At 41.2% G+C, this 230,686-nt stretch carries 189 protein-coding genes, 3 tRNA genes, 1 other RNA gene and 4 pseudogenes (1 of these 197 cut by a window edge); 74 read left to right on the top strand and 123 right to left on the bottom strand.

Features of this window, described 5'->3' with window-relative positions:
- The 16 genes and pseudogenes from BARBAKC583_RS01115 to infA all read right to left on the bottom strand — a co-directional run.
- A protein-coding gene (locus BARBAKC583_RS01115) for a N4-gp56 family major capsid protein (RefSeq protein WP_005766084.1) crosses the window boundary here: on the bottom strand, positions 1-37 show its 5' end (the start). It extends 1,139 nt beyond the left edge of the window; only the first 37 of its 1,176 coding nucleotides appear in the window; the start codon lies at positions 35-37; the stop codon falls past the left edge of the window.
- A gap of 281 nt (positions 38-318) precedes the next feature.
- A complete protein-coding gene (locus tag BARBAKC583_RS01110; RefSeq protein ID WP_005766082.1) occupies positions 319-1,263 on the bottom strand; it encodes a hypothetical protein in 945 nt (314 codons plus the stop codon).
- A 585-nt stretch (positions 1,264-1,848) separates the two neighbouring features.
- Positions 1,849-3,735, bottom strand: a complete 1,887-nt coding sequence (locus BARBAKC583_RS01105; protein WP_011807293.1) for a portal protein — start codon at positions 3,733-3,735, stop codon at positions 1,849-1,851.
- Positions 3,736-4,470: 735 nt separating this feature from the next.
- Positions 4,471-5,796 (bottom strand): PBSX family phage terminase large subunit, encoded by a 1,326-nt coding sequence (locus tag BARBAKC583_RS01095; RefSeq protein ID WP_035453325.1) that lies wholly within the window; start codon positions 5,794-5,796, stop codon positions 4,471-4,473.
- Positions 5,797-6,842: 1,046 nt separating this feature from the next.
- Entirely contained in the window at positions 6,843-7,199 is a 357-nt protein-coding gene (locus BARBAKC583_RS01090; RefSeq protein WP_011807291.1) for a hypothetical protein, read from the bottom strand.
- Between the two features lie 2,398 nt (positions 7,200-9,597).
- A complete protein-coding gene (locus tag BARBAKC583_RS06940) occupies positions 9,598-9,744 on the bottom strand; it encodes a hypothetical protein (RefSeq protein WP_172952858.1) in 147 nt (48 codons plus the stop codon).
- Between the two features lie 427 nt (positions 9,745-10,171).
- Positions 10,172-10,273: pseudogene (locus BARBAKC583_RS07210) on the bottom strand (hypothetical protein); the annotation flags it as partial.
- A 370-nt stretch (positions 10,274-10,643) separates the two neighbouring features.
- The gene (locus tag BARBAKC583_RS01085) at positions 10,644-10,844 is read right to left on the bottom strand and encodes a hypothetical protein (protein WP_011807288.1); all 201 of its coding nucleotides are present in this window, start codon (positions 10,842-10,844) and stop codon (positions 10,644-10,646) included.
- A 310-nt stretch (positions 10,845-11,154) separates the two neighbouring features.
- A pseudogene (locus tag BARBAKC583_RS06765) lies at positions 11,155-11,489 on the bottom strand (AAA family ATPase); the annotation flags it as partial.
- A gap of 248 nt (positions 11,490-11,737) precedes the next feature.
- Complete coding sequence (locus BARBAKC583_RS01070) at positions 11,738-11,953, bottom strand: hypothetical protein (RefSeq protein WP_005766064.1); 216 nt, start codon at positions 11,951-11,953, stop codon at positions 11,738-11,740.
- Between the two features lie 246 nt (positions 11,954-12,199).
- A pseudogene (locus tag BARBAKC583_RS07205) lies at positions 12,200-12,403 on the bottom strand (hypothetical protein); the annotation flags it as partial.
- 381 nt (positions 12,404-12,784) lie between these two features.
- Positions 12,785-12,982 (bottom strand): hypothetical protein, encoded by a 198-nt coding sequence (locus BARBAKC583_RS01065; protein WP_005766062.1) that lies wholly within the window; start codon positions 12,980-12,982, stop codon positions 12,785-12,787.
- Positions 12,983-13,228: 246 nt separating this feature from the next.
- Positions 13,229-15,829 carry an ATP-dependent chaperone ClpB gene (gene clpB / locus BARBAKC583_RS01060; RefSeq protein WP_005766061.1) on the bottom strand — a complete coding sequence of 867 codons (2,601 nt, stop codon included), beginning with the start codon at positions 15,827-15,829 and terminating at the stop codon, positions 13,229-13,231.
- Positions 15,830-16,806: 977 nt separating this feature from the next.
- Positions 16,807-16,989 (bottom strand): DNA gyrase inhibitor YacG, encoded by a 183-nt coding sequence (gene yacG / locus BARBAKC583_RS01055; protein WP_005766055.1) that lies wholly within the window; start codon positions 16,987-16,989, stop codon positions 16,807-16,809.
- Between the two features lie 158 nt (positions 16,990-17,147).
- Complete coding sequence (locus BARBAKC583_RS01050; protein ID WP_005766053.1) at positions 17,148-17,810, bottom strand: Maf family protein; 663 nt, start codon at positions 17,808-17,810, stop codon at positions 17,148-17,150.
- A gap of 476 nt (positions 17,811-18,286) precedes the next feature.
- Complete coding sequence (gene infA / locus BARBAKC583_RS01045) at positions 18,287-18,505, bottom strand: translation initiation factor IF-1 (protein WP_005766051.1); 219 nt, start codon at positions 18,503-18,505, stop codon at positions 18,287-18,289.
- A gap of 1,008 nt (positions 18,506-19,513) precedes the next feature.
- Between infA and purE the strand changes: the two genes are divergently transcribed.
- The 7 genes from purE to BARBAKC583_RS00980 all read left to right on the top strand — a co-directional run bounded on the left by purE (position 19,514) and on the right by BARBAKC583_RS00980 (position 26,088).
- A complete protein-coding gene (gene purE, locus BARBAKC583_RS01020) occupies positions 19,514-20,011 on the top strand; it encodes a 5-(carboxyamino)imidazole ribonucleotide mutase (protein ID WP_005766045.1) in 498 nt (165 codons plus the stop codon).
- Between the two features lie 8 nt (positions 20,012-20,019).
- Positions 20,020-21,171: a 5-(carboxyamino)imidazole ribonucleotide synthase gene (locus BARBAKC583_RS01015; protein ID WP_005766040.1), complete on the top strand. Its 1,152-nt coding sequence runs from the start codon at positions 20,020-20,022 to the stop codon at positions 21,169-21,171.
- Positions 21,172-22,534: 1,363 nt separating this feature from the next.
- Complete coding sequence (ykgO, locus tag BARBAKC583_RS06745; protein WP_005766039.1) at positions 22,535-22,660, top strand: type B 50S ribosomal protein L36; 126 nt, start codon at positions 22,535-22,537, stop codon at positions 22,658-22,660.
- Between the two features lie 173 nt (positions 22,661-22,833).
- Entirely contained in the window at positions 22,834-23,685 is an 852-nt protein-coding gene (locus tag BARBAKC583_RS00990) for a tetratricopeptide repeat protein (RefSeq protein ID WP_005766038.1), read from the top strand.
- A gap of 130 nt (positions 23,686-23,815) precedes the next feature.
- Positions 23,816-23,977, top strand: a non-coding RNA gene (gene ssrS / locus BARBAKC583_RS06740) — 6S RNA.
- A gap of 621 nt (positions 23,978-24,598) precedes the next feature.
- The gene (locus tag BARBAKC583_RS00985) at positions 24,599-25,237 is read left to right on the top strand and encodes a 5-formyltetrahydrofolate cyclo-ligase (protein ID WP_005766037.1); all 639 of its coding nucleotides are present in this window, start codon (positions 24,599-24,601) and stop codon (positions 25,235-25,237) included.
- Between the two features lie 2 nt (positions 25,238-25,239).
- Positions 25,240-26,088, top strand: coding sequence for a TIGR00282 family metallophosphoesterase (locus tag BARBAKC583_RS00980; protein ID WP_005766036.1), 849 nt, complete (start codon positions 25,240-25,242; stop codon positions 26,086-26,088).
- A gap of 577 nt (positions 26,089-26,665) precedes the next feature.
- Here BARBAKC583_RS00980 and murA read toward each other — a convergent pair.
- Complete coding sequence (gene murA / locus BARBAKC583_RS00975) at positions 26,666-27,961, bottom strand: UDP-N-acetylglucosamine 1-carboxyvinyltransferase (protein WP_005766034.1); 1,296 nt, start codon at positions 27,959-27,961, stop codon at positions 26,666-26,668.
- A 150-nt stretch (positions 27,962-28,111) separates the two neighbouring features.
- Complete coding sequence (locus tag BARBAKC583_RS06935; protein ID WP_005766033.1) at positions 28,112-28,282, bottom strand: hypothetical protein; 171 nt, start codon at positions 28,280-28,282, stop codon at positions 28,112-28,114.
- 507 nt (positions 28,283-28,789) lie between these two features.
- Between BARBAKC583_RS06935 and BARBAKC583_RS00970 the strand changes: the two genes are divergently transcribed.
- Positions 28,790-28,864: transfer RNA gene (locus tag BARBAKC583_RS00970), tRNA-Thr, on the top strand.
- Positions 28,865-29,460: 596 nt separating this feature from the next.
- On the opposite strand, the gene BARBAKC583_RS00965 is transcribed toward BARBAKC583_RS00970, so the two are convergent.
- From BARBAKC583_RS00965 to BARBAKC583_RS00925, 6 genes are all read right to left on the bottom strand, one after another.
- Positions 29,461-30,120: a lambda exonuclease family protein gene (locus tag BARBAKC583_RS00965; protein WP_005766031.1), complete on the bottom strand. Its 660-nt coding sequence runs from the start codon at positions 30,118-30,120 to the stop codon at positions 29,461-29,463.
- Positions 30,121-30,528: 408 nt separating this feature from the next.
- Positions 30,529-30,729, bottom strand: a complete 201-nt coding sequence (locus BARBAKC583_RS00950) for a hypothetical protein (protein WP_005766030.1) — start codon at positions 30,727-30,729, stop codon at positions 30,529-30,531.
- Positions 30,730-30,734: 5 nt separating this feature from the next.
- Positions 30,735-30,923 (bottom strand): hypothetical protein, encoded by a 189-nt coding sequence (locus tag BARBAKC583_RS00945; RefSeq protein WP_005766029.1) that lies wholly within the window; start codon positions 30,921-30,923, stop codon positions 30,735-30,737.
- 5 nt (positions 30,924-30,928) lie between these two features.
- Positions 30,929-31,342: a hypothetical protein gene (locus tag BARBAKC583_RS00935; protein WP_005766027.1), complete on the bottom strand. Its 414-nt coding sequence runs from the start codon at positions 31,340-31,342 to the stop codon at positions 30,929-30,931.
- Between the two features lie 310 nt (positions 31,343-31,652).
- Positions 31,653-31,967, bottom strand: a complete 315-nt coding sequence (locus BARBAKC583_RS00930) for a hypothetical protein (RefSeq protein WP_005766025.1) — start codon at positions 31,965-31,967, stop codon at positions 31,653-31,655.
- A 494-nt stretch (positions 31,968-32,461) separates the two neighbouring features.
- Positions 32,462-32,791: a hypothetical protein gene (locus tag BARBAKC583_RS00925; RefSeq protein WP_005766023.1), complete on the bottom strand. Its 330-nt coding sequence runs from the start codon at positions 32,789-32,791 to the stop codon at positions 32,462-32,464.
- A gap of 82 nt (positions 32,792-32,873) precedes the next feature.
- Here BARBAKC583_RS00925 and BARBAKC583_RS00920 point away from each other — a divergent pair, with 82 nt between their 5' ends.
- From BARBAKC583_RS00920 to BARBAKC583_RS06735, 4 genes and pseudogenes are all read left to right on the top strand, one after another.
- Positions 32,874-33,890, top strand: coding sequence for a YdaU family protein (locus BARBAKC583_RS00920; RefSeq protein WP_005766021.1), 1,017 nt, complete (start codon positions 32,874-32,876; stop codon positions 33,888-33,890).
- 775 nt (positions 33,891-34,665) lie between these two features.
- The gene (locus BARBAKC583_RS00915; RefSeq protein WP_005766010.1) at positions 34,666-37,032 is read left to right on the top strand and encodes a toprim domain-containing protein; all 2,367 of its coding nucleotides are present in this window, start codon (positions 34,666-34,668) and stop codon (positions 37,030-37,032) included.
- Positions 37,033-37,096: 64 nt separating this feature from the next.
- A complete protein-coding gene (locus tag BARBAKC583_RS00910; RefSeq protein WP_005766008.1) occupies positions 37,097-37,729 on the top strand; it encodes a hypothetical protein in 633 nt (210 codons plus the stop codon).
- A 30-nt stretch (positions 37,730-37,759) separates the two neighbouring features.
- Positions 37,760-37,978: pseudogene (locus BARBAKC583_RS06735) on the top strand (hypothetical protein); the annotation flags it as partial.
- A gap of 1,147 nt (positions 37,979-39,125) precedes the next feature.
- On the opposite strand, the gene BARBAKC583_RS00900 reads toward BARBAKC583_RS06735, so the two are convergent.
- Positions 39,126-39,210 (bottom strand) — tRNA-Leu (locus BARBAKC583_RS00900).
- Between the two features lie 236 nt (positions 39,211-39,446).
- Between BARBAKC583_RS00900 and BARBAKC583_RS00895 the strand changes: the two genes are divergently transcribed.
- From BARBAKC583_RS00895 to dut, 4 genes are all read left to right on the top strand, one after another.
- Positions 39,447-40,067 carry a YqaA family protein gene (locus BARBAKC583_RS00895; RefSeq protein WP_005766004.1) on the top strand — a complete coding sequence of 207 codons (621 nt, stop codon included), beginning with the start codon at positions 39,447-39,449 and terminating at the stop codon, positions 40,065-40,067.
- 12 nt (positions 40,068-40,079) lie between these two features.
- A complete protein-coding gene (locus BARBAKC583_RS00890) occupies positions 40,080-40,652 on the top strand; it encodes a disulfide bond formation protein B (RefSeq protein WP_005766002.1) in 573 nt (190 codons plus the stop codon).
- Positions 40,653-41,108: 456 nt separating this feature from the next.
- Positions 41,109-41,912, top strand: a complete 804-nt coding sequence (locus BARBAKC583_RS00885; protein WP_005766000.1) for a VIT1/CCC1 transporter family protein — start codon at positions 41,109-41,111, stop codon at positions 41,910-41,912.
- A gap of 1,080 nt (positions 41,913-42,992) precedes the next feature.
- Positions 42,993-43,547: a dUTP diphosphatase gene (gene dut / locus BARBAKC583_RS00875; RefSeq protein ID WP_005765991.1), complete on the top strand. Its 555-nt coding sequence runs from the start codon at positions 42,993-42,995 to the stop codon at positions 43,545-43,547.
- Between the two features lie 1,212 nt (positions 43,548-44,759).
- On the opposite strand, the gene BARBAKC583_RS00860 is transcribed toward dut, so the two are convergent.
- The 7 genes from BARBAKC583_RS00860 to BARBAKC583_RS00810 form a co-directional block, all read right to left on the bottom strand.
- Complete coding sequence (locus BARBAKC583_RS00860) at positions 44,760-45,218, bottom strand: biopolymer transporter ExbD (protein WP_005765984.1); 459 nt, start codon at positions 45,216-45,218, stop codon at positions 44,760-44,762.
- On the bottom strand, positions 45,218-46,189 hold the full coding sequence (locus BARBAKC583_RS00855) for a MotA/TolQ/ExbB proton channel family protein (protein ID WP_005765983.1): 972 nt from the start codon (positions 46,187-46,189) through the stop codon (positions 45,218-45,220). Before BARBAKC583_RS00855 ends, BARBAKC583_RS00860 begins: the two co-directional genes overlap by 1 nt.
- A gap of 836 nt (positions 46,190-47,025) precedes the next feature.
- Positions 47,026-48,378: a phosphoglucosamine mutase gene (gene glmM, locus BARBAKC583_RS00845; protein WP_005765980.1), complete on the bottom strand. Its 1,353-nt coding sequence runs from the start codon at positions 48,376-48,378 to the stop codon at positions 47,026-47,028.
- 747 nt (positions 48,379-49,125) lie between these two features.
- Positions 49,126-51,420 (bottom strand): ATP-dependent zinc metalloprotease FtsH, encoded by a 2,295-nt coding sequence (gene ftsH, locus BARBAKC583_RS00835; RefSeq protein ID WP_005765977.1) that lies wholly within the window; start codon positions 51,418-51,420, stop codon positions 49,126-49,128.
- A 123-nt stretch (positions 51,421-51,543) separates the two neighbouring features.
- Positions 51,544-53,247, bottom strand: coding sequence for a tRNA lysidine(34) synthetase (locus BARBAKC583_RS07200; protein WP_080512684.1), 1,704 nt, complete (start codon positions 53,245-53,247; stop codon positions 51,544-51,546).
- Positions 53,248-54,581: 1,334 nt separating this feature from the next.
- Positions 54,582-55,106 carry a peptidoglycan-associated lipoprotein Pal gene (gene pal / locus BARBAKC583_RS00815; protein ID WP_005765972.1) on the bottom strand — a complete coding sequence of 175 codons (525 nt, stop codon included), beginning with the start codon at positions 55,104-55,106 and terminating at the stop codon, positions 54,582-54,584.
- Between the two features lie 317 nt (positions 55,107-55,423).
- Positions 55,424-56,125 carry a DUF1013 domain-containing protein gene (locus tag BARBAKC583_RS00810; RefSeq protein WP_005765971.1) on the bottom strand — a complete coding sequence of 234 codons (702 nt, stop codon included), beginning with the start codon at positions 56,123-56,125 and terminating at the stop codon, positions 55,424-55,426.
- 542 nt (positions 56,126-56,667) lie between these two features.
- On the opposite strand from BARBAKC583_RS00810, the gene BARBAKC583_RS00805 reads away from it, so the two are divergent.
- A complete protein-coding gene (locus BARBAKC583_RS00805; RefSeq protein ID WP_005765964.1) occupies positions 56,668-57,414 on the top strand; it encodes a YebC/PmpR family DNA-binding transcriptional regulator in 747 nt (248 codons plus the stop codon).
- Between the two features lie 557 nt (positions 57,415-57,971).
- Here BARBAKC583_RS00805 and rpmE read toward each other — a convergent pair.
- Positions 57,972-58,193, bottom strand: a complete 222-nt coding sequence (gene rpmE / locus BARBAKC583_RS00800) for a 50S ribosomal protein L31 (RefSeq protein ID WP_005765962.1) — start codon at positions 58,191-58,193, stop codon at positions 57,972-57,974.
- Between the two features lie 173 nt (positions 58,194-58,366).
- Between rpmE and BARBAKC583_RS00785 the strand changes: the two genes are divergently transcribed.
- Positions 58,367-60,187, top strand: coding sequence for an ABC transporter transmembrane domain-containing protein (locus BARBAKC583_RS00785; protein ID WP_005765960.1), 1,821 nt, complete (start codon positions 58,367-58,369; stop codon positions 60,185-60,187).
- 261 nt (positions 60,188-60,448) lie between these two features.
- Here BARBAKC583_RS00785 and BARBAKC583_RS00780 read toward each other — a convergent pair whose 3' ends face one another.
- The 4 genes from BARBAKC583_RS00780 to BARBAKC583_RS00765 form a co-directional block, all read right to left on the bottom strand.
- On the bottom strand, positions 60,449-61,240 hold the full coding sequence (locus BARBAKC583_RS00780) for an inositol monophosphatase family protein (RefSeq protein ID WP_005765958.1): 792 nt from the start codon (positions 61,238-61,240) through the stop codon (positions 60,449-60,451).
- A 3-nt stretch (positions 61,241-61,243) separates the two neighbouring features.
- Positions 61,244-61,816: an elongation factor P gene (gene efp, locus BARBAKC583_RS00775; RefSeq protein ID WP_005765956.1), complete on the bottom strand. Its 573-nt coding sequence runs from the start codon at positions 61,814-61,816 to the stop codon at positions 61,244-61,246.
- Positions 61,817-62,487: 671 nt separating this feature from the next.
- Positions 62,488-63,591 (bottom strand): tetratricopeptide repeat protein, encoded by a 1,104-nt coding sequence (locus BARBAKC583_RS00770; RefSeq protein WP_005765954.1) that lies wholly within the window; start codon positions 63,589-63,591, stop codon positions 62,488-62,490.
- Positions 63,588-64,265 carry a thiamine phosphate synthase gene (locus BARBAKC583_RS00765; RefSeq protein ID WP_005765953.1) on the bottom strand — a complete coding sequence of 226 codons (678 nt, stop codon included), beginning with the start codon at positions 64,263-64,265 and terminating at the stop codon, positions 63,588-63,590. The genes BARBAKC583_RS00770 and BARBAKC583_RS00765 overlap by 4 nt, the downstream gene beginning before the upstream one ends.
- Before the next feature lie 103 nt (positions 64,266-64,368).
- On the opposite strand from BARBAKC583_RS00765, the gene BARBAKC583_RS00760 reads away from it, so the two are divergent.
- From BARBAKC583_RS00760 to tolB, 10 genes are all read left to right on the top strand, one after another.
- Entirely contained in the window at positions 64,369-65,475 is a 1,107-nt protein-coding gene (locus BARBAKC583_RS00760) for an OpgC family protein (protein WP_005765945.1), read from the top strand.
- A 377-nt stretch (positions 65,476-65,852) separates the two neighbouring features.
- Positions 65,853-66,371, top strand: a complete 519-nt coding sequence (locus BARBAKC583_RS00755; protein WP_005765942.1) for a DUF1465 family protein — start codon at positions 65,853-65,855, stop codon at positions 66,369-66,371.
- A gap of 661 nt (positions 66,372-67,032) precedes the next feature.
- Positions 67,033-67,536: a crossover junction endodeoxyribonuclease RuvC gene (gene ruvC / locus BARBAKC583_RS00750; protein ID WP_005765938.1), complete on the top strand. Its 504-nt coding sequence runs from the start codon at positions 67,033-67,035 to the stop codon at positions 67,534-67,536.
- Positions 67,537-67,540: 4 nt separating this feature from the next.
- Entirely contained in the window at positions 67,541-68,194 is a 654-nt protein-coding gene (gene ruvA, locus BARBAKC583_RS00745) for a Holliday junction branch migration protein RuvA (protein WP_005765936.1), read from the top strand.
- A 7-nt stretch (positions 68,195-68,201) separates the two neighbouring features.
- Positions 68,202-69,311 (top strand): Holliday junction branch migration DNA helicase RuvB, encoded by a 1,110-nt coding sequence (gene ruvB / locus BARBAKC583_RS00740; RefSeq protein WP_005765934.1) that lies wholly within the window; start codon positions 68,202-68,204, stop codon positions 69,309-69,311.
- A complete protein-coding gene (gene ybgC / locus BARBAKC583_RS00735) occupies positions 69,304-69,744 on the top strand; it encodes a tol-pal system-associated acyl-CoA thioesterase (protein ID WP_005765932.1) in 441 nt (146 codons plus the stop codon). The genes ruvB and ybgC overlap by 8 nt, the downstream gene beginning before the upstream one ends.
- Before the next feature lie 489 nt (positions 69,745-70,233).
- The gene (tolQ, locus tag BARBAKC583_RS00725) at positions 70,234-70,941 is read left to right on the top strand and encodes a protein TolQ (protein ID WP_005765929.1); all 708 of its coding nucleotides are present in this window, start codon (positions 70,234-70,236) and stop codon (positions 70,939-70,941) included.
- Positions 70,942-70,953: 12 nt separating this feature from the next.
- Positions 70,954-71,406 carry an ExbD/TolR family protein gene (locus BARBAKC583_RS00720; RefSeq protein WP_005765927.1) on the top strand — a complete coding sequence of 151 codons (453 nt, stop codon included), beginning with the start codon at positions 70,954-70,956 and terminating at the stop codon, positions 71,404-71,406.
- A gap of 125 nt (positions 71,407-71,531) precedes the next feature.
- Positions 71,532-73,049: a hypothetical protein gene (locus BARBAKC583_RS00715; protein WP_005765925.1), complete on the top strand. Its 1,518-nt coding sequence runs from the start codon at positions 71,532-71,534 to the stop codon at positions 73,047-73,049.
- Between the two features lie 50 nt (positions 73,050-73,099).
- Positions 73,100-74,419 carry a Tol-Pal system beta propeller repeat protein TolB gene (gene tolB, locus BARBAKC583_RS00705; RefSeq protein ID WP_005765923.1) on the top strand — a complete coding sequence of 440 codons (1,320 nt, stop codon included), beginning with the start codon at positions 73,100-73,102 and terminating at the stop codon, positions 74,417-74,419.
- 987 nt (positions 74,420-75,406) lie between these two features.
- Here the strand turns inward: tolB and BARBAKC583_RS00695 are convergent.
- The 4 genes from BARBAKC583_RS00695 to tkt form a co-directional block, all read right to left on the bottom strand.
- A complete protein-coding gene (locus BARBAKC583_RS00695) occupies positions 75,407-76,435 on the bottom strand; it encodes a class I fructose-bisphosphate aldolase (RefSeq protein WP_005765918.1) in 1,029 nt (342 codons plus the stop codon).
- A 138-nt stretch (positions 76,436-76,573) separates the two neighbouring features.
- Positions 76,574-77,776: a phosphoglycerate kinase gene (locus BARBAKC583_RS00690; RefSeq protein ID WP_005765917.1), complete on the bottom strand. Its 1,203-nt coding sequence runs from the start codon at positions 77,774-77,776 to the stop codon at positions 76,574-76,576.
- Positions 77,777-78,074: 298 nt separating this feature from the next.
- Positions 78,075-79,082, bottom strand: a complete 1,008-nt coding sequence (gene gap / locus BARBAKC583_RS00680; protein WP_005765915.1) for a type I glyceraldehyde-3-phosphate dehydrogenase — start codon at positions 79,080-79,082, stop codon at positions 78,075-78,077.
- 1 nt (position 79,083) lies between these two features.
- The gene (gene tkt, locus BARBAKC583_RS00675; RefSeq protein ID WP_011807262.1) at positions 79,084-81,084 is read right to left on the bottom strand and encodes a transketolase; all 2,001 of its coding nucleotides are present in this window, start codon (positions 81,082-81,084) and stop codon (positions 79,084-79,086) included.
- A 297-nt stretch (positions 81,085-81,381) separates the two neighbouring features.
- Between tkt and BARBAKC583_RS00670 the strand changes: the two genes are divergently transcribed.
- Together BARBAKC583_RS00670 and zapA are read left to right on the top strand one after the other, a co-directional pair.
- The gene (locus tag BARBAKC583_RS00670) at positions 81,382-81,657 is read left to right on the top strand and encodes a DUF4164 domain-containing protein (RefSeq protein ID WP_005765911.1); all 276 of its coding nucleotides are present in this window, start codon (positions 81,382-81,384) and stop codon (positions 81,655-81,657) included.
- 13 nt (positions 81,658-81,670) lie between these two features.
- Positions 81,671-82,054, top strand: a complete 384-nt coding sequence (gene zapA, locus BARBAKC583_RS00665) for a cell division protein ZapA (protein WP_005765909.1) — start codon at positions 81,671-81,673, stop codon at positions 82,052-82,054.
- Positions 82,055-82,428: 374 nt separating this feature from the next.
- Here zapA and BARBAKC583_RS00660 read toward each other — a convergent pair whose 3' ends face one another.
- Positions 82,429-82,977 carry a DUF1036 domain-containing protein gene (locus BARBAKC583_RS00660; RefSeq protein ID WP_005765907.1) on the bottom strand — a complete coding sequence of 183 codons (549 nt, stop codon included), beginning with the start codon at positions 82,975-82,977 and terminating at the stop codon, positions 82,429-82,431.
- A gap of 321 nt (positions 82,978-83,298) precedes the next feature.
- Here BARBAKC583_RS00660 and BARBAKC583_RS00655 point away from each other — a divergent pair, with 321 nt between their 5' ends.
- Complete coding sequence (locus BARBAKC583_RS00655; RefSeq protein WP_005765903.1) at positions 83,299-83,556, top strand: DUF2312 domain-containing protein; 258 nt, start codon at positions 83,299-83,301, stop codon at positions 83,554-83,556.
- Here BARBAKC583_RS00655 and BARBAKC583_RS00645 read toward each other — a convergent pair.
- From BARBAKC583_RS00645 to BARBAKC583_RS00635, 3 genes are all read right to left on the bottom strand, one after another.
- Positions 83,553-85,385, bottom strand: a complete 1,833-nt coding sequence (locus BARBAKC583_RS00645; RefSeq protein ID WP_035453254.1) for an ABC-F family ATP-binding cassette domain-containing protein — start codon at positions 85,383-85,385, stop codon at positions 83,553-83,555. The two genes, BARBAKC583_RS00655 and BARBAKC583_RS00645, sit on opposite strands and share 4 nt — an antisense overlap.
- Positions 85,386-85,451: 66 nt before the next feature.
- The gene (locus BARBAKC583_RS00640; RefSeq protein WP_005765899.1) at positions 85,452-85,832 is read right to left on the bottom strand and encodes a glycine zipper domain-containing protein; all 381 of its coding nucleotides are present in this window, start codon (positions 85,830-85,832) and stop codon (positions 85,452-85,454) included.
- A gap of 451 nt (positions 85,833-86,283) precedes the next feature.
- Positions 86,284-86,919, bottom strand: coding sequence for a thiamine diphosphokinase (locus BARBAKC583_RS00635; RefSeq protein ID WP_005765897.1), 636 nt, complete (start codon positions 86,917-86,919; stop codon positions 86,284-86,286).
- 252 nt (positions 86,920-87,171) lie between these two features.
- Here BARBAKC583_RS00635 and BARBAKC583_RS00630 point away from each other — a divergent pair, with 252 nt between their 5' ends.
- Positions 87,172-88,602 carry a M48 family metalloprotease gene (locus BARBAKC583_RS00630; RefSeq protein ID WP_462677150.1) on the top strand — a complete coding sequence of 477 codons (1,431 nt, stop codon included), beginning with the start codon at positions 87,172-87,174 and terminating at the stop codon, positions 88,600-88,602.
- Positions 88,603-88,702: 100 nt separating this feature from the next.
- On the opposite strand, the gene BARBAKC583_RS00625 is transcribed toward BARBAKC583_RS00630, so the two are convergent.
- Positions 88,703-89,614, bottom strand: coding sequence for an RNA polymerase factor sigma-32 (locus tag BARBAKC583_RS00625; protein ID WP_011807258.1), 912 nt, complete (start codon positions 89,612-89,614; stop codon positions 88,703-88,705).
- 488 nt (positions 89,615-90,102) lie between these two features.
- On the opposite strand from BARBAKC583_RS00625, the gene BARBAKC583_RS00620 reads away from it, so the two are divergent.
- The 3 genes from BARBAKC583_RS00620 (at position 90,103) to BARBAKC583_RS00610 (ending at position 92,917) form a co-directional block, all read left to right on the top strand.
- Positions 90,103-91,683 (top strand): hypothetical protein, encoded by a 1,581-nt coding sequence (locus tag BARBAKC583_RS00620; protein WP_005765893.1) that lies wholly within the window; start codon positions 90,103-90,105, stop codon positions 91,681-91,683.
- A 21-nt stretch (positions 91,684-91,704) separates the two neighbouring features.
- Entirely contained in the window at positions 91,705-92,043 is a 339-nt protein-coding gene (gene fdxA, locus BARBAKC583_RS00615) for a ferredoxin FdxA (protein WP_005765891.1), read from the top strand.
- A gap of 295 nt (positions 92,044-92,338) precedes the next feature.
- On the top strand, positions 92,339-92,917 hold the full coding sequence (locus tag BARBAKC583_RS00610; protein ID WP_005765889.1) for a CarD family transcriptional regulator: 579 nt from the start codon (positions 92,339-92,341) through the stop codon (positions 92,915-92,917).
- Positions 92,918-93,426: 509 nt separating this feature from the next.
- Here the strand turns inward: BARBAKC583_RS00610 and rpmF are convergent.
- Positions 93,427-93,612 (bottom strand): 50S ribosomal protein L32, encoded by a 186-nt coding sequence (gene rpmF / locus BARBAKC583_RS00605; protein ID WP_005765887.1) that lies wholly within the window; start codon positions 93,610-93,612, stop codon positions 93,427-93,429.
- 225 nt (positions 93,613-93,837) lie between these two features.
- Positions 93,838-94,638, bottom strand: a complete 801-nt coding sequence (mtgA, locus tag BARBAKC583_RS00600; RefSeq protein ID WP_005765885.1) for a monofunctional biosynthetic peptidoglycan transglycosylase — start codon at positions 94,636-94,638, stop codon at positions 93,838-93,840.
- Between mtgA and BARBAKC583_RS00595 the strand changes: the two genes are divergently transcribed.
- The gene (locus BARBAKC583_RS00595) at positions 94,633-95,535 is read left to right on the top strand and encodes a polyprenyl synthetase family protein (protein ID WP_005765883.1); all 903 of its coding nucleotides are present in this window, start codon (positions 94,633-94,635) and stop codon (positions 95,533-95,535) included. The genes mtgA and BARBAKC583_RS00595 overlap by 6 nt on opposite strands.
- 397 nt (positions 95,536-95,932) lie before the next feature.
- Here BARBAKC583_RS00595 and ispG read toward each other — a convergent pair whose 3' ends face one another.
- The 10 genes from ispG to BARBAKC583_RS00540 form a co-directional block, all read right to left on the bottom strand.
- Complete coding sequence (ispG, locus tag BARBAKC583_RS00590; protein WP_005765881.1) at positions 95,933-97,189, bottom strand: flavodoxin-dependent (E)-4-hydroxy-3-methylbut-2-enyl-diphosphate synthase; 1,257 nt, start codon at positions 97,187-97,189, stop codon at positions 95,933-95,935.
- Positions 97,190-97,731: 542 nt separating this feature from the next.
- On the bottom strand, positions 97,732-98,733 hold the full coding sequence (locus BARBAKC583_RS00585; RefSeq protein WP_005765879.1) for an HlyD family secretion protein: 1,002 nt from the start codon (positions 98,731-98,733) through the stop codon (positions 97,732-97,734).
- 16 nt (positions 98,734-98,749) lie between these two features.
- On the bottom strand, positions 98,750-100,369 hold the full coding sequence (locus BARBAKC583_RS00580; RefSeq protein WP_011807254.1) for an MFS transporter: 1,620 nt from the start codon (positions 100,367-100,369) through the stop codon (positions 98,750-98,752).
- Between the two features lie 24 nt (positions 100,370-100,393).
- Entirely contained in the window at positions 100,394-100,810 is a 417-nt protein-coding gene (gene atpC, locus BARBAKC583_RS00575) for an ATP synthase F1 subunit epsilon (RefSeq protein ID WP_005765875.1), read from the bottom strand.
- A gap of 47 nt (positions 100,811-100,857) precedes the next feature.
- Positions 100,858-102,471, bottom strand: coding sequence for a F0F1 ATP synthase subunit beta (gene atpD / locus BARBAKC583_RS00570; protein ID WP_005765873.1), 1,614 nt, complete (start codon positions 102,469-102,471; stop codon positions 100,858-100,860).
- Positions 102,472-102,493: 22 nt separating this feature from the next.
- Positions 102,494-103,402 carry a F0F1 ATP synthase subunit gamma gene (locus tag BARBAKC583_RS00565; protein ID WP_005765871.1) on the bottom strand — a complete coding sequence of 303 codons (909 nt, stop codon included), beginning with the start codon at positions 103,400-103,402 and terminating at the stop codon, positions 102,494-102,496.
- 16 nt (positions 103,403-103,418) lie between these two features.
- Complete coding sequence (gene atpA, locus BARBAKC583_RS00560) at positions 103,419-104,954, bottom strand: F0F1 ATP synthase subunit alpha (RefSeq protein ID WP_005765870.1); 1,536 nt, start codon at positions 104,952-104,954, stop codon at positions 103,419-103,421.
- Positions 104,954-105,538: a F0F1 ATP synthase subunit delta gene (locus BARBAKC583_RS00555; RefSeq protein WP_005765868.1), complete on the bottom strand. Its 585-nt coding sequence runs from the start codon at positions 105,536-105,538 to the stop codon at positions 104,954-104,956. The genes atpA and BARBAKC583_RS00555 overlap by 1 nt, the downstream gene beginning before the upstream one ends.
- A 293-nt stretch (positions 105,539-105,831) precedes the next feature.
- Complete coding sequence (locus tag BARBAKC583_RS00545) at positions 105,832-106,464, bottom strand: hypothetical protein (RefSeq protein WP_005765864.1); 633 nt, start codon at positions 106,462-106,464, stop codon at positions 105,832-105,834.
- Positions 106,465-106,594: 130 nt separating this feature from the next.
- Complete coding sequence (locus tag BARBAKC583_RS00540) at positions 106,595-108,832, bottom strand: primosomal protein N' (RefSeq protein WP_011807252.1); 2,238 nt, start codon at positions 108,830-108,832, stop codon at positions 106,595-106,597.
- Between the two features lie 533 nt (positions 108,833-109,365).
- Here BARBAKC583_RS00540 and fsa point away from each other — a divergent pair.
- A complete protein-coding gene (fsa, locus tag BARBAKC583_RS00535) occupies positions 109,366-110,019 on the top strand; it encodes a fructose-6-phosphate aldolase (protein WP_005765858.1) in 654 nt (217 codons plus the stop codon).
- Positions 110,020-110,392: 373 nt separating this feature from the next.
- On the opposite strand, the gene lptE is transcribed toward fsa, so the two are convergent.
- Together lptE and leuS are read right to left on the bottom strand one after the other, a co-directional pair.
- Positions 110,393-110,971 carry an LPS assembly lipoprotein LptE gene (lptE, locus tag BARBAKC583_RS00530; RefSeq protein ID WP_005765857.1) on the bottom strand — a complete coding sequence of 193 codons (579 nt, stop codon included), beginning with the start codon at positions 110,969-110,971 and terminating at the stop codon, positions 110,393-110,395.
- The gene (gene leuS, locus BARBAKC583_RS00525; RefSeq protein ID WP_005765856.1) at positions 110,958-113,585 is read right to left on the bottom strand and encodes a leucine--tRNA ligase; all 2,628 of its coding nucleotides are present in this window, start codon (positions 113,583-113,585) and stop codon (positions 110,958-110,960) included. Before leuS ends, lptE begins: the two co-directional genes overlap by 14 nt.
- 351 nt (positions 113,586-113,936) lie before the next feature.
- Here leuS and BARBAKC583_RS00520 point away from each other — a divergent pair, with 351 nt between their 5' ends.
- The 5 genes from BARBAKC583_RS00520 to BARBAKC583_RS00500 all read left to right on the top strand — a co-directional run bounded on the left by BARBAKC583_RS00520 (position 113,937) and on the right by BARBAKC583_RS00500 (position 119,276).
- Entirely contained in the window at positions 113,937-114,617 is a 681-nt protein-coding gene (locus tag BARBAKC583_RS00520) for a YggS family pyridoxal phosphate-dependent enzyme (RefSeq protein ID WP_005765855.1), read from the top strand.
- A gap of 162 nt (positions 114,618-114,779) precedes the next feature.
- On the top strand, positions 114,780-116,738 hold the full coding sequence (acs, locus tag BARBAKC583_RS00515; protein ID WP_005765854.1) for an acetate--CoA ligase: 1,959 nt from the start codon (positions 114,780-114,782) through the stop codon (positions 116,736-116,738).
- A gap of 153 nt (positions 116,739-116,891) precedes the next feature.
- On the top strand, positions 116,892-117,551 hold the full coding sequence (ftsE, locus tag BARBAKC583_RS00510) for a cell division ATP-binding protein FtsE (RefSeq protein ID WP_005765853.1): 660 nt from the start codon (positions 116,892-116,894) through the stop codon (positions 117,549-117,551).
- Positions 117,544-118,518, top strand: coding sequence for a cell division protein FtsX (locus BARBAKC583_RS00505; RefSeq protein WP_005765852.1), 975 nt, complete (start codon positions 117,544-117,546; stop codon positions 118,516-118,518). Before ftsE ends, BARBAKC583_RS00505 begins: the two co-directional genes overlap by 8 nt.
- 149 nt (positions 118,519-118,667) lie before the next feature.
- Positions 118,668-119,276: a YdcF family protein gene (locus tag BARBAKC583_RS00500; RefSeq protein WP_005765851.1), complete on the top strand. Its 609-nt coding sequence runs from the start codon at positions 118,668-118,670 to the stop codon at positions 119,274-119,276.
- Between the two features lie 528 nt (positions 119,277-119,804).
- On the opposite strand, the gene BARBAKC583_RS00495 is transcribed toward BARBAKC583_RS00500, so the two are convergent.
- From BARBAKC583_RS00495 to BARBAKC583_RS00475, 5 genes are all read right to left on the bottom strand, one after another.
- Positions 119,805-121,811 (bottom strand): MacB family efflux pump subunit, encoded by a 2,007-nt coding sequence (locus BARBAKC583_RS00495; protein ID WP_005765850.1) that lies wholly within the window; start codon positions 121,809-121,811, stop codon positions 119,805-119,807.
- Positions 121,812-121,839: 28 nt separating this feature from the next.
- The gene (locus tag BARBAKC583_RS00490) at positions 121,840-123,039 is read right to left on the bottom strand and encodes an efflux RND transporter periplasmic adaptor subunit (RefSeq protein ID WP_005765849.1); all 1,200 of its coding nucleotides are present in this window, start codon (positions 123,037-123,039) and stop codon (positions 121,840-121,842) included.
- Positions 123,040-123,497: 458 nt separating this feature from the next.
- Positions 123,498-124,313 (bottom strand): exodeoxyribonuclease III, encoded by an 816-nt coding sequence (locus BARBAKC583_RS00485; protein ID WP_005765848.1) that lies wholly within the window; start codon positions 124,311-124,313, stop codon positions 123,498-123,500.
- Between the two features lie 5 nt (positions 124,314-124,318).
- Positions 124,319-124,951: a LolA family protein gene (locus tag BARBAKC583_RS00480; protein WP_005765847.1), complete on the bottom strand. Its 633-nt coding sequence runs from the start codon at positions 124,949-124,951 to the stop codon at positions 124,319-124,321.
- 296 nt (positions 124,952-125,247) lie between these two features.
- Positions 125,248-127,668 carry a DNA translocase FtsK gene (locus BARBAKC583_RS00475; RefSeq protein WP_005765846.1) on the bottom strand — a complete coding sequence of 807 codons (2,421 nt, stop codon included), beginning with the start codon at positions 127,666-127,668 and terminating at the stop codon, positions 125,248-125,250.
- Between the two features lie 173 nt (positions 127,669-127,841).
- On the opposite strand from BARBAKC583_RS00475, the gene BARBAKC583_RS00470 reads away from it, so the two are divergent.
- Positions 127,842-129,086 (top strand): ubiquinone biosynthesis hydroxylase, encoded by a 1,245-nt coding sequence (locus BARBAKC583_RS00470; RefSeq protein WP_044051782.1) that lies wholly within the window; start codon positions 127,842-127,844, stop codon positions 129,084-129,086.
- A 588-nt stretch (positions 129,087-129,674) separates the two neighbouring features.
- Here the strand turns inward: BARBAKC583_RS00470 and BARBAKC583_RS00465 are convergent.
- The 7 genes from BARBAKC583_RS00465 to rimM all read right to left on the bottom strand — a co-directional run bounded on the left by BARBAKC583_RS00465 (position 129,675) and on the right by rimM (position 135,693).
- On the bottom strand, positions 129,675-130,454 hold the full coding sequence (locus BARBAKC583_RS00465) for a succinate dehydrogenase iron-sulfur subunit (RefSeq protein ID WP_005765843.1): 780 nt from the start codon (positions 130,452-130,454) through the stop codon (positions 129,675-129,677).
- Between the two features lie 15 nt (positions 130,455-130,469).
- Positions 130,470-132,317 (bottom strand): succinate dehydrogenase flavoprotein subunit, encoded by a 1,848-nt coding sequence (gene sdhA / locus BARBAKC583_RS00460; RefSeq protein ID WP_005765841.1) that lies wholly within the window; start codon positions 132,315-132,317, stop codon positions 130,470-130,472.
- A gap of 4 nt (positions 132,318-132,321) precedes the next feature.
- The gene (gene sdhD / locus BARBAKC583_RS00455) at positions 132,322-132,708 is read right to left on the bottom strand and encodes a succinate dehydrogenase, hydrophobic membrane anchor protein (RefSeq protein ID WP_005765839.1); all 387 of its coding nucleotides are present in this window, start codon (positions 132,706-132,708) and stop codon (positions 132,322-132,324) included.
- 18 nt (positions 132,709-132,726) lie between these two features.
- Positions 132,727-133,128, bottom strand: a complete 402-nt coding sequence (gene sdhC / locus BARBAKC583_RS00450) for a succinate dehydrogenase, cytochrome b556 subunit (RefSeq protein ID WP_005765837.1) — start codon at positions 133,126-133,128, stop codon at positions 132,727-132,729.
- Positions 133,129-133,723: 595 nt separating this feature from the next.
- Positions 133,724-134,164, bottom strand: a complete 441-nt coding sequence (rplS, locus tag BARBAKC583_RS00435) for a 50S ribosomal protein L19 (RefSeq protein WP_011807248.1) — start codon at positions 134,162-134,164, stop codon at positions 133,724-133,726.
- 205 nt (positions 134,165-134,369) lie between these two features.
- Positions 134,370-135,068 (bottom strand): tRNA (guanosine(37)-N1)-methyltransferase TrmD, encoded by a 699-nt coding sequence (gene trmD / locus BARBAKC583_RS00430; RefSeq protein ID WP_005765833.1) that lies wholly within the window; start codon positions 135,066-135,068, stop codon positions 134,370-134,372.
- Between the two features lie 49 nt (positions 135,069-135,117).
- On the bottom strand, positions 135,118-135,693 hold the full coding sequence (rimM, locus tag BARBAKC583_RS00425) for a ribosome maturation factor RimM (RefSeq protein ID WP_011807247.1): 576 nt from the start codon (positions 135,691-135,693) through the stop codon (positions 135,118-135,120).
- A 129-nt stretch (positions 135,694-135,822) separates the two neighbouring features.
- On the opposite strand from rimM, the gene BARBAKC583_RS00420 reads away from it, so the two are divergent.
- Together BARBAKC583_RS00420 and BARBAKC583_RS00415 are read left to right on the top strand one after the other, a co-directional pair.
- A complete protein-coding gene (locus BARBAKC583_RS00420; protein WP_005765829.1) occupies positions 135,823-136,644 on the top strand; it encodes a SapC family protein in 822 nt (273 codons plus the stop codon).
- A gap of 2 nt (positions 136,645-136,646) precedes the next feature.
- On the top strand, positions 136,647-137,615 hold the full coding sequence (locus BARBAKC583_RS00415; RefSeq protein WP_005765827.1) for a tyrosine recombinase XerC: 969 nt from the start codon (positions 136,647-136,649) through the stop codon (positions 137,613-137,615).
- Between the two features lie 42 nt (positions 137,616-137,657).
- Here the strand turns inward: BARBAKC583_RS00415 and BARBAKC583_RS00410 are convergent, their stop codons facing one another.
- Entirely contained in the window at positions 137,658-137,936 is a 279-nt protein-coding gene (locus tag BARBAKC583_RS00410) for a BolA family protein (RefSeq protein ID WP_005765825.1), read from the bottom strand.
- Positions 137,937-138,051: 115 nt separating this feature from the next.
- On the opposite strand from BARBAKC583_RS00410, the gene BARBAKC583_RS00405 reads away from it, so the two are divergent.
- From BARBAKC583_RS00405 to cobT, 3 genes are all read left to right on the top strand, one after another.
- Complete coding sequence (locus BARBAKC583_RS00405) at positions 138,052-138,672, top strand: J domain-containing protein (protein ID WP_005765824.1); 621 nt, start codon at positions 138,052-138,054, stop codon at positions 138,670-138,672.
- 267 nt (positions 138,673-138,939) lie between these two features.
- Positions 138,940-139,926, top strand: a complete 987-nt coding sequence (cobS, locus tag BARBAKC583_RS00400; RefSeq protein ID WP_005765822.1) for a cobaltochelatase subunit CobS — start codon at positions 138,940-138,942, stop codon at positions 139,924-139,926.
- A 14-nt stretch (positions 139,927-139,940) separates the two neighbouring features.
- Entirely contained in the window at positions 139,941-141,836 is a 1,896-nt protein-coding gene (gene cobT, locus BARBAKC583_RS00395) for a cobaltochelatase subunit CobT (protein ID WP_005765820.1), read from the top strand.
- Between the two features lie 198 nt (positions 141,837-142,034).
- On the opposite strand, the gene BARBAKC583_RS00390 is transcribed toward cobT, so the two are convergent.
- Together BARBAKC583_RS00390 and rpmB are read right to left on the bottom strand one after the other, a co-directional pair.
- Entirely contained in the window at positions 142,035-142,697 is a 663-nt protein-coding gene (locus BARBAKC583_RS00390) for a VUT family protein (RefSeq protein WP_005765818.1), read from the bottom strand.
- Positions 142,698-142,821: 124 nt separating this feature from the next.
- Positions 142,822-143,118: a 50S ribosomal protein L28 gene (gene rpmB, locus BARBAKC583_RS00385; RefSeq protein WP_005765816.1), complete on the bottom strand. Its 297-nt coding sequence runs from the start codon at positions 143,116-143,118 to the stop codon at positions 142,822-142,824.
- Between the two features lie 274 nt (positions 143,119-143,392).
- Here rpmB and BARBAKC583_RS00380 point away from each other — a divergent pair, with 274 nt between their 5' ends.
- Positions 143,393-144,199, top strand: coding sequence for an SURF1 family protein (locus BARBAKC583_RS00380; protein WP_005765814.1), 807 nt, complete (start codon positions 143,393-143,395; stop codon positions 144,197-144,199).
- Positions 144,200-144,538: 339 nt separating this feature from the next.
- Here BARBAKC583_RS00380 and BARBAKC583_RS06725 read toward each other — a convergent pair whose 3' ends face one another.
- From BARBAKC583_RS06725 to htpX, 5 genes are all read right to left on the bottom strand, one after another.
- Entirely contained in the window at positions 144,539-144,691 is a 153-nt protein-coding gene (locus BARBAKC583_RS06725) for a DUF1127 domain-containing protein (protein WP_005765812.1), read from the bottom strand.
- A gap of 164 nt (positions 144,692-144,855) precedes the next feature.
- A complete protein-coding gene (gene purH / locus BARBAKC583_RS00375; protein ID WP_005765810.1) occupies positions 144,856-146,472 on the bottom strand; it encodes a bifunctional phosphoribosylaminoimidazolecarboxamide formyltransferase/IMP cyclohydrolase in 1,617 nt (538 codons plus the stop codon).
- A 170-nt stretch (positions 146,473-146,642) separates the two neighbouring features.
- The gene (locus tag BARBAKC583_RS00370; protein WP_005765808.1) at positions 146,643-148,352 is read right to left on the bottom strand and encodes a heparinase II/III family protein; all 1,710 of its coding nucleotides are present in this window, start codon (positions 148,350-148,352) and stop codon (positions 146,643-146,645) included.
- Between the two features lie 67 nt (positions 148,353-148,419).
- Positions 148,420-149,790 (bottom strand): RsmB/NOP family class I SAM-dependent RNA methyltransferase, encoded by a 1,371-nt coding sequence (locus BARBAKC583_RS00365; protein WP_005765806.1) that lies wholly within the window; start codon positions 149,788-149,790, stop codon positions 148,420-148,422.
- A gap of 110 nt (positions 149,791-149,900) precedes the next feature.
- Positions 149,901-150,932 carry a zinc metalloprotease HtpX gene (gene htpX / locus BARBAKC583_RS00360; protein ID WP_011807246.1) on the bottom strand — a complete coding sequence of 344 codons (1,032 nt, stop codon included), beginning with the start codon at positions 150,930-150,932 and terminating at the stop codon, positions 149,901-149,903.
- Positions 150,933-151,016: 84 nt separating this feature from the next.
- Between htpX and BARBAKC583_RS00355 the strand changes: the two genes are divergently transcribed.
- Positions 151,017-151,223: a DUF1674 domain-containing protein gene (locus BARBAKC583_RS00355; protein WP_005765802.1), complete on the top strand. Its 207-nt coding sequence runs from the start codon at positions 151,017-151,019 to the stop codon at positions 151,221-151,223.
- A gap of 148 nt (positions 151,224-151,371) precedes the next feature.
- On the opposite strand, the gene rpsP is transcribed toward BARBAKC583_RS00355, so the two are convergent.
- The 3 genes from rpsP to BARBAKC583_RS00340 form a co-directional block, all read right to left on the bottom strand.
- Positions 151,372-151,734 carry a 30S ribosomal protein S16 gene (gene rpsP / locus BARBAKC583_RS00350; RefSeq protein WP_005765801.1) on the bottom strand — a complete coding sequence of 121 codons (363 nt, stop codon included), beginning with the start codon at positions 151,732-151,734 and terminating at the stop codon, positions 151,372-151,374.
- Between the two features lie 429 nt (positions 151,735-152,163).
- Positions 152,164-153,711, bottom strand: coding sequence for a signal recognition particle protein (gene ffh / locus BARBAKC583_RS00345; protein ID WP_005765799.1), 1,548 nt, complete (start codon positions 153,709-153,711; stop codon positions 152,164-152,166).
- A 245-nt stretch (positions 153,712-153,956) separates the two neighbouring features.
- The gene (locus BARBAKC583_RS00340; RefSeq protein ID WP_005765797.1) at positions 153,957-154,613 is read right to left on the bottom strand and encodes a carbonic anhydrase; all 657 of its coding nucleotides are present in this window, start codon (positions 154,611-154,613) and stop codon (positions 153,957-153,959) included.
- A gap of 279 nt (positions 154,614-154,892) precedes the next feature.
- Here BARBAKC583_RS00340 and BARBAKC583_RS00335 point away from each other — a divergent pair, with 279 nt between their 5' ends.
- On the top strand, positions 154,893-159,602 hold the full coding sequence (locus BARBAKC583_RS00335) for an NAD-glutamate dehydrogenase (RefSeq protein ID WP_005765796.1): 4,710 nt from the start codon (positions 154,893-154,895) through the stop codon (positions 159,600-159,602).
- 275 nt (positions 159,603-159,877) lie between these two features.
- Here BARBAKC583_RS00335 and BARBAKC583_RS00330 read toward each other — a convergent pair whose 3' ends face one another.
- From BARBAKC583_RS00330 to BARBAKC583_RS00320, 3 genes are all read right to left on the bottom strand, one after another.
- Positions 159,878-160,645: a glutamine amidotransferase gene (locus BARBAKC583_RS00330; RefSeq protein WP_005765794.1), complete on the bottom strand. Its 768-nt coding sequence runs from the start codon at positions 160,643-160,645 to the stop codon at positions 159,878-159,880.
- A gap of 82 nt (positions 160,646-160,727) precedes the next feature.
- Positions 160,728-162,323 carry a heme biosynthesis protein HemY gene (locus BARBAKC583_RS00325; protein ID WP_005765792.1) on the bottom strand — a complete coding sequence of 532 codons (1,596 nt, stop codon included), beginning with the start codon at positions 162,321-162,323 and terminating at the stop codon, positions 160,728-160,730.
- 11 nt (positions 162,324-162,334) lie between these two features.
- Complete coding sequence (locus tag BARBAKC583_RS00320; protein ID WP_005765791.1) at positions 162,335-163,693, bottom strand: COG4223 family protein; 1,359 nt, start codon at positions 163,691-163,693, stop codon at positions 162,335-162,337.
- A 383-nt stretch (positions 163,694-164,076) separates the two neighbouring features.
- On the opposite strand from BARBAKC583_RS00320, the gene tsaD reads away from it, so the two are divergent.
- Both tsaD and BARBAKC583_RS00310 read left to right on the top strand, forming a co-directional pair.
- Complete coding sequence (tsaD, locus tag BARBAKC583_RS00315; protein WP_005765789.1) at positions 164,077-165,171, top strand: tRNA (adenosine(37)-N6)-threonylcarbamoyltransferase complex transferase subunit TsaD; 1,095 nt, start codon at positions 164,077-164,079, stop codon at positions 165,169-165,171.
- Positions 165,172-165,262: 91 nt separating this feature from the next.
- Positions 165,263-165,691: an EVE domain-containing protein gene (locus BARBAKC583_RS00310; RefSeq protein WP_005765787.1), complete on the top strand. Its 429-nt coding sequence runs from the start codon at positions 165,263-165,265 to the stop codon at positions 165,689-165,691.
- Here the strand turns inward: BARBAKC583_RS00310 and BARBAKC583_RS00305 are convergent.
- Positions 165,688-166,182, bottom strand: a complete 495-nt coding sequence (locus BARBAKC583_RS00305; protein ID WP_414945798.1) for a L,D-transpeptidase family protein — start codon at positions 166,180-166,182, stop codon at positions 165,688-165,690. The genes BARBAKC583_RS00310 and BARBAKC583_RS00305 overlap by 4 nt on opposite strands.
- 144 nt (positions 166,183-166,326) lie before the next feature.
- Here BARBAKC583_RS00305 and BARBAKC583_RS00300 point away from each other — a divergent pair, with 144 nt between their 5' ends.
- On the top strand, positions 166,327-167,013 hold the full coding sequence (locus BARBAKC583_RS00300; RefSeq protein WP_005765783.1) for a response regulator transcription factor: 687 nt from the start codon (positions 166,327-166,329) through the stop codon (positions 167,011-167,013).
- A 141-nt stretch (positions 167,014-167,154) separates the two neighbouring features.
- Here BARBAKC583_RS00300 and BARBAKC583_RS00295 read toward each other — a convergent pair whose 3' ends face one another.
- The 5 genes from BARBAKC583_RS00295 to argH form a co-directional block, all read right to left on the bottom strand.
- Positions 167,155-167,889, bottom strand: a complete 735-nt coding sequence (locus BARBAKC583_RS00295) for a class I SAM-dependent methyltransferase (protein ID WP_005765781.1) — start codon at positions 167,887-167,889, stop codon at positions 167,155-167,157.
- A gap of 281 nt (positions 167,890-168,170) precedes the next feature.
- Complete coding sequence (locus tag BARBAKC583_RS00290) at positions 168,171-170,588, bottom strand: TIGR02302 family protein (RefSeq protein ID WP_005765779.1); 2,418 nt, start codon at positions 170,586-170,588, stop codon at positions 168,171-168,173.
- 114 nt (positions 170,589-170,702) lie between these two features.
- A complete protein-coding gene (gene lysA, locus BARBAKC583_RS00285) occupies positions 170,703-171,977 on the bottom strand; it encodes a diaminopimelate decarboxylase (RefSeq protein ID WP_005765777.1) in 1,275 nt (424 codons plus the stop codon).
- An 8-nt stretch (positions 171,978-171,985) separates the two neighbouring features.
- Positions 171,986-172,165 carry a lipoprotein gene (locus BARBAKC583_RS00280; RefSeq protein WP_005765774.1) on the bottom strand — a complete coding sequence of 60 codons (180 nt, stop codon included), beginning with the start codon at positions 172,163-172,165 and terminating at the stop codon, positions 171,986-171,988.
- A gap of 58 nt (positions 172,166-172,223) precedes the next feature.
- Positions 172,224-173,624 (bottom strand): argininosuccinate lyase, encoded by a 1,401-nt coding sequence (argH, locus tag BARBAKC583_RS00275; RefSeq protein WP_005765773.1) that lies wholly within the window; start codon positions 173,622-173,624, stop codon positions 172,224-172,226.
- Positions 173,625-173,657: 33 nt separating this feature from the next.
- On the opposite strand from argH, the gene BARBAKC583_RS00270 reads away from it, so the two are divergent.
- Positions 173,658-174,356 (top strand): TlpA disulfide reductase family protein, encoded by a 699-nt coding sequence (locus BARBAKC583_RS00270; protein WP_005765771.1) that lies wholly within the window; start codon positions 173,658-173,660, stop codon positions 174,354-174,356.
- Position 174,357: 1 nt separating this feature from the next.
- On the opposite strand, the gene BARBAKC583_RS00265 is transcribed toward BARBAKC583_RS00270, so the two are convergent.
- From BARBAKC583_RS00265 to BARBAKC583_RS00240, 6 genes are all read right to left on the bottom strand, one after another.
- On the bottom strand, positions 174,358-174,855 hold the full coding sequence (locus tag BARBAKC583_RS00265; protein ID WP_005765769.1) for a YaiI/YqxD family protein: 498 nt from the start codon (positions 174,853-174,855) through the stop codon (positions 174,358-174,360).
- 18 nt (positions 174,856-174,873) lie between these two features.
- A complete protein-coding gene (locus tag BARBAKC583_RS00260) occupies positions 174,874-175,731 on the bottom strand; it encodes a YihY/virulence factor BrkB family protein (protein ID WP_005765768.1) in 858 nt (285 codons plus the stop codon).
- Between the two features lie 135 nt (positions 175,732-175,866).
- Positions 175,867-176,910, bottom strand: a complete 1,044-nt coding sequence (gene holA, locus BARBAKC583_RS00255) for a DNA polymerase III subunit delta (RefSeq protein WP_005765766.1) — start codon at positions 176,908-176,910, stop codon at positions 175,867-175,869.
- Positions 176,911-176,913: 3 nt separating this feature from the next.
- A complete protein-coding gene (locus BARBAKC583_RS00250) occupies positions 176,914-177,708 on the bottom strand; it encodes an ABC transporter ATP-binding protein (RefSeq protein WP_005765764.1) in 795 nt (264 codons plus the stop codon).
- Positions 177,705-178,598: an ABC transporter permease gene (locus tag BARBAKC583_RS00245; RefSeq protein ID WP_005765763.1), complete on the bottom strand. Its 894-nt coding sequence runs from the start codon at positions 178,596-178,598 to the stop codon at positions 177,705-177,707. The genes BARBAKC583_RS00250 and BARBAKC583_RS00245 overlap by 4 nt, the downstream gene beginning before the upstream one ends.
- 51 nt (positions 178,599-178,649) lie before the next feature.
- Positions 178,650-179,627, bottom strand: coding sequence for an ABC transporter substrate-binding protein (locus BARBAKC583_RS00240; protein ID WP_035453345.1), 978 nt, complete (start codon positions 179,625-179,627; stop codon positions 178,650-178,652).
- A gap of 187 nt (positions 179,628-179,814) precedes the next feature.
- On the opposite strand from BARBAKC583_RS00240, the gene BARBAKC583_RS00235 reads away from it, so the two are divergent.
- The 3 genes from BARBAKC583_RS00235 to BARBAKC583_RS00220 all read left to right on the top strand — a co-directional run bounded on the left by BARBAKC583_RS00235 (position 179,815) and on the right by BARBAKC583_RS00220 (position 182,545).
- Positions 179,815-179,889: transfer RNA gene (locus tag BARBAKC583_RS00235), tRNA-Gly, on the top strand.
- A gap of 670 nt (positions 179,890-180,559) precedes the next feature.
- Entirely contained in the window at positions 180,560-181,366 is an 807-nt protein-coding gene (locus BARBAKC583_RS00225) for a lysophospholipid acyltransferase family protein (protein ID WP_005765757.1), read from the top strand.
- 90 nt (positions 181,367-181,456) lie between these two features.
- Positions 181,457-182,545 carry a D-alanyl-D-alanine carboxypeptidase family protein gene (locus tag BARBAKC583_RS00220; RefSeq protein ID WP_005765755.1) on the top strand — a complete coding sequence of 363 codons (1,089 nt, stop codon included), beginning with the start codon at positions 181,457-181,459 and terminating at the stop codon, positions 182,543-182,545.
- 634 nt (positions 182,546-183,179) lie between these two features.
- Here the strand turns inward: BARBAKC583_RS00220 and BARBAKC583_RS00215 are convergent.
- The 3 genes from BARBAKC583_RS00215 to BARBAKC583_RS00205 all read right to left on the bottom strand — a co-directional run bounded on the left by BARBAKC583_RS00215 (position 183,180) and on the right by BARBAKC583_RS00205 (position 185,929).
- Complete coding sequence (locus BARBAKC583_RS00215; RefSeq protein WP_005765753.1) at positions 183,180-183,923, bottom strand: L,D-transpeptidase family protein; 744 nt, start codon at positions 183,921-183,923, stop codon at positions 183,180-183,182.
- Positions 183,924-183,958: 35 nt separating this feature from the next.
- Positions 183,959-184,915 carry an acetyl-CoA carboxylase carboxyltransferase subunit alpha gene (locus BARBAKC583_RS00210; protein WP_005765751.1) on the bottom strand — a complete coding sequence of 319 codons (957 nt, stop codon included), beginning with the start codon at positions 184,913-184,915 and terminating at the stop codon, positions 183,959-183,961.
- A 75-nt stretch (positions 184,916-184,990) separates the two neighbouring features.
- On the bottom strand, positions 184,991-185,929 hold the full coding sequence (locus BARBAKC583_RS00205; RefSeq protein ID WP_005765749.1) for a site-specific tyrosine recombinase XerD: 939 nt from the start codon (positions 185,927-185,929) through the stop codon (positions 184,991-184,993).
- Between the two features lie 258 nt (positions 185,930-186,187).
- On the opposite strand from BARBAKC583_RS00205, the gene BARBAKC583_RS00200 reads away from it, so the two are divergent.
- From BARBAKC583_RS00200 to BARBAKC583_RS00190, 3 genes are all read left to right on the top strand, one after another.
- Positions 186,188-186,814, top strand: coding sequence for a shikimate kinase (locus tag BARBAKC583_RS00200; protein WP_005765747.1), 627 nt, complete (start codon positions 186,188-186,190; stop codon positions 186,812-186,814).
- The gene (gene aroB / locus BARBAKC583_RS00195; RefSeq protein WP_005765745.1) at positions 186,783-187,916 is read left to right on the top strand and encodes a 3-dehydroquinate synthase; all 1,134 of its coding nucleotides are present in this window, start codon (positions 186,783-186,785) and stop codon (positions 187,914-187,916) included. The genes BARBAKC583_RS00200 and aroB overlap by 32 nt, the downstream gene beginning before the upstream one ends.
- Positions 187,917-188,332: 416 nt before the next feature.
- Complete coding sequence (locus BARBAKC583_RS00190) at positions 188,333-188,725, top strand: MliC family protein (RefSeq protein ID WP_005765743.1); 393 nt, start codon at positions 188,333-188,335, stop codon at positions 188,723-188,725.
- 31 nt (positions 188,726-188,756) lie between these two features.
- Here the strand turns inward: BARBAKC583_RS00190 and mnhG are convergent, their stop codons facing one another.
- From mnhG to BARBAKC583_RS00160, 6 genes are read right to left on the bottom strand one after another with little or no spacing between them, the layout of a single operon-like run.
- Positions 188,757-189,149: a monovalent cation/H(+) antiporter subunit G gene (gene mnhG / locus BARBAKC583_RS00185; RefSeq protein ID WP_005765741.1), complete on the bottom strand. Its 393-nt coding sequence runs from the start codon at positions 189,147-189,149 to the stop codon at positions 188,757-188,759.
- Positions 189,146-189,427: a K+/H+ antiporter subunit F gene (locus tag BARBAKC583_RS00180; protein WP_005765740.1), complete on the bottom strand. Its 282-nt coding sequence runs from the start codon at positions 189,425-189,427 to the stop codon at positions 189,146-189,148. Before BARBAKC583_RS00180 ends, mnhG begins: the two co-directional genes overlap by 4 nt.
- Positions 189,424-189,909, bottom strand: coding sequence for a Na+/H+ antiporter subunit E (locus BARBAKC583_RS00175; RefSeq protein ID WP_005765739.1), 486 nt, complete (start codon positions 189,907-189,909; stop codon positions 189,424-189,426). The genes BARBAKC583_RS00180 and BARBAKC583_RS00175 overlap by 4 nt, the downstream gene beginning before the upstream one ends.
- A complete protein-coding gene (locus BARBAKC583_RS00170; protein WP_011807240.1) occupies positions 189,906-191,528 on the bottom strand; it encodes a monovalent cation/H+ antiporter subunit D in 1,623 nt (540 codons plus the stop codon). The genes BARBAKC583_RS00175 and BARBAKC583_RS00170 overlap by 4 nt, the downstream gene beginning before the upstream one ends.
- Before the next feature lie 2 nt (positions 191,529-191,530).
- Positions 191,531-191,869: a Na+/H+ antiporter subunit C gene (locus BARBAKC583_RS00165; protein WP_005765735.1), complete on the bottom strand. Its 339-nt coding sequence runs from the start codon at positions 191,867-191,869 to the stop codon at positions 191,531-191,533.
- On the bottom strand, positions 191,869-194,790 hold the full coding sequence (locus tag BARBAKC583_RS00160) for a monovalent cation/H+ antiporter subunit A (protein WP_005765733.1): 2,922 nt from the start codon (positions 194,788-194,790) through the stop codon (positions 191,869-191,871). The genes BARBAKC583_RS00165 and BARBAKC583_RS00160 overlap by 1 nt, the downstream gene beginning before the upstream one ends.
- Positions 194,791-195,540: 750 nt before the next feature.
- On the opposite strand from BARBAKC583_RS00160, the gene BARBAKC583_RS00155 reads away from it, so the two are divergent.
- Together BARBAKC583_RS00155 and BARBAKC583_RS00150 are read left to right on the top strand one after the other, a co-directional pair.
- The gene (locus tag BARBAKC583_RS00155) at positions 195,541-196,638 is read left to right on the top strand and encodes a carboxynorspermidine decarboxylase (protein WP_005765731.1); all 1,098 of its coding nucleotides are present in this window, start codon (positions 195,541-195,543) and stop codon (positions 196,636-196,638) included.
- A 55-nt stretch (positions 196,639-196,693) separates the two neighbouring features.
- Positions 196,694-197,932, top strand: coding sequence for a saccharopine dehydrogenase family protein (locus BARBAKC583_RS00150; protein ID WP_005765729.1), 1,239 nt, complete (start codon positions 196,694-196,696; stop codon positions 197,930-197,932).
- Between the two features lie 138 nt (positions 197,933-198,070).
- On the opposite strand, the gene lpdA is transcribed toward BARBAKC583_RS00150, so the two are convergent.
- The 8 genes from lpdA to BARBAKC583_RS00110 all read right to left on the bottom strand — a co-directional run bounded on the left by lpdA (position 198,071) and on the right by BARBAKC583_RS00110 (position 209,154).
- The gene (gene lpdA / locus BARBAKC583_RS00145; RefSeq protein ID WP_005765717.1) at positions 198,071-199,477 is read right to left on the bottom strand and encodes a dihydrolipoyl dehydrogenase; all 1,407 of its coding nucleotides are present in this window, start codon (positions 199,475-199,477) and stop codon (positions 198,071-198,073) included.
- Between the two features lie 32 nt (positions 199,478-199,509).
- Positions 199,510-200,715: a 2-oxoglutarate dehydrogenase complex dihydrolipoyllysine-residue succinyltransferase gene (gene odhB, locus BARBAKC583_RS00140; RefSeq protein ID WP_005765716.1), complete on the bottom strand. Its 1,206-nt coding sequence runs from the start codon at positions 200,713-200,715 to the stop codon at positions 199,510-199,512.
- A gap of 33 nt (positions 200,716-200,748) precedes the next feature.
- The gene (locus BARBAKC583_RS00135; protein WP_005765715.1) at positions 200,749-203,748 is read right to left on the bottom strand and encodes a 2-oxoglutarate dehydrogenase E1 component; all 3,000 of its coding nucleotides are present in this window, start codon (positions 203,746-203,748) and stop codon (positions 200,749-200,751) included.
- A gap of 152 nt (positions 203,749-203,900) precedes the next feature.
- Complete coding sequence (gene sucD / locus BARBAKC583_RS00130; protein WP_005765714.1) at positions 203,901-204,803, bottom strand: succinate--CoA ligase subunit alpha; 903 nt, start codon at positions 204,801-204,803, stop codon at positions 203,901-203,903.
- 3 nt (positions 204,804-204,806) lie between these two features.
- Positions 204,807-206,003 carry an ADP-forming succinate--CoA ligase subunit beta gene (gene sucC, locus BARBAKC583_RS00125; protein WP_005765712.1) on the bottom strand — a complete coding sequence of 399 codons (1,197 nt, stop codon included), beginning with the start codon at positions 206,001-206,003 and terminating at the stop codon, positions 204,807-204,809.
- Positions 206,004-206,083: 80 nt separating this feature from the next.
- A complete protein-coding gene (mdh, locus tag BARBAKC583_RS00120; protein ID WP_005765710.1) occupies positions 206,084-207,049 on the bottom strand; it encodes a malate dehydrogenase in 966 nt (321 codons plus the stop codon).
- Between the two features lie 267 nt (positions 207,050-207,316).
- Positions 207,317-208,528 (bottom strand): cell division protein ZapE, encoded by a 1,212-nt coding sequence (gene zapE, locus BARBAKC583_RS00115; RefSeq protein WP_005765708.1) that lies wholly within the window; start codon positions 208,526-208,528, stop codon positions 207,317-207,319.
- A gap of 92 nt (positions 208,529-208,620) precedes the next feature.
- The gene (locus BARBAKC583_RS00110) at positions 208,621-209,154 is read right to left on the bottom strand and encodes an AprI/Inh family metalloprotease inhibitor (protein ID WP_005765706.1); all 534 of its coding nucleotides are present in this window, start codon (positions 209,152-209,154) and stop codon (positions 208,621-208,623) included.
- A gap of 258 nt (positions 209,155-209,412) precedes the next feature.
- Here BARBAKC583_RS00110 and dapF point away from each other — a divergent pair, with 258 nt between their 5' ends.
- The 5 genes from dapF (at position 209,413) to BARBAKC583_RS00085 (ending at position 214,289) form a co-directional block, all read left to right on the top strand.
- Positions 209,413-210,261: a diaminopimelate epimerase gene (gene dapF / locus BARBAKC583_RS00105; protein ID WP_005765704.1), complete on the top strand. Its 849-nt coding sequence runs from the start codon at positions 209,413-209,415 to the stop codon at positions 210,259-210,261.
- Positions 210,261-211,544: a tRNA (N(6)-L-threonylcarbamoyladenosine(37)-C(2))-methylthiotransferase MtaB gene (gene mtaB / locus BARBAKC583_RS00100; protein ID WP_005765702.1), complete on the top strand. Its 1,284-nt coding sequence runs from the start codon at positions 210,261-210,263 to the stop codon at positions 211,542-211,544. Before dapF ends, mtaB begins: the two co-directional genes overlap by 1 nt.
- A gap of 14 nt (positions 211,545-211,558) precedes the next feature.
- Positions 211,559-212,722, top strand: coding sequence for a signal recognition particle-docking protein FtsY (gene ftsY, locus BARBAKC583_RS00095; RefSeq protein ID WP_005765700.1), 1,164 nt, complete (start codon positions 211,559-211,561; stop codon positions 212,720-212,722).
- Positions 212,719-213,384: a septation protein A gene (locus tag BARBAKC583_RS00090; RefSeq protein ID WP_005765698.1), complete on the top strand. Its 666-nt coding sequence runs from the start codon at positions 212,719-212,721 to the stop codon at positions 213,382-213,384. Before ftsY ends, BARBAKC583_RS00090 begins: the two co-directional genes overlap by 4 nt.
- A 425-nt stretch (positions 213,385-213,809) precedes the next feature.
- Positions 213,810-214,289, top strand: a complete 480-nt coding sequence (locus BARBAKC583_RS00085) for a hypothetical protein (protein ID WP_005765696.1) — start codon at positions 213,810-213,812, stop codon at positions 214,287-214,289.
- Here the strand turns inward: BARBAKC583_RS00085 and BARBAKC583_RS00080 are convergent, their stop codons facing one another.
- The 6 genes from BARBAKC583_RS00080 to rho form a co-directional block, all read right to left on the bottom strand.
- Complete coding sequence (locus BARBAKC583_RS00080; protein ID WP_005765693.1) at positions 214,290-215,201, bottom strand: ParB/RepB/Spo0J family partition protein; 912 nt, start codon at positions 215,199-215,201, stop codon at positions 214,290-214,292.
- Positions 215,202-215,252: 51 nt separating this feature from the next.
- Positions 215,253-216,050 (bottom strand): ParA family protein, encoded by a 798-nt coding sequence (locus tag BARBAKC583_RS00075; protein ID WP_005765692.1) that lies wholly within the window; start codon positions 216,048-216,050, stop codon positions 215,253-215,255.
- 5 nt (positions 216,051-216,055) lie between these two features.
- Complete coding sequence (gene rsmG / locus BARBAKC583_RS00070) at positions 216,056-216,703, bottom strand: 16S rRNA (guanine(527)-N(7))-methyltransferase RsmG (RefSeq protein ID WP_005765690.1); 648 nt, start codon at positions 216,701-216,703, stop codon at positions 216,056-216,058.
- A complete protein-coding gene (gene mnmG, locus BARBAKC583_RS00065; RefSeq protein ID WP_005765688.1) occupies positions 216,703-218,571 on the bottom strand; it encodes a tRNA uridine-5-carboxymethylaminomethyl(34) synthesis enzyme MnmG in 1,869 nt (622 codons plus the stop codon). The genes rsmG and mnmG overlap by 1 nt, the downstream gene beginning before the upstream one ends.
- A 108-nt stretch (positions 218,572-218,679) precedes the next feature.
- A complete protein-coding gene (gene mnmE / locus BARBAKC583_RS00060; protein ID WP_005765686.1) occupies positions 218,680-219,987 on the bottom strand; it encodes a tRNA uridine-5-carboxymethylaminomethyl(34) synthesis GTPase MnmE in 1,308 nt (435 codons plus the stop codon).
- Between the two features lie 33 nt (positions 219,988-220,020).
- Positions 220,021-221,286 carry a transcription termination factor Rho gene (gene rho, locus BARBAKC583_RS00055; RefSeq protein WP_011807238.1) on the bottom strand — a complete coding sequence of 422 codons (1,266 nt, stop codon included), beginning with the start codon at positions 221,284-221,286 and terminating at the stop codon, positions 220,021-220,023.
- Positions 221,287-221,901: 615 nt separating this feature from the next.
- Between rho and BARBAKC583_RS00050 the strand changes: the two genes are divergently transcribed.
- The 6 genes from BARBAKC583_RS00050 to polA all read left to right on the top strand — a co-directional run bounded on the left by BARBAKC583_RS00050 (position 221,902) and on the right by polA (position 228,717).
- Positions 221,902-222,741, top strand: coding sequence for a pyruvate, water dikinase regulatory protein (locus tag BARBAKC583_RS00050; protein WP_011807237.1), 840 nt, complete (start codon positions 221,902-221,904; stop codon positions 222,739-222,741).
- Positions 222,738-223,334, top strand: a complete 597-nt coding sequence (locus tag BARBAKC583_RS00045) for a Maf family nucleotide pyrophosphatase (protein ID WP_005765673.1) — start codon at positions 222,738-222,740, stop codon at positions 223,332-223,334. Before BARBAKC583_RS00050 ends, BARBAKC583_RS00045 begins: the two co-directional genes overlap by 4 nt.
- Positions 223,327-224,202 carry a shikimate dehydrogenase gene (locus BARBAKC583_RS00040; RefSeq protein WP_005765671.1) on the top strand — a complete coding sequence of 292 codons (876 nt, stop codon included), beginning with the start codon at positions 223,327-223,329 and terminating at the stop codon, positions 224,200-224,202. The genes BARBAKC583_RS00045 and BARBAKC583_RS00040 overlap by 8 nt, the downstream gene beginning before the upstream one ends.
- Positions 224,199-224,801, top strand: a complete 603-nt coding sequence (gene coaE / locus BARBAKC583_RS00035; RefSeq protein ID WP_005765670.1) for a dephospho-CoA kinase — start codon at positions 224,199-224,201, stop codon at positions 224,799-224,801. The genes BARBAKC583_RS00040 and coaE overlap by 4 nt, the downstream gene beginning before the upstream one ends.
- Positions 224,802-224,805: 4 nt before the next feature.
- The gene (gene dnaQ, locus BARBAKC583_RS00030) at positions 224,806-225,510 is read left to right on the top strand and encodes a DNA polymerase III subunit epsilon (RefSeq protein ID WP_005765667.1); all 705 of its coding nucleotides are present in this window, start codon (positions 224,806-224,808) and stop codon (positions 225,508-225,510) included.
- Between the two features lie 300 nt (positions 225,511-225,810).
- A complete protein-coding gene (polA, locus tag BARBAKC583_RS00015; RefSeq protein ID WP_005765665.1) occupies positions 225,811-228,717 on the top strand; it encodes a DNA polymerase I in 2,907 nt (968 codons plus the stop codon).
- On the opposite strand, the gene BARBAKC583_RS00010 is transcribed toward polA, so the two are convergent.
- Entirely contained in the window at positions 228,683-229,582 is a 900-nt protein-coding gene (locus BARBAKC583_RS00010) for an endonuclease/exonuclease/phosphatase family protein (protein ID WP_005765663.1), read from the bottom strand. The two genes, polA and BARBAKC583_RS00010, sit on opposite strands and share 35 nt — an antisense overlap.
- A 118-nt stretch (positions 229,583-229,700) precedes the next feature.
- Positions 229,701-230,474, bottom strand: a complete 774-nt coding sequence (locus tag BARBAKC583_RS00005) for a Bax inhibitor-1/YccA family protein (RefSeq protein ID WP_005765660.1) — start codon at positions 230,472-230,474, stop codon at positions 229,701-229,703.
- Positions 230,475-230,686: the final 212 nt, after the last annotated feature.

The following is a 230,686-nucleotide window of genomic DNA, read 5'->3' as shown; positions in this document are numbered from 1 at the left end:
CCAATGGGTCATTTAATCCGATATGAGTTACGGTCATTTGGTCCTCTTTTCATGATGTCAATTGAAATAAAAAATCCGGCCATCATGCCGGTTGCTAAGTGTTCTTTGGCTTTCCTCGCGAAATAAGCCTATCTTGTCATCCTGTCATGCCTGATCAGCCATGTTCATGCGAGGGATAGAATGCGATTTGCGTCTTATGTTTAAGAGAGCAAGACAGTGGATCTTATGGTTGAAGAGTGTAGATCCTTGATTGAATATTTTTATAATTTACAGCTTGTTTCCTCCCCCCCTGATTAGATATCGGCGTTCATTAGATCATTAGATATCGACGCCTCCCATTAAGCGATTAAACGTGGTTTTATTTTTGGGATCATCGATCCAAACGCTAAATTCTGCTTCAGACATTTTGTCGAGCATTTCCAAAGAAATGGGCCCACTTGGGCTAAGCCCGTTATAAGCAGCGAGTGTGCGGGCAGAATTGTGTTTTGCTTGTAAAGTGTCGATCGTCTCAGTTTGTGGAGCAGTATAGCCAATTTTTTGTGCTATCGTGTAGATCACTTCAGCAGGGTTTTGATTTTTGTGGGCACAATCGCGGAGGATTGTTTTTAATTCATCACCGATAATAGCCTCGACAACTTTAGGGTCTGCCATTTCAGGATAGAGCGCAGCACAAGCCGCCAGCTGTGTTGCGCGCATATCGTAGACAAAATTAGCCGCTTGATCAAAATCATGATGCTTTTGTTTTATAGCCGCAGAAGATTGATGAAAAAATGAACGCAGCTGCTCTGCTTCTTGGAGGGAAGCATTGGCTCCAACGTCTTTCGCTCCAACCTCTTTACCGCCAACGATAATCTCCCTAATCTCTTTTTTGCTAACCTCTACTTCTTCAGCCGTGACTTCCCCAGCCTCTTTCCCGCCAGCTTCTAACTCCTTGACCTCTCTCTTACCAATCCCTTTCCCACCAACTTCTCCTCTCCCAACCTCGAATCCTCCGGCTTTTCTTTTCCCTTCACCATGGGTCTGGCTATCCCGCTTAGCTTGCAATTCCTTTCCCAACCACTGGATATAACCGATAAAGTCTTTTTGTGGATCTGGTGGCACTTCTCCTCCCTGCACTCCTTCATTGTCTTCGCGGTCTTCTGCCCAAAAGGTGCTTTCTTCTTCATCCTCTACACCTGCATGTAAGGAATCTTGCAAGAATTGGCTTTGTTCTTCCAATGTGAATGTTTCTTCATCCATCGCTGTTAACGCTTCTTCATCCATTGTTTTCACCTTCTCTTTCTTGGACAATAATCTCGTGGTTAAGAATTTTCTTTTCTTTATGGAGAGGATCCTTATCCCCTCATCCTCGCTGCCTAAAAGCTTAAGGAGCAGGCTTCTCCCTTGCCCCATAACCCCTCAGGGCATCATGGCTCTTGACCCATACCTCCTCCTACTCACCGCCCCACTCTTGGCTTGTACTCACTATGGCACTTGCATAGCACCCGGAATCATCTCCCCAGCATCACGGCCCCATTCACGGCTTCTACATGGCCCCCTACTTATGAACCCCACTCTTAGTCTCTGGCATCATGGCTCTTAACCCATACCTCTTACTCCTACCGCCTCTCTCTTGGCCCGTACTCATATGGCATTTGCATAGCACCCAGCACCATTTCCCCAGCATCACGGCCCCATTCAAAGCCTCTGCATGGGCCCCCTACTTATGACCCCCACTCTTAGTCTCTGGCGTCACGGCTCTTAACCCATACCTCCTACTGCCCCTCTCTTGGCCCGTACTTATATGGACTTGCATAGCACCCAGCACCATTTCCCCAGCATCACAGCCTTCTGCATCACGGCCACTATTCACAGCCTCCTGGTACCATTGCTCCCCGATGTCATCATCCCTTGCATCACAGCCTGCAAAATCTGCTCGGTTTCACTCCCTTGTTGAATATTATGCTGTTGAACATTATGATTATTGTGCGAGTCATCAGGGTGCCCATCACTGGCTTGTTGCTGCTTTTGCACTCTCAGCGCAATTTTTTGAATGAGCGATGCCGGCAAAGGCGAATAGCGCAAAAGATCAAGCATCATATCAGGGGTGGTGAAATTCTGCATCAGCGGCAAAATCTGCATAATCATAGCAAATGTGCGCTCTTTTTCATTCGGACTTGTAGGCGCATCATCAACAATAATATCATACTCCAAACTAGTGAACATTTCGCGGGTCAGCGGCACATATTGCGCATTGTCTTCACCTGCAATCCGCACCAACCGCCCATCAGAGAGGTAATTTTGAATCAGATAGAGAATGATTTTTCCCTGTCGTTGCCGGTAGCGTCGTAATGCATCAAAAAAGGAGGCCAATAAATTGAGCGATGATTGACGGCGTTGTTCTTCCAGCACCCCCGGTTGGTTAACAGAGCGTGTTCCAACAAATTCGGGGGACAATCCAGTTACTTGAGAAATAGCGCCCTTTGCCTCGTTAAATAGCTGGAAAAAGCCAGCCGGAAATTGTGCCACAGGTTTTGGTTGTATGCGCCCCGCAGCAAGCGAACCACTTTTGAGCCAAGTAATACTCTCTGCCCGTGCCCAACTTTCCATTGCCTGGCGGTCATCGTCGAAAGCGTCGCGTTCTGCCATCACTCCGCCTTTAGACTGGCTATTGAGCAAATGCATAACTTGGCTAAAATATTTATTGGCCCATCGTTGTGGATCTTTTGTCGGGCGCACAACGCCATAAAATTGCCGACTGAGTTTATCAAAATAACCAGTGATGCACTCCCACCCTAATTGGCTAGGAGGCACCAAAGGCTGATCCGGCTCCTCTAACAATTTTTTGCCTAAGAAAGCACGTTTGACAATTTTTCTGGTTAAGCGTGTTGCTTGGAGATGGGGGCTTTCTTGTTTAAGGCGTTGAAAATCCTGCTCACTATAATCAACAAATTGCCCTGTTTGCGGATGCAACACTTTATAGATAACTTCGCGTTCAAACCAGCGGCACTCCGCCAGTGTGACCATTTTAACATCCTCCTGGCATAGGTCATCTTCTGCATTGTCTTGAAGCTGCAGAGCATCATCTTCGTTATAAGCCTGTGTTGGATGTTTCACCCAATCCGCATCCAGATCGCGCCAATCGATATGGGGGAACATAGCTTGCGCAACACTAAGAGGTTTTTCATCAATATACCAAACACGCTGCGCATCGATGAGATTAGGCTTTACAGCACTCGTATCCCACACCATTTTCATAGGGTCCAGCCTAGCAATAATGGGTTTTCCTTGCGGGTCTTCATCATAATCTAAGCGGGTGTCTGTCCAGCCCATACCGCAAATAATGGCATCTTGAAACGCGTCGGAATCTTCATATTCGCCATCAGCTTCATCACGAAACCATTCTGCAGCACCCGTTAAGATCTGGTTGGCAAGGGCTGTTCCTTCTTGCCGTGGGATAAATTGAACATGACGTTTATTGTTGCGCTCTGCCCCAATTACAGCATTGACCAGAGGAGCAATACGATTAAAGGTCATAACGGGTCTATTTTGTTCGCGTAATACGGCTAGGTCTTGCTCATTCCATTGCCGCCCATTGTAAAAATTATAATCTTCTTGGGCATTTTTGCGCCATTGCTCAACATGGGCAATATCGTCCTGATACCAGCGAACAAGTTTTTTAAACAGAGCCTGATGTGCAATTGGTTCAATCAGCTCGAAAGAGGAGATTTGTTGGTTCATCAAAAAGCCATCCATGATGTTTGAGAAAAGAAAAATGGCCCCATACAAGGGCCATACCGTCCTGATATTCGTGGGCAAATTATTTAAAAAAGCGTATCCTGATACATAAAACTGCGTGTGCTCATCCCTAACCAGAGCCCTGCTCCACAAAAGCCCCTATTTTAATCGCTAAATCTTGCTACCCCTAAACAGCTCCCAACACGGAAACCTCTGCCCGAATAATCCAATACACTTTTTGTCTTATGCCCCACCATCCGAGAGTCTCAGATCCTTCTGTCTTGATATCCCATACACATAGCATCCTATACACCTAGGATCCCGTACAGGCCTCGCCATCCTAACAGCCTAATATTCTTTCGGTCTGATACGCCAAACATAGGCTCCTATCCTGATCACTGACTTGCCCAATCCTAAAGTTCCAATAGACCCCTACCTGGTAACCCAACAGGCCCCTACCTGATAAATCAACACAAGACCCTTATCTTGACCGCTCACTCGCCCAATTCTAACAATCTCAAATAAACCCAATAGAACCCCTACCCGGTAACTCAACACAAGACCCCTGTCCTGACTCCCATTCGCCCAATTCTAACAGTCTAGTACCTCTCTATCCGACAACCCACTCCCTAATCCGAAAACCCAATATACAAGCCGCACTATTCTGATAGCCCAAACAAGAGCATTCTATTCTGATACCAGTAACTAGTTTAACCATGCTACGATTGCCCCCCATTTAAGAGATTTTCTCTCTTAAAAAGCCATCCATGAAGTTTGTGAAGGAGGACGACGATGATAAACATTCTTTCGCGGCTGCAAGGTTGGTTGTTCATAAGCAACACATAAAAGCCCAAAACTATCTGCACCATGGCTAGCCCAATCATGTTCAGCACCCAAGCCAATATTGCGTTGTTCATCACGTTTTTCATGATACCATGCCAGCGCTTTTCGCCCAGCTTTTGTTGTCTCACGGTTAAACCACATAGCAGGAAATAAACGCCGAACAGCTTCAATACGCATTTTGACAGCACCCAGCCCCTGGTTGGGAATAATTTTGGTTTGAAACCCAGCCTGTTGCAAAGCACTTTCAAAACTCACATTATAAACACGATCTTTCGTCGCCCCATCATGCGGCAACACCATAAGCGCTTTGTCATAGCCGCGATGACATATCCAGCCAATATGCTCAGACAGGGGTTGTCCCTGTGCTTCATAATAATCAAGAATGCGGATTTCCCGGCCGATAAATTGCGCCACCCACAAAGCCGTTGCATCTGCTTTAGCACCTGTTCCCCCAATATCCCAAAAGATTTTGATCTGAATAAGCGGGTCACGGGATACATGGGCAATGCGTCCCTCTTGTTCAGCGTCCAGCAATAATTTTTGGTAATATGCTCCCTGGACAGCCTGCAGATAATCGCCCTCCCAAATATGGCCATATTGTTCCGGTCTTTGATGCAAATCTGCCAGCCGATCTCGGTTTAGTTTATCAGGAAATTGCGGATTATCCCGCCAATTAATTTCAACGCCTTTGATATTGGGATCTTTTGTCAAGCGAAAGCGTTTTTCAACGGGAGCATTTTCACGCAAAGGATTCCACGTCACCCATAATTCAGAATGCCAATCCTGCCCTTCTTCACGCAGTGTAGGGATCAAAGTTTGCCAAGCAGTTTCAGTCACAGGTTCGGCCTCATCAACCCAGCACAGGAGAATACGCCCCATTGATTTAATGCTAGAGATATTGCGATCAAGGCCGGCAAAAGTATAAAGAATGCGACCATCTTTTGACTTCACATATTTATCGCCAACATCATAATAGTCACGCAAGAATGGATAGGCTTCAATGGCGCGTTTAATTTCTTCTAGAGAGCTCTCATTGAGCGAATTTTGAAATTGTCGTGCACATAAGATCACCCCTCGCTCTCCTGCTTTGCCATAACGATAGCCAATCACAGCAGACATCAAAGCAAAGGAGCGTGTTTTTCCAGATCCCCGCCCTCCCCAAGCGGCGCGAATATCCGCCTCTCCAGCAAAAACAGGAATGAGTTTTGGAATAAGAGAAATTTGCATCGTGGTCATCCATGTGCGATCAGGCTTGAAAAGCATCAGAATTGAAAAACTGCAGGATTAAAAGCCGCAGGGTTTAAAAGTCTTCGTATGAGCACTCCAAAGGTGAAACAATGTTCAGAAATGACATCACCTCTACACATAAAGACCAAATGGTATGTGACATGATTCAGAGTAAAAAGTTGAAAGAAGCTTTGCTTCAGAAATGCACAAATCAAGAGAGTCTTCCTGAAAGATCACCTCTTCTTCTCCTATAAGAAAAACCCATGCAAAAACACATAGCCATAATGCAAGATATTGATATAATATAATATTTACAAACTGAGAGACATCTATTAAAAGGCATAATCATCTTTTGGAAATGATATAGAGAAATAGGAGATATTATATGGACCCATTTACTTTGGCTTTATTGATTGTAGGCGGATCTGCTTCGCTTTTTGGTCTTATAGAAATAATAACGGCTGCAGTAGTAGGGAAAAAATAAGAGATTTAACATGGATCCCATAACGATAACTTTACTTGCTATATTTGGATTTACTACACTTTCTAATTTCATAGGAATGGTGGCAGTTTTATTGCATAAATAATGAGGAGATTTAACGTAGATCCCATAACGATAGCCTTATTTGCTATATTTGGCAGCTACGTATTTTTCGATTTCATAACAACGATGACAGTAATACTAAAAAATAAATGATGATGGTTTTAATAACAAAAAAATAGGAGATTTGATATGGATCCTGTAACTATAGCTTTATTTGCTATATTTGGCGGTTACGTATTTTTCAATTTCATAGAAACGATGACGTTTTTACTAAAGCCTACTACTGCTGCTAATTGATTTTATTTTTTTCACAGGATTAAAAAATATAAGGGGGGGGGATTTATGGAAAAGTATGCAATTCAAATATGTCATAGAGCTTAAGTATTTTTGCCTTGCAATCAGTTGTTTTTTACTGATTAGGATTTTTCAAAAATTTTGGTATAGACAGGGCGGTTATTTTTACAATAGCCCGTGTTCATAATAGTGTACTTCGCCAACTGATATCTCATAATCATGATATTTCCGTGAAAGTTTTTGTATCCTGCGCACTCTTTTTTGAAACCACAGGCACAATCTCGATACGCGAAATCGTTTTGACATCGCTTTCCTCTTCTTCAGTTATTTGCAGAGGCAAAACCTTCGCTAAAAGTGAAAAGAACGGCACAGGGTTATTCAACGCATGATATTGCAGATAAGACACCAGCCCCTCTTGGCCATGATGGTATCCTGCTTGTTCAGCAGCAATAAGAATAGCATCTTTGAGCAATTTTGTTGTTTGATTGCATGCATCTTTTGGCTGCCCTCTTCCTGGTATCCGCAAAGAATTATCATCTTTGTTCCAAGGGGGAAAAAACTTTTCATGAGTCACAATAAGACCTCCTTCTTTCAAGAATAGAAAATCGCTAAAAGGACTAACCCACAAGAGCAATCTAAAAATCAAATCAAAGGTTCTGACAGCAAAGAATAGAGCTTTCTCCACTATAACCGCTCCAAAACACCCTCTTCTAACAACGAAGAAACGCCTAAAACAGAGCAGCCATGCCTCTGAAAATCTAATACCTAAATATAACGCTGAAATAACTCAGCTGCTCGCAACTCTATAAGTACAGTCAGAGTTCTAATTATGCGTTTATTATATGTGTCTGGATTAACCTTGTCAATGTTTTTTGCATAGGTAAAAAAATAAGACAAATATTCTTTGCTTGTTTTTTATAATAAAACTTACTGTGAGAATAAACAAATAATAAAAAATTCTTAAAATCTATAGTAATTCTTGTACAATGAAATCAGAAAAATGTTCTTTACAGTTCCTAAAAAAGGACAGCTTACTTCACACAAAATTGCTATACTTTATATACAAAAGTCTACGTGACGGTTTATGCAGCTTTAACAATTCCTCGTAGAAAAAACTGCTGGAAAACATAGCCCCAGAAGTAACTTTAGTAACAACAGCCTTTAGGCACCGAACCATTGCTGAAATAGAAATCCAAACCAATAAAATATAGATAACACGCCCATGAAACACCCCCTTTAAAAAATTAGACTCCCTCTATCAGAAGCCGTCTTTGTATCTCAGAAAATAGCTGAAACATCTTTATATACTGAGTCCTCTCATCTCTCGTTTTACATTTTCAACGAACAAGATAGAATGATGATGCCATTTTTTTTATATAAGTAGGATAGCCTGTCAACTTCCTTGTGTTTTCTTATAACCGTTCGTTATCTTCTGACAGCTTTTTATCGAACCTGTTTCTTTACATTCTTCATCAGAGCAGAAATCTGTTGTTTTTTTTCGTTATGACAGCACAAATTCTGCTTATGTTACAGCACGGTGCAATCTTTCAAAAATCACCTAAATAAAAGTTTTTTGCTGACCAATTTTCACTGTCTTTTTGCAACAATTCTATTTAAAATACGCTCAAATAAGGTGATCATTTTTTATTAACAGGGCAACGCCCCCCTGAGGTGATAAGTTACCACCGAAAGCTCTGAACTATACCGAACGCAATATTTGCATTGCTCAAAACCTAACATTGTCAACCCTCTTGTCAATCCTCTTATCATAGCGCTACACCGACCAATATTGAAATCACGACGTGGCAAGCACTAATGATGGGGTAACATTAAAGAAAAAATTTTATTATTAATTAGCTTGATGCTGGTGTGCCATTTACCCATTCAGCCATCTTGACGGCAAAAGCCATCCCACCAATAATCCACAATACTGTAAATGCTATTGTTTCAAATAACATGATAAATCTCCTCATTGATATTACGAATCTAACCTTTTTATTAAACCTAAGTTTTCTTAAACAAGAAAAAGCCCATCAGAATCTTCTTTTGTCATAGACAAGGTTCCAACTTTCTGAACGCAAATTCCTATTTCTTAACTGTCCCCTTTTTAAAAAAAATTTATTAAAAATGCACCAAAATAATGCATGCAAAAACACATAGCTATAATGCAATATATTGATATATATATACAAACTTAGTGACGTACATTAAGATTTGTAATTATTTTTTGGAAATGATATAGAGAAATAGGAAATTTAATATGGACCCGCTAACTTTATCTTTATTGGTTGTATTTGGAGGTTCCGTAGTTTTAGTTTCGTACAAACGATTACGGTTTATTAATAAATAAAAAATAAGAGGTTTAACATGGATCCCGTAACTATATCTTTGGCAGTTGTATTTGGCATTTCCTTAATTCTTAATTTCGCACAAACGATGACGTTTTTACTAAAGCATACTAATACTATTTGATTTTATTTTTTTCACAGGATTAAAAAATATAAGGGGAGGGGATTTATGGAAAAGTATGCAATTCAAATATGTCATAGAGCTTAAGTATTTTTGCCTTGCAATCAGTTGTTTTTTACTGATTAGGATTTTTCAAAAATTAAAGAATATAGCGGCCACCTTTCCAACCATTTCGGATAAAAATACTACTTTTACCACAACTGATTGTTTAACAATCTTCTTTTAAGAAAAGCTCCTATTAACCCATATTGTATTTTAGCATATTTTTCATAAATTTTGATAGGATAGATTATCTCTATACAATGCAACCATGATGGGCAACCATGATGGTGCAACAATAACCCTATGATCTTTTAAAAAAATGGGAAAATTGAAGAAACAAACTTTTCTCCAATCTTCCCAAACATAGGATCACTTAAGAAGTGTAAAGCTTTAAATCTTTCACATTTTTTTAAAAACATAAAAGACGAGAACCAGAATGCACCTAAAGGGAAGATGCATTTTTACAGAATGGTCAATACAGCGTCCATACCCCATGATAATAAATTAGGGAGATGTTCAATAACTGCAGAAGCAACCTGTTTTGGTCCAACCCCAACAAACTCTTGAACCAAAGGTTCCATAACATTCAGCACAGCCGACATATTCATATTTAAATCCATTACAAAATCCTCCTAAAGATAATAATTTCAGAATCCCCCCATAAATCATTATCTTTGATACGAAGACAGCCAAAACATATTTAGCTTTCCCCCTCCCTCGTATCTTCGATAAACCAATATCCGAGAATTCTAATAACGATACATGTTTGCACATTTTTGCCATAATTGTCAATCTCTAATATCTTTTTTTGTATTCATATTATGTATGTTATTTTTTCATAGCTTTTTTACTGAGCTTTTTTCTGTGTTTTTCTAAAAAGCAGAAAGCTGCAATTCATTACCCTCTTTTGTAATATGCACACTTGCGCCTTCTGGAATTTGTCCTAACAAAATCTTTGCAAAAGATGAGAAGAAAGTGAGGATGTTTAGGGAGTTTAGGTTATAAGCTCTCCCTCCCTTTAAAAGGGTCATTCATGTCGGCCAGTGGGTCTTGAATTTCCCTTTGCAAAATTCGTTTTAAAGGCCACGCCCCATAAAGCGGATTATAGCCTTTATGGGCAAGGAATCGCTTGGCTTCCTCACCCAGCACTTGCATGTTAAGAGATTAAAAATATCGAGATGGGCTTTTTCATTTTTGTCAAAAGGAATAACCTAGTAAAGCCGCCACCGCACAACTTAGGTCAGCACTCTTCCCTCTTCATAGCCCCACACAGACTGAGAGGAGTGCCAATTAAACATGCACAGAATGTTTTTCTATGTTCCGGACATGTCAATGTCGCAGCCATTGCCCTTATAAACCTAAATAAGGAAAACAAAATAAATTAAAGGGCTCTCACTCTCCTAAATTTGAACTGCCTAAGAGTAAGAGCCCTCTGTCATTTTCTGCATACTTCCCAGAGAATGCGGAAAAAATGCTTAGACTATTTATTATAATTTAAGGACTGTCTTTATACAAAAGCAGAGAAAACTTCAGCAGCAGTAGACAAAGCATCAGCAACAGACACAACCTCAGGAGTCGTCAAAGCATCAGCAATAGACGAAGTATCAGCAGCAGTCACAGTATCAGCAGTATGCGAAACCCCAGAAGGAACTCCTTCAGAACTATCTCCCGATGCCTGAACAGCTTCACTTTCCTTAGACAATTTCACTACGAATGCACCCACACTCGCAAGCAATAACACCGCGGACGCAAACAACTCACCTACCATAAGATAAACCTCTCTTTTAAAATAACTCTAAATCTATATACCTCGATGATCATTTATGATCATTTTCAAGGCGAGGGAGAGCTTATAACCTAAACTCCCCAAAAATCCTCACCTTCTTCTCATCCTTTGCAAGAAACACATAATGATGATTTTAGAGGCGACGCTTTAGTACAAATTTTTGTTAAATTCGTCAATATTTCGTATCTTTTTTCTGATGCTTGTTATGTCCCTTATCTTTTCAATTTTTTTATTAAGCTTTTTTCTGAGGTTTCTGAAAAGCAGAAAACTGCAATTCGTTACCCTCTTTTGTAATATGCACACTTGCGCCTTCTGGAATTTGTCCTAACAAAATCTTTTCAGCCAGTGGGTCTTGAATTTCCCTTTGCAAAATTCGTTTTAAAGGCCGCGCCCCATAAAGCGGATTATAGCCTTTATGGGCGAGGAATCGCTTAGCTTCTTCATCCAGCACTTGCACGTTAAGAGATTAAAAATATTGAGATGTACTTTTTCATTTTTGTCAAAAAGAATAACCTGGTAAGGTCGCCGCCGCACGACTTAGGTCAGCACGCTTCCCTCTTCATAGCCCCACACAGACTGAGAGGGGCGCCAATTAAACATGCTCAGAATGTTTGTTGTTTCTATGTTCTGGACATGTCAATGTCCGCAGCCATTGCCATTATAATTCTAAATAAGGAAAATAAAATAAATTAAAGAGCTCTCACTCTCCTAAATTTGAACTGCCTAAGAGTAAGAGCCCTTTGTTATTTTCTGCATACTTCCCAGAGAATGCGGGAAAAATGCTTAGACTATTTATTATAATTTAAGGACAGTCTTCATACAAAAGTGGAGAAAACTTCAACAGTAGTAGACACAGCATCAGCAGTAGACACAGCATCAGCAGTAGACACAGCCTCAACAGTAGACGAAGCCTGAAGAGAAGCTACTTGAGAACTACCTCCACTTGTACCAGCATTGTCACTTTTCTTAGACAACAATCCTGCTCCACCAAAAATCGACAACAAGAACATCAAAGTCCAAAAACCACCCATAAGATAAACCTTTCTTTTAAAAGAACTCTAAATCCATAGACCTCAATGATCATTCATGACCCTTTTCAAGGCGAGGGAGAGCTTATAAACTAAACTCCCCAAAAGTCCTCACTTTCTTCTCATCCTTTGCAAGAAACACATAATGATGATTTCAGAGGCGGTGCCTTATTACAAATTTTTGTTAAATTCGTCAATATTTCGTATCTTTTCTTGATGCTTGTTATGTCCCTTATCTTTTCAATTTTTTTATTGAGCTTTTTTCTGAGGTTTCTGAAAAGCAGAAAACTGCAATTCATTGCCCTCTTTTGTAATATGCACACTTGCGCCTTCTGGAATTTGTCCTAACAAAATCTTTTCGGCCAGTGGGTCTTGAATTTCCCTTTGCAAAATTCGTTTTAAAGGCCGCGCCCCACAAAGCGAATCATAGCCTTTATGGAAGAGAAATTTTCGGCTTCCTCATCCAGCACTTGCACGTTAAGAGATTAAAAATATCGAGATGGGCTTTTTCATTTTTGTCAAAAAGAATCACCCCGTAAAGCCGCCACCGTACCACTTATGTCAGCACGCTTCCCTCTTCATAGCCCCACACAGACTGAGAGGGGCGCCAATTAAACATGCTCAGAATGTTTGTTGTTTCTATGTTCTGGACATGTCAATGTCCGCAGCCATTGCCATTATAATTCTAAATAAGGAAAATAAAATAAATTAAAGAGCTCTCACTCTCCTAAATTTGAACTGCCTAAGAGTAAGAGCCCTTTGTTATTTTCTGCATACTTCCCAGAGAATGCGGGAAAAATGCTTAGACTATTTATTATAATTTAAGGACAGTCTTCATACAAAAGTGGAGAAAACTTCAACAGTAGTAGACACAGCATCAGCAGTAGACACAGCCTCAACAGTAGACGAAGCCTGAAGAGAAGCTACTTGAGAACTACCTCCACTTGTACCAGCATTGTCACTTTTCTTAGACAACAATCCTGCTCCACCAAAAATCGACAACAAGAACATCAAAGTCCAAAAACCACCCATAAGATAAACCTTTCTTTTAAAAGAACTCTAAATCCGTAGACCTCAATGATCATGAATGACCATTTTTACGGCGAGGGAGAGCTTATAAACTAAACTCCCTAAAAATCCTCACTTTCTTCTCATCCTTTGCAAGAAACACATAATGATGATTTCAGAGGCGACGCTTTACTACAAATTTTTGTTAAATTCGTCAATATTTCGTATCTTTTCTTGATGCTTGTTATGTCCCTTATCTTTTCAATTTTTTTATTGAGCTTTTTTCTGAGGTTTCTGAAAAGCAGAAAACTGCAATTCATTGCCCTCTTTTGTAATATGCACACTTGCGCCTTCTGGAATTTGTCCTAACAAAATCTTTTCAGCCAGTGGGTCTTGAATTTCCCTTTGCAAAATTCGTTTTAAAGGCCGCGCTCCATAAAGCGGATCATAGCCTTTATGGGCGAGGAATTGCTTGGCTTCGCCATCCATCTGCACGGTAATTTTGCGTTCATTAAGCAAATTTTGCAGCTGTTCTATTTGAATATCAACAATCGCTTCCATATCTTTGCGTTGTAAACGCTGAAACAGAATAATCTCATCAACACGGTTCAGAAATTCTGGTCTAAAGGCACTTTTCACAACCTTCATCACATCCTCTCTGGCCTGGTCAACACTTTCTCCCTCATCCAGATTGGTTAAAAACTCAGCTCCCAAATTAGAGGTCATAATTAGCAGCGTATTGCGAAAATCAACAGTATTGCCCTGACTATCAGTCAAGCGTCCTTCATCTAAAACTTGCAGTAAGAGATTAAAAATATCAGGATGGGCTTTTTCAATTTCATCAAAAAGAATAACCTGGTAAGGTCGCCGCCGCACGGCCTCAGTCAAAACACCGCCTTCTTCATAACCAACATAGCCAGGAGGGGCGCCAATTAAGCGTGCTCCAGCATGTTTTTCCATATATTCCGACATATCAATGCGTAACATCGCTTTATGATCTTGGAAAAGAAAAGTCGCAAGCGCTTTAGTTAATTCGGTTTTTCCCACACCCGTTGGCCCTAAGAACATGAAGGAACCAATGGGGCGGTTGGGGTCTTGCAAGCCAGCACGGGCACGGCGCACAGCCCGAGCGATAGCGCGCACAGCCTCGCTTTGTCCAATAACACGTTTGCCAATATCCTCTTCCATCTGCAACAGCCTATCACGCTCGGCAACAAGCATCCGATCAACAGGAATGCCTGTCCATCGCGAAACAATCTGAGCAATATGTTCAGCAGAAACCGTTTCTTCCACTAAAGTGTTGGCCTGATCATCATTTTCAGCAACACTCAGCTGCCTTTCCAATTCGGGGATCACACTATAGGCCAACTCTCCAGCGCGTTGAAATTGTCCATTGCGCTGCGCAATAGCAAGAGCATTGCGGGCTTCTTCGAGCCGTTTTTTCAAATCAGCAGCATGGCCAAGCTTTTGTTTTTCTCCCTGCCAAGCCATCGTCATCCTTGCAGACTGCATTTCCAAGATGTTGAGTTCAGTTTGCAAAATTTCCAACCGTTCTTTTGCAGTGGGGTCAATTTCTGTTTTTAAAGCTTCACGCTCGATTTTTAGTTGAACGATACGCCGATCAATCACATCCAGTTCTTCTGGTTTAGAATCAATCTGCATACGAACCCGTGCTGCCGCTTCATCGATAAGGTCAATCGCTTTATCAGGTAAGAAACGGTTAGAAATATAACGATCCGACAAACGCGCCGCCGCAATTAACGCATTATCCGCTAAGCGCACTTTGTGATGTTGTTCGTATTTTTCTTTGATCCCACGCAAAATAGAGATCGTATCTTCAAGCGTTGGCTCTGGCACAAAGACAGGTTGGAAACGGCGCGCAAGCGCTGGATCTTTTTCAACATATTTTCGATATTCTTCCAAGGTAGTGGCCCCAACACAATGCAATTCGCCACGGGCAAGAGCAGGCTTGAGAAGATTAGAAGCATCCATCGGTCCATCAGTTTTTCCTGCTCCGACCAAATTGTGCAATTCATCGATAAAGAGAATAATTTGCCCATTTTCATTTTGCACTTCTGCCAAAACAGCTTTTAAGCGTTCTTCAAATTCACCGCGATATTTAGCCCCTGCAATCAAAGCCCCCATATCAAGAGCATAAAGCTGTTTGTCACGCAAAGATTCTGGTACATCGCCATTAATAATGCGCAAAGCCAATCCTTCAACAATAGCGGTTTTTCCAACACCTGGTTCGCCAATGAGAACAGGATTATTTTTTGTCCGCCTTGATAAAACCTGGATAGCGCGCCGAATTTCCTCTTCACGGCCAATCACAGGGTCAAGTTTTCCTTCGCGAGCATCTTGTGTTAAATTGCGGGCATATTTTTGCAGAGCTTCATAGTGGCTTTCAGCATGCGGGCTGGATGTGGTTCTTCCCTTTCGCATTGTGTTAATCGCCTGATTAAGCGCCTGCGGTGTTACGCCTGCGCGTGTTAGGATGTCTGCTGTTTTGGCTGTTTTTTCTATGCTGAGCGCTTGTAATACGCGCTCTACTGTCACAAACTGGTCCCCTGCTTTTTGTGCGAGCTCTTCTGCCATTGTGAAGACTTTTGCTAACGGCTGAGACATATAGAGCTGAGCATTGCCCCCTTGGACCTTAGGCAAAGCATCGAGAGCCTCTTGCAGCATTTTACGTAAAGTCGGCATATCGCCACTTGCTTTTTGGATCAGCGAGACAGTCAATCCCTGGCGATCTTCTAAGAACACTTGCAAGAGATGCTCAGGCATTAATTGCTGGTTATCAGAAGAAAGAGCGTTGCTTTGCGCTGTTTGTAGAAAGATTTTTAGCTGTTCGCTATATTTTTCTAGATTCATTTTTCTATCCTTTGCCGCCATCAGACCCTTTTAAAGATCCTTTTATAAAACTCCTTTTCCCCTTTTTATCTCTTTTTGCCAAACTCTTTGCCAAGCCTCCTTTTAGCCATTTTCCCAAGGGCCTTTTTTGTTAATCCGCTTTTTTAGGAAGCCCCTTTTTGTGCTCCCCTTTTTACCTTTTTATTGAAATCTCTTGTCTAATCCTTGTCTCCAAACCACATATCCTGCAATCACATCCTGCAATCACATAAAGTGGACCTCTTTACACCCGCAAACGCTCTCCCAGTGTAGGAGAAGACGCTACACCTATAGTTATGAATGAAATATGGGAGCTAAAACAAATGAGTGCAAGAGGGTATGGAAAAACGCAATGCACCCACCGTAGACTTACCTCTCGTGCAAAACACAAGCATCTCTCAACCACTCCTTGGGGTAAATGTCACCGACCCAAAATGAGACACGTCTCTTCAACACCTCAAGCTCCAAGGGGCGGCACTTTCCCTCTTCCACACTTCTCGCCCAAAGCGCAGCGTCTCACCACCACTCCCTGGGCGCAAATGCCCCTGATCCAAAATGAGACACATCTCTTCAACACCTCAAGCTCCAAGGGGTGGCACTTTTCCTCTTCCACACCTCTCGCTCAAAGCACTGCATTTCACCACCACTCCTTGGCGCAAATGCCCCTGGTCCAAAATGAGACACGTCTCTTCAACACCTCAAACTCCAAGGGGCGGCACTTTTCCTCTTCCACACCTCTTGCTTAAAGCACTGCATCTCTCAACCACTCCTTGGGGTAAATGTCACCGACCCAAAATGCAACACATCTCTTCAACACCTCAGGCTCCAAGGGGCGGCATTTTTCTTCTTCCACACCTCTCGTGCAAAACGCTACATCTCACCACCACTCCCTGGGCGCAAATGCCCCCAGCGCAAACACTCATAACCCCCCCCTACAAACTCAAGGGCAGTGTTTTTCTTTATTCCTCTTCGTCACTTTCTTGAGAAGGTGGTGGCAAAATATAAGAGCCAGAAAGCCAACGATTCAGATCAATTGCACGACACCGTGATGAACAAAAAGGATAGGTATTATACTGTGATTTTTGACCACATTCTGGGCAAGGCCGTGGTGGACGGAGCGGATGTATCGGCTGATTTTGCATGAAAGTTTCGACTCCTTCTCCTCTTTTCATAGTGTTTAAGCTTTTGTCTCATCATGTTTGAGCTTTTATCATGCGCTTTTCTTATCCCCCATCGTCCCCATAGCCCTCATATTTCCTATAGCCCTCATCATATTTTCAAGAGAAGAGGTGAGCTATTCTTATCCTTCAAAAATTTTAGTCCATTGAGGAAAAACAGGATATCCATAAGCAATCAAAAGATCTGTTGTTTCCGCCAAAGGCAACCCAACAACATTGGTATAAGAACCTGCAACATCAATAACAAAAGCAGCGGCTTTTCCCTGAATAGCGTAGCCACCTGCTTTTCCTTGCCATTCTCCAGAAGCAATATAAGCCTCGATCATAGGGGGGGTCAAGTGTTTAAAACGCACACACGTTTCAACCAAAGTGACAGTTTTCTCCCTGTGTTCATTAAGAAAACAAACAGCACCATAAACCTTATGCGCTTGTCTAGAAAGAGCGCGTAAACAGGTGTAAGCGTCCTCTTCTCCGTTAGGTTTAGGCAAAATAGAACCACCCACAGCAACCACTGTATCCGCCGCTAAGATCAGACATTTTTTTGAATCCAGATCTTGTTCACGGGTCAGATCTTGTTCACAAATTTGCTCAGTGCTGAATAAAATGTCATAAGCTTTCAGCGCTTTTTCCTGTGCCAAGCGCTTAGCCAGATCTGCTGGATTTTCTCGTGCATGTGGTGTTTCATCAATATCAGTAGCACATACATGATCAGGCTTTAGACCAATTTGTGCCAAAAGCTCTAAACGCCGCGGTGAAGCAGAAGCAAGAACCAATTCGATTTCCATTATTTTACCCCTTATCCATTCTATTGAATGATTCCATTAATCTTTTTTTACAGGGGGTTTTTTGACCTATTGGCCTTAAGGATATCGGCATAGAAAGGGTCTGTCAATTTTTCTGCACCCCCCATGCACAAAGCTCTGCACCCTCATGCTAAGCCCCATGAAATTCTCATGAGAGCCCTAATCAGGCTGCATTTTATCATATCCCTGGCTATAATTTTATATATTTCTCTCTACAGCTTTTGAAACAGCTCGCCAATTGCGGAGATACCTTGCCCTTTGGCTCTTTGGCTCCCTGCCCCCCCGGCAATCGGCCTTATTCGGTCCGCCTTATTTTTTTGCTTTGCACTCCCCCATGCACACCCCCAATCTACGATTCTTACAGACACCACGAATGATGAAAAGAGAAATCAAACCACATTTAAGCTGAAAGTTTTAAGCTGTAAGCTAAAATTTTGCGCGCTAAAAACGCTAATTTTTTATTTATAACGGTACGTAATACGCCCTTTTGTAAGATCATACGGAGTCATTTCAACCATAATTTTATCGCCTGCCAACACACGAATACGGTTTTTGCGCATTCTTCCTGCCGTATGAGCAATAATTTCATGATCATTTTCCAGTTTCACGCGAAACATCGCATTTGGTAAGAGTTCGATAACGACACCGGAAAATTCCAAAACTTCTTCTTTGGACATAAATGAGAACTTCCTTTATGATTAACGTATTTTTTATTTAATGGTTAACGTTTTAGTTAATAATGAACGTGTTAGTTGCTGAGCCCTAAAGGATACAACTTAAGCCACCCATATCTTATTTTCATCCTTTTGTGAACATGCATTTTACGTAGAAACAGAGATTTTCCCTATAAATTTCCCATTAATCCCGAAATGACACAATCAAAATTTATACTCTATCTCTTAATCTCTTCCTCACTCTCTCTTAAATTCCCCTTTCGCTTACATCTCACTCAGCACATCCATCGCTGCATCGCTCATCTTTAAGCTTCCTTTTCCATTTCACCGTTTATCTCTCATATCCTCCCCATCAATGCGCTCTGCTCCCCTCTACACTCTGCTCCCTGGCCAATATTCCTCTAATCCTCCCTTGGCCCCGGCAACTCTCTGACACCTCACTCATGTTCCCCCATGAACATTTTCCCCTGACTCTTGCTCCCTTGACAAATATTCCCCCTTCGCTTGCATCCCACTCAGCCATCCATCGCTGCATCGCTCATCCCTTAAAGCCTCCTTCTCCATTTCACCGTTCACCTCTCATATCCCCACACCAATGGTCTTCTTACTTATGCCCCCTCTGGCCAATATTCCCCTGATACCCCTCGGCCCCGGCAACTCTCCGACACCTCACTCATGTTCCCCCATGAACATTTTCCCTTGGCTCTTGCTCCCTTGACAAATATTCCCCCTTCGCTTGCATCCCACTCAGCACATCTCTCCCCGCACTGCTCATCTTTAAGCTTCCTTCTCCATTTCACCGTTCTCTCTCATACACCCACACCAATACTCTCCTCACTCATGCTCCCCTGGCCCATATCTCCTGGCCCTTCTTGGTACTTTATGACCGCAAAAATTACTGTCTCTTCCTGATGACATGTCAAAAAATGGTGCATTGGTGACATAAAAAGGATATAAGGGGGATGGAATTTTTAAAACAATCAAAAATGCAGAATAGGAAAAGGATGTGAAATGGCTCAACAATCCTATGATGTAGCGCTTTTAATGGGCAGCCAATCAGATTGGCAAACCATGTGCCATAGCGCAGCTATGTTAACAGAACTTGGCATTTCCTATAGTGCGCATATTGTTTCCGCACATCGCACCCCAGATCGGCTCTACAGCTTTGCCAAAGGAGCAAAAGCCGCAGGGTTTAAAGTTTTGATTGCCGGCGCTGGTGGTGCTGCACATCTTCCAGGCATGGTGGCTGCTTTAACGCCTCTTCCTGTTTTTGGCGTTCCAATGGAATCACACACTTTATCAGGGCAAGATTCTCTGCTTTCCATTGTGCAAATGCCTGCCGGAATCCCGGTTGGAACCTTAGCCATAGGCAAAGCAGGCGCTGTCAATGCAGCTCTTTTATCGGCAGCAGTTTTGGCACTTTCTGATGATGCACTTGCCAAGCGTTTAGAAGCATGGCGCCATCAGCAAACCACTCATGTTGCTGAATACCCCAATGATGGACTTTGAGCGTGACCATGGTGATGAATATCTCTGATCCTTTAAAACCAGGAAGCACAATTGGTTTGATCGGAGGGGGGCAACTTGCACGCATGTTGGCCATAGCCGCCGCTGAACTTGGCTTTCAAACGATTATTTTATGCCCTGAAGTGCAATGTCCAGCAGCACAAACTGCAAATAACCATATTGTTGCAGACTATGATGATCAGGCCGCTTTGCAGCGCTTGATAGACCTATGCGATGTTGTGACGTATGAATTTGAAAATCTTCCTGTAACAACGATTCAATGGATAGAAAAGGCATGCCGTCTTTATCCATCATCAAAAGCGTTGGAAATTTCGCAAGATCGGGTTTTAGAGAAAAATTTTCTCAATGAGCATGGTATTGCGACAGCATCTTGGCATGCAGTGCAAGATCAAGCTTCTTTGCTGGCAGGTCTTTCTGCACTCAATAGCCATGAACTCAACAACAACGGACTCAATAACGATGGATTTAGAGGCCATGGCCTTTTGAAAGCACGCCGCTTTGGCTATGATGGCAAAATGCAGCAATCCCTTCACAATCCAAGTCCACAAGTGATTGCTGCACTCTCAACAGAACTTGAAAAGACGCCTTCTATTTTAGAAGAGATTGTGCCTTTTGTAGCAGAAATTTCTGTCATCGCCGCCCGTGATCCGCACGGGGCTCTTGTGTTTTATGATTGCTCAGAAAATCAACACAAGAATGGTATTTTGCATAAAGCGTGTGTTCCCTCAGCTGTTCCACAATCAGTGCAGAAAGCCGCGTATGAGGTCAGCACGCGTGTGTTGCAGGCGCTTGAGTATGTTGGTGTGCTGTGTATTGAATTTTTTGTTTTGTCTGACGGGCAATTATTGGTCAATGAATTGGCGCCTCGTGTTCACAATTCTGGTCATTGGACGCAAAAAGCCTGTGTGATCTCGCAGTTTGAGCAACATATCCGAGCCATTTGTGGCCTTCCTCTGGGCAATACAGAGCGCCATAGCAATTGCGAAATGATCAATCTTCTTGGCAATAATTTGGATGATTATGTCTCTGCTCTGATGCAAGAGAATACATCCGTGCATTTATATGGCAAAAAGTCAGTACAGCCAGAACGGAAAATGGGGCATATCATCCGCTTAACCGGGCCAGCGACACACTCTGTTTAGAGAAGAGATAAATTCTCATCCCTCACCCCTTTGAAGTCCAGACATTCTTCAACACTGTCTCCCCAATGACCCGACTCAAGACTTCCTTAATGCCTCTTCATTTTTGGCCCCTATCAACCCCTTCTTCTTGATTTCCCTTTCTTAAGCCCTCTCCATTTTTAGCCCCTGTCATTTTAGCTTACTCCCACTTTTTGCTCCTCCCTCCTTCTTTCCCCCTTGGCTCTCCCCTTGCTTCTTACTCCTTCCTTCCTGGCTCCTCATGTCATTCTTAGCTCTCCTCCCTTCCTTGTCAGCTCCCTCTTTCTCTCTCCCCTACTCGCCCCCTCTTTATCTCCTTTCTTCTTCTCACTCCTTCTTATTCCTTCTCACTTCTTCTCCCTTGGCTCCTCCCGTCATTCTTGGCTCACTTTTTGCTCATTCCTCCATTCTTAGCGTTCCTTTTTCTTCCTCTTTTTGACTCTCCTTCTGCTCTCCTTCTTAAGCCCCTTTCATTCCCGGCTCCTTGTCAGCTCCCTCTTTCTTTCTCTCCCACTCGCCCCCTCTTTATCTCCTTTCTTGCTTCTCACTCCTTCTCGGCCTCTTCTTCTCCCTTGGCTTCTCCGCCATCCTTAGCTTACTTTTTGCTTCTCCCTTGGCTTCTCCGCCATCCTTAGCTCACTTTTGCTCATTCCTCCATTTTTAGCCCTCCTCTTTCTTCCTCTTTTTGACTCTCCTTCTGCTCTCCTTCTTAAGCCCCTTTCATTCCCGGCTCCTTGTCAGCTCCCTCTTTCTCTCTCTTCCACTCGCCCCCTCTTTATCTCCATCTCCTTTCTTGCTCCTCTCTCTTGCTCTCCCCTCTATTTTTGTCTCCCTCTTCTTCTCCCTTTATTCTTGATTTTGTGAAAACTGTTGAGTTGACAAGGTAAAGACTTCTTGTTAGAAGAGCTGCAGATTTTTTGCGATTTTCGCTTACTCATTATCTTGTTCGATTTCATTGTTCTCTTGTTGGGTTTCATTGTCCTTAGGCAAGCTTTTGTTTTTTAAGAGAAGGCAGAGTTTTTCTTTGTATTGATTTTAAGGAAGAGGACTCAAGGGACAAAGGGGAATGATCGACAGAACGCAATGACTAAAGTACGCTGATGAACAGAGTACGATGACAAAATACCCTGATTGACAGGGTAAGATGGCAAAGTACACGAATCGACAGAGTAAAGTAACTGTGGTCTGACAGTAACTGTGATCTGACAATGTACAATGACAATAGTCTTAAGTCTTGAACAAGAATGCGTAAGAAAAAAGCAAGTACGATGAGGGTCAGGACTTTCTCTTCCTATCTTTCGTATTTTTTAAGAATTTAGGTCTTTCGTTATAAACGGTGGTGATCATGAAAATTAAAAATTCGCTCAAGGCACTTAAGGGACGTCACCGCGACAACCGGGTGGTTCGTCGAAAAGGTCGTATTTATATCTTGAATAAAACCAACCCGCGTTTTAGGGCGCGCCAAGGTTAAGGGTACAAATGCCTGCCGCTGCGGTTGATAAAGCCTGCGCCAAAATAGCAGGGTTATATTAGGTTTTATATGCTGTGCAGGCTTCATATTTTTTACACATTTCTCATATAAGGTTTTCACACATTTCTCATAGAGCATTTAATGTGCTGTCCTGTTTATTGTGGGGCCCCTATATGTGGGCCTCCTTTTTTTTAAGAGGATATTTTTCAAGACAGGTGTCTTTCGCAAAAGATCACGTGGTAAAATATTGTGTGGCAAAAAGTGTCAACAACCCATCCAAATATCGTGTGAACAAGAGCACCCCTTTTAAAAGATGGCGATATTTTTCCCTTTGTTTCAGCGGTCTGGTTTTGCTGTCTCCTTGCTATGGAAAAGAGCCGCCTTCTTTGCCATCTGAACTACCTCCTCCACAATCTTTTTTATCGTTGGATGACCTCATCCCCGATCCACGTCCTTCAACATCTTCTCCCCCTTCAGCGGCTACGCTTTTTGATGATCGAACCCCAGCAGACCTCTCTCAAACGCAAACGATGGAACAGCGTAAAGAAGCAGAGATTGCCCGTTTGTTGAGAGAATTAAAATATTGTGCCAATGCGAATGAGGCGCAGAAGCTTAGCAAACAAGTGCAACGTTTATGGTTGCAATCGGGCAGTGAAACGATTGATCTTTTGATGCAATGGGCTGAAAATGGCATTAGTAGTGATAATTATGGCCTTGCTCTTGATTATCTTGACACCATCATTGCACTCAACCCAACTTATGCGGAAGCTTGGGTCAGACGCGCTTGGGTTCACATTCAAATGAGTGATTTTAAACTTGCCATGTTTGACTTAAGCCACGCGCTTAAGCTTGAACCGCGCAATTATCTCGCCTATTTTGAACTTGGGCTAACGATGGAAGCAACAGACCGCATAGAGCTTGCCATTAAGGCCTATGAAATGGCATTGCATTATTATCCGCAAATGCGAAAACTCCAAAAGCGTATTGGCCTATTGCTTGATGAAAAATCCCCACAAGGTACTTAAGTGAAAAATTTAACATAGGGGGTATTTGAGTAAGGAATTTAGCATGGAGGAGATTTAAAAATCTTTATTGTTGCGTCCGTGTCATTATTTTCTCTAGTCAGAACGTATAAATTCTCCTATAATCATGAGCGGTGTTCTGCTCTTCTCGACAGGAAATACAGACATTCCCGGGGCCTTATTGATTCCTAAGGGAGCTGTCCCTGAGAAAGCCCGTGGGCTTTTTCATATGGCGCCCACCTACTTGTGTAGGTTCCCGGAATCAGACTTTTCCATCGGTCGCTGCGGTTCACCATTTTTATTGGAAGGAGGAGTTTATTGGGAAGAGAAGCTTTGGCTCCCTGCCTCATGACCTCTTGGCTTTCTGCCTCTTTTTTACCTTACAACTTCACTTCTCTACCTTCCCATTTCCTTACCCTCTTACCTCCCCGCCTCATGACCGCCTCTGGGCCTCTTACCACATTGCCTCGCTGCCTCACCTCCTTGCCAGCTTCACTATATTATCTCTCTCCCATAGCAAAAGGCCGTAAGCCCTTATAAAGGCCATAAGCTCTCATCAAGCAGCTCCAGCCCCTGCTTTGCTTGAAAAACTCCTCTTACCAGCCCGACAACGTCACAATCCTGCACTCTTATACGCCTTACATAACCCTACCTCTAATCTTCTGGCCTCCACTCTTATTTTCTGTACTCTTATTTTCCGTAGTTCGCTCCTGCTTTGCTCGGAAACTCCCTTTACCAGCCTGACAACGTCACAATCCTGCACTCTTATGCGCCTTACATAATTTTACCTCTGTTTATGGGCCCTATTCCCTTTTTCTGGGACCAACCCCTGCTTTCCTGAAGCTCGCTCTTGTTTTTTGGGGTGTTTTTTGGGGAACATGTTCTTCATGCCTTGGCGATGTGAAAACAGAATGGTATGAACATTTTTATGGATGATGGATTAGCAATACCGAGAATGTCTAAAGACTCGCTTTCTATTCAATCCGTTCGGTCACACTTACGGCATCTGGGCTTTTCAGAGCGTGAGAAGCTGTCTAAGGATACTCATCGTATTTTTTCATATCGTGCCTGTTGGCATATCGCCCATACGCTTGAACAAAAAATGGGAGATATTTCTCAAATGATTGTTGCGGGCTATTGGCCAATACGATCAGAGCTCGACCCTGGTCCCTTTTTAGAATATGTTGTGTCGCGTGGTGGTCGTCTAGCTTTGCCTGCTGTCATTGATGATGAGACAATGGTTTTCCGTGCTTATTCACCGCACACACCCTTAGAGCGCGCGCGGTTTCACACCATGAGCCCAGGGGCAAGCAGTGCGGTTGTCACCCCTACATTTATACTTGTGCCTCTTTTAGCGTTTGATCGTCAGTATAACCGCCTTGGCTATGGTAAAGGCTATTATGATCGTGCCATTGCAGCATTAAAGGCAGAAGGGCACTGCATAGATTTATTTGGTTTAGGATTTTCGTGTCAGGAAGTTGAGTCTATTCCTAGCACAGAGCATGATTTGGTTTTACAAGGCATTTTTACAGAAAAAGGTTTTTTAGAGCGGTAAATATGCGGTTTTTATTTTTGGGCGACATTGTAGGTGCAACAGGCTGTGCTGCTGTATTTTATGCACTTCCTCGCCTTATTCAGCAATGGCAGCTTGATTTTGTTGTGGTGAACGGTGAAAACGCATCGCATGGTTTTGGTCTTAGCCAAGAGACCTATCATTCTCTTTTAACAGCAGGCGCAAATGTCATCACCACAGGAAACCATGCCTTTCATTGCAAGGAAGCCCTAAAATACGCCAATTATAGTGACCGTTTTTTACGCCCTGCTAATTTTATCGCGGGGACACCGGGCAAGGGTTCTGGTATTTTTACGGCTAAAAATGGCGCGCGTATTTTGGTGACCAATATTTTGGGGTCTGTTTTTATGCCCTGCACTGTGGAGAATCCTTTTACAACAGCAGACAAAATTGTCTCTAAATTTCCTTTAAAAGAAGAGACAGACGCAATTATTGTTGATTTTCATGCGGAAGCAACAAGTGAAAAGCAATGTTTTGGTCATTTTCTTGATGGCCGTGTTAGCGTTATTGTGGGCACCCATACGCATATTCCAACAGCGGATGCGCAAATTTTAGCAGGGGGCAGTGCCTATTTATCGGATGCCGGCATGTGTGGTGATTATGACTCTTCTCTTGGGATGGATAAAAAAGAACCATTGCATCGGTTTGTCTATCAAGAATCCTGTGGCTCGTATCGCCCTGCTCAGGGCCCTGCAACGCTTTGTGGCTTAGCGGTTGAAGTGTCAGACCGCACAGGCCTGGCGGAGAAGATTTCTCCTCTTCGTCTTGGCCCAAGATTAAAGACTGAAGCTCCTGATTTTTGGGAACCTCTGCCTGAAAATTTTATGCTTTAACGCTGTAGCCCCCTAACGCTTTAGCTCAAAGCTCACCCCTTTAAGCCACCCCTGCATATCCTGACCTGACACCCCTCTTCCCTTCAAAACCACCCCTCTAACCTGTCCTTCATCTCACCACCAGGGCCCCCCCATTAGAGCCACTTCAGGCCACCCTTTACTGCCTCTACCTCTGCACCCTGCCACTCAAAATACCCCGGCATCCTGACCTGACAGCCCTCTTCCCTTCAAAACCACCTCTCTAACCTGTCCTTCATCTCACCACCAGGACCCACCCCATTAGAGCCACTTCAGGCCACCCTTCAAGCTGGTCTCTACCTCTGTACTCTGCCATTCAAGCCACCCCTGCATCCTGACCTGATACCTCATACTCTCTCCTTCAAAACCACCTCTCTAACCTGTCCTTCATCTCACCATCAGGACCCACCCTACCAGGACTACTTCAGACCACCCTTCATCATACCATTCAGGGCCCCTTTAAATTAGCCATTTTTCGAGATGCGAAGGGGCCCTTCAGCAAGCGGCACAAACCGCTGCAAAGACTAATTCTTTCTGATGTAAAGGCTATTTTTCTTATTTAAGAAGTCGTGACGCGTTGAATACACGCCCCACACTGAGCTAACTTTTCTTCCAACCGTTCAAAGCCGCGATCCAGATGATAAACGCGATTAACCGTGGTTTCCCCTTCAGCAGCGAGCGCTGCAATAACGAGCGAGACAGAAGCCCGCAAATCTGTTGCCATCACTTGCGCACCTTGCAATTTATCGGTTCCGTGCACTGTTGCGGTTTTGCCCTGCAACGTGATACGCGCACCCAAACGCACCAATTCCTGCACATGCATAAAGCGATTTTCAAAAATCGTTTCTGTGATATGCGTATTTCCTTCAGCAAGGGTCATCAAAGCCATAAATTGCGCTTGCAGATCAGTTGGGAAAGCTGGGAAAGGCGCTGTCGTGATATCAACAGACTTCATTTTTTTGTGTGGATCGCGGAAAACGCGAATGCCTTCCGCTTTGATTTCAATGGAGAGCCCTGCTTTTTCAAGCACGGTGAGAACTTCTGTCAGATGTTCCGGAACAGCGTCTTGCAATAAGACATCTCCTCCAGTCATAGCGACAGCCATTGCATAAGTTCCCGCTTCAATACGATCAGGGATAACACAAACCCGCGCACCATGAAGCTTTTTGACACCATGAATGGTTAAAACATCCGTGCCTTCGCCAGAGATATCAGCTCCCATAGCTTTCAGCGCTTGCACAAGGTTGGTCACTTCCGGTTCACACGCAGCATTGTGAAGAACAGTTTTTCCTTCTGCCAACACAGCAGCCATCAGCAAAACATGCGTTCCCCCAACGGTCACTTTGGGAAAATGGTAAGAAGCCCCTTTTAAACCTTTTAGCGCTTTTGCATGCACATAGCCATTTTCGATAGCAATATCGGCACCTAAAGCTTTTAGCCCTTCAAGGATGAAATCAACAGGGCGTGTTCCAATAGCACACCCCCCTGGTAGGGAAACACAAGCCTCCTGACAGCGGGCAAGAAGCGGCCCAATCACCCAGAAGCTGGCCCGCATTTTTCTGACAAGTTCATAAGGCGCGCGTATTGTGGTGATGTTTTTTGCGGTAAAATAGATGGTTCGTGCATCGCTACACACAGTGTGGCATTGCCGTCCTTCAACAGCATAACCGATGCCATGATTGTTTAAAATCCGGATAAGACATTCAACATCTGCAAGATGAGGGACATTGTCAACAATGAGTGTTTCATCGGTAAGCAACGCAGCAATCATAAGCGGCAACGCAGCATTTTTAGCTCCAGAAATTGGAATAACCCCATTAAGGATATTACCCCCTGTAATTTTAATTGAATCCATAGATTTAATTTTATCCCTCTATTTCCCTTTGGAATCTTTCTTTTACAGCTTCTCTTTAATTTTCTGAAAATTTGGATTCTTGAGAGTATTTTTTCATAAAAATTGAAAACGAATCACTAAAATATGTGGCGCAAGATGCCGTAAAATGTATCAAACAGAAAGAGTTTTTCTAAACCCTTCTGGAGAGCGCTGTCGACTTTGCTCTTTGCGCCGTTTTAAATTATCGCGCAATTGCTTAGCAAGTCTTTGTTCTCGCTGTTTTGCTTTTTCATTTTTTCTTTGATCATCTTTGTGTGTAACGGTATTTTTATTCTTATTCATGATATTTTATGGCATGATATTTTTATGGGTTCTTTTTGTCTTTCATGGCGCAAACTCCAGCAAACACTTTGGCAAACATTTCGACAAATTCTGGCAAACTTTGTTCGCTCAAATTTTTTCGCTTAAACCCCGCTTGCTTAAGCCTCTATTTGCTTAACCTTCCTGTTCGCTTACCCCCTTTTGCGCAAACTTTCTTTGTTCACTTCAACCCTCTGTTTGCTTAACTCTCCCCTATAGGCTTAAAATTTGTGAATTTCTTATCCTTCCACCTTCCCCATTTTCATCCCTTATTTTTACCCTATTTTTAAATGAGTCAATATTCAAGAAGTCACACATTTTAAAACCCCAATTTAAGAAAATAATGAGGGGGTATTATAACGACGAATATACAGAAATAACTGATATTTTTTAACCTTTATATCATGACATAAGGAAGATTTTCTTGCAAGAGCTCTCTTGCCTATTTGGCGCCAATGTGGCACAAGGCAGCGCAAAGATTGACAAAATGCTGCGGTAGCTCAGTGGCAGAGCACTCCCTTGGTAAGGGAGAGGTCGAGAGTTCAATCCTCTCTCGCAGCACCATGTCTATTTTCTTCCCCCTGCATGCAAGCCTCATCTCTGCTTTTTTCAAGCCTCAACCTTCTTCGCAAACTCCTCCCCTTCTCACAAACTTTCTGGTTTGCTGGCTTTTGTAAATATCAAACCTTAAGCTTTCGCCTCTGCCTGTATTTACACCCATATTCATCGCCTTAAGCTCCTGCGCCTGATATCATCTCCTTAAGGCCTTCTAGCGCATCTAACCTTCCTTTTGTTCTGCTGTTTTTTCCCATTTGTGCTGAGCTTAATCTTATATGTGAGCTGCCCTCAGCTGCATGCCCTGCTAGCTTAAGTTCCTTGCAGCTTTTCGGCTCTGCTCAACAACCAATTTCGTGCCCCGCGCTTCCCCCTAGCTCAGCACCCTGTTAAAGAGTAGACCTCATCCCCGCTTTTTCCCTACCTTGCTGTCACACCCCGTGCCAAACTTCATCCCCGCTTTCCTCACAAGCCTTCAACCTTCTTTGCAAGCTTGTCTGGCTTACTGGCTCTCGCAAACTCTCCCCATTCAACTCTCTTCCTGCACTTAAATCCGCACAGAGCTGCTCCTTCACAAACTCAGCACCCTGCTAAAATAGTAGACCTCATCCCCTGATTGTTTCATATTTTCTGAAAATATCCTGGCTCCTTTCGCCAACCTGCTTGATCGCCTGCACCATTCTTTCCAGAGCTTCATTAAAACGATTAATCTCATTGTCTAGCTTACGAATATAGACTTCATCACGATAAGCGCGTTTGATCAAAGGGGGCATCCCCGGCCAATAAAGCATCAAATCCACCCATTCGCGTTGCGCAATCCATAATCCTCCCTGACACTGGGCTTTATGCTCAACAGGAAATATATTTTGATAAAAATGCGGGATTAGAATTTCAGGCTTTTTTGTTTTAATTTCCAGCAGTCCATTTGCCCCGATAAGCGCATCGGGTGAAAATCCTTTTCTACGGTCATCCGCTAAGAGAAACCCAACACATTCAGGCTCTGTGTTGGTGAGCGTTGCATAAAGCTGGCGAGCTGTTGGTTCTAATTCTGTACCGCGGCGCATTGGCACAGTTGTTCCCTCGTCAACAATTTTGCCGGTAATTCTTTCCCCAGCAAGCTTCATCATCACAGAATGATATTTTTGGGATCGTTGCCCATCTTTTTTCCGTGCGATAACCATTTCAAACACAGAAGCAGTTATCACCCCCCTGCGGACTTGGCGCCATTCCTCTGTTCCTTGCTGACATTCGACGCGTATGGGCATTGTCTTACTCCCTGATAAAATTCCTCTCCAGTGGGCATACCATGCCCCACATTCTTGCAGGCCCATTACCTGCAACATTCTCAAGCCCCCCTTCTTGCAAGCCTAACTTTATCGCAAGGCCCATTTGCTCGCACACTTAATCTCCCTTTTCACAAAGCCCCTTCTTGCAAGCCAAACGCCCTCTTCTCACCAATCCTTCCCTTCTCACCAGCTCAGCCCCACCTTACCAGAAAGCTCAGCCCTCCCTTCTCACCAGCCTAGCCCCAACCTTACCAAAAAGCTCAGATTCCCTTATTACAAGCCACTTACCCGCGGCTCCTTATCTCAAACCTAGCTCTCTTTATTGGCAAAGCTTATGCTCCCTCCCTTCGCAAGCCTCCCTTCCTTTACCCAGAGCCCTCATGCTTTTTAAGAAACACTTTCTATCTCGAAGAGATCAAAAAAATCATAGAGATCATAAGCCAAGGCCTGCACAGTACCTTCTGCCTCTTTTTGTGAAGGGAAGAGAAAGGCCTGATGTTTTTGTGGATCAAGCTGGATAGTGCCGTGCTGTCTGCCTACGTAATAAAGGGGCACCCCATAAGCAAGGGTCATAAGATAACTTTGCATAGTCTTTATCCCTCCTGCTCATCAAAAAAATCATAGAGATCATAAGCCAAGGCCTGCACAGCACCTTCTGCCTCTTTTTGTGAAGGGAAGAGAAAGGCCTGATGTTTTTGTGGATCAAGCTGGATAGTGCCGCGCTGTCTGCCCACGTCATAAAGGGGCACCCCATAAGCAAGGGTCATAAGATAGCTTTGCATAGTCTTTATCCCTCCTGCTCATCAAAAAGATGATCATAGGCCGACAAAACATCACTAAAGCGGAGACGATGCTGTTGTTCATAAGAGCCATACAGCGTATCATGATAAGCTTGTTTATTTTGTTGCTCTAAATAATCGTGATAGGCTTCACTATTTACAATGAAGGGCTGCAGAGACTCTGTCTTTTCAGCCATGTCAGAAAGCGCAACATAGATATCGGCGACACTTTCACTGACATCATCGGCATGGAGCGTTGTTAAATCAAGCCGCAAAAGCCTTTGCACAGCCTCTCGATTATCGACCAAATCAAGCACCTCTTCGGAATTTTCAATGGGCCCAATATAGAGATCGCCCTCTTCATCATCACAGAGAATAATGAGAATTTCATCCTCTTTAACGAACGGTATATGTTTGATCATTTTTTCCCCCTTAGATGGTAATAAAACGCAGCTTTAGTCTTGACATGGTCAAATATAGCTTTAGTCTTATCTCCTCTATGGGAGAGATGTCAATCAATTTTATCCTTTTAAAAGGATATTTTTCAATTTATCAGACATCCAAATAGCTTTGTAAGAATGAAAATATCCTACACCTTATTCTCTACTGTGCTGTTATAATTCCTATTGTTTCTAATCACAGCAACCCAAACGGGGGGGAAAGCTAAAATGAATGATTCCGATTTACTTAACCATTGGAAAACTCTTGATGCCACAAAGAAAAGAGCACTTCTTATTTTACTTCGTCATTTGGTTTGCGCAAAAGCGTCAAAATCGCCTGTCGTTCCTCGGAAGAGATCTTTGAAATCAACTCGATAAATTCTTGATCTTCTGTGCTGGCAGCTTGCCCGTAAAGAATGTATCCCATACTAACATCAATTGTTTTACAGACATCAGAAAGGGATTCAATCGTTGGATCTTTTCCTTCAGATAAGATAGAGTGAAGGTAGCCTGCTCCCTTTCCAGCTGAGAGAGAAATGGACCGTTTTGACCGTCCACTTTTTTTGAGCACTTCACTCAATCTTTGACGCCAACCATCAATATTCATCATTTCATCCTATAGCCTGTCTAAAAAAATACATATTGTTTTATAAATTTATCTTGCAATATCCTCTAAAAAGGATATACATTTATAGGACACATTATTATTTTCGGGGGGGAACTGCACTTTATTTGATTAACCAACCATTTATCACCCTAAAGGATGCAGACAGGCGCTCCCAAAAACTCGCGTGTCCTCACTTTGTATTCTTTGTCCTTTGCTGTTTTGCAATTTAAAGTTGCACAACGATATACTCATAAGCGTATAGAATTGCACTCACAGGGTCTAATGAAAAATAAGATTATTTAACAGAACAAATTGCAACAAAAGCAAAGCAAACCAGAAACATCTTACGAAATGGTAAACTTTTCCTGCATCTCCCGCAGACATAAAAAGACATAAAAACATCATTTAAGGTTTTTTATCTGAATAGAAATGGATGAAACAATAAGAAAGTTGATTTGCACCATGGACAAAACCTCTTCGCGAGACACAGCCCATCAACAAGCCCTTTGCACTGCAACCTTATCCTCAACAACCGTTCCTTCTTCGGGGTTATTTTTTTCGGAAGCAGTTGCAGCGGTGTCTTTAGCACCTCTATCCGCTCCAGCAACAGCATCCCCAGTTGCCTCATCTGCTCCAGCATCCGCTCCTCTCCCAGCCGCTTCCCCTGTTGCCCCATCCGCTTTAGAAACAGCACCTTTATCTCCTGCTGTTACACCTCCAGTTGCTCCATCTTCATCCTCTGCGATCTCATCTCCGGCGTCCCCAGCACCTGCATCCGCTCCTCTCCTAGCCGCTTCCCCTGTTACCACAACCTCATCCTCCATAAAAGAAACACCGCATTATGAATCCTCCATTCTTCCCTATGTCTGTTGGTATCAAAATGATTTTCTAGGGGGTGTCCGTGGTATGCGTGCGCATGAAATTGGTATTTATACCATTTTACTCAATGAAATGTATGCCAGAGGCCACCCCCTAGACCTCTCAACACAAAGATTAGCACGGCTTTGTGGGTGTGACAAACGCACCTTTCTCAGCGCACTCAATATTCTGATCGCAGAAGGCAAGATCATCCCTCTCGCCAATGGCTTATGGAATAAGCGCTGTGACAGTATCTTTCGTGAGCGCGCAAAATTACTGGAGCAAAAATCATTGGCTGGCCGTTCTTCAGCGCAAAAACGTAAGAAAATCAATGCAACACCACAACAGCTGCTCAACACATGCAGAACAGATGAACCCTATAACTCAGAAGCTCAGAAGAAAGAAAAAGAAACACCTAACGGTGTTTCACAAAAGCAACAAGACAAGGCTTCCCTCTCGGCAGACAATTCCTCCTCCTATGCCCTCTACTGTGCTCCCTCATGCTCTTCTCCCTCTTTATCTTCTGCCCCTTCTCAAGAGCCCATACCAACAGCCTCAACACCTGTTATGGGTCCAACACTTGCTACAACTTCAAAAATTTTCACAAGCCAAACACTTATGACAACCCCAACACCTGTCACAAGCTCACCATCTGTTATAAGCCCAACATGTCTGGAAAGTCCGATAATTTCTGAAAATTCTGCTCTTCCTCCAAAGCGTTCTGCTCGTAAAGGATGCTTAAGAGGCCATCGTCTTCCCGCAGATTGGCAAGCTGATATCAGCATGGCCATGACTGAAGGGTTGAGCGAAGAGCAAGCCCGTTGGCAAGAGAAGAAATTTCGCGACTATTGGCAAGCCAAAAGCGGCAAAGAAGCGCTTAAAGTGGATTGGTCAGCCACATGGCGCAACTGGTGCCGTTATGAGATTGAGCGGTTAAGAGACACACAGGACACGCGTTATCCCACGCCCTCTCTTCCCCGTGTCCCTTCTCATCAAACAAATCGTCATACAGGGGAAGAAAGCTTTTACCAAAGCCTAATCAATTATCCAAACCAGAAACCATAACCCCATCATCACCAACAATGAAAACCCATTCACGCACTAACCACAAAAATTCACTACACTCATGGCCCAACGACACCACACCCATCTCACTCATCAGCAATTATAGCAACCCACTTACACCACACCCATTCACACTAACGATACAGATCTAATTACATTCTCATCAGAAACACACTCATCAGGGGGGAGACCATGAGCACACTAACCACAAAAATCCACTACACTCATGGCCCAACGACACCGCACCCATTCACTCATCAGAAACTATAGCAACCTACTTACACCATAACCCATTTACACTAACGATACAGATCTAATCACATTCTCATCAGGAACACACTCATCAGGGGGAGACCATGAGCACACTAACCACAAAAATCCACTACACGCATGGCCCAACGACACCACACCCATTTACTCACCAGAAACCACAGCCACCCACTTACACCACAACCTATTCACTCATCAGCAACCATAGCCACCTGCTTACACCGCACTCATTCACACTAACGATGCAGATCTAATCACATTCTCATCAGGAACACATTCTCATCAGGGGGAGACCATGAGAACACTAACCACAAAAATTCACTACACGCATGGCCCAACGACCCGCACCCATTCACTCACCAGCAACTATAGCCACCCACTTACACCACAACCCATCTCACTCATTAGGCAACCATAACCACCTACTTACACCGCACTCATTCACACTAACGATGCAGATCTAATCACATTCTCATCAGGAACACATTCTCGTCAGGGGGAGACCATGAGCACACTTATTGAGGTTAAACAAAAACTTTTGCTTTACGTGCAAGCTATTGCTGAAATGCTTCTTCCGCAAGGGCGAAAAAAGGGCAATGCTTGGATCATCGGCAATATCCACGGGGAAGCAGGGCAAAGTTTATCGCTCTGTTTAAGCGGTAGCAAAGCAGGCCTGTGGTATGATTTTGCTGAGGGAATTGGGGGAGATCTGTTAGATCTCTGGTGTGCAGTAAAAGGCATCCCCCTCTCGGCGGCATTAGAGGAAGCCCGCGCTTATCTTAATCTTTCCCGCCCAAAACCCTTTATGGCGCCACGCCGCACTTATTGTCTTCCGCCTCCACCAAAAGGTCACGACCCTAGCGGTGTGGTGAAGAGCTATTTGCACCATGAACGGCGTATACCCCTAGAGATCTTAGCGCGTTACCGCATTAAGGAAGAGGGCAATAGCATCCTTTTTCCTTTTTATAAGCCCGATGGCACACTGGCCATGGTGAAAGCCCGGCGCGCCGAAGCAGGAGCCAAAGCTAAACCTACCACCGCGCAGTGTGAGCCGATTTTATTTGGCTGGCAAGCCCTCTTCCCTGCTTCACAACCTGCTTCGCAGGATCCTTTGGGTGATCTCTCTTCCCGACCTGCACAGGCCCTATCATCCTCACCGGCTTCGCAGGTTTCGTTACAGGCCTCCTCGCAAGCCTTAACTTCCTCACCGGCCTCGCAAGCCCCCCTGGGTAACCTTTCTTCCCGACCTGCACAGGCCCCATCATCCTCACCGGCTTCGCAAGTTTCGTTACAGACCTCCTCGCAAGCCTTAACTTCCTCACCGGCCTCGCAAGCCCCCCTGGGTAACCTTTCTTCCCGATCTGCACAGGCCCCATCATCCTCACCGGCCTCGCAGACCTCTTCGCCGGCCTCGCAAGCCCCTTTGAGTGACCGTGTCTTTCCACTAACGCAGGCTCCTTTGAATGACCTTTCTTCCTTATCTGTGCAAACCTCCCCGCAGACCTCCATAAAAAAACCTGCAACGCAAACCTCCTCACCACTCCTACCAACGCAGGCCTCCTCACCAGCCTCGCAGGCCCTTTTGAGTGACCGTGCCTTTCCACCAACGCAGAATGCAAAGCAGGCGCGTGATCTTGTCATCACTGAAGGGGAAATTGATGCCCTCTCTTTGGCAGCTTATGGATATCCGGCTTTATCTCTTCCCTTTGGAGGAGGTAAAGGGGGCAAACATGCCTGGATTGAGCAAGAATTTGATCATTTAGAGATTTTTGAAAAAATTTATCTCGCAACCGATATGGACCCACCGGGAGAAGAAGCCGCTCTGGCCATTGCTAACCGGCTTGGACGCCACCGTTGTTACCGAGTGTGTCTGCCCTATAAGGATGCAAATGATTGTTTAACCGCAGGCCTAGATGCCGCCACCATAGCGCAAGCCTTTGCAAAAGCAAAAAGCTTCGCGCCGGAAGGGTTGCACCGTGCCTCTGATTATAAGGAAAAAGTGCTGGAACTCTTTTGGCCAAACCCAGAACAGCATGTGGGCTATAGCGTGCCTTACCCGAAGTTAGAGGGAAAATTATCATTTCGGCCAGCAGAATTAACCTTGTGGAGTGGCGCCAGTGGGGCCGGCAAAAGCCAGCTGTTGTCAGACTGTATCCCCCATTGGATCGCACAAGAAAGCCGCCTTTGCTTAGCCTCTTTAGAAATGAAAGGAGAGCAATCTTTGCGTCGTCTTATCAAACAAACAGGGGGAACCAGCCACCCGACAAAAGAAAAAATTGAACAGATTTTGCATTTTCTTGATCACGGTCTCATTTTGTACGAACATGTAGGCAAATCAAATGTTGAAACTCTTCTTGATGTGTTTGACTATTGCCGTGCCAAATATGGCTGCGACCAATTTATTATCGACAGTTTGATGCGACTTGGCATCGCCGCTGATGACTATACCGGGCAGGAACAAGCGGTCTATAAAATAGTAGACTGGGCTGTTTTAAACGCTGTGCACGTTCACCTTGTTGCCCATGCGCGCAAAAGCGGTGTCGACAAAGATATCCCCGGCACAGAAGATATCAAAGGCGCTTCAGAAATTGGCGCCAATGCGTTTAACATTATCACCATTTGGCGCAACCGCCCTTTAGAAGACAAAATTTTTGCCACACAACAGCTACATGAAAAAGCAGAATTAACCAAACGCCCCGGCGTGGTGATGAATATCGCCAAACAACGCTCCGGTGATTTTGAAGGCAAAGTCGGCCTGTGGTTTGATCCACAAAGCTACCGTTATCGCTGTTCACCAGAAGAAACGCCATGGTTGCGCCGCTATCTTGCAGATGCCTCTCCTCGCGGCCTCACCCCTAACCCTGTGCATTAGGTGCACAGGCCACACCCGCTTTCCAAACACACAAAAATTAATGATCTTTTTTCAGGAGAATCCCATGAAGAAACACGCTCATTCTGTAAAAACACCGCAACAAAAAAAGCAAGATGTCACGCATTCAAAGCAAAATGTCGCACAATCTTTGAAAAAAACAGGCAAATCCTCTCAAAATCCAGGCAAATCCTCTCAAAATCTCGGGTCTTTGAAAACACAGGCTATCGCCATTGAAACGAGCAACCCATATTTCCAACCAGCGTATAAAGAGAGTTCCAGAAACCCCCGCACCATCATAGCCATAGCCGATGCGTATAGCCGCCCCATTGCCCTGTTATATGCCAAAGGGCATATCAGCCGAGCGCAATATAAAGCAGCAGAACATTTCTATAAATATTGGTACCAAATACAAGGACAAGCGCATATGGGCTTTGATTTTACCCGGCAAAAGGTTGACGGCAATCCCCCTTATCAAGGTAAGATCGAGTCCCAGATAGAAGCAGCCAAACAGCTACGAGAGATCAAAATTCAACTTGGAATTCTCGGTTATGCCCTGGTTGAGCAAGTGGTCGGTTATGGCCTATCGATCAAAGAATTAAATCCTGTCAAACGCAAACAAAACTCCCTAGCGGATCATTTGCGCGACTGTTTGGACTTGATGGCACTTCATTGGGGCTATGTGAAAGCAAAGTCTTAAAAAAAACTGCACATAGGCTTTTCTTAAATGAACGTCCTGCAGAAAATCCACAAAAAATATGGAATTCTCGGCTATGCCCTGGTTGAGCAAGTGGTCGGTTATGGCCTATCGATCAAAGAATTAAACTCTGTCAAACGCAAGCAAAACTCCCTAGCGGATCATTCGCGCGACTGTTTGGACTTGATGGCACTTCATTGGGGCTATGTGAAAGCAAAGTCTTTAAAAAAACCGCACATAGGCTTTTCTTAAATGAACTTCCTGCAGAAAATCCACAAAAAATGTCGTCATGTTAAAATTGCAAAATCTCCAAGGACTCAAATCCCTCATACCAATCTTCAAGGATTCAAATCCCCACATTAATCCCCGGTAAAAATCCCTCATACTAAAATCATCAGGCATTAAATCCCCCATATCAATTTTCCAAGTATGAAATCCTCCCATAGATGATTTATGCGTTGCAAGTTAACGCATAAGCAGGAAGAGCCTGCGCAGCAAAGTTTCATCAGACTCGCATTAACAAAGAAAAACTAACTAGAAAGCTTAAACCGGGGAATGAGTTGAGAACAGGCATTAAATCCCCCATATCAATTTTCCAAGTATGAAATCCTCCTATAGATGATTTATGCGTTGCAAGTTAACGCATAAGCAGGAAGAGCCTGCGCAGCAAAGTTTCATCAGGCTCGCATTAACAAAGAAAAACTAACTAGAAAGCTTAAACCGGGGAATAAGTTGAGAACAGGCATTAAATCCCCCATACCAATTTTCCAAGTATGAAATCCTCCCATAGATGATTTATGCGTTGCAAGTTAACGCATAAGCAGGAAGAGCCTGCGCAGCAAAATTTCATCAGACTCGCATTAACAAAGAAAAACTAACTAGAAAGCTTAAACCGGGGAATGAGTTGAGAACAGGCATTAAATCCCCCATATCAATTTTCCAAGTATGAAATCCTCCTATAGATGATTTATGCGTTGCAAGTTAACGCATAAGCAGGAAGAGCCTGCGCAGCAAAGTTTCATCAGGCTCGCATTAACAAAGAAAAACTAACTAGAAAGCTTAAACCGGGGAATAAGTTGAGAACAGGCATTAAATCCCCCATACCAATTTTCCAAGTATGAAATCCTCCCATAGATGATTTATGCGTTGCAAGTTAACGCATAAGCAGGAAGAGCCTGCGCAGCAAAATTTCATCAGACTCGCATTAACAAAGAAAAACTAACTAGAAAGCTTAAACCGGGGAATAAGTTGAGAAAAAATAAGCTCACGTCAATTACGGTCTTGTTTGATATGCAGGGCCATTCAATGCATAAGCCCCTTTAATATACAGGAATACACGAGGCCCACTCAACAGACCACTCACTCCATATACCGCTTACAAGATAGCACTTACGGGCACTGGTGCGGGTGGTCGGACTCGAACCGACACTCCTCTCGGAACCAGATTTTGAGTCTGGCGCGTCTACCAGTTCCACCACACCCGCATGCAATGCTCAAGAGTATAGCACCGTTAGACTTGTACTCTTTGACCTTGCACTATATGAAGAATGGTAGATTCGTCAACAGGTGCATTCTATTTTTTACAAAATGGGCCACAGTTTTGATCTCTGTTGTTTTCTCCAGGGTTCAATTTTCACAAGTTTCTCTCTATAGAAACACTCTTTGGAGGGAACATCTGTTGGATCAAAATTTTTAACCTACAACAGAGAATTTGACTTTTATGAACATAAAACAAAACATAAAAAGATTAAAAAATTGGACAATTTCTTTAGGAACACGGCGGACAGCTTCCTATTGGCTTGGCTTCATTGTGTTTATTGAAAGTTCTTTTTTCCCTGTCCCGGGGGATGTATTATACATTCCGATGTCGCTTCTTCGCCCTAAAAAAGCCTATCATTACGCATTTATCGCGACAGTTTGTTCTATTTTGGGCGGCATTTTGGGCTGGTATATTGGCGCCTATGCCTATGATAGCATCGCCAGACCCGTCTTAGAATTTTATGACAAATATGACTATTTTCAAGCTCTACAAACCCATATCACACAGGAAATGCTTGTGGTTTGCATCTTTCTTTCAGGGTTGTTTCACATCCCCCCCATCAAGATGACCACACTTTTTGCAGGTGCAATGGACATTCCTCTTTGGCTCTTTGCCACCACATCTTTGATCGCCCGTGGTGCTCGTTTTTATTTTTTCGCGTGGCTTATTCAACGTTTTGGCTCGCAAGTGCTTTCCTTTATATCGAAACAGTGGAAATGGGTCTTATTCACTGGTTTAATTGCTTTTGGATTGATTTATGGGCTTTTTTCTACTGTTTTGAAATATTATCTCAATTTTTAAAGACAATAAGCCATGGTTCCTTTTTTATCCCTGCCCTCTTTTTTGCATAAACATCTTTACCAAACACAAAGCAATAAAGAACGATGTTTTTGGGCGTTATGCCTTACTCTCAGTCTCTTAGTCACTGTGGGTCTGGCTCTTGGTTTTGAATATATTGGGGGGTATCTCCCATGTTCTTTATGCCTTATTGAGCGCTTGCCTTATTACAGTGCTCTTGTTTTTTTGGGCACCGCCAGCCTATGGGCATGGTTTGTCAAAACATCTTGCTGGGTAAGGTTTTTGTTTTTATGTGTTGGGGGGATCATGGCCTGTAGCCTTGGCTTAGCGATCTATCATGTGGGGATTGAATATCAACTTTGGCCTGCGCCAACCAGTTGTGGCGTAGGGGCAACAAGGCTCACCACAAATGCCAACCACTTATTGCATCACTTAAACAATATCCAACCACCTTCTTGTTCGCAAGCTCCAGGGCATTTTCTCTTTTTATCCTTTGCAGGATGGAACGCCGTAGCAAGCCTGTTTTATATGCTGCTTAGCCTTTTTGTTGCCTCAAAGGGGATGTTATCAAAACGCAAAATAGCATAAAATCCTGCGCTTAAAGAGCAACATCCCACACATAAAAAGGTGCTGCAATCCACAGGATATACGCGCTACATCCACAAACTATGCCACATCGCATCCACAAGCCATGCACAACATACCCACAACCCTCCATGAGAACCTCCCATTACAGCCATCCATTATGGCCCTTATCATGGCCCCCTCCATGGCCCCTGTCACAGTTCTCCATCATATCTTCCATCACTTTACACCTTTCACTCATAATCCCTCTCCATGACAGCTCTATCTCCCTTATATTATAGCCCTCATTACGGCCATTTTCTCCCTTACACTCCCCCCATCACAACTCTTGTCCCCTCTCTTGCACAGCAACAAAACACAGAGTTTCTTACCTTATCACACAGAAAATTCTGATTTCGGATTGACTTTTATTTTTGATGCTTTATGTTTTAGAATAATTCTAAATTACAAAGGTCTGTTATGTTTGAAGCCCTTTTTTCACTGTTGAAACGCAAATTCTCTACCTCTTACACAGACTCTCATGCTTTAACAGTGACAGGACCTTGTGCAACCCTTTATTGCTACAGCAATAGCCAAGCACCACTGCAGCTGTCTTGCCCTTTAAAAGCAACCTTCCCTGCCAATACGAAGGATCATTCCTCGCAGCATCATCAACGCTGTCAGTGTTTTTCTTGTAAAAATTATGTAAAAATTTTAGAGTCATGGCTTCCTGAAGCCTCTCCTGCATCGGTACCAGCTATACAAGCAGCCTATGCAGAAGGAGCAAAGCCAACAGACCCTATCCATTCGTCACCCAAATATCGGCAACGATTGTTAACATGGATCCAACCTGGCCTTGCGGGTTTAATGGATGGATCTGTTTCTACTCTGGCGCCAATTTTTGCTGCAGCTTTTGCCACGGGTGACACTCATAAAACCTTTTTAATAGGCCTTTCTGCTTCCATTGGGGCGGGTCTTTCCATGGGGTTTACAGAAGCCGCCCACGATGATGGCAAATTATCCGGGCGCGGCTCACCACTGAAAAGAGGCATCGCCAACGGCATCATGACAACGCTGGGTGGGCTGGGCCATACATTGCCTTATTTGCTTTCCTCTTTTTACGCGGCAACAATTCTTGCGCTTATTATTGTGTTTTTTGAATTATGGGCCATTGTTTGGATTCAAAATAAATTTATGGCAACACCTTTTTGGCGTGCTTCCCTACAGGTGATTGTTGGTGGTATTTTGGTCTTTGCGACCGGTATTTTGATTGGCAGTGCATAAATCTGGAAGAGGAAGCAAGGTTCTCCGCTTAAGCCATGCCTTGCTCTTCTCCTCTTGAGGCCGTGCCTCACATGGTGTTACCTCTCACTCTTCTCCGCTCACCTCACCGCCACCATCTTTTTGTCCTTTAGGACATACCTTTCTCCTTCTGAAGTTATGCGTCATACCAGCCATGTTCCTGCCCTTTCAGGCTTCATGCCACCATTTTTTTCCCCTTAGGCATGCTCCCACCAACGTCTTCTCGCCCTCTTAAGATAGCCCACTTCATATTGCCTCTCACTCTTCTCTGTCCCCTCACACACAACATCTTTTTGCTCTTTAAGACGTGTCTTACATTTCCTCTTCTTCAGTCAAACTTCATACCAACATTTTTTACCTTCTGAAGCCACATCTTTCCTCCATCCTCTCAGGCCATGACTCATGCAAATAGGCCATGCCGTATGCAAAGGTCTTCTTCTTCTCTTAGGCTGAGCCCTGTTCTTCTTCCTCTCTCTTAATCCGTGCTCTGCACCAGCTGCCTTCTTAAACCGTTCCTTCTTCATCCTTTTAAGAAAGCTTCACTCTAATATCTTCTTGCCATTTAGGCATGCCCCTACCAACGTCTTCTCACTTTCTCAAGAAGTCTCACATAATGTTGCCTCTCACTCTTCCCTGCCCCCTCACTGCCACCATCTTTGCGCCCTTTAGGACATGCCTTTTCCCCTCGTAAGACGTGCCTCACATCAGCTGCGTCCCTACCCTTTCATGGCCTCACACCCAACATCTTCTCCTCCCTTTCTACGCCAACATCTTCTTGCCATTTAGGCTGCTCCTTGCCTTTCTCCCTCTTAAGCCATACTTGCTTGCTCTTCCCTCTTTTGGGCCAAGTGTTACACCACCATCTTCTTGGTGGAATTTTGGTTTTTATTACAGACATTTTTTTGGTAACGTATATACTGCGAAGTATAGCTCATCGCGTGGGGTGCACCTTTAGTGGAGCACAGCTCATCCCATAGAGTGCGCCCTTTATCGGCTTGTTTTTTAAAAACATGCTGGTGTTAACATTTCGTCTGTTTTTTACTGTTTTGGAAATCTTTTGCCATGTCTGATCATCATCCCCACATGTCTTTGCAAGACGCACACAATTCTTCCTCTCCATCGCAAAAATTACCTTTATGGGTTCAATGCCTTGAACATGGACAAGGTCTAGGACTTCCCCATTATGCCACAGAAGGCTCAGCAGGTCTTGATCTACGGGCCGCGCTTCCTGAAAATGAGAGCATCACACTCTCCCCTGGGCAGCGGGCTCTTATCCCCACAGGTCTTATTTTTCATCTCTCCCCTGGTTTTGAAGCACAAATACGCCCACGCTCTGGCTTAGCTTTAAAGAATGGCATCACCTGCCTCAACACCCCAGGCACGATTGATAGTGATTACCGTGGTGAGGTAAAAGTGTTGCTGATCAATTTAGGCCAAGAAGACTTTATCATTGAACGTGGAATGCGCATTGCCCAAACGGTCATCGCTCCTGTGACTCAGGTGGAAGTTCGCCTGCTGGACCCAAATTCAGATCTTACCTCTTCTCAAACAGATCTTAGCAATCAACCTAACACAGGGCGCGGCACTGGCGGCTTTGGTTCAACAGGGCAGAAATAATATAAATCTATAATAAAAATCACGATGATAGTGATGGTGCGCTTTGCACCATCCATCTCTGCTATCTATTCCTCTCCCCCATCGGATTCTCCATGCACAAACATCTATGTGCTCACCTTTATGCGTATTTATGCGTAAATGCCTTGTAACACACTCTTAAATACCTGCCAGCATAAGGCTGAAACACTTGCACCTATAGCCCCATCACTATGCAAGGCTTGATCATCCCCTTACAAAGCCCAACACTCTCCATGACCCAACACTCTCCATGAAAAGACAGAAGCTGAGCATCAAGCCTATACGTCCTCACCCTATGGCACCTATATTCACACAACTCTATACGCCGGCTTCTGCCCCCATCGCATGCACTTACATTTACGCACGCGCTCCATGCGCGCAACGACTAAGCACACCTCCCCCCATACAGCACGAACATGGATACCCTCACCTTCATGCATGTAACTCCAGAGACATGGCACCTCCATTCACGCCTGCTCCTGCCCCCACTATATCCTCATATATTATCTACTATGCACCTAATAATAACATGCACTCTCTATACCCTTCCGCCATAACTCACGAAATCACTTCTACTTCCTGTTCTAAAGGTGCAAAAAAGAAGGGCATCCAGCATACCGGCCAAAACAGTGAAGAAGAATGTGAAGAGCGTGAAAAAGGCCGATGATACTGAGAAAAAACGCCCAAAAACTGCTCCCTCAACATTTACGCGCTCCATGCGCGCAACGACTAGGCACACATACCCCCATACAGCACGAACATGGGTACCCCCTCACCTTCATGCATGTAATTCCAGACATGTAACTCCAGAGACATGGCACCTCCATTCACGCCTGCTCCTGCCCCCATATATCCTCATATATTATCTACTATGCACCTAATAATAACATGCACTCTCTATACCCTTCCGCCATAACTCGCGAAATCACTTCTACTTCCTGTTCTAAAGGTGCAAAAAAGAAGGGTATCCAGCACACCGGCCAAAACAGTGAAGAAGAATATGAAGAGAGCACAAAAAGCTGATGATGCTGAGAAAAAACGCCAGAAAACTTCTCCCTCAACATTTACGCGCCCCATGCACAACCACGACCCGCGAAAATGCTTTAAGAAAATATGTCCCTCACTTATTTAATTTAAGCATGAGGTTTTTTGTTTACGCGTAAAGTTTTTAAATCATTGAGAAAGTCGTAAAGATTATTCAGCAGGAATAGTCTCAACCGTTTTATTGGCCGTTTTTTGCAGCCCGACAAGGCCAATTTTGGTATAGCCAGCCATGCGGACCCGATCAATCACACCCACCACATAGCCATAATCAATTTCAGCATCAGCATTGATTAAAATCTTCGTTTCAAGATTCTGCTCAGTCTCTTGAGATAAGATCTCCATAAAATCAGCCTCACTCACAGGCTTATTGCCGACATACCAAGATTCATCCTTTTTTAAAGTAATGTAAAGTGGTTCATCAGGATGTGAAACAGGCTCTTGCGTAACAGATGGCAGTTGAACAGGAATGACCGATGTAGCCAAAGGCGCTGCCACCATAAAAACAATGAGCAACACCAAAATAACATCAATGAAAGGCGTCACATTGATTGTATTATTGAGCTCAAAATCTTCTGCATTATCCCAATCATCTCGAAAATTCATGGCCATTATTGGAGACTTTTTTGTTGTCTTTGTCGATCCATATCACGACTTAAGAGTCTTTCAATGGCCGCAGCGACATTGCCTAAATCACTGCGATAATGGCTCAAGGCACGTGACAAACCATTGTACATCACCACAGCGGGGATCGCAACAAAAAGCCCAAGAGCCGTTGCCAATAAGGCTTCCGCAATGCCTGGTGCCACCACATCTAACCGCGTTGTTTGTGTTTTTGCAATTCCAATAAAGGAATTCATAATCCCCCAAACGGTTGCAAAAAGCCCGACAAAGGGAGAAATGGCCCCAATCGTTGCCAAGATAGCATTGCCTGCTGCCATACGCTGTGTTGCCACCAATAAGGAGCGCGATAACAGCGAATGAACCCGTTCTTTCACACCTTCATGGAGCATGCCTGAAAGAATGTCTGGATTATTGTTGTTCTCTGCCTCTTCAGACCCAGCAGCGCTCTGTTGCGTTGTTGACAAAGGAACACCTTTTTGTACGGAAACACCCTGTTGCATTGTTGACAGAGGAACGCCCTTTTGTACGGAAAAACCCTGTTGCATTGTTGATAGAGCAACGCCTTTTTGTCCAGCAACACCTTGTTGCATGGATGAGATAAAGCCCTGTTGTGCGGATAGACTAACATCCTGTTGTGTTGACAAAGAAATTTCTCTCAATGTCTCTTGGAGAAATAAAACACTCGCCCCTGTTTGATTTTGCAACTGATCCACCAAACACGCCAAAGTCTGCGCCTGCTGAGCGGAGTGTAAAGCGCGCCGTGCTTTGCGTTTTGCCAAAGTGATTTCAACGATTTTGGCAAAAGCAATTGTCCACGATACAATAGATGCCAAAATAAGAAGAACCATCACGGCTTTTACAACAAAATCGGCTGCCATAAACATGCCAAGAGGGGAAAAATCATGCGCTGCAAATGAAGGGAAATTACCCTCTAGAAGTGGTGCTACGTCAGGTCCCATTTCTCCCTCGCAGACAGTGTTACTGTACCCTCATCATTTGCATTGTTTTTATTGTTTCTTTGACTATATCGCGATTATATTGCAACTGTATTTTTTGCCCCTTCACGATCAAAGGCCAACAACACAAAATAAATAAAGCTTCCCGACCATAAGAGAGAACCGAAAACAAATCAAGAGAGAACCGAAAACAAATCTTGTTTAAGTCAAGCCTTGCCCTTTTCCGCCTCCCCTTCACAGAGACTTTTCTTCCCCCTTGCAATGAAAATTTATAAAAAAACAACATGAAAATGATAAAGAGTGAGATCCGTTCCGCATTAACAAAGCCCTCTCTAGCCCCCTTGTAACCCTTTGACTGCATATTCTCCATACTTGATGCACACTCTGCATACTTGATGCACATTCTGCACGAAGAAGGTTGGTCTGTTTACACAAAGTGCAACAGCATGAAATTGCTCCTGTGAATAAGCATAAGCAACATGGCTATCATGGCTATCATTGTTGGACTAAATTTTTGATCTCAAAGTTTAACCTTATAAAACAAAGGTTATGAAATACCAGCAGAGCTGGGAAATGCTCTTTAAGCAAAAGCAAAATCTTCCAAAACAAAACCTTCTGATCGGGCTCTATGCCCCAAAATCTAAACCCTTAGGACTTTATCCCCAACCCCGATCCTTAAACACTTAAATCCCAAATCCTCCCTTTAAACCCTTAATTCCAGCCCCATCCCTATAGGGGATCTTGCCTTTTAGGGAAAAGCTTCACAACATTTTGCACAGAAAGAAATTGTACATGGGAGAAATCGTACACGGGAAAAATTTCCCCATGATGATTTTGTCTTAATCATGATCATGGCGCGCAATCAGCGTAATGAGATCATCAACTATAGCAGTCATAGCTTTGCGGTCATCCCCTTCTGCCATGACACGGATCACCGGTTCTGTCCCAGAAGCGCGCACCAACAGCCGCCCCTCTTTGCCTAAATGCTCAGAGGCTTTCGTAAGGGCTGCTTGCACTTCAGACTTTTGCAAGACATTTTTATTGTGCACGACCTTGTTTTTCAAAATTTGTGGCACAGGCTCAAAGCGCTTACACAACTGGCTCATCGGTTGTTGACTTTCCTTCATACAAGCCAAAACCTGCAAAGCGGCCACCAAGCCATCCCCCGTGGTGCAGAAATCACTCAAAATAATATGGCCAGAGGATTCACCACCAATATTATATTTCTTCTGGCGCATCATATCAACAACATAGCGATCCCCAACATCTGTGCGGATAAGCTTTAGCCCTTTTTCCGATAAAAAGCGCTCCAACCCTAAATTCGACATCACCGTTGTCACAATGCCTTTATGGTGCAACCGCCCAGTTTTGTGCCAATGTTCCGCAATGACCGCAATCAACTGATCACCATCAATCATTTGCCCTTTTTCATCAACCATCAAAACACGATCGCCATCACCATCAAGTGCAATACCAACATCAGCACGCACTTCATGAACTTTATTTCTTAAAGATGTCAGATCTGTTGAACCACATTCTTGATTAATATTAAAACCATTAGGTTCATCATTAATGGCAATAACCTCAGCCCCTAATTCCCATAAAGCACGCGGCGCCGCTTTATAGGTAGCACCATTGGCACAATCAACCACAATACGCAAAGCATCCAAACGCACATCACGCGGCAAAGTCCGCTTGGCATACTCAATATAACGATAAATATCGCCTTCAACCCGTTTTGCTCGCCCAATTTCTTCACAATTGGCCAGGGGCAGTTCTGAAATATCAGAATCAAGCAAAGCCTCTATTTTTGTTTCTTTTTCATCTGACAGCTTAAAACCATCAGGACCAAAAAGCTTGATGCCATTATCATAAAAAGCATTATGAGAGGCAGAAATCATCACCCCAATATCAGCGCGTAATGAACGACACAACATCGCCACAGCAGGTGTTGGGATAGGCCCCAGCAAAAAGGCATCCATCCCTGCTGCTGTGAACCCTGCAACCAAAGCATTTTCAAGCATATAACAAGATAATCGAGTATCTTTCCCGATGACAACACGACGGGATGTCGCTTTTGATCGAAACAAAACACCAACAGCTATCCCCACTTTCATGGCGAAATCTGGTGTCATGGGGAAAATATTAGCTTTTCCACGGATTCCATCTGTACCGAAATATTTACGCGCCATTTTGTTTCCTTTACCACGACTGTTTGAAGCCCGTTACAAACTTTCCCCCAGAGTGCTTATCTTTTTCAACAAAACAAGACGCAACCCTTTTCATGAGTTCCCGACTTACACTATTCTCTAAATCCTGAAAAACCACACACTGTTTTTATAAACTGATCTAAAATTCACAAAAAGAATAGCCTTTATTTCTCTACAATCTCATTTAAGAAAATGCTCACCTCATTTTAAAAAATTCTCGCAAAACCCTTTTACTCTATACTGAACAGCTGCAAAGAATAACTCATCTCCCTAGACGCGGTCCATTTATCAAAGCTGAAAATTTAGAGCAGAAAGCTCAACGTTGAAAGCGTTATCCCATTTCCAAATTTCAACAAAGGCCAAAATCTCCATAGGCCATTTTAACAAGAGCTTACTCTTAGAGCTCACTCATCATGTCCTTGTCGATAGAGCCTCAATCCTATACAAATTTTAAGTCCACATGCCTTTGCTGACAAAACTTCACCCTTACGAGACCTCAATCTTCACACATCATTTTTGACAAAAGTTCAATGCTCATATTTTTAACAAAAGTGCAATGCTCATGGGCTTCAATCTTCACGCATTCTTGTTGGCAATCTGTCTTGCAAGAATAAGAGCGTGGCTCTTATTTTCACAAATTTGGTTCTTATCATTGAAAAAGCATGATGCTGTGCAACAGGGGACCCCTATAAAAAAGAAGGCTCCCTTTCTCGTATCACGCAGATACCCTTACTTTTCATCTTCTGTGTTGCTTGCGGCTCCTGCCGTTAAATTGCCTTTTTTATTATGTGCTGATTTATTATGCTCTTCTAGACGTTTTTTTTCAGCATCATCAGCCTGCGCACTTTCCACGCTTTTCTTGGCCACATTGGCTGTTGCTGCTTTTACCATGGCTACATTCTCTGTTGCTGCCTGCGCCGATGCTACATTCTCTGTTTCCGCTTTCGCTGATGCTACCTTCGCTGATGTGGCTTTGATAGACGTTGCGGCCGGTGTTGCTGCTTTGACTTGTGTGCCGGATGCCTTCTTTTCCGCACTTTTAGCAGACGCATTTTTTACCACCTTTTTAGCAGAACTCGCTGCGGTAGCTTTTGTCCCAACGCTTGGTTCTGTTTCTTCAGCATCACCAGACTTTGAAGCCCCTTTGCTATTTTTAGCGCCAATCTTCGGCACAGAAGACGTGCGCAAAGGCGCAGTATCACTGCCCTGTGTGCGTGAAGGAGGTTTTCCTGCAATCACTTCATTAATTTCTGTCCCCGTTAATGTTTCATATTCCAATAATCCTTGCGCCAAGGCTAACCATTGTTTATTTTGTGTTTTGAGAATTTTTGTCGCTGTTTTATAGGCGTCATCAATCAGTCTGCGTACCTCAGCATCAATCATGCGGGCGGTTTCTTCAGAGATATTTTGTGTCCTTGCCACAGAATGGCCCAAAAAGATTTCATCTTGATTGTCACCATAAGCAACATGTCCAAGCATATCGGAAAACCCCCACCGGGTGATCATAGCACGGGCCAATTTTGTTGCCTGTTCAATGTCCGATGCAGCCCCAGAGGTGATATTTTCTTTGCCAAATTTCAACTCTTCTGCCACTCTTCCGCCCATCATAATGGCCAAACGTGAAACCATCCAGAGATAGCTCATGGAATAACGATCGCCTTCAGGCAATTGCATCACCATCCCCAAAGCCCGGCCCCGTGGCACGATTGTTGCTTTATGAACAGGGTCACTGACAGGCACATTTAAAGCCACAATTGCGTGCCCTGCTTCGTGATAAGCAGTGAGTTCTTTTTCTTCCTGTGTCATGGCGGTTGAACGGCGTTCAGCCCCCATCATCACTTTATCTTTGGCATCTTCAAACTCTTGCATTGTGACCACTTTTTTATTGCGGCTTGCCGCCATCAAAGCAGCTTCATTGACAAGATTCATCAAATCCGCCCCTGAAAATCCCGGGGTTCCCCGTGCTAAAACTCTCAAATTAACATTTGGCGCCAAAGGCACATTGCGCACATGAACTTCTAAAATCTTCTCACGCCCAGCAACATCAGGGTTGGGCACCACAACTTGTCGGTCAAACCGCCCTGGTCTTAACAAAGCAGGGTCCAACACATCTGGCCGGTTTGTTGCAGCAATAAGAATGATGCTTTCATTGGGTTCAAAGCCATCCATTTCAACCAGCAGCTGGTTTAATGTCTGTTCCCGTTCATCATTTCCACCGCCCAACCCGGCACCACGATGCCGGCCAACAGCGTCAATTTCATCGATAAAGATAATGCAAGGAGCATTTTTCTTCGCCTGTTCAAACATGTCGCGCACACGGCTTGCTCCAACACCAACAAACATTTCAACAAAATCTGACCCTGAAATGGTGAAAAACGGTACATTGGCTTCCCCAGCAATAGAGCGTGCTAGCAATGTTTTTCCGGTTCCTGGCGGTCCCACCAACAAAACGCCTCGTGGGATACGCCCCCCTAAACGCTGAAATTTTTGTGGTTCACGCAAAAAATCGACAATTTCTTGCAAATCTTGCTTAGCTTCTTCAACCCCAGCAACATCTTTAAAGGTGACACGCCCTTGCGCTTCTGTCAGCAATTTTGCTTTTGATTTTCCAAAGCCCAGGGCACCGCGTGATCCCCCTTGCATTTGCCGCATAAAGAAGATCCATGCCCCCACGATAATCAGAACAGGAAGCAGTGAGAATAATAAATTGAGGAAAATGCTATTGCCAGAGCTTTCGGGCACAGCTCTAATATTAACCTTGTTTGTATTTAATCTTTGTACCAAACCGGGATCTCTTGGCGCATAAGTTGAAATCATACGACGATCCGCCGTTTGCCCTGTTAATTTCTGACCTTGGATGGTCACCGTTTTCAATTCATTATTGTCGATCTTTTGTAAAAATTCGGAATAGGAAACCTCACCATTGCTGGCGCGTTGCCTGTTGCCATTAAAAAAAGAAAATAAAACGATTAAAAATAAGGCGATAAGGCCCCAAATCATCAAGGATCGAAAATTAGAATTCATATTTGGCCCATTTATCAGATACAGGTTCTCGAAGAAGTCTTTATAGCATATAATCTTGTCTCAGCCTTGCCAAGAGAAAGAAAGCGGTTTCTTAATCTTTTAGGATAATTTTTTTCAATTCTTTTACTCGATGTTTAATAAAGGCTCTACAACATTAACGATAGCAGCATCTTCGCGTGATAACAACCAATCAAAGGGTGCCATAATACGTTTGATGATGACTTTGCGCTTACTATAGAGATGGGGAGTCAAATCTGGAATATCAACGCCTTGACTCTTCGAAATCATCAAAAGAGACTGTAAAGAGGGAAAATGAGGCCGCTCAAAATTCAAGATACCCTCCATAGCTCCTTGTTTGAGAAAATATTTTAAATGGTCAATATCTGCTGGTCCAACGCGGATAGCCTCGTCATCATGATTGGTGATCTGATAGCGCCCATCCCACAGCAAGCTTTGTCCTGGGAAGAGAATTTCTTCCTTAATGTTGCGTGCTTCGCGCCAACACACAATGCCTTTGTGATTATATTCGATAACAGACCCAGCCAGCGTGAAACGTTGTTTTTCTGGATGCTGTAAAGATAATTTTCGCCCAAGCGCTGCCACTTTTCGAGAAGGCAGTAAATAAGGATTGCCCCCCATCAACACCACAAACAACCCAACAACAAAGGGAAAGCTGGCATGCTGTTGTAAGAAGGGTGCAGGCTTCCTGATAAAGCAACGCCCATATTCAACACAAATATCTAAAGCCAAAATCAAATCTGCAATATCTTGCGCTTGTTTGCGCCGTTGCACAGCCGCGTGATTAACCTTTTTGGCGATGTCAGCAAGCTTTTGTTGATGCAGAGAATGGCGCACACGCACGCGTTCAAATTTGCGATCTTCATTGGTCGGGTCATCGATCCATGATGTTCCTTGCAAAGATAAATAAGCACGCAATATTTTCCGCTTAACGCCAAGTAAAGGGCGGATCAAACGCACCTTGCCACGCAACAATGCCTCTCTCGGGATACAGGCTAAACCCCGTTCATAAAATAAATCGCTCTCTTCTCTCTGATTTGATAAATTTTGATCTGATAAACTTTCCCCATCGCAACCTGACACACTTTCCCCATCGCAACCTGATAGACTTTGCTTATCGTAACCTGACAAGCTTTCCCCATCGTAACCTGATAAACCTTGCTCCACATTTTCAGCAGCAAATTCTTGATATGCACCACGACCCGCCGCTTTCTCGGCCTTTTTGGGTGCCTTTGACTCTGCTTGTGGCACAACATTGAGTGCAAGCTCTGTCTCTGGTTGAGCTTCTGCCCCTCTTTCTAGGCAGACCTCTGGTTGGACTTCTATCTCTGGCTTGGCTTTTTTCTCTGCTCCAATTTTTTGTCTAGTATCGGCCTCTTGCTTTGTATCATCCTCTCCCTCTGGCTCAGCAACAACAGCACCCTTGTGAAGGCGTTGACGACGCATGTGATAAGTTTCCACCTGATCATTGAGCGTATGCCCTGTCATAATCAATGTTGCACCTTGTTTTTCAGCTTCTTTAAAAAGCAAATCATAGCGGGCAATACGGGCTTGTTGAGCAATATTTGTCTTTGGCTTTTCGCCTTCCCACCGCACAATGACATGTTTAATGTGATACGCGCGACAAAGAGCAGCAACATTTTCTGCTTCCAAAGCAGATTCTGCACGCAATTGATGATCAACCGTCACCACAATAATTTCAGGGGGGATTTTTTTAACAGGAATATTTTCAGCAGAGAGAAGCCCAGAAGAGAAAGATCCTGAGGAAAAGGGTTCAGAGGAAGTAATCTCAGAAATAGCTTCAGACATTTCTTCAGAAATAGTCCCAGGGATAGCCTCAGAGAAATCAGGCATCGTCTTAGGAGTGCTTTGAAAATTATTTTCAGGTATAATATCAGAAAAAAGTGGCCCAGAAGAAAGAGATCTTGAGGAAACAGTCTCATCAGCAGCAGACCATGTTTTGAAATAGTCTCTCAGCAAAAACAACAAAGCCAGCGAATCACTTCCTCCTGAAACCGCTAAGATCAGTTTCTGACACTGAGCAAAATCCGACTCTTTAAACACATTTTTTGCTAATTCAACAAACACTGAAAACGATTTTTCCTTCCTTAAGGCTTTGATAAAATATTGTTCACTATTTATCCCTGTTGAAACACCCTGACAAAAGCGTTTATAGCTTTTCAAGTGGCTCCAAGAGTAGCGAGACTCACAGTGAACTTCAACCTTATCTTGAATTTTTGGGAAAGAACACACGTAAAACCCGAAAAATATTTAGAAGATACCTCAAAAGCCCTTTCTCTTTTTGCCTTCTTATCTTTTTTGTCAGCTGGAAAAGACATGGATAACACGGTCTGCTGGGAAAAGAGCCAGATGGCCAGGCCTGCCGAAAAAACACGATCATATGAAAGCGCTCCCCCCCCGAATTCGTCCTCTTCTTAAAGCGAAAAATAAAAAATCTGCAAAAAAGAGTATCCTCAAGAAAGACAAACTCTCTTAAAAGGAAGCGAGCACAAAAACAAAACGGGCTCAATAGAAGCAAAAAGCTTTGCGCAAAAAGAGAGCATTCTCAAGAAAGCCAGACTCTCTTAAAAGGAAGCGAGCGCAAAAACAAAACGGGCTCAATAGAGGCAAAAAGCTTTGCGCAAAAAGAGAGCATTCTCAAGAAAGACAAACTCTCTTAAAAGGAAGTGAGCGAAAAAACAAAACGGGCTCAATAGAGGCAAAAAGCTTTGCGCAAAAAGAGAGCATCCTCAAGAAAGCCATACTCTCTTAAAAGGGAGTGAGCGCAAAAACAAAACGGGCTCAATAGAGGCAAAAAGCTTTGCGTAAAAAGAGAGCATTCTCAAGAAAGCCAAACTCTCTTAAAAGGAAGCGAGCGAAAAAACAAAACGGACTCAATAGAGGCAAAAAGCTTTGCGTAAAAAGAGAGCATCCTCAAGAAAGCCAGACTCTCTTAAAAGGGAGCGAGCACAAAAACAAAACGGGCTCAATGCAGGCAAAAAGCTTTGCGTAAAAAGCTTGCAGGGCTATTGCTCTTCTATAAAAACCACCCTTATGCCCTTAAGCAGTTAACACGCCCTGCTCTTTTTTCAGCAATAAAGCTCTCTTTCTCAATAGGAAAAATAGATTTTTGACAAAAACCCTTACGCACCGCGCCCTGACGTAATGCTAATAACCACCCGTCGATTTTGATTCCAACAAGAGATATCATCACACACAGCAACAGGCCTTTCTTTACCGTAAGACATGGTTTTCATCCGTTGTGGAGAAACACCAAGAGAAACCAAATAATCCCGTACCGCAATAGCACGGCGTTGCCCAAGAGCTAGATTATACTCGCGTGTTCCGCGGTCATCCGCATGGCCTTCAATCATGATGGTATGATGGGGATAAAGAAGCAACCATTCTGCTTGGCGCACTAAAATACGTTGAGCGTCCGCTTCAATAACAGAAGAATCAAGACTAAAGAAAACACGATCACCAACAGTTATCGCAAAATCTTGCTCTGAACCTGGCGTCGCATTCCCATAACTATACTCTGCATTGTTTGCAAAAAATCCCATACCATTGGTTGGATTGATATTTTTTTTCCCACATCCAGCCACACTTAGCAAACAAACAAAGACCATAGTCAATGGACAGCGGATAATTCTGTGAACAAAACCCATACGCTCATTCTCCTCCTTATAAAGGTCAAAGTTGGGGTAATTTAAAAGCACTAAAAGGGAAAATTTAATGCAGTATCATTAAAAAAATCCCAACAAGAATTAAGTAAGAAAAATCTTTGTCTTTTTTATACTCGTCTTCTTTTTTTATTTTTCATCTTTTAACAAAAATCTCTCACCTTACCCTATTGATAGGGCCATTTTATCAAAGCCCCTTTGTCAAAGCCGCCCGCTAGGAAACACAAACGCCTTAAGGCATAAGTATCACCTGTTTGACTTGCGTCTCTGCTGTGCCCTTTTTAAAACCTCTCTTAAAATATCTATTCAGCGTCTTGCGCGTCTCTTACCTGTGTATTTAATTTAGCAAAAACCTTATCTGCGTCAAATTCTTGATTCTTTATAGATTTATCTTCCCCCTTCTTTCTCATTAAATCGAAGAGAGCATTTTCTGTAACAGATGCAGGCAACAAAGTTTCATCCCGCTGTTCAGACTGAGGACGATTTTTTGCAGCACGCCGCAATTCAATCTCGAAATCAATTTGCGAACACAATCCCAACCCAACAGGGTCCATAGGAGTAAGATTAGAGCTATTCCAATGGGTTCTATTACGAATTTGCTCAATGGTTGACTTTGTTGTTCCAATTAATCGTGCAATTTGTGCATCTTTTAATTCAGGATGGTTGAGTACCAACCATAAAATTCCATTTGGGCGGTCTTGGCGCCGAGAAAGAGGAATGTAGCGTGCACCTTTACGCTTAGGAAGAGGAATGTTTACTTTAGATTCAGCAAGTTTAAGACGAGCTGTTGGATCTGCCTCAACGCGCGTAATCTCACTGCGTGTCAATTGCCCAGAGCTGATAGGGTTAAGCCCTTTAATACTGCAAGAACTGTCACCATCGGCAATCGCTTTTACCTCCAACACATGCAATTTACAAAAATCTGCAATTTGTTCAAAAGAAAGTGCTGTATTATCAACCAGCCAAACAGCTGTTGCTTTGGGCATCAAGAGTTGCGTTGCCATTTTTCTTATTCCTTATCTTTCCTTTTTTAAAGGTAGCTTGCTTTCCTTTTTAAAGGCAGGAAACTGCCCATTTTCAAACTGTAGATTTTTCAATCTGTAGATCATCAAATCACGAGTTTTTCAAGCCAAAGGTTTTTTAACCATAGATTTTTTCAAATCATAGGGACCAGCAGATCACAGTTTCGTCAAGCCACAGGGTTTGCGCTCTTTTTCTATATAAATTTTATATAAAAAAAGAGGCCCTCTTCATTCGCCCCAAATCAGTAGACACGAATATCTCCTTAAATTAAGACATTAACATCCCACTTTGGCTGCGAATACATTACTTCTATCACACAATGACCCCTTTTTATAGCGTGATCCTTTGTTTATAACGTGATTTTTATGCCACGACAAGATATCTCTCTTTATGAGGATCTTTACCTTTGATAGGATTTTTTTTATAAAGGCCTTCGTTCAATCGTCTATACCCTTTCATAAGTGCTTTTTAAGCACAAGCGAAATAGTATCGATCACTCACTCATTAAACAGAGAGGGAGCCAATGGCAGGCCATTCACAATTTAAAAATATTATGCACCGTAAAGGGCGCCAAGATGCAGTACGCTCAAAGGTATTTTCTAAACTTGCACGTGAAATTACGGTTGCTGCCAAACAAGGTTCTCCTGACCCGGCGATGAACCCGCGTTTAAGACTTGCTGTGCAAAATGCTAAATCACAATCGATGCCAAAAGATAATATTGAACGAGCGATTAAGAAAGCTTCAGGCGGGGATGTCGAAAATTATGATGAAGTCCGGTATGAGGGATACGGCCCTGGCGGCGTGGCTATCATTGTTGAAGCCCTCACCGATAACCGTAACCGCACCGCTTCCAATGTGCGTGCAGCCTTTACCAAAGCTGGCGGTGCTTTGGGGGAAACAGGGTCAGTAGGCTTTATGTTTAACCGGATTGGTGAAATTATCTACAAGCCTGAAGCCGGTACAGCAGAAAGCGTTATGGAAGCCGCCATTGAAGCAGGCGCGGAAGACGTGCAATCAGAAGAAACAGGTCATCATATTACGTGTGCGTTTGAAGATATTGGCGAAGTTTCAAAAATGCTTGAAGCAACCCTAGGCGAGGCAGAATCCATCAAAACCATTTGGAAGCCAACCACACTTGCCCCTGTCGATGAAGAAAAAGCCATGTCAATTTTACGCCTCATCTCTACATTGGAAGAAGATGACGACGTGCAAAATGTCTATGCTAATTTTGATGTGAGTGATGAAGTTTTAGCGGCATTATCAGCTTAAAATAGCGCCTGTTTATAATCATGTCCGCTTTTAATAGTGGCTGCTTAAAAGAGTGTTTGTTTAAAATAAAGAGTGTTTGTTTAAAATTTTGGCTCTCTGTTGAAAAACGATCCGTTTTTTTAATCAGGCGAATTAAGGATTCTTTCTCATGAGGTGGGTGCTTTCTGCCCCCCTTTCATGGGCCACTTTCCTGTAATTATTGCCCTTTCTTTGGCTATCCCTTTTATGGGGCCTGATCCCCCTGCAACGACCTGTAAGACACTATAAATAGGGATTTTGTAGCCTCCTGATAGGCGCTTCTTCAGGCTGAAAACAAGCGCCTTATTGATCAGTAAAAGCACGGAAAAACCAAACTATCGGTAAAATCTGCGAAAAAAGCAACCTTTGCGTCGCTTAATCTTTTTCAACCCTAAAAGGATTTTCCTTAAATTTCTTATTCTTAAATTTCTTAAGGTAAAGCCCTCTTTTAAATCTTTTCCTTTAAGGGCTTTGCTTTTTTAGGCCTGGTCTCGTTGGGACTTTATCAAATAAAGCCCCCACCAAGATTGAAGCAAAAATTATACGCCAAGATTTCCAAAGCGGTTTTTAAATTTGGAAACACGTCCGCCACGGTCAACAAGTGTTTGTGACCCACCAATCCACGCCGGATGGGTTGTGGGATCAATATCCAAATTCAATGTATCCCCTTCTTTTCCCCATGTTGAACGCGTCGTATATTTGGTTCCATCAGTCATAACAACATAAATCTGATGATAGTCAGGATGAATATTGGGTTTCATACGGCAAACTTTCTGTTTTCAGAGAACGAAGAAAAGCTCTTTAATATTTTTTAAGTGCACTCTCTTCGCCTTTTTGATACATTCATTGAGTTGGTTTCCCTATAGCTGAGCATGCATCAAAAAACAAGGGTTCAAACACAATCGATTACTCAAAGTCTTAATCAGTCGAATACATGAAAACCCCTTTGCACTCAACAGCTCCAAATCATTCTGCGCCTTCAACACAAGCTTTTAAGATAAAGAATGCTTTATCTTTATATACGCATCTTCTCCCCTATCTTATACGCCATCGCTGGCTGATTGTTGGGTCGCTCACCTCATTACTGGCAGCTGCCGCCATCACACTGGCTTTGCCCATTGCTATCCGGCAAATGCTTGATCATGGTTTTCACGCGTCTCGTCATGAGGGTATCAATAGTTATTTTGGCACTTTATTTGTGCTTACTTTGTTTTTGGCTGCAGCTTCAGCAAGCCGTTATTATTGTGTTATCATATTGGGGGAACGTGTTGTTGCTGATTTACAGCGCGATATTTTTACCCATATCTTACAACTCTCACCTGATTTTTTTGACCGCTCCCATTCTGGTGACATTGTTACACAACTCGCTACACACACAACCCAAGTGAAATTGGCCATTGGCTCCAAAATGTCTACAGCTTTGCGCCAGCTTATTATCGTGGTCGGGGCCATCATCATGATGGTCATCACAAATGCTAAATTATCCTTTCTTGTTTTGCTCGCTATCCCCTTTGTGGTTATCCCTCTTATACTTTTGGGGCGCCAAGTCCGCACACATGCACGCACCGCACACAATAAACTGTCTGAAACCAATAGTTTAGCCGTTGAACAAATGAGCGCTATTCGCACAGTGCAAGCCTATACGGCAGAACCCTTTATTGCTAACCGCTTTTCCAAATTGATAGAACATAGCTTTCAAACAGCGAAAATTTCGATCACCGTGCGTTCTCTGTTTACTGGCTTTGCGATTTTTCTTATTTTTAGTAGTATTGTTGCGGTTTTGTGGATCGGATCACATGATGTGCTCTATGGCACCATGTCTGGCGGAACTTTAAGCCAATTTATTATCTATGCCATTTTTGGTGCCGCAACTTTTGCGCAATTACCAGAAATGGGAACAGAATTGCGGCAAGCAGCAAATGCTGCAGAAGAATTGTTTAACTGGTTGCAAGAAAAACCAACCATTACGACGCCCGCTTCTCCTTTACCATTGAAGCAGCCTATTCAAGGGGCGATTCTTTTTGATCAGGTTGATTTTCATTATCCATCCAGACCACAGAAAAAAATCTTACAAAATCTTTCCTTTTCTATCAAAGCTGGTGAAACCGTTGCTTTTGTAGGGCCCTCAGGGGCAGGAAAGAGCACGATTTTTTCTCTCATTTTGCGCTTTTATGACCCAACAAGCGGCCATATCCAGTTTGATGGTGTAGATTTAAACCAGCTTTCCTTGCATGATTTACGCTCTTCCATGGCTTATGTTTCGCAAGATGTTGCTATTTTTGAGGGTACGATACGGGACAATATTGCCTTTGGCGCAGAAAATGCGAGCCAAGAGCAAATTATTGCGGCCTCTCAAGCAGCGAATGCGCTTGAATTTATCGAAACTCTCCCCGATGGCTTTGACAGCAAAGTGGGAGAACGGGGCGTCATGCTTTCTGGGGGGCAAAAACAACGGATTAGTATTGCCCGGGCTATTTTAAGAAATGCTCCCCTTTTGCTTTTGGATGAAGCAACATCAGCCTTAGATGCCAATAATGAACATCTGGTACAAAAAGCCTTAGAAAATCTTATGCACAACCGCACAACCTTGGTGATTGCTCACCATTTAGCAACAGTTTTGAAGGCAGATCGCATTCTTGTGATTGATCAAGGAACGCTTGTGGAAGAAGGAACGCATGCACAATTGGTCGCACAGAATGGTATTTATGCCCATTGGAGCAACTTGCAATTTTCATCAGGGATTTCATCTCCTTGAGCCTTAATTTTGCGGGGATTTCATCCCTTTCAACCTTAACTCTATAAAGCCTCCCGATCTCAGAACTGCTCCCATAAACCTTAATTCCCAGGGATAAAATCCCTCAACCCTAAATCTGTAGGGCTGCTCACTTTTTCGGGATTGCCCCCTGAGCTTCTAAATCTTTAAGGCTTCAAACGCATGAGGCTCAGATCGTAGAGCCTCAAAGCATCGGCTGGCATGGGCTGGCATGGGCTCTACAGCTCAAATTTCTTAATGCTTTCAAACAGGTTTTTTGAGCACTTTCTTTAATTCAGCGTGAATGATTTCATTACCAGCAACAATATTTTTCACACGGGAAGAATCACCTTCATCGACTTGGTCGCTAACAAACCCTCCTGCCTCACGCACCATCAAGATTCCAGCCGCTACATCCCAAATCCGCAAATGACTTTCCCAAAAGCCATCGGTTCTGCCAACCGCCACATAGGCCAAATCAAGAGCTGCTGCACCAAAACGGCGCACCCCTGCTACTTCAGCCATCACATTGCGCAATTCAACCAGATAATGCCCACGCTGCGGGCGACCCAAATGAGGCATGCCGGTTGCAATCACACATTCTGACAATTTTCTCCGCCCTGCCACACGGCAACGCCGATCATTAAAAAAAGCACCCTGGCCACGCTCTACCGTAAAAAGCTCATCCAAAATAGGATTATAAATCACACCCGCAACAATCTGTCCTTGCCGTTCCAAAGCAATGGAAACCGCAAAAAAAGGAATGCCGTGTAAAAAATTGGTTGTCCCGTCTAAAGGATCAACAATAAAACGATGCTGAGGATCTTCCCCAACAATGTTGCCTGTTTCTTCCATCAAAAAACCAAAACTCGGCCGTGCTTTGTTCAATTCAGCGAAAACGATTTGTTCCGCTTTACGATCCGCTTGGCTAACATAGTCAGCTGGCCCTTTTAAAGAGACTTGCAAATTTTGTATTTCACCATAATCACGAACTAAAGAGCGACCCGCTCTCAAAGCTGCTTGAACCATAACATTCATGATAGCAGAACGAGCCATATCTTACCCCTTTTCACTTACGCGGCGTATATAAGTTAATTCATTAGTATCAACAATGATCCGCTCACCTGCTTGAACAAAAGGGGGCACAAGAATACGAATGCCATTTTCAAGAATAGCAGGCTTATAAGAAGATGTTACCGTTTGCCCTTTAATGGCAGGATCGGCTTCAGCAATGGTAACAGTAACTTGATCCGGCAAGGATATACCAAGAGGTTTTTCCTCGTGAAGTTCAACAGTGACCGTCATCCCATCTTGTAAGAAAGCCGCGCGATCGCCGACAAAATCTCTTTGTAATTCAAGCTGTTCATAAGATTCCGTATCCATGAAAACCAACGCTTCACCCTGCTGGTAAAGAAAGGTAAAATCTTTTTGTTCTAACCGCACTTTTTCAACAGTTTCAGCAGCACGAAACCTTTCATTGAGCTTGGTTCCATCGATCACATTTTTTAGTTCAACCTGATTAAATGCACCCCCTTTGCCTGGTTTAACAGCATTGCATTTAACGGCCACCCACAAACTTCCTTGATGTTCAATCACATTTCCGGGGCGAATTTCATTACCATTAATCTTCATGACTCACATCCAATTTCCCAATTTCATACATTGACGTTCACTCTCTCAGGCACTTGCTATCCTAGGTATTTTCCCCAAGTATACCTCAGGAGACATTTTTCATTGTCATAAAGCAAAGAACAGGCATTTTCCCAAGAACTTTCAATATCTTAAATTTTTTCTCAATATTTCAGGCACTTTCCCAATATCTTAAACACTGTTCTAATATCTTAAATATTTTTCCAATATTTTAAATATTTTTAATGTCTCAGCTTGTGTTATTGAAAAGTCTTTGTGTACCTTAGCTTTTTAGTTTTTTGCAAGAGCATAAAATTCAAAACATCATTTTAATAAAATTTTCCCTCAATTTATCTTGGCTGAAGGGTAATTTTCTTAAGGCTCTATAGCTTTCCTCGGCGTCTTTTTCATTTTCCCCTCTGTCGCCCATTATAGGCCCCTTATGTTTAATTATCCCATATATTCAATTATATTGGGGGCCACTATAGTCTCTCATTATAATATTTGGCTCCCATTCTTTCATGGAGCGCTCCATACCCGCATCTGCCCCAACATCTCCTAATCATATTGAGCCCCTTTGTTTAAGGGAGTGCTATAATGTCCTATAAGGAGAAAAGTATGATAACAGTTGCTCCTTATAAAGATCGAGAAACTCTTTAAAAAAGCTGCATTAATTAAAAAAGCTGCATTAATTCATAGGCCTTTTGGTGTGCCTGTTCCAATTGGGCCTGGCTCATCCCCTCCAGCATCATCTCCAAATCAGCGGCTTGCCCTTTTCCACTTTTAACCACCAAATACCAAGCGGCCGCCGTTACAATATCCCCCTCAACCCCTAAGCCATCACGATAAACCCTAGCTAAATTAACCTGTGCGGGCATCACCCTTTTTAGGGCATTGTCATAAAGCAAAGAAAAAGCCTCTTTAAAATCAGCTTCGCCGCCACGGCCTTGTAGCAACCATTGCGCCAACATCATTTGCGCCATCACATGCTTCTTTTGTGCAGCAATGGTCATCAACCGTCGTGCATAATGATCATGTCTTGGATATTTCATAGTTCCAACAGCCAAAATTTGTGCTGCAGCGAAAGCCGCTTCAGCATCGCCCAAAGCAGCTCCCTTTAAAAAGAAGGCCAAAGCCTTGTCTGAATTTTCATCGTTATCATCAGCTGCTGCAACACCTTTGAGATTCTCTTTCTCACGCATCGTTTTGTAGAGAAGCAATTGTCCACAATAAAAATAGGCTTCTTTAAGGCCTGCTTGCATCGCTTCGTGAATGAGTTTTTCGCCTTCTTCTTCGTTTTTTTTGACAAAATTCCCATTAAACAACATCAGTCCATAGCGCAGTTGTGCATGTGGATCGCCTTGTTTGGCAGCACGTCCAAACCACAAAGCCGCGCGCGCACCATCTTGGGTAACGGCATAGCCTTCCATATACATTTTCCCCACCAAGGTTTGTGCCTTTGGATCATTATTTTCAGCCCGTCTGAGTGCTGCACGAAACGCTTTTAAATAAAAGCCTTGCACATAATAATCATAAGCCTCATCATATTTTCCTGCGCGCAAAATCTGCGGTATTTTTTGTGCCCTTTTGTTTTTTGAAAAATCCTGCACTGTATTTAAAGACTGTTCAAGATTTAAAATTTCCTCGTCTTTAGCAAAAGCCGCAGACACAGCCAGCCCAATAGCCGCCGATACAGCCAAAGCGCCAATAACCACCAACATCAACCGAAAAGCCCAAAAAACCCTATAGGCCCCATAAGCAATTTTCGTCATGATCATGCTTTCCCCATCAATAAAGGAAATTTTTTACATTTTTTCACCATCTCCTGCAGTAGGGGTAGAGGATCCTCATGAGACAAAAGCATGTCTTCAACCGCAATAAATTCGCAAGCAGTCTTAAAAGCTTCATCAACCGTTGCATAATCGTTCCCAGCTTGAATAATCGCAGGAATTTCCATAATTTCTGCCCACCATGTCGCTAGAGAAAGATTGCGCGGATGCGCCTGTGCTTTTTGGTCAGCCCCTAATTTTCCAAAAAACAAATAGTCAACACCTGCTTCGGCAACGGTCATTGCCGAATGGCGATCGCGTAAATTGCCAAACCCAACAATTTTATTTTCTTTTGTCTGGTCTTTGAAAATTTTAAGCGCCTCCCTATTTCCTTCAACATGCAAACCATCGGCCTTGATTCGACCAACAATCTGGCTATGATCAGCAATGATAAGAGCTGCACCACTATGTTGAACGTCATCAACATAGCTTTGCGCTTTATTTTGTAAAAAATTTTCATCGCCCTGATGAATGAGCGAATCGTAGATAATAACGCAAGTAAACGATTGTGTTTGCAAAAGTGTGCGGAGTAATGATGGATTAAGAGTACGTCGAACATCCACTGTCAAAACCAACTGCGGATAAAGACAAGACTCAATCGGCTTACTTTTCTGTTTTGTCATAGACTACTATCCTTGCATAGCTCATATGTTCAAAATAAGTTTTTTTTATGATCGTGCTTTGCTAAAAGTTAAGTGATGCTCGTAGATTGATAGAGGTTTCTTTATGGCACTACATAATGCTTTTCCTCATATTTCAACGCAGTCGCAACGTGATACACGTATTGATGTCGTGCGTTCCTTAGCGTTATTGACAATTTTCATCAACCATATTCCTGGCACGATCTATGAACATATCACACATAAACATTTTGGTTTTTCTGATTCGACAGAAATATTTGTTTTGCTGTCAGGGGTTTCTCTTGCCCTTAGTTTTAGCTCGCTGCCCGAGCGGATGAACTTTACGAAGAATCTGCGCAAAATTTGGCAGAGAATTGTTCAGCTTTATACAGCCTATCTTTTTGCTAGCCTTACAACCTTAGGCCTTTTTTTGGGGGCTTTTTTGATCTGGCAATGCGAAAAACTAACGTCTATGAATAATATCGGTCTGTTTATCACACAGCCTGTTGTTGCCTTTTTCAGCATGCTGAGTTTTGGCCATCAGCTGGGGTATAATAATATTCTCCCGCTTTATATTGTTTTCACGCTTTTTGCTCCCTTTATTCTTTATTTTAGTTACAAACAAAAGGGGCTGCTTCTCTTCAGCTCATTTATCCTTTACTTGGTGTGCGGCTTCTATAAGATTGGTTTTCCCTCTTATCCTTTACCAGGGAAATGGTTTTTAAATCCGCTCTCGTGGCAATTTCTCTTTGTCCTCGGGTTTACGGGGAGCTTATACTTCAGACAAGGGGGAAAAATTATGTTTAAACCTTTCCTCCTTATTATTTCGATCAGTTATCTTGTGATCGCCCTATTCTGGGTACGCTTAAACTGGTGGGGCAGTTTTTCATGGCTTAATTTGCCTTCACCCTTGGCGAGTTTTAATAAGAGTTTTTTAGGTCTTCCTCGTCTGTTTCATGTTCTGGCTTTATCGTCTGTCTTTCTTTGTCTTCCTTGGCTGAATGAGCGATTTCGCCTTTCGATTAAACACCCTTTGGTGATTTTGGGCAAACATGGCTTACCTGTTTTTATTACCGGGACTATTTTTGCAATGATTGGGCAAATTTATAAAATCGTAATGACGAGCACTTTCTTGTCTGATACCTTGTTAATCATAAGTGGCATTGCGGTACAATTTGCTGTTGCCTATTTTTGTGAAAAGAGAAAATCGTAGGCATCCTCTATCTTTCCTGCCGCAACAGGAAGAACTTTAAGCACTCTCCACACGTGTTTATTAAGCTTTTTTCATATGCACATTTAAAGCTTTTCTTTATACGTAAGCTTACTAACCTTTGCTCTATACATGCTTATTAAACTTTTCTTCACATGTGCTTAAAGCTTCTCTCCACACATGGCTTACGGCTTAAAGTTTCCTTGTGATACGTGCTCATTAACCTTAGCGAAAAAAGCATCTTGCGTAATCGTTGCAAACACGTCATTTTAAGAGCAGTTTAGACTATATGATTGAAAAAACATTTCAATTTTATGGTTTATTCAGTTTAATGATGTCTGTATTGTTAGCTATCCTCTCTTCGTATCGGAGTAGTAAACGTGAGCGCCCATGACCATCCGCACGATAAACCTATTATCATGATTGAGCATGACGCTTTTGAAAATGCCTTTAACCGCCTTTATGAAGAGGCCATGAATCTGATTGAAGAAACGGCAGCGTATATTGATCAAAATGGCAAATTTGCAACACGTGATCTTTCTGTTGAAACTTCTGCCCTTTACGTAAAGGAAGCGATGTATTTAAGTACAAGGCTGATGCAAATCGCCTCACGACTTTTGCTCTTTCGCGCGGGGCGCGAAGGGGAGATGTTACCTGAGCAAATAGAAAAAGAAATTGCCAAAATATCGCTTCATACACCATCGCTTGGGCCAGATATTGCGCACTGGCAAGAACTGCCAGAAATTTTCCGTTCTTTTGTGGTGCGTTCGCTAAGTTTAGAAAAACGCGTCTATCATATGCGCTATGATTCAAACTATGTCTCTTCTAAAAGCTTAGAAGACAAAAATCCGGTTAATAAACAACTTGAATTGCTAAAAAACGCCTTTCGGCACTTTTAGCACAGATTAAGATTGATGCTTTAAGAGCCTTTTCTTTTCCTCTATCCTAGTGGATATGCCAGGCTCCCTCTAATCTTGTCTGACCCTATCTGCATGTGCGCCATCAAGATCCCCTTACCCTTTTTCATGCCACACGCTCTTTTCTGATTTTCCCCTACACCCTGACACCCTGCTTCATGCTTTCTTCCGCATTTTTGTGCTTGAGTGCATTATGAGCTCCCCTTTCACATTTTTCCTCTCTTTTGCATTCCGCCCTTCCTCTTGCACTCTATCCCTTTTCACACTCTAGCTCCCTCCCCTCATTCTGCTCCTCTTTTTCATACTCTGCTCCCTCTCGCATCATTATGCCTTCTTTTTCGCACTCTGGCCCATCCCTCTCTCACTCTTCCCTCCTGTGTTCTGCTCTTCCTCCATCATTTTTCTTCTTCTCCACATCCATTATGCCCCCTTTCTTGCATTTTGCTCCCCTTTTCGCATTCTGCCTGCTTCTCTCACTCTTTCTTCCCTCTCATACTTCACTCCCTTTTTTGCACTCTAGCCCCTCCTTTTCTCTCATTCCGCCCTTCCTCCCTCATTCTCTCCGCACTCTGCTCCCTTTCTTGCATTCTGTAAGGCCGCGTTGCATCTATCCAAAAACAAAAAAATAACATAAACTCGCCCTATGGTAGAAAAGATTCGTATTATAGGCATCGATCCAGGATTACGGCGAACAGGGTGGGGCATTATTGATTTCTTGGGGAATCATATGCATTTTGTTGCTTCAGGAACGCTTCACTCTGACGCGCAATTAAACCTTGCCTCAAGGTTACATCAGCTGCATAAAGGGCTTTCAGAAGTTGTGCACCAATTTATGCCGCATGAAGCCGCTGTTGAGCATGTTTTTGTTAACAAAGATGCTACAGCCACCTTAAAATTGGGGCAAGCCCGTGCTATTGCGCTTCTTGTTCCGGCACAAGCAGGGTTGCCGGTCTTTGAATATGCACCAAACACGATCAAAAAATCTGTCATTGGTGTTGGCCATGGAGCAAAGGAACAAATTCATATGATGGTTAAGAGGCTTCTTCCCCGCGCTGAATTTGATGGCCATGATGCCGCTGATGCCCTTGCGCTTGTGATCTGTCACAGTGCCCACCGCACAAACTTTGCTCATCGCATAAAGGGGTGAGCCTATGATTGGAAAATTAACGGGTATTCTCGATAGCGTTTTTGAAGATCACATCATTCTGGATGTCCAGGGTGTGGGCTATGTCGTCTTTCTATCCAATCGGCTGCTTTCTTCTCTCCCTGAGCGGGGGCAAGCAGTGAGTTTATTTATTGAAACCCATGTGCGGGAAGATGCAATCCGCCTTTTTGGTTTTGAAACAAAAGTTGAACAAGACTGGTTTTGTCTGTTACAAAATGTCCGCGGTGTGGGCGCCAAGGTCGCTTTGGCGATCTTAAGCACTCTGCCTCCCCCACAGCTGGCACAAGCCATTACGCTTAGTGATATCGCCATGATTAGCCGCTCTCCCGGAGTGGGCAAAATGGTGAGCGAAAGAATTATCAATGAGCTCAAAAACAAAGCTTTGCCTTCCAACGCACCCCATCAAAGCATGCCGCATTTTGTCTCTTATTCGTCAGAGACCTCTTCTCAAGCAGGCACTCAACACACTGGCCATCAACACAGTATGGATGCCCTTGCTGCTTTGACAAAACTTGGTTTTGAGCGGGATCAAGCAACCCATGCTCTTCAAGAAGCGATAAAGGCTTTTGAAGGAGAAACCCCTTCTTCAGCGCTTCTTATTCGCCATAGTTTAAAATTGCTTTCCTCTCATTTAAAATAAGGTCAAGATGCATAAAAATGAGAATAACCGTCTTCTTGGTAGCGTGTCCCTTCCGGACGATCCAGATCGTTCTTTAAGACCACAAGTGTTGGATGACTTTATTGGTCAAGAAGCAGCCCGCGCCAATTTAAAAATATTCATCGAAGCCGCGAAAACACGTCATGAGGCCTTGGATCATGTTTTATTTGTCGGCCCCCCTGGTTTGGGAAAAACAACCTTATCGCAAATTATGGCGAAGGAATTAGGCGTTAATTTCCGCTCCACATCAGGGCCCGTGATTGCTAAAGCAGGCGATTTAGCAGCGCTTTTAACTAATTTAGAAGAGCGTGATGTCTTGTTTATTGATGAAATTCATCGTTTAAACCCAGCGATCGAAGAAATTCTTTATCCTGCGATGGAAGACTATCAGCTTGATCTAATCATTGGTGAAGGTCCGGCAGCGCGTTCGGTCAAAATTGACTTAGCAAAATTTACCTTAGTCGCCGCTACAACGCGTTTGGGGTTATTAACCACGCCCTTACGGGATCGTTTTGGCATTCCAATCCGGCTTAATTTTTACACGATCGAAGAATTAGAATATATTGTTAAACGCAATGCACGCCTTTTTTCTGTGCCCATCAGCGATGACGGAGCGCATGAAATTGCACGCCGTGCACGGGGAACACCGCGTATTGCCGGGCGACTGTTGCGCCGCGTGTGTGACTTTGCTCTGGTTAAACAAGCAAAAACCATTGACCGTGAAATTGCAGACACCGCACTTTCGCGTTTAGAGGTGGACCATCTTGGTCTTGACCCGCTAGACCGCAATTATTTAATGTTGATTGCTGATGTTTTTTTAGGCGGCCCTGTCGGCATTGAAACGATTGCAGCCGCGCTTTCAGAACCACGCGATGCGATTGAAGATATTATAGAACCCTATTTGCTCCAACAAGGCTTTATTCAACGAACACCGCGTGGGCGTATAATCACAGAGAAAGCTTGGGCGCATTTAGGGCTTCGTGCTCCGACACAGCCAGCGGCTTCAGCCACACTTTCAACACCAGATCTCAGCACATCATCGGATGTACCCGTTAGCTCTTTAATACAAAAACATTTATGGGAAAAAGATTATGACTGAAACAACCGATATTCAGGCTTCTCCCTTTTATTCTTTTCATGACCTGCAGGCGCGTGTTTACGTTGCGGATACTGACTTTTCTGGCATTGTTTATCACGCACGCTATTTGGAATTTTTTGAACGAGGACGTTCAGAATTTTTGCGCCATATAGGGTTAAAGAATATCGATTTGGCCTCAGGCCAACAGGGGGAAAAGCTATTTTTTGTTGTACGGCGCATAGAGATTAGTTATTCTCGACCCGCTCACATTGATGAGCTTTTAACCATCAAAACACGAATCAATCGTGCACAAGGGGCACGCCTTTTTATTGATCAAGTGATTATGCGCGACGATACATCGTTGGTCGAAGCTAAAGTTGAAATTGCCATCATCAACCAAGAAGGCAGACCAAGACGCTTGCCTAAGAATTTATTTTCTGGGACCTCTTATTAAATGCACGACCAGATTAAAATGCACGACCTAAAAATATTAAGATGAGATGCAAATCTCCTGAGCATAGATCACAAAAAGCTTAAAAAAATCTGCTTCTTAGAAGATCTCTTGAAAATTTATTTCAAAAAACCCTCTCAGATACGCAAGGTAGCTTTTTTGCTTAAATAATTCTTCATCTGCATGTTGAAATCGCTTAAACAAGTATTAAAATAAAAACTTAAGTGCGTGAGATAAGAATGAGCAAATCTTTTTTGCTCCAATCATTTACCCGCGCATGGGTTTTTCCGCATGGAGGGATTTATCTACGCCTATGAATACCCCTTTTAAAGACGTGTTCAAAAGAAATCGTAAAATGCCTGAGATAAAATGGGCAACTATTGTGTCCCAAAATTTTCTCCGCAAAGTGACGATTTCCTTTGTTAAATTTAGAAACTATACACAAATAAGGTATAAAAATTTTAAAGTTTTCATTCTAAAGGGACGAGAATTATGACGCACATAGACCTTGCTAGTCCAGAAACTATAGGAATGTGGGCTTTATTCATACAAGCTAATTGGGTTGTAAAAGCTGTTATGATTGGGCTTGTGCTTGCTTCTATATGGAGCTGGACTATTATTCTTCATAAAATATTCGCTTACCGAAAAATCCGCCGTGATATCAGACATTTTGAAAAGTTTTTTTGGTCAGGAAAATCGTTAGAAGAGCTTTACACAGCTTATCAAAATAAGCCCTTAAATAATATCTCTGCAGTTTTTATAGCGGCGATGACAGAATGGAAAAAGTCACTCACAAAAGGAATCCACACCTCACCGAGCTTACAAATTAGAATTGAAAAAGCGATGGATCTGGCTATCGGGCGTGAGAGTAAAAAAATAGAATCGAAATTAGGCTATTTGGCAACCCTTGGGTCCGCGGCTCCGTTTATTGGCTTATTTGGAACAGTTATAGGAATTATGAATTCGTTTCTTTCAATCTCCGCCTCGCAAAATACATCTCTTGCCATTGTGGCACCAGGTATTGCAGAAGCGCTTTTGGCCACGGCAATTGGTTTGATGGTGGCTATTCCCGCAGTTGTTTTTTATAACAAATTCATAGGTGAAAGCGCGCAAATTATTGCGCAAATAGAAGATTTCGCCGATGAATTTTCAACCATTATATCACGACGTATTGATGAAAAGGTAACTTCTAACTCATAAAGGGAAAGTTTTATGGCACTTTCTGTTTCTCCTCTTTCTCAAAAAGGCTCACGAAGAAAGCGTCGCTCGCGTAACCATTTGATAAGCGAAATTAATGTGACACCTTTTGTCGACGTTATCTTAGTTTTATTGATTATTTTTATGGTCTCTGCTCCCCTTGTGGTGAATGGTGTTCCCCTTGATTTACCGAAAAGTCAAGCAGGCCCTGTTCAGGTTGATCGTCCTCCGCTTACTGTTTCGCTTGATGAGAAAGGCCGCTTAGCCATCAATAATGATTATTATAACAGTGTGGAAGAATTGATTGCAAAATTGAAGTCTCTTCTTGAAACAGATCCGACACAAAATACGCAACGTATTTTTGTACGTGCGGCTCAAACTGTTGAATATCAGAAGATTTTAGCCCTTCTTGCTAGCATTCAAAAAGCAGGATTTTTACAAGTTGCCTTAGCCAGCTTAGCACAATAAAATGGTAATCCTGATAAAATGATACGCGTCGCATGACGCAAATATCAATTGTTTTACCGTGTCAAACTAAACTATAACATTATAAACTATAATAGGGCTGAACAATAAAAACCAAGGCAATGCTGATGGAAAAAAATTCTCATCATTCCATGAAATGGAGCTTAGCTTTTTCTTTTGCAGCTCATATACTCTTTCTCATTTTGGGAATGATGCATTTTATCCATTTGCCTTCTTTGCCTTCTCATCAAATGGAAGCTGTGTCCATCACGTTAGCGCCTCTTAGCCAGGAGCTTTCTCTCCAACAAGGTTCATTAAGCGCTCCTCCTGATGAAAGCCCTGCCCCAAAGCCAACAACCAAACCTCAGGAAAAAGAGCAAGCACGCCATGTAGGTGATGGAAAAATGGATCTTGCAGCCCCTTTAAAAAAACGAGAAAAACCACGCCAAATTGATGCAGCATCTCCGACCTTTGGTGAAAAGGACGCTGCAGAACTTCCTGTGCTTCCACAAAAAACACAAGAAGAGCGCGCTCAACCAGAGCTGACACAACCTGAATCAGTGCAGCCGAAACCGGCTAAGCCAGAGCCAGCGCAACCCGAACCAACACAGCCAGAGCCGACACAACCTGAATCAGCGCAGCCGAAACCGGCTAAGCCAGAGCCAGCGCAACCCGAACCAACACAGCCAGAGCCGACACAACCTGAATCAGCGCAGCCGAAACCGGCTAAGCCAGAGCCAGCGCAACCCGAACCAACACAGCCAGAGCCGACACAACCTGAATCAGCGCAGCCAAAACCGGCTAAGCCAAAGCCAGCGCAACCCGAACCAACACAGCCAGAGCCAACACAACCTGAATCAGCGCAGCCAAAACCGGCTAAGCCAAAGCCAGCGCAACCCGAACCAACACAGCCAGAGCCAACACAACCTGAATCAGCGCAGCCGAAACCGGCTAAGCCAAAGCCAGCGCAACCCGAACCAACACAGCCAGAACCGACACAACCTGAATCAGCGCAGCCGAAACCGGCTAAGCCAAAGCCAGCGCAACCCGAACCAATACAGCCAAAACCGGCTCCGGCAATAATCCCCCCACCACTAAAACCTTTACCAGAAACAGCTCCTCTGCCACGGGTTAAAGCTAAAGCCCCATCAAAACGCCCTCAACAAACGGCTCAAGCCTTGCCCCCAAAAGGCGAACAAACCATTGAAGATATTCTCGCACTCGAGAAAAATGATCTGATAAATCGTGCTCGCACACAAGGCGGGGGCGCAAAACGCTCACAAAAACCAGAAGCAACAGGTGCAAAAAAAGATGTTAACGCTTCAGAACGCATGGCCCAAACTCTGGTAAATCTTGCTGGCGCTTGTATTCAAAACAAGCTCAGACTTGTTGCTATTGGTGGCAATTTACAAAATCGTCCTATTGTGCGATTACAATTTCAATTAGATAATAACGGAATGGTTCGAGGCACGCCCATCATTGACCCACTTCAAGGTGATGAAAGTCAAAAAACTATCATGACACGACAAGTATATGCAGCCGTTTTTGCTTGCCAACCCTATGCAGATCTCCCACGTGATCAATATAATCTATGGGGGCAAGGCTTTGATTTTAATGTTGATCCCCTGCAAGGACAAGCACCATGAAACAACAATTGATCTTTTCAATGCATAAAAGGATAGTCTCCATGCTTGCTATGATAAAACAGTCTCTTTTCTCTTGGTTTATAATCAGCATGAGTGTGTGTCTTTTTTCTGGTTCTTTTGCTCATGCACAGTTAAAGGGAACCATCTCTAAGGCTGACTTTAACCCTATTCCCATTGCAATCACAGATTTTATTGCGCAAGATTCAATTGGCCAAAAGATTGCGGCTGTTATTGCCGCAGATCTTGAACGGTCAGGGCTTTTTAAAACACTAGACAAGGACTCTTTTCTTGAAAAAATCACCGACCCTAATGGCCAACCCAATTTTTCCAATTGGCAGCAACTTAACGCGCAAGGATTGGTCACCGGGTATATCCACAGCGACTCTAATGGACGGTTAAGAATTGATTTCCGTTTATGGGATGTCTTTACCCATAAGCAAATTAAAGGACGGCGCTTTTACACAACAACGGAACATTGGCGCCGTGTTGCCCATATGATCTCGGATGAAATTTACAGCAAAATGACAGGAGAAAGTGGTTATTTTGATACACGCGTTGTTTTTGTTGATGAAACAGGGCCGTTTAATGCCCGTATAAAGCGTTTAGCGATCATGGACCAAGATGGCGCAAATTTGACCTATCTTTCCAATGGTACGGAACTAGTGCTAACACCGCGCTTTTCTCCTAGTCGGCAAGAAATTACCTATATGGCGTATGATAAGCATAAAACGGCGCATGTTTATCTGCAACAAATTGAAACTGGACAAAGAGAGTTGATCGGGACTTTCGATAATATGACCATTGCCCCGCGCTTTTCACCAGATGGCCAAAAAGTGATTATGAGTTTGTTAAAAGATAATGGCAGTGCCAATCTTTATACCATGGATTTACGCACACGAACCATAACACGCTTAACAACAACACGTGCCATTGATACATCGGCCTCTTATTCGCCAGATGGCAAACAGATTGTTTTTTCGTCTGATCGTGATGGAAAACCACAAATTTACATTATGGACGCAGATGGAAGCAACCCTCATCGTATTTCTGCAAATGAGGGCAGTTATTCAACACCCACTTGGTCACCACGCGGTGATTATATTGCTTTCACCAAACAATCTCAGGGACAATTTTCTATTGGGGTGATGCATCCCAATGGGCAAGGCGAAAGATTATTAACAACAGGGTTTCATAATGAAGGACCAACCTGGGCACCGAATGGGCGTGTTCTCATGTTCTTTCGTCAAAATGCAAATCAAGGCGCACAAATTTATACGATTGACATCACCGGACGTAATGAGCGTCGATTGCCCACACCCAATAATGCCTCTGACCCAGCTTGGTCTCCTTTACTTGGCAAAACACCATAAATATTTATTGGGTCTCAATTGGGTCTTATACTGGAAGGCCTAATTAGGCCTAATATGGCACCTAATATATAGGAGATCTCACATTAGGTCTAATATGGGGAAACCTTCACATAGGGTCTCCTACTAAGCCTCCCATTGGGTTTCACATAAGCCTCAATTGAGACTCACATTGGACTTCATGGGGGAACCGCTGCAACTCTCATCCAGCATGGTTTCCCCTAATTCAAACAAGTTGATTTAAAAAAAGATTCAAGAAAGCTCGTTCAAGGCAGGCACTTAAAAGATGCAGAACCAACACTCTGCTCTTTCTCCTTCCTCAATGCTTTCCCCGACATGCTCCCTATCAGAGCCCCCCTCATACTCACGATCATCACTGGGTTCATAACGCACAAGATGTCCCACACATAATACACAAGAGGAATAGCAATAAACCCGTGAGAATAAGGCTTTTCCCCTATATGCCATCTACACGGCCCCATACCATGATCACTGGATCATAACCCACAGCTATCCCACACATAATACAAGAGAAAGAAGCAATTAAACCCGTGAGAATAAGGCTTTTCCCCTATATGCCATCTACACGGCTCCATACCATGGTCACTGGATTCATAACGCACAAGATGCCCCCACGCATAACCTACAAGGGGGAGGGTATAATAATCCGCCAGGTTTAAAGCACCAAGCAAGGACAATCTAGGCTTTATCTTAAATAAAATAGACTGTTAAGCAGACTGTTCCTGTGCTTTTGTCCATTGCCCCAACGCTGCAAGATGATTCATCCATGCACGGTGATAAAAGGCTTTTCCCTTATATGCCATCTACACGGCCCCATACCATGATCACTGGATCATAACCCACAGCTATCCCACAGATAATACACAAATACCCCACACATAACCCACAAAGGAGGAGGGTATAATAATCCGTCAGGTTTAAAGCACCAAGTAAAGACAATCCAGGCTTTATCTTAAATAAAATAGACTGTTAAGCAGACTGTTCCTGTGCTTTTGTCCATTGCCCTAACGCTGCAAGATGATTCATCCGTGCACGGTGATAAAAGGCTTTTTGAGCAGCAGGAACATTTTCCTGTTTACCGCCCCATACTTTTAACGCTGCAGCTTGCAACGCACGCCCATAAGAAAAAGTCAATTTCCAAGGCATGGTGCCCAAAGCATTCATCGCCGACAAATGAGCCGTGGCTTCTTCATCAGACTGACCACCTGAAAGGAAAGCAATCCCTGGAACAGCAGTCGGAACAATTTGTTTGAGAACACGAACCGTCTTTTCAGCTACTTCTTCAACAGAAGCACTGCGGGCATCCTTGCCATCAATCACCATATTGGGTTTTAAAATCATCCCTTCACACATCACACGGGCTTCAAACAATTCTTCAAAAACCGCTTGTAAAACAGCGTAAGTGACATCAAAACAGCGTGTAATTGAATGTTGGCGAAAAGGACCATCCATCAAAACTTCTGGCTCAACAATCGGCACAAGACCAACTTCCTGACACAAAGCAGCATAGCGCGCCAAAGCCTGTGCATTCTGGCGGATGGCCCCCCGTGTTGGTAAAGTTTGGTTATCAATCGCAATCACACCACGCCATTTGGCAAAACGAGCCCCGAGCACATAATATTCCTTTAAACGCTCACGCAATCCATCGAGCCCTTCTGTGATAGTTTCATGCGCAAAAGCTGCTAAAGGCTTCGCACCCGTATCCACCTTAATGCCGGACAAAGCGCCTGTCTCATGAATGAGATCTGTCAACATTCGCCCCGTTGATGCTTTTTGACGTATTGTCTCATCAAACAAAATTACACCAGAAATAGCTGATTTCATGGCATCTTTTGCTGTGAAAAACATTTCACGGTAAGCCCGGCGATTATCTTCGCTAGACTCGATCCCAATAGCTTCAAAACGCTTTCCAATCGTCGCTGTGCTTTCATCTGCTGCTAAAATCCCCTTACCTCCATCAACTAAGGCAAGTGCAATGTCTTCAAGACGTTCCTTCATAACAAGCTCCTCTTGTTTCTCAATTTTCAAACAAGGGTTATCACCCTTTTAAAACCAAAATTCTGGCCTTTAAAGCAAAGTCTAGTCTTTAAAACTAAAACATCTGTCAAATGCCAGAAGCCTTAATTCTGCAAATCTTTAATTCTTTAAATCTTGCATCAAAGCGAGCACACCAGGAAGGGTCTTCCCTTCCATCCATTCCAAAAAAGCTCCCCCTGCCGTTGAAAGATAGGTAAAATCATCAGCAACCCCAGCATGGTTAAGAGCAAAAACCGTGTCTCCGCCTCCCGCAATCGACACACAATGGCCTTTCTGGCTGCGCGCTGCCGCATAGCGTGCAACGGCAATCGTTCCATGATCAAAAGGAGACACTTCAAAAACACCAAGCGGCCCATTCCACACAAGGGTCGCAGAGGCATCAATCACCGTATTAATACGCGCAATAGAATGCTCTCCAATATCCAAAATCATCCCTTCATCAGGGATCGCTTCAATCATACAATGATGATGCGGTGTTCCTGTTTCACACTGTAATCCCACCACCGCATCAACAGGTAAAACAAGTGTACAGTGGCTTTCACGTGCTTTTTCAATAACATCTTTGACCATATCCATAAGCATAGGTTCACAAAGGGATTTGCCAACATTATGACCTTGCGCCATTAAAAAATTATTGGCCATCCCGCCGCCAATCACCAAATAATCAACCTTTGTCACCAAATGATTGAGCACAAAAAGCTTACTCGAAACCTTGGCTCCTCCCACGATAGCGGTCACTGGCTTCTTTGGATTGTCAAGCCCTTTTTCTAAAGCCTGCAATTCGCGCTGCAGCGCCATGCCCGCATAAGAAGGCAGGTAATGTGTGATCGCTTCAACAGAAGCATGCGCACGATGAGACACCGAAAAAGCATCATTCACATAAAGATCACCCTGTTGTGCTAAAGCTTCAGCAAAATCAGCATTATTATCTTCTTCTTCCTTGTAAAAACGGAGATTTTCTAAAAGAAGAATCTGCCCCTCTTGCAAAGCTTCAACCGCTGTCTGTACGGGAGCCCCAATACACTCCTCAACAAAGAAAATTTGCTGTCCCATAATAGTTTCTAGTGCCTTTGCAACAGGGCGCAAAGACAATTCCGGCACAATCTTGCCCCTGGGGCGGCTACAATGGGAAAGAAGAATGATCTTAGCACCGCGTTTTTGCAGCGCACAAATCGTTTCTTTGTGTCTCTCAAGACGCGTATTATCACAGACCTTACCTTGTGACATCGGTACATTAAAGTCTACGCGCACCAATACACGCTTTCCAGAAACATTCGCTTCATTAATTGTACGAAACTTCATCACTGCGCTTATCCTCCTTTTCTAACCCCTCACCACTGTCGCTTTTCTTTCAAATTTTCTCCTCCTAAAAAGAGATTTTCAAAAAAACTTATGGATATCTGTCTAAACAGTTTTTTCTTGTCCCATGGAAACAGCATTGTCTCTTGAATAATGGATTAGACACTTCATAATGAGTGAGACAATCGGCTCTTTCATTTTACTCAAACGCATAGACACGCGCTACTATCCCTATTGGCTTATGGGAAGACACCCGTATGATAAGCTTTTTCTCAAGTAGAAACTTAAAAACTTTTTTCTTTTACAAAGTTTTAGCCACAGCAACAGCTGTATCGATCATGCGGTTTGAAAAACCCCATTCATTATCATACCAAGCCAAAACACGACACAAACGATGATCGATCACTTTAGTTTGGTCACTTTGCACAATGGCTGAATGTGGATCATGATTAAAATCACAGCTCACAAGCTTTTCCTCTGTATAGCCCAAAATGCCTTTAAGCACTCCTTTTGAGGCCGCACATAAAGCCGCATTAATCTCTTCCACACTGGTGGAACGTTGAGAAGTAAATGTCAAATCAACTACAGAGACATTCGGAGTGGGAACACGCATAGATACGCCATCTAATAAACCTTTTAATTTTGGCAAAACCAAGCCCACGGCTTTCGCCGCTCCTGTTGATGTCGGGATCATGGAAAGAGCCGCAGCCCGTGCACGATAAAGATCACGGTGGGTTGCATCTAACAGATTTTGATCCCCTGTATAAGAATGGATCGTTGTCATAAAGCCTTTTTCAATACCCACCGTCTCGTGCAGCACTTGCGCCACAGGCGCCAAACAATTGGTTGTACAAGAAGCATTGGAAATAACCTGATGCTCCTTTTTCAAATCGCGATGATTAACCCCATAAACCACTGTTAAATCAGCACCTTCAGAAGGAGCAGAAACGAGAACACGCTTTGCCCCTGCTCCCAGATGAGCGCTTGCTTGGTCACGTGCTGTAAATTTACCCGTACATTCCAAAGCAATATCAATATCTAAATCTTTCCACGGTAACTGTACTGGATCGGACGATGCTGTTACTTGAACCAAACGCCCACCAACTTCCAAAGCATTCCCAACTACTTTCACCGTTGCAGGAAAACGCCCATGCACTGAATCATAGCGTAATAAATGTGCATTTAATTCTATAGGACTTAAACTATTAACCGCTACAACTTCAATATCTTGGCGCTCATTTTCAACCACAGCACGCAAAATACCGCGCCCAATACGACCAAACCCATTAATGGCAACACGAACACTCATTTCACGATTCCTCATTTATTTTTTGGAGTTTTTCTTTCACCACCGTGACAATATTTTCACATGTAATACCAAAATGCTTGTATAATTCATCCATCGGCGCACTGGCACCAAACCCTTCCATGCCAATAAAAATGCCATCCTGACCAATAAAGCGCTCCCACCCTTGCCGGATGGCAGCTTCAACAGCAATCTTCACAGGGGAATTCCCAATCAACGCATTCTGATAAGCAACAGATTGTTCAAAAAATAATTCAAAACAAGGCACAGAAACCACGCGGGATGCAATCCCCTCTGCTTCTAACAGAGCATGCGCCTGCACAATAATCTCAACTTCTGAACCTGAGGCAAACAAAGTTACCTGTGCATCATCACCATCTGTCAGCAACTCATACGCCCCCAATAAGCACAGATTGTTTCCTGTATGCTCACGGCGCACAAGCGGCAAATTTTGCCGACTTAACGCTAGGGTAGAGGGCGTCTTGAGAGATTTTAAAGCCAATTGCCAACATTCGACAGTTTCAATAGCGTCCGCAGGTCTAAAAACATAATGATTAGGCAAAGCGCGCAACGCGGCCAAATGTTCAACCGGTTGATGAGTTGGGCCATCTTCGCCAAGACCAATAGAATCATGCGTCATGACATAAACCACACGCAACCCCATTAAAGAGGACAAGCGCATAGCAGGGCGCATATAGTCAGCAAAGCATAGAAAAGTTCCGCCATAAGGGATAAAACCGCCATAAAGCGCTAAGCCATTCATGATGGCCCCCATCGCATGTTCACGAATCCCATAATGGAGATAGCGGCCTGAAAAATCATCTGCTGTAATTTTGCTCATTTGGCTGCTTTTTGTTAGATTAGAGCCCGTTAAATCAGCTGACCCACCAATGGTTCCCAGCACCACTTCATTAATGACATCCAAAACCATTTCTGAAGCTTTACGCGTTGCCACAGTAGGACACTCTGCTACAAGCTTTTCTTTATACGCCTCCAAAACTTCGTCAAAATTACTGACGAGATCACCACGCACAAAACATTCAAACCGAACCCGCTCTTCGATTGGTAACGCAGCTAATTTTTCTTCCCATTCCTGTCGTTTTTTTGCAGCATTCAAGCCTGCCAAGCGCCAACAATCAAGAATATCCGCTGGAACCATGAATGGCTCAAACTCCCACCCCAAAACTTCACGCGTTGCGGCGACTTCTTCTTCTCCCAAAGGTGCACCATGAACTTTATTGGTTCCTGCCTTTTTGGGAGCACCAAAACCAATGGTCGTTTTACAGGCGATTAAAGTTGGCCGATTAGACTTTTTTGCTGCTGTCAAAGCATGGGCTATAGCTGTTTGGTTGTGTCCATCAACCTTTATGACATTCCATCCACATGCTTTAAAGCGCATTTCTTGGTTTGTACTGTCGGTTAGTGAAATTTCTCCATCAATGGAGATATTATTATCATCCCATAAAACAATGAGCTTATGAAGTTTTAAATGGCCCGCAAGAGCAATCGTTTCTTGAGAAATCCCTTCCATCAAACAGCCATCGCCGACCAAGGCATAAGTATAATGGTTAATTAAATCGCCAAAGCGAGCATTGAGCAAACGCTCACCCAGTGCCATACCCACAGCATTAGCCAACCCTTGGCCTAATGGCCCGGTTGTTGTTTCAATACCTGCAGCGTGTCCATATTCTGGATGGCCAGCAACCTTAGACCCCATCTGGCGAAAATTGCGAATTTCTTCTAAAGAGATATCTTCATAGCCAGATAAATAGAGGACAGCATAAAGTAACATAGACCCATGCCCTGCCGACAGAACAAAACGGTCACGGTTGACCCAATGAGGATTTTTAGGATCATGGACTAAAAATTGTGTATAAAGAACTGTCGCAATATCGGCTGCCCCCATTGGCAAACCAGGATGACCAGACTTTGCTTTTTCAATTGCGTCAATGGCAAGAAACCGAACCGCATTGGCCATTTGTGTTTGTTGCTTAGTATTCATCATGAGTTATAACACTGCTTTTGTTTGATTTTTCTATCTCTGATAATTCGAGAAATACGGCTAATTTGAGAAATACTGCAACTTTTCATAGAACCCTTTTGTGATCACGTGTTTATATTTCTTTCCTCCATCTTACTAGTTTTTACCATTTATGCTAATAGTCTCAAAAAATCTAGTTTTTAATTTACATGTCTCTGATGCTTTTCTTGCCAAAAGATTTTACATATTTAAGGATAAATTCACTATAAAATAAGATGAATGATTTGTTTTTGTGAAAAAATGATAAAGGGTGAAATCGTTATGAATCAAGAGACTACTGCTTTGCCAGAAGTGCTCAAGAAATTAGATAATGCACTGAAGACTCTAGAAACCACAATTATTAATCACAATATTCTCATGGATAAACATAATGAGTGGGAAGAGGAAATTCAGTACATGAACGCAGATCGCAACCGTCTTGCTCAAGAACTTGATAACTCTGAAGCGCGTGCAGAACGGTTAAAAGAAGCCAACAAGGAAGTTTCCAGACGGCTTATCACAGCCATGGAAGCTATTCGCACTCTCCTCGATCGATAAAGGCTTAAAATATATGGAAACTATTTCAGTCACCATTGATGGTAAAGTGTATCGTATGGCTTGTGATAAAGGGCAAGAAGACTATCTTACAAAACTTGCTGCGCAATTAGATCAATATATCACACATTTAAAAAATAATTTTGGGGAAATTGGCGATCACCGTTTATCGGTTATGGCCGGTATTATGATTCTCGATGAAAGAGAAGAAATTAAGCAAGAGTACCAAAAATTACAGGAAAGCTACGCAACTCTTTTACAACAAAGTCAGGAACAAGACCATCACATTATCCAAATTATACAGGAAACAACCAAGCGCATTGAAAAACTAACTCAAGAATTACGCAAAGATGCACATCCTCTTAATTTACAGCAAGAGAGCGAGCCAACAGATCGTTAATGATCATCAGTGCAACTTTTGCAAGATACTTAATCAGTGAAATTTTTGCCAAGACATCTGATCCGCACCCAGCAAAATCCGCGCCCAATAATTAACGAAAAGTGATCCGCACAAAGACGGCATATTAAAATAAGCAGCCCTTTAAAACAGCATTTTCAAGACTCTAGTTCACCTTCATGGCAATGGGAACATCTTTCACAAATGTGCGTGCGCATAGTGCTCATCCTCATAGCGATGACCACAATCCTTTCTCACGAACGTATGCGCTTATAGTAAAGTGCACACTTAAATAGCAAACTAAAGTGCACGAGCTCACGAGTGTTCGTGGCAACAATCCTTTTACGAATGTGCACGCTCATACGAGCGTGCAATGCCTATGGCGAAGAAGGATCCTTTTTCACTTGAGGTCTATTCAAAGCAGGATTATCAAACAAAGATGATTCTGTTAACTGAACCGTCCAATTAATCTGATTGCCAGTATCAATTTCTTCAAAATACGCCTTTTGAAACCCTCTAGCAAAACAATCATGGACCCCTTCAATCAAAAAAGAACTATCTTTCACACACATTGTCACAGGGCCGTTCCATCCATTTTTTCTCTCAGCATCTTCAGCATGCATATAATAAAATCGCGATATCAACTGCCCATCAATTAAGGTTTTACATTCTGCTGTTGGCACAACCCACCACCCCTCGCTCACCCATCCTGAAGGAGCACGGTAACCAAGAGCAACCCCCACAGGCCCCTGTGTCTCATTACAAACCCGAAAATCAGCTTGTGCATAGTCCAAACATGAGAATAAAAGAAAAATATTCACCAATATTCCTCTTATTTTCTTTAGAAAAATATTTTGCAATGCCCCATGTTGCTCCTTTATATCCCTCCCTCCACTTTTGCGACAACAGCCTATACAATAAACCATAAATCCCTTCTCTTTCTTTCAGATTTTGTGAAGTCTTCTGCATCGAATAGCACGCCTTTTTTCAATTTTTATCCTTTTCCCAAAGGGGCAATTATGAAAAAGAAAAATTTTTTATTTTTAATCATAATTTTCTCTTATGATTTTCTTTGCAATCTTTGCATTACTCTTATTTACAGATATTTTTTTAATGTTAATGTGTAAAGAAAAGCGAAAAACTTGACTTTCGCCCTGTTCTTCATGCATCCCCAACATAAATTTCTTTTAAAAGTTCATCGATAAATGACTTAAAGTTAATAACATACTCATCTGGAGAAAATGAAAATGAACACCGCTAGCGATCAAACACACGCCATATCCGTCAATCAATTACGTTCTTTTATCGAACGTATTGAACGGCTAGAAGAAGAAAAAAAAGCGATTGCCGATGATATTAAAGATGTCTACACAGAACTTAAAGGTTCTGGTTTTGATAGTAAGGCCGTGCGCAAAATTGTTGGATTACGCAAACAAGAAGACCATAAGCGCATGGAAGAAGAAGCGGTTATTCAACTGTATAAAAATGCTCTCGGGATGACTTAATCCGAAGAGCAAAGCTCCTTTTCGATCTCTTCACGCAAGAGTTCCAAATTCAACCATTTCTCTTCTTGTTGTGCACAAAGATTTTTCTTCTCTTCCAGTGCAGCTGATAAATGCTCAAAACGCGCCTTATCGGAACAATAGAGTGTAGGATCAGACAATTCTTTTTCAAGTATTTGGATCTCATGAACTAAAATATCAATGCTTTTCGGCAGTGTTTCAAGCGCATAAACTTGCTTATAAGACAATTTGCGTAAAGATGTTCCCTCACGCGGCAAGGGTTGCTTTGTCCGCTCACGCGGGGCAGTAACGGGCTTTTGCTGATCTTGACGCCGCACAAACTCAGCCTGTTTTTTTTGCGCGATCATATCGCTATACCCACCCGCATACAAAATCCACTGCCCATCCCCTTGTGGAGCTATAGTATGTGTTACAGTCCGGTCTAAAAAATCGCGATCATGGCTGACAACCATAACTGTGCCTGGAAAATCAGCAATGAATTCTTGCAGCAAATCCAATGTTTCCATATCTAGATCATTGGTCGGCTCGTCGAGAATTAAAAAATTTGCTGGTTGCGATAAAAGCCGTGCCAACATTAAACGCGCACGCTCCCCACCAGATAATTCTTTCAATGGTGTGCGCATTTGCTCCGGCGCAAATAAAAAATCTTTCATATAGGATACAACATGGCGCTCTTGCCCATTGATCACCAAACTATCACCCCGCCCCCCGGTTAAATAATGTGCCACCGTTTCTTCTTCATTGACAATGCGCTGTTGGTCGAGCAGAGCCATTGCCAGATTATGCCCATGCTTAATCATTCCACTATCTGGCTTTTCATGACCTATAAGAAGAGAAAGCAAGGTCGTTTTTCCAACCCCATTTGGTCCCACAAAGCCGATCCTATTGCCACGCTGAATGCGCAAGGAAAAATCCTTCACAATCACGCGCTCACCATAGGATTTTGTAATTTTCTTAGCTTCAAGCACCAATTGGCCAGAATCATGACTGTCCGCAGCGGAAAAGAGTGCCTTTCCTGGCACCGCTTGATAATTTTTCTGCTGCTGTCGCAGTTCTTTTAACTCGGCCAAACGCCGCACATTGCGCTTTCGCCGTGCACTCACCCCATAGCGCACCCATTGTTCTTCTCGCGCAATTTGCCGGCTGAGTTTATGCTGATCAAGCGCTTCTTCTTCTAAAGCTTTATCGCGCCAAGTTTCAAATTCAGAAAAACGCTTTTCAAGCTTTTTGGTCCGGCCACGATCAAGCCAGACGACACATTGTGTCACCGTTTCTAAAAACCGCCGATCATGCGAGATGACCACAAGTGCTGAGTTTAGAGAACATAAAGTGCCTTCAAGCCATTCAATGGTTGCTAAATCGAGATGATTGGTTGGTTCATCCAATAATAGAACGTCTGGTTGTTCAGCAATCGCCCGTAATAATGATACGCGCCGCTTTTCTCCCCCAGAAAGGGTGGCAAGCTTTTCGCTACCAGAAAAACCAAGATCGCGCAGCAATGTCTGGACAAAAGACACATCATGAGCTTCATTTAACCCAGCGTGCACATAAGCATTTACATCGTCAAATCCTGAACAATCAGGATTTTGTGAGACATAATGGACCTTCGCCCGAGGATGGCGAAAAATCTCGCCTTCACTCGGCTCCAGCAATCCAGCAGCAATTTTTAAGAGTGTTGATTTTCCACATCCATTACGCCCAACAAGAGCAATACGCTCCCCCTTCCCGACTGATAAACAAGCTTGGTCGAGCAAGGGGGTTGTTCCAAAGGTCAAAACAATACGGTCAAGCCGCAGGAGTGGTACCATCAAGCAAACTCATCACTCTTTAAAGACTATTATTGCAAACAAAGTTATTGCAGATAGGGTCAGACAAGATTATTGCGGGCAGGGTGCCTGATAAAGACGACCTCGACCATCAGAATATTGACAAAGTTGGATAGATTGCGATTGCGGACAAGGAGCTTGATACTGCCTCCCTTGGCTGTTCTGATAGGTACACATAGGGGGTGCTTTTTGTGCATTTCTCTTCTTTTTTTGTTCGTTTCTAGCAACCCCAGCAGTTGTCCCTACAAGAGTACCAAGTGCTGCACCAACAACCGTTCCCTCTGCTGTGCCTGTTAACGCTGATCCTGCTATAGCTCCCAGTGCAGCACCCCCGGTACCATATTTCGCAGTTCTTCGTTCAGCAATTGTACAGGCAACAGAACTTAATCCAACAAGCGAGACGACTGTCATTGTCAAAATTGGTTTTAACATCTCAAAATTCTTTCCTTGTAAAAACTAAATAATCATATCTTTGACATCAGTGCTGTTTCTTCTAACTCCCCCTGTTTCAATTGATAGACAAGAACAGTTCTGTGGAGACAGCGATAGACAACAATATTATGCTTCACCCCTATATAAATAACAAGAAAAATTCCATGTCCATATATAAGGTCCACGCTTTGATATCAGCCTCGATATTAATGTGGAATTTCTCCCCTCTTCTCTGTTTTATAGGCATGCTTCCCTTATAAATTAAGAACAATATTACTTATAAATAGGAACAATATTACAAACTATAGTTTAAGAACCAATAGTGGTTCTATCAAATATCAATAACAGGAAAATTGCCGAAGCCTGCAATAAGTTCATCTTGTCACATGAATAGACTTTTTCTTCCTGTCACCATTTATAAACACACTTCCATTGCAGACAATGAATAACGCTACGAAACAGGAAGCGAGGCTAATAATATGGCTTTACCAGAGCGTAACTGACAAGAAAAAGTTCCACAAACACGATTGGACAAGGTTAAAGAAGACCCAAAAGAGACGGTATATTCAGAAAGTGGCCATTGCACACCAGACATGGTTAAACCCTGCAAATCAGAAAATCCAATCAGGCTAAACAAACACCCATCGGGCAAATCACACGAAGAAGGTTGCGGCACAATTGGCCACCCTTCCTCATCCCCACTGGTCAATAAGACAGAAAGGCCTTTTTCCGCCATCGCAATCGCTTGTGTCATATGAGAAAGGCTGTGGTCACTTCTTGCCCCACCAAAAGCGCCACATAAAATAATCCGTTGTGCTCCTTGGCTTAGAGCTTTCTTACATGCCAAATCCCCATCAGTTGCATCTTTTTCAACAGAAAAAACCTCCCGAGGGACATCACAATATTGCTGCAATAAAGCCTGATTTGTAGAATCAAAATCCCCCACCCAAAGCTCAGGTTGCACATTTAATGGAGCAGCGTGGCGCATTCCACCATCAGCAGCGATCACCCGACTGTCACGAATTTGCGTGCGTAACCTATCTGTGGGAGCAATATCTCCATCTAACAATATTGTAAATGTTTTCATGACATATTATGCCTTTCATTAAACCCCTTTGATTGATCTTTATAGACTATGATCTGAAGAAACCAAAAAGATCCTTGGTATCATTCTTGGGAGCATTTTGGGGCATTCTTTAAGATTGTGAGCAAGAACATAAAAACGCACAGAGATAAACAAAATTCTTTAGAGAAAGCCAATCAAATGAAGTGCATAATGACCATAAGCATGAAATTGTTTCAGCATAGACTCTCTTTTTGCAGAAAAATTTATACCGCCATGATCATGAGCTTCATGCTCTTTCTGCCCGCTTGTTATAGCAATTTTCATGTCAATAATCTTTTTGATTTTTCAGAATCTTCCTCACGCAAAACCACCAATGAGGAGGATACTTATGCCACATTAGCAGCTGCACATCATCCACGCATCTTACAAGCCCATGGTGGTGCCTATCGCAACCCAAAACTTGAGCGCATGTTAGCCAATATTATTAGCAAATTGGCCGCTGTTTCCCATGATCCTGACCAAACCTACCGTATAACGATTTTAGACTCAACGAATATTAACGCTTTTGCCTTACCAGGCGGTTATATTTACGTGACCCGTGGCATGCTAACGTTAGCCAATGACTCTTCAGAAGTTGCAGCGGTTTTGGCGCATGAAATTGCCCATATCACAGCTAATCACGGCATTTTGCGCTTCCAAAAAGAAGCAGAACTTAGACGAGCAGATCGCCTTCCCAGACATATTTTACCCTCTGCAAACACCAAACCTCATAACACACTGAATGATCAACAAAAACTCGCGCAATTTTCTCGTAATCAAGAGCTCCAAGCCGATTCTATCGGGATAGAAATGCTTGCGCAAGCCGGATATGATCCCTTTGCGTCACCGCGCTTTCTTAAATCCATGGAAGCTTATAACGCCTTTCGCAATCTGTTAGGCAATACACAATCTTCTTTAGATTTTTTAGCAACACACCCAACAACACCGAAGCGAATCAATCTTGCCATCGAGAAAGCTCGTACTTTTAAGACAGCAAAGATTGCAAGCACAGACCGCAGCGCCTTCCTAAAATCTATCGATGGTATAATTTTTGGTGGGAGTCTGCATGAGGGGTATGTCCGAGGGCAAAATTTCATCCATCCACAATTGCGCATTACTTTTTCTGTCCCCGACACTTTCACCATAGAAACCAACACCAACACTGTCGTAGCGAGTGGTCCAAACAAGATTGCCTTTCGTTTTGATGCCGTTTCTTTAACGGAAAATATATCAGCAAGCGACTATCTCAAAAGTGGGTGGATGACAGGCCTTGATGAATCTTCTGTTCACCCCATAACCATTCACGGCTTAAAGGCAGCCCATGCTTATGCATCGAATGAAAATTGGCAATTTGATGTCGTGGTTATCCCGATGAACAATCAAGTTTTCCGTTTAATCACAGCAGCTCCTCATCAATCATCAAATTTTCATTCTATTGCGCACAACATCACGCATAGTTTCCGTTCTCTTTCATGGGAAGATTTACAAAAGCTTAAACCTCTCAAAATCCGTGTGACTCGTGTTAAACAGGGAGACAGTATCGCAAGCCTTTCTTATCAGATGCAAGAAACACCTCATCAAGAAGAACTTTTCCGTATTATTAATGGGCTCTCTTCAGAGGAAATCTTACATGTGGGAAGCTTTGTAAAAATTATCGCTGAATGAAATCCTCTCTCCCTTTCCTCTGTTTTTTCTCTCTCCCTTCCTCTCTTTGTTTTCCAAAACCACCTCCTCTGTTTTGGCACACAAAGAGAGGAACCTATATTTAAAGATCATAAGCCTCTTCTGAATTGACTGTCAGCAAAGCACGGCGCAGCTTTTGCAAAGCACGCACTTCAATTTGGCGTACCCGCTCCTTCGAAATTCCAAGTCTCTCCCCTAAAGACTCCAAAGTCGCGCTTTCATCATTTAAGCGGCGAAAACGAATAATTTCCATTTCGCGTTCATTGAGAATTTGTAGGGCATCATAAAGCCACTGCGTCCGTCGCTGCCCATCAATAGCTTTTTCAATTAAAATATCAGGAAGGGGATGCTCATCAACTAAGTTATCAATTTTAGTAACGGGACTTTCCTCATTTTCTGAAATAGAAACACTCAAAGAATTGTCAGCCCCGGAAAAGCGGAAATCCATTCTCTCAACATCACTGACTGGTACACTTAACTTTTCAGCAATTGAACGAAAGATATCTTGTTTCGTCAAAGTGCTATCCTCTTGAACCAATTGAGCTCGCAAACGCCGAAGATTAAAAAACAGAGCTTTTTGTGAAGAGCTGGTTCCCCCACGAACAATTGACCAATTGCGTAAAATATAATCTTGAATAGAAGCCCGTATCCACCATGTCGCATAAGTTGAAAAACGAACTTCCCGATCTGGTTCGAAACGTGCAGCAGCCTCTAACAGCCCGACATAACCTTCTTGCACTAAATCCCCTAAAGGCATTTTAAACCGTTTAAAACGACTTGCGATTGAAATCACCAAACGCATATGCGCGGCGGCAATTTGGTGCATGGCCTCATCATCGCGTTTATCTTTCCAGCGCAGTGCTAAATCATACTCTTTTTTGCGCTCTAGATAAGGTGCCTGCATGGCAGAACGCACCATATCTCTTCCTAAACTTCCATCAGTATCATTATAATTTTTGTTATTTCTATAACCAGCATTCGAAAGATTATTCATGACAATCCTCAATATTGAAATTATCAAACATGATCCGACAACAATGCATCCCCTCTTTCCATAAAAGGACGCAAAGGTTGTTTAGATGATCATGTACTACTTTAAAGTGTTTTTTACAATCTTAAATTGTTTTTATTTTTACAATAGGTCACGATTTATAAAAATCCAAACCATAAACAAGCAGAAAAATGAGGAATAAAAACAGACTATTACTTGATAAAAAATATCTTTAATAGTGTATTTTAAGGTTCATTATTTATTTTATTCCTCAATTTTAAACAACCTATGAGTGTTTTATGAATAATCAAATGCCATAAAACACAAAGAGATAATTCCTAAAGTCAAAATACTTTAAAGAAACGTCAAAACACCGTAAGAGTGATTGAAGAAAATGTTATAAATATGCTAAAGGGGTAATAAGAAATTTAATAGGCTCTTCATTGTTGAAAGCAACATTTTGTCTAAAGGCTCTTAGAAAGAAAACACTCATGAATAACGAAATAACTCAAAAGAATAATGTTTTGACTGAAAAACATGAAAATGGCAGATTTGAAGGATTTCGTTTTTACACCCACCCAAGTGCGACACAACAATCTCAATCAGAACAAGAGCATAATCCTGTCAGTGATGAAGATTTAGTGCTTGCTTTTTCTCAACGTGCCACACGCTTTTGTGCTTCAGCGAATGGAGATTTTACTATCAGTTCTGATGGCATTGTGCGCTGGATTGGTCAAACCGTTGGAAAACTTGCTCCAACAGAAGATATTTTAAAGCCCAAAGTCATTCTTTTAGCTGACACGCAATTAAACGGAGAAAATCGTGATAAAGTCTTTGCACGATTAGAGCGTTTTGTGATCTTTCACTTTGAAAGCACCTTAAAACCTCTTTTTGATTTACGTAATGCTGAAACCTTAACGGATTCAACACGTGATATTGCCACACAACTTGCCAATTCTTTGGGCATTTTACCACGATGGAAAGTTGCTGAACGTGTTAAAAATCTTGATCAACAATCACGTGCTGTGCTGCGACAATTTGGTGTACGCTTTGGTGCTTTTCACATTTATGTTACAGCCATCCTCAAACCCGCTCCAGTTCAAGCCATGGCTTTACTCTGGACTCTCAAAAATGATATCCGTGACCCCATAGGTTTTAGTGAAATTCTTGCCGCCTTGGCTGCTGGGCGCACCTCATTAGTCGTTGATCCGACTTATAATCCAAGATTATACGCCCTGGCTGGATATAAAATTTTAAAACAGCGCGCTGTACGTATTGATATTTTAGAACGTCTTGCTAGCCTTATCCGCCTTGCGCTTAAGTGGAAACCTGGCACTGGTCCCAGACCTGAAGGGGCTTACGATGGCAAAAGTTTTTTTGTCACCCCAACAATGATGTCCATTCTTGGGGCTAATGGAACTGATATGGAAGAAATTCTCCAAGGTCTTAGCTATCAGTCATACCCTTGTAGTCCTGATATGCTTGAGAAAGTTCTCTCTTCTTCTGACAATGCTCCCCTGACCACACAGAGCTGTCCTGAAGCAGAATTTGTTGGTGATCAATGGCAGATAATAGAAATATCAGACACACCACAGAACAATGAAAAAAATGCTGACAAACCGTCTTGTGCTGTAGAAGCTTTGCCAGAAGCAGAGCCCGTTGGCAACTTCGCTCATTATAAACACACGGCAGAGAGTAATAAAGTCATTTTATTGTGGCGTTATAATCACCAACGTACACATCATGCACAAAATAACCATAATAAATTTGGACAAAAACGACAGGATCAATACAAAAAAGCGTTTAAAATAAAAAGCAATACCACAGATAAAATTTTTCATAAGGACGCATCGCATCCTCAAAAAGACGCGTTTTCTATCCATAAAGATGCATCGCATAAAAAACGCAGCTATGAGAATAACAATTTTCAAGGCGATTTCTCGAAGAAAAAACTCTCACATGGGCGCAATCACCCCGATCCTGATTCACCTTTTGCAAAATTAGCGGTGCTCCGTAACCAGCTCACAAGCAATAAGAAAGCAAACAACGCTCCCTTTTTTAAAGATGATTAAAATGGGAAATGGAGTTTAATCTTGACTTATGTTGTCACTGATAATTGTATTGCATGCAAATACACTGATTGTGTTGAAGTCTGCCCTGTTGATTGTTTCTATGAGGGAGAAAATATGCTGGTCATTCATCCAGATGAATGTATCGATTGTGGTGTATGCGAACCAGAATGCCCTGCTGAAGCGATTAAACCTGATACAGAACCAGGCCTAGAACAATGGCTAGAGCTCAATCTTAACTACGCAACCAAATGGCCTAACTTAAGCACCCAAAAACCTCCTCTGCCAGAAGCAAAAGAAATGGATGGTATTCCTAATAAATTAGAAAAGTATTTTTCAGAAAATCCAGGCGGTGATCAATAATATTGATGAAGTATTGGAAACATTTCTGAAAAATTCGAGAGCTTTTCTATAAAAAATGAAAAATATTAACCGAAATGATTGATTTTTTTCATTAAAGGTGTTAACAATACTTTAAATTTCCTAAATATTCATTCTTTACTTTTTATAAAATTGGGATTTTCTCTTGTTATTAAAAGCACTTAACTTTTATTCTCTATTAGATAAGTAACGAATACAAGTTCAGGACACTCAGCTTCTGAGCATTTTAACTTGTTTTTCAACGGTTCAGTTGGTAACAAAGGGAGTAAATGAAAATATGGCATCCCAGCAAAAAAAGACCTCTCATGGGTTCTCCACTTCTGAATATATCGTTTACCCTACCCATGGTGTAGGACAAATTATGGTGATTGAAGAACAAGAAGTTGCAGGGCATAAATTGGAGCTTTTTGTTATCCATTTTGCAAAAGATAAAATGGATGTAAAGGTTCCTATCGCAAAAGCTCTTTCAACTGGAATGCGTAAATTATCTGAGCCAGCTTCTGTTGAAAAAGCCCTTAAAATCCTACAAGGAAAAGCGCGGATAAAACGTATTATGTGGTCACGTCGCGCGCAAGAATATGACACAAAGATTAATTCAGGAAACTTCATGTTTATTGCTGAAGTGGTCCGTGATCTTTTTCGCTCAGACCTGCAACCTGAACAATCTTATTCTGAGCGTCAACTTTATGCTGCAGCTCTTGACCGGATGTCTCGCGAAATTTCTGTCATCAATAACCTCTCTGAAACAGAGGCCGTTAATTTGATAGAAAAACATCTGAATGAAGGACAAAAAAGCAGCTTTGAAGCTAAAATAGATGAAGCAGATGAAGACAGCAAAGCTGTCTGTGCAGCATAGCAAACTGTGAAATCAACAAAATCAAACAGATTAATAACTGATTTTTATGAGCGTTTGGTTTTTACATTCTTTATAAATATTTTAACTTTGAAGTCAGCAGCGAAAAAAAGATCTTTTGAGTCGTAAACTTGCACATCTCTCCCCTATAAGGCAGAAATACGCAAAAACTTCCCCTGTAAACAGCAAACTTTTTTATAGAAAGAACTTTACGGCAAGACAAAGGTCTGCGTTTTAACATACAATCTGATCGGTATCTCTAACCCCCCTTGAATGCTTTTCTTTATACGTGAATGCTTTTCTTTATATTAAAAGACACCGAAACGCATCCAAGGAAAGTTTACACTGAATTTTAGGGATTTAAAAAACCAAATTGTCTAAGAGATAATCCGTTTTCAAATCAATAAGGTGGAGAATGCCTTAATACCGGAATTCTCATTTTCCCTATCAATGAATATTTCTAAACAAAACTTTATGGATGCTGTCTTATCAAAGCACATCCCAAGGTAAGATTATCCTGAATTTTTAGGGGTTAAAACCGAACGTCCACGGTACATACCCGTTTTTAAATCAATATGATGAGGGCGCCGCAATTCACCAGAATCCTTATCCTCAACATAAGTCGGGGCTTTGAGGGCATCAGCCGAACGACGCATACCCCGTTTTGATGGAGAAGTTTTTCGCTTAGGTACAGCCATAAATGGACACTCCAAATAAAAAAAACAGACAGCGCCCAATGATAGCAGCTTCTGTACATCATATAATCAATTTCATTCTTCTATACACTGATTAAAGCCTTTTGACCAGACTTTCATTCAATTTTTTATTTGGCATCTCATTTTCGCCAGCGTTTAATTTTTTATCTGGCGGGCATAATTCATAAATCCCTAAAATCTTAAGTTCTTATTATTAAAGCCTTATTCTTAACGAAGACAATGTGTATAAGCCCCTGAAAAAATAATACGCTGCTCAATCATCCGAGATAAAGTCAAAAAATGATCTGTAGGTTGATGGGGGTTGCGTACATAAGGATTTGGCAAACTAGCCACCAAAGCTGCAGCCTGTTGAATAGTTAACGCACGTGCAGACTTTTTATAATAATAAAAAGCTGCAGCTTCTATCCCATAAATTCCAGGCCCCCATTCTGCAATATTGATGTAAATTTCCATAATGCGTTTTTTGGATAAAAGAAAATCAGCCATAAGAGAATAAAAAATCTCAAGCCCCTTGCGTACATAGGATCGATGAGACCAAAGAAAAAGATTTTTAACAACTTGCATGGTGATAGTTGACCCACCTCGCCAGGGCTTTGTTTCATCCCTTAAAATGGTTAGCAACGCATTCCAATCCACCCCATAGTGACGGCAAAAATTCCCATCCTCAGACACAATGATCCCCGCAGGCCCTGCAAAAGAGACATCAGAAAGGGCAACCCACTCACGCTGATAAGAATCCCGTGTTAAAACATCACGCATCATCAAAGTAGAAACAGGATGAACGAAAGTCAAACGATAGATTAATAATAAGATAATCGGTAAAAACAGCAAACACAAAAAAGAATAAACAACGAAAGTGCGAATTTTACAACACCACCGCTTTTGCGAATCATCCTGTCTTTTTTTCAAAAAGCTCAAGACCATAAAAATAACCGTTCCATTCTTTTTCTTCCTATCATAATAAAGAGTGATCTCACTTTGCAAAGAATAAAGGAAGCCATCATGCATGAATTCACGACCCTTCTTGCAAAACATGCTGACGCTGTTAAACAAAGGCTGAACATGCTTTTAAACAATCACGTGCAAGAGGGTGAAATTGCTCGCCCCGAGCTCTTACTGCAAGCCATGCGTTATGGTGTTTTGAATGGTGGCAAATGCTTGCGTCCTTTTTTTGTTATCCAAAGTGCTGCACTTTTTGATGTTCCCCCCGAACATGCGCTTGATGTCGGCGTAGCATTAGAGTGCATCCATTGTTATTCGCTCATTCATGATGACCTTCCTGCTATGGATAACGATATTTTACGACGTGGTAAACCTACTGTTCATAAAGCTTTTGACGAAGCCACAGCAATTCTTGCAGGCAATGCCCTGCTTACTTTTGCGTTCGAAATTATTGCACATAAAGCCTGTGCCCTGCTCCCTCAAACCAGACTGAACCTCATTACAGCTCTGGCACAAGCTGCAGGACTTGGCGGCATGATTGGCGGTCAGATCCTTGACCTTGAAGCAGAAAAAAAACCGCAAGACCGCACAAAAATCCTCACTTTGCAACGTATGAAAACAGCCGCGTTGATAAGTTTTTCTTGCCAAGCCGGTGCCATAATGGGCAATGCTTCCGCATCCATAACCCAGCAATTCGCCGATTTTGGTACACAAATTGGCCTCGCATTTCAATTAACGGATGATCTTCTCGATGTCACCAGCAGCACTGAAATTCTGGGCAAAACTGCTGGAAAAGATAAAGCTGCCAACAAAGCGACACTGGTTAATATTGATGGCATTGCAGAAACACAAAAAAAACGAGACACACTGATCCATGACGCTGTAAAGCTTCTCAACCCTTTTGGTGATAAAGCTCTTGCCCTGCAACAAGCCGCCCATTTTATTGCAATACGCAGACATTAAAGACTTTAGAAACCATAAGGCTTCTTAACCTTTTTGGTGACAAGGCTCTTGCCCTGCAACAAGCCGCCCATTTTATTGCAACACGCAAACATTGAAAGACTTTAGAAACCATAAAGCTTCTCAACCCTTTTGGTGACAAGGCTCTTGCCCTGCAACAAGCCGCCTATTTTATTGCAACACGCAAGACAGTTAAAGACTGTATCTGTCATATGCCATGCCATATAAATAGGTGGGGAATAGAATAATGGAGGGACAAGAACCAACACACCTAAATGGCTATCAAGCTTACCCCATCAAAGCAATCTCTCGCACACTAAGAGAATGTGCGACCAAAACTAACATACCAAAATGGTGACAAGAGCTAACACGCCAAAGCAATCTTCTGATTGAGCTCTTCTTAAGCCCTTTTTTGTTCATGCTGTCCAAAGCGAGTACGGATATAATCACTCAAAATCTCTTCAAATTCTTCTGCAATATGATGACCGCGCAACACCTTTACCTTTTTGCCTTCAATAAATACAGGGGCTGCTGGCAACTCTCCTGTTCCGGGTAAGGAAATACCAATATCAGCATGTTTTGATTCCCCAGGTCCATTGACGATGCAGCCCATAACAGCCACTTTTAAGCGTTCAATCCCAGGGTATTTTTCACGCCAAATTGGCATATTTTTACATAAATTAGCTTCGATTTTTTGCGCCAATGTTTGAAAAACCGTCGACGTCGTCCGCCCACATCCAGGACATGCCGCAACCACAGGAACAAATTGCCGAAACCCCATCACTTGCAACAGCTCTTGGCATACTTTGACTTCTCGGGTACGGTCTCCCCCTGGTTCAGGGGTTAATGAGATACGAATCGTATCTCCAATCCCCTGTTGTAATAGAATGCCCAAAGCCGCAGAAGAAGCAACCACTCCCTTGGTTCCCATACCCGCTTCCGTTAACCCAACATGAAGGGCATGGTCAGAACGCTTCGCTAAAAGAGTGTATACAGCAATAAGATCTTGCACATCACTTACTTTTGCTGACAGAATAATCTTATCTCGTCCCAAACCCATCTTTTCAGCAGCAAAGGCTGAATGAAGCGCAGACTGAATCACGGCTTCCCGCATAACTTCTGCCATTGATAAGGGCTTTTCTTGTTGTGCATTTTCATCCATAAGCTGCGTCAACAACGCTTCATCTAGGGATCCCCAATTCACCCCAATGCGTATGGGTTTATTATACTGGCAAGCGATCTCAATAATCTGACTAAATTGCAGATCCTTTTTGGCACCAAAACCGACATTGCCAGGATTAATCCGATATTTTGCCAGCGCTTGCGCACATGCAGGATGCTGAACCAAAAGCTTATGCCCAATATAATGAAAATCTCCCACCAAAGGAACAAAAATGCCCAATCGTTCCAACCTTTCCCGTATTTTAGGAACAGCGGCAGCTGCTTCATCACGGTCAACAGTTATCCGCACCAATTGTGACCCTGCACGCCAAAGTGCACTGACTTGCATCACTGTAGCATCAATATCAGCTGTGTCCGTATTGGTCATAGATTGAACAACGATCGGATGATCACCGCCAACCCCTACATCCCCAACCATCACCGCAACAGACCGGCGACGTTCTGAAAGCTTCGATAAATAATAGGCCGTGCTCATCAGCTCCTCATCGCTCCCAAACCCTAATCCTCATCACTCCTTTACTCCTTCACGTCATTTTTATAACCATTTTTATAACTATCTCTCACGGCAATAGCTATCATATCTATTTCAAAAATGAATTGGAGTGACCCACTCACTATTTATGACCTTCATGCAACAGCCTAAATTAGGAACACGTGAAGCTACACATCTATTTTATACCCTTGATGCAAGGAAACCAAAATTAAGAATGCATCGCACACTTAAACAATAAGCACACAGCAATCAACCATTGGTATTCTCACAACAACAACGATTTTTTATAACATATCTGACTGTTAAAACACAGAAATAAAGAACCCTCCTTCCCTTGGAATAGAAAGGAGGAGAGACTATAAGAAGAGCCATAAGGGGGATAAAGCTCAAGCATAGCTTCCATGATCGATCATCACATATCTTGGTGGTCTTGATAGATCAACTTTTGATATGGATAACAAAATAGGTTAACCCTTCATGGATCAACTCCTTAATCTTGATATGGAATCAACAGGGACAGAGGATCATTCTTCTAAAGACGTGGCTTGCGCGGCAGTATCAACATAAGTCACCACAGACATCCCAGGGATAAGCCGATCAATCCTCGATTGCTCCGGATCCAAAGCAATACGAACAGAAATACGCTGGGCAACTTTGATGAAATTGCCAATCGCCTTATCTGTCTTTAAGAATGAAAATTCAGAACCCGTCGCAGGAGCAAAACTTACTACATGACCCGTTAATTTTTGATCATTCAACGCATCAACAGAAAAAACAACAGGTTGCCCAACACGCATACGAGACAATTGTGTTTCCTTATAGTGAGCAAGAATCCAAATATCATCAGAAATGACAAAGACCAACTGCGTCCCCGGCATAACATATTGCCCCACCTTTACACCAACCAACCCAATATACCCTGTATCAGGAGAGATAATTTTCGCATGAGAAAGATTAAGCTCTGCCAATTCAACCCCAGCGCGCGCTCCCATAATATCAAATTGCAAACTTTGCTGTTCAAAATCGAGTTGTTTTTGCAATTGATATTTCATTTCAAGTGTCGCCAACGATTGTGAAAGAGAAGGAACTGCATGAAACGGTTTGTTAGTGCCTGGTATTTGAGACTTAGAAGCCGATATTTCCTGAAGATGAGCAAGTTCAGCTTCTGCTATCTTAATTTCCCCTTGTAGAGCTTCAACTTTTAATAGAATATATGCAAGTTTTGTATTTTTTGAATCAAGGTTTGCCTTTGCTCGAACTAACTGTTGCTGAAAAACAGCATCATCCAATTCAAATAAAACTTGTCCCCTTTCAACCCTTTGATAATCTTGCACATGAACACGTGCAATCACTCCAGAGATCTGCGAACTAATCGGCGTCACATTCCCTTTAATTGCAGCATTATTCGTGACCTGAATTGCACTTACAAATGGCGGAAGTTGCCAAGCCCATAAAATCAATAAAATCCCAACAATACCTGATATGAATGCGACAATTGTCGACTTTGACCGTAATGCCCGGATCATTTTTGTTCACTTTTCTTCACGGATATTGTCTTGCTTTTCGGATTTTCCCCCAAAGTGCAAAAAAGCGTGATCTATAAAATATTTTGACAATGAAAATAAACAATACAACAGTTGCAATATAAAAATAAAGCCGAAAAACATCATCATAAGCCAAAATATTGGCTGTCAATTTAAGATGCTCAATCAAACTAGATACACTTTGTATATCACCCATGCTGCGGATATTGTTATCGATCTCATTGGCAATAAGTGGATCCGTTATCATAATATTCTGCGTTAAGAATTCAAAATGCTTATGAGCAAAAAGAAATTGCAAACTACCGAAAAAAGCTGCACTCATCAGCCCACCCGTTACCTGTGTTAGCAAGAAAACAGCAATAAAACTCAGAACATAACGAGGACCTCGTGCATTTGCTGTCACAAACCCATTAAAAAGAGCAGGCGGCAAAAAGAGAGCATAGCCAAAACCTATCAGCCCTTGACTCACCATCATATCAACTGGACGGGTTAATTCATTCACAGAACTGTCTAAATAAGACCCAAGTGCCAAACAGCTTACAGATACAAGATAAAAATAATCTTCGCGCCCCGCACGTAAAAAAAAGACACAGACCGCTCCCCCTAAAAGGGTCCCTATCGTAATAGCAACATACATAGACGCCATGTCACGATTTAACAAACCAAACAAATTAAAAAAATCTGCGGCTAAAGTTGATTGCTCTAATAAAAAAATTCGAAAGACTAATAACACCAAAACAACCTGCAGCATCTCCTTACTGACAAGCCAGCGTAAATCGATCAATGGATTATTTCGATTAAGCTCAAGTATAGCTGCAATACTTAAAAACAAAACAGCAAGCGCCAACCCCCAACCGATCCAGGATGTTTCATACCACCAATAAAGTTTGCCAACCGACATAATAATCGCATTTAAACCAAGCCCAAGTGCAATAAAAATATAACTCACCCAATCGAGCTTTCTAATCTCTTTGCTGCACGCAACAGGCTTAAGCGGAAGAAAATAGATACACCCTAAGCTGATTAAAACAAGCCCCATTTCCATAGCAGAAAGGCCAGAAAATCCACCATTTTCTACCAAATGGGGTGAAATCAAACGTGACAAGGGAACGGCTAAAGCCGCATTCATATAATTTAAACTCAAACCAATCGTGAATTTTTTCTCTGGAACAAAGACCTCCATCATATAGATAAACGCCAATGAGGCCATAGGGGCAGCGGCAATCCCAGAAAAAAAGCGAATGATAAGCGCTGAACGCAAATCTGTGACCAATAATTGCAAAGCACAAACCAGAACAAATCCCAAGATCGATAATTCAGCAAAAGCCCGCAACCCAAACTGATAACGGATCTTCACTAACATAATCGTCACACTGACATTAGGTGCCATATAAACAGCGACCAACCATGTCATCTCAGGCAATGTTGCGTGAAAATCGCCAGCAAGCTGACCAATGTTGGACTGAATCATATTCGCCCCAAGGCCACAGGCCCATTGCAGAATAAAAGAGGCAAAAATATACACAAGGCCTTTAGGCAAAGGCTCAGCAAAAACAGCACCAGGACGCGAAGAAGACTTAGTCCCCTCAGACACAACCGCGCTCCCCTTGCCGTGCATATCCGTTTTTCCTATAAATATCTGTTATGCACTTGCTGATACACCACAAACTCTTGTTAATTGATGTAAAAAATCTTCCGCTGTGTGGCCAATTCTATCACCCAAAGTATTTTCTAATGTTGCCCGAACATTCATAATATGTTGCTCAAGCTCTTCAAAAGAAAGATGATCAACAGAAAGAACCGCTTCAGCCAAAAGAGAACAGCGTGAAGGCGTAATTTCAACCACCCCTCCGCCAACAGCAAATAACCATTCCCGAGAAGAAGATACAACACGAACACTTCCCGGGATAAGACTTACCACTAAAGGTGCGTGATTTGCCATAACTGTTAGATATCCCGAAGCCGAAGGCAGAACAACCGACACAATTTCTTCTGAAAAAACAATTTTTTCAGGCGAAACAAGTTCGAATAAAAAATGCTCTGCTCTTTTATCTTCCACAGGAACCTCTTGTTCTCTTTACACAAACATTTACTACAAAGCCCTTCTTACGAAGACGCTTCTGCCATTAAACGTTTTCCTTTTTCAATAGCTTCATCGATGGAGCCAACCATATAAAAGGCTGCTTCTGGTAAATCATCATAGTCACCTGCACACAAACCTTTAAAGCCTTTAATCGTGTCTTCTAAAGATACAAGCTTTCCAGGTGAACCTGTAAAGGCTTCAGCCACATGAAACGGCTGTGAAAGGAAACGTTCAATTCTACGCGCCCGTCCAACCAGCAACTTATCTTCTTCTGACAATTCATCCATACCAAGAATAGCAATAATATCCTGCAAAGCTTTATAACGCTGCAAAATCGTTTGAACCTGACATGCAACTGCATAATGTTCTTCACCAACCACTAATGGGTCCAACATGCGCGAAAAAGAATCAAGCGGGTCAACAGCAGGGTAAATCCCCTTTTCCGCAATGGAACGAGAAAGAACTGTTGTCGCATCTAAGTGTGCAAATGATGTTGCCGGTGCAGGATCGGTCAAGTCATCAGCGGGCACATAAATCGCTTGAACAGATGTAATAGACCCTGTTTTGGTACTGGTAATACGCTCTTGCAAAGCCCCCATATCTGTTGCCAAAGTTGGCTGATACCCCACAGCTGAAGGAATACGCCCTAAAAGAGCGGAAACTTCTGAACCTGCTTGTGTAAAGCGGAAGATATTATCCACAAAGAAAAGCACATCTTGGCCTTCATCACGGAAATTTTCTGCAATGGTCAAACCAGAAAGAGCAACACGCGCACGCGCCCCTGGTGGCTCGTTCATTTGTCCATAAACAAGTGCACATTTAGACCCCTTGGTTGAGCCATCATTTTCTTTCGGGTTTACATTCACACGGCTTTCGATCATTTCATAATAAAGATCATTGCCTTCTCGTGTTCTTTCTCCCACACCAGCAAAGACTGAATAGCCACCATGAGCTTTTGCAATATTGTTGATCAATTCCATAATCAAAACAGTCTTACCAACACCAGCCCCACCAAAGAGACCAACTTTCCCCCCTTTCGAGTAAGGCGCTAATAGATCAACAACTTTAATACCGGTAACAAGAATTTCTGATTCGGTTGATTGCTCGATATATTCAGGAGCTTTCTGGTGAATGGAGCGTGTTTTCGTCGTCACTATGGGGCCCACCTCATCAACAGGCTCACCAATCACATTCATAATACGGCCAAGCGTTGCTTCCCCAACTGGCACACAGATCTGCGTTCCTGTATCAAATACCTTTTGGCCACGCACAAGACCATCCGTTGTATCCATAGCAATCGTGCGCACTGTGTTTTCACCTAAATGCTGTGCAACTTCTAAAATCAACCGACTGCCCAAACGATCTGTTTCTAACGCGTTGAGAATATTAGGCAATGCTCCTTCAAATTGCACATCAACAATAGCACCAATTACCTGCTTAATTTCACCAACCGCTCCTTTTTTACCCCCTTTTTGAGGAGAAGAAGAACCTGTGCGGCTAGGAGAATTCTTCACGCTTTGAGAAGTCTTTACGCTTTCTTCAGACTTCGAGACCGTTTTCTTTGCGCCCAAACGAGCAGCTGGTTTCTTCGCTTCAACTTTCGATGCCTCTTTTTTTGACGTCGCTGCTTTTGCCATCAATCCTTACCTTCTTCAATATTTAAAGCGCTTCAGCACCTGCAATAATTTCAATCAATTCTGTGGTAATCTGCGCCTGACGCTGACGATTATAGGTCACTGTCAACTTGTTAATCATTTCACCCGCATTGCGCGATGCATTATCCATAGCACTCATTTTTGCCCCCATTTCACCAGCAACATTTTCAAGTAGTGCCTGAAAAATCTGTACAGAAATATGACGTGGAATAAGATCATTTAAAAGAGAGGCTACATCAGGCTCATATTCATAAACAGCCGATTGCGAAACCTCACGACTTTTTGCTTGATCAACAAAATCTTGACCTTCATCAACAGGGTTTTGCCCTGCTGGAATTAAACTTAAAGCCATTGGACGCTGAGTGATTACGGAAACAAATCGAGAATAAAAAAGCGTACAGACATCAAAAGCACCTTCATTAAATAAATCAATAAGCTGCTTGCTAATTTTTGCTGCCTCAGCAAAACCAATTTTCTTTACAGACCGCAAATCAACATGGTCAATCATCAAGGATTTAAAATCACGCAGTAAAATATCTGCTCCCTTTTTACCTACAGTTAAAATTTTAACCGTTTTACCTGCAGCATGAAGCTTTTGAATATGCTCACGCGCGAGACGTGCAATTTGCGTATTAAAAGCTCCACACAAACCACGTTCAGCCGTACAAACCACCAAAAGATGCACATGGTCATTCCCTGTACCACGCATTAATAGTGGGGCATCAACAAGGTCTACATCTTTAGAGATATTGGTGACAAGAGCATCCATACGCTGCGTATAAGAACGCCCTGCCTCAACCGCCTCTTGCGCACGGTGCAACTTTGCTGCCGCAACCATTTGCATGGCTTTGGTAATTTTTTGTGTTGCCTTAACCGAGGCGATACGGTCTCTTAGATCCTTCAGCGACGCCATTCAAGCATTCCACCAATTAAGAAAAATTCTTTGCATAACGATCAAGGATCGCCACCAACTTACCCTTAAGCTCATCTGTAATTTGCTTCTGACTAGCAATCGCATTCAACAGCTCTTGATGGTCACTGCGTAAAAGAGCCAAAAGGCCACGCTCAAATCGACCAACATCAGAAACTGCCAAGGCATCAAGATACCCATTCACGCCAGCAAAAATAGTAACAACCTGTTCTTCTGTTTTCAAAGGCGAAAATTGCGGTTGCTTTAACAATTCTGTCAAACGCGCACCACGATTTAAAAGACGCTGGGTTGAGGCATCCAAATCTGAACCAAATTGAGCAAAAGCAGCCATTTCTCGATATTGTGCTAACTCACCCTTAATCGACCCTGCAACTTGTTTCATCGCTTTAATCTGCGCAGCAGAACCAACACGTGATACAGATAAACCAACATTCACAGCAGGGCGAATCCCCTGATAAAATAAATTGGTTTCTAAGAAGATCTGACCATCCGTAATCGAAATCACATTCGTAGGAATATAAGCAGAAACGTCATTGGCTTGTGTTTCAATTACTGGTAGCGCAGTCAAAGACCCAGAGCCATTATCAGCATTTAACTTTGCAGCCCGCTCTAAAAGACGAGAATGCAGGTAGAACACATCCCCTGGATAAGCTTCACGACCAGGCGGACGACGCAGCAAAAGAGACATTTGACGATAAGCCACCGCCTGTTTTGAAAGGTCATCATAACCAATCAAAGCATGCTGACCATTATCACGGAAATATTCTCCCATAGCACACCCAGCAAGAGGAGCAATAAACTGCATCGGAGCAGGGTCAGAAGCTGTCGCCGCAACAATAATTGAATAATCTAAAGCGCCACGCTCTTCTAAAACTTTAACAAATTGTGCCACTGTTGAACGTTTTTGACCAATGGCAACATAAATACAATAGACTTTATCTTGATCGCTTCCAGCTTCATTTTCATGAAAAGGCTTTTGGTTCAAAAATGTATCAAGCAAAATGGCTGTTTTTCCCGTTTGACGGTCACCAATCACCAACTCACGCTGACCACGCCCAATAGGAATAAGAGCATCAATAGCTTTTAAACCTGTTGACATCGGCTCATGCACAGATTGACGTGGAATAATACCAGGCGCCTTCACATCAACACGGCGACGATTTTTTGCATTTAATGGCCCCTTGCCATCAATAGGATTTCCTAATGCGTCAACAACACGCCCAAGCAATTCAGGACCAACGGGAACATCAACAATGGATCCAAGCCGTTTAACGGTATCCCCTTCGCGGATATCACGGTCTGATCCAAAAATCACAACCCCGACATTATCCATTTCCAAATTCAGTGCCATACCCTGAACACCGTTAGAGAAAGAGACCATTTCACCCGCTTGAACATTATCCAAACCATAAACGCGGGCGATACCATCACCCACAGATAAAACCCAACCAATTTCTGAAAATTCAGCCTCTTGATCAAAGTTCTTGATTTGCTCTTTTAGGATTTTTGAAATTTCAGACGGTCTAATGTCCATCAGCTAACCTCTTTTTTCAATGCAAGCTTAAGGGAAGATAATTGTGTCGCAAGGGACGTATCAATTTGATACAATCCTAAACGAACGATAAGTCCACCGAGAATCGCTGGATCAACAGATAAGCGAAGCGTAACTTTTCCCCCAACAACACTTTCTAAAGCCACGCATAATTCCTTTTTTTGGTCAGCATCCAGTGGATGCGCAGAAATAACTTGCGCCGACACCTCTCCACGAGAAAGGGCAACACGGCGCTGAAAAGCTTGTAAAATACCAGATAAAGCGGAAAGCCGACGGTTAGCAGCAACAACGCATAAAAAATTACGAAGTATCTGCCCTGCTTTTTTATGAGCCAACCCAAGATTTTCACAAACAGCACAAACCGCTTTAACCTGCTCTTTTACTGATAAAAATGGGCTTTGCACCAAGTGTTTTAAAGCTTTATCTTGTTCTAAAATAACTTGAAAAGACGCTAATGCCTTTTCCACGTCCCCAACATAGCCTTCTTTCTGAACCAAATCAAACAATGCGTGTGCATAGCGTTGACTCACCAACGGAAGTGGTAAAAGAGAAAATGAATCAGACACGAAATCTCGCCTCTTTTCCTTAAGAAGTTCTCTGAGCTTGACCAGATGAAGTGGACTACAGACTCCAGATTTCAAGAAGTTCTTCTTAAAATTTAGAATGAAAAGACTTTTTCGTCTCTAGCATAGACATAACTGACTCGCAATAATGCTTTTGAAAATTTTAGACAAATAATCGTAAATTCTTTAAAATTCTTCTTCAGATCCCCCCTCACACCCTTTTTCAACATCATGATTTCTCTCACTTTTATGGCTTTTTCAACATCATAAATATTGGGAAATTTATACATTGACGATTATTGATCCCTAAAATCTTCAAATGATGAAACAGACACACAGCGTTTTTGCAGCCCTATTTTGATCTCATCAGGTAAATTATCCAATTTTCCTGTATCCCCTGTGTGAAACGTATCAAAGACTGCAGCAGTAATCTCTGCTCCCACCTTAGACAATAATAAATCCACCTTAAAAGTTTCATCCATTAAAAGAGCTTGTACAACATCTGCGGAAAGATCGAGCCTATGAACCCTTTCCATCAAGTCACGATGGGCACGTAAATGCTGTAAAATTTGTTTAGTCAACGGCCCAATTATCTGTGTGCCATGCAGACTTAATGCTCTGCTAAAAATCATCACATCTTGTGCAAGCTTATCATCATGAAAAACTGCATAATCATAAATGACTTGTCGCGCATACGGCACGGGAAAACCACACAGAGATTGCATCGTTTCTTGCGGAGCAGCAATCATAGGCTGAAAAATTTTCTCTGTTTTGCGCATTAATTGATAGGTAAAAGCAAAAACCGTCGCATCAATGCTGTGTATTTCCTTTCTTTCATCATGTTTAATGATATCTGTAACCGATGCGTATGCTCTTGCGCCTAAAAGCCAAGCACCCCCCAAAATAAAATAAATAATGATTTTCTTCACAAACCGCCCCCCTGCAAAACACCCTATCCGCAAATACGCTTCATCTAAGACAGTATCTTTTATTCACAGATCCTTTGATTTAAAAAACTTTTATTTTAACTCACAAAGAAAAGCGTATTTTATGTTTTTTTCATAAAAAACTTTGTGGATCAATGTCAATCTGCACCCGAACTGAACTCGGCATCTTGGCAGCTCGCGCTAGCATTGCCCGAATAAACCCTTGCACATCAAAAGAACGCTTCCCATGCAAAAGAAGCCGAAAACGATAGTGCCCGCGCACAAGGGCCAATGGGGCTTCTGCCGGCCCCATTAAAGATACCCCCAAGGAAGCATCGTGCACAGCAGGGGCCGCCTGGCGTAAGACACGGGCATAATTTTCTGCTGCTTGGCGATTTTTTGACGACACAATCAAAGAAGCAAATCGCCCATAAGGGGGCAAATGATGCTGCTCTCGCATGGCAAGCTCACGCGTGTAAAAATCCTCTCGCTGTTGTGAAAGCAAAGCTTTTATCACCGGATGGTCTGGTTGATAGGTTTGCAACAATCCCAAACTTTCTAACCCCATACGCCCTGCGCGCCCCGTTACCTGAGACAAAAGCTGAAATGTACGCTCCCCTGCCCGCAAATCACCATTGGCAAGCCCTAGATCAGCATCAACCACCCCAACCAGAGAGAGCCCTGGGAAATGATGCCCTTTAGACACTAATTGTGTCCCAATGATAATATCAACATCCCTGTTAGCAATAGCTTCCAACTCACTTCGTAACTGGCTAATCCCACCTTTTAAATCTGTCGACAAAATCATCAACCGCGCTTGTGGAAATAATCCTTGTGTCTCCTCAGCAATTCTCTCCACCCCAGGTCCACACGCCACCAAATGATCAAGAGTCCCACATTCATGACAGGCCTCAGGAATAGGTTGATGATAGCCACAGTGATGACATTTTAAGCGCCCTTGCAACCGGTGCTCAACGAGCCAGCTTGAACACTCGGTACAATGGAAACGATACCCACAAATTCGGCATAATGTTAAAGGGGCATAGCCACGCCGGTTGAGAAAAAGGAGAGCCTGTTCTCCTTTTTCAAGAGTTTGTTTAAGCGCATGCTCAAGAGCGGAAGAAATAAAACGTCCCTTTTCCACGCCCCCTTGACGCATATCAACCACCCGCAGTTGCGGCAATGCTGCCGCCCGAAAACGCGATGGCAAATGCACCCGTTGATAGCGCCCCCACAAAACATTGACCTGGCTTTCAATTGAAGGTGTTGCTGAAGACAAAATAACAGGACATTGCTCAAAAGAGCCACGTGCAACCGCCATATCACGGGCATGATAAAAAATCCGCTCTTCCTGTTTATAAGCGCCATCATGTTCTTCATCAACGACAATCAATCCCAGATCTGAGAAGGGTAAAAAAAGCGCCGAACGGGCCCCAGCAACAACACGGATTTGCCCTTCTGCAACCTGACGCCACACACGTTCACGACGACGCGGGGCTAAATCTGAATGCCACTCAGCTGCTGCTGCGCCAAAACGCGCATAAAACCGATCTAAAAATTGTTGTGTTAAAGCAATTTCTGGCAGCAAAATTAAAATCTGCTTGCCGCCCTTCAACGCTTGCGCCACCGCTTCAAAATAAACTTCTGTTTTTCCTGACCCCGTCACCCCATCCAGCAAAAACACTTGAAATTTTGCTAACAATACCCCCTGTTGCAAAAGATCCGCTGCTGATTTTTGCGCATCCTCCAAAACGGGTAAACAATAATTAGGGTTAGGCGTTGCCACAAGGGGAGAGACCGGTATCGGTGCCTCTTCAAAAACGCCAAGTTCCTTTAACCCCTCAACCACTGAAACAGAGGTCCCTGCTGCGTGCGCAAGACCAGAACGTGTCCACACCATTCCCTTGCGTGCCAATTCTAAAACACGCGACCGTGCTGGTGTTAAGCGATGCACCTCTCCACCACAATAACGCAACCCCATCATTGGCTCTTCGCGCTCTAACGCTGCCGGGACACGTAAAACCAACCGCGCGGCAAGGCCAAAAGGTGTCATGGTATAGGAGCTGACAAAACGCAGAAAAGCGATCATTTCAGCCTTTAAGGGTGGACAATCAAAAACACACTCAATAAAGCGCAATTTATCTGGTGAAACAGGACACCCCTCCTGTTCATTTTCACAAGTCTGCTCATCAAGCGAAACAACAAAACCACAAAGAGTCCGCCCCCCAACAGGAACCCGAACAAAAGAACCAACCTCTACCGTCATAGAAGACGGCACCCTATAATGATACGCGTGAGACACAGGAAGTGGTACCAAAACCGAAACACTCTTTATTTCTGGTCCGTTTGATTTCACCTTTTGTTCCTGCATTTTGTTATAGCTTATCTTTTCACTCAGTTTAGTCTTACATATGCACCTTATCTGATCTCAGGACTCTTTAGTTTTCAACATACTTGCTAACCCTGATCAGATCTTCAAAATGTGCCTCCAATAATGATAAGCGTGCAATATAAGAAGTGGAAGCAAAATACTCTTTAATCTCTGATCATCAGCTTTCACCCTCTATTATTTTCTTCCAATCTACAAAGAAAAAACAGCCTAAAATTATTCTTAATCCTGAACAATACTGCTTCGGGCTACTCTTGTGCGGCTTTTCACCCCTTAAACTACTCTTGGGGCAATTCCTTTAAGCGATCCTACATGATCCTTGAGCAATCTTTGAGCAATCCTGGATAACAGGCTTTTCCCCACACTTCCTTTTAAATCAATTTCATAGACTTTTCCGCCTATTATTATCGACTCATCCCTTGTTTTTGCGGGCAACAATAGCGCATAATGTAAATTAAGGTGAATCGCCAGAAGCTTTTAGTATAAAAAGCTTTTCATAACAGAGGAGATCGGAAATGAAATTTTTTGTGGATAGCGCTAATTGTGAAGATATCCAAGAATTACAAAATTTAGGTCTGGTCGATGGTGTCACCACCAATCCTTCTCTCATCCTGCAATCTGGGCGCAATATTCTTGACGTTATACAAGAAATTTGCTCCCTGGTCGAAGGGCCTGTTTCTGCTGAAGTTGCAGCAACTGACTTTGACACCATGATGAAAGAAGCTGCTGTTTTAGCAAAAATTGCTAATAATATTTGCATCAAACTGCCCATAACGCTCGATGGTTTAAAAGCGTGTAAAGCCCTTAGCGAACAAGAGTTAAAAACAAATCTCACCTTATGTTTTTCTGCTACTCAAGCTTTGCTTGCGGCTAAAGCAGGGGCAACATTTGTTTCCCCCTTTATTGGCAGAATTGATGATTGTGGCACAAATGGCATAGACCTGCTTCATGAAATTCGTACCATTTATGATAATTATGGATTTGCAACACAAATTTTAGCTGCTTCTATCCGCACAACAACCCATGTGAAAGAAGCCGCTTTAAGTGGTGCAGATGTTGCAACTGTTCCTCCCAAGGTTTTAAAAAGCCTGGCTGCACACCCTTTAACTGATAAAGGCTTGCAAACATTTTTAACGGATTGGGCAAAAACGGGCCAAAAGATCGCTTAAAACATACCCGTACGCTTGTTCCCACACCCTGCTCTCAAACTTACCCTTAAAGCCTTGAGAGCTCTAAATAACACACCACAGTCATTCTATGATACGGATTAATTGGAATTCCATAAAAGTTAGCACCCTTCTTTATCGAGGTAACAAACAGATCAAAAGATCTTTAAGACGACTTTTCAAGCTTAGTTACCACGCTTTGCGCTTTTAACTCTTTGCTGCCAAATTCTTAAAAGCTCTAGTCGCACTCTCTTGAAAAACCCGACAAAGGTAAACCAATTCACAAAGGCGAACCCTATTCTACACTGTTGCTAGAACACTAAGCTAAAAAGCCGCTTCACTCCCCTGTTAAAGATCTCATTAAAGTTTCGCTAGATCAAAGTTTCGCTAGATCTTTTGCAAGCCTCATAAAAATTTGTTCCGCTAATTCTGTAGCCACGCGTTTTTCAGCATCCTTTTCAGCCTGAAGTGTCGCATATTCCTGATGAGGTCGATCAAATGATGCCCGTAAAGTTCCTTTCCCTTGCGCAATCACATTATCCTTCATATCTTTTAACGAATAAGAGGCCCTGCCGACCACTGTCCCGACAGAAAAACGCCACGTTCTTCCTGTTCTAGGATCACTCTCTACTGGCAAAGATGTACGCGTCATCACAGATGTGTATAAAGATAATTGATACTTTGGCGTAGCAGGCTTCCCCCCACCCCCATGCATCAAAAAAAGCAGATGATTACGCACCATTTGGCTAAAACGATCAGAAGGCTCATCAACCACAATCATGGCCAGCTTTGCTGCAAGACCAGCAGGAACTTCCTCTGCACGCCCTGCAAAACCAGAACCCATCACTGTCGACGATTGCGGGGCTTGGCGATAAAGCGGTTCAATTGTACAGCCACAAAGCAGTGCCAACATAAAAGTACAAACAACGCATGATAACCGACTAAAGAACAACATTAACAATCCTTTTTGGAACAATAATCATTTTCTTCACTGATTTTCCTGCCAACTGTGCTTGTACGAAAGAAAGAGCCAAAACAGCTTGTTCAATCTCTGCTTGATCTGCTGTCACAGGAACTGTGACATCGCCACGTTTTTTGCCATTGATTTGCACCGGTAAAGTGACAGAATCCTCAACAATCAAAGCTTTATCATAAACAGGCCATGCACACTCAGACATGAGTGTTTTTCCTCCTAAAGCTGCGTGACATTCCTCAGCCAAATGCGGCATCATCGGTGCAATCATAGCACAGAAAAAATCCATCGCTTGACGCAAAGCAGACTTCATCTCATCATCAAGATCGGCCACCGTATTTAATAAAGGGGCCATGATATTCAAAAATTCATATAAACGTGCAACAGCCCGGTTAAAGGCAAGCTTTTCTAAATCATCTTCCACAGCACAGAGCGTGCGATGTGCTGCTTTTGAAAGCTCCAAAGCTTCTCCCTGGTGCCCAGCACAAGGCTCAATGGTGCTTAAAATTGGTGCACTTAATGCCACGCAACGCCACACACGTTGGACAAAGCGATGTGCTCCTTCAATCCCCGATTCCGACCAGATCACATCACGCTCAGGCGGAGAATCTGACAACATAAACCAACGCGCTGTATCAGCCCCGTAGGAAGAAATAATATCATCAGGATCAACTACATTTTTCTTTGATTTCGACATTTTTTCAATCGAACCAATTGTCACTTCGCTCTGATCTGTCAGTTTATAAGCACGGCGTTTGCCATCTTGTTCAACAATAGACACCTCATCTGGTGCAACCCACCCTTGGGCATCGCGATAGGTTTCATGCACAACCATGCCTTGGGTAAAGAGCCCTGTAAAAGGCTCATCCGCATTGACATGACCAGCCAATTTCATAGCCCGCATGAAAAAACGGGCATATAAAAGATGCAAAATCGCGTGCTCAATACCACCAATATATTGTTGCACAGGCAGCCATTGCGCCGCTATGTCTTGATCTGTTGGCTCTTGTGCCCAAGGGGCAGTAAAACGCGCATAATACCAGGAAGAGTCAACAAATGTATCCATTGTATCCGTTTCGCGTTTTGCCGGTTGACCACAAGAAGGGCAAGCTACGGTTTGCCACGTTTCATGGCGTGCAAGGGGGTTCCCAGGGCGATCAAAAGTCACATCTTCCGGCAAGACGACAGGTAAATCAGCACGCGGAACAGGCACCACCCCACAAGCCGCACAATGGATCATAGGAATAGGGCATCCCCAATAACGCTGCCGTGAAACACCCCAATCTCGTAATCGAAATTGTACTGTTTTTTGCCCTTGGGGCTGGCCATTTAAAACTTGTTTTTCAAGGTGTTGTGCGACCACTTCAAAAGCATCTTTCGGCGTTAAACCATTCAAAAAGTCTGAATTGATCATCACGCCATCACCGGTATAGGCTGTGTCGGAAAGTGTAAAATCTTGCTCTTCAGCCTCTTTTGGTGCAACCACGATTTGCACAGGCAGATCATATTTGCGGGCAAAATCCAAATCACGCTGATCATGCGCTGGGCAGCCAAAAATAGCCCCTGTGCCATAATCCATTAAAACAAAATTCGCGATGTAAACAGGAAGACGCACGGCTGGATTTAACGGATGAACAGCCAAAACTCCTGTCCGAAATCCTTGCTTTTCGGCTGTTTCTAATGCTTCCGTTGTAGTACTCCCGCACCGACACATTTCAATAAAAGCACGAAGCTCTTCATCATTTCTCGCTAAAGCCTGTGCCACTGGATGATCAACGGAAAGGGCTAAAAAAGATGCACCAAATAAAGTATCCGGACGAGTCGAATAGCAAGTAATTTCGTCAAAACCCTCACACCCATCATTATGGGGAAGTTGTGTTTTGTCTAAAGCCCAACGAATGTAGAGCCCTTGTGACTTGCCAATCCAATTTTTTTGCATAACGCGAACTTTGTCTGGCCATTCTGTCAGGTCGTCCAATCTTGCTAATAAACCTTCACCAAATTCTGTAATTTTGAAAAACCACTGGGTTAATTCTCGCTGTTCTACCAAAGCACCAGAGCGCCAACCCCGACCGTCGATAACCTGCTCATTAGCCAAAACGGTTTGATCTACAGGGTCCCAATTGACCTTAGCAACTTTGCGTACAACAAGCCCCTTTTGGTAAAGATCGAGAAAAATCATTTGCTGGCGGTGATAATAGTCCACATCACAAGTGGCAAATTCACGCGACCAATCTATAGAAAGCCCCAATTTCTGTAATTGCTTACGCATAGCGGCAATATTCTGATAGGTCCATGCTTTTGGATGCACTTTATTTTGCATCGCTGCATTTTCAGCCGGCATACCAAACGCATCCCACCCCATTGGATGGAGCACATTCATCCCCTTAGCACGCTTATAACGCGCCACGACATCTCCCATCGTGTAATTACGCACATGCCCCATATGAATGCGGCCTGAAGGATAGGGAAACATTTCTAAAACATAATATTTTTCGCCCTCATCCTCATGAGAGGTCTGAAAAATCTTCTTTTCATCCCAAATCGCTTGCCATTTTTGTTCCTGTGCACGTGGATTATAGCGTTCGATCGTCATTCTTATTATACTCTTTACAAAATTAAACCAAAAAGCATTTTAATGCTTTCCATGGATTAACGCTACCGTCAACCTTTTCAATGAATATTTTACAAGCTTTATAGAGAGAATTGCCCTTATAAAACAATTCCCCTTATGAAAGGACTTGCCTTCATAGAAACAATTCTCAGCCATTGAATAAAAAATGAAAGCACGAAACCATCATGAGAGAAATTCATGCGACATCCATTGAAGCGTGGAAAAATATAAACAAAAGATTGCTAAGAGCTGTAAAGATTAGCAAAATCCCTAGCTGTAAAGACAAGCTAAATTCTTTAGACCTTGAAAAAAATTAAAAAGCACGAGACCATCATGAGTGAAATGCATGCAACATCCATTGAGGCATGGAAAAATACTAAACAAGAGATCGCCAACAGCTGTAAAGAGTATCAGCGTTCTTTAGACAGTGTAGAGCTCATCGCTGTTTCAAAAACAGTGCCTGCAGACAAGATTATTCCCCTTTTGCAAGCAGGCCAGTCTTGCTTTGCGGAAAATCGCGTACAAGAAGCAGCAGAAAAATGGCCGTATCTGCGCCAACAATTTAGCCCCATTGAACTGCATCTTATCGGCCCTCTACAATCTAATAAAACAGCAGAGGCTGTCAAAATTTTCGATGTCATTCAAACAGTTGATCGCGAAAAAATAGCCAAAAGCTTAAGTGAAGAAATGCACAAACAAAAGAAACATTTCCCCTGCTATGTTCAAGTTAATATTGGATTAGAACCACAAAAAAGCGGCCTTGCCCCAGAAGATGTGGTTGATTTTGTTGCGCACTGCAAAAATCATTATGGGCTTGATATTGTTGGCCTGATGGCGATCCCCCCGATCGAAGATAACCCCGGACCTTATTTTGCCCTGCTAGCAAAATTAGCCAAAAAATCTGGTTTGACAAAACTCTCCATGGGCATGTCTAATGACTTTCAAACCGCTCTTCAATTTGGTTCAAATGTCTTGCGTATTGGATCAGCTTTGTTTGGGCAACGCCCTAGCTAAGGATTTTTCGTTTATCAAATCATCAAACATAGGTTCATGAGATCATCGATCATTTTTTTAACATATGGAGATATCACGAAAACACTCCCTTAACAGATTATAATAAAATTTACCTTTTAAACCTCCCTAGCGTAGTCTACAGTACCTCAGGGAGGAAAAACTATGTCTGAAAGAATTTATCCAATACCTGTTGATATTGAAAAAAATGCCTTAATTGACCAGGACACCTATCAAAAATGGTATCAAAAAAGTATCGAGGATCCGACAAGTTTCTGGGGAGAACATGGCCAACGCATTGAATGGTTTAAACCCTATACAAAAGTCAAAAACGCATCCTTTAATGACAATGTTTCGATCAAATGGTATGAAGATGGCATAACCAATGTTGCCTATAATTGTATTGACCGTCATTTAAAAGACCGTGGCAATGAGATCGCCCTGATTTGGGAAAGTGACAATCCTTATTCTGATAAAAAAATAACCTATAACGAACTTTATGAACATGTCTGCCGTTTTGCGAACATTTTAAAAAACCATGGAGTTAAAAAAGGCGATAGAGTGAGCATCTATCTTCCCATGATCCCTGAAGCGGCCTATGCCATGCTCGCTTGTGCTCGCATTGGTGCTATTCATTCGGTTATTTTTGCCGGCTTTTCTTCTGAAGCAATAGCAGGACGCCTTATTGATGGGCAATCCACCTTTATCATTACCGCTGATCATGCTCTGCGTGGTGATAAAACGATCCCCTTAAAAGATAATGTGGATCGTGCCATTCATATCGCAGCATGCCAAAATGTGAATGTGACTCAAGTCATGGTGATACGGCGCACAAGCAAAATCATTCACTGGGTTAATGGGCGTGATTTTTGGTATCATGAAGAAATGCCCCATGCTACACCCGATTGCCCACCAGAACACATGAATGCTGAAGATCCTCTCTTTATTCTTTATACCTCAGGATCAACAGGAAAACCAAAAGGTGTCTTGCATACGACAGGCGGCTATCTCGTCTATGCCTCGATGACCCATCAGTATGTTTTTGATTATCACCCTGGTGAAATTTACTGGTGCACTGCCGACATTGGGTGGATCACCGGTCATTCTTATCTAGTTTATGGGCCTTTATGTAACGGTGCGACCACATTAATGTTTGAAGGCTCCCCCACCTTTCCTGATGAAGGAAGATTTTGGGAGATTGTGGATAAGCATAAAGTCAATATATTCTACACGGCGCCAACAGCTATCCGCGCTTTAATGGGTGCAGGAGATTCTTTTGTCAAACGCTCTCAAAGAACATCGTTACGTCTTTTAGGGACAGTGGGTGAACCCATTAATCCGGAAGCCTGGAAATGGTTTTATCACACAGTTGGCGACAGCCGCTGCCCTATTCTTGACACATGGTGGCAAACAGAAACAGGGGGCCATATCATTACACCTTTGCCGGGTGCAACAAAACTCAAAGCAGGATCAGCCACACACCCCTTCTTTGGCATTCAAGTTCAACTCGTTGATCCACAGGGAAATATTCTAAAAGGAGAAGCAGAAGGCAATCTTTGTATCGTCGATTCATGGCCTGGCCAAATGCGCACCCTTTATAATAACCACCAACGCTTTGTTGAAACCTATTTCTCTACCTATAAAGGAAAATATTTTACAGGGGATGGGTGTAAACGTGATAAAGATAGTTACTATTGGATCACAGGACGTGTTGATGATATTCTCAATATCTCTGGACACAGATTAGGAACTGCTGAAATTGAATCAGCGCTTATTTCACACCCTGCTGTTTCAGAAGCAGCGGTTGTTGGATACCCTCACCCCATTAAAGGGCAAGGCATTTATAGCTTTGTAACCCTAATGGCTGGCACACAACCAAGTGCAACGTTACACCAAAATCTGATTCAGCATGTTAGGCAGGAAATTGGCTCCATTGCAACATTGGATAAAATTCAATTTGCGCCTCACTTGCCCAAAACACGATCAGGAAAAATCATGCGACGCATTTTACGCAAAATTGCTGCCAATAATTTTGATAATCTAGGCGATATTTCAACACTTGCCGAACCACAAATTGTTGATAACCTTATTGCTAACCGCCAAAATATAGAGGAAGCCGCTTAACATATCAGCACACTTAATTAAAATTAAGTATTGTCTCTCAACAATTTTAAACAAAGGAAAAAAACTTAAAGCCGTAGGATGGAAACAATAAAAATGGTAGAAAAATCAAAGAAACGCCAACAATGTTTCAAGATAAAAAAATGAGGCCTCAAAGTGATTCGTTTTGAAAATGTTGGCCTGCGCTATGGAATGGGACCTGAAATTTTGCGTGATATGAGCTTTCATATCCCTCGTGGATCCTTTCAGTTTCTGACGGGAGCCTCTGGAGCAGGGAAAACATCATTGATGCGCCTCATGTTTTTTGCCATCAAACCAACCCGCGGCCATATTGATTTATTTGGAAAAGACACAGCCCTCCTCAAAGAAAAAGAACTGCCTGCTTTGCGAAAACGCATTGGTGTTGTCTTTCAGGATTTTCATTTACTCAATCATCTGACCGCTTATGAAAATGTCTCTTTGCCTTTGCGCATTAAAGGCCAAGAAGAAGCAACCTATCGCAGTGAAGTGGAAGATCTTTTAAAATGGGTTGGGCTTAGCAATCAAATCCATGTGTTGCCTCCTGTTCTTTCAGGGGGTGAAAAACAAAGAGTCGCCATTGCGCGCGCGATCATTGATCAACCTGAAATCCTTTTAGCGGATGAACCAACAGGAAATGTTGATTTGCCCATAGCAAAACGCCTTTTGCGTTTGTTTATTGAATTAAACCGTTTCGGGACAGCTGTCATCATTGCGACACATGATGTTTCCTTGATGGAACAAGTTGAAGCACGACGTATGATTCTCCATGAGGGACGGATGACTATTCATGAATAAATCTCTTCGCACTTTTGGTTTGCAAAAAGCAATTTTTAAACATGATAAAGCAACCAGATCGCCAATCGTTCCTAACAGCGATATTTCTGGGCAGGCTTTGGTTGCTGTCATTGCGATCATGACATTTCTTTCAAGCCTCACCTTAAACTGTGTTGATTTGGTGCAGCGGACAGCTCACAATTGGAGCAATCAAATCAGCCATGAAGCAACGATCCAAATACATCCTGTTGATACTATCGATATAGAACAAAATCTACGTAATGCTGTTCAATTGGTCAAAACATTTCATGGTGTACAAAATGCCATCATTATGGGCCAAGCCGCTACTGAAAAATTGCTTGAACCTTGGTTTGGAACAGACTTAGCGCTTGACCAATTACCCTTGCCTCGGCTGATTATCGTCACACTGAAAAATAATGAAAATATTGATTTTCATGCCATTAGTGAAGCTATTAAAACAAAAATTCCAGGAGGTCGATTTAATGATCACCGTTCTTGGGTGCATCATTTTACAAAAATGGCACACACAACGGTCTTTATCGGTTTTGTACTTTTAACACTGGTCTTGGGTTCATTGATGCTCACGATTATCTTTGCAACACGCAATGCTCTTGCAGAAAATTCTCACATTATCCATGTCTTATATTTCATTGGCGCAGAACCCCACTTCATTGCGAAACAGTTTGACAGACATTTCTTTAAAACTGCGTTGCGTGGTGCCTTTCATGGTGGCGTAGCAAGCTTAGTGCTCTTTCATATTTTTTCTTTTTGGACACATCACAATTTGGGGACAGCCGAAAGTGAGCAGATCACCGCTTTATTTGGCTATGTTTCTATCACCTTCACTACTTATGGGAAAATTTTTAGCCTTATTCTTGTTGTGTCTCTTCTCACCATGCTAACCAGCCGCATTACCATTTTAACACAACTCAAAAAAATCAACCAATCCGAAAATAGTTTATTTTAATGCTGTGCTTCACAATATACGAAATCTCTCATCAATAACCGATACTCCTGCTGATACCAGCATTGTTCTGACAGTAAGAGTTTGTCATTCTAAAAAGATTCTCATCCTCAATATCCCCTAATATTCCCCCCTAATATTCCATGGAAATTATGAAATTTTTTAAGCACCTTTTTCGTTATTGCCCACCAGTAGCTTTTTGTCTTTTAAGTCTCTTTCTTATCATGGGCACACATTTCGTTATTTTTTCTGAAAAAGTCGAACAACTTTATCCCCCTGTCTCATTATCCAAAGCTGATGCCATCATTGTTCTGACAGGTGGAGAAAGACGTATAGAAACAGGATTGCGTCTGCTGAAACAAGGCCTTGGTTCGCGACTCTTAATCAGCGGGGTTAACGCAACATTTCATCCCAAAAGATTGCTCCGAAACATGCATATTGATCCGCAGCTTTTTGAGTGTTGTGTTGACCTCGGCTACCAAGCAACCAATACTAAAAGCAATGCCGAAGAAAGTGCTGTTTGGATTAAAAAACACCATTACAAAACGCTCTATATCGTCACCCATGATTATCATATAGCACGCTCTCTGCTTGAGCTGAGATATTTAATGCCTGATATAAATTTCATTGCTTACCCTATTAAGGAAAATGTTACCCAAAACAAGGTTAAACAACTCAATAAAATACGCATGTTGGCCTCTGAATATATAAAAAATATTGGCTTTCAAATCAGATCTGTCTTCCAATCTGCACAGAATTAATCTTGCCACAATTTTTCTTGCAAGACATTAAGAACTGACTCTTTTATATGCTCTTGAGACAACTAAAAGCCGAACTTTTGCTTCACCTCTATAAAGTCTGAACTTTTGCCTTCTGTTATAATTACTGATCCTTTCCTTATGCCCCATTTGAGACAATATTTGAAAAGCAAGAAAGCCCCCTGCTCTCCTTATTTGAGAAAGTAAGCAAATTTGGTCATCAAATTTGTGTCAGAAAGCTACCGCAACCTTCTTCCCTTAGACACTGGTTTTTTAAAGATTTTAGCCAAAATTTCTTATTGGAATGCTCATACTCAATTATTACAATATTGTCGGCATTGCATATGACAATATCAGTATTGCAATATGGGTCTTATTCTTATCATGTCACCACATTCTTATTCATGTCACCACAGGCAATCAAAAGTATGTGACCACAAAAAGACCCCTAATTGCTGTCCAATATGTCCTACCTTGCAACCCTATGATTTAAAAATCATCCGTGCTGTTATCTTGTTTTAAATTGGCCGATTAGTCACGGGCAAGAGCAACAATAGGATCAAGCTGAGAAGCCTTCCTCGCTGGGAAAAAGCCAAAACATATTCCGATAAATGCTGAAAAAACAAAAGCGATAATGATGGAACTGGGCGTGTACATAAAATGGATAGGTGAATTAAAAAAGGTAAATAACCCACCAAGGAAAAGTCCTAAAGAGATTCCTATTCCCCCTCCGACAGCACAAACCAAAATAGCTTCGATTAAAAATTGATGCAAAATATCACTCTGACGTGCACCAACAGCCATACGTACGCCAATCTCACTGATCCGCTCTGCGACAGTTACCAACATAATATTCATGACCCCAATCCCCCCAACGATCAAGGAAATGGTTGCTATAGAGGTGATTAAAGCCGTAACAATTCTTGTCCCTGTCATAATTTGCTCAATGAATGATGCTGAATTTCTAATGAAAAAATCCTTCTGACCATGCCGTCCCGTTAAGAAACGTTCAACCGCTTCCTCCGCTAATTTTGTATCAACATGATCAGCAATCTTAAGCATTATAGCACGCACCTCTGTCGTTCCCAAAAAACGAGTTTGCAGAGCTGTATAAGGCATATAAATCTGTATTGTATTGGAGACTGAATGAGACTCTTGAGCCGGTTTAACAACACCAATAATCCGGGCTGGTACTCGCCCCACAAGGACTATTTTTCCAATAGGGCTTTCATCACTATGAGGAAATAGAAGCGCAATAGCTTCCTTTTCAATAACCAAATCAACAGCCCGATCATGAACACTTTGCCGATCAAATATCTGCCCTTCAACAAGTTTGAATCCTTGTGTCAGAAAAAACTGTTCTCCTACACCCATCACCATAGAATTGACTTCTATAGAATCATAATTAACCGTTGAATTTGCTGCAATTTGGGGTGTTACACCTGCAACATAGGGTAATTGAGACAATGCTTCTGCATCGGCCTCAACCAAACTGGTGATCTTTCCTGACTGCTTATCGGATATGTCTTTCCCCGGCATAATTGTTAATGTATTTGTCCCCATCCCTTTAAAAGTTTCAAGCAGTTGCTGTTGTGTCCCCGTTCCTAATGCGACCATTGTAACAACAGAAAAAATACCGATAATGACCCCAAGCATTGTTAAAAAAGTCCGCATCCGGTGTGCATTCATGGCTAACAACGCCATCATAAAAGCTTCACGAAAAAGATCGACAAAAAAACGCACAAAACCAAGCTGTTTATTAGTGTGCACAGAGTCTACTGTATTAAAAAACTGAGCATCATCCGTTATTTTATCTTCTTCTTTTTGTATCTTTTGAACTGATGACACATTATCAGCAATAATTTCGCCATCCCTAATCTCAATAATACGCTCTGCTCTTTCAGCCACACGCATATCATGAGTTACAATAATAATGGTGTGCCCCTCTCGATGAAGCTCACCCAAAATACGCAAAACTTCTTCACCACTCTGACTGTCTAAGGCACCTGTTGGTTCATCAGCAAGAATAATATCCGCATTATTCATCAAGGCACGGGCAATAGACACACGTTGTTGCTGCCCCCCAGAAAGCTGATTTGGATAATGCTCCATCCGATCGCTCATGCCTAAACGAGTTAGCAAGCTTTGTGCACGTATTTTTCTCACCCCAGGGGCACATCGCGCATAAATCGCTGGCATTTCAACATTGCCAAGTGCTGTTAATGCACCTAATAAATGGTAACGTTGAAAAATAAATCCAAAATGATTACGCCGCAAAGCCGACAATTCATCAACTGAAAGTGAAGCTATTTCTTTTCCAGAAACCCAATAACGGCCTGAAGTCGGTCGATCAAGACACCCTAAAATATTCATGAGCGTTGATTTTCCTGAACCAGAAGCGCCAACAATCGCCACCATTTCACCACGACGAATGGTTAAATTGATGTTTTTCAATACCGGAACAGACGTTTCACCTGCCTGAAACTCACGCATTACATCCTCTAAAACAAGGACAGCATCCACACCTTCTGTTCTCATGCTTTACATTTCTCTTTCAATCTGTACGCTATGCTTGTAACCCATCACGTGAGCCGATAATCACAATATCCCCTTCATCAAGCCCTGAGACAATTTCAGCCATAACTCTATTGTTAATGCCGACAACAACCTGTTTTTTTACTACCTTGTTTGCACCAACCAGAACCTGAACCCATGCTTCGCGCTCCTGTGTTTCATCATGCAAAGCATCACTTGGAACTAACAAAACATCCTTAGCACTATCTAAGATAATATGCATTTGAGCTGTCATATAGGTGCGTAAAAAATTATCCTCATTATCGACATGCACAAGTGCATTATAATAAACCGCTGATGATGACAAAGCGCTAGAAGTTCCCATACCAGGATTAATACTCTCATCCATACGGATAGATTCCGGTGCAGGCTCTACTGTCTCTAACTTCCCTTCATAGCGACGCTGTGGATTGCCTAACACTTTGAAATACAAAGGTTGTCCAGCGCGAACTTTGAGAATATCCGCTTCTGAGATCTGCGCTTTAATTGTCATTTTGGACAAATCGCCTAAAATAACGATTGTCGGTGCTGACTGAGAGGCATTAATATTCTGCCCTTCTTCAACAACGGTTGCTAACACTGTTCCTTTTGCAGGTGCCGTCACCCGCGTATAACTTAAATTGACCTCTGCGCTATCCACATCTATGCGTGCTTGTGCAACCTGCTCTTGTAACTGAGCAACTTGAGCTTCACGTATTTTCACTTGCACAACAGCATCATCAAAATTGACACGCGAAATGGCGTGTTCCTTAATCATGCCTTCTTGACGCTTCAACGTCTCCTGTGCTTGTTGGAGGTAAGATTCTTGCTCGGCCAAACGAGCCTGAGAGTTAGACAAAACAGATTTTTTTCTTTTCAGATCATTTTCCTGATCTGTTGAATCAATTTCTGCTAACAAATCGCCTTCTTGTACAATGGCTCCAGGGGTAACATGCATCGCTACCACACGCCCTGTCACACGCGCACCAACAGCAACCAATCGATAAGGGCGAACAAGACCAGAGGCTAGAACAGTGTCTTCAATATCACCACGCTTCACCACCGCTGTCATATAAATAGGCGTATCTGTACTGAAAAAAGAATTAATCGTCGATATAAAGATGATAAAAAGAAAAACACCTCCAAAAAAAGAAAGTTTTTTGCGTTTTTTGATCAATTTTATGATTGATTGTATAATTGAACTGAATCTCATGCACTCACCCTTTGAACGGACCTGTCATTTTATGAATTCTTTAACGGAATGCAAGATCCTACTCTTCATCTTATATCAGCATGTATTTTACACAATTATTTTTGATTAAAGCAATAGCTTCATTTTTCAAAATATTATTTTCAAATACTGTATGACTGAATAAATTTTTAAAACAAAATTATTTAAATACTCCTATCTTCCCGCACCCAAGATAAATCAAAACTTAGATGTTTGTACATAATATTCTTGCAAAAGAGTGAATAGAAATCTTTAGTTTATAAGAGTGAAAATAAAAAACTACGCAAATAAAAGCTTTTTCTAATCATCACTTGAAAGACTCATCAGCAATCTATACTTGCTATTTTGTTTACACTTGCTTGTTTCACATCGTAACCTGTTCTCTTTTCTTCACAAAATTTTCAGGCCTTTTATTTATTTCTACGCCTTGCGGAATGATTTTAAACCTTGCGTGAAAAATTAAATACAGATTGCACAGGCACGTGATCTGAAGGTTTTGACCATCCTCGTGCCTCACGAAAAATCGAAAGATCCTCAACAAAAGGTGCTAAATCTGGAGAGGACCAAATATGATCAAGCCGCCGTCCACGATCAGCTAATGCCCAATCGCGTGCACGGTAACTCCACCATGTATAAAGTTTTATGGGAACTGGAAATTTCATGCGCATTAAATCAACCCATCCCCCCTCATGACAGAGAGCTTTTAAACGCTCAGTTTCAATGGGTGTATGGCTAACAACATTTAACAATTGTTTATGAGACCACACATCATCTTCCAAAGGTGCAATATTCAAATCGCCCATTAAAAGAGATGATAAACCGTCCCCCTGATCAGCTCGAATAGAAGACATTTCCTCTAAAAAATCGAGTTTATGACGAAATTTCTCATTCACCTGCACATCAGGCTCATCACCACCAGCAGGAACATAAAAATTATGAATCCGTATAGCCTGCTGATAGGGTTTAACAACCACCGAAAGGTAACGACATTCTTCCTTTTGACAAAAAAAACGCTTTTCAACGCTAACAAAAGGCAAACGCGAAAGTATCGCCACACCGTGGTAAGCTTTCTGACCATTTAGTGCAATATGCTTATACCCTGCGGATAAAAAAACCTCCCGCGGAAATAAATTATCAAGGCATTTGGTTTCTTGTAAACACAAAATATCCGGAGCACATAACTCCAAATAACGAAGAACTTGTTCAAAACGAAAACGAATAGAATTAATATTCCAAGTCGCAATACGAAAAAACATGTATCTCAATTCCGATGACGTGACATAGCAATATTTTGATAAGGAATCGTGAACATATCCTCAGCAAACCGAACCCCAGTGCGAACATTCATAACCTGAACAGTAGTTTCTAAATTTTGCTGATCAACAATTGTCCATTGTAGCAATGCGTAAGTGTTGGCATCAAAAATCATCTTGATCTGCCCCTTGCCGAGGCTTTTATCACGCAAGATAATTTCTATAGCCCTTGAATCTTGACGAAAAGCCAATAAATTCTCTGATGAAATATCAATCGTATCCCCGAGCAATAATTTCATTGGTGTTTGCGAAAGCTGATAAAGATCCCAAGTATTGAGAGCGCGATTTTGAATCCCTACAGATTGGCCATCTGCCATAATCTGTAAAGGCACGCCTTGGTAAGTGAAACGAACCTTTCCCGGACGCTCTAGATAAAATGTTCCTTTTGTCTTTTTGCCTTTTGGACTAAACTGAACAAAATCTCCTGTCATCGTTTTAATGGCAGCAAAATGATTCGCAATAACCTGAGCACGCGCTACTTGATGAGCAGATTGCGAAAAAGCAGGAAACAGCAACAAGACAAAATAAAGGATACCCGAAACAACTAAAATTCTGTTTAGGGATAAGCAAGGCACCTTCATAGATAGTTCTCCTAATCTACTCAATGATGCCATAATCTGCGAAACAATGACATCTTTTAAAGAATAACAAGGACCCACTTTCACTCTAAGCAGAATGGAATGAATACAGCATAAATCTTTTAAAAATTATGTTAAAAAAATGACACAAAAATTCTTATTGTACAAGAGCTATAACAATAGACCTTAGGAAGGCTCTTGGGAAAGATTATGCAGTTGTTATCGCAACTTTTGAAGGATTTACCATTATTTTTATAGAAAATTTTACAAGAATTTTCTTGAAAATATCTCCATGGCTTTTACAGAATCTCTTGTTCAGGAGGCACCAAAATCTCTCGTTTCCCTGCATGATTAGCTGGACTAATAATCCCTTCTTCTTCCATGCGTTCGATCAACGAAGCCGCGCGATTATAGCCAATCCCTAAACGGCGCTGAATATAAGAGGTTGAAGCTTTACGATCACGCAGAACAACCGCTACAGCTTGCGTATAGGGGTCATTTTCTGAAGAAGAATCAAGCGTAACATTCGTATTCTGATCTGTCGTTTCTTGTGTAATTGTTTCTAAATAATCTGGTTGTGCTTGCGTTTTGAGGTGCGCAACAACTTGTTCTACCTCATTATCAGCCACAAAAGGCCCATGAACACGCTGAATACGCCCTCCTCCCATCATGAAAAGCATATCCCCTTGCCCTAATAATTGCTCAGCCCCTTGTTCGCCAAGAATTGTCCGACTATCGATCTTTGAACTAACGAAAAAAGAAATACGTGTTGGGAAATTCGCCTTAATTGTCCCCGTAATCACATCAACCGAAGGCCGCTGCGTTGCCATAATCACATGGATCCCCGCCGCACGTGCCATTTGTGCTAAACGTTGTACCGCCCCTTCAATTTCCTTGCCGGCAACCAGCATGAGATCAGCCATTTCATCAATAATAATAACAATATAAGGCATAGGGCTTAAATGCAGTGTCTCTGTTTCATGGAGTGGCTGACCCGTATCATGATCAAACCCCACTTGAATGGTACGTGTTAACGTTTCACCTTGATTTTCTGCCTCTTTTAAACGAGCATTAAAGCTATCAATATTGCGCACACCCATTTTGGACATTTTGCTATAGCGTTCTTCCATTTCACGCACAGCCCATTTAAGAGCAATCACTGCTTTTTTAGGATCTGTTACCACAGGCGTTAACAAATGCGGAATGCCGTCATACACTGAAAGTTCAAGCATTTTAGGATCGACCATGATTAAACGGCATTGCTCAGGTGTCATGCGATAAAGCAGCGACAAAATCATCGTATTAATCGCAACAGATTTCCCTGCCCCTGTCGTACCAGCAACCAAAAGATGCGGCATTTTTGCTAAATCCGCAATCACTGTTTCCCCACCGATGGTCTTCCCTAAAGCAAGAACCAACTTCGCTTTGCTATGTAAAAATTCCTGAGATTGCAAAATATCACGCAAGTAAACCATTTCACGCGTTGCATTGGGCAATTCTATCCCAATCACATTGCGCCCTGGAACTACAGCAACACGCGCTGAAATTGCACGCATAGAACGGGCAATATCATCCGCCAAGCCAATAATACGAGAAGACTTAATACCCGCAGCCGGTTCAAATTCATATAAAGTGACAACCGGACCAGGACGCACATCAATAATTTTGCCTTTTACCCCAAAATCTAACAAAATCGCTTCAAGTTCACGAGAATTTTCTTTTAACGCTTTAGCGGAAGGTTTTGCACTTTTTTCAGCAGGTGGAGAAATGGCAAGATAGTCTAAAAGAGGAAGCGTAAAATTACCTTTTGAAGAAACCTTTATGGATTTAACAGAACTCTTGGAAGCAGAAACAGGCACCTTCTTGTGATCAGGCTCTTTATCTTCATCATAGAAAACAGGTTCAACGCGGTTCAATATTTTATTTTTCTTGTCAGACTTTCTGCTGAGCAAAAAAAGACGGCTGCAACAAGCTTGTAGATAATAAAATAAATGTAAAATGGCGCCAAAAATTGTAGCGAAAAAATTCAACCGTGTCTCATTAGCCGTATGCTCAACTTCTTCTGGCATATCAAAGATTGGCTCTACAGCTTTAACCCTTGGAGTTTTTTTTCTTTTATTGTTTTTGTTTCGCCATACCACATTGCCAGCAAGAACAGCTGTCAGAAAACCTGAAAATACAAAAAAACAGCCCCATAACACATACTGCAAAAAAGAAGGCAAGGCAGGAAATAATGAAAAGGTAATTTGTATAACTTTATCACCCACAACACCCCCAAGACCTATTGGCAATGGCCAATGCGTCCAAGATGCTAAAGGTGTCATGAGAGAAAAAAAAGCAGACAAACAAATTATTGAAACCACCCACCAACAAAGGCGAACCATAAAATTTTGAATATCTTTGTAGACCATCAACAAAAGTGACCAAAAAAAGGGCGGTAACAAAACGCAAAGACTGGCCAAACCAAAAAATTGCATAAAAAGATCTGAAAAAACAGCACCAGGCCGTCCCATCAAATTTGTAATCTTATGCATATTAGCACGCGTTAATGACGGGTCAGCAACATTCCATGTTGCTAAAGAGACAACACAAAAAATGATAAGACTAAAAAGCACAAGCCCAATGAAAGCACCAATTTGGTACAGTAATATTTTAACAAGGCGCGAACTTTGGCCATATTGGTTGGCCGATAAATCATGAGAAGAAGAATCTTGGTGCATAAACAATCCCAAACGCAAAACCCTTTACAAAGAATTTTAGCTCAAAATTTATAGCACAAAAATATAAACACAACCATCCTCATAACAATTTCTTTTTCAGACTGCAAAAAAATGATATGAATACCCACTTAATCTCAAAATTAACGAGCTGCACATAAGAGGAAAAGAGCGTGATCTCTTCTGATGTCAATGAAAATACACAATATTGCGATCTCCTAATTGCAGGCGGTGCAACCGTTGGCCTAACTCTTGCAGTCGCACTCAAGCAGACCGCACCTGAATTGCGCATTAACATTGTTGATGCACTCTCTCAAAAAAATACATCCTCTAAAAACATACAGGCACTAGCCATCACAGCCTCTTCTATTCGTATGTTTGAACAGTTAAGATGCTGGAAATCGATTAAACCCCATGCTCAGCCCATCCATTCAATGATAATCACTGATGCGCATCCAAATGATCCCATCAAACAAAGTTTTTTAACTTTCGAGGGCGATGTTGCTCCTAACGAGGCTTTTGCTGCTGTGATTGAACATGAAAAGCTCATCAATTCTTTGAGAAAACGCGCAAAAGACCTGCAGATCCCTTTCATTGAAAATGTTAGTGTTGTTGACTTTCACCTTAAAGATCAACACATGGCTGTGACCTTAAGCAATGGAGATATTTGGCAAACACAATTGCTCATTGCAGCGGATGGAGCACGCTCCAAACTGCGTGAAAAGGCAGGGCTTAAAAGCTTTTCTCACCTTTATCAACAAACAGCCATCCTCTGCACAGTTGACCATGAAAAACCCCATCATGGTCAAGCCATCCAACATTTTTTTCCAGCTGGCCCTTTTGCTCTTTTACCTCTTCAAGGCAATCGATCTGCTATTGTATGGACGGAAGATCATCAAACTGCTCAATATTATCTTAAAGCGGAGGCCCCTCTTTTTGTAGTAGAACTTGAAAAACGTATGGGTTCCTACTTTGGAAAAATCTCTTGGGACGGCGAACGCCAAGGATTTCCCTTAGCCCTTTCCTTAGCACGCGATTGCATCACTCCTCGCTTTGCTCTCATCGGTGATGCAGCCCACACGATCCACCCTCTTGCCGGACAAGGCCTAAATCTAGGGCTGCACGACAGCGCTGCTTTAGCGCAAATCATTATTGAAACAGCACGATTGGGTCTTGATATCGGATCCATTGTCGCTCTTGAGCGCTATCAAAGCTGGCGACGCCCTAAAATTGTGCGGATGGCCTTCAGTAATGATTGGCTCAACAAGCTCTTTTCTAATGATACTTTTGTCTTGCGCACGTTCCGTGATATCGGCCTTGGATTGGTTAATCAGATGCCAAAAATAAAACAGAAAATCATTCAGGAAGCCGCCGGTCTTACCCCCAATATGCCACGCCTTTTACAAGGACTGCCGCTCTAAATCAGCATAAATGGCACCTTCGTGCCTTTTGCTTATCCCATTAACTATATTTACTAGAATCAATCCAAGAGGAACCGCTGCTCTAAATGCTCTAAATCAGCATAAATGATCTCTTCATTTCATACCTCCTCCTCTTATTATTTCATTACACTGTCTGCTCCATCAGGATTAATCTAAGCCTGTCATCAGGGTTCAGGGTCAAAAGCTTGTGTATGTGTGATACGGCCTAAAAGCGTCACTCAAAACAAATCTGACGCCATAAATCTGGGTGTCATCTCTCAACATGAAACCTCAAAAGAAAAGAGAAAACGTATACACTATATTATACAAGCCCATGCATAAAAGACGATCGGCCTCTCTCTAGCTCTTCTATAACCAGAAAAGCTTTAAAGGCATATGCTTAAATAGAGGCTTCTTAATCTCAATAATGGCCTGAGAAAAATTTCAGCCCTCTGATTTTTAGCTCATCAGAAAAAAACCTAAAGAGAGCTGTTTAAGCAACAAACTTACCCATCGCAGCACTCTTCTTGAGCAAGATTTTAGCCTTTTGTTTTTTATTGTGACAAATTTATATTGTAACAAAAAATTTTACAAGCGGCGCTCAAGCATAAGCTTTTTAATCTCAGTAATTGCTTTCGCTGGATTTAAGCCCTTTGGACATGTTTGCATACAATTCATAATTGTATGACAGCGATAAAGCCGGAAAGGATCTTCTAAATTATCCAGGCGCTCACCACGCATTTCATCGCGTGAATCTGCAATCCAGCGATACGCCTGCAACAAAATAGCAGGCCCTAAATAACGATCCCCATTCCACCAATAACTCGGACATGAAGTTTGACAGCACGCACAAAGGATACATTCATAAAGACCATCAATTTTTTGACGATCAGCATGGCTTTGTAACCACTCCTTAGCAGGTTCAGGAGAAACCGTTTGTAACCAAGGCTCAATCACACGATGCTGTGCATAAAAATGCTTTAAATCAGGGACCAAATCCTTCACAACAGGCATAGAGGGAAGTGGATAAACTTTTATCGGATGCTTAACATCATCCATCCCCTTGGTACAAGCCAGCGTATTGGTTCCATCAATATTCATAGCACATGAACCACAAATGCCTTCACGGCATGACCGGCGCAGTGTTAACGTCGGGTCAATATGGTTTTTAATAAATAAAAGACCATCAAGAACCATCGGACCACAAGCAGAACGATCCACATAATAGGTATCAAGACGGGGATTTTCATCATCATCCGGTGACCACCGATAAATCTGAAATTCTGTTAGCTGTTTTGCCCCTTCAGGTCTTGGCCAAACCTTGCCAGCTTTTACTTGAGAATTTTTGGGAAGTTTAATTTGAACCATGACTCATTCTCCCCTTTAATAAACACGTTTTTTAGGCACAATGCGTTTCAAATCAATCCCACCATCCTCTTCAGCTGTTAATGGGTCAACATGAACAGGCCGGTAGGATAATGTTACCTTTCCATCTTTGGATAAGTGCGCTAATGTATGACGACGCCATTCTTTATCGTCACGCTCTGGATAATCTTCACGCGCATGCGCACCACGACTTTCTAAACGCGCTTCTGCGGAATAAACAGTTGTGACAGCATTAGCCATCAAATTTTCAAGCTCTAGTGTTTCAACCAAATCAGAATTCCATATCATCGAACGATCGGTGACTTTAAGATCAAAAAGCTGTTCCCAAACTTTACTGATTCGCTGACACCCTTGTTTTAAGGAATCAGACGTACGGAATACAGCAGCATCTTCCTGCATTGTGCGTTGCATTTTTTCACGCAACTCAGCCGTTGGGATATGCCCATTGGCAAAGCGCAATTTATCAAAACGCGCCATAATTTTGTCGACAGCCTCCTCATTAATAGGAGGAATCTTTGCATCACGATCAATCACTTCACCAGCACGAATTGCTGCTGCGCGCCCAAACACAACAAGATCAATTAATGAATTTGAACCCAAACGGTTAGCACCATGAACAGATGCACATCCTGCTTCACCAACTGCCATCAACCCTGGTTGAACATGATCAGGTGAATCAGGTGTCGGATTTAAAACTTCCCCATGATAATTGGTAGGAATACCACCCATATTATAATGAACCGTCGGTAGAATGGGGATTGGATCTTTTGTCACATCTACACCGGCAAAAATGCGCGCTGATTCAGAAATTCCTGGCAAACGTTCATGCAAGATAGCAGGATCAATATGGTGGAGCACCAAATGGATGTGATCTTTCTTAGCTCCAACACCGCGTCCTTCACGAATTTCAAGCGTTATGCAACGCGAAACCAAATCGCGTGAAGCAAGGTCTTTAAAGGAAGGTGCATAACGCTCCATAAAGCGCTCACCTTCAGAGTTGATCAAATACCCTCCTTCACCGCGTGCTCCTTCTGTAATTAAGCAGCCAGAACCATAAATCCCTGTTGGGTGAAATTGCACAAATTCCATGTCTTGCAGCGGCAACCCAGCACGCGCAACCATTCCACCACCATCGCCTGTACATGTATGAGCTGATGTTGCTGAAAAATAAGCACGCCCATACCCCCCCGTGGCAAGAACAACCATCTTGGCAGCAAAACGGTGGATTGTACCGTCATCCAAATTCCATGCAACAACACCTGTACACACACCATCGGTCATGATGAGATCAAGCGCAAAATATTCAATAAAAAACTGCGCATTATGTTTTAAGCTTTGCCCATAAAGCGTGTGCAAAATAGCATGTCCGGTACGATCAGCTGCAGCACATGTGCGCTGAACCGGTGGCCCTTCCCCAAATTCCGTCGTATGCCCCCCAAAAGGACGTTGATAAATTTTGCCTTCTTGCGTGCGTGAAAAAGGAACCCCATAATGTTCCAGCTCATAAACAGCAGCGGGTGCATTGCGCACCAAATATTCCATGGCATCCGTATCACCAAGCCAATCAGACCCTTTCACCGTATCATATAAATGCCACTGCCAATTGTCAGGCCCCATATTCCCAAGCGACGCTGCAATACCGCCTTGTGCTGCAACCGTATGTGACCGGGTGGGAAAAACTTTTGTAATACACGCCGTTTTTAAACCCTGCTCAGCCATACCCAGAGTTGCACGCAGACCAGCACCACCTGCGCCGACAACAACAACGTCAAATTCATGATCTACGTAGCGATAAGGGGCATTCTTCGCTTTGGTACCTCGAGATGATGCCTTCTTGCTTGCCATGCTCTTAAACCCCTAATGCAATTTTTAACAGTGCAAAAATAATTAAACTGCCTATAAGACAACAATATGAAATATTCAAAATCAGAAAGAACATCCGGATAATTTTATGCGGAATATAATCCTCAATGACAACCTGCATTTCAAGTTTCATGTGATAAAGATTTGAAAAAACTGTCAACACCATAAAAACCAAAATAACGGGATGTGAAAGCCGCGCATGAATCGTGCTATAATCTTCTCCAGCCAATGAAATCATCAAAATAATAAAAAATATCAAAAGAGGTATATTAATCCAACTTGTTAAATTCTGCACCCAGAAATGCTCTGTTCCCTTATGCGCACTGCCCAAACCACGCACTTTTCCAAGTTCTGTTCGAAGATTTTTTTTCATACTTCTCTTTAACCCCTGCTAAGCAACACTGTACCCAATAACCCAAATAACGACAGTGGCACTAAAGGAAATAAAAATATTTGCCCAAGCAATAAAGTTGGCCTGTTTTTTGTCGAGAAGACAAGGCTTCAACTCTCCAATAAGGTGACGAATATCGCCCACCATGTGATGAACCCCAGCAAATGTGCAAAGAAATAAGACACAAAGCCCAAAAAAAGACCCATAAATTTCATTAACTGTTTTAAATGCACTCTCCCCACAAGCAATGGCCATAAGCCAAATCGCAAGGAGAGAGATCCCAAAATAAATCGCTATGCCGGTTATACGATGTGCAATCGACATCGCCATTGTGATAGACCAACGATAAATAGTTACATGGGGAGAACGAGGACGATCCTTCATCGTGATTATCTCTGTCATACAATATATCCTGACCTGGCTTTCACTACATCTTCATCATAAGCGAAAAAACTCGTACAACACAACCAAGTGCATTACCGTTTCCACTTATTTGATACCTATAAAAGGCTCACATTACAGGTCGGCTACTTAAATGACGGGATTAAAGGTCGCGCACAAAAAACCGATTATCAGACAGCTATAAACTGCAAAATCTGTTTAGTACAATTTTATCTTCACGTCAAAGGATGAACATTATTTCTTGAACATAAATATGTATTTTTTTTGGAAATACTTCTTTTAACACAGTAAAGAACATTTTAAATATCAAAAAATACCTCACAATTACTACACTTGCAGCAGCTCCCGTTGTAACCATTCTCGCAACAAAAAATAGCATAACATTCTTGCTATCCTGAACCGCTTTCAAAAATGCCGATTCGATGAAACGATAGCCCCCGTGACCATGAGATCATTACCCTCCACAGAGTACAAAATAAGGATTTTCCTTATCTTTTAAAAGCTTTTTTGAGTATCCGTACCCCTCAAAGCAAAAAGGCAGTCACCACTGCCCTTTATGTCAATTTTTAGAAAAAACTAATTTAACTTCTATAAATTATTCGGCTGTTGTTGTTTCAACATTTGCTTCAACAGCTGGAGCAACCTCTTCCTCAACTATCTGCACATTTTTCTTACGATAGTCTCTCTTTTCGGCAATACGCGCAGCCTTCCCTCTTAAAGCACGAAGATAGTAAAGCTTTGCACGACGCACTTTCCCGCGGCGAACGAGTTCAACCCCCTCAATCAAAGGGGAATAAAATGGAAACACACGTTCTACACCTTCACCGTAAGAAATCTTACGGACGGTAAAATTTTCATTGAAGCCATATCCTGAACGTGCAATGCACACCCCTTCATAGGCCTGCACACGCGTACGCGTTCCTTCCGTCACACGCACCATAACACGAACTGTATCTCCGACTTGAAAAGCTGGCAGTTGGCGTTTTTCTGCAATTTTTGCACATTGTTCAGCTTCAAGCTGCGCGATAATATTCATTTCTTTCATCCTTCATGTTCTTCTCGAACAGTCAGAGCGCTCAACTCTCGCCGAAAAAATTCTTCTTACACAACAAAGATATTCCGTAGGCTATGCTTTCACAGGAGCGAATACACTATTTCTTGATTTTTGGATACACAGAAAGCCTTTTCTCAGAAAGCATTTCTTAAAATGCGTTGTGCAATACACTATCTTTTAAAATGAATCAAGTTTTCCGGCGATTTTTGTTATAAATAGCGTAAAGATCTGGCCGACGTTTCTGTGTTAACATTTCAGCCTGCTCTTGACGCCAGTCTGCAATCGCTTTGTGATGACCTGATGTTAGTACAAGCGGAATCTCAAGCCCTTCAAAAACAGGAGGACGCGTATAGTGAGGATGTTCGAGCAACCCATTCTCAAAACTTTCACACTCTCCAGAAGCTTGATTTCCCATCACACCGGGTAAAAGCCGCACAAGAGCATCTAAAAGAACCAAAGCCGCCGTTTCTCCACCTGAAAGAATATAATCACCGATGGAAATTTCCTCCAATTTCCGCGCTTGTAGTACCCGTTCATCCACGCCTTCAAAACGACCACACACCAAAACCACCCCCCTATCAGAAGCCAAAGAACGCGCATGAGCTTGGTTAAAAGGACGCCCGCGCGGGCTTAATAAAATTCTTGGCAAATCGGGGGGGCAATGATCAATCGCAGCGACTAAAACATCTGCCCGCATCACCATACCCGCTCCCCCACCAGCGGGCGTATCATCAACGCTATGGTGTTTATCCAAAGCAAAATCCCTAATCTGCACCGTATTCAGAGACCATATTCCCCGCTCTAAAGCGCGCCCCGCTAAAGAATGCCCGAGCACTCCTGGAAACATTTCAGGATAAAGTGTTACAACATGTGCTTGAAATGTCATTCCTAATACCTGCTCCTTCTTTGATAATCTGCTCAAAGCATGTCCTCTTTTATCCTTTTTCCAGATCATTTAACGCCAAATCATTGAATGAATGAGGATCACTGAACAAACCAGCTGCCACCGGATCTACCACAAGAAAACCAGAAGCAACGCAAATTTCCGGCACAGCCGCCTTACTAAACGGGATAAGCTCGGTCTTGTGAGAAATGAGACGCACTTCAAGCAGATCGCCTGCTCCAAAATTAAAAAAACCACTCACTTCTCCAAGAAGCTGATTAGTATTATCATACACACGAAGCCCGATTAAATCTATTTGGTAAAATTCATCCGTGTCCAAATCATCGGCGAACTGGTCTCGCTCAATATAAAGCTGAACTCCCTTTAAAGCCTCCGCAGTACTACGATCATCGACCCCTTTAAAACGCACAATCACGTTATTTTTGTGAACACGCATGGATACAATTTCATAAAGTCGTCCTTTATCATCATAAAGAACCCCATAAGTCTTTAAACGCTGCGGCTCAGCACCCAATAAGTTAACAACAACATCTCCCCTTATGCCATGTGCAGCTCTAATAACAGCAAGCAAAACTGCTTTATTAAGTTCTTTTTTGTTATGTTCCATGTGCAATATTATCTATTTTAAAAACGAAAAATTATTATATATTTATTATCTTTTATGAGATTTAGTCATTCAATAATCTTATGAAAAGTGCTCTTTCTATGGTAAAAAGTAATAAGAAGGAGAAGTCTTATGGCTAACGTTATGCTTTTTTACAAAAATATTATCCCTCTCAATAAGGTGACTCATAAAAACCTTAAGTTCAATAATTTGAACAATATGTCTTTCGCAAAGAATACTCATTGGCTTCCTTTAGCAAGCAGTGAATATTTTCAAGCAGCGTTAGACTATCCTATCCTGTTTATGAGTGCACAAGATGAACAACAAAAACGGCACTACACATCCATTGCTCTTGTAGGCCTTTCAAATGAAGAAAATGACTTCATCACAGCTGATAAAACTTGGCAACAAAACATGTATATCCCCGCTTTTGTTCGTCGCTATCCTTTTATTCTTGCACAAATCCACAATGAAAAAGAACTTTCTGTTTGCTTTGATCAGCAGCCGGGAACATTTAACGAAGTTGAAGGAACCAATCTCTTCAATTCAGATGGATCTCTTTCACCCTTCATGGAAGAACGTATTCATTTTCTTGAAAGTTTTAAAATAGCCATGGAAAAAACGGCTGAATTTACTGACGCTCTCGTTGAGATGAATCTTTTTAGTCAAAAAACAATCCACATTAAAAACGACAAAGGGGTATCTGCACAATTAGAAGATTTTTGGATTGTTGATGAAGAAAAACTTAATAAATTATCTGCTCATCAACTCGCTAAATTGCACAAAAATGGCTTTTTAGGACTAATTTTTGCTCACCTTATGTCAATGAATAATCTTGTTAAAATACTGTCGCGAAAGATTGAAAATCAAACCTCTCATCCCGTGCAACAGAATAAACAAGATGATCATGCTTATGACACAAAATCTGAACAAAACAGAAAAATTCTAAACTAAAAATGCCTCCTAAAAATGACAGCAGAAAAGGCCAAAATATTTCTCTCGTCCCAGCAGATGACGCTGTTTTAGCAGCAAGGCAAAGCTGGCTCGAGAGCCTTTTGCACATACACCGCATGGCAACACGAACAGTAGAAGCCTATGAGCGTGATACACGGCAATTTTTATTTTTTCTGTGTCAACATTTAGGACGAAAGCCAACATATCATGACCTTGCTGATTTGCAGGTAGCCGATTTACGTTCTTACATGGCCTATCGTCGCAAACAAATGGTAAGCACTCGCTCTTTGAGCCGAAATATGGCGAGTATGCGCTCTTTTTTCAATTATTTATCCCGAGAAAATCTTGTTGATGTCCCTGCTGCTAAACTTGTTCGAACACCCAAATATGCAAAATCATTGCCAAAAACTTTAACGATGAAAGCCGCACTCACTATCGTTAAACAAGGCAATCAACAAGAAGATGAACCATGGATCGCGGCGCGTAATGCTGCTGTTTTAACACTACTTTATGGCTGTGGCATGCGCATATCAGAAGCCTTAGCACTCACTCCAAAACAATTTTCTGATCCCAACGTAACAAGCCTTTCCATCGTTGGAAAAGGGGGGAAAACACGCCTTGTCCCTCTTATCAAAACTGTTTATGAAAGTGTCGAGACTTATCTCAAATGCTGCCCTTATCCTTTAGGAGACAATCAACCCATGTTTCGCGGCGCTAGAGGCGGCCCTTTGCAACCCGCCATCATTCAACGCGCCGTACAAAATTTACGTGCCAGCCTTGGCTTACCAAAAACTGCAACACCACACGCATTGCGCCATTCTTTTGCAACCCATCTTTTGTCGCGTGGGGGAAATTTGCGTATTATTCAAGAATTGCTCGGCCACGCTTCTTTATCGACAACGCAGGTCTATACAGAAATTGACTCAGACCGCTTATTAGACATTTATCAAAAAGCACATCCCCGTGCCTAACAGAAATTTTTAGCTTAACAAAAGCTTTGCACAAACAGAGGATTACATACCTTCAACCTCTAGCGCCAAAGCATGAATATTTTCTGTTAATTCTTTTTGCAGAACTTTATAAATCGCCCGATGTATTTCTACCCGAGTCATATTGGCAAAAGAAGAAGACAGAATTTTCACACGAAAATGTGTTTCACCTTGACCATCAAAAGCATGGTTTCCATGATGATGTCCAGCATGAAGGTGGCTCTCATTGATCACTTCAAGCTTTTGTGGGCAAAACGCCTCACATAATTTTGTTTCGATTCTTTTTTGAACTTCAGTGGACATCTTTTCCTACACAAAATGGAGATTATTGCTATTTTTTCAGATAAAATACATGTGAAAATAAATTTTTCAAAAGTCAATTCTTGTCAAACAAGTTGATTTTGCATAAACCAAAAACATGACAATCACATCTAAATTATTTGATTCAATTCGTATCAGTTCCAATAAAAAAAGACAGGCTGAATTAGAAACACAAAAGTGTCAATGGGAAAGTTGTGAAAAAACAGGCACACACAAAGCGCCGGCAGGTCGCAATCGCGAAGGGCAATATCTTTTCTTCTGCATTGATCATGTACGTGCTTACAACAAGAATTTTAATTATTTTTCAGGCCTTAGTGATAAAGATATCGCACAGTTTCAAAAAGATGCCCTTACAGGACATCGCCCAACATGGTCTAGCGGATTGAACAATAGCACATCAAAAAAAGCTGCTGCTCACTATGCAACGATTCGCTCCGGAACAGCCGCTTATCAAAATCGTATACGTGATCCCTTTAGTCTTTTTAATAAACGCCATGCAGCCAAAACAAATACACGAAAATTAAAACCCTTAGAAGCTAAAGCTTTTGAAACTTTAGGCTTACAAGCAGATGCTTCAGCTCAAGATATCAAAGTAAAATATAAAGAGCTGGTCAAAAAGCACCATCCTGATACTAATGGCGGCAACCGTTCTTCAGAAGAACGTTTTAGTGATGTTCTGAACGCCTATAATTTGCTGAAAAAATCTGGTTTATGTTAAAAAACAAGTTCATCAACAAATTAAAAAACAGTTTTTGTGCAAATAATCCTGCTTTCACGCCTGAATAATAATTAATTTCTACCAACACTATAAAATACAAAGTCCCTCACCCTTTTGTTCTTACCCATTCCTTATTATCCTTTGTCCTTATCCTTATGTATATTAAGGGCTCCTTGTGCATTAAAGCCTCATTTTATCGTGAGCATTGCATAAATACTTTATGTTTTGTATGCTTTTTAAAGCAAAATAATGAGCCTTTCAAAAACAATGACACAAACAAATCTTGCCAACAAAAACATGCCTGACATCACGCTCTGCGTTCGTGATATCTTTAAGATTGATACGGATATGCAAGTGCCCGCTTTTAGCCAAAAAAGCCCACATGTTCCCGATGTCGATCCTGATTATCTTTTTGATCCGCAAACAACTTTAGCGATTTTGGCGGGTTTTGCTTTTAACCGCCGCGTTATGGTTTCTGGCTATCACGGCACAGGCAAATCAACGCATATTGAACAAGTGGCCGCACGTCTTTGTTGGCCTTGTATTCGTGTTAATCTCGATAGCCATGTTAGCCGCATCGACTTAGTCGGAAAAGATGCTATCGTTATCAAGGATGGTCTACAAATTACCGAATTTCAAGAGGGCATTTTGCCCTGGGCTTATCAAAATAATGTCGCCCTTGTCTTTGATGAATATGATGCAGGAAGACCCGATGTTATGTTTGTGATCCAACGGGTGTTGGAAACCTCTGGGCGACTGAGCTTACTTGATCAAAGCCGTGTTATAACCCCGCATCCGGCATTTCGTCTTTTTGCTACAGCCAATACCATTGGTCTTGGAGACATGACAGGATTATATCATGGCACGCAGCAAATTAATCAAGCACAAATGGATCGCTGGTCTATTGTGACACTCTTAAATTATCTCTCCCATGATCATGAGGTAGACATTATTTCTGCAAAGGTTAAATCTTTTCAAACAGCTGAAGGAAAGAAAATAATTTCAAAAATGGTGCATGTGGCCCATATGGTGCGCCAAGCTTTCATGAATGGGGATCTTTCAACAGTGATGAGCCCGCGTACTGTCATCACTTGGGCAGAAAATACTGAAATTTTTCAAAATGTTGGTTTTGCTTTCCGCTTAACCTTTTTAAATAAATGCGATGAATTGGAACGGGCAACTGTCGCAGAATTTTATCAGCGTGCTTTTGGAGAAGAGCTTCCCGAATCACTGATTCACACTGTCTTGCCTTAAGGAAACCCTTCATCATGGCCTCAAAAGCCAGCGATAATAATAGCCAAAATCTGAAACATCACTTACCCAACAGCCCCCTTGATAGCGAAGCTTTTAAACTTGATGCTGAAGCTTTTAAAAGAGCTACGTCCGCTTGCATGCGCGCCATTGCTGGCACACCTACTCTTCAGACTATTTTTGGTCATTATAAGCCATCGATGAGTCATACACATGCGCGTTTACCAGAGATCCCACCCAAAGCAACCCACAAAGATGTTGCGGTAACCCGTGGGTTAAGTGATTCCATGGGCTTACGCAAAGCGTGGCATGACCCCCATATTCACATCCAGTTCACCCCGCAAGAACCCAAAGCACGCGCTGTTTTTGACGCTCTTGAGCAAACACGTATCGAAGCTATTGGCACTTTGACTATGGAAGGGATGGCACAAAATCTTGAAATCATGCTCGCTGATAAATATCAAAGAGCCCATTATCAAAGAATTAGTACACAAGACGAAGCGCCTATAGAAGAAGCTATTGCTCTTTTATTGCGCGAAAAAATAACAAAGCGTTCTCCCCCAAAAGAAGCTGGCCCGGTCTTGGACTTATGGCGCCACGCTATCGAACAACAGGCTGCAGCTGAACTCCAAGAACTCACGCATCATCTTCATAACCAAAAGGCTTTTGCACGTGTTGTCCGTCACATGCTGTTTGCTTTAAAAATATCCTCAGCACTAGATGATGTGTCTGATGATACTAATGTGAAAAAACAAATAAAGGAGGGAGATACACACGCACAAATAGACGAAGAATATAACGAGAAGGCAAAATACGCGCAAAGTGAGGAACAAAAAACAACTGAACAAACAAATGATGTACAAGATGAAGGAAAAGCCCACGCCACTCAATCAAGCACTGATGAAAGTATTGAACAAGAGCAGACCAGTATTTGGCAGAAAAAACCGAGTGAACTCAAACATACTCTCCACACATCTGAGTCTATGCAGAAACTTGCTGATTATAAAATTTTTACGCAGCAATTTGATGAAGTTTTGGAAGCAACAGATTTTTGTTCTGAGAGCGAATTAAACCATTTGCGTCATCTTCTTGATCAGCAACTTAATCATCTTCAAAATATTGTTGGACGTTTAGCAAACCGCCTTCAACGACGCCTCATGGCACAACAAAACCGTGCTTGGCATTTTGATCTTGAAGAAGGATATCTCGATACAGCAAGACTGCCACGCCTTATTATTGACCCGATGTATCCCCTTTCTTTTAAAAAGGAATATGAGACACAGTTTCGTGATACCGTTGTTTCCTTACTGATTGATAATTCTGGATCCATGAGAGGAAACCCCATCACGGTTGCAGCAAGTTGTACGGATATTTTGGCGCAAACTCTTGAACGTTGCGGTGTTAAAATCGAAATTTTGGGCTTTACCACCAAAGCCTGGAAAGGTGGACAATCGCGCGAAGAATGGGAAAAGCAAAATAAACCTCCTCATCCAGGACGTCTGAATGATTTGCGCCATATCATCTATAAAAGTGCTGATACACCCTGGCGCCGTGCACGACGCAATTTAGGTTTAATGATGCAGGAAGGTTTACTGAAAGAAAATATCGATGGTGAAGCTCTTATTTGGGCGCACCAACGCCTTCTCTCACGGCATGAACATCGCCGTATTCTGATGGTCATTTCTGATGGGGCTCCCGTTGATGATTCAACCTTGTCTGTTAATCCTGGCAATTACCTTGAAAAGCATTTATGTGCTGTTATTCAAGAAATTCAAACATATTCTCCTATAGAACTCACGGCTATTGGGATTGGTCATGATGTAACGCGTCATTATAAACGCGCAATCACCATTCCAAATGCCGAAGAACTCGCTAATGCCATCATTCAACAATTAGCAACACTTTTTGACTAGCAAAAGCCAAATTTCCGACAACCTCTATTAAAAAGATAAAGAAAAAAATGAATGATTCGGCATGTATCCTCTAAAATTATAGGAGAGCCTATAAAATATCTGCACCCATCCCACATGCTCTTACAGGCACGCTATGAGAATTGATGATTCTTCATGAAAATGAGAAACTAGAGGGATCTGTTAAAGACTGAAAAAGGCTTATCCTTCTTGTTCCTTCGATAAAGGAAGAGTCCTAAAATAGCTTATCACCGTTCCATAAGGAACAAGCATCAACAAACTCATCAGGATTTTGACTGAAAAATCACCAAAAGCAAGTGATAGCCAAACAGGAATATCAAACCCAAAAAACATTGTATGATCAATGATAGAACTATCAACATAGCCTGTCGTTTGATCAATAAAACTGAAGGAGCTTGCAAAAGCAATGGCAAAAAATAAAACCGTATCCAAAGCTGAGCCTGTTATAGCTGCTGCTAACGGTGCCTTCCACCATGTTTGACGCCGTAAAGGGGTAAACACGATAATATCAAGCAATTGCCCAAATAAAAACGCCGCACTCGAAGCAATGGCCAACCGCGGTGTTACCAAAACCCAAGAGACAAAAAAACCAACGATAAAACCAGCATAAACCACACGCCGCGCAGCAGTTGGACCATAAAAACGATTTGTCAAATCATTGATCAAAAAAGCAAGCGGATAGGTAAAAGCCCCGTAGGTCAAGAGCTCATCCAGATCAAACCAATAAACCGGGTATTGAACCAAAAAATTAGAAATCGTCACCGCGAAACACATAGCAAGACTAGCAAAAATAATATGCCTGCTCTTATGCTGTTTTGCTAAAAATCTTTTTGATGAAGACATTTTTTTAACCTGAAGTATCAACCACAATCGCCGTTGCTAACAACCAAGAAGAAAACGCACGTTCCTCAAGCGGATAAATCCCTTAAATGAGAAAATGTTTAGAGTTAGAATCTAACCGCAGGCTTTAAGCTGCTGCTTGCTCAGCCTTTTTCTTCACAATCTGACGCTTCAATAAACGTGCACGTTGTGACAATTCTTTATCATCAGCTTTTGTCAAAAAATTATCAAGACCACCGCGATGTTCAACAGAACGTACAGCATTTGCTGAAATACGCAAACGATAACTTTGCTGCATAACTTCTGAAATCAACGTTACATTGCAAAGATTTGGTAGAAAACGACGACGTGTTTTATTGTTTGCATGGCTTACATTATTACCATACTGAACCGTTTTTCCTGTCAATTCGCAGGCACGAGACATAGACTTCACCCTTAGCTTTAAGAAACCCTTAAATTCCCAACATAGCAAAATACAATGGACGCATCGCACACACACATTGCCCCGAATAACATCCTATTGCCTTGAATATCAGCGTTGGAAAGTTGCGTTTTTATAAGTTGTTAGGAACAGAAGGTCAAGCCTTTTATAAAATCAAGATTTCTTCACAGCTTGTTTAGCCCATTCGACTATCTTTTTTTAAAAAAATATACACAATGCTTCTTTAAGAATTCTTCATGTTAAAAGGATTTCGATCATGATCAATAGAGATCACTCCATACCGAAAATCCCGCATAAAAAAGTAAGTCTGTCCTCTATATTTGGGGGAATTTTTTGCGCATTCTTTTTTCTTGTCTTCAGTGCTTTAGGCATTTGGCAAGTGCAACGACTCAATTGGAAAACAAATCTTATAGCGCATGTCAATCAGCGCGCCCATCTGCCCCCTGTTGCAGCTCCTAGCCAAGACCAATGGACAGATGTGACTTTTGATAAGGATGAATATCGACCGGTTATAGTAACTGGAAAATTTTTGACAGATAAAAACATTCTGGTCACCGCTGTAAGCCAAAATACTACCGGCTACTGGGTTTTAACCCCTTTACAAACAGCTGACAACACACTGACTTTTGTCAACCGTGGCTTTATTCCCATGAATGCACGTCCGCAATTTGATCCTGAAAAACTGCCGCAAAATAATGACCTTACCCCGAATTCCCTCGCGCTCAACAACGAACAAACGACAGTTATAGGTTTTTTACGTATGAGCGAAAGAGGCGGTTTTTTTCCTCGCAAAAACAATCCTGATCAAAATCTCTGGTATACACGCCAACTCCCTGCTATGGCACAAAAACTTGACCTTTCTCATGTTGCCCCTTATTTTATCGACGCAACACAGAAAATAGCCTCTCAAGGGAATCTCCCCATTGTTGGGCTAACTGTAATCCATTTTTATAATAACCATCTCATCTATGCGATCACATGGTTTACCCTCGCCATTGGCACTTTGGGCATTCCTTTTTTCCTGCTACGCTATAAAAAAACTAACAGTATTCCCCACAAATAGCTCGTTTGCTAAATGAAGTTCCTTGCTTTTTCCCCACCACATCCCAAGATCCCCAAGATCCTTGTTTAAATCCTAGAATATTGCTGACCTTATAATTTTTTCAAAATGTAATAAAAATGGTGCATACTGTAAACTTGTTCTCTCTTTAGAAGAGAGTACGTCAAAAGAAAATTGATACCAAAATGGTTCTTATCTCTTGAGCATATTCCTTCATATCCATCACATCAACAGAAAGGAGTAACAAAAATTATGCTCTGCAGACAAAAAACTATACACGCTGCCTTACAAAGAATTCAGCGTGTATCCAAAGTTTACTATCTTATTTATCCAAGGTGTATCTTAGAAAGATTCACGCGAAAAACGCTTAGCAACTGAACGAATATCGCCACGATTAATGCCAACATCATTAAGGTCATATGTTGACAAACTATTTAATGCTTTCACTGTCCGACGGTACCGACACCAACTTTTAAAAGAACGCAAGATGCCCATTTTTTCACTCAAATTCTATGTTAAACTATTGATATTTAAAATAGAACAAAATGAAAAAATGAGGTATGCTATAATTGCATAACTGATTTGCGCTGATCACAAAGGAAAATATGAATATTTTTTCTCATTGTGGATTTTTGGCAACAATAAAGACAATCACCAAACTAGTGACGAAAATGCCGCACGCCTGTGAAAACCATTGCTAAGCCACGTGCATCAGCGGCTTCAATCACTTCTTGATCACGTATAGACCCACCAGGTTGGATCACAGCAGTCACACCGGCTTCAGCAGCGGATATCAAACCATCTGCAAAGGGAAAAAATGCATCTGACGCAACAACTGACCCTCTAGTAAGAGATTCTGTAAGGCCCATCCTTTTTGCATTGTCTTCAGCTTTGTGAACTGCGATTCTTGCTGAATCAAGGCGACTCATTTGACCCGCACCAATACCAACTGTTGCACTGTTTTTGGCATAAACAATGGCATTTGATTTGACATGTTTCACAACACGAAAAGCAAATTGCAGATCACGCATTTCATCTTGGCTTGGTGCCCGCTTTGTTACTATCTGCAAATCAAAATCATCAACAACAGCGTTATCACGTGATTGTACCAAAACTCCTCCAGCAAGTGTTTTGACCGTCAGCCCCCCACACCGAGGATCTGGCACCCCCCCTGTGATTAATAAACGAAGATTTTTTTTCTGTGCAATAATGTTGCATGCAGCTTCTGTCGCATCAGGAGCAATAATCACTTCCGTAAAAAGTTTAACAATTTCTGCTGCACATTCTTCATCAAGGGGTTGATTTAAAGCAACAATCCCTCCAAATGCTGAAACACTATCACACATAAGCGCTTTTAAATAAGCCTCTTTTAAACTTTGCCCTTCCGCAACCCCACAAGGATTGGCATGTTTAATAAGAGCAACAGCAGCGGTTCTTTGGGGATCAAATTCTGCCACCAGCTCGAAAGCCGCATCTGCATCATTCATATTGTTATAAGAGAGTTCTTTACCTTGCAAAACTTTTGCAGTCGCGACTCCAAAACGGGTATCACGAGTGCGATAAAATGCTGCGCGTTGATGCGGATTTTCCCCATAGCGCATCATGCTTTCAAAATGACCAGAAAAATTCTGCCAAGACGGCATTTCAACTTCTAAATCTTGTGCAAACCAAGCGGCTATTGCTGCATCATAAGCAGCCGTATGTTCATAGGCACGGGCTGCTAACTGACGACGGAGTGAAAAACTCAAACACCCATTATGCTGTTTTAATTCTGCCAAAACAACATCATAATCAGACACAGCTGTCACAACACCAGTATAAGCGTGATTCTTGGCCGCTGCACGAATCATGGCAGGCCCACCAATATCAATATTCTCAATAATCGTTTGCGAATCAGCACCTGATTGCCAAGTTTTTTCAAAGGGGTAAAGATTAACAACAACAAGATCAATGCCACAAATACCATGCTTTTCCATAGCAGCTTTATGGCTTGGATCGTCTCTCACTCCTAATAAACCACCATGAATCAAAGGATGTAATGTTTTTACTCGCCCATCCATGATCTGCGGAAAACCTGTTACTTCAGAAACATCTTTCACCGGCAAACCAGCAGCTATCAAGCTTTCAGATGTTCCCCCCGTTGAAATCAATTCAATTCCATATGCGTGTAGTTCTTGCGCAAATTCAACCAAACCTGTTTTATCAAAAACAGAAAGCAAAGCACGACGAACCCGATGAAGATCAGGTGTAGGATAATTTTGTGAAACAACAACCATGACAAGAACCTTAAGAATATAATGGCTAAAATTCAGGCAAAGCGAGAAGACTGCATCTCGTGTGTCCATAGCATAAGCTTGAATCAAAATACACTTTTATAGGATAGCATGCCTCTTTTATCTCTCCAGATTAACAGAATCATTTTCAGCATCTTCATGAAAAACGCTCATTACTTCTTTGATTCTATACGGGTAAAACGCCAACGAACTTTTTCCTGTACTGCAGGGCGGAAGTATAAAACGATCTGCTGTGTGTGTTGTGGGCCTGTTAATTCAGCAAAATCAATTGAATCTTCAATGTAAATATCAGCATCAGGAGACATAAAACGCCACACCGATCTACCTCCCACAGCTAAATAGACAAAGTGATCCTCACGGCTCACTTCAACTTTTGGATGAAGATGGAACCGAACTGCAACATTGTGTGATTCATTGTGAACAGACTTATACTTCTTAGACTCATCATTGTTTGGCATGAAAAAGCGGTCAAATCCCTCAATTATCGTGCCATTTGTCGTCAAAATAAGTCCACGCTCATGCAAAAGATTAAAAGGTCGCACATAACCATCATGGCATGCAATAAAACCAATTTTTTTGGCATCCTCTATGCGCTGCATTTGAATATTTTTAGGCCCTTTCAGCAAAAGGGAAGACGTCTTATTTTTTATTTTTCGAAAAACACCCACGGAAGAATCATTTAATGTTGCCGTTGAATGTGCTGCTGTAATCCGTCCAAAATACCGATATTCTTCACGCCCATACGGATCAACACCCGCATTGATGATAAAGCGGTGTCTCTCAGACGACATTTCAAATGACAAACATCCCGAACAGGCATGCTCTGCAACAGAGCGTGGTGGAAATTCTCCCGTATCAGCGATCACTGTCGTTGCATGAGCATTTAAACGCTGAAATCCTGAATAACGCGCATGACTAAAGAGATTTCCTGCCGTTTCATCAAAATCTAAAATCGTAGACAAGCATTCTGGAGCAATAGGTCCAACCCCATTAAAATGCGCTAATGTTTGATCTTCATGAATAAAAAACCGCAAAGCTGGCAACATACGCTCAACAGAATCAATCAAAATACGCGGTGCCGTTTCATTGCTATGCATATAGAGATGACGCAAAGATAATAAATCTGGTAACAAATTAAACACAATAGCAGGATTGCGTGAAATATGGCCACCATCAACAAGAATTTGATACGCAAGTTCACGACTCAAATAGGTTTGCACCTTTTTTTTCATTGTTGCAGAAAAAGGTAAAGCTAAAGATGCAAATGCCAAGGCTATTGCTGCCTGCAAGCGTTGATCATTATGTTCCATACTGCAAATTGTGACGCGCAAATAACGAAATTGAAAACCAAGCGCATTTAAAAAGCGCTTTTCAAACTGCTCACTTGCACCTTCTAAGAGCGTGTGTGCATGACAAATCCACGCAATCAAACGCCGTGCAACAACCCCCCCACTCCAGGGAAGTCCTTTAATTTTTTTGCCACTATGGTTGAGCCAATCTTCTAATAAGAAACGCGCATGGGCTGCTGCCAGTTGACTGCGCGCTGCTGTCATATGCCGCAACCAATGAAAGTCATGCAGTGCTGCTTCCCATTCCAATGTTGGTGATGTTAATGCAAAAGGCGAAACAGAACCAGACTGAACAATACGACCTGCAAAAGAAAAGCGACCATGGTAAAATTCATGCGCCATCATGGGATCAGCAACATGCAAATCAATGGGGCGTGCTAAAATTTTTTGCGGACGAAACCGTGAAAAACGCCAATGAAACAAAGGCCCAACCCATAAACGCCAAAACACTTGTAACATCCTACAAAAAAAGGCTCCTGCCTTCAATTGAGGATATCTAACAGCAATCGCCACAATCCTACTTTCCTTATATTCACTTAACAAAACACACTGTCGACTATTTTAGTAAATGAAGTATTAATTAAGCAATTTTCCGGAGACGTGCTGCGTAAAAACCATCCATTCCAAACAACAATTTGTTCTCAGCATAAAAATTTTCACTCTTAAAATCAGCAAACTCCACAGATCCACAAAAATCAGCAGGTGTTGTGCGCACAATGCCTTCAACTGTCAATACATGCTTCATATCTCCCAATTCATTCTCTAAAATAGGCTCTAAAACAACATCATCGCGTGTTGCTAAAACCTTCTCAATCAGATCTTCACCCTCTTCTCTTGCTAGTGAACAATTAGAAAAAACAATATGCCCACCCTTTTTGACCACAGCAATAGCTGCCAACAGCAAATCATACTGTACAGCGGCAAGCTTCATGATATCCTCTCGTGACTTAATCCATAAGATATCGGGATGACGGCGGATCGTTCCAAGAGAAGAGCACGGAGCATCAAGAAGCACTGCATCAAAAAGCTTTTCAGGGTGAAAATTCCTTACATCACCATTCCAATAGCTCACAGAAAAATTAAGCCGATGCATATTGGCCGTTAAACGCTTTAATCGATTAGCAGAAAGGTCAACTGCTGTTACATCTGCTCCTTGCAAGGCCAATTGTGCTGTTTTTCCCCCAGGACTGGCGCAAAGATCAGCCACCCGTTTCCCATGAATATCTCCTAAGAAACGAGCAGGCAAAGCGGCTGCAACATCTTGAACCCACCAAGCTCCCTCTGCATAGCCTGGTAAATCGACAACAGAGCTTTCCAAAGCTTTTAGACGAACCGAACCATTTGATAAAACAACACCCCCAAGTCGTTTTGCCCACCCCTCACTGTCTGATTTAACAGTCAAATCAAGCGGTGGTGTTTCACTTTGCATCGCCAAAATCCGCTGCGCTTTCTCTTCCCCATAAGTTGAGACCAAAAGCTGCCAAAACCAATCTGGAACTTCATTGAAAGTAAGCGCTTGCCTCTTTAACACCATCGCATCACGCGCAAAATTGCGTAAAATAGCATTGACTAATCCCGAAAAACAGCGTGTACGAGGATCGATTTTTGCTGCACGCACGGCTAAATCAATTGCTGCATAATCAGGAATATCAAGATAAAGAATCTGCGCTGCACTAATATGAAAAAGATGCTGAAGTGCAAATGCTTTTGACGGTAAAGGCCGTGTTAAAAAACGTGATAAAGCCGCTTGAATCTGACCTCGATGACGCAACGCTGCTATCAAAATAGCCCGACATAATAAACGATCACGATATGAGAGCTTCAAATAAAGGGGATGTCCATGCTCATGATCTGTTAAACCAGAAAGAGACGTATGCTTATCCAGCACCGCACCTAAAAGACGAACACATACTTGGCGAACAGCCAATCCCTGAACATTCTTTTCAAACATGCATCCACTTTCTCATGTGATTTTTCAAAATAAAGCCTTAACGCACATTTCTTATTTAAAAATGTTCTCATCTTATTTAAAAATGTTCTCATTGAGGCCGTTTTTGAATTTTAATGACGAAGCCAAGTGGGACGGTCTTTACCCCGCCGAACAGTCTTTTTTTTCTGATTATGCGTAAAACCATTCTGAGCTTCTGGATTGAGGTCCTCATCTTCTAAATTGCCATGTTTCCTGTAAAGCCCATTCTCTACAGCAAATTTCGTCCCTTTATTCCCCTCTTTTGCCATCTTTTCTGCTTGCTTGTGAAGAGCTGCAATACGATTTTCAGTTGCTGGATGAGTAGAGAAAAGACTGTCCGCTCCTTCACCCCTTAAAGGATTAACAATAAACATATGGGCTGTTGCTGGATTATGCTCTGCCTCTTCATTATAAAACGTCTGTCCACCCCCAGAAATTTTGCTCAAAGCTGAAGCCAACCACAAAGGATTTCCACATATTTCAGCTCCCCGCCGATCAGCAGCATATTCACGTGTACGACTAATCGCCATTTGCACCAGCATTGCTGCAAAAGGTGCAACAAACAAAGCAATAACAGTCCCAAGCATTCCAGCCCCTTGAGAATTCCCTGAAGAATTGCGTTGCCTGCCCATTCCCATCAATAAAGCAAAATTACCAAGCATAGAGATGGCTCCTGCAATGGTTGCCGTCAACGTCATCGTTAAGGTATCGCGATGTTCAATATGCGCTAATTCATGAGCCATAACCCCAGAAATTTCCTCTGCACTCAATTGCTTCAATAACCCTGTACTTGCAGCAACAGCTGCATTTTGTGGGTCACGCCCTGTCGCAAAAGCATTGGGCTGCGCATTATTAATAATATAGACCTTCGGCTGTGGAAGAGAGGCTCTTTGAGCCAGTTTAGTCACAATCCTATAATACACAGGTGAAGAATGCTCATCAACCTCACGCGCACCATACATACGCAAAACTATTTTATCCGAGTTCCAATAAGAAAAAAAATTTAATCCTCCTGCTATGAAAAGCGCAACAACCATACCACTGCCCCCTCCAACCAGATAACCAACTCCCATAAAAAGAGCTGTCATAAAAGCCAAAAGCATTGTTGTGCGCATTATGTTCATTCTTTAAAAACTCCATGCCAAAGTGTAGCCACTCTTATATGATGGTGTTTCCTTCCTGATTCTTCAATGGAACATAGGTATAAAATGGATAATAAAATAAGTAACGATACAGCTTGCTCTCGGCCAAATTCCTCCCTCTCCCCAGCAGCACAGCGTGCCTTACAGGAGGCTGCAGAAAGACGCAAACGCGAAATCCATGAGAAAAAACCTTTAGAAAGTGGTGGGCGCGGCGGCAAAGATCCTGCTCGCTATGGAGACTGGGAAATTAAAGGCCGCGCTATAGATTTTTAAAAAACTTTAGTTTTTTAACTATAGCTTTTCAATGAGAACACCCTCTTTTCTTTTTAGGAAAATCAGCTTACCCAAAACAAATCGTCATCACCATATGTAAAATGTAAGGCTTTCAAAACTTATCTTTGAAAAGCCTTTCTTTGTTTTATTAGGCTGATGCTTCTGCTGCTTTAGCATCTTCGGCAGCTTGCTTAGCAGCAGCTATCCGTTCTTGTGCTTTTTTGCCAGGCTCACCTTTATGTGGGTTATTGCGTGCTGGACGCTTTTTTAAACCAGCAGCATCCAAAAACCGCAAAACACGATCTGTTGGTTGAGCCCCTTGATTAAGCCAATGTTGAATACGGTCCTCGTTAAGCTTTACACGTGGCTTATCCTTTGGCAACATTGGATCCCATGCACCAACGCGTTCAAGAAAGCGCCCATCACGTGGACTGCGTGCATCTGCCACAACGATATGGTAGTAAGGACGTTTTTTTGAACCTCCGCGTGATAAACGAATTTTTAGGGCCATATTATTTTTCTCCTGTTATCAATTTTGGCTTTCATTTTAACTTATTTTCTTTGTTTTTTGCTTTTCAGCGTATTATTTCGTGATTATCAATAACTTTCCTCACGATAAAATTTTAAAATTTTTCTTACATAATCCGCACAGAGATGACGGCTAGGTAACTGCTTTTGGCCAATGATTGCAAAGATGCCATGTAAACACGTCTTTGACCCGTACTCTTGCGTAAAATACCCCTACATTAAGACAGGCCGCCAGCAAATAGAGAGTTTTTTAAAAACGCAACAGCTTGCATACCCCTAAAACGCTCGACTACACAGTCAATCAATAAGTGCATAAACCCTCATTCAATTTTTAAAATCCTTGCACAAACATAAAATATTCTGACATTTTTTGCTGCATTAGCTGCATTATATGTGTTTTTCTCTTTGTGATTTACTTCTTCTTAAGTGATGGAGGCACGATTCCTTTTCCTTTAGGAAGACCAGGAATCTCTGAGCCTTGCCCTGGAAAACCAGGCAGTCCTCCGCTCAAAGAATTATTCTGAACCTGCTTTTGCAGCGCCGATAATTGCTTAGGGTCAAATCCGGAAAAATCAGGCAAAGCACCAGTTCCCCCCAAACCACCTAATCCCATTTTAGAACCAAGTCCCCCTAACATTTTGCCCATGAGACCGCTTTTTCCTTTTCCGCCCATAGCTTTCATCATATCAGCCATTTGACGATACATTTTTAAAAGCTTATTAATATCAGCTGCACTCGTACCTGACCCTTTAGCAATTCTTTGTTTACGACTATGTTTTAAAATTTCAGGCTTGAGACGTTCTTCACGTGTCATTGACCCAATAATCGCTAATTGGCGATCTAAAAGACCATCATTAAGGCCTGCAGCTGTGATTTGATCTTTTACCTTTCCTAGACCTGGCATCATACCCATAATGCCTCCCATACCACCAAGCTGCTTCATTTTTTGCAATTGGTCTGCAAGATCATTTAAGTCGAATTTTCCAGCTTGCATTTTTTTGGCAAGAGCCATAGCTTTTTCATGGTCAAGTGTTTCAGCAGCCTTTTCAACCAAAGAAACAATATCGCCCATGCCAAGAATACGATCTGCAATACGACTAGGATGAAACTCTTCCAAAGCATCCATCTTTTCGCCAATACCGATCGCTTTAATGGGTTTTCCCGTCACAGCACGCATTGAAAGAGCAGCACCGCCACGGCCATCACTATCCATGCGTGTTAAAATAATCCCTGTAAGTCCTACCCGCTCATCAAAAGAACGAGCAAGGTGAACTGCATCCTGACCGGTAAGACTATCTGCAACCAACAAAATTTCATGCGGTAAAGAAGAAGCCTTAATCTGTGCCAATTCAAGCATCAAAGCTTCATCAATATGGTTACGCCCTGCCGTATCAAAAAGGACAACATCATAACCGCCTAACTTCGCTGCCTGAACAGCACGTACAGCAATATCAACAGCCGATTGACCAGGAACAATTGGTAAGCTGGCAAGCTTTCCTTGTTCTCCTAATTGACGAAGCTGCTCTTGTGCAGCAGGACGACGTGTATCTAACGACGCCATTAAAACTTTTTTATTATGTTTATCAGTTAAACGCTTTGCAAGTTTCGCTGTTGTCGTCGTCTTTCCTGAGCCTTGTAAACCAATCAACATAACAACGACCGGTGCTGGTGCATTAAAATCGCCTAAAACACTCTCGTCTCCAAGCATGTTCACAAGTTCATCGTGAACAATCTTAACAACCATCTGACCTGGTTTAATAGATTTAACAATGGCAGACCCAACAGCTTTTTCACGAACCTTATCCGTGAAAGAACGCACAACATCAAGCGCAACATCAGCTTCCAGCAAGGCACGACGAATTTCACGCAGAGCTGTCGCAACATCTTGTTCTGACAAAGCACCACGCCCTGTCAAATTGGACAGAATAGACCCAAGACGCTCCTGCAAAGATTCAAACATCACCAACCTCATTTCTCTATGACAAAAACTAACAAGCAAACCACATGGCAAACCAAAATAACACCCGAGAACGCAACGCGTCGTCGGGTGTTGACCTCTGGGATCTTTTTATACCCTTGAGCGGGGTCCCAGTGGGTGACTCCAAGTTAATTCTTGTCACTGAATGCTCATTATTTCAAACAACAAAAACTGTCCTTTGTCAAGATTTTATCACACGAGAATGAAGGCGAAACAGAGAGTAGTTTTCAGGATTGAGCAAGCAATTCGCTTTCAACACGGGTAAAATTGCCTGTTTCTTGTTCCATGCTCCATAATTCACCACTTGAAATATCAAACCAAGCTCCATGCAATTTTAACAGCCCTTCATCTTTGCGCGCTTTTAACCAAGGAAATGTCTCTAAATTCTCGAGTGAATAACGAATAGAAATATGCTCCAATGCTGTTTGCTGTTCTTTTGCAGTCATCCATGGATTGCTCGCAACAGCTTTTCCTGCTGGCGCCAACAGGCTCATCCAACGACTAATAAAATCATCTGATGATAAGGGCTTACAAGTTTCATCAAGAACGGTACGAATCCCTCCACAATGCCCATGACCCAAAATAACAATATGTTTGACTTCTAAAAACTGTACTGCAAACTCAATCGCTGCTGACGTTGCGTGATATTGATCATCAGGAGAAAAAGGAGGAACCAAATTCGCCACATTACGGAGAACAAAAATTTCACCTGGACAAGCATCAAAAATCGTTTCTGGAGCGGCGCGGGAATCACAGCAAGCGATGATCAAAGTCTCTGGCCTTTGTCCTTCTTTCGCTAATTGCTGATAACGCCCCCTCTCGTGTGAAAAACGATTATCCATAAAGGACCGGTGTCCTTTGAGAAGTTTTTCTGGCAAAGTCATTATATCGTCACTTTAATTATTAAACCTTTACCAGGTCCTTATCATTTTACACATGATCTTGAATACAAAAATAAAAATTCACACAAACTGTTCATTTCAATGTTATCATTCCTGCTATAATGTTATCATTCCTGCTATAAAGTAACGAAAATAATTTATAATCACTGAAGATAAATCTCTCTTCCCTTTAATCAATAAGATGATACACTAGGGATAATTGCGTAAAAGCCAACTTTTGTCAGGAAAAAACTACCAAAGGCGAAAAGAGGGAGGACTATTATGTCAAAACAAGAAATACTGGATATTAAGAAAGATCCAAATGAAATAGAATCAATTCTTTTCGCCCATGCAGATGAAGAAGATAGAGCCCGTTATAAAAGCAGTGAGCTCCAAAAAGCTGCAAAAGTTGCTACTGAAGCCCTCCACCAATATCGGAGAGGAGAGAGCACCGTCTGCTTTGAACACACACTAACCTGTAATGACAAACCCATAACGATTGTTACATTGGTTAATGATAACAAACCTTTCTTGCTTGATTCTATTTTGAATGTCTTCAATCAACAAATAAATAAAATTTATCTGATTGCGCATCCTGTTCTTGATTGTGCTTCCGAACAACGTATCAGTCTGATACAAATCCATGTTGAAGCTTTAAATCAACAACAAACTCAAAAGCTTAAAGATGAGATCACCTTAGTTCTTGGACAAGTCAACGCAGCTGTACAAGATTGGCAGCCCATGCTTGAGCAAGTCAAAAAGTGCATTCATGCCTATCAAACAAACTTGCCACTCAACTACCAAAAAGAAGGTGCAAAAACCATTGAATTTCTGCAATGGCTGATGAACAATAATTTCATCTTTCTTGGGCTGCGCACTTATGATTTCACTGAAGGCCAAAACCCTGATAAAGCTCTTAACGCTGGTGATATTGAATTGGGTATTCTTACAGATGCCTCTATTCGCATTATTGAAAATGCACATATGGGAGAGAGTCCTCAAGAGCTCTTATCCTTTATGGAAAGTGACGCCTTGTTTACCGTGACAAAGGCGAATAGCCGCTCAAAAATCCACCGCTTTGTTCGGTTAGATTATATTGGTCTGAAAATTTTTAATAAAGCAGGACTTCTTTGCGGAGAAATGCGTATTGTAGGGTTGTTTACATCTTCAGCGTATACACACTCTATTCTAACAATTCCTTTCTTAAAAGAAAAAGCTGAAACCATTATTCAGCGCCTTGGATATAATCGGGCTGACCATTCTGGGAAAGCACTTATCAGTGTTTTAGAAACCTATCCAAGAGATGAAATGTTCCACTCTGATGTGGATACACTGACAGAAAATGCTAAACTCATCCTACAATTAGATGAACGTCCCCGTTTACGGGTTCTTGCGCACGCTGATTCTTTTGGACGTTTTGTTTCCGTCCTTGTCTATGTCCCACGGGATCAATATGGCAGCAGCAAACGTGAAAAAATTGGTGCCTATTTGGTTGATATCTATGAAGGTGATTTCTTTGAATCCTATCCGCTTTTCTTGGAAAGCACACTGATTCGCATCCACTATATCGTCTACCGTAAAAGCAACCAAAGTGCCCCTGTTATTGAACGCACCACACTTGAGCACGCTGTTCGCGAGATCACACGTAACTGGGAAGAAACTGTCCAAGCTGTAGCTCTTGCTCACAAAGCGACAGACCAGCAAACACATCTCGCCAGTCAATTTCCCAACAGCTATCGTGACTTATTTTCAGCGGAAGATGCTATAAACGATGCAGCTCATATTTTAAATCTTAATGACCAACATCCTCTTTTTGTGACATTTTATCACACCCACCATAAAGAAAAACACACCATTGCTCTCAGGCTATTTCACCGTCATGAAGCGCTTGCTCTTTCTAAACGCGTACCACTCCTTGAAAATATGGGATTTCGCGTCATTGCCGAACAAACTCTTGAACTGCCAGACAGCAATGGAAAATATGTGTATCTTCACGATATGCAACTGGAAAGCTCTTTCCAAATTTGTGTTAATCTTGACGAAAATGGTCTCAAACTTGCTGAAACATTTGAAGCTGTTTGGGCCCAAAATGCTGACGATGATGCTTTTAACGCGCTTACGCAAACAGCCCAACTGGATTGGCGTGAAATTGTCATTTTGCGTCATTACGGACGCTATATCCAACAAGCGGGCATTCCTTATTCACAAGAACGTGTCGCTAAAACTTTAAACGCCTATCCTCACATCACTCAGGATCTTTATGCTTTGTTTCATTTGAAATTTCATCAAAGTCATACGGCAGAAGAACGACAAAAAAACGAAACAATCATTCAACAACGCATTGAAGAAAAATTACAGCATGTCCCCAGTTTGGACGATGATCTTATTTTACGTCGTTATCGTAATTTGATTGCAGCAAGCCTACGCACCAACGCCTTTACCCCTCTTGCTGATGGGAGCCCACGACGTATTTTAGCCACTAAATTGGATCCACGCCAGATTGAGGGTTTACCTGAACCGCGCCCTTACCGAGAAATTTTCGTTTATGGTCCAGAGGTTGAAGGCGTTCATTTACGCTTTGGTCCTATTGCTCGTGGGGGTATTCGCTGGTCTGACCGCGCATTGGATTATCGTACCGAAGTGCTCGACTTGGTCAAAGCCCAACAAGTTAAAAATGCAGTGATCGTCCCTGTCGGTGCAAAAGGTGGCTTTTATCCCCATTGTCTTCCTCAAACCGATAACCGTTCCGTTGTTGTAGAAGCCGCACGACAAGCCTATATTAGCTATATTGCAGCACTGCTATCTATTACCGATAATCTGGTTGATGGCAAAGTCAAGGCAGCCCCTAATGTGATCCGCCATGATGGCGACGACCCCTATTTTGTTGTGGCTGCAGATAAGGGAACAGCAACCTTTTCTGACACCGCAAATGCTATAAGCCAAGAAAATCACTTTTGGCTTGATGATGCTTTTGCTTCTGGAGGATCAGCAGGTTATGACCATAAAGCGATTGGGATCACAGCAAAAGGTGCATGGGAAGCTGTCAAAAGACATTTTAGAGAGTCATTTGACCATGACATCCAAACAAAACCTTTCACCTGTGTTGGTGTTGGCGATATGTCGGGTGATGTCTTTGGTAACGGGTTGTTATTGTCGCAGCAAACAAAGCTGATCGCCGCCTTTGATCACCGCGATATCTTTATCGATCCAGATCCAAATGCCGCTGAAAGCTATGCAGAACGTATGCGTCTGTTTCAACTTCCCCGTTCCAGCTGGCAAGATTATGATCAAGGAAAATTGTCAAAAGGTGGCGGTGTCTTCTCACGTACAGCGAAAACAATCACTCTTTCCCGTGAAGCTGCACAAGCTATTGGTTTTGAAAAACAAACAGGAACACCTTTTGAAATCATCACGGCCATTTTAAAAGCACCTGTTGATCTTTTATGGTTTGGCGGTATCGGAACTTATGTCCGTGCAACAACAGAAACTAATGCACAAGTAGGCGACCGTACCAATGACGCAGTGCGCATCACCGGTGAGCAGGTTCGTGCTAAAGTCATTGGTGAAGGCGCTAATCTTGGTCTTACTCAACGCGGCCGTATTGAATATATTTTAAATGGTGGGCGATGCAATACAGATGCCATTGATAATTCTGCAGGAGTCAATTGCTCTGACGTTGAAGTGAATATCAAAATCGTTCTTGCATCAGCACTGCAAGCAAAAAAACTCACCCGTGACGCACGTGATGCTCTTTTAAAGGAAATGACCCCACAGGTTGAGCAATTAGTATTGAGAAACAATTATCTGCAACCTCTTGCTCTCTCATTAGCGGAAAAACGAGGCGTTCTTGATTTGCCTTATCAAGCACGCTTTATTAATGATCTAGAGAAGAAAAACCTGCTTGATCGTCGGGTTGAAATTTTACCTGATGAACAAATTTTACGTCAAAGGCTTGCTCAAAATCAGGGTCTCACACGCCCAGAACTTGCTGTTATTTTGGCTTATGCGAAATTGACTCTGCAAGAAGAAATTGCCAACAATCCTATTGTTGACCATCATTATTTTGATTCAACCTTATTGGGGTATTTTCCAACCCAACTGCAAACCCAGTTTGAACAAGAAATCATTAATCACCAATTGCGCCGTCATATTATTGCAACTCTTATCGCCAATGATATTGTCAATCGTGGAGGACCAACTTTCGTCAATCGTCTGCAAGACAAAACAGGGCAAAAAGTTGAAAATATTATTCGTGTTTTCATTGCTATTCGTGATGGTTTTGAAATTCCGCAATTATCTAACCAAATTGATAATCTCGATAATAAAATACCTGGTCTTATCCAAAATAAACTCTATGCATCAATTACCTCAATGCTCTTTGAAGCAACCAATTGGGGCTTACGTCATATGGATTTATCGACACCGTTGGAAGATCTTGTGAAAACAATCAAACAGGCCCGTACTGTTATCGAAGAACAGCTTACACACTCCAATGGTAGAGACATTCATCAAAAAATTGCAAAAAAAGCAGCAAGTTATTGCAAAGAAGGGGCACCAAAAGCTTTAGCACAACACTTAGCTCTCCTGGAAGTCGCCTCAATCATTTGTGATATTTCTCTAATTGCAAAACAAAATAAAAGTGACCTGATTCAAACAGCACAAATCTACTTCTCTCTTGCTCAAATTATTCACATAAACCGTATTGATGAAGCAAGCCGAGCCATCCCTATTTTTGATTATTATGATGGTATGGCTTTAAGCCAAGCGAAAGAAAATATTGCTGAAAGCTTACGGCAAATTGTTACGAAAATTTTGCAAAACTATGGTGAACAAAATGATCCGCTCGCAGTTTGGATCAAAACAGAAGAAAATCAAATTTACACGGTGACCAATCGAATTGGTACACTTATTGAAGGTGATCTTAATATTTCTCGTTTTACCTTTGCAGCAAGTATGATCGCTCAACTCAAAAACACCACCTTCCAATCTTAAGATGGTGTGTAGAGAGCCTATTTTGAATAACTTAGTTCCCCTGCTCCTTTGTCGAGTTACAAAGGAGTTGCGGTAGATAAGAGTGACCATTTGCATTTTTCAGTATAAATCGACAAAGTGTGCAGATTATTGCACTTAGGCATTAGCTTGGTGTAGACAATAAATGCTGAACAGAAGCACTACATGCAGAAAACAAAAAAAGCCCTCTTCACTTCCATGTCGTTTCATTTCATAGAGTAAGAGAATATCCAACATTTTTTATGATGATTTTTAGACTAATTATGGCTCTCAGCTTCCGTATAAAAGGCAGAAGAAGCACTAAAAATCTGTTGCAATACATTTTTAAACCACTCATGCAAAGCCTGACCATACATTGAGTAACCTTCAAAATGCATAGAAGCAGGTTGAGCACCCTTTTGAGTCAAATTTTTAGCCAAATGCACCACCAAATTTCGTATCATCATACGTGTTAATTCAGGATGAAATTGCAAACCCCATGCCTTATCTCCATAGCGGAATGCTTGTACAGGATATGTTTGCCCTGTTGCCAACAGAATAACGTCTTTAGGCAAATCATAAATTCCTTCATTATGAAAATGATAAACCATTTTTGGCCAATCCATCATTGTCTCGCCTTGTGGCATCACCTGCAGAGGATACCAGCCCATTTCTACATATCCATCACGTCTTGCCTCAATACGCCCTCCTAGATTTCGTGCTAACATTTGTGCTCCAAGACAAATACCTAAAAAAGGCTTATTTTCTTTCAGAGATAGGGAAATCCAATCAATTTCTTCACCAATATATGCATCCCTGTCATTCACACTCATCGGCCCACCTAAAATAACAACACCAGCATGATGTTCTAATGTATCGGGAAGTTTTTGTCCCAAAATGGGACAATAAATATCAAGAGAAAAGCCACTCTGTTGCAAAAAAGATCCCACATGACCTATCCCTCCAGATGGACGATGAAGAACGATTGCAATTTTTGGTTTATTGCCCCTTTGTTTGTGATCCAAATATTGCTCTACAGAAAACATAATTCAATTAATAGCTTTATAACATGGTTGGGCATTCTAAAGCATACGCAAATTACGTCTGTCAACAATAGCCATGATAATTTTATAAAGCTCGAAATTGCTCTTTCGATGAAAGAATATCTCTTTCTGCTATTTTCACTCCTGGATCATCAACATTCAAACGTGTTTGATTGCTAATTTTTTTCTTAGCTGAATTTTGAGGCAAAAAACCATCTTTTATAGGTGAAATTTCATTTAAGAGTTCATCGTTAACGAAAGTTATTTCCGTCACAACATCCTCTTTTTCTTCCTTTTCAGCCATTACAGGATCAACATTTTTTAGCACCATAGGACCAACATCACCAACATCTTTTGGCTCTATAGGATCGATTTCTAATGTTAAAGGAAGACTACGTGGCGGTGCTTTCCATTCAAAACAGCCCAATCGCCCGCTTATCGGAGATACCGCTGACCAAGAAGAAAAAAGAGTTCCATCACACATCCATGTAGGATCCCGCTCTGCACGCAACGCCAATGAAAGCCATTGACGCACCAATAGCTGATCATTGCCTTGTGCTTCTTCAATATCGGCCAATAATAAATAAACGCTTTCACGGGGGTGAAGTTGAAGGGCTTTTTGTGCTTGTTCTCTCGCAAATTCCACTTCACCTGCATCCAAAGCAGCCTTGGCAACAAGAAACGCTGATTCAAAAGTGTCTTCATTATAAGAAGCCAATTTTTTAGCCTTTTTCAACCGCTCAACGGCTCTTTCTTCATTCTTAAGATAACATGCACCAAGATCAGGATGGGGCTCCTTTTTCCAAGCATTGAAAATGATTTTATCAGCCTTACGTACTTCATTGGATTTATAAAGAATATCAGCTGTGATCACTGTTATTGGCACAAAATCAGGCAGTAATTTATGTGCTTTTAAAATAGCTGTACGCGCTTTTACAGGATGGGTTTTGAAAAGCTGAAGCGCCTGCCCACTTAACAACAAGGCATATGTGTAATTACGCTCTGCAGTCCAACGGTCAGCACGGGGTAAAGCTTTTTGTGCTTTTTCAAAAACATCGAGCGCTTTATCCCATTGCCCCTCAGCACTCAGCCGGTCAATAACAGCTTGATGAGCCCATAAAAGTGCTGGCGACAAAGCCAGCGCTTCTTCTGCATAATGCTGCGCTGCTTCATCCTCTTTCATAGCCACAGCTTCACGATAAAGACCATAAAGCCCAGCAAGTTTTGTTGGCGTCTCCTGTCGCATTTCTTCATAAAAACCAATGGCGCGAATAGAATCCTTTTGTAAAAACAAGGTTTGAGCCTGTAAAAGCTTCATCAACGGCTCATGATTATTTGCAAGATATTTTAAGGCACATGTTTCCATTTTTTTTGCCGTAACATAGTCACCAGAAAAAACAGCAAGAAGCCCTTGTGAAAGCGCTTCACGACCTTTTTTTTGGCGGCGTGTAGAAAAATAACGACGCAAAGCATTAGGAGCAAAAAAAAGACCACGCAACAGCCACCAGACAAGGGCCAGCATAACCAAGAGCACAATAGACACACTCAAAAGTGTTAATAAAGAAATAGCAAATCGCGTTTGCAAAAATGTAATGACAACAATACTATTGTGGTTCGCAACCCACCCAAAAAGGGCACCCAACACACAAACAGCAAAACTATACACCACAACACGTATCATTACTCTTGATCTCACTTACTCTTTCTCGTCTCAAAACGCCCTTGCTGAATAGAAGTCAACAAATCTTGTAAAATATTACGAACGGAGAGCTTTTGCTTAAGCTGCTTTGCAAAATCGGCTGAAGCATCTTGAGCGTTCTTAGGTAAAGCTTCCCATTCCTCTAAGGCCTTTTCATAGTTACCTTCCTGGATAGCAGCTTCCATCCGTGCGACAATTGCTTCCATTGTTGTTCCTGCAATATCGCCAATTGGCCGTGTAACAAAAAGACCTTTCATCCATGTCAAAATCTGTGCAAAAAAACCAGCCTCTGGCGCAACAATATTCTGCAAACCAACAATAATATCAGCAACAGCTGCAAAATCATGAGCAAGCTTCCTAGAATTGGAAAAACCTGTCCGTGCTTTTTTTTGTAAAATATCAAGCCCAGGCAATTCAGGGAAGAACTTTTGTACGGCTTTTAACTCATCAATGAAAGGTCCGCCACGCATTACAGCATTTTTTAATGCACTGACTGCCGTAAGCATTTGCATGTTTACAGATTTTTCTTCACCACTCTTCGTTGCCATATTTTCTTGCAAAGTGTTGAGCTGTTTTTTCAATTCCATTACATCATTTTCTATATTGTTTTCCGTCAACGAAGTTGACCTATCCTTTGACATCTCAGCCGAATTTTTTACATGCTCTTCAAAAAGCATAACTTTTTGCTCTAGATTAGTCAGAGTTTTTTTGTTTTCTTCTTGTAAGATCTTGTTGCTTTGAGTCTCTTCAAAATTTTGTGATGAAAGAACCGCTTCCATATCTTTTGATGTTTCAACCAAAGCTTGCACTTTATCTTCAAGAACAGCCACTTGTCTCTCTAAATCTGCCACATTTTTTCCGACTTCTTCTTTAAAGCTCATCTCTTTTTCAAAAAGAGAGACACTTTGCGAGACAGAAGAAACATCTGTTTTCAATAGATCAAGCTCTTGGAGAAGATGTGTCAATTGCCTTTCTGTTGCTTCTGATTGATTTTGTGCGGTTTTCGCCATCTGCAAAGCTTGCTCTGTTGCAGAATTATGTCTACTTAGAAAAGGGAAAAGAGAACCATCCCGTTGAAACCCTATCAAAAGACTCAACGTCGTTAAAACACTCACAATCCCTGAAATGAGCAAGCAAATCAAAGCCACACTAAAAGAACACCGGCTCTTTTCCTTTTGCTTTTCTTTGCTCTGTTTTTTCACTACAGCAGACTCCTGTAATGCAGAGGACTCTGCTAAATTTTGTGTTTTTTGCTCTGAATCATCACGCATTTCTTCATGCTCAATGACAGATGCCTTACGCTTAACACCTTTATAATGCGGATTTTCTTTCGGTTTTGAAGAATCTACCATGACTGTCTCTTTTTCTCTCTCATTGCTGATAATAAAATAATAAAATGAAAGAAACTTTAAGAGCCAAACGCTCCCCATGGCTACAGGCTCTGTCTTACATCCTATTGACTAAGAATTGATACCGTAGATCAATTATTCGATTGTTCATTCTCACGAGATACGTTTAAGGCCAGCCCCCTTGATCGAAAGACTTTAAACACACCAATACTAATATGTAGCACAAAATACAGAAAAACAGTGATGAGTCATGCATAACATTGCACAAAAATTATATACCTATTGACGCTCATAAGAGCCAACTTTAAGAGAAGCACTTTGCATCTTTATCTGTCCGTGATACCGATCATTCTTAAAGAATTTTTAAACATAAGGTTTAGCCTATAATGCGCCTGTTGGGAATAGAAACAAGTTGCGACGAAACTGCCACCGCTGTTATTGAACACAATTTAAAAGGAAAAAGTCATATCCTCTCCAATATCGTTTGGAGCCAAATCGAAGATCACGCGCCTTATGGCGGTGTTGTGCCTGAGATTGCAGCACGCGCCCATGTTGAAATTCTCGACACTCTAATTCTCGAAGCACTAGCAAAAGCTAAAACAACACTGAAAGAGATTGACGCGATTGCTGTCACCGGTGGCCCCGGTTTGATAGGGGGGCTTTTAGTCGGCCTGATGAGTGCAAAAGCACTGGCTTTTGCCACTGGAAAACCCTTCATTGCTGTTAATCATCTCGAAGGTCATGCGTTAACAGCTGTTCTTACCCATCAAGTCACTTTTCCTTATTTATTGCTTCTGGTCTCAGGTGGCCATACACAAATGATCCTTGTTCATGGAGTAGGCAACTATCAGCGTCTAGGAACAACCTTTGACGATGCCTTGGGGGAAGCTTTTGATAAAACCGCAAAACTCTTAGGCCTTCCCTATCCTGGTGGCCCAGCTCTTGAAAAGGCTGCTCTTTTGGGAGACAAAAATCGCATCCCTCTGCCACGACCTTTAAAAGGGAACAAACAACTCAATTTTTCTTTTTCTGGTCTGAAAACCGCTGTTCGACAAGCAGCAACAGCTATGGCTCCTCTTTCAGAACAGGATGTTTCAGACATCGCTGCAAGTTTTCAAGCTGCCGTCATCGATACATTGCAAGATCGTGTTCACTTGGCTTTGCAATATTTCACCAGCCAATATCCTTCTTCTCATAACCAAGAGCACCGCCCTCCAGCTTTTGTTGTTGCCGGCGGTGTTGCTGCTAATCAGGCCATTCGTTTAACTCTACAAAATCTTGCCCATCAACATAGTTTTGAATTTATTGCCCCCCCTCCCTCTCTGTGTACGGATAATGCTGCCATGATTGCTTTTGCTGGTGCAGAGAGAATAGCACGGGGGCAAACAAGCCCGCTTGATATTGCCCCCCGTTCACGTTGGCCGTTAGATGAAAACGCTTTGCCTTTAATCGGAACAGGGCGCCGTGGAGCAAAAGTGTGAAAGAGATCAAAAACCACAATGCATATAAAAACTATTAGAGCATTCATAAAAAATCTGAAACCGCATCAAACTTTATGAAAAGGAGCTTTTCGTGGCTTATTGGCTTTTTAAATCCGAACCCGATAAATGGTCATGGACCATGCAAAAGAAAAAAGGCCTTGATGGAGAACAATGGGATGGCGTGCGCAACTATCAAGCCCGCAACAACATGCGCGCCATGAAATATGGTGATAAGGGGTTTTTTTATCATTCCAATAAAGGGTTAGAGATTGTTGGCATTGTAGAAATTTGTGCTGAAACGCACCCTGATTCAACAACATCTGATCCACGCTGGGAATGTGTGGATATTCGGGCTATTTGTGATATGCCAAACCCTGTTTCACTAAAACAGATCAAAGCCAATCCAAAATTAAACACGATGACACTGGTTAAAGCTATGCGATTATCAGTACAACCCGTTACAGAAGAGGAATGGAAAGAAATTTGTGCTATGGGTGGTCTTCAACCAGAAATGCTTTAAGCTAAAACCGCAATTTTTGTTCGCTGACTTATATAGGGCAGCAACCGCTCCATATCACGGCGGGAAAGCGCAATACACCCTTCTGTCGGCTGATAATTATCCCGCGCTAAATGCATAAAAATAGCACTTCCTTTTGCCATTTTTCGTTCTGTAATATTCCAATCGAGAATAAGACCAATTGCATAAAGATTATCCTCACGCTGCATTTTTTCAGCACTTTTAGAATAAGGAAGGCGGACGAAACGGTTATAATTGGCGTCCCCACTTGCATTACACCAGCCATCATGGGCTCGAATACGGCGAAAAGATAAAGCTGAACGCGGTAAAGACCGATAAAAATTACCTCGAAATCCTCTTAAACAGCGCATCTTCGCTAAAGGTGTCGCTCCATCGCCCTCATGTTTAAAAGCAGAAACACCAGAGCGTCCTAGAGCGCAAAATAAACGATGCTGACCTATACAAAGGATACCCTGTGTATGCCTGCCTGCCATGCGCACTTGCCGACGAACGGTTATAAGAGTCACACAAGTCTTCTTTTTTACAGTTTCCTTTTTAATTCTACTTGCATGAAATCTCATTTTTCGTGAAACTACTTTCAAAATCATAATCCAAACATGCTTTTATAAGGAAAAAAAATGAGCGACTATAACCTTTTAATCATTGAGGAGGATGATAATCTACGTCACATTTTGGTGGAACAATTGCAAATATATAAGGAATTTGAAATCCTGCAAGCCAAAACAGCTGAAGCAGGAATCACTGTAGCTCAAGAAAAAAGAATTAATCTTATCATTATTGATGCTGAATTTTCTGACCTTGATGACCGTACAACTGTCACCAAGCTCCGTCAACAAGGGTTTCGTGCTCCTATTATCATGATCACTCGTGATGACACCAATTGTGATAGTCTGTTAAATCTTGAAGTGGGCATTAATGATTATGTAACAAAACCCTTCCGCTTCGCTGTATTATTAGCGCGCATCCGTGCTCAACTGCGCCAATATGAACACAATGAAGATGCAGTTTTTCATATTGGGCCCTATAATTTTAAACCTGGGCAAAAACTCCTCATTGATCAGCAGAATAATCACATTCGTCTTACAGAAAAAGAAGCTGCAATTCTTAAATATCTCTATTGCACAAGAAAAAACCAAGTTATCAGCCGCGAAACCTTGTTAGAACAGATTTGGGGCTATAATGAGCAGATTGTTACCCATACATTAGAAACACATATTTATCGTCTGCGAAAAAAAATAGAAAAAGATCCTGCGAATGCACAAATCCTCATCACAGATCAAAATGGGTATCGCCTTAACCTTTAGGGAATATTGTTTTAATCTTTAGAAAGAGCATTACCTGAACTGTTAAAGGGAGCACCATCTTAATTTTATTTTTTACACGCATGGCTCAACACATAAGTCCTGATCATCTCAACTCTCTTTTCCTGCAATACAAGGAGAAGACTAAGATGGTGTACATTTTTCACGAGCTTGTGGTGATAAAACAGGAATGAACACACGTCGTGATTGGCGGCGCTGCACAAATAGACCTTGATAAACACGTTTCTGGACCTGGCACATTAACAATCCACCAAAATAAGGAAACAGGTAGCGCGCCAGAGGTTCATAGAAAAGTGAAAATAACCGCGAAACACGCCCAGAAAAAGGCATATAATGCACAATTTCTTGCACAGACCTGACAATAAAATTTGTTTCTTCAAATAAACGAACAATTTGTTGTCGACTATAGGGTTGGCCATAGCCAAAAGGCGTGCGATCATTGCGTGCCCATAATCCACAACGATTAGGAACAATAACAATCAAATGACCATTAGGAGCCAAAACACGCCATATTTCATTGAGTGTTTCCCGTGCATTTTCGCTATATTCCAGGGCATGAATCAATAAAATACAATCCACTGAAGCATCAGGAAGAGGCAAATCTTCTTCAAAAACGAGCGCTGTCGCAACCTTATCCGCACAAGGCCAGGGTGTCACACCTTGATTAGCTGGCATGAAAGCAAAACACTGTTGTGCACGTGCATGCAATGCAGCAAGATAAGGCAAAGAATAACCAAAACCCAAGACGCGTTTATCATCAAGATTTGGCCATTTTATATTAAGTTGCTCACACAGCGTCGTTTGCACCCGCGTACCGAGTGGAGAAGCATAAAAATCTCTCAGTGTGATTATATCCAACGTAATGTACCGTGTAGAAAAAAATTTTAAATAGTGCAGATCTTCGTAGATCTAGTTTATGGAGATTTCACCTTTTCTCTGCAAGAATAGATACCCTTCATACTTTATAAATCCAAATGATGAAATCATCTCAACAATGTTGTCATGACTTTAATAGCTTCATTATTATTCCCCTTTGCGTCTTCTCTTCCAATAAAACTTCTCCTACGAGCATTTCCTATCTGCTTCTTATGAGAAAATGCACTTTTTCCAAAAAAGATATTATAAGAAAAGCGCCCTCGTTAGTGAAAATGCAACAACCTTTCAAGATAATTCTTTTCTTCTTCAGAGAGATGGTCCTTGTTGAGACGCCTGCGAATTTCTTCCAGAATTTGCCGTGCCTGCGCCTTATCACCCTCCTGAGACATAGTCTTACCGTTTTGCCCCTGATCACTGTCTGAAGATAAGGGACGTCCTAATGGATCTTGAGACTCAGCAGCATTTTGCATATCTTCAGATTGTTTCAACGCTTCACGCATTTTTTGTAAAATATTTTGTGCACCTTGTCGCAAAGATTCTAAGACATCTGATTGATTTTTTACAGATGTCTCGTGGTTTCCATGACCAAGGGCAGCTTTTGCAGAATTCATTTTCTCTTCTGCCTCTTTCAACACACCACCCTTTTCAAAACCTTGCTCTGACAATTCCTTTTCTAACACCGATAATTCAGACTGTAATTGAGCTTGACGTTCTACCAAAGCTTCACTCTGCTCTTGTGTAACAGTTTCCCCACGTCGTTTTTCTGTTTCTAAACGATGTGTATCATTGAGAATTTCCTGCTGACGGCGCATCACATCACCAAGTTTATCAATCGTCTTTTTCATCTTTGTTGTTTGCGTATTCTTTTGCTCTTGATCCCGATTGCTTTTTTGAACGCGCAAATGATCAAGTGTTTGTTCAATTTCATCTAAAAGCTGTTCAGCAGAAGAAGAAGACCCTATTTGAGCCATTTGCTCAATCGAATCGAGCTTTTTGTGCAGACTATCTTCAGAAAGGTTCGCCTTATTATTAGAGTCACTATTTTCTGGTGCTTTTTCAGCCAAAGCACGGATATAATCATGCATAGCCTGGCGTAAATCAGCCATAAGGCGTTCAATTTCTGCTCCTGAAGCACCACGGCGCAATGCATCGCGCAGAGCCGTTTGTGCTTGTTTTAGTCTTTGCTGAGCAGACTCTGACTGATCACCCTCAATCGCTATGGCAATCTGCCACAAATAATGAACCACATCACGTAATTCATCTTCTGTTTGTGCCATCGACAGCCTTGTCCACGCACTCTGTAATGCAAGAATATTGATTGAATTTTGTATACCATTTTCTGGACGAACAAGCAAAGCAGCAAGCATATCGAGTACACGCTCACGCGCAGCAGCATTAAGAGCTAATAAACGGCGTTGTTCATTGACCGCACGAGCAACAGGGTTAGCAAAAACACGCTGCGGTAATGTCATAACAAAGGTTTTGCTACGCCCCTTTTGGCCAGCACCATCTTCTACCACTAAAGTGATCTTAACTTCCGTGCCTGCCCATGGATGGCTCGATAAATCTTGCACCATCCGCATTTTTCCCTTTCCACCACGTGCTAAAAGAAGCTTTATTTGAGGAGCTTGGTAAAGAGGAACTGCGTTTTTATCAAAATCAACAAGAGACTCTATAGCAGCAAAAGCATTTGTAACGCCATAATCATCATCCATTTCATACTGCAACTCCAATGCCCCAGCTGAAATCCGCTCTGGTTTTTCAAGCCAACGGATTGTTGGTATTTGGTCTTTCATCATGTCCAAATGCCATTGTTGTTGTTGATAACGTGATGAAAAGAATAAATTTATGGAACGTTCTAACCGTGTTTCAAAACGAACAATGGAATCATTCAAAGCTGTCTTTTCTCTTTTTTGAGAAAGCAAAACTTTACGCCCATCCTCTTCAGATACTGCCTTTACTTTAACACCAGATCCATCAACAACACGGACAACCACCTCACTCCCTTCAGGAATAGAAAAATTTGTCATCTCACTTCGTGTTAAGTAAATGGGGGCAACACCCGTATAAGAAGGTGGTGTAACCCAAGCATCAACCCGCATTGATGATTCATTGACCATAGAGCGTAAATCAAATGCGTCCTGCAAGCGCCCTCCTAATGAACCAAAAGAGAAACTGAAAGCACACACACAAAGTAGAACAAACACAAACCTCAAAGCCATAGGATCATGGTTAGCACTATTGGGGTAAGCAAATCCGCTTCGCACATAGCGCAAATCTTCTGCCATGCGGCGTTGATGTTCACGCCAAATAACCGCGCTAAAATCTTTATCATCTTCAGAACATAAACGATCCGTTTGAACGCTTAAGGGTTGATTTTTTAGGCCACTTTTCTGCTCAATATGACGATCAACCTCTTTCGCTGTAGGAAAGCGAAAGCCCGCAAGCAAAAATAGACTGCCCACAGCAACAAACAATATAAGACTAAGAAAAAATAAATGCCACCCATAAGGTAGAACATTAAAAATGCCAAACCAACTCAGCGAGCATAAAAAGCTCAAAGCCAAAAAAAACGGCAAAAGGCGCGGCCAGATTCGTTCAAAACATAAGATACACCAGGCTAAAAAGCGCACCCCCCAAAGCCTTATCATGACGCATCTTTTGATGTTTTCATCACTCATAGACGAACACTTATCCTTTTTGATAACTATGCGTTAACATCATAAGACTCATACACAATAATTCCTATCAAACAAATTATTGCGTTAAAGTTTAATGGAAATAAGAATAAATATTTAAAAATTCTCAATCCAATCTGGAATATGATCTAATCCCATTAATTGCTCATAATCAAGACGCGGCCGAATAACATCATAACGCGTATTCTGCACCAAAATTTCAGGCACTAACAGTCGGCTATTATAAGTACTTGCCATCACTGCACCATAAGCCCCTGCTCCTGTAATCGCTAAAAGATCACCGGCAGCAACCATCGGTAATGAGCGATTTAACCCTAAATAATCACCCGTTTCACACACTGGGCCGACAATATCTGCCATGATCAAGGGAGCATCTTCCGGTGCTTTTTTGACGGGCACGACTGTCTGCCAAGCATCATAAAGTGTTGGGCGAAGAAAATCATTCATGGCGCCATCCACAACAACAAAATTTCGCCCTTCTCCTCTTTTTAAATATATGACAGATGTTACCAACACACCAGCATGACCAGCAATACTGCGCCCAGGTTCTAAAATAATATTAATCCCTAAAGGAGCAATATGTTTCCTCACCAACGCCGCGTAATCAGCAGGAGAGGGAACCATATTTTGTTCAGGATGATAAGAAATGCCAAGCCCACCCCCAATGTCTATATGGGTGATCGCATAGCCCTCACGCCATAAATGACGGACAAAATCGGCAGCAATCAGAAACGCGTCTTCAAACGGTTTTAAATCACAAATCTGACTGCCGATATGCATATCCATCCCACGGACTTGTAAACCCGGCAATTGCGCTGCTTTTTTATAGGCACTACACGCTAATGACAACGGAATACCAAATTTATTATCAAACCTGCCAGTTGTAATTTTCTTATGGGTCTTAGCATCTACATCAGGATTAATGCGCAATGAAATGCGCGCCGTCTTTGACAAAGCAACAGCACGTGCTGATAATTGTTCAAGTTCTGGTTCTGATTCAACGTTAAAACAAAAAATATCTTGAGAAAGAGCGAAATCTATCTCTCTCACTGTTTTTCCGACACCAGAATAAACAATGCGCTGAGGTGTAATCCCAACAGCAAGCGCACGCCGCAATTCACCCTCTGACACGACATCAGCTCCTGCTCCCTTTGCGGCTAAAATCCGCAAAACAGCTTGATTGGAATTAGCCTTCACCGCATAAGCAATGAGACTCGGCATATCGTGGAATGCCTCTTGATATTCTTTAAAATGTGCAACCAATGCACCAGAAGAATAACAATAAAAGGGTGTTCCCACATCCTTTGCGAGGGTAGAAAGCGAGAGACCTTCAGCGTGTAGCTCACCCTGATGATAAGAAAAAAAATTCATAAAAACCCCTATTTTATCAATCGATCGAGAATGAAAGCTTTATCGGCTTTATTTTTAGAAACAAATTCCTCTTGCGAAGACTCCATCACACTTGCAGGAGGTCTCTCGAGAGCACCTTTACGCCCACATCCAATAAAAATGATGGGACAAAAAAGAGTAATGATTACAGTCCTTACAAATGTTTTCATACGCCCTTTTCTCTCATCTTGATAGCTTACTTCCGTTATTGGGTTGAAAATAAAATCCTTAGGCAGTTACAAGATGCTGTTTCCAATAAGCAACTTGGCGAAGCACTTCTGAAGGCGCTGTTCCCCCAAAACTGTTGCGACTTTCAACAGATTTTTCAATGGTCAAAACATCAAAAACAGCTGCGTTTATATCTGGATGGAGGGTTTGAAACTCATCTAATGACAACTCATCAAGACTGCATTTCTTCTGTTCTGCCAAAGCCACAGCGCGCCCTGTAATATGGTGAGCTTCACGAAAAGGAAGCCCTAATTCACGCACACACCAATCCGCTAAATCAGTAGCAATAGCATAACCAGAACCAGCGGCTTGTTTCATAGCTTCTTTATTGACTTCAAGATCGCTGATAATCCCCATCATTGCGGCTAGCGATAATTCCAAATTCAAAACCCCATCAAACACATATTCTTTATCTTCTTGCATATCTTTTGAGTAGGCAAGAGGTAACCCTTTCATTACCGTTAAAAGCCCCATCAATGCAGCATTTAACCGCCCTGCCTTAGCCCGCACAAGCTCCGCAGCATCGGGATTTCTTTTTTGTGGCATAATGGATGAACCCGTTGAAAAAGCATCCGATAAACGAATAAAATGAAATTGCGCGCTCGACCATAGAATAATTTCTTCTGCTAAACGCGAAAGATGCATAGCACAAAGAGCACCAGCACTTAAAAATTCTAGCGCAAAATCACGATCAGACACACTGTCAATCGAATTGCGTGTTGGTTCACGAAAACCCAAAGCTTGTGCTGTCATAAAACGATCAATCGGAAAACCCGTTCCTGCCAAGGCAGCAGCCCCCAAAGGCGATTCATTCATGCGCTCAATGGCATCACGCATCCGCGATAAATCTCGACCAAACATTTCAACATAAGCCATCATATAATGGCCAAATGTAACGGGCTGTGCAGTTTGTAAATGGGTAAAACCCGGCATCAATGTATCTGCGTGCTGTTCTGCCCGCATAAGCAATTGCTCCATCAAATCCTTTAAAGCTTGCGCTATTTTTTGTGCTGCTTCACGCACCCACAATCGAAAATCAACAGCAACTTGATCATTGCGTGAACGCGCGGTATGCAAACGCCCTGCCACAGGGCCAATTAATTCGCTAAGCCGTGCTTCAATATTCATATGAATATCTTCAAGCTTTCGTGAAAAGGTAAAGGAGCCTGTTTCAATTTCTTGACGAATAAGTTGCAAACCATGAACAATTTTTTCATAATCAGAATGTGAAATAATCTTCGTTTGCGCTAACATTGCTGCGTGAGACAATGAACCTTCAATATCTTGCCGATAAAGTTTTTGGTCAAAATCAATAGAAGCGTTAATTTCTTCCATAATTGCAGCAGGACCTGCTGCAAAACGACCACCCCACATTTGATTGCTTAACTTATCACCCGTCATAGCCTGCAAGTACTCTCTAAAAGGACAAAAATTATGATTTCTCAAATTTTTATCAGCCGAAAAAATAAGAATAAAAAAATGCAATTCTTTATTGCGTCCTTTATCATTGCCTTAAGTTTATACACAACAATAAACCACAATAGCACGAGAGGTACTTTTGTTGCCAATTTTATTTCAAAGGCCAAAGCACAAGAAATAAACTCCAACACAACACACATGAAAGAAATAGCAGCAATCAAAAAAGCTGCTCAAGGCTTTTTTAGTCATATCCGATTCGCCGATAAGCTCTATGATATGAACCAGCTTTCTTTTAAGGATATTCAGGGAAAAGACCATAAACTTCTTGAATTTAACGGAAAACCAATACTCATCAATCTGTGGGCCATTTGGTGCACACCATGCCGCATGGAAATGCCAGAATTAGCACAATTAAAACATGATATGGGGGGAGACAATTTTGATGTTATCGCGATTAATGTTGATACAACAGCGTCTCCTGAAAAAATTCAAAAATTTTTACACGAAATCCAGGCAGATCATTTGGTTTATTATCGCGACAAAACAATGAATATTTTTCGTAACATCCGCAAACAAGGGCTCGCTATGGGACTTCCGGTCACACTCTTGATCGATAAAAAGGGCCGTCTCATTGCTTCCCTAAATGGCTCTGCGCCATGGGCCAATGACGATGCGAAAGCACTGATAAAAGCTGTTATTGAAGAAATAAAATAATTTAATACCCGCGCCTTTTTAAGCGCTGTATTGCTAAATCCAAAGCGGATAAAAAAGTGGAACGGTCTTTGCGACAAAAAGGACGGGGTCCACCCGTCACACAGCCTTGTTCGCGCAAATCCTCCATCAAATTACGCATAGCCAAAGCTTGACCAATTGAGCTGATATCAAAAACACGTCCTGTCGGCGAAAGGCAAACTCCACCCCTTTGCACAACTCGCGCTGCCAAAAGAATATCATTCGTGATAACAATACTGGCCTGATGGACATGATCAACAATCCAATTGTCTGCACAATCAGGCCCTTGAGACACAATAACCCTTTCAAGAAGGGCTTCATTTGGAAGAGATAAAAAATGGTTTGCTACAATAAATGTCTTGAGCTGATAACGATTCATCACACGGTAAATTTCAGACTTTACAGGACAAGCATCAGCATCAACCAACAAAATGATAGCAGGTTTTGTTTGTGTATCTTGCTCTTGATTTTTAATTAACACAACACTCTCTTGCTTCTTTTATTCATTGGGGTGTTGCAAACGATCCCGATACAACATAATGGCCGCGTTGATTTCACCTCCCAAAATAAAAATTGCACTCAGCATATATAAAAAAATAATAGCAACCATGATAGAAGCTAATCCCGCATAGGTCGAAACATAATTAAGCATTGTTAAATTTAAATAATGTGCAAAAGCCATCGACGCCAAAAACCAAGCAAACATTGTCACCACAATTCCTGGCAAAATATCGATTAATTTCCGCTTTCCTGCAGGCAACCATTTATGAACAATAAGAAGACTTATCAATGAAATAACTATCGCGATCGTGTAACGCCACAGACGAATAACACCAACATATTCAGTAATGAAGGGAGAATGTTGTTGCATCATTTTAACCAGGACAGGCGCCAATACCAATGAAAAGCTAATAACAACAAGACCAATCGCTCCAATGATGACAAAAAACAAACTTTGAAAACGGCAAAAAATAAAACTACGATAATCTACAACACGGTAAGCTTTATTTAAGGCTGTCCGCAAGGCTTCTATCCCATTAGAGGCAAAATAAGCGGCTCCAAAAACAGAAAGTGTTAAGACATCCCTGCGCTGAATAGTTAAAACATTGATGATTTCCTTCATCAAAGGTTTTGTAATTGCATCTGGCAATAACTGGACAAGTGCTGCAATTTTTTGTGGTGTATAGGTAAAAGCTCCAATAAAACCAGCAAAAAATGTTCCAAAGATAAAAAAAGGGAAAAATGCCAAAAGTCCTGAAAGCGCAACATGGCTTGCAAAAGCACTGCCATCACCACGCCAATAATGGCTAATGGCATTGATAAGAATATGATAACATAACGATATATTCCTGATCAAATTTCTATACTTTCCAATGATATTTTTTTTGAATTTATCTGAACTTTATCAAAAAATCACTGCTTCAATTATTGGTTAAAACATCAACTTTTGCAATGATCAAAAAAAATCCTGCACAAACATAGCCAAAAACTTTCAAGATGACATTTGGCGTCTTATCATAAAGACCAGTTCCAATAAAACTCTATGAATGATTGCTTCACCCAAAAGTGGATTTTTACGACTTTCTAAAAGAGCACACTGAATTTTTTCCATAGCATAAGAAATTTTTTCCAGTGTCCAATATTTCAAAGCTTTTTCAACTGTCTTTTTCCGCTGAAAAAAAATCGGTGGTCGCGCTTGAGACATAACGGCAAAAGCCGTTTTCTGTTCAATTTCCACTTGATAACGCAAAATTTGCAACTGTTGAAAATGCCTTTGCGCTGTACTTAAAACCAAAAAAGGTGTGTTGTGCATAGCTACATATCGGCTAAAATGAACTTCAAACTCTTTACCATCCCCCAATAAAATAGCATCAATCACTTCATCAGAAGAAAAAGCGCTCACATCGCTCACCACAGCTTTGACATCCTCAAGAGTAATATGGCGCTTCTCTGAAGCATAAAGGCATAGCTTTTCTAATTCACGGCGCGAAACAAGATGATCTCCCCCCAGACTTTCATACAAACCTTTCCGTGCTTCCAAAGAAAGAGTCATCTTGAAGCTTTCTAAAACTTCATCAATTAACGTATCCAGAGAACGAACATCATCTGCATAACAAGGCAAAGCCATTGCAACCGATGCCGTTTCAACAATATTGCGCAGCCCTATTCCTTTTTTCAAATCTCCTGCTTCAATTAAAATGAAACTTTTTTCCGGAGGTTCTGCAATTAAAAGCTTAAGAGCTTCAAGAAAATTTTTTTGGTTAGCACCATTTGACACCCATACCAAACGGTCGCTACCAAAAAGCGATAAAGTGCGTGCTTCATCTCCTAATCGCGCAGGATCTTTATCAATTTCAGCAGCATCAAGGCGAACTGTTGCAAAAGGATCATCTGTGGCTATTTGTGTGAGTTTGATAAAACGCTGTACACGTTCACAAACAAGACCGCGATCAGGACCGTAAATTAAAACAATAGGAAAAGAACGCGAAAAATGCGTTAGAAAATGGTCAACTTCATGCGCTTTCTTTTGGGCCAAAGATTACTCCATTAAGAGTTTATCATCATCAAGAACAGTCCCACGAACTTTTTGAAACATACCCATCACATCACTCATTTTTAAACCTTTACGCTCTTCTTGATGAATGTCTAAAACGACTTCTCCTCCGTGCAACATCAGTGTGCGGTCCCCATAATCAAGAGCCTGACGGATAGAATGCGTTATCATAATAGTGGTTAATTGATTCTCTTCAACAATCTTTTTGGTCAAACCCATAACAAAATCAGCCATTCCTGGATCTAATGCTGAAGTATGTTCGTCGAGCAATAAAACATCCGCATGAGCTAAAGTAGCCATGATAAGACAGACGGCTTGCCGCTGCCCACCTGACAAACTATCCATACGGTTATGCAGATAGTCTTCAAGGCCAAGTCCTAATTGGGCAATTTTCTCGCGGAAAAATTGTCGTTTTTCACGTCTTAACGCTGAATAAAAACCTCGATGCCTTCCCCGCAGAGCGGCAAGAGCTAAATTTTCTTCAATAGTCAAAGAACCACAACTTCCCATCAATGAATCTTGGAAAACACAAGCAACCCTACCAGCCCGTTCACGAATTGATTGACAAGAAACATCGTGTCCATTGATCATCATTTGCCCTTCTGTAGGAAGAAGTGCTCCTGATACAACACTCAGCAAAGTCGATTTACCAGCACCATTTGAACCAATAACTGTGACAAAACTCCCCTGATTAATTTTGAGGTTAATATCAATTAAAGCGCGTTTTTCTAGAGGTGTTTTCGGTTTAAAAACAACCCCAACATGAGAAAGTTCAATCATGTTGATGCCCTCCCCAAATAACGCGGTACAATCAGAGCCAACATAACCAATAATGCTGTAATAAGCTGAAGATCTGTCGACGTATCAATGCCTATACCGCTTGCTTCAAAGGCAAATTGCACAGCAACACGGTAAAAAACAGATCCCATAATACAACTGACCATAATCCAAAAAATATTGCGTGTGCGGAATAAAGTTTCACCGATAATGACTGCGGCTAAACCAAAAACAATAGTTCCAACGCCCCCTGTAATATCCGTAGCAATTGCTGTTTGGATATACAAAGCTCCCCCAAAAGCAACGCACGCATTTGCAAGCCCCATACCCAAATAAATCAATGCCGCGGTATGGATCCCTTGTGCTTTAGCCATGCATGGGTTCACCCCTGTTGCCCGCATAGCAAGACCAACTTCACTGGTTAAAAAACGCCAAATTAAAAAGGTCACGATGAGTAAAACACACCCAACAAAAAGAGGACGGATAAAAAGATCGGGCAAACCAAACAAACCGTAAAAAGGTGTCAAAGCTGTATCTGCAAGCGCTAAATTAATGTTAGCTCCTCCCATAATCCCCATAATACGAAGATTAATCGTATAAAGCGCTGACATCGTTAAAATTGAGGCTAAAAGATTTAAAATACCAAACTGCACATTTAACAAAGCCGTTAATAAACCAGCAACCATACCTGCACCAAAAGCGCACAACATAGCAACCCACGCATTAACACCTAAAAGAATTAAAACGCCACAAACACACGAACCAAGAAGAAACGAACCATCAACCGTTAAATCAGGAAAGTCTAAAACTCGAAACGACAGATAAACCCCAATAGCAACAAAGGCGTAAATAAGACCTAATTCTACAGCTCCCCAAAAAGCAAATATATTCATTCAGATATCATCTCCCCAATCTCATCTCCATGAGAGCTTAGTTATAGAAATCTATTCCTCAACTTCTGTAATGCGTTCAAGAACTGTCTGTGGTAAGACAATACCAAGTTTTTCAATGATCTTTCTATCAACTTGAATATTCTTGTTATCTGCTTGTACAACATCAAGATCGCCTGGTTTTTCGCCATTTAAAATACGCAAAACCAATTTTCCGGTATCAACCCCTACACTATAATAACTAACGCCTTGCGTTATAAAAGGCCCACGCCCAATAGAATTAGAATCTAAAGTAAACAAAGGTATTTTGGTTTCAAGGGCAATTTTTGTTGCGCCTTCTAAAACAGCAATAATCGTATTGTCAGTGGGAACAAAAATAACATCTACCTTATTAATCAAAGCTCGCGTTGCCGCTTGAACATCAGAAGATTTTGGTGCTGATGAACTAATAACCTCAATTCCCATTTTATTTGCTAACTCTTTCAACACCTTAAGTGTAGAGACAGAATTAGCCTCAGATGCATTATAGAGGTAACCTAATTTTTTTAAATTTGGTTTTATTTCTCTTAAAAGTTTAAGATTCTCTGCAACATCTGCGCGATCAGAAACCCCTGTTACATTGCCACCAGGCTTTACAAGTGAAGACACTAATTTTGCTTCAACAGGGTCAGAAATTGCAGAAAAAACAATGGGAATTTCTTTTGTTGCTGCCAATATTGTCTGCGCTGAAGGGGTGCTAATTGCAACAATAACATCAGGTTTATCACCAGCAAATTTCCGTGCAATTTGTGTTGCCGTAGAAATGTTACCTTGCGCCGATAAAAAGGTCAGTTCTAAATTGTCACCATTTTTATAACCATTTTCTTCCAGTACATCTTCCACCCCTTTGCGCACTTTATCCAAAGCAGGATGTGAAACAATTTGCGTAATAGCGATTTTAACTCGCTGAGCTGCCTGAGCTTCTTGTGCAAAACTACCCCCTGTAAAAACAGCCACCATAGCAATGCATAGACTTAATACTTTTTTCACGATTACCATCTCTCCCCTCACAATATATAACAATAGGAGCGATAATCTATTAAAGAGCACTTGTGAAATCAATCTTTATTTTTTTTACGTTGCACAAATAAATCACCATAAAATGTTATTTTTTTGTTGCAATTCAGAGCAGCCTACGCCATACAGAGACCGTTTGAAGCATCTGCTTTAAATTCTGTGAGCGGGTGTAGCTCAGGGGTAGAGCACAACCTTGCCAAGGTTGGGGTCGTGGGTTCGAATCCCATCGCCCGCTCCATTTTTACTATTTTGGTTTTATTTAATTTTAAGTGATTTTGAAAAATCTTGTTTAATTTTTGAATTTCTCTTGCAAGAAATCGCTTTTTTATTTACTGCCCCGTCATGCGCAAAAATAATTAGCTGAGCCTTTGTCTTTTCTTTATTTACAAAATATTCAAAAAAACAAAATCCCTCACCCAAAAAGAGCGCTTTAACCATAAAAAATCTAAAGCTTTGTCCCAAAAAGTCCTACAATCACAACCAAATAGTGCACACCATATCAACGATTTATCGCTATGACATGAAAATTTGCAAAGATCACAATGCTCTCGAAACCATAACTAAAGTCTGTGCTAAAAAAACTATACCCAGGTTCAAAATTATGCTAAGATTAAAAAATATAAATGCCCTTCACGCATTCTGATAAGAAAGTGCTCCGATCAATTTTTTACACAGCTACCATGATAAAAAACTCTTAAAATGTAGATTATCATTGCGAAAAATTCTTTAAAATATTTTAGATTTAAACCCACCCAGAGCCAAGAATAATAAAATTTATCTTTGCTAATTTTAATATCCCCAACCTCTTTTCTTGCATTTTAAAATACATTAAAAGGTTGATGAAATATTTTTTCGTGCAAACTGAATCATACACAAAATCTCTTTGCAAATACGAAATAGGGGAAAATATGGTGCTCGTCCTTCGTTCTCTTCTTTTTACATTCTTTTTCTATATCGCAACCTTTGTACAAATGATTCTTTATGCACCTTTTTACTTTTTAACACCGCGTAAAAAAGCACAGATTTTTCTTAAAACATGGGCCCGTATCACGTTGTTTTTACAAAAACACATTGCCGGTACAACTTATGAAATTGAGGGGTTAGAGAATCTACCAAACGGTGCCTATATTGTTGCCCCAAACCACCAGTCTGCATGGGAGACTGTTAGTCTTTTCCTCTATTTTGATGACCCCGTTTTCATTCTAAAACGCGAATTGATGTGGCTACCCATTTTAGGCTGGTATATTGCGAAAATGCAGATGATTCCGATCAACCGGACAACACCCATCAAAGCTCTTAAAATTGTCATAAACAACGCAAAACAAAAAGCAAAACAAGGGCGTCAAATCATCATCTTTCCTGAAGGAACACGTCAACAACCTGGTCAAAAACCAGATTATAAATCGGGCATTCTTGCCCTCTACAATGAATTAGGGCTTCAAGTTATTCCCATTGCTCACAATGCTGGTTTATATTGGCCGCGCAATAATTTTCGCCGCTATCCAGGAACAATTCGCGTCCGTATTCTTCCCCCCATTGAAACTGGCTTAAGGAAACATGATTTCTTAAAAAAATTGACTCAAAAAACAGAAAAAGCCTGTGATGAACTGCTCTTATTAGCAGCTCAAGATCATACTCCTCCCCCTATGCCATCCTCTGCTGTTAAAAAACTGCAAACTCTCGGACATACTTGGAAAGGCTCTGTATGTGATTAAACATTTATCCTCATTTACACACTAAAATCTATTGTGCTGCGCACTAAATACGTTCTAGTCATTCATCCTAAAAAGGATACAAACTTCTTTATGCGTAAGCTCTTTTATAAATTCTTTTTATTTCTCGTGTTAAGTATGATGAGCCGTTTGGCTCTGGCCCATCCCTTCATCTCTGTTGATCTTGCCAATGGACGTATATTAGAACATAATCAAGCTTTTGAGCGTTGGTACCCTGCCTCTTTAACAAAGTTAATGATGGCTTATATCGTTTTTCGTGCCATGAGCACAGGAGAAATTTCACCTAACACGTCCATTACAATCAGTAAAGCTGCAGCACAAGCTCCCCCTCATCGTTCAAGCTATAAGACTGGTTATACCATTACACTTGATGCAGCTCTGAGCATCACTTTAGTCAAATCCGCAAATGATTTAGCCATTGCCATTAGTGAAGCTATTGCTGGTTCACAAAAGGCTTTTGTAAAACAAATGAATGCTCACGCCCAACGTTTAGGGATGTTTGGAACTCATTTTGCCAATGCGAGTGGATTGCCAGATCTCAATAATTATTCCACAGCACGCGATATTGCCCTTTTGGCTGTTCAAATTCGCCGAGAATTTCCTCAATATACCCATTATTTTTCTATTCCAGCCATTGATTTTGGCGACAACCAAAAAATTCAGTATAATTCAAACAAACTCATAGGCCGTTTTGATGGAATAGACGGCATGAAAACCGGTTTTATTTGTGCATCTGGCTTCAATATTGTTGCTTCAGCAACCCGTAATAACCGTACAATCATCGCTGTCATTTTAGGAGCAGAAAACATCGATGAAAGAGAAGCAAAGGCAGCAGAGTTGCTTCATGAAGGTTTTACAAAGAAAGGATCGCCAACATCAACATTAGCAACACTAGAACCTTATGGCACAAAAATAACGCAAATTACCGATATGAGGCAACAAATATGCACGCCTGAAGCTGGCAATATACGTAGGAGTTCTTATGATACAGAAGGAAATATTACTCTAAACTCACCTTTAATTGCGGCTTCGCCCTCTTCTGTTTCTCCTCTATTGATACACCCCATGACCCTACCAAAGACAAGTAAAATGAAAATTAGAACCCTCCGAACAATTCCCATTCCCCAAAAACGGCCACATCATAGCCAACCACGAAAATAATTCACTCCAATCGATGATAAATACCAATTCCTACGATTTTCAAGATCAGGGTTAAATTTAGCAAAATAACTATTACTCTCACCTTTTCATTGAAAAAATCATTTACTGATAGCTGGATACTTATATTGCACTTTGCACAATCGTTGAAGCAACACACTGACTCATTAATCACGCTCAAATAGGGCATCTTAAAAGACTGAACACATCATCATTAAAAAGCAAAATGAGCGGATTTTGCCTTTTTTCACAAGGATACCGGGCGCCCTATTTAAAAACAGTGCAATTTCCTTAAAGAACTCGTATAAACCCGTTTTGTTATCATGACTGATAAGCTTTTAAAAGGTAACCCAAAACTCTCCCTGAAAACAGCCTATTTAAAAGGGCTCATTTTCAATAAACCAATATGTATCCGCAAATAAACCGCTATGTTAGAGTTTCTCTAAATGAGCTTGGGAATGAAATTTTAAATTTCTCTCCTTTTTTATTTATCAAAAATGTTCACATGATACGCACCAATAATTATTCAATGCATACCCTTACCTTCCACGAAAAATATTCGTACACATCACAACATCACAGTAAAAAGGTAGGACCTTAAACCAAAAAGATCACATAATTTATGATAAATATAAATTTATTGCATAACAGAAACTAAATCTCTACGCGTAGGATGCCTGAAAATATAGCGTTTTTCATAAACCTCAATAACTGGAAGTTTACGATATTTCTCAAAGAAATCATAACCTTCTTTAAGCATTTTCCAAAATGGATAATGAGGACTAGCACGATGACGCGCCATATTCGCATCGGTCATGTGAAAGGGAAAAGCATGCAAAGAAAACCCTCTCTGCCCACCTCTAAAAGCATCCCGTGCAAAAGCATAAATCTGTGCCATATTTTTATCATTCATCGAATAACAGCCAGCAGAAGCACATCCGCCATGAACCATGAGATAACTCCCTGTACGACCATTAACTTGATCATACAAATTAGGAAAACCGATATTAAAAGAAAGGTAATAATTCGAACGAGGATTCATTTGGTTCGGACGAACCATATAAAATCCTTCTGGCGCTTGATAATCACCTTCCCTATATTTAGGCCCAAGTTTACCTGACCATTTGCAAATGCTATAATGTGTTATAAGAACAAAGCGTCCTTCACGATTCTGTTTCCAGATTTCAGCAATATTTTCTTCTTTAAAAAATCGCATCATAATTGGCGCATATTGATCAATATTAAATTTAGCCATCTTATTGAGGATATTTTTAGGGAGTGGTTGTTCGCTTTTATGATGTCTTGCAAATTTTCCCTGACATGCTGCTAATATTCCAGTTACCAATAAAAGAAATACTAAAAAGCACCGATTCAACATCATAAAAACAAATCCAAATTTAACAATTTACATGAGAATTAAGCCAAAGAGCGACCAATTTGAAGATATTTGTCCCAACGTTCTTGCTTAATGGTTTCGCCATCCTTACCAATCATAGATTTTAGAGCAGCTGCAATACCATCACCTGCTGCCTCAATGGCAGCCTCTTTCTGCCTATGTGCTCCCCCTAAAGGTTCAGGAATAATACCATCAATAATTTTTAATCTATAAAGATCTTGAGCCGTAATCTGCATATTGGTTGCTGCATCTTTTGCACGGGCCGGATCACGCCATAAAATAGAAGCGGCACCTTCTGGTGAAATAACAGAATAGATTGAATGCTCTAACATATAAACTTTATTCGCTGCAGCGATCGCTATTGCTCCCCCAGAACCACCTTCCCCAATAATGACTGAAACAACAGGAACACGCAAACGCAAAGTTGCAGCCGTTGATTGAGCGATTGCCTCTGCTTGTCCGCGTTCCTCGGCACTTACACCAGGATAAGCGCCTGCTGTATCAACAAAAGTCAGTAATGGCAAACCAAAACGGTCAGCCAACTCCATAATGCGCACAGCTTTGCGATATCCCTCTGGGCGCGCAGATCCAAAATTATAGCGTAAACGAGTTTGCGTATCATGGCCTTTTTCTTGACCAATATAAGCAATTGCTTCTCCTTTAAAACGTGCAAAACCAGCTTGAATCGCCTCATCTTCAGCAAATTTGCGATCACCTGCCAAAGGCGTAACATCACGCAATAACTGCGCCGAATAATCCATAAAATGAGGTCGATCAGGATGGCGAGCCACCTGTGTCTTTTGCCATGGCGATAATTTCTTATAAAGATCTCGCAAAGCCGTCTGAGAACGCATTTCGAGACGTGCAATCTCATCACTCATATCAAGACTACCCTTTTCTTGAGCAATCTTTTTCAGTTCAAGAATCTGTACATCAAGATCAGCAACAGGTTTTTCAAAATCAAGATAATTATACATCGGCATCCAACTTATTTTGTACAAAATTTATAGTTATTAACTATTTATAATATCGTTAAGACTATCACCTTTTCTTTACTTGGCCTTATCCTGGTCGGCAAGGGGATGATGTTCATTAACCAAATGATAAAGACCTGTTTCTAGCACATGTGTATAAATTTGCGTGGTCGAAATATCACAATGACCTAATAAATGCTGAACTGCACGCAAATCAGCACCATTTTGCAAAAGATGGCTAGCAAAAGCGTGACGCAAAACATGAGGAGAGAAACAATCGCCTCTTATTCCTGCTCTTTTCGCAAGATCTTTTAATCCCCGTGCAATAAATTGGCGAGCAATGTACCCTGTCGATGAATGTGCAGGAAAAAGATAAGGGCTTGTAGCATCTTTTCCTTGATCCCGCAAAACTAACCACTCAGAAAGAACCTGGCGTGCTTTCGCAGATAAAAGAACCATGCGCTCTTTTCCACCCTTGCCGCGCACTAAAATATATTGCTCCTTCCCCCGCACCGTTTGAACCGGAAGACTCACCAATTCACTAATGCGTAATCCCGTAGCATAAAGCATTTCAATCAGGACCTGAAGACGCAACGCACGAAAATAATTCTTAGACCCATACTCTGCTTGATTTGTTTCTAATTGCGCAAAATCAAGTAATTTTGTAACCACATCCTCACTCATAATCTTTGGCAAAGGGTGCCCTTGACGCGGTGCGTCAATATCACCGGAAGGATCATCTTCTCGCAATTTTTCAGCATAAAGAAATTGATAAAATTGACGCAATGTTGACAAACGACGTGCCTGCGAAGTTGCTGCAAAACCAGCTTTATGCATCAGCGACAAGAGACTAATCAAATCTTCTTTTCGTGCTGAAAAAAGTGAAACAGAACACGAAGACAATTTGTCTTGTGCCCATTGTAAATCATGCTGATACGCAGCCAGTGTATGAGCAGAAGCTCCCCGCTCAGCACTCATCATTTCAAGAAAACGATCTATTATAACATTATTTTTCATAGATCAACCTTCGCAAAAAGCATAGCATGAATCTAAAGGAACATCGATACACATTTTCATTATTGTTTATTAATTCAAATTATTGGCATTATTATCATACCGAAAAAACAATGATCACGAGAAAAAATCATCAAAAATCGAGTTAATCTAGCATGAAACAATAGACTATCCAAAAAACACTTTATTTTTATCTCTTATCATGTCTTACAAAAATTAACAGAAATTGACTTTAAAGAAAATAAATGTCGCAATATAACGATGAAGAATAATCGGCCTCACCCTATCCTAGAGACACACATAAAAAGTGAATTATTATCGTGTTTTAACCAACAATCACTAGTGTTTGTTGGTTTCATGGGTTCAGGGAAATCAGCTATTGGTAAACGCGTTGCAACCATGCTTGATCTGCCTTTTTATGATTCTGATCAGGAAATCGAAAAAGCTGCACAAATGACAATCTCTGACCTTTTTGAAATTTATGGTGAATCAGAATTTCGCCTTCTTGAACAAAGAGTCATCCTTAACATCCTCAAAAATGGTCCTCTTGTTCTTGCAACAGGCGGAGGAGCCTATATAAACGAAAATATTCGGAAAGCCATTCATCATAAAGGTATCTCCATATGGCTCAAAACAGACTTTAACTTACTCATCAAACGTGTTTCGCAACGCCTTACTCGACCTTTACTGCAAACAGACAATCCTCAAGAAACCGTACGAACACTTATGGAACAACGCTACCCTATCTATGCAACAGCAAACTTAATGGTCAAAAACCATAAAGAATCCCGTAATATGGTAGCAAAAAAGGTCATAAAACGAGTACAAAACTATATCAATGATAGGAATAAAAGGCATGAAAGCCAAAACCATCACGGTCAAACTTGATAAATGCTGTTATGATATCATTATTGGTTCCGATCTTATTGCACAAGCCGCTTTACAGATTAAGAGTTTTTTTCATCAAAAAGGTCCCCACCAAAAGCGCTTGGCTATTGTCACAGACACAAATGTTGCTGCCCTTCATTTAGAAACGCTGCAAGCAGGATTGTCAGCAAATCAAATCCACACCATTCCAATCATCGTAGAAGCAGGAGAACAATCAAAATCATTCCCGGTTTTACAAACTATCATCGATAAAATCCTTGCTGCTCGTTTGGAAAGAGGTGACAGCATTATCGCTTTTGGTGGTGGTGTTATCGGTGATCTAGGAGGCTTCGCTGCAAGCATCATACGCCGAGGGATGCATTTCATACAGATGCCGACAACGCTGCTCGCACAAATTGATTCATCCATCGGAGGAAAAACTGGAATCAATAGCCAATATGGTAAAAATCTCATTGGTAGCTTTTATCAACCTCAATGTGTTATCACTGATACATGTGTCCTTGATACATTGCCTTTACGCGAATTTCGTGCAGGCTACGCAGAAATGGTTAAATATGGCCTTATTAACCAGCCTCATTTTTTTGAATGGCTTGAAAAAAATCAAAAAGAAATTTTTTCCAGTGGCCCAACACGGGTAGAAGCTATTGCCCGCTCATGTCAATTTAAAGCTGACATTGTAGCGCGTGATGAATATGAAGCTGGCGAGCGTGCCTTGCTCAATCTCGGCCATACATTTGGACATATGCTTGAAACAGCTACCGCTTATAATGCAAACCGTTTAATACATGGTGAAGCTGTCGCTATTGGCATGATACTAGCCTATCAATTTTCTGCGCAACTCAATTTAATAAGCCCTATGCTCGTACAACGTGTCGAAACGCATCTTAAAGCAGCTGGCTTGCCTACGCAGTTACAAGATATCCCAGGTGAATTGCCAAATGCCGAAATGTTAATGACATTCATTGCTCAGGATAAAAAAGTCTCAAATAATCGCTTAACCTTTATCTTAACACATGGACTCGGCCAGTCATTTATCGCAAAAGATGTTGCATCAGACGCTGTTTTAACCTTTTTAAAACAAAAATTCACAAAAACACATTGATTCATACTTATCTAAATTGATTCACCTTTATAATTTGGTTAAAAGAATAAGATGCAGTTGTGTCTGCGTAGCTCAGTAGGATAGAGCACAGGATTCCTAAAATTGGGCGCCTTGAGAAGAAATTCTCGAAGTGGATCTGCTCAAATTCGGGGAAAGCTTCACAGGAAACTATATGCCAATCCCGAGCCAAGCCTATCTTAAAACAGATAGGAAGGTGTAGAGACTGAACGGGCAGCACCTAAAAAGTATAAAGCTTCAAGGTGAAGAGACAGTCCAGACCACGAACAGCTTAAACCAATAGGCTGGCGGTGAAAACCGAAGTGGTATGAATCCTGGGGTCGCAGGTTCAAATCCTGCCGTAGACACCATTGCCTTAATAAGGATTATATTACTTTAAATTATTAAAGGAAAATATCATGAAAAAAGTTTTACTCATTTTAGGATCTTTGGCCATTTTGGGTGTTTTACTTTTTAAACAAATCGGCGTCTCTGTAGGTTCTTTAATCATTGAAGTCCCAGAAGACCCAAATCCTACAAAAACAACCGTTGTGTATCAATGCGATACTGAGACAGATAAAGAGCAAATTTCTGTAACTTACCTCAATGCTGACACGATTTCTTTAGTTGATTTTACATGGAAAGGCCAACGTGTCATTGGCGCAAACGTTATTACAGCCTCAGGAGTAAAATTCGCGGGAGCACAATATATTTGGTGGATAAAAAAGGACGACGCTATACTTTACAATCTGATTGATGATCCAACAGAAGAAAATCCTATCCGCTGTGAAAAAATACAAGATATACGATAAGTGAGCCTAAATTAGAGGATATTGATAAGCCTCAACCAGATTCTTTTTCTTTTAATGTAGGGGATTTTTCTTCTTTATGACGTAATAAAAAAGCCGGCGGCTTTTCTAACCAATTTTCTGGATGGTCTCGATGAGCTGCCGCTTGTGATAAAAGCATTGAAGTTACAGGTGTTGTCACAAACAAAAAGACCACCAACAGCACTTCGTGAAACACCCAATGATGATCCACAAATATTGAATAAAGAAGCGAAGCAATAATGATGCTGCTACCCCCCCAGCTCGCACTTAATGAAGGCATGTGCAAACGTTCATAAAAAGTCGAAAAACGTATCAGCCCTATCGTTCCAATGAGCGTAAGACTAGACCCCAACAGCAAAAAAACAGCAATAAGTATTGCAACCCAAAGTGAAATATCATCTTTCATTCAATAATTTCTCCACGCATCAAAAATTTTGCCAAAGCAATACTTGAGATAGGACCCAACAACCCAATAATGAGAGCAGCTTCAAAATAAATAATTGTTCCTGAACGAAGGTCAAAGAGGATAAATAAAAGAATAGCCGTCATATAAAGGGCATCTAAACCAACAACTCGATCTTGTGCTCTTGGACCACGAATCAACCGAAAAATCGCTAAAACTATCGCCAAACTTAAAAAAATCTGTGAAATGAAAAAAGCCCAATAAAGGATAATTGTACTCATGAGAAAATCTCCAAAAGTAATCCTTCGTACCGTTGCTTGATGAGCTGTTGGTAATCATTTCCATCTTTTAAATTTAATACATGAATCAAAAGCTTACTCTCTTTACTATTATACGAAACCCAAACAGTCCCTGGAGTTGCTGACAAGATGCATGCTAAAACAGCCAACGCTGTATGACTCTTAATAAAAAGAGGTACAACAACAAAACCAGACTGTTGTTTTTTATGCCCATTTTTTAGAGTAAACCAAGCAACTGAAATATTCCCAGCTATAGAATCGATAAATACGCGATAAATCAATTGAAAAACTGCACGCCAATTTTTAATCGTGATCTTTTCTGGTTCAAGAAGCCGCATCATCCAACCGCAAAATAAAGCAACCATCATTCCTAAAAGCAATTGGCCTAAGCTAAAACCACTTAAAATCAGCCACATAAAAACAATTGCGCTACTTAAAAAAGGGTAAGGCAAAAAGCGACTCATGGCTTCTTCTCCATAGTTTTTAAAGTAGAACTCGTTAAAACGCTCTCAATATAATTTTTCGGATCCCTTAAAGTTTTCACTGTTTCAGACATATAATGGCTAATAGGACCGGCCATAATCGTCATCATCAAACACAGAGCAAGAAGAGCAGCAATAGGCGCAAATTCGATCACTTGTGCACGTGGATCTCTGCATTCAAGAGGAGTCCAAAATACTCGAATGCCCTTACGAGTCATCGCAATTAAAGCTGCAAAACCAGAAATGATAACAAAGAAAACAAAAAGCCAATCATGCATAACCGATAAGTTAGCGGAAGAATCCCCCTCATTCTGATTAAAAATTGCCATGAGCATTATAAATTTCGCAACAAAACCAGAAAAAGGTGGCAAACCAACGATCAAAATCGTACATATCACAAAACAACATCCGAGAATTGCTAAAGTTGCCGGTAAATAAGTACCAACTTCATCATCCTCTTCTTCTTCTTCATCCCCGTACACTTCCATGGTAACAGCCAAAACATTAGCAGCCATGTCTTGATTACATTCCACCAATTCTATTAGAAGAAATAAAGCTCCAAGCGCTAAAGTTGAAGAAACAATGTAAAAAAGCGCTCCTGCCATAAGCGCTGTATTCCCCATTCCAATGACTGTTAACAAAATTCCAGAAGATACAAGGACGCTGTAAGCTGCTAAACGCCCTAAAACTTGGCTTGCTAATATTCCAATGATTCCAAAAATTAACGTAGCAAGTCCACCATAAAATAAAATCATATGACCAAAATGAGCAAAATATCCACTTTCAGGGCTAAACCATAAAAATGTTAGACGTAAAATAACGTAAATACCCATCTTGCTTAAAATTGCAAAAGCAGCGCTAACAGGAGCAGCGGCTGTGCTATAAACTGGAGTTAACCAAAAATTCAGTGGCCACATACCCACCTTGAGCAAAAAAACGATACCTAAAAATGCTGCGCCAACTTCAAATAAAACAATATCTTCAGAAGCGATATGCCTTATTTTGACAGCTAAATCAGCCATATTAAGCGTACCAACCACCCCATAGATAAGTGCTGCCCCAATTAAGAAAAATAATGAAGCAACAAGATTTATCACCACATAATGCATCCCTGCACGTACCCGTGACTGACCTGAACCATGAAAAGCAAGTCCATAAGAAGCCGTTAAGACAACTTCAAAAAACACAAATAAATTAAAGAGATCACCTGTTAAAAAAGTGCCATTAACCCCCATAATAAAAAACTGCATTAATGATTGAAAATGAGGGCCTTTTTTATACCAATGAGCACGCGAAAAAACCAATACAGCAGTTGTCAATAAACTTGAAAGTACAAGCATCATAGCGCTTAAGCGATCAAGAACTAAAACGATACCGAAAGGAGGAAACCAATTCCCAAGCCGATACACATCTGAAGCTGGCGCAATTTCAAGAGTGCGTGCAAGAAATAAAACAGAAACGACAATTAATAAACCAGCAGAAACAAGACTGATGAGTGCTTTAAGTTTTGAACGGCGTTCATCATAAAAAAGAAGCACCGCTCCAATAGTTAACGGCAAAAGAATAGGAACAATCAGTAAATGATGCAACCAAGCTTCCATCATTACACCTCACGTCCATCAACATGGTCAGAGCCCGTTAAACCGCGTGAAACTAGAAGAATAACCAGAAACAAAGCTGTTGTTGCAAAACCAATCACAATAGCCGTTAAAACCAAAGCTTGCGGCAAAGGATCCGCATAATTAGCTGGATTCACCATATCAGAAGAATTAACAATGGGTGCTACATTACTACGTGGCCGCCCCATTGAAAACATAAAAAGATTAACACCGTAAGAGATCAACGACAAACCAAGAATAACCTGAAAAGTTCGTGGACGCAAAATAAGCCAAATCCCTGATCCAATAAAAACACCAATACCCAAAGAAAGAACAATTTCCATTAATTTTCCTTCTCTTTCATGACAGATTTTTTCTTAATTCGATAAATACGTATGGATTGATGAGCAATCGCAATCAAAATAAGAACCGTTGCTCCAACAACTAATGCAAATACACCTAAATCAAACAAAAAAGCAGAGGCCATAGGAACTGCGCCAATAGAAGGAAGATTCATATATTGAAAAAATGACGTTAAAAAAGGAAATTCAAAAAACCATGAGCCTACCCCTGTCATCACTGATAACAGTAAACCAAAGCCCATCCACCGCAAAGGCAAAACCCGTAAATGATTTTCTACCCAGCGAATATTGGCGGCAAGATACTGTAAAATGAATCCTATTGCCAAAGTCACACCACCAGCAAACCCACCTCCTGGAAGGTCATGCCCACGCATGAATAAATAAATAGCAAAAGCAATAATGATAGGAAAAAGCCAACGCATAATCACAGAAGGAACAGCAAGGTAATCGGATAAAGTATCCCCCGCTTCACGATTAGGCTGTGTCGTATCAAAAACCATCTGAACGCGTTGCTGAAAAGGGGCATCAACACTTTCAGGAGAAGGACGAAAACGTCGTAAAAGTGCAAACACAGTTAACGAAACAATACCTAAAACGACAATCTCCCCTATTGTATCAAAACCACGAAAATCAACCAACAATACATTCACAACATTGCGACCACCAGCTTCAGAATAGGCGTGTGTGAGAAAAAAATCAGAAATTGTTTCTCCTTGCGGACGTGTCATTACCGCAAACGAGAACCATGCCATGCTCGCGCCCCCTAAAAGAGCTATAGCAAAATCAAAACCACGACGCATATACACTGAAAAACCAATGGGTAAAGGAGCAGTATTATACAAACGTTTCGGTAACCACCGCAAACCAAGAAGCAAAAGAACTGTTGTCACGACTTCAACAACCAATTGTGTTACAGCCAAATCAGGAGCAGAAAGCCATAAAAAGGTTGCACAAGTCACCAAACCAGCACCTCCCAAAAGCATCAATGATGTAAAACGATGAAACTTCGCTTTCCAAGCAACTAAAAGTGCGCATACTCCACCGACCACCCAAATCGCCATAAAGGAAACCTCAAGCGGAAAAATTGGAAGTGAACCCGCTGAAATCCAGCCATCGCGCCACAATAAAAGGCCAACAAATACAAAACACACCAAAAGGACCCAATGTAATTGAGCTTGTAAGCGACGTGTTGACAAAAAAGATTCCGCTGTACGTGCCCATTTCCAGGAAATGATTACGAGAATTTGCTCAAAAATACGCTGCCCTTTAAAATAACGAAAAAAAGGGGGGCCTTCATCACAAGATAAAAAATAACGAGACCCCAAAATATAGAGCAATATACCTCCAAACAGAGCCATAAAACTCATAATTAATGGCGTATTCAAACCATGCCAAACAGCTAAACTATAAGAAGGTGTTGCGGATCCTAAAACAGCAACAACCGCATTATCCAAGATAGATCCGATTGTTAAATGGGGAAAAATGCCAACCGCCAAACAAATAAAAACTAAGAATTCCATCGGAAAACGCATAAAATGTGGTGGTTCATGGGGTGTTTTGGGTAAGTCTGTGGGTTTTGACCCGAAAAAAACACCATGAATAAAACGAATAGAATAAGTGACGCTAAATAGACTAGCCAGTGTTGCTATATAAGGTGCAATCCAATCCAGCCATGATTCCATATGGGTTTCAACAGCTTCAGCAAAAAACATCTCTTTCGATAAAAAACCATTAAGCAAAGGAACACCAGCCATCGCTGCACTTGCGACCAAAGCAAGGGTTCCCGTAATAGGCATGTAATGAAAAAGCCCCGTTAATTTACGCATATCACGCGTGCCTGTTTCATGATCAATAATGCCAGCGGCCATAAACAAAGAGGCTTTAAAAGTTGCATGATTAGCCATATGAAAAATTGCTGCAACACACGCCAGTGGACTGCCAAGACTTAAAAGCGTCGTAATCAACCCAAGATGACTAATAGTTGAATAAGCGAGAAGACCTTTTAAATCATGCTGAAACATTGAAAAATAAGATCCAAGCAATAATGTTGTAAGCCCAGCAAAGCCAACAAGAAAAAACCAAGATTCTGTTCCTGACAGCACAGGCCACAAACGGATAAGCAAAAATAAACCTGCTTTCACCATTGTTGCCGAATGGAGATAAGATGATACAGGAGTTGGAGCAGCCATTGCGTTGGGGAGCCAAAAATGAAAGGGGAATTGTGCACTTTTTGTTAATCCCCCCAATAAAACGCAAATAAGCACGAGATTATAAAGAGGGCTTGACCGGATCAAATCTCCAGACTGCAATACCTTATCTAAATCAAAACTGCCAACAATGTGGCCAATCAGTAAAACCCCAACAAGAAGTGCAAAACCACCAAAACCAGTGATGGTTAAAGCCATACGTGCTCCGTCACGCGCACTGGCATTATGATACCAATAACCGATTAACAAAAAGGAGAAAATGCTGGTTAACTCCCAGAAAATTACCAAAAAAACGAGATTTCCTGACAAAACTATTCCTGTCATTGATCCCATAAAAGCTAGAAAAAAGGAAAAAAACCTTGGAACGGGATCTGCTGGATTCATGTAGTAACGCGCATACACAACAACAAGTAGCCCGATTCCTGTAATCAAAAGGCAAAAAAGCCACGATAAGCCATCCATACGTAGGGTCAAATCAACACCCCATTCTGGAAGCCACGAAATATCTAAACGGACCACACCATTTCCACGAATCGTCGGATAAAGCATAATTGTAAAAAGAAGGCTAAAAAGCGCAATAGCTCCAGCAAACCATGCTTCATTATTTTTGGCAGTTGAACGAAAAAAACCAATAATAAAACTACCACCAAAGGGAAGCAAAACTAGCAATATCAACATCGCTTCCCGTGTTGTCATTATCCAAACTCCACTCTGTTCTGAATATGTTCTTATCGGAAAAATGAAAATGAAAAAACGCAAAACTTCCTTGTTGTTCTTTCAGTATATATTTACGATAATAAGGTTTAAATAAAGCTTAAAAAATATTCCAAGTTTTTTAAAAAAATCTTTAACAAAAAAAATTGTATAATTCTCAAGCTATTAGAGCTTTTTCACTTTCAAAACTCTTCATTTTTTTAAGATACGAACAAATATAAATATTTTCTTTCTAGAAGAAAAATTTCAACTGTTCTTTTTGGAATAAATTTGATTTGCAAGCAAATGCTTAACATTTGCATGTATCAAGATAATAAATACTGTTTAATATATCTCCAATGATTACTTTAGCGATAACCACTTTGATATTATTGCGTGCTTTGCATTCTACCATTATCAAAAATCCCCCAATTCTCTAAGAAAACAGCCCCCTGTTTCTTAAACAAAAGATCGCTACTTCTCTTTTACTTTAATACTCTTTCTCTTCTTTTACATCAAAAATAAAAAATACTTTTAGTCAAGATAACAATTAAAATAAAATATAAATTTACAATTGTCAGAGTAACCTAAATCTCAAAAAACTAAAAACAAAACAAAATAAGAAAACTTTCTTTATCATTCAATAAAAATAGATTTTCATTTATGATACTTTTCCCCTTGAGATATTAGGTTTCTAAAGATACTAAACAGCAATATTAACAATAAGATCCTTCAAAAGAGAATGGATAAACAATGATTAAGACTCCTTATTACCTCATAGATAAATCCAAACTAATAAAGAATATGGAAATTATCGCTCGCCTACGGGAAATGTCAGGAGTTAAAACCTTGCTCGCATTGAAGTGCTTTGCTACCTGGAGCCTTTTTGATCTTATGTCAGAATATATGGATGGAACAACGTCATCATCCCTTTATGAGCTGCGTTTAGGAAAAGAAAAATTTGGCAAAGAAACCCATGCCTATTCCGTTGCTTGGGCAGACCATGAAATAGACGAAGCATGCGGTTATGCAGACAAAATCATTTTCAATTCAATCCAACAACTTTTACGTTTTTCTGATGCAACACAAATGATTCCAAAGGGTTTAAGACTCAATCCAGGGATCAGTGCATCAAATTTTGATCTTGCAAATCCCTCTCGCCCTTTTAGTCGTTTAGGAGAAAGTGATCAAAATTCCATTGAGGAAGTTCTGCCGCTTATTAATGGCTTAATGATCCACAATAATTGCGAGAATGCTGATTTTCACCTTTTTGAGCAAATGCTTAACTTTATGGAAGAAAAATTTAAAAAGCTTTTTTTCGCGGTTGATTGGATTAGTCTTGGCGGTGGAATTCACTTTACAGCTGAAAATTATCCTCTAAAAACCTTTGCAGAACTTCTAAAACGTTTTTCTCAAACCTACGGTGTGACCGTCTTTCTGGAACCGGGAGAAGCCGCTATCACAAAAAGTACGACTTTAGAGGTGAGCGTTCTTGATACCCTGTATAATGAAAAAAACCTTGCCATTGTTGATAGCTCCATTGAAGCCCATATGCTTGATCTTTTAATTTATCGCGAAAATGCCAAATTAGAACCAAATCAAGGGCCATATGAAGTGATGATTTGCGGAAAATCTTGTCTTGCTGGCGATATTTTTGGAACATTTCATTTTCCTCATCCCCCTAAAATAGGTGATAGACTGTCTTTTCAGGATGCTGCAGGCTATACAATGGTTAAGAAAAATTGGTTTAATGGCATTGCAATGCCTGCCATTGTCATTAAAGAATGTGATGGAACTTTAACATTGCAACGCCAATTCAATTATAACGACTATCAAGAGAGTCTATCGTAAAAAATCGCATATAAAAAATTGTCACGCAGCAATATTAGAAGGAGATAAATTCCCCATGAAGAAAAATGTTCTTATTATTGGTGCTGGAGGTGTCGCACAAGTTGTTGCTCATAAATGTGCTCAAAATAATGATATTCTCGGTGAAATTCACATTGCTTCACGAACACCAAAAAAATGTGATACAATCATTGCTTCTATTAAAGATAAAAAAGCAATGAAAGTAGAGAATATTATCAAAGGTTATGCACTGAACGCGCTGGATAGAGAGGAAACTATAAAGCTCATCCAAAAAACCAAATGTGAAATCGTTATTAATGTTGGTGCTCCTTTTCTCAATATGTCTGTTCTTTCAGCGTGTATTGAAACCAAATGCGCGTATATTGATACCGCAATCCATGAAGACCCTCTAAAAATTTGTGAAACACCACCTTGGTATGGCAATTACGAATGGCCACAACGTGAAAAATGCGAAAAAGCTGGTATAACTGCTATTCTAGGAGCAGGTTTTGACCCTGGTGTTGTGAATGCTTATGCGGCATTAGCTCGTGATAATTATTTCGATACCATCACTGATATTGATATTGTTGATATTAACGCTGGAAATCACGGACGTTGGTTTTCTACAAATTTTGATCCAGAAACGAATTTCCGAGAATTTACAGGATGCGTATGGTCGTGGCAAAATAAACAATGGGTTGCTAATCAAATGTTTGAAATCAGCAACGAATGGGATCTCCCGGTCGTTGGCAAACAAAAAGCCTATATGACAGGGCATGATGAAATTCATTCATTATCTAAAAATCTTGATGTTCAAAACATCCGCTTCTGGATGGGATTTGGTGAACGTTACATCACTGTTTTTACTGTTTTAAAAAATCTTGGGCTCTTATCTGAACAACCCATTAAAACAGCAGAGGGCCAAGAAGTTGTTCCTTTAAAAATTGTCAAAGCTGTTTTACCAGATCCAGCTTCTTTAGCACCAGATTACACAGGAAAAACCTGTATTGGTGATTTTGTTAAAGGCAAAAAAGATGGAAATCCAAGAGAAGTTTTCATTTATAATGTCGCAGACCACAAAGATGCTTTTAATGAAACCGGTGCACAAGCAATTTCTTATACGGCTGGCGTTCCAGCAGCAGCAGCAGCACTTCTTATTGCCACCGGCGAATGGGATGTAAAAACGATGGTCAATGTGGAAGAATTGCCACCACAGCCTTTTCTTAAAAATCTCGACCAAATGGGCCTATCAACTTATATAAGAGAAGGAAAAAAGGATAAAAAATTACAATTTTAACTTCTTAATCCAAGGATAAAAGACAAATTTTAAAAAAACCGCACTTTTTAATTAAAAGGCGGTTTTTAAATTTATGAAAACCGATTTTCTTACAAAACTATTTTATAGACCCTCTCTTATAGAGAAATCACAAAATTTTTAAATATGAAGTGGTTTAAAAAATGTTGCTAAAGCTGCTTCCCGCACTGCTTCTGATAAAGTAGGATGTGCATGGCAACAACGACTCAAATCCTCTGATGAACCACCAAACTCCATGAGAACTGCAATTTCATGGATCATCTCACCAGCACCAAATCCGAGAATATGCCCACCCAAAACCCGATCTGTATTTTTATCAGCAAGGATTTTAACAAACCCATCATCTTTTTGCATCGCACGCGCACGTCCATTAGCCATGAAGGGAAATTTCCCAACATTATAGGCAATGCCAGCAGCTTTCAGCTCTTCTTCTGTCTTACCCACACTGGCGATCTCTGGCTGTGTATAAACAACACTGGGAATGACATCAAAATTAACATGCCCCTTTTGGCCTGCCAAAATCTCAGCCACAGCAACGCCTTCTTCTTCAGCTTTATGAGCAAGCATTGGTCCTTTAACAACATCACCAATTGCGTAAATTCCCGGAATATTGGTTTGCCAATGCTCATTTATTGCAATAAAGCCGCGTTCATCTAATTGAACACCTGCTTCTGCTAAACCAAGACCGTCGACATAAGGACGACGCCCCGTTGCAATCAAAACAACATCAGTCTCTAAAGTTTCACTTGCACCACCTTTAACAGCCTCAAAAGAAATTTTAGCTCTCGAACCAGATTTTGCAACAGCTGTAACTTTTGTACCAAGCTTATACTCAATCCCCTGCTTTTCCATTATTTTCTGGAAATGGCGTGAAACTTCACCATCTATTGATCCTAAAACTTTATCCAGGAATTCAATAACGGTTACTTTAGCCCCTAAGCGGCTCCACACAGAACCAAGCTCTGAACCAATAACACCAGCACCAATAACCACCATGTGCGTTGGAACTTTTTCAAGTGCAAGTGCCCCTGTGGAAGAAACAATAACCTTTTCATCAATTTCAACATTAACCCCTGGAATGCCTGAAATATCTGAACCTGTAGCAATAACAATATTCTTTGTCACAATCGTTTGCTGATTACCATCCTTGGCAAAGATTGCAACTTGACCTGCGCCTAAAATTTTTGCTGTGCCAAAAAAAGCATCGATTTTATTTTTTCTCATCAAAAAAGAAATCCCGCTCGTATTGGCTGCAACAACAGATTTCTTATGCGCCATCATCTTTTCAAGATTAAGCTGAGGTTTTGAAACAGAAACACCAAGCGTATCAAAACCATGCTGTGCTTCAGCAAACACTTCCGAAGCATGTAACAAAGCCTTAGAGGGAATACAGCCAACATTGAGACATGTACCACCCAATGTCTCACGTTTTTCAATAATCGCAGTTTTAAGACCTAATTGTGCCGCTTTGATCGCTGCAACATAACCACCCGGACCAGCTCCAATTATAACAACATCATAAGACATCGATTTTTCCTTTCATCCCCCAAAATTGTATTTTATAAATCAAGGACAAGACGTTCCGGATTTTCTAGACTTTCCTTAACACGTACAAGGAATGTTACAGCTTCTTGTCCATCTACAATACGGTGATCATAAGAAAGGGCTAAATACATCATTGGACGGATGACAATCTGACCTCCAACAACCACCGCACGTTCTTTAATCGCATGCATTCCCAAAATACCAGATTGTGGTGCATTCAAAATAGGTGTCGACATGAGCGATCCATAAACTCCACCATTCGTAATGGTGAATGTCCCACCCTGCATATCCGTAACAGCCAATTTGCCATCACGAGCAAGACGCCCTAAATGAACAATCTCTTTTTCAATTTCTGCAATTGACTTTTGATCTGCATCACGAATTACTGGAACAACAAGGCCCTTGTCTGTTCCAACCGCTATTCCAGCATTAACGTAATTTTTATAAACAATATCTGTTCCATCAATTTCAGCATTAACAGCAGGAAGTTCTTTTAATGCATGACAAACAGCTTTAGTAAAAAATCCCATAAAACCAAGCTTAGCACCATGTTTTTTCTCAAAAACATCTTTATAACGCTTACGTAAATCCATAACAGCAGACATATCAACCTCATTAAATGTGGTTAACATTGCTGCTATATTCTGTGCATCTTTAAGACGACGTGCTATCGTCTGACGCAACTTGGTCATACGAACCCGCTCTTCACGCACGCTATTAGCAGACATTGCTGAAGAAGATGATTCAACAGAAGCTGGTGCTGCTACTTTTTGTGTCAAGGCGTTAAGCACATCTTCTTTGAGAATTTGTCCATGCTTTCCAGAACCTGAAATATCGATTTTTTCTATATTATTTTCAGCCATCAATTTTGCTGCCGAAGGAGCAGGAGGCATTGAATGACCTGAAAATTGTGGAGCTGGTGCAGATGTTACCACCGAACTAGGAGCAACAGCAGGTGAAGGTGATGAAATGGTGCCAACAGCTCCAGCTTCAACCATCCCTAATAGAGCTCCCACCTCTACTGTATCACCCTCCTTTGCGACAATCTCAGATAATTTCCCTGCAACAGGCGAAGGAACTTCAACTGTTACTTTGTCAGTTTCTAATTCAACTAAAGGCTCATCTACAGCCACGGTTTCACCAAACTGCTTAAACCATTTTCCAATAGTTGCCTCAGTAACCGATTCACCCAAAGTAGGAACACGAATTTCAGTAGCCATAATATTCTTCCATACGTTAGAGTAATAATAAAACTAAGAACCTAACGCGTCTTCAAGAAACGCGGCAAGTTGTTCGAGATGTTTCGACATGAGTCCAGTAGCCGGTGATGCACTTGCAGGACGCCCTGCATAACGTGCACGGGAATATTTTGCCTTAATATGAACCAAAACCCATTCAAGATAAGGTTCAATAAACGACCATGCTCCCATATTCTTGGGCTCTTCCTGGCACCAAACAATTTCCGCTTTTACAAAACGCGAAAGCACTTCAACTAAAGTTTTCGCTGGGAAAGGATAAAGTTGCTCAATACGAAGCAAATAAACATCATCAATTCCTCTTTTTTCGCGCTCTTCATAAAGATCGTAATATACTTTCCCTGTACAAAGAACAACACGGCGGATTTTACTATCTTTTTGTAATTTAATTACAGAGTCTCTTAAACATTCTGCATCATCAAGCAATAAACGGTGGAAATTTGTCTGCAGCCCCATATCACTTAAAGAAGAAACAGCTCTTCTATGACGTAAAAGTGATTTTGGTGTCATCAGAATCAAAGGCTTACGGAAATCACGTTTAATCTGTCGGCGTAAAATGTGAAAATAATTCGCAGGCGTTGTACAATAAGCAACCTGCATATTATCTTCTGCACACAATTGCAGATAACGCTCCAAACGTGCTGAAGAATGTTCTGGTCCTTGCCCTTCAAAACCATGAGGTAACAAACACACAAGACCCGACATGCGAAGCCATTTATGCTCTGCAGATGAAATAAATTGGTCAAAAATAACCTGCGCACCATTGGCAAAATCACCAAATTGTGCTTCCCAAAGCGTTAAACCAAGGGGAGAAGCGAGTGAATATCCATATTCAAAACCAAGGACGGCTTCTTCAGAAAGCATAGAATTCACAACTTCGTAAATAGCCTGCCCTTTTTGCAAATTATTCAAAGGAATATAACGCGCTTCATTTTCTTGATCATAAAGAACCGAATGACGTTGCGAAAAAGTTCCGCGTTCAACATCTTCACCGGAAAGGCGAACAGGAATTCCCTCACAACAAAGTGAACCAAAAGCTAAAGCTTCAGCTGTTGCCCAATCAATCCCTTCGCCGGTTTCAAACATTTTAGCACGATTGCTCAAAAAACGCTGAATAGTTTTATGAACATGAAAATCTGATGGAATTTCAACCAATTTTCGCCCAATTTCAATGAGCGCTTTCAGTTCAATACCCGTTATCCCACGACGTTGCTCATCAGCATGATTAGCAGTTTTAAGACCTGTCCACACCCCATCGAGCCAGTCAGCCTTGTTGGGCTTATAAGAGGTACTCGCTTCAAACTCGACCTCAAGCTTGTCACGCCATATCTTCTTTTTATGCTCAACCTCTTCTGAGTTAATCAATTGCTCTGAAATTAACCGATCGCTATAAATCTGAACAGTCGTTTGATGATTACGAATAGCTTTATACATGACCGGTTGTGTAAATGAAGGTTCATCACCTTCATTATGTCCATAACGACGATAACAAACCATATCAATGATGACAGGTTTGTGGAAAATTTGACGAAACTCTGTTGCCACTTTTGCTACAAAAACAACAGCCTCAGGATCATCTCCATTAACATGGAAAACCGGTGCATCAATCATTTTTGCTACATCCGATGAATAAGGTGAAGAGCGCGAAAAATTTGGACTGGTTGTAAATCCAATCTGATTATTAATAATCACATGTATGGAGCCAGCAACGTGATACCCCTTCAAACCTGAAAGACCAAAGGTTTCTTGTAAAACTCCTTGCCCTGCAAAAGCTGCATCACCATGAATTAACACTGGCATAACTTTTGAACGTTCAGCCAATGGAATGACATCCATACGTGTGGAACCAACAAGCTGATCTTGCTTAGCACGGGCTTTCCCAATAACAACCGGATCAACAATTTCCAGGTGAGATGGATTAGGTAAGAGCGATAAATGAATCTTTTTGCCGTTAAATTCGCGATCTGTTGAGGCGCCCAAATGATATTTTACGTCACCTGATCCTGCTACATCATCAGGTTTATAAGACCCCCCTTTAAATTCATAAAAAATAGCCCGGTGCGATTTCGCAAGAATTTGCGAAAGAACATTTAAACGACCGCGGTGCGCCATTCCAAAAACAACCTCCTGCACACCCAAATTACCACCAGTTTTGATAACTTGCTCAAGAGCAGGAATAAGCGCCTCACCACCATCAAGACCAAAGCGTTTTGTTCCTTTATATTTTGTATCTAGAAACTGTTCAAAGCCTTCTGCTTCAATAAGTTTGTCAAGAATAGTTTTCTTATCTTCTTGTGTGAAAGCACTCTGCTTATTTGATCCCTCTATACGCTCTTGAATCCACGCTTTTTGAGCAGGATCAGCAATATGCATATATTCCACACCAATGGTCGAACAATAAGTGCGTTTAAGAATCTCAAGAATTTGCGGAATCGTTGCGTATTCCAACCCTAAAACATTATCAATAAAAATCGGACGTTCATAATCGGCAGGACTAAAACCATAAGCCTCTGGAGATAACTCCTTACATTCTTCAGGATTTTTAATGAGTCGAAGTGGATCAAGCTGTGCAAGAAGATGACCACGGGTCCGAAAAGCGCGGATCATCATTAAGGCATTAAAAGAATCACGTATGGCACGAGCCATATCCTGTTGATTAGGCGTTTCTCCCTTTTGTGCAGCACCAGTCGCTGCTTTTTCCTTTAATTTATCACCAAGATGTTTTTCAAGCGCAGACCAATCACCATCTAAAGCAGAAACCAATTCTCCACTTTCTTTTAGTGGCCAATGATTACGTTGCCAGGATGCACCTTCTGCATTTTTAAGAACATCTTCTTTATTATCCTGCAAATTTTCAAAAAAAGCACGCCATTGTAGATCGACACTGTCGGGATTTTTCTCATATTCGGCATAAAGCTGATCTATATAATTCGCATTTCCACCATATAAAAACGACGTCTGCGCAAAAACATCATTTATCTTATGTTGCTTTGCCATATATTTTTCCGGAACGTCTGTTCCGTCTCCTTATATATACCCGTAACCGTAGCACTCTAAAATTAAAAGCCAGAAATTTAAACAAGCCTTTACTTTATCGTAATTGACATTCTATCTGAATGGGCAACATACCCATTCAGATAAATTTACTTCTAACCCTTCAAGACTGAAACCAAAGTTTTCCCCACCTGCGATGGTGAAGGAGAAACACGAATCCCTGCTGATTCCATAGCAGCAATCTTATCTTCTGCGCCTCCTTTACCACCAGAAATGACTGCTCCAGCGTGACCCATTGTCCGTCCTGGAGGTGCTGTACGACCAGCAATAAAACCAACCATAGGCTTTTTACGACCCTTTTTTGCTTCATCTTTAAGAAATTGTGCTGCTTCTTCTTCAGCAGAACCACCAATCTCACCGATCATAACAATAGATTCGGTCTCATCATCAGCCAAAAACATTTCTAACACATCAATAAATTCTGTGCCCTTAACAGGGTCACCCCCAATACCGATCGCTGTTGTCTGCCCAAGACCTTCATGACTTGTCTGAAAAACAGCTTCATAAGTCAAAGTTCCTGACCGAGAAACAACACCAACAGAACCTTTCTTGAAAATAGACCCCGGCATAATACCGATCTTACATTCATCAGGTGTTAAAATACCTGGACAATTAGGACCAATTAAGCGCGATTTCGATTTTTCTAATTTCGCCTTAACTCTGACCATATCCATAACCGGTATACCTTCTGTAATACAGACAATCAGATCGATCTCAGCTTTAATAGCTTCTATGATGGCATCAGCAGCCCCTGCAGGAGGAACATAAATAACAGAAGCATTGGCTCCTGTTTTTTCTTTACCTTCTGTAACACTTGCAAAAATGGGAAGAGTCTCCCCTTTTGCTCCTGTCCATGTTTCCCCACCTTTTTTGGGATTAATGCCACCAACCATTTGCGTTCCATGATACGCAAGTGCTTGTTCTGTATGAAACGTTCCAGTTTTTCCTGTAAGGCCTTGAACGAGAACCTTTGTATCCTTATTGATAAGAATTGACATGGTTTAAGCTCCTTTTACGGCTGCAACAATCTTCTGAGCTGCATCATCTAAATCATTGGCAGAAATCACATTCAAACCACTGTCATTGATAATCGCTTTACCCTGTTCAACATTGGTTCCTTCAAGACGCACAACCAAAGGCACTTTCAAACCAACTTCCTTAACAGCAGCAATCACACCTTCAGCGATAACATCGCAACGCATAATCCCACCAAAAATGTTGACCAAAATACCTTTAACATTCGGGTCAGCCGTAATAATTTTAAAAGCATGAGTTACTTTCTCTTTTGAAGCACCACCACCAACATCAAGGAAATTTGCTGGTTCAGCTCCATAAAGTTTAATAATATCCATTGTTGCCATGGCAAGGCCTGCACCATTTACCATGCAGCCAATCATACCATCAAGAGCAATATAGGCAAGGTCATGCTTTGAAGCTTCGATTTCTTTTGGATCTTCTTCCGAAATATCACGCAACCCTAGAATATCTGGATGACGAAACAAAGCATTGTTATCAAAAGAAACTTTCGCATCAAGAACGCGCAATCTCCCATCATCCATGACGATAAGTGGATTGATTTCAAGAAGGCTCATATCTTTTTCACAAAAAGCCTTATAAAGAATTGGAAAAAGTTTTTCGCCGTCTTCACGTGCATTACCACTCAAATTTAATTCATCACAAAGCTTTACACAATCTGCGTCAGTCACGCCTTCTGCAGGATCAATAGAAAGCGTGCATATTTTTTCCGGTGTCTCTGCAGCAACTGTCTCAATATCCATGCCCCCTTCTGTCGAAACCACAAAAGCAACCCGACCTGTTGTACGATCAATTAAAAGTGAAAGATAAAGTTCCCGTTCGATATTGGCACCATCTTCGATATAAAGGCGATTAACTTGTTTACCCTCAGGACCTGTTTGCTTTGTCACCAAAGTTTTACCAAGCATTTCTTTTACATTGGCAACAACTTCTTCAACCGATTTTGCAAGCCGAACACCACCCTTTGCATCAGAATCAAGCTCTTTAAAATTTCCCTTACCACGACCACCGGCATGAATCTGACTCTTCACCACATAAAGCGGTCCAGGTAATTTTTTTGCCCATTTTTCAGCCTGTTCAACAGAATAAACAGCAACACCATTTGCAACGGGTGCACCATATTCGTGAAGCAAACGTTTGGCCTGATATTCATGGATATTCATTCACTTTCCCTCTTCTTTTATGGATAACTAAATCAATCCTCACAACATTTAAATATCTTATTTTGATCAGCACACTCTCATTATTCTTTGAGATTAGGCGCAAGAGCACTGCAAGTTTTACAAAGTTCCTTTACTGCATTTACAGATTTTTCAAAAGCGCTTTTTTCATTGTCATTAAGATCAATTTCAATGACCCGTTCAACACCACCAGCACCAATGACAACAGGAACCCCTACATACATATCTTTAATTCCATATTCACCAGAAAGACGGGCAGCAACAGGAAGAACACGCCTAGTATCTTTCAAATAAGCCTCGGCCATAGCAACAGCAGAAGAAGCCGGTGCATAAAAAGCAGAACCCGTTTTTAACAAACTCACAATTTCTGCACCACCATCACGCGTACGCTGAACAATTTGATCTATTTTTTCATGTGTCGTCCAGCCCATCTTTACAAGATCAGGTAAAGGGATACCACTCACTGTTGAATAGCGGACTAACGGCACCATTGAATCGCCATGCCCACCGAGAACAAAGGCTGTAATATCTTTAATAGAGATGTTAAATTCTTGAGATAAGAAATAACGAAAGCGAGCCGAATCAAGAACACCGGCCATACCGACAACTTTTTGTGCTGGCAATCCTGAAAATTTTTGCAATGCCCAAACCATCGCATCAAGAGGATTGGTAATACAGATAACAAATGCTGAAGGCGCATATTTTTTAATTCCCGCACCAACCTGTTCCATAACTTTTAAATTGATACCTAAAAGATCATCACGGCTCATACCAGGCTTACGTGCAACACCTGCTGTTACAATGATAACATCAGCTCCTTCTATAGCCTCATAAGCGTTAGCACCTGTTAAGTTGATATCAAAACCATCAACTGGTGAAGATTCAGCAATATCCAGAGCCTTACCCTGCGGTAACCCTTCTGCAACATCAAACAAGACAATATCACCCAGCTCTTTAAGCCCAATCATATGCGCTAAAGTGCCACCAATCATACCTGAACCAATAAGAGCTATTTTCTTCCGTTTCATTCCTGTTTTCTCTCACTTCTACCAGATGATTAGGCGCAAATTCCTCTACGCCAAAATATTAAGCCCTTCACTCTACCCCACTTTCAATACACCTATCAAAAATGAGAGAGTATTACGATTTATCAAAGTTCCCTTATCTATTGAGATAACATAAGATTTCTCAAAACAACTGTTAGAGACTTATCATATTTCATCGATAAGATGAACTTAAAAAAACACAATAAGTTATACAATATTTTTAAATTTAAAGGGCTATATTTAAACATTTTACGTAAAGGTAAAGAGGTCGCTTTTTCCTGCAAAAAATCGTTCTGCCCAAACAGTTAGATAATCCTGGCTTTGCATTTCAAAAAGACGTGACTGTGTTCTTTGAAACTCGAAACCTTCTGTCGTTGACAAACGCCCTCTATATAAACTCTCAAGTTCTGCTGCTGCTGACATAAACAACCTTATATGGCGCTCATAAAGAACATCGATAAGCAAAATAAACCGTTTTGTTTCATTACGATGAACGTCGTCGTCCATTATTGGAACATTATCGATAAAAATCGTATGGTAACGCTCTCCTAGTGCTAAATATTCAGCTGCCGCCAAGGGTTTTACACAAAGGTCTTGATAATCGAAACGTGCACCCCCAGCACCAGAACGCATGATATGAATCAAGCGCCCTTTGACAGATATATCCTCAGACCTTTCTTCTTGACCCTGCAAAATCGACATCCACGCGTTATCCATACATTGATTTGCTGATAGTCCCAACGGTGTTACATACATATGTTGCGAATTTGACTTTTCGAGACGATAGTCTGTTTTCGCATCAAGATTAATAACGTGAACATATGTCTTCAAAACTTGAATAAAAGGCAAAAAGAGAGCGCGATTTAAACCATTATAATAAAGGTTATCAGGCGCAACATTTGAAGTTGCTACTAAAATAACCCCTTTATCAAATAAAGCGGTTACAAGACGACCAAGAATCATGGCATCTGCAATATCCGTTACACTAAACTCATCAAAACAAAGCACACGAGCCTCTCGCGCAAGATCTTCTGCAATAGCAAGAATGGAATCATTCTGTTTGGTTTTTTCAGATTTAAGTCCTTGACGGTGCACATTAACACGTTCATGGACATCAGCCATAAAATCATTAAAATGAGAACGTTTTTTATTGCCTTGTGGCAAACAAGAAAAAAACAAATCCATCAGCATGGTTTTGCCTCGCCCTACTTCACCATAGATGTACAATCCTTGAATGTGACCTTGAACGTGGCTATCAGTATTAACTTGTTTTGAAACACAGAAATATGCTTTTATCTTTTTTCTAAAACGATGCCAAAATGCTCCAAACTGAGAAGTATTTTGTGTTAAAATTTTATGCAATAAATAATCAAAATGCTCTGTTAGGGCCAATTGAGCTGGATCAAAACTAATTTCTCCCTCAGAAACTAACTTTTTATAGCGTGTCGAAACAAGAGCCATCTATCTCTATTCCCTTTTTAAACCGCTTTCAATAAGAGTAACCTTTATATACACGTGTATATATCTCTTCTTTTTATGAACGATTTAATGGTCTAACGGGTTAAAATAGCTGGCTGATTATTAAACATATACCCTTCAAAACGGCCTCCGTTAAAGGAATAAAAAACAGCAACAACACGCCCAGATCCATCATAAAAATATAATTTTTTCCCCTTAACAGCCCACGATCTTACCTCAGAGAATATTTTTGAACATGATAAAGGACGAGCACTATATCCTTGACCAAATTTCGTTTGTGGTGTTGCAACTCGGCAAACTGTATTATCTACAGAGAGATTCCATACACCAGCAATGCTTGCAGGAGATAAATTTATTGCATAACTTGGTGGTTCAAAATTTGCCATTTGTGAAGAATCGTCAGGACTTTCTTTTTCATCAACTGAAGTGAATTCTCCAGATTCGGGTAAATCGGATGTTATTATAGAATCTGACACTGTCTCAGCAGAATAAAAAGGATAAAAAATGTCTGGGGTACTGCTATCACTCTTAAATTGCGGGGTTGAACAACCACTCAAAATAACGATAAGTGATAATATAATAAAAGATGAAATTTTTGAGCATGTCATAGACTTTTACTCTCTCCCATACCAATAAAAGGCTTACCTAAAAACGATTACAATCCTTATATCATGAGCTACTTTTGTTTAGATACAATTAATAAATAGAAATCATGAAAATATAATTGCAAATTCTTTTTTCAAACAACAATAGTTTTTTACTACTGACTTTATCTCTATCAAATACTAGAAATTTACAAAATTTTCAGTCATATATCTCTTATATACAGATATACAGATCATGCGTCACTAAAATAGAGAAATTTTATGAAAACACCATTCAGCAAAATGAACGGTCTTGGAAATAAAATCATTGTCGCTGATTTGCGTAAAGCTATACATAACATCACACCACAGGCAATTCAGGCTTTAGCTTCAAACCCCCAAACACACTTTGATCAAATCATGGCTATTCATCCCCCAACTCAAGATGCGGATTTCCGTATTGAAATATGGAATGCCGATGGCTCAATGGCAAAAGCTTGCGGCAACGGTACACGCTGTGTCATTGAATGGTTAGCCAATCATAATTTAGGCAATAATTTTCGATTGGAAACATCGACTGGAATTGTTGAAGGTAAACGCCAAACTGATGGCCTCATTTCTGTTGATATGGGGCGTCCATATCTCAACGCAAAAGATATGCCTGTTTCACGTGAAATCATCGATACTAATCACGTAGATATTACAGCTGGCCCCCTACAAGACGCATGTCTTGTCTCCGTTGGTAATCTCCACGCTATTTTTTTCATTGAAAGTAACATCCAAAACATACCATTAGAAAAATATGGACCAAAGCTCGAACATGATCCACTTTTTCCAGAAAGATGTAATATTTCCATTGCTCAGATAACATCAAAGAAAAGTCTAACTTTACGAACGTGGGAGCGAGGAGCTGGGTTAACACAAGCATGCGGTAGCGCTGCTTGTGCAAGTGCAGTCGCTGCTTATCGCCGTGGATTAACAGAGCGCCACATTGACGTTAATCTACCAAAGGGTATACTCTCTATTCTCTATCGAGATGATGAACATATCATCATGACAGGCCCAACAGAGCATGAATTTAGTGGACTTTTTAACCCTCTAACGGGGACTTATAAAAAGGATCATCTTTGATGTCGGTAAAAATTGTAACATTTGGTTGCCGCCTTAATAGCTATGAATCAGAAGTTATACGACAAAAAAGTTCTTCTGCTGGCCTTGATCAACTCAAAGATGGAGCGATTATCTTTAATACCTGTGCTGTCACTTCCGAAGCTGTACGACAAGCCAAACAAGCTATCCGAAAAGCGAGACGTGAAAACCCTCACACCCGCATCATCGTTACAGGATGTGCAGCACAAACAGAAACAGACAATTTTTCCCTTATGACGGAAGTGGATCTGATTTTAGGTAATGAAGATAAACTTCATGCGCACTCTTACCGTCAGTTACCGGATTTTGGAATTAATCATGATGAAAAAATTCGAGTCAATGATATTATGGAAGTGCGCAAAAATGCTCCGCATATGATTAATTCAATAGAAGGACGCACGCGCGCCTTTGTACAAATCCAAAATGGATGCGATCATCGCTGTACATTTTGCATCATTCCTTATGGCCGTGGACCATCACGCTCAGTTCCTATGGGGACCATTATTGAACAAATTAAACGGCTTATAGATAATGGTATTCAGGAAGTTGTTTTGACAGGTGTTGATTTGACAAGCTACGGTTCTAACTTACCTGGGAAAGCAACTTTAGGAAAATTAGTTTCAGCGATTTTGCACCATATTCCTGATTTACCACGGTTGCATCTTTCCTCTATTGATTCTATCGAAGCAGACCAAGAATTGATCGATCTTTTAGCCTATGAAGAGAGAATAATGCCGCATTTGCATTTATCTCTACAAGCAGGAGATAATATGATTTTAAAACGAATGAAACGTCGGCATTTACGTGAACATGCAATCCAATTTTGCCAAGATTTACGTGCTAAACGCCCCTCTATGGTTTATGGTGCTGATTTAATTGCTGGCTTTCCAACAGAAACAGAAAAAATGTTTCAAAACAGCTTAAATTTGATTAATGACTGTGGTTTGATACATCTCCATGTTTTTCCTTTCAGCCCGAGAAAAGGAACTCCTGCAGCACGCATGCCACAAGTTAACCGTGAAACAATCAAAATGCGTGCAGAAAAGTTACGCAAAGCAGGTGAAAAAGCCTACCAAAAACATCTTTCTTATTTACAAAATACAAAACAAAAAATCCTTGTTGAAAGAGATGAAATTGGACGAACAGAAGATTATACTCTTACACATATTAAAGGTGCTAAAGCTGGGACAATTGTTAAAGCCCTCATTATTGACCACGATGGCAATAAATTAATTGCTAGACATCTTGAATCACATGCAGCTTGAGCAGGAAAGTCCTTATGACAAAGTTTTTTATCAAAAAAATATTCTCTTTTAATAAATCTAAAAATGAAACGACAAAAAACGATCATCCCTCTATAAAGCTTGAAAAGGAAAAACAGAGGGAAGAGTACAATATAAATCCCACGACGCACAGTGAAGAAATTCAGTCTTCCGAATCAAATTTAAAAAAAGTCGTCATTACAGATACAATCATAGAGAAAGAAGAAGCCCCCTTGCCAACACCTCCTGTTGAACAAAAAGAGGTGGCATGGTTTGAGCGCCTTAAACACGGATTATCACGTTCTTCGCAACAATTAGGCGGTTCTATTGGTGCACTTTTTACCAAACGAAAACTCAATGCCGACACATTGCAAGAATTGGAGGACATCCTTATCCAAGCCGACCTTGGTGTAGAAACAGCTTCACATATTACTGATATTTTGTCCTCTGGTCGTTATGGAAAAAACTTATCCTTAGATGATATTCATACCATCGTTGCAGATGAAATAAAAAAAGTTCTTGAACCTGTTGCCATTCCGTTAGAACTTGATCTTAGTTATAAACCTCATGTTATCTTGTTTGTTGGTGTAAACGGTACCGGAAAAACCACAACTATTGGAAAATTAGCGGCTAAATTAACCTCAAATGGATTAAAAGTTATGCTCGCTGCTGGTGATACATTTCGTGCCGCAGCAATTGAACAATTACATATCTGGGGTGAGCGTACAGGAGCTCCTGTTGTCTCAACCCAATCTGGTGCAGATGCCGCTAGTTTAGCCTTTGAGGCTTATGAAAAAGCAAAAAAAGCAAACAACGATGTATTAATCATTGACACAGCTGGACGTTTGCAAAATAAAACTGAATTAATGGACGAATTAGCGAAAATTATTCGTGTTTTGCGGAAACATGACCCTCAAGCACCCCACACCATTCTCCAAACACTTGACGCAACAACTGGGCAAAACGCTCTTAATCAAGTCGATATTTTCCGTAATATTGCCGGTGTCAATGGTTTGGTTATGACAAAGCTTGATGGTACCGCACGGGGGGGAATTCTCGTTGCTCTTGCAGCAAAATATAAATTACCCGTTTATTTCATTGGTATAGGCGAAAATACAGAGGATCTTGAACCTTTTTCTGCCTCCGATTTTGCCCAAGCCATAACAGGAAAATACTCATGAAACACTCTCTTTTTAAATCTAATTCACAAAACACCAAAAATAATCAAAAAGTGTCTCCTACATTTAAATTTTTCTTGGAAATGGGACCATTGGTTATTTTTTTTCTTGCCAATTACAAAGGTAGATGGTTGATCAATAATGTTGAACTTTTCAAACACTTTGATAAACCTATTTACCCTGCCACATTTATTTTTATGGTAGCGATTGTTATTACTCTCAGTTTATCGTGGATTATTGTACGTACCATTCCTATCATACCCCTTATTTCAGGATTACTGGTTATCGTTTTTGGTTTTTTAACCCTTTGGCTTAAGGATGATACTTTTATTAAAGTGAAACCCACAATTATTAATAGTTTATTTTCCCTTATGCTTCTTGGTAGTTTATTGCTTAAAAAACAATTATTACGTTATGTTTTTGATTCTGCTTTTAAAATTACTGATGAGGGATGGCAAATACTTACCTATTGTTGGGCGCTCTTTTTTGCTTTTCTTGCTCTTTTGAATGAAATCATTTGGCGTAACTTTAGCAATGATTTCTGGGCTACATTTAAAGTGTTTGGTGTTGTACCCATAACAATTCTATTTGTTATGATACACTTACCTATCATTATCAAATATTCAGATTTTTCCCCGATAGAAGATGATGAATCCAATTCTTAAACACAGACTCATCATTTCAAATGTTTTTATAAACTTCTCACAAGATATTATCGTGGTGAGAATGCATAGTGATTGAACATTGATTTATCAAAAAGATAATTTGTATGTTCATTCATGATAAAAAAGGCTTGTTACAGCTGCGTATGATGCACTTTGAATAAAATCACTTCCAAAGTGCATCAAAATTGTGATGACATGAATGCTCTTTATGAACTATTGAAATACATAATCAAAAACTTCAAAAAGAGTAAAATATGCCTTTTTATTGCCTGCAAAAAGCTATATTTTTTTAGATAATCTTTATATAGGAAAACCTTTTATCTTTCTGGAGAAAAAGCGCTTTATAGAGAAGGTTTGTAACAAAAAATAAAATGGATAAGAGATTTTTGCCATCCCCTACAAAAAAGAAGAGATTATTTTTAGCTATGTTAAAAATTACATTGCATGTGTTTTTTATTTTGCTTTTTCCTTTTGCAACTTATGCTCAAGAAACAATAAAAAATGAGCCAGACGGTCACTTTATTCTGACACCTACCAACAACCCAAAGATCGTGGCCAATTATCCTTTAACCGAAAATTTTCTTGAAAAAATGGAAAAAGCCAAACAAAAAATTATCAATTTACCTCCAGAACTACAAACATCTCACACTGAAAATGACCATAGCATTGAAGGACTTATTGCTTTTGTGTCTAGTCGACCACATTTAAAAGAAATTTTAGACAATAATGGCCTTACTCCTAAAGATTACGTTATAGGCTTTATCGCGCTGCAAGCAACATTGATAGCAGTCACGGCACTCGAAGATACGGATGCTTTTTTCGACGAAACAACTACCGTATTTCAAGATAATTTAAAATTTGGTCAAAAACATATTAACAGAATTCGTGCTTTTTTAGACTATTGATTAATCTTGCAAACGTCGACAAATATCGTCTAACTGCTCTAACGAAGAATAATGAATTTTTAAATTTCCGCCTTTTTTGCTATGCTGAATAATAACTTTCATTCCAATGATATCGGAAAGTAATTTTTCTAAAGATTCTGTTTCTGCATCTTTTTCTTTTACAATTTTCTTTTTATTTTCAGAGTCCATTCGTTCATTAGCAAGCATTTCTGCCTGACGTACAGAAAGACCTTCACGAATAATCTTGTTAGCTAAATCTCGTGGATTATCAACTGTGATAAGACAACGTGCATGACCTGCTGAAAGTTGACCTTCTATCACAAATTGTTGCACTTCAGGTGGAAGTTTTAATAAGCGGAGAGTATTTGCAATATGGCTGCGACTTTTTCCGATAATCTGCGCAAGCTCCACTTGAGTATAACCATGCTCATTGAGCAAAAGTTCATATCCCTTCCCTTCTTCAATAGAATTGAGATCCGTGCGTTGAATATTTTCAATAATGGCTAATTCTAAAGCTGTCTTATCATCCACATCGCGAATAATAACGGGCAGTTGACTTAAATTTGCTCGCTGTGCAGCACGCCATCGCCGTTCACCAGCAATTAATTCAAACCGGTTTGGATAATTACGCGAAGGCCTTACAACGATAGGCTGAATAACACCATGTTGGCGAATTGATTGCGCTAAATCATCAAGTTCTAAATCGGTAAAATAGCGCCGCGGATTGCATGGGTTGGGTGAAATAAGCTCAATAGAAACGATTTTTTCAAAAGCAATCTCTGACTTAACAGACAATCCGGAGAAATCTGGTTGATATTCTGATTGATATACAGAATTACCATCCAAATTGATATCTCCAATTAACGCTGCCAACCCACGTCCCAGTCTCTTTTTTGATTGATCCTCATTCATAACTTCGCTCTTTGAATTTATTTTTACAATAAATCACGTTTCTTGTATTTTTTAAGCAGCTGCTTCTGCTTGTTTTTCACGTTGAATAACTTCTGATGCTAATCGTAAATAAGCCTGGCTCCCTGCACATTTAAGATCATAAAGCAATGCTGGCTTACCAAAAGAAGGGGCTTCAGATACACGTACATTACGCGGAATAACGGTACGATAAACTTTTTCTCCCATAAAAGAGCGCACATCTTCAACAACTTGATTTGAAAGATTATTACGTCCATCATACATCGTTAACACAATACCTTGAATTTCTAGAGATGGATTCAGAGCATATCGCACCTGTTTTACTGTTTCAAGCAACTGACTTAAACCTTCAAGCGCTAAAAATTCGCATTGCATCGGTACTAAAACAGAATCCGCAGCCCCCATAGCGTTTAATGTCAAAAGGTTAAGTGAAGGAGGACAATCTATCAAAATATAATTAAATTTTTTGGCGACTTTTTGGTCATCACAAAGCGCTTTACGCAACCGTTTAATACGATCTAATGATGAAGCAATTTCCATTTCTACACCTAAAAGATCAAGTGTAGAAGGCACAATATGCAGGTTAGGAACAACCGTTTTTAAAGCAGCCTTTGCAATTGAAACTCCAGAAACTAAAACATCATACGATGATAAAGGACGATTATTACGATCAATTCCCAGAGCTGTACTCGCATTACCTTGTGGATCAATATCCATAATAAGAACATTTTTCCCAATAGCTGCTAAAGCTGTTGCGAGATTAATTGTTGTAGTTGTTTTACCGACCCCACCTTTTTGGTTTGCAACAGCGATGATCCGTGTTTCGTTCATCTTGTTTATCCTTGACATGATCGAACATGAGAAATTTCTAAAATAACAGAATTTTCATCAATTTTACTTTGATGTTTCAGTAAATTAAAGCGCCAATTGGCATAAGCATTTTCTACTTCTATAGCGTAATCCCTACCTTTTTGCAAAAGAGCAATTGTTTTTTGTTTTAACCAAGGAAATGTTAGCTGCAAAAGAGTATTTAATGAAGCTAAACCTCGTGCTGTTATAATTTCTGGCGCATTGATTTTTTGATAAACATCTTCAATTCTACAATGATATACAGTTGCTGGAAGATTAAGTTGAGCAATAACTGTTCGTAAAAAAGCAACTTTTTTTCCATTACTTTCAATCAAATCAATGTGTCCTTTTTGTTTTTCTTTAAGAAAGATAGCAATAACAATAGCGGGGAATCCTCCTCCTGAACCCAAATCACACCAATGTAAACATTGACTGTATAAAGGATAAATCTGCGCAGAATCTAAGATATGACGTGTCCATAAAAATGGTACTGTTGCAGCAGATATCAAATTAATATGTGCATTCCACTGAATGATAAGAGATTCAAACTGTATTAAATTTTCCATCGTTTCACGTGAAACAGAGGGTAACATATTTAAAAGCTCCTGATATTTTTGTTCTACCAAAACAACCATTAAGCCAATTTCCCCTTTTCGCGTCGTTGACGTTGAATATATGTAATAATTAATGATAATGCTGCTGGTGTCATACCATCAATTTTTTGTGCATCTGCTATCGAACGCGGTGATATTTTCTGAATTTTTGTTTTTAACTCATTTGAAAGACCATAAATAGCCTGAATATTAAGAGATGAGGGAATTTCTAAACTTTCATCTCTTTGAAGAGCTGCAATATCTTGCTTTTGTCTTTCTAAATAAACCGCATATTGCGCCTCAATTTCTAAAGATTCAACTGTTTTAGCATCAATTGAGTGCAATTGTGGCCAAAAGTCTGTAAGGCGTGCGACATTCATGTTAGGATAAGATAAAAGACTATAAGCTGAACGCCGAACTCCATCATTATTTATTTGTAATCCATGAGCAGACGCTTCATTAGGAGTCAAAAAAAGCTTTTGGCAGATTGATCTTGCATGATCAAGGCGTTGCTGTTTATTTTGATAGCATGTCCAACGTTTATGGCTGACAATACCCCATTCTTGTGCCAAAGGTGTTAAACGAGCATCAGCATTGTCAGCACGCAAAGATAAACGAAATTCAGCACGTGATGTAAACATTCGATAAGGTTCACAAACTCCACGTGAAATTAAATCATCTATCATCACACCAATATAAGCCGTAGAACGACTTAAGATAATTTCGTCTAATCCCCCAACTTGGCGTGCAGCGTTCAGTCCAGCTAAAAGGCCTTGTGCTGCAGCTTCTTCATATCCCGTTGTACCATTAATTTGGCCAGCTAAAAATAATCCCGGTAAAGATCGTAATTCTAGGGTTTTACTAAGATATTGTGGATTAATAAAATCATACTCAATAGCATAACCGGGCTGCAAAACATTAACATTTTCTAGCCCTTCTATTGTTTTTAATAAAGAAATTTGTACATCCTCAGGAAGAGAGGTCGATATACCATTAGGGTAAATAACGTCATCCTCTAATCCTTCTGGTTCTAAGAAAATTTGATGTCCATCACGTTCACCAAATTTAATAATCTTATCTTCAATTGAAGGACAATAACGAGGCCCAACTCCCTCAATAGCTCCAGAATATAAAGCAGAACGGTGAATATTTTCACTAATAATGTGATGTGTTTGTGCATTTGTACGTGTTATTGCACATTCAATCTGAGGTTGTTTAATTTTTTCTGTTAAAAAAGAAAAAGGAACTGGATCTTCATCAGCTTGTTGTTTAGGAAGAACATCCCAGCGAATTGTTTTTTTACTAAGACGGGCAGGAGTTCCTGTTTTTAATCGCCCAAAACTGATCCCATAATTTTTTAAGCGTTCAGCAAGTTGCACACTTGCCTGTTCACCCATACGTCCAGCAGGCCACGTTTTATCACCTATATGAATAAGACCATTTAAGAATGTCCCTGTTGTTAAAACGACAGCACCAGAAAAAATATTTCCTTGATTTTTTAAAAAAACACCTGAAACGCGATTATTTTTAACAATTATGTCAACAACTTCATCTTCAATGATAAATAAATTATCTTGCTCTCGTAAAAGCTTTTGAATTGCTTTTTTGTATAATTGTCGATCAGCTTGTGTACGTGGTCCCCTTACTGCTGGTCCTTTACGTCGATTAAGAAGTCGAAATTGTATTCCTGCAAAATCCGCAGCTCGCCCCATTAAGCCATCTAAAGCGTCTATCTCGCGGACCAGATGTCCTTTTCCAAGTCCACCAATAGCTGGATTACAAGACATTGTCCCCATGTCCGATAAGCGATATGTAACGAGTGCCGTCCGTGCTCCAGTGCGTGCAGAAGCTGAAGCAGCTTCACAGCCAGCATGCCCCCCTCCAACGATAATAACGTCATATGATTGCATTTGATCATTCCATAAAGAATCATCCGTAAAGTTTCACGTGAAACAGAGTCCTAAAATACATGATCTTATAAAGATGTCTATGAAATAATTAATTTTTCACGTGAAACATTATTTACCAATACAAAATTGTGAAAAAATAATATCAAGCAAATCCTCAACATCAATATCGCCTGTAATTCGTCCAAGAGCATCACTAGCACGGCGAAGATGCTCTGCACGTAAACTTAAATCAAGAAAAGTATAATTTATTGAAGAATCAATTTCTTTAACAGCCTCTTTCAATAACTGAATCTGCCTTTTTCGTGCTGGAAAAATATTTCCAATCTCAGCAATACGATGCAAACAAAAAGATTCTATTTCTTTTAAAAAATAATCAAAATTTAAACCATTCAATGCTGAAAATTGTATGGGCCAACGCGTTTTATCACCTTCACAAATATCAAGTTTATTACCAACACGCCATATTTCAGCTGATGTATTTGGTAAAGAGATTTTTTGAGGATTTTTCATGTCATCAACCAAAATCACAAGATCAGCATCCAAAACATGTTGCTTTGCAATATCTATTCCTAATTGTTCGATTTTGCTTTCTGTTTCCCTAAAACCAGCAGTATCCATTACTAAAACAGGTAAGCCACCGAGAATTAATCTGACCTCTAAAGCATCACGTGTTGTTCCTTCCTCTTCAGTCACAATAGCTACAGGTCTTCCTGCAAGACGGTTGATAATGCTTGATTTTCCAGAATTTGGAACACCTACAATAACGACTTTTATTCCATCACGTAAAATATTCGCGCGTTCTCCTTCAGCTATATGTTCACAAAGTGAATCGCTGAGCTCCTGCATATTTTGCCAGACTTTATCAGAGGAAAAATTAGAAACATCTGCCTCATCAGAAAAGTCAAGCTCTGCTTCAATCAAAGCGCGTGCTGTCATAAGTTTATTGCGCCAATGACGATAAAGCTCTGTCAGATGACCATTTGCACCCATAACAGCTAAACGTCTTTGGCTTTCTGTCTCTGCTTCTATTAAATCAGCAAGACCTTCTGCTTGAACGAGATCTATTTTTCCCTCAATAAATGCTCGACGTGAAAATTCGCCTGCTTCTGCAAGACGACATCCAGTAAATGTAGATAATTCATCAAGAAAGCGATTAACAACGGCTTTTCCTCCATGCAAATGAAATTCTGCACAATCCTCTCCTGTAAAACTATGAGGACGGGGGAAAAAAACAGTTAAAGCGGAATCCAAAAAACTACCATCACGTGCAATAAGATCCCCGTGATGCATAAAACGCGCTTTAGGCAAACAACCACAAAGCGTTTTTACAATATCAACAACACGAGGACCAGAAACTCTTATGACTGCGACGCCTGAAGGCAATAACCCACTTGAAACAGCAAAGATTGTATCCACAGGATTAATCCTAAATTTTTAAATATTATGTTTCTAAGTATTCATTGAATCAAAGAATTCACTATTATTTTTTGTATGTTTCAATTTATCAATCAAAAATTCCATTGCATCTGTTATATTCATCGGAGCTAAAATACGACGAAGTACGAAAATTTTATGCAAATCTTGACGTGCTACTAAAAGATCTTCTTTACGCGTTCCTGACTTTAAAACATCCATAGCTGGGAAAATACGTTTGTCAGAAACCTTACGATCAAGAACAATTTCCGAATTCCCTGTTCCTTTAAATTCTTCAAAAATAACTTCATCCATACGACTACCCGTATCAATTAGGGCTGTCGCAATAATAGTTAAAGATCCACCTTCTTCGATATTACGTGCTGCACCAAAAAAGCGCTTTGGACGTTGCAAAGCATTGGCATCAACACCACCTGTCAAAACCTTTCCTGATGAAGGAACAACGGTGTTGTACGCTCGCCCAAGACGGGTAATTGAATCAAGAAGAATAACAACATCACGCCCATATTCAACCAAACGCTTAGCTTTTTCAATAACCATTTCAGCTACACGTACATGACGTATTGCCGGTTCATCAAAGGTAGAAGAAACCACTTCTCCCTTTACAGAACGCTGCATATCTGTAACTTCTTCCGGACGTTCATCAATCAAAAGAACAATAAGATAACATTCAGGGTGATTAGTTGTAATAGAATGAGCTATATTTTGTAATAAAACTGTTTTTCCTGTTCTAGGAGGAGCTACAATCAATCCTCGCTGACCTTTTCCTAGTGGAGATATTAAATCAACAATTCGTGATGATATATCCTTTTCCGTAGGATCTTGAATTTCCATTCGGAAAGGCTCATTTGGATAAAGAGGTGTAAGATTGTCAAAATGAATTTTATAGCGAATTTTCTCAGGATCTTCAAAATTTATTTTATTCACTTTAAGGAGAGCAAAATAATGTTCTCCCTCTTTCGGACCGCGTATAGGGCCTTCAACAGTATCCCCTGTTTTTAGAGAAAAAGATTGAATTTGTGAGGGTAAAATATAAATATCATCAGGCCCTGGAAGATAATTAGCATCAGCAGATCGTAAAAATCCAAATCCATCTTGTAAAACTTCAACAACGCCCTCCCCAATAATTTCTACGTCTTGCAAAGCGAGCTTTTTCAAGATGGCGAACATCAATTCTTGTTTACGCATCAGTGAAGCGTTTTCAACTTCCAGTGTTTCGGCAAAAGAGATAAGCTCAACAGGGCTTTTACTTTTAAGTTCTTGTAGTTTCATTTCTTGCATGAAATGTTCTCTTTAAAATTTAGAATAGGGAATTATTTTCGAAAAGATCCAACTTTTTTGGGAAAAATTAGAGAATGGACACTCTTTTGGGATAAAGGCATCATACACTTAACTTTCCTAAACTGCAAGAGGTGCTCTTATACCTTATTTTTACGTATAATCTTAAGAATTACATAAAATAATTAGTTTATCTCACATGAGAAAATTTTTTAAAACAAATCTGAAAGAAATAGTCTGTTTGTTTTCTATATGATTGCAGATTAATACCTTTTCCCAGTTTTAAAAAGATTATTTATCAATAGGATTTTTATTTTCAAAATTTTTATAAAAAATATATTTTAAAAGGAAGAGAGGATTATTCTTATTTAAAACTGTGTTTAATGTGAATTATTATTTATAGTCTACTTATCCTCAATTTTTTTTCAAAAAAAGAAATAAAAAAAGAAATAATAAAAATATGTTAGAGATATTATCCCCACTCTTTGTTGATAAAAGAGATTTGTTTATTATAGTTTTTCGATTTGTGCATAAGAGTGAAAAATTTTCTCTGAGTTTTTATTTTTCGAAAAGCTTTAAAATTATATACACATCTATTAACAAGACGTTAAAATTTACATGAAAAAAGAAAAAAACTTCTTTCATTTGTATATGGTTTCTGATGCAACGGGGGAAACATTAATATCTGCTGGAAAGGCTGTAGCCTCGCAATATCCTACAATTCAGCCGATAGAACATATTTATCCAATGATTCGCAATAAAACACAGTTGCAGCGAGTTCTTGATGAAATTCAAAGAGAACCGGGAATTGTTCTTTACACAATCATTGATCAAGAAATTAAACAGCTTCTTAGTAGAGAATGCACAAAAATAGGAGTTCCCTGTGCTGCTGTCCTCGATCCAGTTTTAAATGTTTTTCAGTCTTATCTTGGAACACCAAAAAACTTGCGCGTTAGTGCACAGCATGACCTTAATACAGATTATTTTCGTCGGATTGAAGCATTAGATTTTACAATAGAACATGATGATGGACAATCTTCAGATGACTTATTCAATGCGGATGTTATTCTTGTAGGAATTTCAAGAACTTCTAAAACACCAACCAGTATTTATTTAGCAAATCGCGGAATAAAAACTGCCAATGTGCCTCTTATTCCAGGAATTGACTTACCAAAGGCTCTTTTAGAAGAAAAAAATTCCCTAATTATTGGTTTAATTGCTTCAGCTGAACGGATTTCACATGTTCGTCAAAATAGAGAATTAGGAAAGGATGTTTCTATTGAAAGATACACTGATCGTGTCAACATAGCTGAAGAATTAACTTATGCAAAACGCATTTGTGAACGTTTTGGTTGGCCTATAATTGATGTTACAAGGCGCTCTATTGAAGAAACTGCAGCTGCAGTTTTTGAGCTTTTATCACGATTTCGTGAAGAAAAATTAAGAGAAATTCTATGAAAAAAAATACGTTAATTTTAGCATCTCGTAGTTTTCATCGTGCGCAACTATTAAAAAATGCCGGTTTGAATTTTTCCGTTGAAGGAGCTTCTTTTGATGAACGAGAAGTGGAAAAAAAAATAGGCACTAAAACTCCAAAAGAGCTTAGCCGTTTTCTTGCAATTGCTAAAGCAAAAAATGTTTCTGATCGCTTTCCTAATACATTGATCATTGGTTGTGATCAGGTTCTTGATTTAGAAGGTCAGGTTTTTCATAAAGTTACAAACAGGAAAGAAGCACATCAACGTTTGCATAGTTTATCAGGGAAAACACATTCTCTTCATAGTGCAGTAGCTTTAGTCCAAAATGGCCAAGAAATCTGGTCTGAAGTTTTTAGTGTTCACATGACAATGCGTTTTCTTTCATCAAAATTCATTGAGCGTTATTTAGAGCATGTAGGGATGGATGTACTCAAGAGTTTAGGGATATATCAGATAGAAGGGGAAGGAATTCATCTTTTTGAAAAAATAGAGGGAGATTATTTCACGATTATTGGCTTACCCTTATTGCCTTTGTTAGCTAAATTACGTCATCTCGGGGTTATTGATGGTTGATTTAGTAGATCACAAGAAAATATGTTCACGTGTTTTTGTTGTTGGTTATCCTATTCATCATTCAAAATCACCAAAAATTCATAAGTTTTGGCTTAAATACTATGGTTTACAGGGGGAATCTGTTTCAGAAGAAGTAACAGTCAGAGAATTTAGTAATTTTATTGCATCAATAAAAAAAGGGAATTTTTTGGGAGGTAATGTTACTTCACCACATAAACAAGAAGCTTTTCGTTTAGCAGATTATAAAGATGGAATAGCAACAGCTATTGGTGCTGCGAATACATTGTGGATTGAAGGGAAAAAACTTCTTGCTACAAATAGTGATGCTTATGGTTTTAGTGCTAATCTTGATGATTTTGTTCCTGGTTGGGCTGGGGAAACGGCTCTTGTTTTCGGTGCTGGGGGTGCAGCGCGTGCTATTATCTACGCTTTAAAAAAACGAAAATTTGAGCGTATTTTTTTGTTCAATCGTACAAAAAAAAATGCAGATGATTTAGCTGAATATTTCGGAAAATCTACTATAAAAGTCTATGATTGGTGTAGCTCTTGTGAAAAAGCTCGTCAGGCAGATTTAATTGTGAATACGACTTCTATGGATATGATAAACTTTAGTGAAAGAGAAAACGGGGCTTTTTTTGATTTTCACAAAACAAAACCAACAGCATTGGTAACAGATGTTGTCTATACTCCGTTGATTACACCTTTTTTACAACAAGCAAAAGCCCATGGTTTAAAAACAGTCAACGGACTTGGTATGCTCTTACACCAGGCTGTTCCTGGCTTTGAAAAATGGTTTGGAGTGAGACCATCAGTAACAAAAGAATTACGGGCAGCAATTTTAGAAGATATGGGTGAAAATAGGGGATGAAAATTATAGGATTGACTGGATCAATTGCTATGGGAAAATCAACAACGGCGAGTTTTTTTAAACAAGCTGGTATTCCTGTCTTTAGTGCGGATGAAGCTGTACAACAGCTTTATAAAAGTAATCCAACTGTGTCACTTATAGCGCGTATTTTTCCTGATGTTGTTGAAAATGGCCGGGTGAATAACCAAGAGCTTTCTAAAATTTTGGCCAAAGATCATGAAAAACTACAAATACTAGAAAAAACAATTCATCCCTTGGTACGGAAAAAAGAACAAAAATTTATTGAAAAAGCACGCCAACAAGGAAAAGAATTAGTTGTGCTTGATATTCCACTTCTTTTTGAAACAAAAAGTGAAAGTCGAGTAGATAGTGTGGTTGTTGTTTCTGCACCACCAGAAATACAAAAGAAACGCGCAATGAGTCGTCCGAATATGAGTGAGGAGAAATTTGCAATTCTCAATAATCGACAAATGTCTGATGAAGAAAAAAAAGAGCGTGCTGATTTTGTCATTGATACAGGGAAAGATTTAGAGGATACACGCAAACAAGTTTTGCATGTGATAAAAAAATTATCAAAAGACCCTTCTTTAAAGAATTAAAGCAATGCGTGAAATTATTTTTGATACTGAAACAACAGGTTTAGATAAAGATAACGACCGTATTATTGAAATCGGTTGTGTGGAAATGGTTGATCGTTATCTTACAGGACGCCAATTCCATGTCTATTTGAATCCGCAAGGGGTTATTATTCCTGACGAGGTTGTCGCAATCCACGGATTGACCAATGAGCGTTTAAAAGGTGAAAAAAAATTTGATGATATTGCTGATGAGCTTCTAGAATTTATAGATGGCGCAATGATGATTGCTCATAATGCAAATTTTGATATTAGCTTTCTTAATGCAGAATTAAAACGGGTAAATAAGCCACTGATCAGCATTGATAATGTCATCGACACATTAGCTATGGCGCGGCGAAAATTTCCTATGGGGCCTAATTCTCTTGATGTTTTATGTAAACGTTTTGGGATTGATAATAGTCACCGTATTCTTCATGGTGCTCTTCTTGATGCAGAAATTCTTGCTGATGTCTATATTGAATTAATTGGGGGTAAACAGGGAACATTAGGATTTTATAACAGTAATGGTCGTCATTTAAACACTGAAAATGGCAGCAATATTTCTTATGTCTTTAAAATTCGCCCACAGGCCCTGCCTCCAAGGTTAAGTGAACAAGAAAAAAGCATGCATGCTGACCTGGTCAACCAAATAGGCAAAAAAGCTTTATGGAATCAGTTCAAGATCCCTTAAGAAGAATATAGCCCTTTGAGAAACTACTCCTAAAATTGGTCGTTGTGGGGAGGGGGACACCACAACGACCTAACCGTTACACTGTACCTTCAGCTACTATAGAAGGAGTAAATGAAAGCAATAGCACCCTCTATAATAGCAAAGAAAAGCTCTCGGTACTGACTCTAAACCGTAACGGCATAGTGTTTTATAAAAACAAAAAAATGGCTTTTCAGAGGCAATTTAATAAATTTTTGAAAAATATCAAAAAAAGTATAAAGTTGAACCTGCTCTAGGTTTAAAGGGAGAGATGTAACGATTATGAAAATAAATGATCACCTTTTTTTGGTTGATGGATCAAGCTACATTTTTCGTGCTTATCATGCTCTTCCACCCTTAAAGCGCAAAAAAGATGGACTTCCTGTGGGAGCTGTCTCTGGCTTTTGTAATATGCTATGGAGATTACTCTGTGATGCCCGTAACACTGCTGTTGGTCTCACTCCGACACATTTTGCTGTTATTTTTGATCATTCATCTCATACGTTTCGTAAGCAAATTTATCCTGAATATAAAGCTAATAGGGCAACGCCTCCTGACGATCTTATCCCTCAATTCTCTTTGATAAGGCAAGCTACCAAGGCTTTTAATGTGCCTTGTATCGAAAAAGAAGGGTTTGAAGCTGATGATTTAATTGCGACTTATGCACATTTAGCAACTCAAGTTGGTGCAAAGACAACCATTATTTCTTCTGATAAAGATTTAATGCAATTGGTGAATGCACATGTGTCCCTGTATGATGGGATGAAAGACAAACATATAGGGGTTGCTGAGGTTGTGGAAAAATGGGGTGTAACACCTGACAAGATGGTCGACTTACAAGCTTTAACTGGAGATCCAGTCGATAATATACCGGGTATACCAGGTATTGGTCCCAAAACTGCGGCTCAATTATTGAATCAGTTTGGGTCTCTCGATCTTTTGTTGCAACATGTGTCAGAAATTAAGCAAACAAAACGACGTGAAAATATTCAAACTTACGGTAAGCAAACAGAGATTTCCCGCGTATTGGTCAAGCTTAAAACAGATGTTCCTATAGATAATGATTTAGATAGTTTTATTTTGGAGCCACAAGATGGTCCACGCTTGATTGCTTTTCTAAAAGCTATGGAATTTACAACACTGACTCGTCGTGTTGCAGAAGCCACCGAGTGTGATGCAACGATTATCGAGGCATGTGATGTAGAGACTGAGTGGACAGAGACTGTTCATGGGCCTGATCTAGATGTTCAAAAAGCTGACGCAGCGTTATCTCATACTTCTTCTGAAAATTGCCCACAATTTTTAGCGCAAAAACGTAAAGAACAAGCTTTTACCCAAGTTATCACAAGAGATGCTTATGAAACTCTTCTTGATGAAGATATTTTGAAAAAGTGGTTATTGGAAGCAGAAGAACAAGGCTATTTTTCCTTTGATACGGAAACAACGTCTCTTGATCCTATGCAAGCCAAACTTGTCGGTTTTTCATTGGCATTACAGCCTAATAAAGCTGCCTATATACCCTTGGAACATATTGAAGGAGGAAACGATCTTTTTGGAGGAGAGCGTATTGTTGGACAAATTGAGACACAAAGGGCTTTAGCGCTTTTAAAGCCGATACTAGAAAATCAGGCAGTGCTCAAAATTGGTCAGAACATGAAATATGACTGGTTGGTTATGAGGCAATACGATATTACGATACGTTCTTTCGATGATACAATGCTTTTGTCCTATGTTTTAGATGCCGGAATATCGACACATGGTATGGATGTTTTGTCTGAACGCTGGCTTGGGCATACACCAATTGCTTACAAGAATTTAACGTGTGATGGAAAAAAGATTGTTTCTTTTGCACAAGTGGATTTGAAACAGGCAACTCTTTATGCAGCAGAAGATGCAGATATAACGCTACGTTTATGGCAAGTTTTGAAACCACAGCTTGTTGCACAGGGGATGACAAAGATCTATGAACGTCTTGATCGACCTTTAATAGAGGTTCTTGCAAGAATGGAAGAACGCGGCATTCTTGTTGATCGGCAGATCTTATCGTGTCTTTCAGGCGAATTAGCACAAGCTGCTTTAAGTTTAGAAGAAGAAATTTATCAGCTGGCTGGTGAACAATTTAATATTGCTTCACCAAAACAACTGGGGGATATACTCTTTAGTAAAATTGGTTTGCCTGGAGGGGCTAAAACAAAAGGTGGGCAGTGGTCAACTTCTGCACAGATCTTGGAGGAATTGGCTGCTGAGGGTCATATGTTGCCACGTAAAATTGTTGATTGGCGCCAAATTGCAAAGTTAAAATCTACCTATACAGACGCTTTGCCCTCTTATATCTCGCCTAAAACGGGGCGTGTTCATACAAATTATTCTCTCGCAACAACATCAACAGGGCGGTTATCATCCTCAGAGCCTAATTTACAAAACATTCCAATTCGGACTATTGAGGGGCGTAAAATTCGAACAGCTTTTATTGCTTCTGAAGGCTGTCTGCTCTTATCAGCTGATTATAGCCAAATTGAATTGCGCCTTCTTGCACATATTGCGGATATTACTGCGTTAAAAGAAGCTTTTGCACAAGGGCAAGATATTCATGCTATGACTGCGTCCCAGATGTTTGGTGTTGCGATAGAGAGAATGTCCTCAGATGTACGTCGTCGTGCAAAGGCGATTAATTTTGGCATTATTTACGGTATATCAGCTTTTGGTTTAGCAAATCAACTTGGTATTTCTCGGGAAGAAGCAAGCCACTATATTCGTGTCTATTTTGAGAGATTTCCAGGAATTCAATCTTATATGGAAGCGACGAAAATATTTGCACGTCAACATGGTTACGTAGAGACTATTTTTGGACGTCGTATCCATTATCCAGAGATAAAGGCAAGAGATCGACAAGTCCGTGCTTTTAATGAACGTGCTGCTATCAATGCACCTATTCAGGGATCAGCAGCAGATATTATTCGCCGTGCTATGATACAAATGGAAGGTGCTTTAGAAAAAGAAGGACTGTCTGCTAAAATGTTGCTGCAAGTTCATGATGAACTAATTTTTGAAATACCGAAAGCTGAAAGTGAAAAAACTAAAGCTATTGTTAAAAAGGTGATGGAAAATGCCACAATGCCAGCATTATCCTTATCTGTGCCGCTTGAAGTGAAGGTCATGGTTGCTCAAAATTGGGATGAAGCGCATTAGCTTCTTTATTCTTAAGAGAAGTTATTGTATTGCCAAGATCAAGATAAGCCTTAATAGGTAAATGATCCGAGGCAATACGGGCCAGAGGAGAGAGATGACTTTCAACGCCTGTTATTAATTGATGAGGGAAAGCAAAAACCCTATCAAGAGCAAGAAAAGGAAAGCGAGAGGGAAAGCTTGGTACAACTCCAAGTGTGGTATCAAAATAAAGAGAAAAATGATGCAATGATGATCTTTTTCCAACACGCCATTCATTAAGATCACCAATGATGAGTGTAGGCATAAAGGGGCGTTTTTGCAGCAACGCAAGAAGCATTTTTACTTGTTTATTACGAGAATGACGCAATAAACTAAAATGAGCGGCAATAACACGAATAGCTCCCATATTCATTTCTAATTCTGCAATCACGGCACCACGTGGTTCAATGCCGGGTAAATTGATTTGCAAAATATCACGCACGTGTCCTTGGCGTAAAAAAAGAGCATTGCCATGCCAACCGTGACCATGGGGTGACTTTGTGTTTAAAGGGACTAAAGTTAGATCTGTTTCAGATTTTAGAAATTCAAGATCAATAAAACCGATACGTTCCTCAAAACGCTTATCCACTTCTTGGAGAGCGAGAATATCAGCTTGTAGTTCAGCAATAACACGCACAATACGAGTGGGGTTAAAAACTTTATCAACACCTACACATTTATGAACATTGTAAGAAGCGGCTACAAGGTCGTAGCTAGCCTGATGGTTCGTTGTATTTGACTGGTAACCACAGCGCTTATGGAGTGCACTTAAGAAAGGATTATAAAATTTATTCTCAATAAATTTGGTAGGCCAGTGAAATCTTAACTTATTAGGCTTTTTTGTCATTTTTTTACTATTTTGGATATTTTCCTAACATGGTTAAGGTAAAAGAAAGTGCTTATTAAAAAATAAAAAGCCCTACTTCTTAAAGGAAGTAGGGCTTTCAAATAAAAATGTCTTTGAATTAATCACGGTTTGAACCAAGAAATTGCAACAAGAAAACAAACATATTGATGAAATCAAGATAAAGATTTAATGCGCCCATAATAATCTTACGACCACGGGTGTCATCTTCATCGCCTTCATAATACATAGTCTTAATGGTTTGTGTATTGTAAGCTGTTAAACCAGCGAAAATCAAAACGCCAATCACAGAGATAGCAAATTGCAAAGCATCGGATCCAAGAAAAATATTAATAATCATGGAAAGCATCAAACCAATCATACCTATGAATAGGAATGAACCCATAGCAGTAAGATCACGCTTTGTGGTGTAACCATAAAGCGAAAGAGAACCAAAAGCTGCAGCGGTGATAACAAATGTTTGTACAATACTTTCTGGTGTGTAACGCAAAATAATTGATGATAATGACAAGCCAACAAGCATTGCATAGCCATAAAAGAGACTACGAGCAGCACTTGTGCTGAGCGTATTAATTTTAAAACTAAGAAACAAAACAGCTATAAGCGGCGAAAACATAATAACATAGGATAAAGGTGATGTATAAAACGCTACCCCAAAAGATGTTAGGTAAACACTGCTATTGATTTGGGCAGCCGCTAGGTTCATATCTGTTGTTGTGGTCAATGATGCAATTGCATAAGCTGCAGCGGCTGTAACAAGTAGACCAATGGCCATTGTATTGTAAACGCTTAGCATATAACTACGCAATCCTTGATCAATTGATGCATCGGCATGAGAAACAGATGCCGAGCGTAAATTTTTGAAATCAGCCATAATAAAAATCCTTTAGCATACGTTCTGTTGTGGGACTCAAGACTCAAAAGGATCACACCCTTTAAATGAGTTCTATATGAGCTTTGGTAGGGCGGATATAAACACTCTTAAGCTCCATTGGCAGAATTTTAAAATACTGCTCCTATTATGGAGATTTATTTGGAAAATACAAGAGACTTTTGTAAAGAGAAGCTTTACAAATAAGTAATGAA

Source organism: Bartonella bacilliformis KC583, assembly GCF_000015445.1.
GTDB lineage: Bacteria > Pseudomonadota > Alphaproteobacteria > Rhizobiales > Rhizobiaceae > Bartonella > Bartonella bacilliformis.
This window is presented reverse-complemented; position numbering and strand designations above follow the sequence as displayed.

What these genes read in the sequence shown, in the direction of transcription:
- odhB (WP_005765716.1), bottom strand. Translation starts at nt 200,715, where the DNA reads ATGGCTACTGAAATTCGTGTTCCTACTTTGGGTGAATCGGTTACTGAG.
- BARBAKC583_RS00420 (WP_005765829.1), top strand. Translation starts at nt 135,823, where the DNA reads ATGGCTAACGTTATGCTTTTTTACAAAAATATTATCCCTCTCAATAAG.
- acs (WP_005765854.1), top strand. Translation starts at nt 114,780, where the DNA reads ATGTCTGAAAGAATTTATCCAATACCTGTTGATATTGAAAAAAATGCC.
- trmD (WP_005765833.1), bottom strand. Translation starts at nt 135,068, where the DNA reads ATGACATTTCAAGCACATGTTGTAACACTTTATCCTGAAATGTTTCCA.
- ffh (WP_005765799.1), bottom strand. Translation starts at nt 153,711, where the DNA reads ATGTTTGAATCTTTGCAGGAGCGTCTTGGGTCTATTCTGTCCAATTTG.
- tkt (WP_011807262.1), bottom strand. Translation starts at nt 81,084, where the DNA reads ATGATGAATACTAAGCAACAAACACAAATGGCCAATGCGGTTCGGTTT.
- BARBAKC583_RS00985 (WP_005766037.1), top strand. Translation starts at nt 24,599, where the DNA reads ATGAACATTTTTATGGATGATGGATTAGCAATACCGAGAATGTCTAAA.
- BARBAKC583_RS00180 (WP_005765740.1), bottom strand. Translation starts at nt 189,427, where the DNA reads ATGAGTACAATTATCCTTTATTGGGCTTTTTTCATTTCACAGATTTTT.
- ybgC (WP_005765932.1), top strand. Translation starts at nt 69,304, where the DNA reads ATGACTGAAACAACCGATATTCAGGCTTCTCCCTTTTATTCTTTTCAT.
- BARBAKC583_RS01095 (WP_035453325.1), bottom strand. Translation starts at nt 5,796, where the DNA reads ATGACCACGATGCAAATTTCTCTTATTCCAAAACTCATTCCTGTTTTT.
- BARBAKC583_RS00595 (WP_005765883.1), top strand. Translation starts at nt 94,633, where the DNA reads ATGCATGAATTCACGACCCTTCTTGCAAAACATGCTGACGCTGTTAAA.
- pal (WP_005765972.1), bottom strand. Translation starts at nt 55,106, where the DNA reads ATGGGTTTTGTTCACAGAATTATCCGCTGTCCATTGACTATGGTCTTT.
- sdhC (WP_005765837.1), bottom strand. Translation starts at nt 133,128, where the DNA reads ATGACAGAGATAATCACGATGAAGGATCGTCCTCGTTCTCCCCATGTA.
- BARBAKC583_RS00090 (WP_005765698.1), top strand. Translation starts at nt 212,719, where the DNA reads ATGAAACACTCTCTTTTTAAATCTAATTCACAAAACACCAAAAATAAT.
- BARBAKC583_RS06725 (WP_005765812.1), bottom strand. Translation starts at nt 144,691, where the DNA reads ATGGGCATCTTGCGTTCTTTTAAAAGTTGGTGTCGGTACCGTCGGACA.
- BARBAKC583_RS00945 (WP_005766029.1), bottom strand. Translation starts at nt 30,923, where the DNA reads ATGCAAAGCTATCTTATGACCCTTGCTTATGGGGTGCCCCTTTATGAC.
- BARBAKC583_RS00885 (WP_005766000.1), top strand. Translation starts at nt 41,109, where the DNA reads ATGTTTGAAGCCCTTTTTTCACTGTTGAAACGCAAATTCTCTACCTCT.
- BARBAKC583_RS07200 (WP_080512684.1), bottom strand. Translation starts at nt 53,247, where the DNA reads ATGTCTGAAGCTATTTCTGAGATTACTTCCTCTGAACCCTTTTCCTCA.
- BARBAKC583_RS00190 (WP_005765743.1), top strand. Translation starts at nt 188,333, where the DNA reads ATGAAAAAAGTTTTACTCATTTTAGGATCTTTGGCCATTTTGGGTGTT.
- BARBAKC583_RS01015 (WP_005766040.1), top strand. Translation starts at nt 20,020, where the DNA reads ATGGTGATGAATATCTCTGATCCTTTAAAACCAGGAAGCACAATTGGT.
- BARBAKC583_RS00170 (WP_011807240.1), bottom strand. Translation starts at nt 191,528, where the DNA reads ATGGAAGCTTGGTTGCATCATTTACTGATTGTTCCTATTCTTTTGCCG.
- BARBAKC583_RS00695 (WP_005765918.1), bottom strand. Translation starts at nt 76,435, where the DNA reads ATGAAGGAACGTCTTGAAGACATTGCACTTGCCTTAGTTGATGGAGGT.
- BARBAKC583_RS00965 (WP_005766031.1), bottom strand. Translation starts at nt 30,120, where the DNA reads ATGCCCATACGCGTCGAATGTCAGCAAGGAACAGAGGAATGGCGCCAA.
- infA (WP_005766051.1), bottom strand. Translation starts at nt 18,505, where the DNA reads ATGTCCAAAGAAGAAGTTTTGGAATTTTCCGGTGTCGTTATCGAACTC.
- BARBAKC583_RS00405 (WP_005765824.1), top strand. Translation starts at nt 138,052, where the DNA reads ATGACAATCACATCTAAATTATTTGATTCAATTCGTATCAGTTCCAAT.
- atpD (WP_005765873.1), bottom strand. Translation starts at nt 102,471, where the DNA reads ATGGCAAAAGCAGCGACGTCAAAAAAAGAGGCATCGAAAGTTGAAGCG.
- BARBAKC583_RS00390 (WP_005765818.1), bottom strand. Translation starts at nt 142,697, where the DNA reads ATGTCTTCATCAAAAAGATTTTTAGCAAAACAGCATAAGAGCAGGCAT.
- fsa (WP_005765858.1), top strand. Translation starts at nt 109,366, where the DNA reads ATGAAATTTTTTGTGGATAGCGCTAATTGTGAAGATATCCAAGAATTA.
- BARBAKC583_RS00485 (WP_005765848.1), bottom strand. Translation starts at nt 124,313, where the DNA reads ATGTTTTTTCGTATTGCGACTTGGAATATTAATTCTATTCGTTTTCGT.
- BARBAKC583_RS00475 (WP_005765846.1), bottom strand. Translation starts at nt 127,668, where the DNA reads ATGCACCAAGATTCTTCTTCTCATGATTTATCGGCCAACCAATATGGC.
- tolB (WP_005765923.1), top strand. Translation starts at nt 73,100, where the DNA reads ATGATAAAACAGTCTCTTTTCTCTTGGTTTATAATCAGCATGAGTGTG.
- murA (WP_005766034.1), bottom strand. Translation starts at nt 27,961, where the DNA reads ATGGATTCAATTAAAATTACAGGGGGTAATATCCTTAATGGGGTTATT.
- rpmE (WP_005765962.1), bottom strand. Translation starts at nt 58,193, where the DNA reads ATGAAACCCAATATTCATCCTGACTATCATCAGATTTATGTTGTTATG.
- BARBAKC583_RS00635 (WP_005765897.1), bottom strand. Translation starts at nt 86,919, where the DNA reads ATGAAAACATTTACAATATTGTTAGATGGAGATATTGCTCCCACAGAT.
- cobS (WP_005765822.1), top strand. Translation starts at nt 138,940, where the DNA reads ATGACACAAACAAATCTTGCCAACAAAAACATGCCTGACATCACGCTC.
- sdhA (WP_005765841.1), bottom strand. Translation starts at nt 132,317, where the DNA reads ATGGCAAGCAAGAAGGCATCATCTCGAGGTACCAAAGCGAAGAATGCC.
- BARBAKC583_RS00950 (WP_005766030.1), bottom strand. Translation starts at nt 30,729, where the DNA reads ATGCAAAGTTATCTTATGACCCTTGCTTATGGGGTGCCCCTTTATTAC.
- BARBAKC583_RS00625 (WP_011807258.1), bottom strand. Translation starts at nt 89,614, where the DNA reads ATGAATAATCTTTCGAATGCTGGTTATAGAAATAACAAAAATTATAAT.
- BARBAKC583_RS00465 (WP_005765843.1), bottom strand. Translation starts at nt 130,454, where the DNA reads ATGGTTCAAATTAAACTTCCCAAAAATTCTCAAGTAAAAGCTGGCAAG.
- zapA (WP_005765909.1), top strand. Translation starts at nt 81,671, where the DNA reads ATGGAAACTATTTCAGTCACCATTGATGGTAAAGTGTATCGTATGGCT.
- BARBAKC583_RS00655 (WP_005765903.1), top strand. Translation starts at nt 83,299, where the DNA reads ATGAACACCGCTAGCGATCAAACACACGCCATATCCGTCAATCAATTA.
- lysA (WP_005765777.1), bottom strand. Translation starts at nt 171,977, where the DNA reads ATGAATTTTTTTTCTTATCATCAGGGTGAGCTACACGCTGAAGGTCTC.
- zapE (WP_005765708.1), bottom strand. Translation starts at nt 208,528, where the DNA reads ATGGCTCTTGTTTCGACACGCTATAAAAAGTTAGTTTCTGAGGGAGAA.
- glmM (WP_005765980.1), bottom strand. Translation starts at nt 48,378, where the DNA reads ATGGCGCGTAAATATTTCGGTACAGATGGAATCCGTGGAAAAGCTAAT.
- rpmB (WP_005765816.1), bottom strand. Translation starts at nt 143,118, where the DNA reads ATGTCTCGTGCCTGCGAATTGACAGGAAAAACGGTTCAGTATGGTAAT.
- BARBAKC583_RS00760 (WP_005765945.1), top strand. Translation starts at nt 64,369, where the DNA reads ATGGCACTACATAATGCTTTTCCTCATATTTCAACGCAGTCGCAACGT.
- BARBAKC583_RS00085 (WP_005765696.1), top strand. Translation starts at nt 213,810, where the DNA reads ATGTTAAAAATTACATTGCATGTGTTTTTTATTTTGCTTTTTCCTTTT.
- BARBAKC583_RS00210 (WP_005765751.1), bottom strand. Translation starts at nt 184,915, where the DNA reads ATGTATAATTATCTTGATTTTGAAAAACCTGTTGCTGATCTTGATGTA.
- BARBAKC583_RS01105 (WP_011807293.1), bottom strand. Translation starts at nt 3,735, where the DNA reads ATGGATGGCTTTTTGATGAACCAACAAATCTCCTCTTTCGAGCTGATT.
- BARBAKC583_RS00610 (WP_005765889.1), top strand. Translation starts at nt 92,339, where the DNA reads ATGGCATCCCAGCAAAAAAAGACCTCTCATGGGTTCTCCACTTCTGAA.
- BARBAKC583_RS00300 (WP_005765783.1), top strand. Translation starts at nt 166,327, where the DNA reads ATGAGCGACTATAACCTTTTAATCATTGAGGAGGATGATAATCTACGT.
- BARBAKC583_RS00980 (WP_005766036.1), top strand. Translation starts at nt 25,240, where the DNA reads ATGCGGTTTTTATTTTTGGGCGACATTGTAGGTGCAACAGGCTGTGCT.
- purE (WP_005766045.1), top strand. Translation starts at nt 19,514, where the DNA reads ATGGCTCAACAATCCTATGATGTAGCGCTTTTAATGGGCAGCCAATCA.
- BARBAKC583_RS00175 (WP_005765739.1), bottom strand. Translation starts at nt 189,909, where the DNA reads ATGAGTCGCTTTTTGCCTTACCCTTTTTTAAGTAGCGCAATTGTTTTT.
- BARBAKC583_RS00010 (WP_005765663.1), bottom strand. Translation starts at nt 229,582, where the DNA reads ATGACAAAAAAGCCTAATAAGTTAAGATTTCACTGGCCTACCAAATTT.
- tolQ (WP_005765929.1), top strand. Translation starts at nt 70,234, where the DNA reads ATGACGCACATAGACCTTGCTAGTCCAGAAACTATAGGAATGTGGGCT.
- BARBAKC583_RS00220 (WP_005765755.1), top strand. Translation starts at nt 181,457, where the DNA reads ATGCGTAAGCTCTTTTATAAATTCTTTTTATTTCTCGTGTTAAGTATG.
- BARBAKC583_RS00925 (WP_005766023.1), bottom strand. Translation starts at nt 32,791, where the DNA reads ATGGAGGATGAGGTTGTGGTAACAGGGGAAGCGGCTAGGAGAGGAGCG.
- BARBAKC583_RS00415 (WP_005765827.1), top strand. Translation starts at nt 136,647, where the DNA reads ATGCCTCCTAAAAATGACAGCAGAAAAGGCCAAAATATTTCTCTCGTC.
- BARBAKC583_RS00720 (WP_005765927.1), top strand. Translation starts at nt 70,954, where the DNA reads ATGGCACTTTCTGTTTCTCCTCTTTCTCAAAAAGGCTCACGAAGAAAG.
- BARBAKC583_RS00160 (WP_005765733.1), bottom strand. Translation starts at nt 194,790, where the DNA reads ATGACAACACGGGAAGCGATGTTGATATTGCTAGTTTTGCTTCCCTTT.
- ykgO (WP_005766039.1), top strand. Translation starts at nt 22,535, where the DNA reads ATGAAAATTAAAAATTCGCTCAAGGCACTTAAGGGACGTCACCGCGAC.
- BARBAKC583_RS00910 (WP_005766008.1), top strand. Translation starts at nt 37,097, where the DNA reads ATGAAGAAACACGCTCATTCTGTAAAAACACCGCAACAAAAAAAGCAA.
- BARBAKC583_RS00690 (WP_005765917.1), bottom strand. Translation starts at nt 77,776, where the DNA reads ATGAAGTTTCGTACAATTAATGAAGCGAATGTTTCTGGAAAGCGTGTA.
- BARBAKC583_RS00080 (WP_005765693.1), bottom strand. Translation starts at nt 215,201, where the DNA reads ATGAATGAGGATCAATCAAAAAAGAGACTGGGACGTGGGTTGGCAGCG.
- BARBAKC583_RS00540 (WP_011807252.1), bottom strand. Translation starts at nt 108,832, where the DNA reads ATGCAGGAACAAAAGGTGAAATCAAACGGACCAGAAATAAAGAGTGTT.
- efp (WP_005765956.1), bottom strand. Translation starts at nt 61,816, where the DNA reads ATGAAGATTAATGGTAATGAAATTCGCCCCGGAAATGTGATTGAACAT.
- BARBAKC583_RS00640 (WP_005765899.1), bottom strand. Translation starts at nt 85,832, where the DNA reads ATGTTAAAACCAATTTTGACAATGACAGTCGTCTCGCTTGTTGGATTA.
- dapF (WP_005765704.1), top strand. Translation starts at nt 209,413, where the DNA reads ATGAAAACACCATTCAGCAAAATGAACGGTCTTGGAAATAAAATCATT.
- BARBAKC583_RS00410 (WP_005765825.1), bottom strand. Translation starts at nt 137,936, where the DNA reads ATGTCCACTGAAGTTCAAAAAAGAATCGAAACAAAATTATGTGAGGCG.
- BARBAKC583_RS00365 (WP_005765806.1), bottom strand. Translation starts at nt 149,790, where the DNA reads ATGTTTGAAAAGAATGTTCAGGGATTGGCTGTTCGCCAAGTATGTGTT.
- BARBAKC583_RS00150 (WP_005765729.1), top strand. Translation starts at nt 196,694, where the DNA reads ATGAAGAAAAATGTTCTTATTATTGGTGCTGGAGGTGTCGCACAAGTT.
- BARBAKC583_RS00670 (WP_005765911.1), top strand. Translation starts at nt 81,382, where the DNA reads ATGAATCAAGAGACTACTGCTTTGCCAGAAGTGCTCAAGAAATTAGAT.
- mnhG (WP_005765741.1), bottom strand. Translation starts at nt 189,149, where the DNA reads ATGAAAGATGATATTTCACTTTGGGTTGCAATACTTATTGCTGTTTTT.
- BARBAKC583_RS00505 (WP_005765852.1), top strand. Translation starts at nt 117,544, where the DNA reads ATGAATAAATCTCTTCGCACTTTTGGTTTGCAAAAAGCAATTTTTAAA.
- BARBAKC583_RS00630 (WP_462677150.1), top strand. Translation starts at nt 87,172, where the DNA reads ATGATCATGAGCTTCATGCTCTTTCTGCCCGCTTGTTATAGCAATTTT.
- BARBAKC583_RS00355 (WP_005765802.1), top strand. Translation starts at nt 151,017, where the DNA reads ATGGATAATAAAATAAGTAACGATACAGCTTGCTCTCGGCCAAATTCC.
- BARBAKC583_RS00490 (WP_005765849.1), bottom strand. Translation starts at nt 123,039, where the DNA reads ATGAGATTCAGTTCAATTATACAATCAATCATAAAATTGATCAAAAAA.
- BARBAKC583_RS00110 (WP_005765706.1), bottom strand. Translation starts at nt 209,154, where the DNA reads ATGACATGCTCAAAAATTTCATCTTTTATTATATTATCACTTATCGTT.
- BARBAKC583_RS00715 (WP_005765925.1), top strand. Translation starts at nt 71,532, where the DNA reads ATGGAAAAAAATTCTCATCATTCCATGAAATGGAGCTTAGCTTTTTCT.
- BARBAKC583_RS00915 (WP_005766010.1), top strand. Translation starts at nt 34,666, where the DNA reads ATGAGCACACTTATTGAGGTTAAACAAAAACTTTTGCTTTACGTGCAA.
- BARBAKC583_RS00325 (WP_005765792.1), bottom strand. Translation starts at nt 162,323, where the DNA reads ATGATACGTGTTGTGGTGTATAGTTTTGCTGTTTGTGTGTTGGGTGCC.
- BARBAKC583_RS00565 (WP_005765871.1), bottom strand. Translation starts at nt 103,402, where the DNA reads ATGGCGTCGCTGAAGGATCTAAGAGACCGTATCGCCTCGGTTAAGGCA.
- purH (WP_005765810.1), bottom strand. Translation starts at nt 146,472, where the DNA reads ATGGTTGTTGTTTCACAAAATTATCCTACACCTGATCTTCATCGGGTT.
- BARBAKC583_RS00935 (WP_005766027.1), bottom strand. Translation starts at nt 31,342, where the DNA reads ATGATCAAACATATACCGTTCGTTAAAGAGGATGAAATTCTCATTATT.
- rpsP (WP_005765801.1), bottom strand. Translation starts at nt 151,734, where the DNA reads ATGGCCCTAAAAATTCGTTTATCACGCGGAGGTTCAAAAAAACGTCCT.
- BARBAKC583_RS00380 (WP_005765814.1), top strand. Translation starts at nt 143,393, where the DNA reads ATGATCAATAGAGATCACTCCATACCGAAAATCCCGCATAAAAAAGTA.
- lpdA (WP_005765717.1), bottom strand. Translation starts at nt 199,477, where the DNA reads ATGTCTTATGATGTTGTTATAATTGGAGCTGGTCCGGGTGGTTATGTT.
- BARBAKC583_RS00580 (WP_011807254.1), bottom strand. Translation starts at nt 100,369, where the DNA reads ATGCACGGCAAGGGGAGCGCGGTTGTGTCTGAGGGGACTAAGTCTTCT.
- BARBAKC583_RS00005 (WP_005765660.1), bottom strand. Translation starts at nt 230,474, where the DNA reads ATGGCTGATTTCAAAAATTTACGCTCGGCATCTGTTTCTCATGCCGAT.
- BARBAKC583_RS00765 (WP_005765953.1), bottom strand. Translation starts at nt 64,265, where the DNA reads ATGACAAAACAGAAAAGTAAGCCGATTGAGTCTTGTCTTTATCCGCAG.
- BARBAKC583_RS00215 (WP_005765753.1), bottom strand. Translation starts at nt 183,923, where the DNA reads ATGATGTTGAATCGGTGCTTTTTAGTATTTCTTTTATTGGTAACTGGA.
- BARBAKC583_RS00340 (WP_005765797.1), bottom strand. Translation starts at nt 154,613, where the DNA reads ATGACTTTGCCAGAAAAACTTCTCAAAGGACACCGGTCCTTTATGGAT.
- ruvA (WP_005765936.1), top strand. Translation starts at nt 67,541, where the DNA reads ATGATTGGAAAATTAACGGGTATTCTCGATAGCGTTTTTGAAGATCAC.
- BARBAKC583_RS00855 (WP_005765983.1), bottom strand. Translation starts at nt 46,189, where the DNA reads ATGGGACCTGACGTAGCACCACTTCTAGAGGGTAATTTCCCTTCATTT.
- BARBAKC583_RS00135 (WP_005765715.1), bottom strand. Translation starts at nt 203,748, where the DNA reads ATGGCAAAGCAACATAAGATAAATGATGTTTTTGCGCAGACGTCGTTT.
- BARBAKC583_RS00930 (WP_005766025.1), bottom strand. Translation starts at nt 31,967, where the DNA reads ATGAATATTGATGGTTGGCGTCAAAGATTGAGTGAAGTGCTCAAAAAA.
- sdhD (WP_005765839.1), bottom strand. Translation starts at nt 132,708, where the DNA reads ATGAAAAAAAATCTTCGAACAGAACTTGGAAAAGTGCGTGGTTTGGGC.
- ftsH (WP_005765977.1), bottom strand. Translation starts at nt 51,420, where the DNA reads ATGAATTCTAATTTTCGATCCTTGATGATTTGGGGCCTTATCGCCTTA.
- dnaQ (WP_005765667.1), top strand. Translation starts at nt 224,806, where the DNA reads ATGCGTGAAATTATTTTTGATACTGAAACAACAGGTTTAGATAAAGAT.
- BARBAKC583_RS00780 (WP_005765958.1), bottom strand. Translation starts at nt 61,240, where the DNA reads ATGGCTCGTTCTGCTATCATGAATGTTATGGTTCAAGCAGCTTTGAGA.
- rplS (WP_011807248.1), bottom strand. Translation starts at nt 134,164, where the DNA reads ATGAATATTATCGCGCAGCTTGAAGCTGAACAATGTGCAAAAATTGCA.
- BARBAKC583_RS00860 (WP_005765984.1), bottom strand. Translation starts at nt 45,218, where the DNA reads ATGGCCATGAATTTTCGAGATGATTGGGATAATGCAGAAGATTTTGAG.
- BARBAKC583_RS00225 (WP_005765757.1), top strand. Translation starts at nt 180,560, where the DNA reads ATGGTGCTCGTCCTTCGTTCTCTTCTTTTTACATTCTTTTTCTATATC.
- BARBAKC583_RS00270 (WP_005765771.1), top strand. Translation starts at nt 173,658, where the DNA reads ATGATTTCTCAAATTTTTATCAGCCGAAAAAATAAGAATAAAAAAATG.
- BARBAKC583_RS01110 (WP_005766082.1), bottom strand. Translation starts at nt 1,263, where the DNA reads ATGGATGAAGAAGCGTTAACAGCGATGGATGAAGAAACATTCACATTG.
- BARBAKC583_RS00245 (WP_005765763.1), bottom strand. Translation starts at nt 178,598, where the DNA reads ATGAATATATTTGCTTTTTGGGGAGCTGTAGAATTAGGTCTTATTTAC.
- BARBAKC583_RS00280 (WP_005765774.1), bottom strand. Translation starts at nt 172,165, where the DNA reads ATGAAAACATTTGTAAGGACTGTAATCATTACTCTTTTTTGTCCCATC.
- BARBAKC583_RS00045 (WP_005765673.1), top strand. Translation starts at nt 222,738, where the DNA reads ATGAAAAAAAATACGTTAATTTTAGCATCTCGTAGTTTTCATCGTGCG.
- BARBAKC583_RS00335 (WP_005765796.1), top strand. Translation starts at nt 154,893, where the DNA reads ATGTCAAAACAAGAAATACTGGATATTAAGAAAGATCCAAATGAAATA.
- BARBAKC583_RS06935 (WP_005766033.1), bottom strand. Translation starts at nt 28,282, where the DNA reads ATGAATAAGAATAAAAATACCGTTACACACAAAGATGATCAAAGAAAA.
- BARBAKC583_RS00660 (WP_005765907.1), bottom strand. Translation starts at nt 82,977, where the DNA reads ATGGTTTATTGTATAGGCTGTTGTCGCAAAAGTGGAGGGAGGGATATA.
- BARBAKC583_RS00480 (WP_005765847.1), bottom strand. Translation starts at nt 124,951, where the DNA reads ATGAAGGTGCCTTGCTTATCCCTAAACAGAATTTTAGTTGTTTCGGGT.
- ruvB (WP_005765934.1), top strand. Translation starts at nt 68,202, where the DNA reads ATGCATAAAAATGAGAATAACCGTCTTCTTGGTAGCGTGTCCCTTCCG.
- BARBAKC583_RS00040 (WP_005765671.1), top strand. Translation starts at nt 223,327, where the DNA reads ATGGTTGATTTAGTAGATCACAAGAAAATATGTTCACGTGTTTTTGTT.
- BARBAKC583_RS00290 (WP_005765779.1), bottom strand. Translation starts at nt 170,588, where the DNA reads ATGAGTGATGAAAACATCAAAAGATGCGTCATGATAAGGCTTTGGGGG.
- rpmF (WP_005765887.1), bottom strand. Translation starts at nt 93,612, where the DNA reads ATGGCTGTACCTAAGCGAAAAACTTCTCCATCAAAACGGGGTATGCGT.
- dut (WP_005765991.1), top strand. Translation starts at nt 42,993, where the DNA reads ATGTCTGATCATCATCCCCACATGTCTTTGCAAGACGCACACAATTCT.
- BARBAKC583_RS00620 (WP_005765893.1), top strand. Translation starts at nt 90,103, where the DNA reads ATGAATAACGAAATAACTCAAAAGAATAATGTTTTGACTGAAAAACAT.
- aroB (WP_005765745.1), top strand. Translation starts at nt 186,783, where the DNA reads ATGAAAGCCAAAACCATCACGGTCAAACTTGATAAATGCTGTTATGAT.
- BARBAKC583_RS00330 (WP_005765794.1), bottom strand. Translation starts at nt 160,645, where the DNA reads ATGTTTTCTGTAGAGCAATATTTGGATCACAAACAAAGGGGCAATAAA.
- tsaD (WP_005765789.1), top strand. Translation starts at nt 164,077, where the DNA reads ATGCGCCTGTTGGGAATAGAAACAAGTTGCGACGAAACTGCCACCGCT.
- BARBAKC583_RS01050 (WP_005766053.1), bottom strand. Translation starts at nt 17,810, where the DNA reads ATGGAAATCGAATTGGTTCTTGCTTCTGCTTCACCGCGGCGTTTAGAG.
- BARBAKC583_RS00810 (WP_005765971.1), bottom strand. Translation starts at nt 56,125, where the DNA reads ATGGCAACGCAACTCTTGATGCCCAAAGCAACAGCTGTTTGGCTGGTT.
- BARBAKC583_RS00320 (WP_005765791.1), bottom strand. Translation starts at nt 163,693, where the DNA reads ATGGTAGATTCTTCAAAACCGAAAGAAAATCCGCATTATAAAGGTGTT.
- clpB (WP_005766061.1), bottom strand. Translation starts at nt 15,829, where the DNA reads ATGAATCTAGAAAAATATAGCGAACAGCTAAAAATCTTTCTACAAACA.
- BARBAKC583_RS00200 (WP_005765747.1), top strand. Translation starts at nt 186,188, where the DNA reads ATGAAGAATAATCGGCCTCACCCTATCCTAGAGACACACATAAAAAGT.
- atpA (WP_005765870.1), bottom strand. Translation starts at nt 104,954, where the DNA reads ATGGACATTAGACCGTCTGAAATTTCAAAAATCCTAAAAGAGCAAATC.
- BARBAKC583_RS00520 (WP_005765855.1), top strand. Translation starts at nt 113,937, where the DNA reads ATGAGTGAAATGCATGCAACATCCATTGAGGCATGGAAAAATACTAAA.
- polA (WP_005765665.1), top strand. Translation starts at nt 225,811, where the DNA reads ATGAAAATAAATGATCACCTTTTTTTGGTTGATGGATCAAGCTACATT.
- ftsY (WP_005765700.1), top strand. Translation starts at nt 211,559, where the DNA reads ATGACAAAGTTTTTTATCAAAAAAATATTCTCTTTTAATAAATCTAAA.
- cobT (WP_005765820.1), top strand. Translation starts at nt 139,941, where the DNA reads ATGGCCTCAAAAGCCAGCGATAATAATAGCCAAAATCTGAAACATCAC.
- sucD (WP_005765714.1), bottom strand. Translation starts at nt 204,803, where the DNA reads ATGTCAATTCTTATCAATAAGGATACAAAGGTTCTCGTTCAAGGCCTT.
- yacG (WP_005766055.1), bottom strand. Translation starts at nt 16,989, where the DNA reads ATGCAAAATCAGCCGATACATCCGCTCCGTCCACCACGGCCTTGCCCA.
- mnmG (WP_005765688.1), bottom strand. Translation starts at nt 218,571, where the DNA reads ATGCAATCATATGACGTTATTATCGTTGGAGGGGGGCATGCTGGCTGT.
- rho (WP_011807238.1), bottom strand. Translation starts at nt 221,286, where the DNA reads ATGCAAGAAATGAAACTACAAGAACTTAAAAGTAAAAGCCCTGTTGAG.
- BARBAKC583_RS00785 (WP_005765960.1), top strand. Translation starts at nt 58,367, where the DNA reads ATGAAAACCCCTTTGCACTCAACAGCTCCAAATCATTCTGCGCCTTCA.
- rsmG (WP_005765690.1), bottom strand. Translation starts at nt 216,703, where the DNA reads ATGGTTGTTTTGGTAGAACAAAAATATCAGGAGCTTTTAAATATGTTA.
- BARBAKC583_RS00920 (WP_005766021.1), top strand. Translation starts at nt 32,874, where the DNA reads ATGCGTGCGCATGAAATTGGTATTTATACCATTTTACTCAATGAAATG.
- mdh (WP_005765710.1), bottom strand. Translation starts at nt 207,049, where the DNA reads ATGAAACGGAAGAAAATAGCTCTTATTGGTTCAGGTATGATTGGTGGC.
- BARBAKC583_RS00890 (WP_005766002.1), top strand. Translation starts at nt 40,080, where the DNA reads ATGGTTCCTTTTTTATCCCTGCCCTCTTTTTTGCATAAACATCTTTAC.
- lptE (WP_005765857.1), bottom strand. Translation starts at nt 110,971, where the DNA reads ATGTTGTTCTTTAGTCGGTTATCATGCGTTGTTTGTACTTTTATGTTG.
- ispG (WP_005765881.1), bottom strand. Translation starts at nt 97,189, where the DNA reads ATGAGCACGGCCTATTATTTATCGAAGCTTTCAGAACGTCGCCGGTCT.
- BARBAKC583_RS00205 (WP_005765749.1), bottom strand. Translation starts at nt 185,929, where the DNA reads ATGAAAAATAATGTTATAATAGATCGTTTTCTTGAAATGATGAGTGCT.
- BARBAKC583_RS01065 (WP_005766062.1), bottom strand. Translation starts at nt 12,982, where the DNA reads ATGGGTGGTTTTTGGACTTTGATGTTCTTGTTGTCGATTTTTGGTGGA.
- mtaB (WP_005765702.1), top strand. Translation starts at nt 210,261, where the DNA reads ATGTCGGTAAAAATTGTAACATTTGGTTGCCGCCTTAATAGCTATGAA.
- BARBAKC583_RS00585 (WP_005765879.1), bottom strand. Translation starts at nt 98,733, where the DNA reads ATGATCCGGGCATTACGGTCAAAGTCGACAATTGTCGCATTCATATCA.
- BARBAKC583_RS06940 (WP_172952858.1), bottom strand. Translation starts at nt 9,744, where the DNA reads ATGAATATGTCGGCTGTGCTGAATGTTATGGAACCTTTGGTTCAAGAG.
- coaE (WP_005765670.1), top strand. Translation starts at nt 224,199, where the DNA reads ATGAAAATTATAGGATTGACTGGATCAATTGCTATGGGAAAATCAACA.
- leuS (WP_005765856.1), bottom strand. Translation starts at nt 113,585, where the DNA reads ATGACGATCGAACGCTATAATCCACGTGCACAGGAACAAAAATGGCAA.
- BARBAKC583_RS00770 (WP_005765954.1), bottom strand. Translation starts at nt 63,591, where the DNA reads ATGATCATGACGAAAATTGCTTATGGGGCCTATAGGGTTTTTTGGGCT.
- BARBAKC583_RS00805 (WP_005765964.1), top strand. Translation starts at nt 56,668, where the DNA reads ATGGCAGGCCATTCACAATTTAAAAATATTATGCACCGTAAAGGGCGC.
- BARBAKC583_RS00155 (WP_005765731.1), top strand. Translation starts at nt 195,541, where the DNA reads ATGATTAAGACTCCTTATTACCTCATAGATAAATCCAAACTAATAAAG.
- BARBAKC583_RS00895 (WP_005766004.1), top strand. Translation starts at nt 39,447, where the DNA reads ATGAACATAAAACAAAACATAAAAAGATTAAAAAATTGGACAATTTCT.
- BARBAKC583_RS00250 (WP_005765764.1), bottom strand. Translation starts at nt 177,708, where the DNA reads ATGATTGAACTTTCTCATGTTGGGGTTGTTTTTAAACCGAAAACACCT.
- BARBAKC583_RS00990 (WP_005766038.1), top strand. Translation starts at nt 22,834, where the DNA reads ATGTGGGCCTCCTTTTTTTTAAGAGGATATTTTTCAAGACAGGTGTCT.
- BARBAKC583_RS00500 (WP_005765851.1), top strand. Translation starts at nt 118,668, where the DNA reads ATGAAATTTTTTAAGCACCTTTTTCGTTATTGCCCACCAGTAGCTTTT.
- ruvC (WP_005765938.1), top strand. Translation starts at nt 67,033, where the DNA reads ATGGTAGAAAAGATTCGTATTATAGGCATCGATCCAGGATTACGGCGA.
- BARBAKC583_RS00305 (WP_414945798.1), bottom strand. Translation starts at nt 166,182, where the DNA reads ATGGCAGGCAGGCATACACAGGGTATCCTTTGTATAGGTCAGCATCGT.
- BARBAKC583_RS00495 (WP_005765850.1), bottom strand. Translation starts at nt 121,811, where the DNA reads ATGAGAACAGAAGGTGTGGATGCTGTCCTTGTTTTAGAGGATGTAATG.
- BARBAKC583_RS00050 (WP_011807237.1), top strand. Translation starts at nt 221,902, where the DNA reads ATGAAAAAAGAAAAAAACTTCTTTCATTTGTATATGGTTTCTGATGCA.
- sucC (WP_005765712.1), bottom strand. Translation starts at nt 206,003, where the DNA reads ATGAATATCCATGAATATCAGGCCAAACGTTTGCTTCACGAATATGGT.
- argH (WP_005765773.1), bottom strand. Translation starts at nt 173,624, where the DNA reads ATGACGGGTGATAAGTTAAGCAATCAAATGTGGGGTGGTCGTTTTGCA.
- BARBAKC583_RS01070 (WP_005766064.1), bottom strand. Translation starts at nt 11,953, where the DNA reads ATGGGTGGTTTTTGGACTTTGATGTTCTTGTTGTCGATTTTTGGTGGA.
- htpX (WP_011807246.1), bottom strand. Translation starts at nt 150,932, where the DNA reads ATGAACATAATGCGCACAACAATGCTTTTGGCTTTTATGACAGCTCTT.
- rimM (WP_011807247.1), bottom strand. Translation starts at nt 135,693, where the DNA reads ATGGAACATAACAAAAAAGAACTTAATAAAGCAGTTTTGCTTGCTGTT.
- BARBAKC583_RS00075 (WP_005765692.1), bottom strand. Translation starts at nt 216,050, where the DNA reads ATGAACGAAACACGGATCATCGCTGTTGCAAACCAAAAAGGTGGGGTC.
- mtgA (WP_005765885.1), bottom strand. Translation starts at nt 94,638, where the DNA reads ATGCATGATGGCTTCCTTTATTCTTTGCAAAGTGAGATCACTCTTTAT.
- BARBAKC583_RS00165 (WP_005765735.1), bottom strand. Translation starts at nt 191,869, where the DNA reads ATGGAAATTGTTCTTTCTTTGGGTATTGGTGTTTTTATTGGATCAGGG.
- gap (WP_005765915.1), bottom strand. Translation starts at nt 79,082, where the DNA reads ATGAGTGTTCGTGTTGCCATTAATGGGTTTGGTCGTATTGGGCGCGGT.